The sequence below is a fragment of the Pseudomonas sp. LBUM1641 genome (assembly GCF_059716235.1).
Window position 1 is genome coordinate 5,994,840 of record NZ_CP166815.1, and the last position, 228,846, is coordinate 6,223,685.

A 228,846-nucleotide genomic window follows, 5' to 3' on the forward strand; every position below is an offset into this window, starting at 1 on the left:
AAACGGGTTTTCACAACTTCACAAGAGTGTGGCGAGCAAATGAATAGTTTTGCGTTTGTACAAGCACCATCAGCGTCTGGAACAGCCCCACCACACAGGACCGAGTACTCCTCAAGAACCGGAGCTTGAAGCCTGTCCGCTACGGATTTGGTTGCACGATCGGACGAGCTTGACCATAAGTCGAATTGCCACAGGCGCCCTTAAATGCGTTCATACGCAGATCAGGCCCGGTCGGCAGCGTCCGCTTGCGATAAATTGCGAAGAATCGGACATGGCGATCCTGGCCATGGGTAACCTGGGGCATCACGTGAACCGCCCCGTCACTCCTGGCAGCCATGCCGTCAATTTGGTGCTGCAGATTTTGGAGACGCGTTAAATGGCGCATAACGAAGCAGTCGACGTAGTACTGGTAGGTGCGGGCATCATGAGTGCCACCCTCGCCGTACTGCTCAAAGAGCTCGACCCCGGCCTCAAGCTGGAAGTCGTTGAGCTGATGGATTCGGGTGCCGCGGAAAGTTCCAACCCGTGGAACAACGCCGGTACCGGCCACGCCGGGCTGTGTGAGCTGAACTACACACCGCAGGCAGCTGACGGCTCCATCGACATCAAGAAAGCCGTGCACATCAACACCCAATTCGAGGTGTCGAAGCAGTTCTGGGCCTACTTGACCAAGAAAGGCACCTTCGGCTCGTCCAAGTCCTTTATCAGCCCCGTGCCGCACCTGAGCTTCGTGCAGGGCGAGAAAGGCGTGTCGTTCCTCAAGAAGCGCTTTGAAACCCTCAGCCAGCACCACGCGTTCTCGGACATGCATTACACCGAAGACCGCAGCGAGATGGCCGAGTGGATGCCGCTGATGATGCCTGGTCGCCCGCTGGACGAAAAAATCGCTGCCACCCGCGTGATGAACGGCACCGACGTCAACTTCGGCGCCCTGACCAACCAGTTGCTCTCGCACCTGACCAGCGCGCCGGATGCCCAGGTCAAGTACAGCAAGCGCGTCACCGGCCTCAAGCGCAACGGCGCCGGCTGGACCGTGAGCATCAAGGACGTCAACAGCGGCAATTCCCGTGATGTAGATGCCAAGTTCGTGTTCCTCGGCGCCGGTGGCGCGGCCCTGCCGCTGCTGCAAGCTTCTGGCATCGAAGAAAGCAAAGGCTTCGGTGGCTTCCCGGTCAGCGGCCAGTGGCTGCGTTGCGACAACCCGGAAGTGGTCAAGCACCACCAGGCCAAGGTCTACAGCCAGGCGGCCGTGGGTTCGCCACCGATGTCCGTTCCGCACCTGGACACCCGCGTCGTCGACGGCAAGAAATCCCTGCTGTTCGGGCCATACGCCGGTTTCACCACCAAGTTCCTCAAGCACGGTTCGTTCCTTGACCTGCCTATGTCGATTCGCGCCGGCAACATCGGCCCGATGCTGGCCGTGGCCCGGGACAACATGGACCTGACCAAGTACCTGGTCAGCGAAGTGCGCCAGTCCATGGAGCAGCGCCTGGAATCCCTGCGCCGCTTCTACCCTGAAGCGAAAGCCGAAGACTGGCGCCTGGAAGTGGCCGGCCAACGGGTGCAGATCATCAAGAAAGACCCGAAGAAAGGCGGCGTGCTGCAATTCGGCACCGAACTGGTTGCGGCCAAGGACGGTTCGTTGGCGGCGCTGTTGGGTGCTTCCCCGGGCGCTTCGGTGACGGTGTCGATCATGCTGGAACTGATCGAACGCTGCTTCCCGGAAAAAACCGCCGGTGAGTGGGCGACCAAGCTGCACGAGATCTTCCCGGCTCGGGAAAAGGTCCTGGAGACCGATGCCGAGCTGTATCGCAAGATCAACACGCAGAACAACATCAGCCTGGAACTGGTTGACGCAGGAGCGAGCTTGCTCGCGAAAAACGTTAACGATGACGCAGCGCGCCTGGTTTAACACGGCGTTCTCAGGTTCTTCGCGAGCAAGCTCGCTCCTACAGTAATAAGCAAAAACGCCCCGATCTCACGATGAGACCGGGGCGTTTTTTTTTCGTCCGCAACAATCAGCCGCGGGCTTGTTCGATCAGCTCGATGTACTCGGCGGCGTTGCGCTGGTCCTTGATCACTTCGACGAAGGTCTGACCGTGCTCGTCCTTGCCGTCGAGGTCCAGGCCGGCTTCCTTGAAAAAGCCCAGGAAGCGCTCGAAGTCGTCGATACGCAGGCCACGGTAGGCCTTGATCAGTTTGTGCAGGGACGGCGAAGTGGCGTCTACCGGCTCGAAATCCAGGAACAGCTTGATTTGCTCGTCGCCGATTTCATCACCAATCAGCTGTTTCTTATCTTTACGCATTACCGACTCCAGCCTGCAGACATTTACACGGGGCTTGAAGTCTACCTGCGAGGCCCTTTCTTCGAAAGCGCCGTTGCACGCCTAAACCCGTAGCAGCTGTCGAGCGCCAGCGAGGCTGCGTGGGCCGCGCTGACAGACTTGGACAGTGTCGCGCTCGACAGCTGCTACGGGTCCCGCACGTGTTACTTGGAACGCACGGCGCCGGTGTGCAAGTCGGCCCAGATATGGCCGTTGGCGTAACTGAGGAACTGCACATAGACCGTATCGTTGCGCAGCAAATCGACGATCACCCGATACTGGGTCATCGGGTACGACAAGGTCAGGGTTTTGCTTTTATCGTCGAACACCGGTTTTTTCAGGCTTTTGCTTTCAGCATCGAAATTGAGGATCACCTGGGCGATGGTCGCGCCCTTGTTCAGGGACTTGCCCTTGAGGCGGATCATCAACGGCGAGGTCACCGGGATCGGCTGCTGGGTGGATTGGCGCTGATTACCCACCACCACCGAATACTCGGTGACTTGCAGCAATTGCTGCTGATCCGGGGTTTCGGCGCGCAGGGTCAGGTCGTCAGGCGGCAGGAACTGGCTGTGCAACGGCGCCGGTGCGGCCGCCAGGGGCAAACTGAGGGTCAGCGCCAGGGCGGCGCAACTGCGGATCAAAAAGCGCATGGGCCGCTCTGTGGAAGATGGCCCAGCACTTTAGCTCAATCGAACTGGGCAAGCATCCAGCGCTGATACTCAGCCACTTCAGCATCGCCTTCACGGGGAGCCCAACTCGCCAGCTCACCCTCGCCCACCGGTCGATACGGTCCGGCTTTGCACTCGAACATCAACGTATCGGGCTCCAACACCACCAGTCCGTGAAACACACCGGGTGGCAAATCGACGCCTTGGCACTCACCGCCCGCCTGCATCACGCGTTTGGCCAACACCTCGCCGGTCTCGCTGAAAATCAACAGGCCCAGGCGGCCCTTCAGCACCAGTAAGGTTTCTGCCTTATCGGCACTCAAATGACGATGAGGCGGCACATAGGTGTTGGGCTGCATCCCGACGACCATGCGATGGCATGGCTCCTCCATCTGGTGGAAGTTGTGGTGATGCCGGCCACGAGGGCTGTCAGCCGCTTTCTCGGCCAACTCCGCAAACAGCGTTTGATCAAGAAAGCTGGCCATTGATTACATCCCCTTAACGGCGTAGATCCCGTTGGCATTACGCCAGTAGCCTTTGTAGTCCATGCCGTAACCGAAAATGTAGCGGTCGATGCACGGCAGGCCCACGTAATCGGCCTTGAGGTCCGGACGGGCCTTGCGGTCGTGGTCCTTGTCGATCAGCACAGCGGTGTGCACTTTGCGCGCGCCGGCGTGTTTGCAGAAGTCGATGATCGCGCCCAGGGTGTGCCCTTCGTCGAGGATGTCGTCGATGATCAACACATCGCGGTCGATGAACGAGACTTCCGGCTTGGCTTTCCAGAACAGGTCGCCGCCGCTGGTTTCATTGCGATAGCGGGTGGCGTGCAGGTAGGACGCTTCCAGCGGGAATTGCAGGTGAGTGAGCAATTTACCGGCGAAAATCAGGCCACCGTTCATCACGCAAAAGACCACCGGGTTGGTGTCGGCCATTTCGCGGGAGATGTGCGCGCCGACCTTGGCGATGGCCTCTTCGACTTGCGCTTCGGTGTACAGGCAGTCAGCCTCGCGCATGATTTGACGGATATGCTCGAGATCAGCGGACATGGCGCTCTCCAAGGGGGTGCTGTGGCAAGAAAAGCGGGCAAAGGTACGCATGTGAGGCGCAACGTTCAAGCCTTAATGGACTAACGTACTAGATGTCTATAGGACAACACCCTCGGATAGATTAATCTAGGCCGGTTTTTTTGCCCGCCGCCGGAGCCTTTCCCCATGCCCATCCGTGAGATCCGCCACCCGCTGATCCGACATAAACTCGGCCTTATGCGCCGCGCCGACATTAGCACGAAGAACTTCCGTGAGCTTGCTCAGGAAGTCGGAGCGCTGCTCACCTACGAGGCGACCAAAGATCTGCCCCTGGAAAACTACGAGATCGACGGTTGGTGCGGTCCCGTCCAGGTCGAGAAAATCGCCGGCAAGAAGATTACCGTGGTGCCGATCCTGCGCGCCGGTATCGGCATGCTTGAAGGCGTGCTCAGCCTGATCCCGGGCGCCAAGGTCAGCGCCGTGGGCGTGGCCCGCAATGAAGAAACACTGCAGGCCCACACCTACCTGGAAAAACTCGTACCGGAAATCGACGAGCGCCTGGCGATGATCATCGACCCGATGCTCGCCACCGGCAGCTCCATGGTTGCCACCATCGACCTGCTGAAAAAAGCCGGCTGCAAGGACATCCGCGCCATGGTGCTGGTAGCCGCTCCCGAAGGCATCGCCGCCGTCGAGAAAGCCCACCCGGACGTGCTGATCTACACCGCGTCCATCGATGAACGCCTGAACGAACACGGCTACATCATCCCAGGCCTGGGCGATGCCGGCGACAAGATCTTCGGTACCAAGCAGAAGGACGCGTGACCATGCAGGATGAATTCAACGACCCGCTTTGGCGCCAGATCCTGTCTGGCGCACAGATGCTCTTCGTAGCATTTGGTGCGCTGGTGTTGATGCCGCTGATTACCGGTCTCGATCCAAACGTCGCCCTGTTTACCGCAGGCTTGGGCACTTTGTTGTTCCAAGTGGTCACCGGGCGCCAAGTGCCGGTGTTCCTGGCGTCGAGCTTTGCCTTTATCACCCCGATCATCCTCGCCAAGCAGCAGTTCGGCCTGGCGGCGACCATGGGTGGGGTGATGGCGGCCGGTTTCGTTTATACCTTCCTCGGCGCTGCGGTGAAGATCAAAGGCACCGGTTTCATCGACCGGCTGCTGCCGCCGGTGGTGATCGGGCCGGTGATTATCTCCATCGGCCTGGCCATGGCGCCGATTGCCGCCAACATGGCAATGGGTAAAGGTGGCGACGGTGCCGAGCTGATCCCTTACAAAACGGCCATGCTGATCTCGATGCCGGCGCTGCTGACGACGTTGATCGTGGCAGTATTCGGCAAAGGCATTTTCCGCCTGGTGCCAATCATCTCCGGCGTGCTGGTGGGTTTCGCCATGGCGTTCTACTTCGGCGTGGTGGATACCGCGAAGATCGCCGCTGCACCGTGGTTCGCCCTGCCCCACTTCACTGCACCAGAGTTCAACTGGCAGGCGATCCTGTTTATCGTCCCGGTGGCCCTGGCCCCGGCGATCGAACACATCGGCGGTGTGATTGCCGTGGGCAGCGTGACCGGTCGTGACTACCTGAAGAAGCCTGGCCTGCACCGCACGCTGCTGGGTGACGGCATCGCCACCACCGCTGCCGGCCTGTTCGGCGGCCCGCCCAACACGACCTACGCGGAAGTGACGGGCGCCGTGATGCTGACCAAGAACTACAACCCGAAAATCATGACCTGGGCGGCAGTGTTTGCCATCAGCCTGGCGTTTATCGGCAAGTTCGGCGCGCTGCTGCAGAGCATTCCAATCCCAGTGATGGGCGGCATTCTGTGCCTGCTGTTCGGCTCGATTGCCGCGGTGGGGATGAACACGCTGATCCGCCACAAGATCGACCTCGGCGAAGCGCGCAATCTGGTGATTGTGTCGGTGACCCTGGTGTTCGGGATTGGCGGTGTGCTGGTAGGTACCGGCACTGGCCCGAATGACTTTGGCCTGAAGGGCATCGCCCTGTGTGCGGTGGTAGCGATTGCCTTGAATCTGCTGCTGCCGGGCAATGATGGCTGGAAGAACAAGAAGCCGGATGAGCCGTTGCTCTAAACAGCGTTCGCTGCACCTGTAGGAGCGAGCTTGCTCGCGAAAAACCGGAGGGCGCCGCGTTTATTCTGAATAAACGCGTCATCGTTAACGTTCTTCGCGAGCAAGCTCGCTCCTACAGTGGAGCCTTCCGGGCCCCGTTAGAGCTCGCCCAACGCATCAATCAGCGCCTGGTTCTGCTCCGGCGTGCCAATGCTGATCCGCAGGAACTGGGCAATCCGCTCCTGCTTGAAGTGCCGCACAATCACCCCTTGTTCCCGCACTTTGGCTGCCAGCCCGGCGGCGTCGTGCCGTGGGTGACGGGCAAAAATGAAGTTGGCCGCCGACGGCAACACTTCAAACCCTTTGGCCTGCAACTGCCCCACCAGCTTTTCACGGCTGTCGGTCACTCGCTGGCAGGTGTCCTGGAAGTGCTCACGGTCTTCAAATGCGGCGGCCGCACCGACAATCGCCAGACGGTCCAGCGGGTAGGAGTTGAAGCTGTTCTTGACCCGCTCCAGCGCCTCGATCAGGTCCGGATGGCCCACGGCCAGGCCTACCCGCAAACCGGCCAGTGAGCGCGACTTGGAAAGGGTTTGGGTCACCAGCAGGTTCGGGTAACGGTCCACCAGGCTGATGGCGGTTTCGCCGCCGAAGTCGATATAGGCTTCATCGACCACCACCACCGAGTCCGGGCTGGCCTTGAGGATTTGCTCCACGGCATCCAGCGCCATCACGCAGCCGGTCGGCGCGTTCGGGTTCGGGAAGATGATCCCGCCGTTGGGCCTGGCGTAGTCCGACACGCGGATCTGGAATTGTTCATCCAGCGGCACTGCGTCGAAGGCAATGCGGTAAAGGCCGCAGTACACCGGGTAGAAGCTGTAGCTGATGTCCGGGAACAGCAGCGGCAGGTCGTGCTGGAACAAACCGTGGAAGATGTGCGCCAGGACTTCATCGGAACCGTTGCCGAGGAACACTTTGCCCGCGTCGATCCCGTAATACTTCGCCACCGCTTGCTTGAGCAGGTCGCTGTTGGGGTCCGGGTACAAACGCAGGTTGTCGTTCAGCTCGGCCTGCATGGCAGCCAGCGCCTTGGGCGACGGGCCGTAGGGGTTTTCATTGGTGTTGAGTTTCACCAGCTTGGTCAGCTTCGGTTGCTCACCGGGCACGTAAGGCACGAGATCCTTGACGAGCGGGCTCCAGAATTTGCTCATGTTTCAGTTCCCCTGCTTATCGTCAACGATGCGGTATTCGGCGCTGCGGGCGTGAGCAGTCAGCGACTCGCCACGGGCCAGCACGGAAGCGGTCTTGCCCAACTCCGACGCGCCCTGTGGCGAGCAGAAGATGATCGACGAACGCTTCTGGAAGTCATACACACCCAATGGCGAGGAGAACCGCGCGGTGCCTGAGGTCGGCAGCACGTGGTTGGGGCCTGCGCAGTAGTCACCCAGGGCTTCGCTGGTGTGGCGGCCCATGAAGATCGCGCCCGCGTGACGAATCAGCGGCAGCCAGGCTTGTGGGTCGGCGACGGACAACTCCAGGTGCTCCGGTGCGATGCGGTTGGCCACTTCGATGGCTTGGTCCATGTCGCGCACCTGGATCAGGGCGCCACGGCCATTGATCGACTTCTCGATGATCTCGGCGCGCTCCATGGTCGGCAGCAGTTTGGCGATGCTGGCGGCGACCTTGTCCAGGAATTCGGCGTCCGGGCTGACCAGGATCGCCTGAGCGTCTTCGTCGTGCTCGGCCTGGGAGAACAGGTCCATGGCGATCCAGTCCGGGTCGGTCTGGCCGTCACACACCACGAGGATTTCCGAAGGACCGGCGATCATGTCGATGCCGACCTGGCCAAACACATGGCGCTTGGCAGTGGCCACGTAGATGTTGCCCGGGCCAACCACTTTGTCGACCTTCGGCACGCTTTCGGTGCCATAGGCCAGCGCCGCCACCGCTTGAGCACCGCCGATGGTGAAGACACGATCAACGCCCGCGATGCAGGCCGCTGCCAGCACCAGTTCGTTGATTTCGCCGCGCGGCGTAGGCACTACCATGACCACTTCGGTCACGCCGGCCACCTTGGCCGGAATCGCGTTCATCAGGACCGAGGACGGGTACGACGCTTTACCGCCCGGCACGTACAGGCCGGCGCGGTCCAGCGGCGTGACCTTCTGGCCCAGCACGGTGCCGTCGGCCTCGGTGTAGCTCCAGGAATCCTGCTTCTGTTTCTCGTGGTAGCTGCGCACCCGCGCGGCCGCCACTTCCAGGGCTTCGCGCTGGGGCGCGGTAATGCGGGTCAAGGCCAGTTCCAGGCGTTCGCGGGGCAGGATCAGGTCGGCCATGGAGGCAACGTCCAGGCCATCGAACTGCCGGGTGAAATCCACCAGCGCCGCATCACCGCGCTCGCGCACGGCCTTGATGATGTCAAGCACCCGCTGATTGACCGAATCGTCGGACACGCTTTCCCAGCTCAGCAGATGATCCAGATGATGGGCGAAATCCGGGTCGGCAGCGTTGAGTCGGGCAATTGCAGTGGACGTGGTCATAGCGAGGGCCTCAATAGAATTGGCAAAAACTCAGGCGCCCTAAATTAGCAGTCGTTTCCGCTTGGGCACCTGAGAATTCTGGCTATGAGGCGGATAGACGGGCGCGGCTTAGGGCCGCGCGGGTGAGTCAACCGCGGTGTCGAGACTCCACTGCCTTGCGCAGGGTGTCGATCAACGCCTGGATACGGGCGTGCTGCATTTTCATCGAAGCTTTGTTGACGATCAGCCGGGAGCTGATGTCGGCGATAAAGTCCTGGGGTTCCAGGCCGTTGGCGCGCAGGGTGTTGCCGGTGTCGACCACGTCGATGATCTTGTCGGCCAGGCCGATCAGCGGTGCCAGCTCCATCGAGCCGTAAAGCTTGATGATGTCGACCTGGCGGCCTTGCTCGGCGTAGTAACGCTTGGCAACGTTGACGAACTTGGTCGCCACCCGCAGGCGGCCCTTAGGCTCGACATCACCGACACGGCCGGCGGTCATCAGCTTGCACAGAGCAATACGCAGGTCCAGCGGCTCGTACAGGCCCTGGCCGCCGTATTCCATCAACACGTCTTTACCCGCGACGCCGAGGTCGGCCGCGCCATGCTCAACGTAGGTTGGCACGTCGGTGGCACGCACGATCAGCAGGCGAACGTCGTCCTGGGTCGTGGGGATGATCAGCTTGCGGCTCTTGTCCGGATTCTCGGTCGGCACGATGCCCGCTTCAGCCAGAAGCGGCAAAGTGTCGTCAAGGATGCGGCCCTTGGACAGTGCGATGGTCAACATGGGAAACGTCAGTCCTTCATCAGGCTATTGCTGTCCGGTCGCAATCGGCGCCAGACACAGATCGAGGCCATTACAGCCTCGATTTGAAACAAATCAGTTAACAGCATACATCGTCCTGTGGCGAGGGAGCTTGCTCCCGCTGGGGCGCGAAGCGGCCCTGATCTTTGTTTAAAAAGACTGGGACTGCTGCGCAGTCCAGCGGGAGCAAGCTCCCTCGCCACGATGACCGTGTTTGCAGTTTCTGGAACTAGCCCGGTACGCGGCGGATTTTCGCGCCGAGCATCTGCAGCTTCTCTTCGATGCACTCGTAACCACGGTCTATGTGGTAGATGCGGTCGATCAGGGTGTCGCCGTCAGCGCACAGCGCCGAAATCACCAGGCTGGCGGAGGCACGCAGGTCGGTAGCCATCACTGGCGCGCCCTTGAGCTTCTCGATGCCGGTCACGATGGCAGTGTTGCCTTCGACCTGGATCTTGGCGCCCATGCGGTGCAACTCGTACACGTGCATGAAGCGGTTTTCGAAGATGGTCTCGATCACAGCGCCGGTGCCTTCAGCAATCGCGTTCAGGGAAATGAACTGCGCTTGCATGTCGGTCGGGAACGCCGGGTACGGAGCGGTACGCACGTTGACGGCTTTTGGCCGCTTGCCGTGCATGTTCAGCTCGATCCAGTCTTCGCCGGTGGTGATCTCGGCGCCGGCTTCCTTGAGTTTTTCCAGGACGGCTTCAAGAATGGTCGGATCGGTGTCCTTGACCTTGACGCGGCCACCGGTGACGGCAGCAGCCACCAGGTAGGTACCGGTCTCGATGCGGTCCGGCATCACTTTGTAGGTGGCCGAATGCAGGCGTTTCACACCGTCGATGGTGATGGTGTCGGTGCCGGCGCCGGTAATATTGGCACCCATGGCGATCAGGAAGTTCGCCAGGTCGACCACTTCCGGCTCGCGCGCGGCGTTTTGCAGAACGCTGCGGCCGTTGGCCAGGGCTGCGGCCATCATGATGTTCTCGGTACCGGTCACACTGACGGTATCAAAGAAGAAGTTCGCGCCACGCAGGCCGCCTTCCGGCGCCTTGGCCTTGATGTAGCCGCCTTCGACGTCGATGGTTGCACCCATGGCTTCGAGGCCACGGATGTGCAGGTCCACCGGACGCGAACCGATGGCGCAACCGCCAGGCAGTGCGACTTCAGCTTCGCCAAAACGGGCAACCATCGGGCCCAGCACCAGGATCGAGGCACGCATGGTTTTCACCAGTTCGTACGGCGCGATCAGGGTCTTGATGGTGCGCGGGTCGATTTCGACGCTGAGTTTCTCGTCGATCACCGGCTCGATGCCCATGCGACCGAACAGCTCGATCATGGTGGTGATGTCGTGCAGGTGCGGCAGGTTGGCCACGGTAACCGGGCCATCGCACAGCAAAGTCGCTGCCAGGATCGGCAGGGCGGAGTTCTTCGCCCCGGAAATACGGATCTCGCCATCAAGACGAGCACCGCCGGTAATAATCAATTTATCCATAAGAATCTCGACGCCTTGGGGGCTCAGGTGCGCTCGGCCCAGGCCGCGCGGCTGAAAAATTTCATAGTGACCGCATGGATGCTGCCATCGGTGATCCACGGGTTCAAATGGGCATAGATCTGCTGTTGACGCTTGACCGGGCTCAATGCCGCCAGTTCATCGCTAATCACGTTCAGCTGGAAGTTGCAGCCTTCGCCCTCAACTTCAACATTAGTTTGGGGCAGCTTTCCTTCAAGGAAGCTTTTAACTTCTAGGGCCTGCATGATCAACCTCTATGGGCGCCCAGTGCGCGCGGGTCGCACATCATACAAAAAAGCCCCGCGCCTGCGAACCCCGCATAGCAGGACTCTGACGGGGGGCTTCTTTAATAATGTGTATTAAGGATGCGCCAACAGCTCGGTCAGACCGGAAACCTCAGCGATTTCACGCATGTCTTCGGGCAATGCACGGATGCTCACCGGCTTTTTGACGGCCTGTGCATCACGCATGAAACACAGCAGCAACGACAAGCCGACGCTGCTGGACTTGACCACCGCCGAGCAATCCAGCACCAGCGCGGACGCAGTGCTGGCATTGATCAGCGCCTGGCCCTGCTTGCGCAGGGCTGGCCCGGTGCTGTAATCCAGCACGCCGCTGAGCAGCAGCTCACCGGACTCGCCAAGGCGAATGGCCGACTCGGTCATTGGGCAGGTTTCCCGGCAGCTTTGTCGGTTTCTTCCTTGGCCTTGGCCACTTCACCGGCCCAACCGTTGATGGTTTTGTCCAGGTCGTTGCCATTGCGCTGCATGGCGTCCGCGAACTGGTCACGGAACAGCTTGCCAATGTTGATACCGTTGATGACGACGTTACGCAGTTTCCACTCGCCATCGATCTTCGTCAGGGTGTAGGACACCGGATACACCGCGCCATTGGTGCCCTTCACGGTCATGCCGACTTCGGCACGGTCACCCGTTTCGGACTTCGGCGCATCAACCGTAATGCCCTGGTTGTTGTACTCGAGCAATGCGTTGCCATAGAACTGGAACAGGCCGCGCTTGAAGTTTTCCTGGAAGCGGGTCATCTGCTCAGGCGTCGCCTTGCGCGAGTACTTGACGGTCATGATGCTTTTGGAAATGCCTTCAGCATCCACCACTGGGCCGACAATCGTATTCAGCGCGTTATAAAACTGACTCGGGTCTTGCTTGTACTTTTCCTTGTTGGCACTCAGGTCGGCCAACATCTTGGTGGTCGTATCCTGCACCAGGTCATGCGCAGAACCGCCGGCAGCGGCGTTAGCCATCAACGGCAGTGCCGCGAGCAGTACCAACAGGCCACGTCGCAAAGTAGAGATCATGAACACATTCCTCATTTGGCGTCTTTATTGACGGTATTGAGCAGGAATTTACCGATCAAGTCCTCCAGCACCAACGACGACTGTGTGTCATGAATGGTCGAACCATCCTTGAGCAGAGCCGTTTCCCCGCCCACGCTGATGCCGATGTACTTCTCGCCCAGCAAACCAGCGGTGAGGATAGACGCGGTGGAGTCAGTCGGCAGGTTATCCACCTTCTTGTCCACTTGCATCGTCACCCGGCCGGTGAAGCTGTCGCGGTCCAGATCGATCGCCGTGACCTTGCCGATGGTTACACCCGCCATGGTCACTTTAGCTCTGACAGTCAAACCGGCGATATTGTCGAAGTAGGCGTAAAGTTTATAAGTATCGGCGGTGGGGCTGGCCGATAGGCCGCTGACTCGCAGGGCGAGCAACAGTAAAGCCAGGATGCCAGCCAGCAAGAAAAGGCCGACACCGATTTCCACAGTGCGGTTTTGCATCAGAAATCTCCAAACATCAAGGCGGTCAAAATGAAGTCAAGGCCCAGTACCGCCAGCGAGGCGTACACAACGGTCTTGGTGGTGGCGCGACTGATCCCTTCTGAGGTGGGCTCACAGTCATAGCCTTGGAATACGGCAATCCAGGTCACTACAAAGGCGAAAACGATGCTTTTAATGATGCCGTTTAGCACGTCGCCGCTGAAGGTCACGCTGTTTTGCATGTTGCCCCAGTAGGAACCGTCGTAGACGCCCAACCAGTCAACCGCCACCCATGAACCGCCCCAGATCCCGACCACGCTGAATACCATCGCCAGCAGTGGCAGGGAGATGAAGCCGGCCCACAGGCGCGGGGCAACAATGTACTTGAGTGGATCGACGCCGATCATTTCCAGGCTGGACAGCTGCTCGGTAGCCTTCATGTTGCCGATTTCGGCCGTCAGCGCAGAACCCGCACGCCCGGCAAACAGCAGCGCGGTCACCACCGGGCCCAACTCACGTAACAGCGTCAGCGCAACCATCTGCCCTACCGCCTGCTCGGAACCGTAGCTGGAAAGGATATTGAAGCCTTGCAGCGCCAGCACCATGCCGATGAATACCCCGGAGACCACAATGATCACCAGGGACATCACACCCACAGAGTGCAGTTGCTTGATCAGCAAGCCAAAACCGCCGCCAATACCGCCGCGGCCGAGCAACGCATGAAACAGGAAAATCGTCGAACGGCCCAGCACACCGATGATATCGATGCCGGAGCGTCCGAAAAGGCGAACCTTTTCGAGTAAAGATGTCTTGCGCATCAGCGCTTCCCCAGAAGATCTGAGCGGTAGTCCGCTGCCGGAAAGTGAAAAGGCACCGGGCCATCGGGATCGCCGGTCATGAATTGGCGAATGCGCGGGTTATCAGCGTTCATCAGCTCTTCAGGCGTGCCCTGCCCCAACACCTGGCCATCGCCTACTACATAAAGGTAGTCGGCAATGCTCGCGGTCTCGGCCAGGTCGTGGGAGACCACGATACTGGTGATACCCAACGCATCGTTGAGCAGGCGGATCAGGCGCACCAGGACGCCCATGGCAATCGGGTCCTGGCCAACGAAAGGTTCGTCGTACATAAGAATTTGCGGGTCGAGGGCGATGGCACGGGCCAGGGCGACACGACGCTTCATGCCACCAGACAACTCGTCGGGCATCAAATCGATGGCGCCGCGCAGCCCAACGGCCTGCAATTTCAGCAACACGATGTCACGAATCATTTCATCGGACAGCTGTGTATGCACCCGCAGCGGGAACGCTACGTTTTCGAAAACGTCGAGGTCGGTAAACAACGCACCACTCTGGAACAACACACCCATGTGCTTGCGCGCATCGAACAGGTCGCTGCGCGAGAGCGTTGGCAGATTCTGGCCATTGACCCAGACTTCACCGGCGGACGGGCGCAATTGCATGCCCATCAGGCGCAGCAGCGTCGTCTTGCCACAGCCGGACGGCCCCATGATGCCCGTGACTTTGCCGCGGGGAATGCGAATATCCACATTATTGAAGATGCTGCGCGTACCGCGCTTGAAGGAAAGACCCTTCAGCTCGACCGCGTAGGCGTTATCGGCACTCATCTAAACTCCTTGGGATGCAGCCTTTCACTCAGACACCTTGTTTTCGACAAATGCTTGCGCCGAATAGACAAAAAGGCTGCGCGGACCGAACTGGCGGCGAACTATATCACTGCTGGTACAGCGCCCCCAAGGCCGGAACAGAGCTTGTTCAGAAACAGGACAGCTAAAAAAACCTTGCTGAGGTTCAATCTCAACCACGGGTGTAATGAATAAAGCCTGACGAACTTGCGTGAGGGAATTGATCATTACCGCTATAATCGCCGACTTTTCGTCAGGCTATACGATTTCAGACATGAGCCAATCCAGCGACCTTATCCAATCCGCACAACGCACCATCCGCCTCGAGCTCGAAGCCGTAGAAGGCTTGCTGGCCCATATCGACGCGGATTTCGTACGCGCATGCGAGATGATTCTGGCCAGCAAAGGCCGCGTTGTCGTGGTCGGCATGGGCAAATCCGGGCATGTTGGCAACAAGATCGCCGCCACCCTGGCGAGCACCGGGACTACCGCTTTTTTCGTACACCCCGCCGAAGCCAGCCATGGCGACATGGGCATGATTACCCGGGACGACATCATCCTGGCACTGTCCAACTCCGGTACCACCAACGAAATCGTGACCCTGCTGCCGCTGATCAAGCGCCTGGGCATCCAGCTGATCAGCGTGACCGGCAACCCGGACTCGACGCTGGCAAAAGCCGCCGAAGTGAATTTGAACGTGCACGTTGCCCACGAGGCCTGCCCACTGAACCTGGCACCGACCTCCTCCACCACCGCGGCCCTGGTGATGGGCGACGCGCTGGCCGTGGCCTTGCTGGAAGCCCGCGGGTTTACCGCTGAAGACTTCGCATTTTCCCATCCAGGTGGCGCCCTGGGCCGTCGACTGCTGCTGAAAGTGGAAAACGTGATGCACGCCGGCGACGAGCTGCCACAAGTCGCGCGCGGCACCCTGCTTAAAGATGCCTTGATGGAAATGACCCTCAAGCGCCTGGGCATGACCGTGATTCTGGAGTCCGACGGGCGCCTGGCCGGGGTTTTCACCGACGGTGACCTGCGCCGCACCCTGGACCGCAACCTCGACATCCAGACGGCAACCATCGACGAAGTCATGACGCCCCACGGCAAGACCGCACGCCCTGACATGCTCGCGGCCGAAGCGCTGAAGATCATGGAAGACCATAAAATTCTGGCGCTGGTGGTGGTCGATAGCGACGACCGCCCGGTAGGCGCCCTGAACATGCACGATTTGCTGCGTGCAGGAGTGATGTAAATGACCACCGACCTGTTGCAACGGGGCAAGCACATCAAGCTGGCGATTTTCGACGTCGACGGAGTGCTGACGGATGGCCGCCTGTACTTCCTGGAAGACGGCAGCGAATTCAAGACGTTCAACACCCTCGACGGCCAGGGCATCAAGATGCTGATGGCGGCGGGCGTGCAAACCGGCATCATCAGCGGTCGCAAGACGCCAGTTGTGGAACGCCGCGCACAAAACCTGGGGATTCCTCACCTGTATCAGGGCCGCGAGGATAAACTGGTGGTTCTGGACGAGCTTCTTGGCCAACTCAACCTAAGCTATGAGCAGGTTGCGTACCTGGGTGACGATTTACCCGACCTGCCGGTGATTCGCCGGGTCGGCCTGGGCATGGCCGTGGCCAATGCCGCGGCGTTCGTTCGCGAACACGCCCATGGTGTAACCACCGCCCGTGGCGGCGAAGGCGCCGCCCGTGAGTTCTGCGAACTGATTCTGCGCGCCCAAGGCAGCCTTGAAGCGGCCCACGCCGCCTACCTATAGAGCGTTTTATGCTGAGTAAAAAGATTCGCAATTTCCTGATACTTGCAGTCATCGCCGCGGTTTTTCTCGCGGTCGGTTATTGGAATATCAGCCCGGAGCGCTTCCTCGACAAGCCTGTTGCCCAGGTTGACGAGAGCGCTATCGACTATTACGCCATCAACGCCCACAGCATTCAGTACCTGCCGGATGGCAAGGTTCAGTATGAAATGACCTCTGACAAGGTCGAACACTTGAAGGCATCCGAGGTCACCTTATTGACCAAGCCGGACATGAACCTGTATCGCGGTGCCGAATTTCCGTGGCACGTCACCAGCGAGCGTGGCGAAGTCAACCCTGACGGCACCCAAGTGGAATTGATTGACTCGGTTCGCGTAGCCCGTACCGACGCCAAGGACCGCCAGACCATTATTACCAGCAGTCGCATGACCGTATTCCCACAGAAGCAATATGCGCAGACCGAGCAAGACGTTAGAATTGACGGCGCTGGCGGTGTATCGACTGGCAAGGGAATGAAAGCGTATTTGAAAGAAAGCAGGATACACCTGCTATCGAACGTAAGAGGACAGTATGAGGCTCGTTAAAACCCTCCCTATTTTGCTCGGCCTGGGCGCAGCACTGGGAAGCGTGAGCGCCTGGGCTCTGCCGAACGATAGCCAGCAACCGATCCACATTCAGGCTGACGATGCGCAGCTGGATGACAAGCAAGGTATCGCGACCTACACCGGCAGCGTGATCATCACCCAAGGCTCGATGAAAGTGACGGGTAATACCGTGACACTGACTCGCACCCCCGCAGGCGATATCGACGTGGTCACTTCGGTCGGCAACCTGGCGTACTTTGAACAATTGCAGAAAGTCGGCGACCCTACACCGGTCAAAGGCTACGGCAAGACGATCCAGTACCACGCCCAGCAAAACCGTATCGTGCTGATCGACCAGGCCCGCGTGATCAATGACGGCAACACCACCGACGGCGAGAAAATCGTCTACGACACGGTGAAGCAGATTGCCCAGGCCGGTCGTGCCACCGGTTCGAAAATCAGCACGCCGAAGCCGCGTATCGACATGGTTATCCAGCCGAAGCAGAAACCGGGCGCAGCCCAGCCGGCGCCGAAACCTGACGCGAAGAAGGCGAATTAATGGCAACCCTGAAAGCCCAGCATCTGGCCAAGGCCTATAAAAGCCGTCAGGTCGTGCGCGATGTCAGCCTGTCGATCGACAGCGGGCAGATCGTCGGCTTGCTCGGCCCCAACGGTGCCGGCAAGACCACCTGCTTCTACATGATCGTCGGTCTGGTGCAGGCCGATCAAGGCCGCGTCCTGATCGACGACCTGGACGTGAGCCACCAGCCTATGCACGGTCGTGCGCAGGCGGGTATCGGCTATCTTCCCCAGGAAGCATCGATCTTCCGCAAGCTGTCGGTTTCCGACAACATCATGGCCATCCTCGAGACCCGCAAGGAACTCGACCGCGCCGGGCGCAAGAAAGAGCTGGAAAGCCTGCTGCAGGAATTCCACATCAACCACATTCGCGACAACCTCGGCATGAGCCTTTCCGGCGGCGAGCGTCGTCGTGTGGAAATCGCCCGCGCCCTGGCCACTGCGCCGAAGTTCATCCTGCTGGACGAACCCTTCGCCGGTGTCGACCCGATCTCGGTCGGTGACATCAAGCAGATCATCCATCACCTCAAGGCCAAGGGCATCGGTGTATTGATCACCGACCACAACGTCCGCGAGACCCTCGATATCTGCGAAACCGCCTATATCGTTAACGATGGACAGCTGATTGCCGAAGGTGACTCCGCCACTATCCTGGCCAACGAACTGGTCAAGGAAGTGTATCTGGGTCACGAGTTCCGCCTGTAAACACGGTGGTATCAGGCCATTCGCCATGGAGCGCGGTAGTCAATAAAAACATCAGTATTTTTATTGTTACCGCGCTCTAGGCAAAGCCCCCGATATCAGGCATATAATTTGCTTATGTTTGGCGCTCACGCGCCCTGTCGTGGATGGCGCATTGCGCCGGCGAATAAGGTGTTAAGCCCCTGCCATGAAACCATCGCTAGTCCTGAGAATGGGCCAGCAGCTGACGATGACACCGCAGCTGCAACAGGCCATCCGCCTGCTCCAATTGTCGACCCTGGACCTGCAACAGGAAATCCAGGAGGCCCTGGAGTCCAATCCGATGCTCGAACGCCAGGAAGAAGGCGACGACTTCGATAATGCAGACCCGCTGGCCGACAACATCGAGCAAAAGCCCAACCCCGACGTACAGGAACCCTCCTATCAGGAAACCGCCCCTACGGTGGATAACCTTGAGGAAGGCGAATGGAACGAACGCATTCCCAACGAGCTTCCCGTGGACACCGCCTGGGAAGACGTCTACCAGACCAGCGCCAGCAGCCTGCCGAGCAACGATGATGACGAGTGGGATTTCACCACCCGCACGTCCGCCGGCGAGAGCCTGCAGAGCCATTTGCTCTGGCAACTGAACCTGGCCCCGATGTCCGACACCGATCGCCTGATCGCCGTGACCCTGATCGATTGCATCAACAATCAGGGCTACCTGGACGAGACCCTTGAGGAGATCCTCGAGGCCTTCGACCCGGAACTGGACATCGAACTGGACGAAATCGAAGCCGTCCTGCACCGCATCCAGCAGTTCGAGCCCGCCGGCATCGGCGCCCGCACCCTCAGCGAGTGCCTGTTGCTGCAACTGCGCCAATTGCCGGCCAAGACTCCATGGCTGGCCGAAGCGCAGCGCCTGGTCACCGACTACATCGACTTGCTGGGCAGCCGCGACTATAGCCAGCTGATGCGCCGCATGAAGCTCAAGGAAGATGACCTGCGCCAGATCATCGAGCTGGTGCAGAGCCTCAATCCGCGCCCGGGCTCGCAGATCGAGTCCAGCGAAGCCGAATACGTCGTGCCCGACGTGATCGTGCGCAAGGACAACGAACGCTGGTTGGTGGAGCTGAACCAGGAATCGGTGCCGCGCCTGCGGGTCAACCCGCAATATGCAGGGTTTGTACGCCGCGCCGACACCAGCGCCGACAACACCTTCATGCGCAACCAATTGCAGGAAGCCCGCTGGTTCATCAAAAGCCTGCAAAGCCGCAACGAAACCCTGATGAAAGTCGCCACCCAGATCGTCGAGCACCAGCGCGGCTTCCTGGAATACGGCGATGAAGCGATGAAGCCGCTGGTACTGCACGACATCGCCGAGGCGGTGGGCATGCACGAATCAACGATTTCCCGGGTGACCACGCAGAAATTCATGCATACCCCACGGGGTATATATGAGCTGAAATACTTTTTCTCCAGCCACGTCAGCACCTCCGAAGGCGGCGAATGCTCGTCCACGGCGATCCGCGCGATCATCAAAAAACTGGTTGCCGCGGAAAATCAGAAAAAGCCGTTGAGTGACAGCAAGATCGCTGGTTTACTGGAGGCACAAGGCATTCAGGTCGCCCGTCGAACCGTCGCCAAGTACCGCGAGTCCCTTGGGATCGCGCCTTCCAGCGAGCGTAAACGTTTGATGTGACGGGCGGGCCATAGCGTTCCAGTGGCGGGTACTCCTACCCGTCGCTTTATGCACTGGCAACGAAGGAGAAGCTGTATGCAAGTCAACATCAGTGGACACCATGTAGAAGTCACCCCTCCATTGCGCGAATACGTCGAGCTGAAGCTGAGGAAGCTTGAGGGCCATTTCGACAAGATCACCAACGTGCAGGTCATCATGAAGGTCGACAAGCTTCAGCAGAAAATTGAAGCGACACTTCAGATACCTGGTGGCGAAGTGGTCGCCAATGCCGAACATGAAGACATGTATGCATCAATCGACTTGCTCACAGACAAGCTTGACCGCCAACTTAAAAAGCATAAGGAAAAGCAGCAGAGCCTTCTTCAAGGCACTGGCCGCTAACACTCCCCACCCATGATCCGACTTGAAACCATCCTGACCCCCGGCCGTTCCCTCGTGAACGTGCCGGGCGGCAGTAAAAAGCGCGCCCTCGAACAAATTGCCAACCTGATCGGCCGCGAAGTGCCCGAAATGGATACGCAAGCTGTGTACGAGGCCCTGATTGCCCGTGAAAAGCTCGGCTCGACCGGCTTTGGCAACGGCATCGCTATTCCTCACTGCCGCCTGCAAGGCTGTGAGTCACCAGTCAGCGCCCTGCTGCACCTGGACGCCCCTATCGATTTCGACGCCATCGACGGCGCCCCGGTTGACCTGCTGTTTGTACTGCTGGTCCCGCAAGCCGCCACCGATGCGCACCTGGAACTGCTTCGGCAGATCGCCAGCATGCTCGACCGCAAAGAAGTACGCGACAAACTGCGCAGTGCCCCCAGCAATGAGGCGCTCTATCAGGTTGTCCTGGATGAACAAAACGGGCAGTAATCATGCGTTTGATCATCGTCAGCGGCCGTTCCGGCTCAGGTAAAAGCACGGCTCTCAATGTTCTTGAGGACAACGGCTTCTATTGCATCGACAACCTGCCCGCTGGCCTGCTGCCGGAACTGGCGGAACGCGCACTGATTCACACTGAGCTGGCGCAACCGCTGGTCGCCGTATCGATCGACGCCCGCAACCTGCCCAGCCACCTCACCCGCTTTCCGGAACTGCTCGAAGAAGTGCGGGCCAAGCACATTCATTGTGATGTGCTGTACCTGGACGCCGATGAAGAAACGCTGCTCAAGCGCTTCTCCGAAACCCGTCGACGCCACCCGCTGAGCAGCCCGCATCGTTCGCTGGCCGAAGCCATCGAGGACGAGACCAAGCTGCTGGGGCCGATCATTGACCTGGCCGACCTCAAGATCAACACCACCAGCCTGAACCTGTATCAACTGCGGGATGCGATCAAGCTGCGACTGCTGAATCAGCCGGAGCCGGGCACCGCTTTCCTGGTGGAGTCGTTTGGCTTCAAGCGCGGCATGCCGGTGGATGCCGACCTGGTGTTTGATGTGCGCTGCCTGCCCAACCCGTACTGGAAGCCGGAACTGCGCGATCAGTCCGGGCTGGACCAACCGGTGGCCGATTACCTGGCGGCGCAACCGGATGTGGAAGAAATGTTCCAGGACATCTCCAGCTACCTGCTCAAGTGGCTGCCGCGTTTTGCGGCGAGCAACCGGGCTTATGTCACCATCGCCATTGGCTGCACCGGCGGCCACCACCGTTCCGTCTACCTGACCGAACGCCTGGGCCAGGTGCTGCAACAAACCCTCAAGAACGTCCAGGTTCGCCACCGCGACCTCAGCTGAAAGGAACACCTCCGCGATGCCCGCTCTGGAAATTGAAATCATCAACAAGCTGGGCCTGCACGCCCGGGCCTCGGCCAAGTTCGTCGGCGTCGCCGGGCAGTTCCCTTGCCAGATTCGCGCGGGACGCACCCCCGAATCCATGGTCGACGGCAAAAGCATCATGGCCATGATGATGCTGGCTGCAGGCAAGGGCACGAAGATTCATCTGAAGACCGAAGGCGAGCAAGAGCAGGAAGCGATGGATGCGCTGGTGAAGTTGATCAATAACTACTTCGACGAAGGCGAGTAATCCCGCCTTCATGTGACCGAGTGAAGCCGGATGCGGCTTCACCCCAATGCTGTATCCATCACCATCATCAAACAGAACCCGATACACAGCCCCAAGCTGGCGAGTTTGTCATGGCCATTGCGCCGCGACTCGGGAATGACTTCGTGAGTCACCACCAGCAGCATCGCCCCTGCCGCCAGTGCCAGCCCCAACGGCAACAGCACCTCCGCCAGGCTTACCAGCCAGGCACACAGCACCGCAAACACCGGCTCTACCAAGCCTGACGCCGCGCCGATCAGGAACGCCTTGACCCGCGACATACCCGCGCCGGCCAACACCAACGCAATCACCAGGCCTTCCGGCACATCCTGCAAGGCAATGCCCATGGCCAAGCTGTCAGCGTCAGGCATACCACCGCCCGCCGAGACCCCCACCGCCATGCCTTCGGGAATGTTGTGGGCAATGATGGCGAACACAAAGAGCCAGATGCGCGGTGGTATCACCGGATGCTCCGGGCTCCCCACCAGCATTTCCGGGCTGGCGCCGGAGACCTTGCGATCCACCAGATACAACCCGAAGGCGCCCAGCATGATGCCGAAACTGATCAAGCCGCTGGCGGCCCAAGGCGTCAGCCCCAGGCTTTCTGCCGCCGCGATACCCGGTACGATCAGCGAAAACGCGGTCGCCGCCAGCATCACCCCGGCACCGAAACCGAGTAGCGTGTCATTCACCGCCAATGGCATCCGGCGAATCACCAGTACCGGCACGGCGCCCAAGGCAGTGCCAAGCGCGCAAATGGCGCCACCCTCCAAGGCTCGCAGGATGCGGGGTTCCAGGTCCAGCCAGGCCAGCCCTTGGGCCACCAGCAATGCAGTTCCTGCCAATAGCAGCAGCGAGCCAAACGCATAGCGAAACATTCGCACGCTGCTGATCGCCAGTGTTTCAGTGCCCATAGTCGGCCTTAGATCTTGTTATAGAGGAGTTTCAGCCCAGCGCAGCCTGGTAGCGTCCGGCAACTTCAGGCCAATTGATAACGCTGTAGAAAGCATTGATGTATTCCGGACGGCGGTTTTGATACAGCAGGTAATAAGCGTGCTCCCAAACATCCAGGCCGAGGATCGGCGTATTGCCGTTCATCAGCGGGCTGTCCTGGTTGCCGCTGCTTTCCACCACCAGGGTCTTTTGCGGGGTAACGCTCAACCACGCCCAGCCACTGCCGAAACGGGTCAAGGCCGCTTTGGTGAAGGCGTCTTTGAACGCATCGAAACCACCCAACTGTTCGTCGATGGCTTTGCCCAGCGCACCGTCCGGTTTGCCACCGCCCTTGGGCGACATGACAGCCCAGAACAACGAATGGTTGGCGTGACCACCACCTTGGTTGATTACCGCTGCCCGGAGTTTTTCCGGCAACTGCTGGACGCTGGATACCAGTTTCTCCACCGGCCAACCGGCAAACTCGGTGCCTTCGACAGCCGCGTTGAGGTTGTTGATGTAGGTCTGGTGGTGCTTGGTGTAGTGAATCTCCATGGTTTGCGCGTCGATATGCGGTTCAAGGGCATCGTAGGCGTAAGGCAGGGCCGGCAAAGTGTAGGACATATCAATGAGCTCCATAAAAAGGGCTGTTGCGGGTCGACGCATCCGATGGCGCCACGTTGCTGCCCAGCAGCCGGTGGGTACGCGGGTACTCACCGTGATCGCTGATGAAATTCAGCAGCTCGACGTAGGTCTTGCTGCTCTGGCGCAGGGCCGCTTCCCGCAATTGCGGGTTCAGGCGAGTGTCCTGCATCGTCTGCAACAAGCGCTGGTGAATGGCGCAGAGGTATTCCGCGCTTTCTTCCGGCTGGTTCAGGCGCAGGTGCAGGTCTGCCAGGTTGTGATGAGAAATGACGCAAGCCGCCACCGCTTCGTCGGCATCCGCCCAGCGCTCAAACAACACTTGAGCCAGGGCCAGGGCTTGCAGATAGGCCTCGCGGGCATCTACCAGCTCGCCCGCCATAAAGCAGCGATTGGCCCGTTCGATCGTGCGTTTCCAGTGCTCCATGGTGAGCCTCCAAAGCAGGGTCGGTGATTACACGCCGCCGGCCGTGAGCTTTTCCGGATCCAGCAGGATTTCCAGTTGGCTGTGGGGCAAGTCGGTGTGTTCGAGCGCCACATCAATCACCGGGCGGCCTTGTTGATAGGCCTTCTTGGCGATTTCGGCGGCCTTTTGGTAACCGATAATCGGGTTGAGTGCGGTCACCAGGATCGGGTTGCGCGACAGCGCTTCCTTGAGCTTGGCTTCGTTGACCTTGAAGCTGGCGATGGCCTTGTCGGCCAGCAGGCGGCTGGAGTTGGCCAGCAATTCCAGGCTGCTGAGCAGGTTCTGGGCGATGATTGGCAGCATCACGTTGAGTTCGAAGTTGCCGGACTGGCCAGCGATGGTGATCACCGTGTCATTGCCGATGACTTGTGCGGCAACCATGGCAGTGGCTTCCGGGATCACCGGGTTGACCTTGCCCGGCATGATCGAGGAGCCCGGTTGCAGTCCTTCCAGCTCGATTTCACCGAGGCCGGCCAATGGGCCGGAGTTCATCCAGCGCAGGTCGTTGGCGATTTTCATCAAGGACACGGCGGTGGTCTTGAGCTGCCCGGAGACCGCGACGGCGGTGTCTTGGGAGCCGATCAATGCAAACAGGTTCTTGCCTGGCGTGAACTGGACCTGGGTCAAACTGCTCAGTTGCTGGCTGAAGCGCGCCGCAAACTCCGGATGCGCATTGATCCCGGTGCCGACGGCAGTGCCGCCCTGGGCCAGCGCCTGCAAACTTGGCAGCAGGTCTTGCAGATGGCCAATATTGGCCTTGAGCTGTTGGGCCCAGCCATTGAGCACCTGGCTCATGCGCACCGGCATGGCGTCCATCAGGTGAGTGCGCCCGGTCTTGACGAAGCGGTGCACCTCTTCGGCCTTGTGCTCGATCACCTGCACCAGGTGCAGCAGTGCCGGCAGGGTTTGCTCATGCAGCACCAGCGCTGCGCTGACGTGAATGGTGGTCGGGATGATGTCGTTGCTGCTCTGGCCGCAGTTGACGTGATCGTTGGGGTTGACCGGCTCCCCCAGCAAGCGGCTGGCGAGGGTCGCAATCACTTCGTTGGCGTTCATGTTGGAACTGGTGCCAGAGCCGGTCTGGAAAATATCCACCGGGAAGTGCTGCATGAAGTCACCTTCCAGCAAGCCTTGGGCAGCATCGACGATGGCCTTGCCTTGGGCTTCGCTCAGTTGTTTCAGCTCAACGTTAGCCTTGGCCGCCGCAGCCTTGGCCAGGATCAGCGCACGAATGAACTGCGCCGGCATGCGCTGTTGGCTGATGGGAAAGTTGTTCACCGCACGCTGGGTTTGCGCGCCATACAAGGCCTCGGCGGGCACTTGCAGTTCGCCCATGCTGTCACGTTCGATACGGGTGTCACTCATCGGAAGATCCTTGCACCAGGTCAGAAACAGAAATGGACGGCAGCAATTCGCAGGTCGCCAATTGCCAGGCAAAGCTCTGCCAGCGCTTGAGGCGGCAGGCACAGTGGGAAAGTTTTTCCAGGTCGCGCAACGGGCGCCAGGCCTGGTCCAGGCACATGGACCGCCAGTGCCAGGGCAAGGCGATATCGGAGGCGGTGTCGAGCAGCAGGCGGAATGAGGTTTCGCCGATAGTCCACGGGTGGGTCGCGGTGCAACAGGCGAGGTACCGGCCTTCGGCCAGGTAATGTTCGATCAGGCGGGGCTCGTCGGGATCAAGGCCGCAGCGAATCTGACGACTCATCCAACGCCAGCTTTCCAGGTAGGGATCCTCATGCAGGACAGAACTCATGATCCACACTCACTCGGTAATGATATTTATTATTAAATGATATTGAGAATCAAAACAAGAGCCTGAGCAAATCCCTCGGAGTTCCAGGCACAAAAAAAGGCGCGCCATCCAGTGGATGGCGCGCCTTTTTTACAGCGTCTTTCGGCGGGTTAGCTGCCGGCAACGGTCATCTTCTCGATCAACACCGAACCGGTGCGGATGTTGCTGCGCAGTTCCAGGTCATTACCCACCGCGATAATCTGCTTGAACATGTCGCGCATATTGCCGGCGATGGTCACTTCCTGCACCGCGAACTGAATCTCGCCGTTTTCTACCCAGAAACCCGCCGCGCCACGAGAGTAGTCGCCGGTAACCATGTTCAAGCCATGGCCCATCAACTCGGTGACCAGCAAGCCACGACCCATGCGCCGCAGCAGCGCCGCCTGGTCTTCATCGCCATGGGTGATGAACAGGTTGTGCACGCCGCCGGAGTTGGCGGTGCTTGGCAGGCCGAGCTTGCGACCGGCGTAAGTACCCAGCACGTAGGACACCAACTCACCGTTCTCGACGAACGGCTTGGCATAGGTCGCCAGGCCATCACCGTCAAACGACGAGCTGCCCATGGCGCGCATCAGGTGCGGGCGCTCATCGATGGTCAGCCATTCCGGGAACAGCTTCTGGCCAATCGCACCCTCGAGGAACGACGACTTGCGGTACAGGTTGCCGCCGGAAATCGCCCCCAGGAAACTGCCGAACAAACCGCCGGCCAGTTCCGCCGAGAACAACACCGGCACTTCACAGGTCGGCACCGGGCGTGCGCCGAGGCGGCTGGCAGCACGTTGCGCGGCACGCTGGCCGATACTCACCGGGTCCGCGAGCAAATCACCCTGGCGGTTCACGTCGTACCAGTAATCACGCTGCATCTGGCCGTTGGCTTCGGCGATCATCACGCAGCTCAGGCTGTGACGCGTCGAGGCATAACCGCCGATGAAGCCGTGGCTGTTGCCATACACGCGGCAACCCTGATGGGTGCTCAAGGTAGTGCCATCGGCATTTTTGATGCGGCTGTCGGCATCAAATGCCGCCGCTTCACAGGTCAGCGCCTGTTCAATGGCCTGCTCCGGAGTGATGTCCCAGGCATGAAACAGGTCAAAATCCTTCAAGTCCCGAGCCATCAGGGCTGCATCAGCCAGGCCCGAGCTTTCATCTTCAGACGTGTGCTTGGCAATCGCCAGTGCTGCAGCGACGGTTTCGCGGATAGCTTCCGGGCCACTGGCGGAGGTGCTGGCCGAGCCTTTGCGCTGGCCCACGTACAAGGTGATGCCAAACCCTTGGTCGCGGTTGAACTCAACAGTCTCTACTTCCCGCTGGCGTACCGATGTCGACAACCCCTGCTCCAGGGACACCGCCACTTCACAGGCACTGGCCCCCTGGCGCTTGGCCTCGGCAATGATCTGCTCGACTTGTTCCTGCAGTGCCGGTAACGCTTGCGGACCGACGCTTTGGGTTGCACTCATGGTTTTCTCCACTCAAATTCTGCTTTCGGTTAAGGCCTTCTAGCGACCGGGCCGGACAAGCGGCCCCCGACTGGTTATCATGGCGGCGTTTCTTTGCGGACTGCCACCATGGTTGATTCTTACGACGACTCCCTCGATGGGGAGAAAAGCAAATCTCAGGTCAAACGCGAGCTGCATGCTCTGGTTGACCTCGGCGAGCGCCTTACAACACTCAAGCCTGACTTGTGTGCAAAACTGCCATTGACCGACGCCCTGCGCCGGGCTCTGAACGATGCGCCCAAGCACACCGCGAATATCGCGCGTAAACGGCACCTCATGTTTATCGGCAAACTGATGCGCGACCAGGACACTGACGCCATTCTGACTTTGCTCGATCAACTCGATGCCTCCACTCGCCAGTACAACGAGCGTTTCCATAACCTGGAACGCTGGCGTGATCGCTTGATCGCCGGCGATGACGCGGTACTGGAGAAGTTCGTCATCGAGTACCCGGATGCCGATCGCCAACAATTGCGCTCCCTGATCCGTCAGGCCCAGCACGAACTGGCGCAAAGCAAGCCACCGGCCTCCAGCCGAAAAATCTTCAAATACATCCGTGAGCTGGACGATAGTCAGCGCGGCCTGCGCTGACCCTCTTCCCCGGGTGGCGACCTTCGCCACCCGAAGCTCCCGTTCTTACGACCCCGTGCCACCCACGGTGATCGCATCAATTTTCAAGGTTGGCTGGCCGACACCCACCGGCACCGACTGGCCATCTTTCCCGCACGTCCCCACACCGCTGTCCAGCGACAGGTCGTTACCGACCATCGACACCTTGCTCATGGCTTCAGGGCCGTTGCCAATCAACGTTGCCCCTTTGACCGGCGCGGTAATCTTGCCGTCTTCGATCAAGTACGCCTCGCTGGTGGAAAACACGAACTTGCCGCTGGTGATGTCCACCTGCCCACCACCAAGGTTGGCGCAATAGATACCGCGTTTCACCGAGGCGATGATCTCGGCCGGGTCGCTTTCGCCACCGAGCATGTACGTATTGGTCATGCGCGGCATTGGCAGGTGCGCGTAGGACTCGCGACGACCGTTACCTGTGCGGGCCACGCCCATCAGGCGGGCGTTGAGCTTGTCTTGCATGTAGCCCTTGAGCACACCGTTTTCGATGAGTGTGGTGCACTCGGTCGGGGTGCCTTCGTCATCGACGCTCAACGAACCACGACGCCCGGCCAGGGTGCCGTCATCGACGATGGTGCAGAGCTTGGACGCAACCATCTCGCCCATGCGCCCGCTGTAGGCGGAACTGCCCTTGCGGTTGAAGTCACCTTCCAGGCCGTGGCCCACGGCTTCATGCAGCAGCACGCCGGACCAGCCGGACCCCAGCACCACCGGCAACGTACCGGCCGGCGCGGGGATCGCTTCCAGGTTAACCAGCGCCTGGCGCAGCGCTTCACGGGCATAACCCATAGCGCGGTCTTCGGTGAGGAAATAACGGTAGTCGGTACGCCCGCCGCCGCCATGGCCACCGCGCTCGCGGCGGCCGTTCTGTTCAACGATCACGCTGACATTGAAACGCACCAGCGGCCGCACATCCGCCGCCAGGCCGCCATCGGTTGAGGCCACGAGAATGCGTTCCCACACGCCGGCCATGCTTACGGTGACTTGCTGGATACGCGGGTCCAGGGCGCGGGTCGCGGCGTCCACACGCTTGAGCAGCTCGACCTTTTCGGCGCGGCTGATCACTTCCAATGGGTTATCCGGCGCATACAACTGGGCCACGTCCTGGGTGCTGAACGCCTGCACCGTACCGTTTTGGCCGGCGCGGGAGATCGAACGCGCCGCGCGAGCCGCCAGGCCCAGGGCTTCAAGGGTGATGGCATTGCTGTAGGCAAAGCCGGTTTTTTCACCGGACTGCGCACGCACGCCCACACCTTGGTCGAGGTTGAAACTGCCTTCCTTGACGATCCCGTCTTCCAGGGCCCAGGACTCGGAAATCTGCCCCTGGAAATACAGGTCGGCAGCGTCGATGCCTGGCCCGGCCAGATCACCGAGGACCGTTTGCAAGCTTTCAATGGTCACGCCACCGGGCGCCAGGAGATGTTCACTGACTGAGGACAACAACTCGCTCATAGGTTTGGCCTTAAATTCATCGTTCTGAAGCAGGTCGCTGCGCGCCCTGCGAGAAAAAGCGCCGGTGGCCCGCCACCGGCATGCGCGTCCGTATCGACGCCTGTTCACTGCTATCGCGCTCGGCCAACAACACCGCTTCGCCTTGATCCTGTTGTGCCAGCACGCGCCCCCATGGGTCGATGATCGCTGCATGCCCGAAGGTTTCCCGGGGCCCCGGATGCACGCCACCCTGGGCGGCCGCCAGCAGGTAGCACTGGGTCTCAATGGCCCGGGCACGGATCAGCACGTCCCAGTGCGCAGCCCCCGTTACCGCCGTAAAGGCCGAGGGCGCGGTGATCAGTTCGGCACCCGCAGCGCGCAATTCGCTGTACAGCTCCGGGAATCGCAAGTCGTAACACACTGTCAGCCCCAGACGGCCGACCGGCGTATCGGCCACCACCACCTGGCTACCATGAGCATAGTCATCGGATTCACGATAACGACCCCGGGCATCGGCCACGTCGACATCAAACAGGTGCAGCTTGTCGTAACGGGCAACGATTTCGCCCTGATCATCGATCAGCAACGAGCAGGCATTGGACTTGGCGTTGGGTTGGTCCTTTGGAGGCAACGGCAAAGTGCCGGCCACTACCCATAAGGTGAGGTCGCGGGCGGTCTGTTTCAACCATGGCAGGATAGGACCTTCGCCCAAGGCCTCGGCGCGACCGATATCGGCCACATCGCGCCGGCCCATGGCGGCGAAGTTTTCCGGGAGTACCGCAAGCCTTGCACCACCCTCCGCCGCTTGCTCCAGCAGGCGCCGGGCCTGGGCCAGGTTGGCCAGCACATCGCTTTGGCTGACCATTTGGATTACCGCAAAGGACATGGGCCTACACTCCAGAAAAGGCATGAGGCCATGCTACTCCACGGGTACTCAGTTTGGCTTTTCAAATGGCTTGTCGAAGCTGATTTTCGGGTCCTTCCACGGACCTTCTACCTTGTACTGCACGCTGGCGAAACGCGAAACGCGGTCACCGATCAGCTTGTCGATCAGGAACAGCGCACCACCAATGGCGGGCGCACCGACGATCAGCGCGGCAATCGGCAGGTTGTTGGTGACCGGCAGCGTCACCAACAGCTTGGCATCGACACGATCAGCCACCAGGTCCAGGGTGCCGTTGAGCTCCAGGTTGCTCGACGGGCCGGTCATGGTGATCGGCTCACGGGTCACAAACACGCCATTACTGGCCGCCAGCAAGCCCTTGACCCGGTCATAACTCAAGCCTTTGCCGAGCAAGTCCGAGAAGTCCAGGCGCAGCCTGCGACCGATGGAGTTGAAGTTCAGCAAACCAAACACCCGCAGCGCCTGGGCGCCGCCATCCACTTCGACGAATTGGCCTTTGCGAAAGCTTGCATCCAGGCTGCCGGAGAAGCGTTTTGGTCCGACCCAGGCCGGTGAGCCTGGCCAGCGGCCGTCCACGTCCACATGAAACTCTTCACTGGTCACACTCGGTGCAAACCCCCAACCCTTGAGCACGTCCCCAATGTTCTTGCCGTCCAGGCGGCCCTTGTACCAACTGTTGCTGGCCCCGGGAGCGCCCTCCCAACCACCGGCGCCCTGGAGCAACATGCCCTTGAGGCCCAGATTGAGGCTGTTGAATGCCATACCTTTGGCCGTCGGCCGCACTTTCAACGACCAGGCACCCACCAGGTCCGGCCCCTGGAACAACTGGTTGATCGCGATATCCAGTGCCGGAATATCCTTGGGATCAACATCAGCCAACGGGTCCGGCGCATTTTCGTCCGCCTGCACCGTCGGATCCACCGCAGGCAATTTCACGTACTGCAAGTTGATCGCAATCGGCGCGCCCCTCGCGTCCGGCAACCCCACGGTACCCTTGGCCTGCTGGCTGTCGAACTGCAAGCCCCAGGCGGCGGGTTTACGATCCAGCTGTAGGTTGACCTGATCAAACTGGGTGCCGAAGCCGGTCAGCTTGCCGACCTTGAAGTCGGCCCCGCTCAACAGTTGCTTGGCACTGCCACCCGGATCGTTGCCGGCGTAGCGGTCCACGAGTTTTTTCCAAGGATCGATATCCAGCTCCGACAACACACCGCGGATACGCAGGCCCTTGCCCGCCGGTAACACAGCAGCGCCATCCCCCAGGAATAGCTCGCCACGGCCATCGGCAAAACTGTCAGCCGGGGCGGCGAAGGTGAAGCTGCCCAGCTCGCCATAATCGAACCAGTAACGGCGCTCCTTACCCTGCAAGGTCATGCGGAACACACTGTCACGGCCCTGGCTTGCCGGCATGCCGAACGGCGCCGGCAGGTCCACGGCCACGCCCTTGAGGTTGGAGCTGACCATCAACTGGCTGTCGGCGCCGTCGAGGTTAAGCTGCAACTGGTAGGGGATATCGCCGGACACCGGCAACGGCTGGCTGACCTTCAGCCAGTCAGTCAGGCGCTTGACGGTCACCTGCCCTTTGGCAGTGACACGGGTGTTGAGATCGCCTTGCTTGCCATCGGCAAAAATCTGCGCGGTGATGGGACGATCAAAGGCCTGGGCGCTGATGTTCTGGCCACTCAGCCCCTTGGCGCTGTCGAAGCGGAAGTCACCCTTGAGCTGGCTCAGGTCCAATGTCGGCTCAGCCAGTTGCAGGCGCGCCTTGTCAGTCTTGAAGTCCACCACAATCTTGGGGTCGGTGCCCTTGGCCAGGGGAACATCCAGGTCCAGCTTGCCTTGCAGATCGCCCTCGCCTTTCCAGCCGGCAAAGGTCGAAGCGGTACCGATCGGCGCTTCCTGAAGGATTTTCAGGCCATCGCCCAGGCCGCCGGCAAAGTTGCCGGTGAGCAGCAGGTGACTGTCCTTGCCTTCCGGCGCATGGGGAATGTTGACGTAGATGTCGTTGACCTTGGTATCGAGCAACTGGCCCTTGCTGGCCAGGATGCGCACGCCGCTTTCCTCGACAAACACTTCACCCTTGACCTTGCTGACGTGCGGCCAGCCCGGCTGGAACGCAAGTTCGGCATCATGCACCTTGAAGAACAGGCTGATATTGCGAGAGGCGGGCAGCGCATCGTGATTCAGCGAGCCTTGGTACTGGAAGAAGCCCTCGTCCACCGCGCCCTTGAGGATCGCGGTGCGCAGCCACTCATCGAGTGCCGGGCTCAATACGGCCGGGAGGTATTTGGGGGTAAAGCGGCCATCGCCATCGACCATCCCAACCCGCAGGTCCATATAGTCTTCCTGGCTATGGTCGAAATGCAGGCGAATCAGGAAATCGGCTGCGACCTTGCCCTCCTCCCCCAGCACCTTGATGTATGGCGCGATCAGGGTGAAGCCTTCTTTATCCAGCTTCCACGTCAGGCGCGCATTGGCCTGGATGTATTGCCAGGGCTTGGCGAAAATCGGAAACAGGTGCAAGGAGAAGTCCTTGCTGTCCATACGCAACTCGCCCTTGCCCAGGTCACCGCTGATGCTGCCGCTGACATTGCGCGCGGCCGGTGCGCCGAAGTAGGCATCAAAGCCGATACGGTCGAGGTTGGCCGCAAAGCTCACGCGCTGGTCGGTGGTGTCTTGAGGACGGTAATCCAGCAGCACGTTACGCAGCGTGCCGGTGGCCTTCAAATGATCCAGGGTGGTGGCCACGGCTTCCGGCAAGGGAGCCAAGGCGTGCAGCAATGGCGTGATCGGCGTCAGGTCGAGGCGATCGGCCTGCAGGTTCCAGACTTCCTGGGCCTTGTCGGTCGCCAGGGTTTGCTGCAGTTGCAGGCGCGATTCCCAGCGGGTGTCGCCGAGGCTCATCGCCAGCGAGTCAAACAGCACCTTGAGGCCGCTGTCACTGCGTTGCAGGTACGCGGTGAGGGCCAGGTTCTCGATGTGCGTCGGCTTACGATCGGCATAGCTGCCCGTGAGTTGCGGGGCGTTGAGGCGCACGGCAGCACTTTGCACGGTGCCCTTGGCCCAGGTCAGCCAGAATTCGCCGCCGGCCTTGAATTCGGTGAGTTTCCATTGCTGGAGCAGTTTCGCCGGGATCCATTTTGCCCAGTCACTCTGGGGCAAGCTCAGGTAGGCCTGGGCTTCGCCGTCTTTCCACTGGCTGGCGCGGATTCGGGTCTGCAGGTTCAGCGCCAGGGGCTGGCCGTCGGGCAGGGTCAAGCGCGCATCCAGACGCTGGCGGTTGGCGCCGGTCTGCAGGCTCACGCCGACATAGGTCAAGGTCAGTGGCGCCTGGTCGAATGGCTGCAGCGTCACCTGGCTGTCGAGCAATGAAACCTGCCCGACCATTTGCATGCGCGTCAGCAGTTGTTCGGGATCAAGCGGCTGGTCGTCCTGCACCGGCAGACCTTGCAGCGCCCAATGGCCGTCCTTGTCTTCCTTCACGCTGACTTGCAGGCCGCTGACTTCCAGGTGGGCAATGCGCACTTCGCGCGCGAGCAGGCTGGCCCAGATATCCGGCACCACTTGTACCTGGTCCAGGCGCAGGGCGCTGGCGCCCTCGCCGACCATCACGTCGTGAGCCATCAATACCGGGGCAAAGCCGCTCCAGCGCCCTTCCAGGCTGCCGATGCTCAGGGGCATATCCAGCGCCGTGCGAGCCTTGGCTTCGATTTCGCCACGGTATTCCGCCACCAGCGGCGTCAATTCACGGCCAAGGCTCACGTACACCGCTGCCAATACCAGCAGCAAGGCGCACAGGCCGAGGCCCCAGCGGGTCAATGCGGCAAAAAAGCGTATCAGACGCTCCATGTCAGGCGACCCTCAAAGGCAATAGTCGGACGGCAGATCAAGGTCTGCCCGTCTCGTTGATAAGAGCTAACGCGAATCAGAGCAGCACCACGTCATATTGTTCCTGTGAATACATGGTTTCGACCTGGAAGCGAATAGTGCGCCCGATAAACCCCTCCAGCTCGGCCACGTTGCCGGACTCTTCATCCAGCAAGCGGTCGACCACCTTCTGGTTAGCCAGGACTCTATAGCCCACGGCCTGATAGGCGCGTGCCTCCCGTAAGATTTCCCGGAAAATCTCGTAGCAAACCGTTTCCGGAGTCTTCAACTTGCCGCGCCCCTGGCAACTGCTGCACGGCTCACACAGCACTTGCTCCAGGCTTTCGCGGGTGCGCTTGCGGGTCATCTGCACCAGGCCCAACTCGGTGATGCCAATGATGTTGGTCTTGGCGTGATCGCGCTCCAGTTGCTTCTCCAGGGTACGCAACACCTGGCGCTGGTGCTCTTCGTCTTCCATGTCGATGAAGTCGATGATGATGATCCCGCCCAGGTTGCGCAGGCGCAGCTGGCGGGCAATCGCGGTGGCCGCTTCGAGGTTGGTCTTGAAGATGGTTTCTTCGAGATTGCGATGGCCCACAAAGGCACCGGTATTCACGTCGATAGTGCTCATGGCTTCCGCCGGGTCCACCACCAGGTAGCCACCGGACTTGAGCGGCACTTTGCGCTCGAGGGCTTTCTGGATTTCATCTTCGACGCCATACAGGTCGAAAATCGGCCGCTCGCCCGGGTAGTGCTCCAGGCGATCAGCGATTTCCGGCATCAATTCGGCAACAAATTGCGTGGTGCGCTGGAAGGTTTCCCGCGAGTCGATGCGAATTTTCTCAATCTTTGGGCTGACCAGATCGCGCAAGGTGCGCAAGGCCAGGCCGAGGTCTTCGTAGATCACGCTGGGTGCGCCGATGGTCTTGATCTGCGCGCCGATCTGGTCCCAGAGGCGACGCAGGTAGCGGATGTCCATGAGGATTTCGTCGGCACCCGCGCCTTCAGCGGCGGTACGCAGGATAAAGCCACCGGCCTCCTTGATGCCTTCCAACGCCACACAATCGCTGACCACCTTTTTCAGGCGCTCGCGCTCGGCTTCGTCTTCGATTTTCAGGGAAATGCCAACGTGGGCAGTACGCGGCATGTACACCAGGTACCGCGAAGGGATCGACAGTTGCGTGGTCAGCCGCGCGCCTTTGGAACCAATCGGGTCTTTGGTGACTTGTACCACCAGGCTCTGCCCTTCATGCACCAGGGCGCTGATGCTTTCAACCGCAGGGCCCTCGCGCAGGGAGATTTCCGATGCATGGATAAACGCGGCGCGGTCCAGGCCGATGTCAACGAAAGCCGCCTGCATCCCCGGCAACACACGCACGACCTTGCCTTTATAGATATTGCCGACGATCCCGCGCTTTTGGGTGCGCTCGACGTGCACTTCTTGCAGAACACCGTTCTCTACCACCGCCACGCGCGATTCCATCGGCGTGATATTGATCAGAATCTCTTCACTCATGGCTGGGTCTCGTTCAGGCGTTTTCACAATAGTGACCGATCGCTTAAGGCTTGGCGCTGGAATACGGCGTTTAGCGCACGGTAAGGTTTTGCCAACAGGGTATGCCGAATTGGCCCAGCAGTTCTGCGGTTTCGCAGACCGGCAAGCCAACAACGGCGGAGTAGCTGCCATTGAGCCCGGCGACAAACACCGCCGCCAAGCCCTGGATAGCATAGCCGCCCGCTTTGTCCTGGGGCTCGCCGCTGTGCCAATAAGTGGTGGCTTCATCCGCTGAGATCTTGCGAAACCGCACGCGACTGCTGACCAGCCGCGTTTCGCAACGCTGACCGTCAATCAGGGCGATGGCAGTCAAAACTTCATGTTCACGATCAGATAGGGCCAGCAACATGGCCAGGGCATCGGCTTGGTCCAGGGGTTTGCCGAGGATTTGGCCGTCGAGGATTACCGCCGTATCGGCCCCAAGCACGCAAGCGCCAGTGGCATCAGCCAGGGCCGCGCGGCCGGCCGCAGCCTTGCCGCGCGCCAGGCGTTCTACGTAGGACGCGGGCGATTCATGTGTGAGGGGAGTTTCATCAATGGCGGCGCTGACGACGGTGAAAGGCACACCGATCTGTGTCAGCAATTCACGTCGCCTCGGGGAGCCCGAGGCCAGGTAAAGCGAATTCATGCAGACTCTCCCTGTAGGGTTCGATAACCAGGCAGAGCCTCGCGATCCATTCAATTGATTTTGTAGCGACGACGCAACCCACGCAGGCCAAAACTGATCCAGGGCCACAACAGCGCACTGACCAGCGCCGGCAATACGAGCGCCAGGGTCGGCTGGCGGTTGCCGGTCAAGGCACTGAGCCACAGCTGTACCAACTGCGCCAGGCCGAAGATCACCAGAATCACCAGGCATTGCTGCCACATCGGGAACATGCGCAGCCGCTGCTGCAATGACAGCACGAGGAAGGTAATCAGGGTCAGGATCAGCGCGTTCTGCCCGAGCAAAGTGCCGTACAGCACATCTTCCATCAGCCCCAGGCACATGGCCGTGACCATCCCGACCTTGTGCGGCAGCGCCAGGGCCCAGAACGCCAGCAACAAGGCGAGCCACAACGGACGCAGGATTTCCATGAATTGCGGCAGCGGCGAAACGCTGAGCAGCAAGCCGATGGCAAAGGTCAGCCAGACAATCCAGCCGTTACGCGAATGAGTACCGGCCATTATTCTTCCCTCTGCCGAGTGGTTGCCGGGGCCGCAGCCGGTGGTTTGGTGGCGGCGGGCGGTTTGGCAGCGGCAGGTGTTGCAGCCGCAGGCTTGGCTGGGCGTGCGCTATGGGCCACAGGCTTGACCGGAGTCGCGACCGGGGTTGCCGGGGCTGCCGGAACCACTGCCGGGGCGGCGGGTGCAGCCGGCTTTGGCACCGTCGCAGGAATGATCGGCGCCGTGCCGTTTTGCTTGTCTTCCGCTTCCTGGGCCTGAGCGGCTTCGTTGGCGCGCTCTTCCGGGGTGCGGGTGTCGCTGAACACCAGCAGCAGGTAACGGCTGCGGTTCAATGCAGCCGTCGGCACGGCACGCACGATAGCGAACGGCTGGCCAGAATCGTGGATCACTTCCTTGACCGTCGCTACCGGATAGCCCGCAGGGAAACGCTGACCCAGGCCGGAACTCACCAACAGGTCGCCTTCCTTGATGTCGGCGGTGTCTGCCACGTGACGCAGCTCCAGGCGTTCCGGGTTACCCGTACCGCTGGCAATCGCCCGCAGGCCGTTGCGGTTAACTTGCACCGGAATGCTGTGGGTGGTGTCGGTCAGCAACAGGACGCGGGAGGTGTATGGCATCAACTCCACCACCTGGCCCATCAAGCCACGGGCATCGAGCACCGGCTGGCCAAGGACCACGCCGTCGCGCTCACCCTTGTTGATGATGATGCGATGGGTGAAGGGATTCGGGTCCATGCCGATCAACTCGGCCACTTCGACCTTCTCGTTGACCAGCGCGGAGGAATTGAGCAACTCGCGCAGCCGAACGTTCTGCTCGGTGAGGGCCGCCAGCTTTTGCATGCGCCCCTGCAACAGCAGGTTTTCGGTCTTGAGTTTTTCGTTCTCGGCCACCAGTTCGGTACGGCTGCCAAATTGACTGGCCACACCCTGATAGAGACGCTGCGGCAGGTCGGTGATCCAGTAAGTCTGCATCAGGACCAGCGACATCTGGCTACGCACTGGCTTGAGCAGTGTGAAGCGGGCATCGACCACCATCAGCGCAACCGATAGCACGACCAGCACCAACAGGCGCACGCCCAATGAGGGGCCTTTGGAAAAAAGCGGTTTAATAAGCCGCTCCTCCCAGGCAAATGTTTTCTTTATTCATACGGCATCAAACCGGCCTGGATGCAGATTGAAGAAGATAAACGCCAACAGGCAGCACTGCAAAGTGCTGCCTGTGAGCGAAACATGGGCAACCCAGCAAACGCTTATTCGCTGGAGAGCAGGTCCATGGTGTGTTTATCCATCATTTCCAGTGCACGGCCACCGCCACGGGCGACGCAGGTCAGCGGGTCTTCAGCGACGATCACTGGCAGACCGGTTTCCTGGGCCAGCAACTTGTCGAGGTCGCGCAGCAAGGCGCCACCACCGGTCAGTACCAGGCCACGCTCGGCGATATCGGAAGCCAGTTCCGGAGGCGATTGCTCCAGGGCGCTCTTCACAGCCTGAACGATGGTGGCCAGGGACTCTTGCAGAGCTTCCAGCACTTCATTGGAGTTCAGGGTGAAGGCACGTGGAACGCCTTCGGCCAGGTTGCGACCGCGAACATCAACTTCGCGAACTTCGCCGCCCGGGTAAGCGGTACCGATTTCCTGCTTGATGCGCTCGGCGGTGGATTCGCCGATCAGGCTGCCGTAGTTACGACGCACGTAGGTGATGATCGCTTCGTCGAAGCGGTCGCCGCCAACCCGTACGGATTCGGCATACACCACACCATTGAGGGAAATCAGGGCGATTTCAGTGGTACCACCACCGATATCCACCACCATCGAACCGCGCGCTTCTTCAACCGGCAGGCCGGCACCGATCGCAGCCGCCATTGGCTCTTCGATCAGGAACACTTCACGGGCACCGGCGCCAAGGGCCGATTCACGGATGGCACGACGCTCCACCTGGGTGGACTTGCACGGAACGCAGATCAGCACACGAGGGCTGGGCTGCAGAAAGCTGTTTTCGTGAACCTTGTTGATAAAGTACTGCAGCATCTTCTCGCAGACGCTGAAGTCGGCAATCACGCCATCCTTCATCGGACGAATGGCAGCGATGTTGCCCGGTGTTCGGCCAAGCATGCGCTTGGCCTCGGTGCCAACGGCAACGACACTTTTCTGATTACCATGGGTCCGAATGGCCACAACCGATGGCTCATTCAGAACGATACCGCGCTCGCGCACGTAAATAAGGGTGTTGGCAGTGCCCAGGTCGATGGAAAGATCGCTGGAAAACATGCCACGCAGTTTCTTGAACATGGGAAAGGGACCCTAGGCAACGCGTGGGTAAAAAAGTGCGGCAAACTCTAACAACGACAGGGATTTTGGGCAAGGCGCCAATGTGCTAAATTGGCCGACTTTCTGTGCACCAACCCCCACAATCGCGGCCATATGACCGTAGAAATGCGGTAGTGTTCCTACAATCTAACACACGGATAGCTTCCGTTCTGTTTTCCACTGGAGAATCCCATGGCGCTTGAACGCTCCGACGTGGAAAAAATCGCTCATTTGGCCTGCCTGGGCCTCAATGAAGCCGATCTTCCACAGACCACCGCAGCCCTGAACAGCATTCTCGGGCTGGTCGACCAAATGCAAGCCGTGAATACCGACGGCATCGAGCCCCTGGCTCACCCGCTGGAAGCCAGCCAGCGCCTGCGCGCCGACGTCGTGACCGAGCGCAACAATCGCGAGGCCTACCAGTCCATCGCGCCAGCGGTCGAAAACGGCCTGTACCTGGTTCCGAAAGTCATCGACTAAAGGGAAAGAGCCTGCAATGCATCAATTGACTCTGGCCGAGATCGCCCGCGGTCTCGCCGACAAAAAGTTTTCTTCCGAAGAGCTGACCAAGACCCTGCTGGCGCGTATCGCCGAGCTGGACCCCAAGGTCAACAGCTTCATCAGCATCACCGAAGAGCTGGCCCTGAGCCAGGCCAAGGCCGCCGACGCACGTCGCGCCAACGGTGAGAACGGCGCCCTGTTGGGTGCGCCGATTGCCCACAAAGACCTGTTCTGCACCCAGGGCATTCGCACCAGCTGCGGCTCGAAGATGCTCGACAATTTCAAGGCGCCCTACGACGCCACCGTGGTCGCCAAGCTGGCTGCTGCCGGGGCTGTGACCCTGGGCAAGACCAACATGGACGAATTCGCCATGGGCTCGGCCAACGAGTCGAGCCACTACGGCGCGGTGAAAAACCCGTGGAACCTTGAGCACGTGCCAGGCGGTTCGTCCGGTGGTTCGGCAGCAGCGGTTGCCGCTCGTCTGTTACCTGCCGCCACGGCCACCGACACCGGCGGTTCGATCCGCCAACCGGCCGCGTTCACCAACCTCACCGGTTTGAAACCGACCTACGGTCGCGTTTCCCGCTGGGGCATGATTGCCTACGCCTCCAGTCTCGACCAGGGCGGCCCTCTGGCTCGCACCGCTGAAGACTGCGCAATTTTGTTACAAGGCATGGCAGGCTTCGATACGCAGGATTCCACCAGCATCGATGAACCCGTGCCGGACTACAGCGCCAGCCTGAACACCTCGATCAAAGGCCTGCGCATCGGCGTGCCGAAAGAGTATTTCAGCGCCGGCCTCGACCCGCGCATCGCTGAACTGGTGCACAACAGCGTCAAGGAGCTGGAAAAGCTCGGCGCCGTGATCAAGGAAATCAGCCTGCCAAACAACCAGCACGCGATTCCGGCCTACTACGTGATCGCCCCGGCAGAAGCGTCCTCCAACCTGTCGCGGTTCGACGGCGTGCGTTTCGGCTACCGTTGCGAAAACCCGAAAGACCTCACCGACCTTTATAAGCGCTCCCGTGGCGAAGGTTTCGGCGTGGAAGTACAACGCCGGATCATGGTCGGTGCCTACGCCCTGTCGGCCGGTTACTACGACGCGTACTACCTCAAGGCGCAAAAGATCCGTCGCCTGATCAAGAACGACTTCATGGCAGCCTTTAATGAAGTCGACGTGATCCTCGGCCCAACCACGCCAAACCCGGCCTGGAAGATCGGTGCCAAGACCGGCGACCCGATCGCCGAGTACCTGGAAGACCTGTACACCATCACCGCCAACCTCGCCGGTCTGCCGGGCTTGTCCATGCCTGCTGGCTTTGTCGACGGTTTGCCGGTGGGCGTGCAACTGCTCGCCCCGTATTTCCAGGAAGGCCGCCTGCTCAATGTGGCGCACCAGTACCAGTTGAACACTGACTGGCACACTCGCACCCCTACCGGCTTCTGAGGAGAACACTATGCAATGGGAAGTCGTGATCGGGCTGGAGATTCATACCCAGCTCGCCACCCAATCGAAGATTTTCTCCGGTAGCGCCACCACGTTCGGCTCCGAGCCCAACACCCAGGCCAGCCTGGTAGACCTGGGCATGCCCGGCGTACTGCCGGTGCTGAACCAGGAAGCGGTGCGCATGGCGGTGATGTTCGGCCTCGCGATTGACGCCGAGATCGGCCAGCACAACGTGTTTGCCCGCAAGAACTACTTCTACCCGGACCTGCCCAAGGGCTACCAGATCAGCCAGATGGAATTGCCGATCGTTGGCAAGGGCTACCTGGACATCCCGCTGGAAGACGGCACTATCAAACGTGTCGGCGTGACCCGTGCGCACCTGGAAGAAGATGCCGGCAAGAGCCTGCATGAAGAATTCAACGGCGCCACCGGCATCGACCTGAACCGCGCCGGTACTCCGCTGCTGGAGATCGTTTCCGAGCCGGACATGCGCAGTGCCAAGGAAGCCGTGGCCTACGTCAAGACGATCCACGCGCTGGTGCGCTACCTCGGCATCTGCGACGGCAACATGGCCGAAGGCTCGCTGCGTTGCGACTGCAACGTGTCGGTGCGGCCAAAAGGCCAGGTCGAGTACGGCACCCGCTGTGAGATCAAGAACGTCAACTCGTTCCGTTTCATCGAGAAGGCGATCAACACCGAAGTGCGTCGCCAGATCGAACTGATCGAAGATGGCGGCAAGGTGATCCAGCAGACCCGCCTGTACGACCCGAACAAAGACGAAACCCGCGCCATGCGCAGCAAGGAGGAAGCCAACGACTACCGTTACTTCCCCGATCCGGACCTGTTGCCGGTCGTCATCGAGGACTCGTTCCTGGCTGACGTACGCGCCACGCTGCCGGAGCTGCCGCCGCAAAAACGCGAGCGTTTCCAGGAGCAGTTCGGTCTTTCGGTGTACGACGCAAGCGTGCTGGCGTCGAGTCGCGAGCAAGCCAACTACTTCGAAAAAGTCGTCAGCATCGCCGGCGACGCCAAGCTGGCGGCCAACTGGGTGATGGTTGAGCTGGGCAGCCTGTTGAACAAACAGGGCCTGGAAATCGACGAGGCACCGGTATCGGCCGAGCAACTGGGCGGCATGTTGCTGCGGATCAAGGACAACACCATCTCCGGCAAAATCGCCAAGACCGTGTTTGAAGCCATGGCCGCAGGCGAAGGCAACGCTGACGAGATCATCGAAAAGCGCGGCCTGAAGCAAGTCACCGACAGCGGCGCGATTTCGGCAGTGCTCGACGAGATGCTGGCGGCCAACGCCGAGCAGGTTGAACAATACCGTGCGGCGGATGAAGCCAAGCGCGGCAAGATGTTCGGCTTCTTTGTCGGCCAGGCGATGAAAGCCTCCAAAGGCAAGGCCAACCCGCAACAGGTCAACGAACTGCTGAAAAGCAAACTCGAAGGCTAAACGCGGTGAAATGGTCGGAGCAGGACCTCAGGTCCAACTCTGCCCCCTTGTGAGAGCGGGCTTGTGTGGGAACGGGCTTGCTCGCGAAAGCGGTGGATCAGTCAGCCTATTCGTTGCCTGACACACTGTATTCGCGAGCAAGCCCGCTCCCACACAAGCCCGCTCCCACATTTGTAATGGGGAAACCTTGAAAATGAAGCGTCTACTCGGCCTGTTGGCCCTGTTCTCTCTGCTCGCCGGCTGCGCCAGCGGCCTCATCGACCCCAACGGCTACGACGAAACCGGCACCGCTTCCTACTACGGCGCCAAACACCACGGCAACCGTACTGCCAGCGGTGAACCGTTCAACCAGAATGCCTTGACCGCCGCCCATCGTCGCCTGCCCTTCGGCACACAAGTGAAGGTCACCAACCTGGACAACAACAGAAGCGTCGTTGTCCGCATCAACGATCGCGGCCCGCACACCCGTGGGCGCCTGATCGACCTTTCACGCAAAGCCGCCGCACAGCTGGGTATGATAAGCAGCGGCACCGCGCGTGTTCGCGTGCAAGCCCTCAGCAACTGACCGATGGAGCCCTGGCCATTTCCGCATTAACCGCCCTCTCGCCCTTTAGCGTGATCGAACTGATCAGCGGCCTGCTGCTGTTGATCTTCGGTGCCGAAGTATTGGTGCGCGCCGCCGTGCGCCTGGCGGCCAGCCTCAAGGTGCGTCCGCTGATCATCGGCCTGAGCATCGTCGCCTTCGGCAGCAGCGCGCCACAGATGGCGATCAGTTTGCAAGCCACCCTGGCGGACAACACCGACATCGCCGTCGGCAGTGTGATCGGCAGCAGTATCTTCAATACCCTCGTGACCCTTGGCCTGGCGGCCCTGATCATTCCGCTGCGGGTTTCGCGGCAACTGGTGCGCCTGGACATCCCGATGATGATCCTCGCCAGCCTGCTGGTGTTTGTGCTCGCAGCCAATGAAGAGCTGACGCCGGTCGATGGCCTGTTGCTGTTGGTGGCCCTGGTGGCCTACCTCAGCGTGTTGCTCTACCAGACCCGCCACTCCCGCCGCCCCCGCACCCGGGACACCGTGGTGCAAGCGCCGTGGCTGAGCAGCGTGCTGCTGATGATCGGCGGGCTGTTGATCCTGGTACTCGCCGGGCACCTGGTCCTGGGCGCTGCAGTGGACGTGGCCTCAGACCTCGGGTTGTCGGAGCGCATCATCGGCCTGACACTGATTGGCGTCGGCACTTCCCTGCCCTGCCTGGCCACCTCATTGATCGCCGCCCTGCGCGGCCAGCGGGAAATTGCCGTGGGCAACGTGATCGGCAGCAACCTGTTCAACCTGCTTGGGGTGCTGGGTTTTACTGCCCTGGTGGCGCCCTCGCCGCTGTCGGTGTCGCCCAACGCCCTGGATTTCGACTTGCCGGTGATGCTTGGCGTGATCGCACTGTGCCTGCCGGTGTTTTATTCGGGCTACCGCGTCACTCGGGCGGAAGGCCTGGTGTTCCTGGGCCTGTACCTGGTGTACGGGCTGCATGTGGTGTCGTTCACCTTCGGCATGCCGCTGGCCAACAAGCTTGAACAACTGATGCTGTATTACGTCCTGCCAGCGCTGGTGGCTTTCCTGTTGTTCACCTCGCTGCGAGCCTGGCGCCGCCAACACAAGAGGGAAACGCAATGACAGAACAGAAAAAGCCCGGCGTTGAAATGCGCCGCCAGGTGATGGGTGATGTGTTTGTCGATCGGGCGCTGGGCAATGCCACCGAGTTCACCCAGCCGCTGCAGGACTTCGTCAACGAGCATGCCTGGGGCAGCGTTTGGAACCGCGAAGGCTTGCCGCTGAAAACCCGCAGCCTGATCACCCTCGCGGCGCTGACCGCGCTGAAGTGCCCGCAAGAGCTCAAGGGCCACGTGCGCGGCGCGCTGAACAACGGTTGCACCGTGGAGGAAATTCGCGAGGCGCTGCTGCATTGCGCGGTGTATGCCGGCGTGCCGGCGGCGATTGACGCTTTCCGCGCCGCTCAGGAAGTGATCGACAGCTACCAGAAAGACGCCTAGATCCAGCCGCCCGCCTGCAACACGAAAATCCCGATATTCGTGGTCACCGCCGCCATCAAGGTGGTGATCACGATAATCGCGGCCGCCAGCTCATGATTGCCCTCCGCCGCCCGCGCCATGACAAAACTGGCCGCTGCTGTGGGCGCACCGAAGTACAGGAACAGAATCCCCAGCTCCGGCCCACGGAACCCCAGCAGCCACGCCCCAAAGGTAGCGAGCACCGGCAGCCAGATCATCTTCATCAAGCTGGCACTCAGGGCCATATCCCCGCTTTTGCGCAGCGCCGCCAGCGACAACGTGCCGCCGATGCAGATCAACGCCAATGGCAAGGTCATGTCCGCCAGGTACTGCCCGGATGATTCCAGCCAGCCAGGCAAGCCGATCTGGAAATACGCGAAGGGCGCCGCTGCGATCACGCTGATGATCAACGGGTTGGCCAGCACGCTCTTGAAGATGCTCCACGGGTCGGACTTGATCACCGGGCTGTACACCGCCAGCACAATGGTCGACAGGGTGTTGTAGAACAGGATCACCAGCGCTGCGAGCACCGCGCCAAGGGAAATCCCGTAGTCACCGTACATGCTGGCCGCCAGGGCCAGGCCGATCACGCCGTTGTTACCGCGAAATGCGCCTTGGGCGTAAATGCCACGGTCTACACGCGGGCACCGAAAGATCGCCCAGCCCCAGGCCAGGGCGAAGCTCAACAATGTGGCGACGGCGAAATAGATCAGCAGGCCGGGCTTGAGGGCTGAATGCAGGTCGGCGTGGAGAATCCCGAGGAACAGCAAGGCCGGCATGGTGACGTTGAACACCAGAGACGAGGCGGTGTGGATAAAGTTGTCGTTGATCCAGTTGATGCGCTTGAGCAGGACGCCCAGGAACAGCATGGCAAACACCGGCGCGGTGATGTTCAGGGTTTGTAGGAAGATTGCCAGCATGCCGGGGAGAACCTTGGGTGGGCGTCGGTAGGTGGCTAATGATAAGCCAGCAGAGGCGGCTTCGTCTGGACTACCGCTTTCGCGAGCAAGCCCGCTCCCACATTTGACTGCATTCCAAAGATAGAACTCGGTCAAATGTGGGAGCGGGCTTGCTCGCGAAGCAGGCGACTCGGTCTTAAGTAATCGGCGCCGGATTGAACAACGTAATGTCGTTATGCAGCTTGTGCTGCTCCGCCCACGTCTGCTTCTTGCCGCTGGCCACATCCAGATAGAAGTGAAACAACTCCCAACCCAACTCTTCGATCGTCGCCCGCCCGGTGGCGATCCGCCCGGCGTCGATATCTATCAGGTCCGGCCAACGCTGCGCCAGCTCCGTCCGCGTCGAGACCTTCACCACCGGCGCCATCGCCAGCCCATAGGGCGTGCCGCGCCCGGTGGTGAACACATGCAAATTCATCCCCGCCGCCAACTGCAATGTCCCGCACACAAAATCACTGGCCGGTGTGGCGCAAAAGATCAGGCCCTTGCGATTGAACCGCTCACCGGGGCCAAGCACGCCATTGATCGCACTGCTGCCCGACTTGACGATCGACCCCAGCGACTTCTCGACAATATTCGACAAGCCACCCTTCTTGTTCCCCGGCGTGGTGTTAGCGCTGCGATCCGCCTCGCCCTTGGCCAGGTAACAGTCGTACCAGTCCATTTCCCGCACCAGCTCCCGGGCTACATCCTGGTTTTCCGCCCGGGAAGTCAGCAGGTAGATGGCATCGCGCACTTCGGTCACTTCGGAAAACATCACCGTCGCGCCCGCCCGCAGCAGCAGATCCGAGGCATACCCCAACGCCGGGTTGGCGGTAATGCCGGAAAACGCATCACTGCCACCGCACTGCATGCCGAGAATCAACTCCGATGCCGGTACCGTTTCCCGCCGACGCAGGTCGAGTTTCTTCAAGCGGATTTCGGCCAATTCCATGATCTGTTCGATCATTTCGGTAAAGCCGTGGCTGGAGTCCTGCAACCGATAGAGCCACGGCTCACTCAGATCCACCGAGCTGTCGTTGTCGTGCATCACCTGCCCGGCCTGCAATTTCTCGCAACCCAGGCTGATCACCAGCGCTTCACCGCCCAGGTTCGGGTTGCGCGCCAAGTTGCGCACAGTGCGAATCGGGATGTAGGCGTCGGTGGCCGTAATCGCCACGCCGCAGCCGTAGCTGTGGGTCAGCGCCACCACGTCATCGACGTTCGGGTACTTGGGCAGCAACTCGTCCTTGATGCGCTTCACCGCATGGTCCAGCACGCCCGTGACGCACTGCACCGTGGTGGTGATGCCGAGGATATTGCGCGTGCCGACGGTGCCGTCGGCATTGCGATAACCCTTGAAGGTAAAACCCTCCAGGGGCGCCTGGGCCTCGGGCACTTCGGTGGACAGCGGCAAGCTGTCCAGCGGTGGCGCGGTGGGCATGCGCAGTTGATCTTCCTGGACCCAACTGCCGCGAGGAATCGGGCGCAATGCATAACCGATGGTCTGGCCGTAGCGAATGATCCGGCCGCCTTCGGGGATGTCTTCCAGGGTCACCTTGTGGCTTTGGGGAATGAAATCCACCGTCACCAGGCCGTCGGGAAACTCGGTTCCCGCCGGTACACCCTGGTCGTTGACCACAATCACCACGTTATCCAGCGCGTGCAAACGGATGGAGCGTGGCGAATCGGCATGTTCAATCAACTGCATGACGCGGGCCCCTTCAGGAATGCGCTTGGGAAAGTTTAGTCAGCTCAGGGCCTTTGGCCGGCGGCTCTTTGAGCACCACACGTTTGATCGGACCGACGATTACCAGGTAGCTGAACACCGCCAGCAACGCGTTGGCACCGACAAACACCAGCGCCCACTTGAAGGAGCCAGTGGTGCTGATGATGTAGCCGATCACGATCGGGGTGCTGATGGATGCCAAGTTGCCGAACATGTTGAACAAACCGCCACTCAAGCCAGCGATTTGTTTCGGCGAGGTGTCGGACACCACCGCCCAACCCAGTGCGCCAACGCCTTTACCGAAGAAGGCCAGGGCCATGAAGCCCACCACCATCCATTCGATGTCCACGTAGTTGCACGCGACAATGCTGCTGGAAATCAGCAAGCCACCAATGATCGGCGCCTTGCGGGCAAAGGTCAGCGAATGGCCTTTACGCAGCAGGTAGTCGGAAATCACCCCGCCCAACACGCCGCCGATAAAGCCGCAGATCGCCGGCAAGGACGCGATGAAGCCGGCCTTGAGGATGGTCATGCCGCGTTCTTGAACCAGGTACACCGGGAACCACGTCAGGAAGAAATAGGTGATGCCATTGATGCAGTACTGGCCCAGGTACACGCCGAGCATCATGCGGTTGGTCAGCAACTGACGGATGTAATCCCACTTCGGGCCGTCGGTTTTCTTGCCTCTGCCCTTGTCCTGGTCCATGTCGACCATGGCTCCGTTGGCAGCGATGTGCTGGAACTCAGCCTCGTTGATCATCGGGTGCTGGCGCGGGCTGTGGATAACTTTCAGCCAGATCAGCGAGAAAACGATGCCGATGCCGCCCATCACCACAAACACGTGCTGCCAGCCGAAGGTGTAGACGATCCACCCCATCAGCGGCGCGAACAACACGGTTGCAAAGTACTGCGCCGAGTTGAAGATCGCCGAGGCCGTACCCCGTTCAGCCGTAGGAAACCACGCCGCCACGATGCGGGCATTTCCGGGAAAGGATGGCGCTTCAGCCAGGCCCACCAGGAATCGCAACATGAACAGCGCAACGATGGCCGTAGAAACACCGAACTCACCGACATAGCCTTGCAGCACGGTGAACAGTGACCAGGTGAAGATGCTCAGGGCATAGACTTTTTTCGAACCGAATCGGTCCAGCAGCCAGCCGCCGGGAATTTGCCCGGCCACGTAGGCCCAACCGAATGCGGAGAAGATATAACCGAGAGTGACCGCGTCGATGCCGAGGTCTTTTTGCAGGCTGGAGCCGGCGATGGCGATGGTGGCCCGGTCGGCATAGTTGATCGTGGTCACCAGAAACAGCATGAGCAGGATCAAATAGCGGACATGGGTCGGCTTGGTCGCTTGCATGAAGATGTACTCCCACTAATTATTTTTTTTGCGGGTAAACAAATTGTAAGCCTGTGGCGGGCACGGACCCGCCACAGGGTGTTGCCGTCAGGAACCGATGTAGCTGGTTTTCACCACGGTGTAGAACTCTTGCGCATAGCGACCCTGCTCACGCGAGCCGTAGGATGAACCCTTACGGCCACCGAATGGAACGTGGTAATCCACGCCGGCAGTCGGCAGATTGACCATCACCATCCCGGCCTGGGAATGACGCTTGAAGTGGTTGGCATACTTCAGCGACGTGGTAGCGATACCGGCCGAGAGACCGAACTCGGTGTCGTTGGCCATCGCCAGCGCCGCCTCGTAATCCGCCACGCGCACCACGTTGGCCACTGGGCCGAAGATCTCTTCGCGGCTGATGCGCATTGCGGCTTCGCTGTCGGCAAACAGTGTCGGCGCGAGGAAGTAGCCTTCGGTGTCGCACGTCACCAGTTCACCACCGCTGACCAACCGGGCACCTTCGCTCTGGCCGATGTCGATGTACTTCAAGTCCTGGTCCAGCTGGGCCTGGGAAACCACCGGGCCGATGTCGGTGCCGGTTTTCAGGGCGTGGCCGACCTTGATCGACTTCATCCGCTCAGCCATGGCCGCGACGAACTGGTCGTGAATCCCGGCGGTGACGATAAAGCGGCTGGACGCGGTGCAACGCTGGCCGGTGGAGTAGAACGCGCTCTGCACCGACAGCTCGACGGCTTGCTTGAGGTCGGCGTCGTCGAGAATGATCTGCGGGTTCTTGCCGCCCATTTCCAACTGCACCTTGGCCTGGCGCGACACGCAGCTGACGGCGATCTGACGACCCACGCCAACCGATCCGGTGAAGCTGATGCCGTCGACTTTCGGGCTGTTGACCATGGCATCACCGACCACACGGCCGCTGCCCATCACCAGGTTGAACACACCGGCGGGGAAGCCGGCGCGGGAGATGATTTCGGCCAGGGCCCAGGCGCAGCCCGGCACCAGTTCAGCCGGTTTGAGCACCACGCAGTTGCCGTAGGCCAGGGCCGGGGCGATCTTCCAGGCCGGGATGGCAATCGGGAAGTTCCACGGGGTGATCAGGCCAACGACGCCCAACGCTTCGCGGGTCACTTCGACGTTGACGCCCGGACGCACCGACGGCAAGTAGTCGCCGGACAGGCGCAGGCATTCACCGGCGAAAAATTTAAAGATGTTACCGGCACGGGTCACTTCGCCGATGGCTTCCGGCAAGGTCTTGCCCTCTTCCCGCGCCAGCAGAGTGCCGAGCTCTTCGCGACGGGCGAGGATCTCGGTGCCGACTTTATCCAGCGAATCATGACGCGCCTGGATGCCGGAAGTGGACCACGCCGGGAATGCCGCGCGCGCAGCGTCGATGGCGGCGTGAACCTGGGCGAGGTCAGCCTTGGCGTATTCGCCAATGACATCAGACAACTCCGACGGGTTGATATTGGCCGAATAGTCGGCGCCGGCAACCCACTGGCCACCGATGTAGTTTTCAAAACGCTTGGCTTGGGACACGAATTCTCTCCTGACGCAAAAAACCGCTGATTACTCAGCGGCCTTGGTGATGGGTTATTGCGCGCCTTGCTTGTCGATCAGCGCGGCCAGGGCTTCGTATTCTTCCGGCAGCAGATCGGTCAGCGGCGTACGCACGGGGCCGGCGTCATAGCCGACGATTTTCGCCCCGGCCTTGACGATGCTCACGGCGTAACCGGCCTTGCGGTTACGGATGTCGAGGTACGGCAGGAAGAAGTCGTCGATGATCTTGCCAACGGTGGCGTGATCTTCCCGGGCAATGGCGTGGTAGAAATCCATCGCGGTTTTTGGAATGAAGTTGAACACCGCCGAGGAGTACACCGGCACGCCCAGGGCCTTGTAGGCAGCGGCGTAAACCTCTGCAGTCGGCAAGCCGCCCAGGTAGCTGAAGCGGTCACCGAGACGACGGCGGATCGACACCATCAATTCAATGTCACCCAGGCCGTCCTTGTAGCCGATCAGGTTCGGGCAGCGCTCGGCCAGGCGTTCCAGCAGCGGCGCGGTCAAGCGGCAGACGTTGCGGTTGTAGACCACGACGCCGATCTTGACCGACTTGCACACCGCTTCAACGTGGGCGGCAACCCCGTCCTGGCTGGCTTCGGTCAGGTAGTGCGGGAGCAGCAGCAAGCCTTTGGCGCCAAGACGCTCGGCTTCCTGGGCGTACTCGATGGCCTGGCGGGTGGCACCGCCGACCCCGGCGAGAATCGGCACGCTGGTGGCGCAGGTATCAACGGCGGTTTTCACCACTTGGGAATATTCGCTGGCCGCCAGGGAGAAAAACTCACCGGTGCCGCCAGCGGCGAACAAGGCAGTAGCGCCGTAAGGGGCCAGCCATTCCAGACGCTTGATGTAGCCCGCCTGGTGGAAATCACCCTGGGCGTTGAAATCGGTCACCGGGAAAGACAGCAGACCGTGAGAGAGGATGGACTTCAGTTCTTGTGGATTCATTATTCGAACACCCTGGGCGAAGACTTTCTGTTGAGAGATTACGGATGGTTATCTTGATGTCGTACGTCATCGTACAACTATAAAAATATTCGTCAACTGCAATTCATCGACCTTCACGCGGGTCAGGCCTCAACGCGACGTTCTTGACGTAGGAATTTTTTCCTCTATGCTCGATTTAGCTGTATATACATACAGCTATTATGGAAAATTCCTACGACATAGCAAGGAGCTAACATGTCAGATCTTGAACTCGCCACACCTGAAAAACGACCACCCACCCTGCGCTTCGAAGGCGGTGAACACACCTCCATTGGCGACGACACCCTATTGCGCTTCGTCAAGGACGCCCCGGCGATTCCCGCCCGGCAGGTCGAATTGCACCTGCCCAACGGCCTGGCCCTGAGCTATGGCCAGATCATCGCCTTGGGCGGTGATTTCTATGGAATTCCCGGCCGCCCCATCAACGAGGGCACATCGCCGGCTGATCGCGTGCAGCGCTTTACCGATGCGTTCAACTCGTTGGCAGTATTGCCGGCATCACGGGAGGAAGCAGGCAAGATCCTGGCGGTGATGCAAAAGGAGATCAACGCGGTTAACCAAGCGATCAAGGACGGCAAGCAACCCCATGAAGCCTATGACGCACTCGGTGACACCTTGTCCGAGGAATGGAACCGCATCACCGGCGGCGGCAGCGCCGTTTCGGCGCTGGTTCCCTTGGGGCGCTACCTGAAACTGGCGGCAGACAATGCCGATCACTTCGGCGAATGGGCGTTGGCAGCGTATCTGGCGGGGCATACGGCAGCCCTGCAACAAGCCGTCGCGGCCCATCAGACCGGCACCGATCAGGCGCTGGAACTGGCTTATGCCATGAACAGCTTCGCTGATCACTTTTTGACCGATCTGTTTTCTGCCGGCCACCTGCGGGTACCGCGCAAACAACTGGCGGCGGTGGTGACACCGGGTGAACTGGGCTCGCTGATCAGCCGCTTCATGCACGATGAAGACAGCAAGTTCGGGCTCAATGTGCGCAATGCCCTGGGTGATCAGTGGCACGCCTACGGTGATAAACGCTACTTCGACAGCAGCGACGCGGCCAACCGGGCCATGGTCAAACGTGCCGTGCAGGCCTCGGCCGATGAAATCTTTGAAGCCTTTATCAGCGGCGTGGCGCCCTCCCCGGCCAACTTCAAGGCGCCGCTGTATGTGCCGGACCTGAACGCCGCACAAAACCCGGCGAACAACTTCTCACCGCTGTTCAAGGCAGAAGGCGACAAGGTGCTGCGGCGCAAGGACGTCAACAACCTGAATGACAAGCAGTGGACGAATGACTGGTGGGGTTGGAGCACGTATCTGTTGCTGAAGGACTACAAGCCAAATCAGCCTGCCAGCTAATCTTCCAGGCAACAAAAATCAAATGTGGGAGCTGTCGAGCCCCGGCGAGGCTGCGATGGGATCGACTCGGTGAACCTGCCAGACCTCAGCGCCTGCATCGCAGCCTCGCTGAAGCTCGACAGTTCCTACATTTGAATAGGCATTAGCCGCGCTGGGCTTCTGCCTCTTCATGGGCATGGCGCAGCCGCTCACGGCTGTTGGTCAGGTGCAAACGCATGGCCGCCCGTGCCGCATCCGAATCCTGGCGAGCGATCGCCTCATAGATCTCTTCGTGTTCGCGGCTCAGGCGGCTCATGTAGTGCTGCTGGTCATCATGAGCCAGGCGTGCCGAGTTCAGCCGCGTGCGTGGAATGATGCTGGTGCCCAAGTGGGTCATGATGTCGGTGAAGTACCGGTTGCCGGTGGACAGGGCAATCTGCAGGTGGAACTGGAAGTCCGACGCTACCGCATCACCGGCGTGGGCTGCACTTTCGTTCAAGGCATCGAGGGCCGCACGCATGCCGGCCAATTGCTCGTCGCTACGACGCTGGGCGGCAAGGCCCGCAGATTCCACTTCCAGGCTGATGCGCAACTCAAGGATGGCCAGCACATCCCTCAGCGTCACCACGGTGGCCGGGTCGATCCGGAAACCGCTGGGGCTTGGCGTATCCAGCACAAAGGTGCCGATACCGTGGCGGGTTTCCACCTGCCCGGCCGCCTGCAATCGCGAGATGGCTTCACGCACCACGGTGCGGCTGACCCCATGGGCGTCCATGATGGCCGACTCGGTGGGCAGTTTGTCGCCCCGTTTGAGTTGGCCGTCGCGGATCTGCTCGGACAACACCGTGACCAATTCCTGGGCAAGGCTGCGGCGCTTGCGGGGAAGACGAGGGGCGGCGCTGGAGTTTTCCATGATGAATCATCTATCTCGGCGATCTGAAGCACGCATGATAGCCCATGGCGGTTGTACGATCACCGTCCTGTCATGACTTTCATCTATATCCGGCGGGGTTTTCGCCAGGCAAAAAAATGCCCCGGCATCGCCGAGGCATTTTCAACGCTGGCCCAAGGGCCTGCGCCTTGTTACTTCACCACTTTCAGACTCGGCCGACCGCTTGGGCGCGGCGGCTCGGAATCCGGCGGCGGCACATCATCTTCGCCTTCGAGCTCGATCGCTTCGTCATCCTCAAGGGACGACTCCAGATCAAACACCATGCCCTGGCCATTTTCCCGGGCGTAAATCCCAAGGATGGCGCCGATGGGCACGAACAGCGTATGCGGCACACCGCCGAAACGCCCTTCAAAGCTGACCGCTTCATTGTCCATGTGCAGGTGTCGCACGGCACTGGGTGAAACGTTCAGGACGATTTGTCCGTCACTGGCAAAACCTTGCGGTACCTGAACCGCGGGAAACTCGGAATTGACCAGCATGTGCGGGGTGCAATCGTTGTCCACTATCCACTCATAGAGCGCGCGGACCAGGTAAGGTCGACTGGAGTTCATCAACGGCTCCTTAAGCCTTAGCGCATATCGCGTTCGACACCAGACAGACTCGCCTGGAAAGCCTCACGCGCAAACTGGCGCTCCATGTAGTCAAGCAGCGGCTTGGCAGGCCGCGGCAATTCAATGCCCAAAATCGGCAAGCGCCAGAGTATGGGTAATAGGCAGCAATCCACCAGACTTTGTTCCTCGCTGAGGAAAAAAGGTTTGTCGGCAAATAACGGCGAAACACCGGTCAGGCTCTCGCGCAATTCCTTGCGCGCCTGGACACGGGCGGCCTCTTTGCTACGTGAATCCAGAATCAGGTCCACCAGGCCACACCAGTCACGCTGGATCCGATGGATCAGCAGGCGGCTGTTGGCACGCGCCACCGGATATACCGGCAACAACGGCGGATGGGGATAACGCTCATCCAAGTATTCCATCACCACGGTTGACTCCCACAACGCCAGGTCACGATCGACCAGGGTGGGCAAGCTGCCGTAAGGGTTCACTTCGATCAGTTTCGGCGGGTGACGACCAGCCTCCACAGTAATGATCTCTGCGCTGACACCCTTCTCTGCGAGCACGATGCGTACTCGGTGGGAATAGTGGTCGGCGGGGTCGGAGTAACAGGCCAACCGATTGGTCACGCCCATGGCGGTCCTCCTCGCTTGTTGAAATTATCGGAAGCTCAAAAACGAGCGCGCCCAGTGAGCATCTCCGTGACGCCTGGATAAACCAGACTTACCTTCAGAGATGCCGCTGGGCGCGCAAGATTAACAGCAATTACTTACGGTTGGATCAATGCACATCCTTCCAGTATTCGCGTTTCAGCAGATAGGCGAACACGAAGAAGAAGGCCAGGTACAGCAACACATAGGTACCAATGCGCTGATGCTGCAGCTTCACTGGGTTGGCCGAGTAGGCCAGGAAGGTCACCAGATTCTTGACCTTCTCGTCGAACTGCTCTTCGTTCAGCGCGCCGGTCTTCGGCACTATGGTCAGCTGATCGCACGCTTCATGAGTCAAAGGCGTACCGGTGAGCGGATCATACTGCTTCTTGCCGTCTTCGACGATTTGTACTTGCTTGCATCCTACCACTTGGCGGCCTTGCAGGCCGACCAGAACGTTAGGCATACCGACATTCGGGAACACTTTGTTGTTCACGCCGTACGGACGCGACGGGTCTTCGTAGAAGGATTTCAGGTAGCCGTAGAGCCAATCGGTGCCACGCACACGGGCCACCAGGGTCAGGTCGGGCGGTGCAGCCCCGAACCAGGTCTTGGCGTCGGCAGGTTGCATGCCGATGGTCATGTGGTCGCCGATCTTCGCACCGGTGAACACCAGGTTCTTGAGCATCACGTCGTGCGGGATGCCCAGGTCATCGGCAACGCGCTCGTAACGCTGGAACTTGGCACTGTGGCAGCCCATGCAGTAGTTGGCGAACGTACGTGCGCCGTCTTGCATGGCAGCCTTGTCCGACACGTCGATGTCGACTTTTTCCAGCTCTGGGCCGTGTTCAGCGGCGAAAGACAGCAGCGGCAGGGCCGCAAGAATGAATGCAACGAATAATTTTTTCATCAGCCAGTCACCCTATCCGGTACCGGTTTGGTCTTCTCGAGCCGGGTGTAGAACGGCATCAGAATGAAGTAGGCGAAGTACAGGAAGGTGCAGACCTGCGACAGCAACGTACGCTCCGGGGTCGGCGCCAATACGCCCAGTACGCCCAGGATCACGAACGAAATGCAGAACACCCACAGCCAGATCTTGCTCAGCCAGCCCTTGTAGCGCATGGATTTGACCGGGCTACGGTCTAGCCAAGGCAGCACGAACAGCACCGCAATCGCCGCGCCCATGGCGATCACGCCCATGAGTTTGTCGGGAATCGCGCGCAAGATCGCGTAGAACGGGGTGAAGTACCAGACCGGGGCAATGTGTTCCGGGGTCTTGAAGGCATTCGCCTGTTCGAAGTTCGGTTTCTCGAGGAAATAACCGCCCATCTCCGGGAAAAAGAACACGATCGAGCAAAAGATGAACAGGAACACCACCACGCCGACGATATCTTTCACGGTGTAGTACGGGTGGAACGGAATGCCGTCCAGCGGTACGCCGTTTTCGTCCTTGTGCTTCTTGATGTCCACGCCGTCGGGGTTGTTCGAACCCACTTCGTGCAGTGCCAGGATGTGCAGCACCACCAGGCCGAGAATCACGATCGGCAAGGCCACCACGTGCAAGGCGAAGAAGCGGTTCAGGGTGATCCCGGAAATCAGGTAGTCACCACGAATCCATTGGGTCAGGTCGTTACCGATGACCGGGATCGCGCCGAACAGCGAGATGATCACCTGGGCGCCCCAATAGGACATCTGGCCCCACGGCAGCAGGTAGCCCATGAAGGCCTCGGCCATCAGCGCCAGGTAGATCAGCATGCCGAACACCCATACCAGCTCGCGAGGCTTCTGGTACGAGCCGTAGAGCAAGCCACGGAACATGTGCATGTAGACGACGATGAAGAACGCCGAGGCGCCGGTGGAGTGCAGCAGACGCAGGATCGAGCCGTACTCGACGTCGCGCATGATGTATTCGACGGAGGCGAAGGCTTCTTCAGCCGATGGGGTGTAGCTCATCGTCAGCCAGACACCGGTAACGATCTGGTTGACCAGTACCAAAAGTGCCAGGGAGCCAAAGAAATAGAAGAAGTTGAAGTTCTTCGGTGCGTAGTACTTGCTGAGGTGGTCTTCCCACATTTTGGTCGCGGGAAAGCGCGCATCCACCCAATCCATGAACTTGCTCATCAGGCTTTCTCCCCCTCGTCGACGCCAATGACAATGACACTGTCAGTCTCGTAGTGATGTGGCGGAACTGGCAGGTTCAGTGGTGCGGGTTGTGACTTGTAGACGCGGCCAGCGAGGTCGTAGTGAGAACCGTGGCACGGGCAGAAATAGCCCCCGACCCAGTCCTTGCCCAGGTCCGCGGGCGCCACTTCCGGGCGGAAGGTGGGAGAGCAACCCAAGTGGGTGCAGATACCGATCAGCAGCAGAATCTCCGGCTTGATCGAGCGAATTTCCTTATCGACGTAAGCGGGTTGGTCGGAATTCTTCGAGTCGGGGTCAGACAGCTGGCCCTCGATCTTCTTCAAATTTCCCAGGATTTCCTCGGTACGACGAACGATGAACACTGGCTGACCGCGCCACTCAGCAATCATTTGCTGGCCTGGATCGATCTTGCTGACATTCACCTTCACCGGTGCACCTGCGGCTTTCGCCTTGGCACTGGGAAACCATGACCCCACGAACGGGACCGCAGCCCCCACCGCTCCTGCAGCACCCACCACGGATGTGGCTGCTACCAAGAAGCGACGCCGGCCTGCATTCACGCCGTCATTGCTCATTCAGTCCTCTCCCATCAGCTTTGTGGCCTGTTAAATCAGGCGTCTACTAAGTGTTAAATCTGAACTTATAAAAATTTTGCCGAATGGTAATGAAAAGCCCCACGTCTGACAAGGTAATTACCCCCGGCACTGGCTCCAAGCCTTTGAGTATAGGGGCTCTACGGATGTGGCAAGTTGTCACAGAGATTTTTTACATAAATAGCAGGCAATAAAAAACGCCCAGCTCCGTGAGGAGGCTGGGCGTTTTCTGGAACGTAAAAGCGAATTAACGCTTCGAGTACTGCGGACGCTTACGCGCTTTACGCAGACCAACTTTCTTACGTTCAACTTCACGAGCATCGCGAGTCACGAAGCCAGCTTTGCGCAGAGCGCCACGCAGGGTTTCGTCGTACTGCATCAGAGCGCGAGTGATACCGTGGCGGATTGCGCCAGCTTGACCACTTACACCGCCACCGATAACGGTGACGTAGATGTCGAACTTTTCAACGGTCTCGGTCAATTCCAGCGGCTGACGAACTACCATGCGGGCAGTTTCGCGACCGAAGAAATTTTCCAGAGTGCGGTTGTTGATCGAGATGTTACCAGTACCCGGACGCAGGAAAACGCGAGCGGTAGCGGTTTTGCGACGGCCAGTGCCGTAATTTTGAGTCGCCGACATAATGAACTATTCCGTTAAAACTTCAGTTCTTGGGGCTGCTGAGCAGCATGAGGGTGAGCAGCGCCCGCATAGACTTTCAGCTTGCGATACATGTCGCGACCCAGTGGGCCCTTCGGCAGCATACCTTTGACCGCGATTTCAATCGGGGCTTCAGGCTTTTTGGAGATCAGGCCTTCGAAGTTCGAAGACTTGATACCGCCTGGGAAACCGGAGTGACGGTAGTACATTTTGTCTTGCGCTTTGTTGCCGGTAACACGTACCTGCTCAGCGTTGATGATGACAATGTAGTCACCGGTATCAACGTGAGGGGTGTACTCAGGCTTGTGCTTGCCACGCAGACGGCTGGCGACTTCAGTGGCCAGACGACCCAGGGTCTGACCAGCGGCGTCGACGACAAACCAGTCGCGCTGAACTGTTTCTGGTTTTGCAGTAAAAGTTGTCATTCTTTAATAGCCTCAGGGGCCGCCCTGTAAATTAGACGGCGGATCTTACTGAATAGTGCGTACTTTGACAAGTCAAAGGCAGCCGGATACAGACGCTATCGGGGGCTCGGGTCGGCGCGTCCGTTCAACGGCAAGATTCTTCGGCAGGCGGCGCATCACTTCCACTGCAGAAAGAGGTGGGCAATTATGCAGATTGCCAAAAAAATTTCAACCTGCTTTTATGATTGTTTTCCCTGAAGGAGTACCCGATGGACTATCGACAGCTGGGCCGAACCGATCTGAACGTGAGCGCGATAGCCTTGGGCACCATGACCTGGGGCGAGCAGAACAGCGAGGCAGAGGCCTTCGCACAGATCGAACGGGCCAAGGCCGCGGGAATCAACTTCCTCGATACCGCCGAAATGTACCCGGTGCCGCCCAAGGCAGACACCTACGCCACCACCGAGCGCTACATCGGTAATTACTTCAAAAGCCGCGGCGACCGTGCCGACTGGATCCTCGCCAGCAAGATAGCCGGCCCCGGCAACACCATCGACTACATCCGCGATGGCAGCCTCAAGCACAACCGCAAGCACATCGTCGAAGCCCTGGATGCGAGCCTCAAGCGCCTGCAAACCGACTGGATCGACCTCTACCAGTTGCACTGGCCCGAGCGCAGCACCAACTTTTTTGGCCAACTGGGCTACAAGCACAAGGCCGAAGAGGACCTGACGCCGCTGGAAGAAACCCTCGAAGCGCTGGATGAGCAGGTCAAGGCCGGCAAAATCCGCCACATCGGCCTGTCCAACGAAACCCCGTGGGGCACCATGAAATTCCTGGCCCTGGCCGAAGCCCGCGGCTGGACCCGCGCCGTGTCGATCCAGAACCCCTACAACCTGCTGAACCGCAGCTTTGAAGTGGGCCTGGCGGAAATCGCCATCCGTGAACAGTGTGGCTTGCTGGCGTATTCGCCACTGGCGTTCGGCATGCTCAGCGGCAAATACGAAGGTGGCGCACGCCCGGCCAAGGGTCGCCTGAGCCTCTATAGCCGCTTCAGCCGCTACTTCAACCCGCAATCGGAAGCTGCGTGCAGCCGTTATGTGGCACTGGCCCGTGAGCACGGCCTGGACCCGGCGCAGATGGCATTGGCGTTTGTGACCCAGCAACCGTTCGTGACCAGCAACATCATTGGCGCCACGACCCTGGAGCAGCTGGACAGCAACATCGCCAGCGCCGACCTGAAACTGTCGGATGAGGTGCTGGCGGGGATTGAGGCGATTCAAAAGGATCATCCGAATCCTGCGCCTTGATTGATCTCTAGACCGCCTTCGCGAGCAAGCCCGCTTCCACATTCGACTGCATTCCAAAGGTGGAACTCGGTCGAATGTGGGAGCGGGCTTGCTCGCGAAGAGGCCCTCAAAAACACCAAGAATTCAAAGCGCCCGCGCAATAATCTCCTTCATGATCTCATTCGTCCCCGCATAAATCCGCTGCACCCGCGCATCCGCCCAGGCCCGCGCAATCGGGTATTCCCACATGAAGCCGTAGCCACCGTGCAACTGCACGCACTCATCCAGCACCTTGCATTGCAGGTCCGTGGCCCAGTATTTGGCCATCGCAGCCGTGGGCACATCGAGCTTGCCTTCCAGGTGCAGTTCCATGCACTTGTCGACAAACACCCGGCCGATCTGGGTTTCCGTGGCGATTTCCGCCAGTTTGAACCGTGTGTTCTGGAAGTCGATGATCGCCTTGCCGAACGCCTTGCGGTCGCGGGTGTACTCCAGTGTCCATTGCAACGCCGCCTCGGCTGACGACAACGCACCAATCGCCACCGTCAAACGCTCCTGCGGCAACTCCTGCATCAGATAGGCAAAGCCCATCCCCGCCTGCCCCAGCAGATTCTCCTTGGGCACCCGCACATCCTGGAAGAACAGCTCCGACGTATCCTGGGCCTTCATCCCGACCTTCTCCAGGCGCTTGCCCTTGTCGAAGCCCGGCGTGTCGGCCTCCACCAGAAACAGACTGGTGCCCTTGGCGCCGGCCTTGGGGTCGGTCTTGGCGACGACGATCACCAGGTCCGCCAGGAAGCCATTGGTGATGAACGTCTTCGAACCGTTGATCACATACTCATCGCCGTCCAGCACGGCGGTGGTCTTGACCCCTTGCAGGTCGGACCCGGCCCCCGGCTCGGTCATGGCGATGGCCGTGACCATCTCCCCGGAGATCAGCTTGGGCAGGTACTTGTGCTTCAGCGCCTCACTGCCGTAATGCAGGATGTACGGCGCGACGATGTCCGAATGCAGGGAGAAACCAATCCCGGTCAGCCCCAGGCGGCTGATCTCTTCGATCACCACGGCGCTGTAGAGAAAGTCCGCCCCGAGGCCGCCGTACTCTTCCGGCAAATGCGAGCAGAGCATCCCCGCCTCCCCTGCCTTGTTCCACAGTTTACGGTCGATATAGCCCTGCTTTTCCCATTGCCCGTGGTACGGCGCCGCGTCTTTTTCGAGGAAGGTACGCACGCTCTGGCGGAAGAGTTCGTGCTCCGAGCTGAACAAGGTTCTGGGAATCATGGGTCACCTGCGTGAATTGTCGGACAAGACCGGGATCACAGAGCCTAAGCCGCGAAGGCGTCACAGGACACTGGACACATGCGACAAAAAATAAGACGATCCAGCCGTCTGGTGACCACTTTCCCCTATAAGAATAAATGAAATTATGTCTAACCAAATCTCCACGCCCTTGCGGCGCGTCAGCATTTTGGCCATTGATCGGGTATTCGCTTCAACCCTCATGCAAGCCAAGGATTTCTTCCACCTCGCGAGCCTGCGCTACGGCAAACAGCTGGGCCAGGGCCTTACTCCCGCTTTCGAAACGCGCCTGGTCAGCCCCGATGGGCAATCGGTGCGCAGCTTCAGCGATGTGATCATGCCGGTGGACGGCGGCCTCGAAAACGCCGACATCATCGTGCTCCCGGCCTTCTGGGACGACTTCGACTCACTGTGCCAACGCTACCCACAAGTGCTGCCTTGGCTGCGCGAACAACATGCCCGTGGCGCCGTGCTGTGCGGCGAAGCCACCGGCGTGTTCTGGCTCGCCGAAGCCGGCCTGCTGGACGGCAAGGAGGCGACCACCTACTGGCGCTTCTTCAACGCCTTCAGCGAACGCTTCCCCAAGGTGCAACTGAACCAGGACAAGCACCTGACCGACGCCGACAACCTCTACTGTGCCGGCGGCACCACCTCGGCCTGCGACCTCTACATCTACCTGATCGAACGCTTCTGCGGCGCCAACATCGCCCAGGCGGTGGCCCGCGACATTCTTTACGAAGTGCAGCGCAGCTATGCGCCGGGGCGCATCGGTTTTGGCGGCCAGAAGCTGCACCAGGACGTGATCATCCTGCAGATCCAGCATTGGCTCGAAGAGCACTTCGCCGACAAGTTCCGCTTTGAAGACGTGGCCCGGGAACACGGCATGAGCATCCGCAACTTCATGCGGCGCTTCCAGACCGCCACGGGCGACAAGCCGCTGCATTACCTGCAACGCCTGCGCATCGAGACGGCCAAGGGGTTGCTGTCCGGTAGCCGCAAAAGCATCAAGACCATCAGCTACGAAGTAGGCTACGACGACGCGAGCTTCTTTGCGCGGCTGTTCCGGCAGCACACCGAGCTGTCGCCCAACCAGTACCGCCAGCAGTTCCAGCAGGCGGCATAGGTCGCCCTTACTGTAGGAGCGAGCTTGCTCGCGAAGGACGTAAACGAAAACGCGGGGCATCTGAAGCCCCGCGGTGTCGTTGAGTTCTTCGCGAGCAAGCTCGCTCCTACAGAGGGCAAGCGGTTACGGCTTGTGCGCCCGCGACAGGAACTCGTGGGACTGCATTTCGAGCAAGCGGCTCAAGGTCCGTTGGAACTCGAAGTTCAAGCGACCGCCGGTGTAGAGGTCCTTGAGCTCGACTTCCGCCGAGATGATCAGCTTGACGTTACGGTCGTAGAATTCGTCGACCATGTTGATAAAGCGCCGCGCGATGTCGTCGGTGGTGACGGTCATCTGCTCAACGCCGCTCAAGATCACCGCGTGGAAGATCTTGCCCAGTTCGATGTAGTCGTTCTGGCTGCGGGGGCCATCGCACAGTTCGCGGAAGTCGAACCAGGCCACGTCGTCGCAGGTACGCAGCGCGATGATTTCGCGGTTTTCGATGATCAACTTGTCGTTTTCCACCGCCTGGGTGCATTCCGGCGTCAGGGCACGGAAGCTCTTGCGCAGGCTTTCCTCGGCCACTTCATTGAGCGGGAAGTGGAACAGTTCGGCTTGCTCAAGGTGACGCAGGCGGTAGTCGACGCCGCTGTCGACGTTGACGATATCGGTGTTCTGCTTGATCAGGGCGATGGCCGGCAGGAAGCGCGCGCGTTGCAGGCCGTCCTTGTACAGGCCGTCGGGCACGATGTTCGAGGTGGCAACCAAGGTCACGCCGTTCTTGAACAGCTCTTCCATCAGGGTGCCGAGGATCATCGCGTCGGTGATGTCGGACACGAAGAACTCATCGAAACAAATCACCCGCGCTTCGTCGGAGAAGCGCTTGGCGATGATGGTCAGCGGGTTCTTTTCGCCCGGCAGGGTCTTCATCTCTTCGTGCACGCGCTTCATGAAGCGGTGGAAGTGAGTACGGACCTTTTCCTTGAACGGCAGCGCTTCAAAGAAGGTATCGACCAGGTAAGTCTTGCCCCGGCCGACGCCACCCCAAAAGTACAAGCCCTTGACCGGCGTATGGTCTTTCTTGCCAAACAACTTGCTGAACATGCCCGGCTTGTTCTGCGAGGCCTGGACCAGATCGTCGTACAGGCGCTGCAAATGGCGCACCGCAGTTTCCTGGGCAGCGTCATGGAAGAAGTCGGGGCGTTTCAGATCAGCTTGATATCGTTCTAGGGGCGTCATAATTCGTTAGCAAGGCAACAAAAACGGGCCGCCACTGTAACGACGGCCCTGAAGAATGGCAATCAACCCTTGGTCGGGTTAATCCTCGATTGGGGTCAACGCAACGCGCAAGGCTTCGATCGCCGCATCGCGCGAGGCGCTGTCGGCGAACGCCGGGCTATCGGCGACGGCAGCACCTTCCAGCCACACACTGAAGCTCAGGGCCTCGCTGCGGACATCCAGCGCCTGACCCGATTGCAGTTGCTTGGTCACTGCACCTGCAGTCTTACCGTCGGCAAAGTTACGCGACAGCAGCAGTTGTTCGCCTTCGGCCGCCAGCAAACGGAAGCGGAAGCTGCCGTCGTCTTCGCGGAAGCTGACAAAGCGCGCGGCTTTCGCAGCTTTCTTCTTGGTGGTGGCGGCAACGGCGACCGGATTGACGAACGAACGCAGGCCCACCGCTTCACGCAGCTCGGCCAGGAACGGTGCAGCCACGGCGCGGGCCTTCTTGGCTCCGATCAGCAGCAGGTCTTCCATGTCCGACGGGCGCGACATCAGTTGGTGATAACGCTCACGCGCTTCCCCCAGTTGGCCGTCCAGCAGCTGGAACAGACGGTTCTTCGCCTCGCCCCAGCCCAGGCCTTGCAGCAGTTCGCCGCGGAACTCTTCTTCCTGAGCCTTGGTGGCAAAGGCCTGGTACAGGGTGAACAGGTGCGAATTGTCCGGATCTTTCGCTTCGCCCGGCGCACGGGAGTCGGTGACGATCCGCGAGATCGCGTCCTTCATGTCCTTGGCGCTGGTGAACAACGGGATGGTGTTGTCGTAGCTCTTGGACATCTTGCGGCCATCCAGGCCCGGCAAGGTGGCGACGCTTTCTTCGATCAGCGCTTCAGGCATGGTGAAGAATTCTTTACCGTTGCCGAACAGGTGGTTGAAGCGCTGGCCGATGTCGCGGGCCATTTCCACATGCTGGATCTGGTCACGGCCGACCGGCACCTTGTGGGCGTTGAACATCAGGATGTCCGCCGCCATCAGCACCGGGTAGCTGTACAGGCCCATAGTGATGCCCGCATCCGGGTCTTCGCCGTTTTCCAGGTTCTTGTCCACCGAGGCCTTGTAGGCGTGCGCACGGTTGAGCAGGCCCTTGGCCGCCACGCAGGTCAGCAGCCAGGTCAGCTCGGGGATTTCCGGGATGTCGGACTGGCGGTAGAACGTTACCCGGTTCACATCCAGGCCACCGGCCAGCCAGGTCGCAGCGATTTCCATACGCGAGCGCTGGATGCGCTGCGGGTCATCGCACTTGATCAGGGCGTGGTAGTCGGCCAGAAAGTAGAAGGAGTCGGCATTGGCGTCCTGGCTGGCAAGGATCGCCGGGCGAATCGCGCCGGCGTAGTTGCCCAGGTGCGGCGTGCCGGTGGTGGTGATGCCGGTGAGGATGCGGGTACGGGTCGTCATGGGTAATCGCTTGTCATCAATTCGAAAGACGTGGCAGCACAAGATCCTTGAGATCGGTCAGCTTGCCATGAAAAAAGTGTCCGCATTCTGCCACTTTCAGCAGCTCATGGGGGCGATTCAGGGCCGCGGACCAGTCGTAGACGAGTTGCGGGTCGACCACTTCGTCGGTTTCCGGCTGGATTACGGTCAATGGGCAACCTTGTGGCAGCACTTCGTTATCCTTCAGCCGCATCACGGCCGCGGCCACCATGAACAGGTGCGCGAGTTTTTCGCCCTTGGCTTCCAGGCGGCCGCCGAGGGTGGCCGCCACAAACCCACCGAAGGAAAAACCCAACAGGGTAATCGCCAGGTCGGGATGTTTTTTACGCAGCCAGGTGGCGGCGGCTTCAGCGTCGTCAACTTCACCGGTGCCCATATCGTGCGTACCGGCGCTGGCGCCCACACCGCGATAATTAAAACGCAATGTGATCAAGCCAGCATCCCGCGCAGTGCGTTGCAGGGTCGATACGACTTTGTTGAGCATCGTGCCGCCCTGCACCGGGTTAGGGTGGCAGATCAGCGCCAGGCCACGTGGCTCGGGGTGATCCAGGTACAGGGCTTCCAGTTGGCCTACCGGGCCATCGATCAAAACAGGGGTTTCACGCATCAGCAAGGAAGGAACTCCGTGACCTCTCAAGGGGTCGACTCGTCTAGCTAAAAGTCTGTGCATGGCATCATTGCGAGCTTAATCGCGGTATACAGCGCAGGTCCGAGCCGTTAACGTAAAGCAAAGCCGTTTATAGAGGAAGGACTCGTGGAACACTCGCTCTTAGTTTGGTTGTTGCCGACTCTCGCCTTGGTTGCCGGTGTCGCCATTGGATTCCTGGTTGCCCGCCTGCTGCCGAATGCCGCGCCTAACCGCACGCAGCGTCAGCTGGATGACATTCAGGAACGTTTTGACAGTTATCAGAACGAGGTTGTTACCCACTTCAACAGCACCGCGACCCTGGTGAAAAAGCTCACTCAGAGCTATCAGGAAGTACAGGATCATCTCGCCGAGGGTGCCAACCGCCTGGCCCTGGACGACATCACCCGCCAGCGTCTGCTGGCCGCGCTGCATTCCGATGCACCGCAAGCGCCACGGGAACGCCTGACCCCGCCTCGGGAAAACCAGGAACCGCCACGGGACTACGCGCCAAAAACGCCAAACGCCCCGGGGATGCTGGATGAGCATTACGGCTTGAAGAAGTAATACCTTTTCAAGCGACACTAAAAAGCCCGGCTGATTGATGATCAGCCGGGCTTTTTTTGTTTGGCTTCGTTGGTATGGGGTGGGTACGTATCCGTTGCTGCGGTCAGGGCTGCTATTGGTTCCGCTCTTACAGCGGCTCACTTTTGAAGAGCGCAAAAGTAAGCAAAACGCTCTTGCCCCACCACTCGGCACCTCGCCTGGGCTCGGTGTGCCCTCACTCCGACTTTGGACCGTGGGCCGCCGCGATGGGCCATCCTTGGCCCATCGCGGCTAACCCGGCGTCCTGCCGGGTTACCCACGCTCCAAAGCCTGCGTTCGGCCAGCGTGGTTTAACGGGGCGCCTAAGATCAAGATCACAAGCAGATCAACAGCACAGCGGCCTACAGGCCGGCTTGAGTGTGGTGAAGCAACAGCAACAGCAAAATCTCAAGCGGGCACGGTACAAATGTGGGAGCGGGCTTGCTCGCGAAGGTCGTTAACGATGACGCGGGCATCCTGAATGGACGCGGCGCCCTCAGGTTTTTCGCGAGCAAGCCCGCTCCCACAGAAAAGCAGCCCTGCTTTCGCTCTGGATCTTGCCTCTGCTTCTAACACTCAAGCCGGCCTTTAGGCCGCTGTGCTCTTGCTTTTGATTTTGATCTGACTGCCCCATTCAGCCCGAGGCCGAACGCAGGCAGTGCGGAGCGGGTAAACCGGCAGGACGCCGGTTTAGCCGCGCCGGGCCATGGATGGCCCGTCGCGGCGGCCCGCTTAGCGGTGCCGGAGTGAGGGAACGCCGAGCCTAGGCGAGGCGCCGACAGGCGGGGCAGAGCGTTTTGGTTACTTTTGACTGGGCCGGCATTCCGGCTTTTCAAAAGTGACCCGCTGTAAGAGCGGAACCCTAGGTGGCCGTTACCTAAATAACGGATATACCCCCAAAAGCTCAAACCAGCGACTGCTCCGCCAACTGCCCGTTCTCGATCCGCACATGCCGCCCATGGAAACGCTTGAGGCTGCTGCGATGCCCGACGCTGACGATGCTCAAACCCGGCAACTCATCGATCAACGCCTGATACAGCGCCGCCTCATCCTCCTCGTCCATCGCAGACGTGGCCTCATCCATGTACAGCCATTGCGGTTCAAACAACAACGCCCGGGCAAACGCCAAACGCTGCTGCTCACCCGGTGACAGCATGCGCTGCCAGTGATTGGCTTCGTCCAAGCGTGGAATCAGATGCGCCAGGCGGCAGGTTTCCAGGACCTGTGCATAACGTTCCGCCGGATACGCGCCCTCCTCCTGTGGATAACTCAACACGCCACGCAGCGTACCAATCGGCAGATACGGCTTCTGCGGCAGGAACAGATAACGCTCGGCCGGCAAACGAATGTTGCCATGGCCGTTTGGCCACAAATTGCCCATGGCCCGCAGCAAGGTTGATTTGCCGCTGCCGGAACGACCGCTGAGCATCAGGCGCTCACCTTCGGCAACGGTCAGGTTGGCGCCTTCGAGCAGGTGACGACCATCAGCCAGGTCCAGGCTGAGGTTGTTCATCTGCAGATCACCGCCCTGGCGCTGCAACTCGATACCCATGTTGCGGCCTTCGTTTTCGTCCATCGCCTCGCCGAAGCTCAGCAGACGGTCACAGGTCGCACGCCAGCTGGCCAATACGGTGTACGCGTCGACAAACCAGCTCAGGCTGCCCTGCACACTGCCAAACGCCTGGGCGACCTGCATCAGCACGCCCAACTCGATCTTGCCGGCAAAGTAACGCGGCGCAGCCACCACAAACGGGAAGATGATCGCGATCTGCGAGTAACCGCTGGTGAAGAAATTCAAGCGCTTCTTGAGCTGCATGATGCTCCAGAAGTTGCTCCACACTCGCCCGAAGCGTGCACTCAGCTGCTGGTGTTCATTGGGCTCGCCATTGAACAGTGCGATGCTTTCCGCGTTCTCCCGCACCCGCACCAGGCTGAAACGCAAGTCGGCCTCGAAGCGTTGCTGACGGTTGCTCAAGCCAATCAGTTTTCGACCAATCAAGTGGGTCAACCAACTGCCCAGTACCGCATAGACCAGCGCCGCCCAGAACATGTAGCCGGGAATCGTGATGCCCCACACTTCGATGCTGCCGGACACGCCCCACAGGATCACCGAGAACGACACCAGGCTCACCAGGTTACTGATGAAACCCAGGCCCAGGCTCAGGGTGCTGCTGGTAAAGGCGTTGAGGTCTTCGGAGATACGTTGGTCGGGGTTATCGGTGTAGCCGCCGTATTCCAGGTGGTAGTAGTTCTTCTGGCTCAGCCACTTGGCAAAATAGGTTTCGGTCAGCCAGCGCCGCCAGCGGATGGTGAGCATTTGCTGCAAATAGGAAGTGAACACCCCGGTGACGATCGCCACCACGGCGATCACGCTGAAGTACATCAGCAACTGGGTGAAGGCGTCGTAGTCCTTCTTTTCAAGGGCGTTGTAGAAGTCGCGGTTCCAGCTGTTGAACCACACCGACACCGCCACACTGAACAGTGACAGCCCCAGCACCACCAGCAACAACAGCCAGGCCCTGCCCTTCTCTTCACTGCGCCAGTAAGGGGTGATCAGCGCCCAGACTTTTCTTAAAAATTGCCCACGCACCGCGTCGTTGACCGCGGAATACTCAGCGTTCTGATTCATTGTTCAGGCTCGGTAGGAAAAAAATAACAGGCGTTTGAACCGATCATAGACGATCGGTTCAGGGCTCCGTGCGGCCTGAAGCAGGTTGTTCAGTCGCCGTTCAACGTCGTACCGGACGCTTCTGCAATTTGCGCTGCAACGTCCGGCGATGCATGCCCAGGGCGCGGGCCGTAGCGGAGATGTTGCCTTCGTGCTCGGTCAATACGCGCTGGATGTGTTCCCACTGCAGGCGGTCCACCGACATCGGGTTTTCCGGCACCAGGGTGTCGAGGTCGGCGTGCTCGGAGAGCAAGGCGGCCAGCACGTCGTCGGCGTCCGCCGGCTTGCACAGGTAGTTGCACGCGCCACGCTTGATAGCCTCGACGGCGGTGGCAATGCTGGAATAGCCGGTGAGGATCACCACGCGCATTTCCGGGTCCAGCTCCAGCAGCTTGGGCAGCAGCACCAGGCCGGAATCGCCGTCCATTTTCAGGTCCAGGGCCGCGTATTCCGGCAGGTCGGCCGTGGCAATGGCCAGGCCTTCTTCGGCGGAGCCGGCGGTGCTTACGCGAAAGCCACGACGGCTCATGGCGCGGGCCATCACGCGGGTAAAGGTAGCGTCGTCATCTACCAGCAGCAGGTGCGGCAGTTCTTCGCCTTCGACTTGGATCTCGTCACTCATCGATGTCTCCTCGTGCGACACGGGGCAGGCGCAGCTCGGTGAGCGTGCCGCCTTCCTCATGACTATAGAGTTTCACTGAGCCGCCCGCGCGAGTCACGCTGGCCTTGCTCAAAAACAGGCCGAGGCCGAAGCCTTTGCCCTTGGTGGTAAAGAAGGGTTTGCCGATCTGCTCGGCAATCGCCAACGGCACGCCGGCGCCGTGGTCGCGAATGCTGATGGTGAGGTCTTCCGCGTCCCAGTCCAGGGTCACTTCCAGGCCTTCCGGGCAGGCGTCGGCGGCGTTGTTCAGCAGGTTCAGCAGCGCCTGGGTCAGGTCCGGCGGCGGCGCCATGCGCGGCACCGAGCCCTGGCCCAGCAGGTGAAAACGGTAGCTGGCTTCGGGACGCATCAGGTGCCAGCGGTTCAGGGCTTCGTCCAGCCACTGGGTAACGTCCTGCATCTCCACCGCCAGGCGGCGATTGGCTTCGGCGGCGCGCACCAGTTGTTGCAAGGTCAACTTGCACTGCTTGACCTGTTCCTGCAGCACGCTCAGGTCGTCTTGCAGGGCCGGGTCGTGGTGGTCCTGGGTCATTTCCTTGAGCAGTACGCTCATGGTCGCCAGCGGCGTCCCCAATTCATGGGCTGCGCCTGCGGCCTGGGTGGCGACGGCCAGCAGTTGCTGGTCGCGCAGGCCTTCTTCACGGCGAATGGCGCGCAGTTCTTCCTGGCGGCGCAGCTCTTCCGCCATCCGCGCGGCAAAGAAGGTGATGACCGCCGCCGAGAGGGCGAAGCTCAGCCACATGCCGTAGATCTGCAGGTTTTCCCGGGCGATGGGAAAGGTCTGCAACGGGTAGAACTGCGCCAGCAGCAGGGTGTACAGGGTCAGGGCGATGCCCGACAGCACCACCGAATAACGCCACGGCAGCGTCACCGCGGCGATGGTCAGTGGCACCAGGTAATAAGAAACGAAGGGGTTGGTGGAACCGCCGGAGAAGTACAGCAACACACTGTGGATAAACAGGTCGCAGGCCAGTTGCAGGGAGTATTCCAGCTCGGTCACCGGCCACGTGGTGCGCAGGCGAATGGCGGTAAACACGCACAGTACCGTGGAAAACCCGAGGGTCACGGCCAGTTGCAGCCAAGGCAGCGGCAGCAGGTTGAACCAATAGGCGAGCCCGACCGAACCGGCCTGTGCGGCCAGTACCAAGGTGCGGATGAACGTCAGGCGCCAAAGGTTCTGGCGGGTGGCGGAAGTCAGTTTTACGGCGGCGAGCATGAGCTCTCCCGATGAGCGCTGCAGGCGGATCGCACGGAGTATAAACGAAGCGGCAGCGCTGGCACGGCGTGTGTGGCTCTTTGACGCAGGGGTCAGGAACATACCGTTCGTCGGCATCCGTCAACTTGTAGCGAATGTGTAAACCCGAAGAACTGAAACCTTGCGTCTACAGTCTTACCGAACACGAACATCTCAAGGAGCTTACATGTCTCGTTTCATTCGCAGTGCAGCCACCCTAACCCTCGGCGCCGCTACCCTCGCCAGCCTGCCTGCCATGGCCGCTGATGAGCTGCATTACAACCAGATTTCCCTGCGCGCCGAAGTCAGCCAGGAAGTGGCGCGCGACCAGATGATCGTCACGCTGTACACCGAGTCGCAGAACACCGACCCGGCCAAGCTGGCCGCCGAAATCACCACCACCATGAACAAAGCGCTGGCCCAGGCCCGCGAAGTCAAAGGCGTGACCCTGCGCCAGGGCAGCCGCAACAGCTACCCGATCTACGACAACAAGAACCAGAAAATCACCGGCTGGCGTGAACGCGCTGAGTTGCGCATGGAAAGTGCCGACTTCGCCGCCCTTTCCAAGCTCACCGGCGACATGCTGACCAACCTGAAAATGGACAGCATGGACTTCGCCATCGCCAACCCGACTCGCAAGGCGAGCGAAGATGCCCTGCTTAAAGAAGCGGTCACCGCGTTCAAGGCCCGTGCACAACTGGCCACCGATGCGCTGGGCGGCAAGGGCTACAAGATCGTCAACCTGAACTTCAACACCAATGGTTATCCACAGCCGTATGCACGTGGCGGGATGATGATGAAAGCCGCGGCAATGGATTCGGCGCCGACGCCGGAAGTTGAAGCGGGTACCAGCCAGGTCAATATGACCGCGGATGGCGTGATCGAAGTTCAGATGCCCTGATCGAGCGGTACCAGAGTTGCAATGACGCTGCCTACGGGCAGCGTTTTTTTTTGCCTGCGCACTTCATTCAAGAAGTATCAGCGGTAATAACCGGATACCAGCTTAAGGAAATACTCAATGGCTGAGAGTGTTCTGGTCCACACACGTTGAAGCGCACCGGCGATAAATCTTTTCAGTTTGTAACCCGCGTAACGGCGAACTACATCTTCCTCATCAAAGAACGGAACACGCCTACACGCTGAACCACCTATGGCGGACATCACATCATTCCTGCACACCGTGCACATCAGGGATTTGTCATATGACCACCATAGGTTCCATCGCCGCAAACAACAGGTTCTTCCTTGATACCCCCTCCTCGGCAGGTATTACCGAAGAGCAGGAAAAACCCCACCAAGGTACGGATACTTCACGGCAGACATATTCGCCAGGGCAGCCCGTAAAGGCAGCTGATCGGGCCACGGACACTCCCGTATCACGCCCCCGCCGTCACACTCACGACGTGTTGATCCCGGGATTGCCGTACAACAGGACAGTCGAAAACTACATTCGCAGTGCAACGACAGGGTTTGAGACGCCACTGGAAAGTACCGCCAACCTTATCAAGGCCGAAATCAAGAAAAAGTGGGGCGAAGACGTTGATCCGGACAACACGTTTATTACCACCTTCAACTACGACCCTACACGGGGAACGCCTCCCCGCAATGCAAAGGTACTGAACCGGATAACCTTGACCCAGGCGGCCCTGCAAGATGTGCAGAAAAAAAACAACACCGATGAACACCAGACGCCTGAGGAAAAAATACGCACGACGCTGCATACCTGGCTGGAACGGCTACTGACGTTCTCGCAGCTGGGCCAGGCAGGGCTTGCCATTGACGCTGCCGTCAACTCCCAGCCGACCTATGAGTTTATCTACCGCGCCTCCCCGCCCGGCCAGCGCCAGCAATACAACGAGTCGATGCGGATCAAAAAGACCCCGCAGCAATTCAGGGACATAGTGTGGAACACCGAACGCGCCGCGCCGTATAAAACGTTCCTGGATAAGTTCTGGCCCAGCCACGAAAGCAAATACACGGCATTGACCAAGGCCTCCTTCGTTGGCGCCATCATGCTCCAGGAAAAGACCGGCAGCCTGAGCTCAAGCGACAAGGAACTGGCGCTACGCGCAGCGAACTTAACCACCGATAAAGACTGGTCGAACCTCGGCGTCGAGGACCTGAAAGCCTCTGCCGCCCAGGTCCCCGGCCTGGAAGTGGGTTTGCTCAGCATCAACGGTTTTCAATCTTCGGACTTGCTATACATCACCGACAAAAAACCCAAGGTCACCGATGACGGCAAGATCATCAGCCCTACGCTTTTGTATATTCCCGGCAACTCGTCGCCTATTCATCGCTTTGACAGCCAGGCCCAGATGAAAAACTGGCTGGCTGAGCAAGCTGCCGCCCCCGCCAAGCGCGAAGCCCTTTCAACCCATTTCACGCTGCGTGACCAGGCCGACCGGACGTTCTCCGACGGCGTGAACCAGACATTGACCGGGCTGGGTGGCTGGCACCGCAAAGTCGCGCCGGATGCCAGCATGTTGGAGCGCATGAATGAGTTCAACCCGCAGACTTTCATCACCACCAGGCCCCTCACCCAGGACCCATTCGAGGCCATCACTGCCCGCCAGAAAGATCGCTCGTACAAGGATGCCGAGACCCAAATCGTCACCGACAGCGACGTGACCAAAGCCAACATCCTCAAAGGCCTGGAAACCGCCACCAAGGTCGCGATGCTGATGACGCCACTGGCACTGGTGATGCCCGAAGTCGCCGTGGCCCTGGAGGTGTTCTACGTCGCCTCCGGCGTAGCGGAGGCCGGTATCGGCATCGATGATGTCAAGCACGGCAAGAAAGGCGGGGCCGACCATATTGTGTTCGGGGTGCTCAATGCGCTGCCGACCGTGGCTTCGGGCGCTACTTCACTGGTGGAGAAAGGGATAGAGAGGACATCGAAAGCCCTTGAGTCCTCCACCAGCATCGCCCTCAAGCGCGAAGTCCGGCCGGGGGCTGCCGGGGCAAGTGTGCTGGTACCTGAGGGTTTGTCCGCAGACCAGACGCACCTGATCAAGCGCACAAACCATACCGATGTGGTGATCGGGGATGACGTTTACCGCTACGACCCCGCCCAACCCGAAGCGCTGACCAAGCTGGGGCCCACCGAGCGTTCCGAGCCGCTGGAGGATTTTGAAGCCGTTTGTGCGCCGGTTGGACGCCGCGTCAAGCGCGACCTTGACAGCTTGTGCTACACAAAAATGGTCATGCCCGCAGATGACGCGGTCTCTCAAGACACCCAGGCACTCGAACATCGGCGTCTATTGCCGGGCGCCCCGGCGCCTGACGGTGCGAGGACCGTGGTGCATGAGCACAGGCTGTATCGAGTGAGCGACACACCCAGCCAGGAGCTGGTGTCGGTACCCGGGCACGCGCCGGTTACCTACCGCAACCAAACCAGCGGGGTGGTGCTCAGTGAGCCGGATTTCGGCTATGAAGATATCGGTCAACCACGGGCGCTCAACCAGGAAACCGTGGTAGTAAAGCTGGACGAGATCAGTGATCTCAGTCATGACCAGCGAGTCCTGAGGGGCATAAAAATACCCTACGGAGGAATAGATTATGTGGTGGTCGAGGGCGATACCGGTATTTACTACGCGGCCGAATACGACGGTTCGAACCCTGCGCTCAACTTTCAACGCATCGCTGCAAACACCGATCCGGCCAGCCGGGACATCATCAGACTGCATGACGAGTACAAGGACCTCTACCGCGACATTTCCGGAAAAACTCACAATAACGATCTGGTGATACTGCCCTCTCTGGACTCTCTGGCAAAAAAACTGAGCCTTGAATACAACTTCACGCCCGATCAAGCCACTCAACTGGACCGAGTCCTGGCCGGACTGTCCGATGAAAAGAAACGTGAAGTTCTACTGGCGGTCTATGCCTGGGACAAGAAGGTAGAGGTGGCCGCCAAGACCATAAAACTGGAACCCGTTCAAAAGCCTGGTTACTTCGGGCAGCTCACGGCCAGTGAGCAAAACAAGGTCTACGCCCGTTGGGGCAAGAGAACAGTGGAGGAACAATTCCAGACAACCGGTATACGGTCGGCCAACCAGAAAACCCTGGCCGATGCCGGTAACAGTCTGCGCAACGACGTGGCCAATGAAATAGTGGCCTGGCTATACACTCGAACCGGTGCGCCCAACTACTCGGAGGTCATCCTGAAAACGGGTGCCGGCAATTGCGACCAGATGGCCAGGGTCGCCACCGATACCGTTAACGCCAGTGGCGGCTTTGCCCGCATTGCACAAGTGCCGGGACACACCTTCAGCGTGGTCGGCGGCCCAGCAAGTCGCCCTAACCTCTTGACCTCTGGATTTGCCGAGCCCGAGTGGGCTGATGCGTGGATAGTGGACCCATGGGCCGGTATCACTTGTCGGGCCAATGAGTACCAAGGCCAATTCGCACAACGCATGCAGGAATGGAGCGACGAGGGCCGGCAAATCCTGATCGCAGATGGCGGTACGCCGCCTCGGCGCGTCTGGGGCGATCCCATGGACCCGCGATGGATACAGTCCACCACTTATGGCGGCGCACAGGTGTTTTAAGGCGATCGCCGCGACGCAGGCGCTTATCTCTACCTGGGTAACACAAACGGCGGTAACCTCGGGGACCGCCGTTTTCGTTTGGGCCGTATTTACAGGCCCGCCACTTCAGGGGACTCCATGGAAAGAATCACCTTTAAACCGCTGCTCCTCGCCGCCGGCCTGCTGGCGTTTATGCCGATGGCCCAGGCGGCCAGCACCCTGGTCTACTGCTCCGAAGCCAGCCCCGCCGGTTTCGACCCCAGCCAGTACACCAGCGGCACCGATTTTGATGCCTCCGCCGAAACCGTGTTCAACCGCCTGACCCAGTTCAAGCGCGGCGGCACCGAAGTCGAACCCGGCCTGGCGACTCGTTGGGACGTGTCCAAAGACGGCCTGACCTACACCTTCCACCTGCGCGATGGCGTCAAGTTCCACACCACCGACTACTTCACCCCGACCCGCGACTTCAACGCCGACGACGTTGTGTTCACCTTCCAGCGCCTGCTTGACCCCGAGAGCCCTTTCCGTAAGGCCTACCCGTCCGAGTCACCGTACTTTACCGACATGGGCTTGAACACCACGATCAAGAGCGTCGAAAAACTCGACGAGCGCACCGTGCGCTTCAACCTGAACAACGTCGACGCCTCCTTCGTGCAAAACCTGGCCATGAGCTTCGCCTCGGTGCAATCTGCCGAGTACGCCGCGCAGTTGCTCAAGGAAGGCAAGGCCGCCGACATCAATCAGAAGCCGGTAGGCACCGGGCCATTTGTGTTCAAGCGGTACCAGAAGGATTCGCAGATTCGCTACAGCGCCAATAAACAGTATTGGAAGCCCGAGGATGTGAAGCTCGACAACCTGGTGTTCTCGATCACCCCGGACGCCGCCGTGCGCCTGCAAAAACTCAAGGCCGGCGAGTGCCAGGTCAGCGGTTACCCGCGCCCTTCCGACATCGAAGTGATGAAGCAGGACCCCAACCTGCGGGTGCTCCAGCAAGCCGGCTTCAACCTGGGATTTCTCGCCTACAACGTGACCCACCCGCCACTGGACCAGCTCAAGGTGCGCCAGGCCCTGGACATGGCCATCGACAAGCCGGCAATCATCAAGGCCGTATACCAGAGCGCCGGACAATTGGCGCAGAACGCACTGCCTCCGGCGCAGTGGTCTTATGATCCGACGATCAAGGACGCGCCCTACGATCCGGCCAAGGCCCGGGCGCTACTAAAAGAAGCAGGGGTTGCACCAGGTACCACCCTCAACCTGTGGGCAATGACGGTTCAACGCGCGTCGAATCCCAACGCTCGAATGTCGGCGCAGATGATCCAGCAGGATTGGGAAAAAATCGGCATCAAGGCCAATATCGTCAGCTATGAGTGGGGCGAGTACATCAAACGCGCGAAAGCCGGCGAGCACGATGTGATGATTTATGGCTGGACCGGCGACAACGGCGACCCCGATAACTGGCTCGGCGTGCTCTATAGTTGTGCCGCGGTGAAGGGCAGCAACTACGCAAAATGGTGTAACCCGGCGTACGACAAACTGGTGCAGCAGGCCAAGGTCAGCAGCGACCGCGAGCAGCGTATCAAGTGGTATCAAGAGGCACAAAAAATCCTTAAAGAACAAGTGCCTATAACACCTATTGCAAACTCGACGGTTTTCCAGCCCCTTCGAAAGGAGGTGCAGGACTTCAAGATCAGCCCATTTGGACTCACACCGTTCTATGGCGTCAGTCTGAATAAGTAACAGCAACGCCCCAACCGAGTGCGCCAGACGCCTCGGTTGGGCATTCCTGGTGCGCGCCTCGCACCGAAAAAACCCTTCAAAAATGCGTAAATGTGCCCGAACTTACACATATGCGACATTCGTGTACGTTCGTACCACTGTTTAGCCGTTGTAGGCTCTCAACATCTTGCATTGGGTATGGGCCCTGCATAAGTATCCGCAGGTCGACTCACGAGGTCGCCCTCACTACCAAAAATGACAACAAATCATGAGGCCAACATGCTTAAACACGCAGTCATTCCGTTATTAGTCAGCGCCGGTTTAATGGCTGCTGCACCTTTCGCCCAAGCGGCGAGCAACTTGGTGTTCTGCTCCGAAGGGAGCCCGGCCGGTTTTGACCCAGGCCAGTACACCACCGGAACAGACTTCGATGCTTCGGCCGAAACCATGTTCAACCGTCTGACCCAGTTTGAGCGCGGCGGCACCGCTGTTGTTCCTGGGCTGGCCACGACCTGGGACGTTTCCCCGGATGGCCTGACGTACACCTTCCACCTTCGTGAAGGCGTCAAGTTCCACACCACCCCGTACTTCAAGCCAACTCGTGAATTTTCGGCTGACGACGTACTGTTCACTTTCAACCGGATGATCAACAAAGATGATCCGTTCCGTAAAGCCTACCCAACCGAGTTCCCGTACTTCACGGACATGGGTATGGACACCAACATCAAGAACATCGAGAAAGTCGATGCCCACACCGTCAAGTTCACCCTTGGCACCGTGGACGCCGCTTTCATCCAGAACCTGGCCATGAGCTTCGCCTCCATCCAGTCGGCCGAATACGCCGCCCAACTGTTGAAGGAAGGCAAGCCTCAGGACATCAACCAGAAGCCAATCGGCACTGGTCCGTTCGTGTTCAAGAGCTACCAGAAAGACTCCAACATCCGCTACACCGGCAACAAGGATTACTGGAAGCCTGAAGACGTGAAGATCGACAACTTGATCTTCGCCATCACCACTGACCCGTCGGTGCGTATCCAGAAGCTGAAGAAAAACGAATGCCAGGTGACCCTGTTCCCGCGTCCGGCCGACCTCAAGGCGCTGGGTGAAGACAAGGACCTGAAACTGCCGCACCAGGCCGGTTTCAACCTGGGCTACATCGCCTACAACGTAATGCCGGTCCTCAAGGGCCAGACCGCGCCTAACCCGCTGTCGGACATCCGGGTGCGTGAAGCCCTGGACATGTCGGTGAACAAGCAGCAGATCATTGATTCGGTTTACCAGGGCGCGGGTCAACTGGCCGTCAACGCCATGCCGCCAACCCAGTGGTCCTACGACACCACCATCAAGGATGCGCCGTTTGACGTGACCAAAGCCAAGGCTTTGCTCAAGGAAGCCGGCGTCAAGGAAGGCACCGAGATCACCCTGTGGGCGATGCCGGTCCAGCGTCCGTACAACCCGAACGCCAAGCTGATGGCTGAGATGCTGCAGAACGACTGGAAACAGATCGGCCTGAAAGTGAACATCGTCAGCTACGAGTGGGGCGAGTACATCAAGCGTTCCAAAGGCGGCGAGAACCAGGCCATGATCATTGGCTGGAGCGGCGACAATGGTGACCCGGACAACTGGTTGAACGTGCTGTTCGGCTGTGATTCCCTGGCCGGCAACAACTTCTCCAAGTGGTGCGACAAGAAATTCGACGGCATCGTGAAAGAAGCCAAGGCGACTTCCGACGTAGCCAAACGCACCGAGCTGTACAAGCAGGCGCAACATATCCTCAAAGATGCAGTCCCGATGACACCTATCGCGCACTCGACGGTGTATCAACCCATGCGCAACAACGTGCAGGACTTCAAGATCAGCCCATTTGGCTTGAACTCCTTCTACGGCGTGAGCGTAAGCGGCAAGTAAGAGGCTCTGACGGCGACGTTTATAACGTCGCCGTTATTGCATCTGCCAAGACCGTAGGAAATAGACCACATCCGCACGCGCCGCCGTCTTACGGCTGTTAACTGCGAATCGCGGCTCCGTTACCTACAAGGTCTGTCAGATTCGTTGTATTTACTGCCCGGCTCCCGACCCCTAACGTCGTGGCACGGCAGGAGCATCGTCTCTGTAGGGCAATTGCCGTTGTGGGATCAGTGATGTCGCCAGGTCATGAATGACCGGGCGATTGCTCACTGACGAAAACAACAAACAAGGATCGGGATTGTCATGCGCCATACCACCGTTCTATCCGCGATATTCGGCACCAGCCTGTTGGCTGTGGCCTCGATGGGCCAGGCTGCCGATAAAAAGAGCCTGGTGTTTTGCTCCGAAGGCAGCCCGGCTGGCTTCGACACCGCGCAATACACGACGGCCACCGACAACGACGCCGCCGAGCCTCTCTACAACCGCCTGGCCGAGTTCGAAAAAGGCGCGACCAATGTCGTACCAGGGCTGGCAACCAGCTGGGATATTTCCGAAGACGGCCTGACCTACACCTTCCACCTGCGTGAAGGGGTGAAATTCCACAGCAACAAGGACTTCAAGCCGACGCGTGATTTCAACGCCGACGACGTGCTATTCACCTTCAATCGCATGCTTGACCCCGAACACCCGTTCCGCAAGGCCTACCCCACCGAGTTCCCGTACTTCAACGGGATGAGCCTGAACAAGAATATCGCGAAGGTCGAGAAAACCGGCCCGCACACCGTGGTGATGACCTTGAACACGGTCGACGCCGCGTTTATCCAGAACATCGCCATGAGCTTCGCCTCGATCCTGTCGGCTGAATACGCCGACCATTTGCTCAAGATCGGCAAGCCCAGCGACATCAATCAGAAGCCGATCGGCACCGGCCCGTTCGTGTTCCAGCGTTACCAGAAAGACTCGCAGATTCGCTACACCGGCAACAAACAGTACTGGGACCCGAGCCGCGTGAAGCTCGACCAGCTGATTTTTGCGATCAACACCGACGCGTCTGTGCGGGTGCAAAAACTCAAGGCCGGTGAATGCCAGATCACGCTGCACCCGCGCCCGGCCGACGTCGAAGCGCTGAAGGCCGACCCGAAGCTGCAACTGCTGACCAAGCCAGGCTTCAACCTCGGCTACATCGCCTATAACGTGCGGCACAAGCCTTTCGACCAGCTCGAAGTGCGTCAGGCCCTGGACATGGCGGTGAACAAGCAGAGCATTCTCAACGCCGTTTACCAAGGCGCGGGGCAACTGGCGGTCAACGCCATGCCACCGACCCAGTGGTCTTACGACGACACCATCAAGGACGCCGCCTACAACCCGGAAAAAGCCAAGGAACTGCTCAAGGCTGCCGGCGTGAAGGAAGGTACCGAGATCACCCTGTGGGCGATGCCGGTGCAACGGCCGTACAACCCCAACGCCAAGCTGATGGCCGAAATGCTGCAAAGCGATTGGGCCAAGATTGGTCTCAAGGTCAAGATCGTCAGCTATGAATGGGGCGAGTACATCAAGCGCACCAAGAATGGCGAGCACGATATCAGCCTGATCGGCTGGACCGGCGACAACGGTGACCCGGACAACTGGCTGGGCACTCTCTACAGCTGCGACGCCATCGGCGGGAACAACTACTCCATGTGGTGTGACCCGGCGTACGACAAGCTGATCAAGCAAGCCAAGGTCGTGACCGACCGCGAACAAAGGACTGTTCTGTACAAACAGGCGCAGCAACTGCTCAAGCAGCAGGTGCCGATCACGCCAGTCGCCCATTCGACGGTCAACCAGCCGTTAAGCGCCAAAGTCGAAGGTTTTAAAGTGAGCCCCTTCGGCCGCAACGTGTTCTCGGGCGTCAGCATTACCCCATAAAAAAATAACCGGATTGCGCAGGGTGAGAGTTCACCCTGCTGCAAACGTGCAGCCATATTTCGGGTTTTACCCTTGGGCAAACGTTTGCAAAGGCTTGAAAGAGTTACACACCCAATAGCCGGTTCACCTAAAAAGACCGGCATTAAAAAGAGAACCAAAGGAGCTTCACCCATGAAACTGAGCAGCACCGCGCTACTGGCCCTGGCCATCAGCAGCATCACGGCTACCGCCTACGCTGAACCTGCAAGCCAGGACTTCGTTCCCACCACACTGGCCGGCACCAGCGCCCAAAGCGAGGCCAAAGGCTTTATCGATGGAGCAAGCCTGGGCGGTACAACCCGCAACTGGTTCTCCAACGAACAACGCTTCCGTGGCAGCAAGTTCACTTACCAGAAGCACGGCGAAGCCCGTACTGACAACTACCGTACCAACTGGGTGCAAGGCACCATCCTCAACGCTACCTCGGGTTTCACCCAAGGCACCGTTGGCGTGAGCACTGAAGTGGCGGTCTACAACGCTGTGGTCCTGGACCGCAGCAAGCGCGACATCAAGGGCGGCTCGAACCGTACCCTGGCTGACTCCGACGGCGACGCTGTAGACCAGTGGAGCAAACTGGGCCTGGCCAACGTCAAGTTCCGTGTCTCGAACACCACCTTGACCGCCGGTCGCCAGAACTTCAGCAGCGGCATCGTCGACACCATCGGCAACCGTGCCCTGCCTTCGAGCTTCGAAGGTGTGAGCTTCAACAGCGAAGAATTCAGCAACCTGTCGTTCCAGGGCGGCGTGTTTGACCGCGTTTCGCCACGGACCGAGCAGAGCCTGTCGAAATTCCGTACCGAATACGGCAACGGTCGCCAGGAAACCGACAAGGTCAACACCCTGGGCGTCAACTACCAGCCGTTCAAGAGCCTGAAGACCAGCCTGTTCGCCGCCAACGTGGAAGACTTCTGGAACCAGTACTACTTCGGTGCTACCCACGAGCTGGGTGACAGCCAGACCCTGTCCCTGACCACCGGCCTGAACTACTACAAAACCGTCGACGAAGGCAAAAAGTTGATGGGCAAGATCGACAACGACACCTACTCGCTGTCGTTCGGCCTGACCCACCAGGCTCACAGCCTGACCTTCTCGTACCAGGCCGTGAACGGCGACGAGTACTTCGACTACCTGCACGAAACCAACGGCATCTACCTGGCCAACTCCCTGACGTCCGACTTTAACGGTCCGAACGAGAAGTCCTTCCAGATCGCCTACGGCATCAATATGGCCGAATACGGCGTGCCGGGCCTGAAGTTCAACATCTACTCGGCTCGCGGCTGGGGTATCGACGGTACTCACTACACCGGCGACGGCGGCCGGGCTGGCTTTGCCTACAACGGCATTCAGGCCCAGGACGGCGAGAAGCACCAGGAATACGGTGTAGGCGCGGCTTACGCGATCCAGAGCGGCGCACTCAAGGCCACCACCATTCGCGGTACCTACGTGACTCACCGTGCCAGCGCCAACCAGGCTGACGGCAACCTGCGTGAGTTCCGCCTGGTGACCACCATCCCGTTCAACATTCTTTAATCAGCGCCAGGTAAGCGGCGGGCTCAGGACGAGCCCGCCGCTTACGCTTGTCTGGTCCAATCGATTGCAGAGGGCTCTTAGATGAAAATGCTCCCGCTACAAGCTGCCATTGCCGCTGCGCTGTTGAGCGTCGCTGTCGGCATCTCGGCCAAACCGTTGGTCGTCTGCACCGAAGCCAGCCCGGAAGGTTTCGATCCGGTCTTGTACACCACGGCCGTCACCGCTGACGCCGCCGCTGAAACCATGTTCAACCGCCTGGTGGACTTCAAGCCCGGCACCACCGACGTGATCCCGGCGCTCGCCAAGGACCTGCCGGAAATCAGCGCCGATGGCCTGACCTACACCTTTCACCTGCGTGACGACATCAAGTTCCACACCACCGACTACTTCAAACCCACGCGCAACATGAACGCCGACGACGTGCTCTGGAGTTTCCAGCGCCAGCTGGACCCGAATCACCCGTGGCACAACAAGTCCAACGTGGGCTACCCGTACTTCGAAAGCATGGGCTTCAAGGAACTGCTCAAGAGCGTAACGAAGACCGATGACCACACCGTGGTCTTCACCCTGACCCGCCCTGAAGCACCGTTCCTGGCCGACCTGGCCATGGCGTTTTCCTCGATTCACTCCGCCGAATACGCCGACCAGTTGCTCAAGTCCGGCAAGACCGATGACCTGAACGCCAAGCCCATCGGCACCGGCCCGTTCATCTTCTCGCGCTACGCCAAAGACGCCCAAGTGCGCTTCAAGGCCAACCCGGACTACTTCCGTGGCAAGCCGCCGGCTGACCCGTTGATCCTGGCCATCACCACCGACAGCAACGTGCGCCTGCAAAAGCTCAAGGCCAACGAATGCCAGATCGCGCTGTATCCCAAGCCCGATGACGTGCCGAATGCCAAGGCTGATCCAAACCTGAAAGTCGCGGAACTGGCGGCCATGACCACCAGCTACACCGCCATGAACACCACCCACAAGTACATGAGCGACGCTCGGGTGCGTCACGCGATCAACATCGCGTTCGACAAGAAAGGCTACAACGAATCCCTGTACGGCAAAGGCAACTCCATCGATGCCACCGGCCCGTACCCGCCAACCCTGCTGGGTTTCAGCGACAAGTTGAAAAACCCGCCGCGTGATCTGGACAAGGCTCGCGCCCTGCTCAAGGAAGCCGGCGTGCCGGAAGGCACCGAGTTCACCCTGTTCACCCGTAACGGCGGCGGCCCGACCAACCCCAACCCAATGCTCGGCGCCCAGCGCATGCAGGCGGACCTGGCGCAAATCGGCCTAAAAGTGAACATCAAGGTCATGGAATGGGGCGAAATGCTCAAACGCGCCAAGAATGGCGAACATGACATGGTCTCCGCCGGCTGGGCGGGGGATAACGGGGACCCGGATAACTTCCTCACCCCGAACTTGAGTTGCGATGCAGCGAAAAACGGCGAAAACTACGCCCGCTGGTGTAACAAAGAGTTTCAAGACTTGATCGACAAGGCACGCGCTATCGCTGAACCCACCCAGCGCGCTGCACTCTATGAACAAGCACTGGACGTTTTCGAAAAGGACCAACCATGGATTCCCATGGCTTACCCGAAAATGTTCACCGCCATGCGTAAAAACGTCGAAGGCTTTACCCAAAGCCCTCTGACTACAAATAACTTCGCCACCACCCAGGTGAAGTAGATAAGAAACGCTCGGCACCGTCGACATTGACGGTGCCGAACCTGCCTAACCGGCTGATTGAGGTACACAACAAGATGTTTAGTTTTATTGCCCGCCGATTGGGGTTATTGATCCCCACGTTTTTCGGCATCACCTTGCTGACGTTCGCGTTGATTCGCATGATCCCAGGCGACCCCGTCGAAGTCATGATGGGCGAACGACGAGTCGACCCCGAGATGCACGCTCAGGCAATGGAACGCCTTGGTCTGAACAAACCGCTGTATGCGCAATATCTCGACTATGTCGGCAAGCTCGCCCACGGCGACCTTGGCGAATCCCTGCGTACCCGTACCAGCGTGTGGACTGAATTCACCGCACTTTTCCCCGCGACCCTGGAACTGTCCATGGCCGCCCTGTTGTTCGCCGGCATCCTGGGGCTGTTAGCCGGGGTGATCGCGGCCTTGAAACGAGGATCCCTGTTCGACCATGGGGTGATGGGCATCTCCCTGGCGGGATATTCGATGCCGATCTTCTGGTGGGGCCTGATCCTGATCATGTTCTTCTCCGTGAGCCTGGGCTGGACGCCCGTGTCGGGACGGATCGACCTGCTCTACGACATCGAGCCGCGCACCGGCTTCATGCTGATCGACACCCTGCTGGCTGACGAGCCGGACGCGTTCTGGGATGCGTTGCACCACCTGATCCTGCCGGCCATCGTGCTCGGCACCATCCCGCTGGCCGTTATCGCCCGGATGACCCGTTCGTCGATGCTCGAAGTATTGCGTGAAGACTACATCCGCACCGCCAAGGCCAAAGGCCTGTCGCCGGCACGCGTGGTGTTCGTCCACGGCCTGCGTAACGCGTTGATCCCGGTACTCACCGTGGTCGGCCTGCAAGTCGGCACGCTGCTGGCGGGTGCGGTCCTGACCGAAACCATCTTCTCGTGGCCCGGCATCGGCAAATGGCTGATTGAAGCCATTGGCGCACGGGACTATCCCGTGGTGCAAAACGGCATCCTGTTAATCGCCTGCCTGGTGATTCTGGTGAACTTCGTGGTGGACATCCTCTACGGCTTCGCCAACCCACGCATCCGTCACCAGCGCTGAGATCATGACCATGACCACACCTACTCCCGCGGTAGCAGTCGATCAAAGCCTGCTGTACCCGTCCCCGTACAAAGAATTCTGGCAAGCCTTCTCCAAGAACAAAGGCGCCGTTGCCGGCCTGCTGTTCATGTTGCTGGTAGTGTTTTGCGCGCTGTTCGCCCCTTGGGTGGCCCCGCACAACCCGAGCGAGCAATACCGTGACTTCCTGCTGACCCCTCCGGCCTGGCTGGAAGGTGGGCAGATCCAGTTCCTGCTGGGCACCGACGAACTGGGCCGTGACCTGCTGTCGCGCCTGATCCAGGGTTCGCGCCTGTCCTTGCTGATCGGCTTGTCGTCGGTGGTGATGTCGCTGATCCCGGGGATCCTGCTGGGTCTGTTCGCCGGTTTCTTCCCGCGCATGCTTGGCCCAACCATCATGCGTCTGATGGACATCATGCTGGCCCTGCCATCGCTGCTGCTGGCTGTGGCCATTGTCGCGATCCTCGGCCCTGGCCTGATCAACACCGTGATCGCCATCGCGATCGTGTCGTTGCCGTCCTATGTCCGCCTGACCCGTGCTGCGGTGATGGGCGAACTGAACCGTGACTACGTGACCGCCGCCCGCCTCGCCGGCGCCGGCCTGCCGCGCCTGATGTTCGTCACCGTGCTGCCTAACTGCATGGCACCGTTGATCGTTCAGGCCACCCTGAGTTTCTCCTCGGCAATTCTCGATGCCGCAGCCCTTGGCTTCCTGGGCCTTGGCGTACAACCGCCAACCCCGGAGTGGGGCACCATGCTGGCTTCGGCCCGCGACTACATCGAACGCGCCTGGTGGGTAGTGAGCCTGCCTGGCTTGACCATTTTGCTCAGCGTGCTGGCAATCAACCTGATGGGCGACGGCCTGCGCGATGCGCTGGACCCGAAACTCAAGAACGCCGCCTGAGGAGATTCCCATGTCACTGCTAGAAATCAAGAATCTCAATGTCCGCTTCGGCGACAAGACCGCCGTGCCGGTGGTCGATGGCCTCGACATCTCCGTCGACAAAGGCGAAGTACTGGCGATCGTTGGCGAGTCGGGTTCGGGTAAATCCGTGACCATGATGGCGCTGATGGGCCTGATCGAGCACCCCGGCATCGTCACTGCCGACGCCCTGAACTTCGACGGCAAGGACATGCTCAAGCTGAGCAACCGCCAGCGCCGGCAGATCGTCGGTAAAGACTTGGCGATGGTCTTCCAGGACCCGATGACCGCCCTGAACCCCAGCTACACCGTGGGTTTCCAAATCGAAGAAGTGCTGCGCCTGCATTTGAAAATGTCCGGCAAGCAAGCGCGCAAGCGCGCCATCGAACTGCTCGAAAAGGTGGAAATCCCAGGCGCAGCCAGCCGTATGGATGCCTACCCGCACCAGTTGTCCGGTGGTATGAGCCAGCGTGTGGCTATCGCCATGGCCATCGCCGGCGAGCCGAAACTGCTGATTGCCGATGAACCGACCACTGCACTCGACGTGACCATCCAGGCCCAGATCATGGAACTGCTGCTGGCCTTGCAGAAAGAGCAGAACATGGGCCTGGTGCTGATCACCCACGACCTCGCGGTGGTGGCTGAAACCGCCCAGCGCGTGTGTGTGATGTACGCCGGCCAAGCCGTGGAAGTCGGCCAAGTGCCACAGTTGTTCGACATCCCGGCGCACCCGTACAGCGAAGCGCTGCTCAAGGCGATTCCCGAGCACAGCCTGGGCGCCACGCGCCTGGCCACGCTGCCGGGTATCGTTCCCGGCCGTTATGACCGCCCGCAGGGTTGCCTGCTGTCGCCACGCTGCCCGTACGTGCAGGAATCCTGCCGCGCCCAACGCCCGGGCCTTGACCCGAAAAGCAACAGCCTCGCCCGCTGCTTCTACCCGCTGAATCAGGAGGTGGCGTAATGGCCGTCGTACTTACCGCCCGCGACCTGACCCGTCACTACGAAGTGTCCCGTGGCCTGTTCAAGGGCCACGCCCTGGTGCGTGCGCTCAATGGTGTGTCGTTCGAGCTGGAAGCCGGCAAGACCCTCGCGGTCGTGGGCGAATCCGGTTGCGGCAAATCCACCCTGGCCCGCGCCCTGACACTGATCGAAGAACCGTCTTCCGGCTCGCTGAAAATCGCCGGCCAGGAAGTTGCCGGCGCCGACAAGGCCCAGCGCAAGCAATTGCGCAAAGACGTGCAGATGGTGTTCCAGAGCCCATACGCTTCGTTGAACCCGCGCCAGAAAGTCGGTGACCAACTGGGCGAGCCGCTGCTGATCAACACCAACCTGTCCGCCGCCGAACGCCGGGAAAAGGTCCAGGCGATGATGAAGCAAGTGGGCCTGCGCCCTGAGCATTATCAGCGCTACCCGCACATGTTCTCCGGTGGCCAGCGCCAGCGGATCGCACTGGCCCGGGCGATGATGCTGCAACCGAAAGTGCTGGTGGCGGATGAACCGACCTCGGCGCTGGACGTATCGATCCAGGCCCAGGTGCTCAACCTGTTCATGGACCTGCAGCAGGAATTCAACACCGCCTACGTGTTCATCTCCCACAACCTCGCGGTGGTGCAACACGTCGCCGACGACGTAATGGTGATGTACCTCGGCCGCCCGGTTGAAGTCGGTCCGAAGGAAGACATCTACGCACGCCCGCTGCACCCGTACACCCAGGCGCTGCTGTCGGCGACCCCGACCATTCATCCGGACCCGAACAAGCCGAAGATCAAGATCGTCGGCGAGCTGCCCAACCCGCTGAACCCGCCGTCTGGCTGCGCCTTCCACAAGCGCTGCCCGTACGCGACCCAACTGTGCAGCACCGATGAACCGGCGCTGCGACCACTCGACAACCGCCAGGTGGCGTGCCACTACGCGGAACAGTTCGTGGTCTGACCCACAAAAAATGCCCTGGGGTTAAGCCCAGGGCATCGACTGTGTTCTACAGCCCCTCTCGCCGGATAGCGCATCTGTCTGGCAAGAGGGGCTTTTTTTTAGCGCGACTCAAGTATCGCTGTCACCATCACCCGCATCGCTATCATCGTCATCCGGCGGTGTTTGTTGATCATCATCATCCTTGGAGCCGCCCTGGTCCTCGTCACCAGGCTCGGATTCACTCTTGGCCAGCTGCAAACCACCTGCCTGTACCGTCTTCGCTGCCACAAACCCCGTGGAATGGCTTTGCACGGCCGTAGTGGCCCACGCGGAGGACATGCCCAGCGACAACATCACCAGCACTTTGAGCAACAGCACCACACGTTGAAAGATACTCATGGTCGATTTCCGTCCAGTCAGTAAGTAAATCCCGCACGACAGCCTTTTTCCGCCGTCAGCGTTGAAGTTAGTCCCCATGCAGGGTTTTCGCCAGCGCAGTCCGGCGGCTCACTCAACTATTGCCATCGTCGTAGGTTTGGCTGTCTTCACCCTCGTTATCCGGGTTCTCGGCGTCATCGCTGCTGGTGGTGCTGGTTTGTGGCTTCCAGCTGCCGGAGTTGCTTTCCTTGGTGCCGCTGGTCTTGCCTGTGTCTTTCCAGGTTTGGTCCCCTGTAGCGGCCAATAGCATCTCGCCCTGCGCCGGCTGATGCGCCCAGGCTGACGATATGCCCAGGGACGCCAGTGCCAGCACTTTCAATAACAACACGACCCGCGGTAAAACACGCATGCTCATTTCCCTCCTGCCGGTGAGTACATCCCGTACTCAAGACGCTAGTCTCAATGCGCGTGTTTCGCCAATAGAGCTTGAGTATGTACATACCTTGTGCAGAGGGCTCTGTTGGGGTGGGTTGAGTACATATCCGTTTCTTCGGTAACGGCGGCTTATGGTTCCGCTCTTACAGCGGCTCACTTTGGAAAAGCCCCAAAGTAAGCAAAGGGCTCTGCCCCGCCTGTCGGCACCTCGCTTAGGCTCGGTGTTCCCTCACTCCGGCATTGCTCCGCGGGCCGCCGCGACGGGCCATCCATGGCCCGGCGCGGCTAAACCGGCGTCCTGCCGGTTTACCCGCTCCGCAATACCTGCGTTCGGCCTCGGGCTTATTGGGGCAGTCAGATCAAGATCAACAGCAAAAGCACAGCGGCCTACCGGCCGGCTTGAGTGTTAAAAGCAGAGGCACGATCCAAAGCGGACGCAGATCTGCTTTTCTGTGGGAGCGGGCTTGCTCGCGAAAAACCTGAGACCGCCGCGTTGAATCAGGATGCCCGCGTCATCGTTAACGACCTTCGCGAGCAAGCCCGCTCCCACATTTGAACCGTGCCCGCTTCTGATTTTGCTGTTGCTGTTGCTTCACCACACTCAAGCCGGCCGGTAGGCCGCTGTGCTGTTGATCTGCTTTTGATTTTGATCTTAGGCGCCCCGTTAAACCACGCTGGCCGAACGTAGGCAGTACGGAGCGGGTAAACCGGCAGGACGCCGGTTTAGCCGCGACGGGGCAGGGACGCCCCGTCGCGGCGGCCCGCTTCGTGCTGCCGGAGTGCGGGCACACCGAGCCCAAGCGAGGTGCCGAGTGGTGGGGCAAGAGCGTTTTGCTTACTTTTGCGCTTTTCAAAAGTGAGCCGCTGTAAGAGCGGAACCCATACAAGCCATCACCCAAATAACGGATATACACCCCACCTAACCCTGCCCACACAAAAAAGGGCGAAGCCATGACAGCCTCGCCCTTTCGTCCACCGCTAACCCTTAATGGTGTTCGCGAGTCGCGCGGAATTTCACATCCGGCCAACGCTCTTCCATCAGCGCCAGGTTGACCCGGGTCGGGGCCAGGTAGGTCAGGTGACCACCGCCGTCGATCGCGAGGTTTTCCACAGCCTTGACCTTGAACTCTTCCAGCTTCTTCTTATCGCTGCAATCAATCCAGCGCGCGGAGTACACGGTGATCGGCTCGTAGGAGCATTCGACCTTGTATTCCTCTTTCAAACGGCTGGCCACCACATCGAACTGCAGCACACCGACGGCGCCGAGGATGATGTCGTTGCTGCGCTCCGGGAAGAACACCTGGGTGGCGCCCTCTTCCGCCAACTGCTGCAAACCCTGGCGCAGTTGCTTGGATTTCAACGGGTCACGCAGGCGTACGCGGCGGAACAGTTCCGGGGCGAAGTGCGGGATACCGGTGAAGCCCAGCACTTCGCCTTCGGTGAAGGTGTCGCCGATCTGGATGGTGCCGTGGTTGTGCAAGCCGATGATGTCACCGGCAAACGCTTCTTCCAGCTGCTCACGCTCGGAGGAGAAGAAGGTCAAGGCGTCGCCGATGCGCACGTCCTTGCCGGTACGCACGTGGCGCATCTTCATGCCTTTTTCATATTTGCCGGAGCAGATACGCATAAAGGCGATACGGTCACGGTGTTTCGGGTCCATGTTCGCCTGGATCTTGAACACGAAGCCGGCAAACTTCTCTTCCACGGGTTCAACGGTACGCTCGTTGGCAACACGTGCCAGCGGCTTGGGTGCCCAATTGACCACGGCGTCGAGCACGTGATCGACACCGAAGTTACCCAGGGCAGTACCGAAGAACACCGGCGTCAGCTGGCCGTCGAGGAATTCCTGCTGGTTGAACTCGTGGCAGGCGCCCTGCACCAGTTCCAACTGGTCGACAAACCGGTCGTACTCGTCACCCAGGTGGGCGCGGGCTTCGTCGGAGTCGAGCTTCTCGATGATTTTCACATCGGTACGTTCGTGGCCATGGCCGGCGGTGTACACAATGATGTAGTCGTCGGCCAGGTGGTACACGCCCTTGAAGTCGCGGTAGCAACCAATCGGCCAGGTGATCGGCGCGGCCTTGATCTTCAGGACGGCTTCGATTTCGTCCAGAAGTTCGATCGGATCGCGGATGTCACGGTCGAGTTTGTTGATAAAGCTGACAATCGGCGTGTCCCGCAGACGGCAGACGTCCATCAGCGCGATGGTCCGTGGCTCAACGCCTTTACCGCCGTCGAGGACCATCAGTGCAGAGTCAACCGCGGTCAGGGTGCGGTAGGTGTCTTCGGAGAAGTCTTCGTGGCCCGGGGTGTCGAGCAGGTTGATCATGTGGTCGCGATACGGGAACTGCATGACCGACGTGGTAATCGAGATACCACGCTGCTTTTCCATTTCCATCCAGTCGGAGGTGGCGTGGCGGTCGGATTTACGGGATTTCACCGTGCCGGCCACCGCGATCGCCTTGCCCATCAGCAACAGCTTTTCGGTGATGGTGGTTTTACCGGCATCGGGGTGGGAAATAATGGCGAAAGTGCGGCGTTTCGCGACTTCGGCGGCCTGGTGGGTCATGGGAAATCGCCTGGCAGGTGAGTCAAAAAAGGGCGGCGAGTATAGCGCAAACCCGGGGGTACAGACCACCGTTCACCCCATTGGGGGTGGCTAATTGCTGCCAAGTGTGGAACCTTTTAAAAGGTAGAGACGTCCACTCCCCTGCTATCGCACTCGTAACAGGGGCTGAAAAATCAGCAAGTTAGCCTGACGAGGCTGCGCTCATGGCTCGACCTCATACCGCGTTGCCGGTATTGGCGAGCTGCATTTCGCGACCACATTCAGAGGCAGCCAGGAATGGCATTGCCGCTCGGAAATGTGTTCGCCGACAGAAGAAAAAAGGAGTCCGCCTGTGGCTATTCGCTATGGCAAAGGGCTGATAGGAGGAGCGGTTGTCGTCGCTCTCCTGGCCCTGCTGGTCCACTGGATCGGCATCAACACGATCGAACTGTACCGCGACGATTTGTTGTTTTACCTGCAAGCTCACTTGATCCTCGTCCTTGTTTCGATGCTGGCCGCCCTGATCGTAGGGATTCCCGCCGGTATCCTGCTCAGCCGACCGAATATGGTCGGGCGCGCAGAACGCTTCATGCAGATCTTCAACATCGGCAATACCGTCCCTCCCCTGGCCGTACTGGCCATCGCCCTCGGTGTCCTTGGCATCGGCAGCGGCCCCGCGATCTTCGCGCTGTTCCTCGCCTCGTTGCTGCCCATCGTGCGCAACACTTATGAAGGCCTGAAAAACGTTCAAGGTTCCCTGAAAGAAGCCGCCGTCGGCATCGGCATGACGCCGCGCCAGGTGCTGTTTCGCGTGGAACTGCCCAACGCTGTGCCGATCATCATCGGCGGTGTGCGCGTCGCGCTGGCAATCAACGTCGGTACCGCGCCCCTGGCGTTCCTGATTGGCGCCAACAGCCTGGGCAGCCTGATTTTCCCCGGCATCGCCCTGAACAATCAGCCGCAACTGCTGCTCGGCGCTGCGTGCACCGCGCTGCTGGCCTTGCTGCTCGACGGTCTGGTGACCATGGCCAGCCGCCTTTGGCTGGAACGCGGGTTGCGTCCGTCTTAAGGCTTTGGCCCCGTCTTAGGCCTGAAACAGGAATTCACATGAAAAAACTGACATTGATATTGAGCTGCGTCCTGCTGTTCGCAGGGTTTGCGCAAGCCGCTGAAAAACCGGTCATTCGTATCGGCGCCCGGGTGTTCACTGAACAGACCCTGCTCGCCGAAATCACTTCCCAGTACCTGCGCACCAAGGGTTACGACACCCGTGTGACCGGCGGCCTGGGCAGCAACCTGGCGCGCAGTGCCCAGGAAAGCGGGCAACTTGACCTGATCTGGGAATACACCGGCGTTTCGCTGGTGGCCTATAACCATGTCGACGAGAAGCTCGACAGCGAACAGTCCTACGCCCGGGTGAAAGAACTCGATGCGAAAAAAGGCCTGGTCTGGCTCTCCCCGTCGAAATTCAGCAACACCTACGCGCTGGCATTGCCAGAGAACGTGGCCAAGGAATTCCCGCAGATCAACAGCATCAGCGACCTGACTGCGGCACTGGCCGAGAAAACCAAGGAAAACCGCCTGGTGGCCCTGGACACCGAGTTCGCCAACCGTTCCGACGGCATGGCCGGCATGGTCAAACTGTACGACATGAACCTGACCCGCAAAAACACCCGGCAGATGGACGCCGGTCTGGTCTACACCGCGCTGCGTAATGGCCAGGTGTTTGCCGGTTTGGTCTACACCACCGACGGCCGCTTGAACGCCTTCAAATTGAAGCTGCTGGATGACGACAAGCATTACTTCCCGGACTACACCGCAGCCCCCGTGGTGCGCCAGGTTTACCTCGACGCTCACCCGCAACTGGCCGCTGACCTTGCGCCCTTGGCCGCGCTGTTCGACGACGCAACCATGCGCCAGCTGAATGCGCGGGTCGATGTCGACCATGAAAGCCCATCCGCTGTGGCCGCAGATTTCCTGCGCCAGCATCCGATCAACTAAGAGGAGAAGACATGGAATTCCTGAACGCCTTTTCCCATCTTGATTGGGCACTCGTCCTGCAACTGACCTGGCAGCACATCACCCTGGTCGGCATTGCAGTGATCCTGGCAATCGTCGTAGGCGTGCCTCTGGGCGTGCTGATGACTCGCTTCCCGACCTTGGCCGGCCCGTTGCAAGCCAGCGCCACGGTGCTGCTGACCGTGCCGTCGATTGCGCTGTTCGGCCTGCTGCTGCCGTTCTACTCCAAATTCGGCCAGGGCCTGGGGCCGATGCCGGCGATCACCGCCGTGTTCCTCTATTCCCTGCTGCCCATCATGCGTAACACCTACCTCGCCCTCACCGGCGTTGAGCCAGGCATCCGCGAAGCCGCCAAAGGCATCGGCATGACCTTCGGCCAGCGCCTGCGCATGGTCGAGTTGCCGATTGCCGTGCCGGTGATCCTCGCCGGTGTGCGCACCGCCGTGGTGATGAACATTGGTGTGATGACCATCGCCGCCACCATCGGCGCCGGTGGCCTGGGTGTACTAATTCTGGCTTCCATCAGCCGCAGCGACATGTCGATGCTGATCGTTGGCGCCGTACTGGTCAGTCTCCTGGCCATCTTCGCCGACCTGCTTCTGCAATGGCTGCAACGCACGCTGACTCCAAAAGGACTGCTCAAATGATCGAACTTCAAAACCTGACCAAGACCTTCCAAAGCAACGGTAAGACCATTACCGCCGTTGATTCCGTAAGCCTGACCGTCAACGAAGGCGAAATTTGCGTATTCCTCGGCCCGTCGGGCTGCGGCAAGAGCACCACGCTGAAAATGATAAACCGCCTGATCAAGCCGACCTCGGGCAAGATCCTGATCAACGGTGAAGACACCACCGACCTGGACGAAGTGACCCTGCGTCGCAACATCGGCTACGTGATCCAGCAGATCGGTTTGTTCCCGAACATGACCATCGAAGAGAACATCGTGGTGGTGCCCAAGTTGCTGGGCTGGGACAAGCAGAAATGCCATGACCGCGCCCGCGAATTGATGAGCATGATCAAGCTGGAACCCAAGCAATACCTGCACCGCTACCCGCGTGAACTGTCCGGCGGCCAGCAACAGCGGATCGGCGTGATCCGTGCACTGGCGGCGGATGCCCCGTTGCTGCTGATGGATGAGCCGTTCGGCGCGGTCGACCCGATCAACCGCGAGATGATCCAGAACGAATTCTTTGAGATGCAACGCGCGCTGAACAAGACTGTGATCATGGTCAGCCACGACATCGACGAAGCCATCAAGCTGGGCGACAAAATCGCGATCTTCCGTGCCGGCAAGCTGCTGCAGATCGATCACCCGGACACCCTGCTGGCCCACCCTGCCGACGAGTTCGTCAGCAATTTCGTTGGCCAGGACAGCACCCTCAAGCGTCTGTTGCTGGTGAAAGCCGAAGATGCGGCGGACAACGCGCCGTCGGTCAGCCCGGAGACGCCAGTGGCGGATGCCCTGGAGCAGATGGACGAACTCGACCGTCGCTACGTGGTGGTTACCGATGCCGAGAATAAGGCTCTGGGTTATGTGCGACGTCGCGACCTGCATCGTCAGACCGGTACCTGCGGCCAATACCTGCGCGAGTTCAACGCCACGGCGGCGTATGACGAGCATTTGCGCATCCTGTTGTCGCGCATGTACGAGTTCAACCGCTCGTGGTTGCCGGTGATGGATGCGGAGCGGGTGTTCCTGGGGGAAGTCACCCAGGAGTCGATTGCCGAGTACCTGAGTTCCGGTAAGTCCCGTGGGGGCAAGACCAGTATTGTGTCGCCTGCGGAGACTGCGCTCGCATGACCTGACACACCGCGGTCAAAATGTGGGAGCGGGCTTGCTCGCGAAGGCGGAGTGTCAGTCACCGGATGCATTGGCTGATACACCGCATTCGCGAGCAAGCCCGCTCCCACATTGGATCTTCACTGTGCCTGAAACACCTCAAATTGCCCCTCCCGGGGAACATCAATCCGTCATACCGGTCGGTTACATAAGTAGCTGCACACGGCCTCACGACGAACGCGTGCAAAAACGCGACATTTTTAGTTGATCTATAGCCCCTCACGTCCTAAAGTTCGCGCCGAACGTCCATGCTGGAAACGATCCATCCGGCTCAAGTACTGACGACGAGACAGCAAGGCCAAGGGAAGCGGTTGATCCCATGGCCTTTTTGCTTTCGGCGACATGCCTTGGGAAGTAGGCGAACCAAAGTGGGGATACGGAGGACGTTCATTTGCACCCATTGATCAATTTAGTTTGCCCTTAGGAGTTCCCAGCATGTCGATTAACGTCGAAGACTATTTCGCACGCGCCACTTTTGACAAAATGAAGGCGTTTGCCGACAAGCAAGAAACCCCGTTCGTGGTGATCGACACCGCAATGATCAGCCAGGCCTACGATGACCTGCGCGCCGGTTTCGAATTCGCCAAGGTGTACTACGCCGTCAAGGCCAACCCGGCCGTCGAGATCATCGACCTGCTCAAAGACAAGGGTTCGAGCTTCGACATCGCGTCGATCTACGAGCTGGACAAGGTGATGGATCGCGGCGTCAGCGCCGACCGTATCAGCTACGGCAACACCATCAAGAAATCCAAGGACATCCGCTACTTCTACGAGAAGGGCGTGCGCCTGTTCTCCACCGATTCCGAAGCCGACCTGCGCAACATCGCCAAGGCCGCCCCGGGTTCGAAAGTGTATGTACGTATCCTCACCGAAGGCTCGACCACGGCCGACTGGCCGCTGTCGCGCAAATTCGGCTGCCAGACCGACATGGCCATGGACCTGCTGATCCTCGCCCGCGACCTGGGCCTGGTGCCTTACGGCATCTCCTTCCACGTCGGCTCGCAACAGCGTGACATCAGCGTGTGGGACGCGGCGATCGCCAAGGTCAAAGTGATCTTCGAGCGCCTGAAGGAAGAAGACGGCATCCACCTCAAGCTGATCAACATGGGCGGCGGCTTTCCGGCCAACTACATCACCCGCACCAACAGCCTGGAAACCTACGCAGAAGAAATCATCCGCTTCCTCAAGGAAGATTTCGGTGACGACCTGCCGGAAATCATCCTGGAGCCGGGCCGTTCGTTGATCGCCAACGCCGGCATCCTGGTCAGCGAGGTGGTACTGGTTGCGCGTAAATCCCGCACCGCCGTCGAGCGTTGGGTATACACCGACGTGGGCAAATTCTCCGGCCTGATCGAAACCATGGACGAAGCCATCAAGTTCCCGATCTGGACCGAGAAGAAAGGCGAGATGGAAGAAGTGGTCATCGCGGGCCCCACCTGCGACAGCGCCGACATCATGTACGAGAACTACAAGTACGGCCTGCCGCTGAACCTGGCGATTGGTGACCGGATGTACTGGTTGTCTACCGGTGCGTACACCACCAGCTACAGCGCTGTTGAATTCAATGGCTTCCCGCCGTTGAAATCGTTCTACCTGTAAGCCGGCGGCAAACAAAAAACCCATGACGCGTCATGGGTTTTTTTATGGGTCTCAATTCTCAACGATCTTCGCGAACGTGCCATAAGCGCAAAATATAAATCGTCGACTGCTGAATCTCGTAGCGCATCTCATAGTGTCCGACCAACAGCCTTCTCACATCTCGCGGCTCGAACTCTTCAATGCGTTCGCCGATTCGCGGATTGCTCAGCAAACTGATGGGAGCCTGAGAAAGTGATTGCACGGTACGCGCAGCTGCCGACCGATTTACAACGGAGAGAAAATCGAAAAGTCGAGCCAGATCTGATAAGGCCTTACTCGTCCATTTCAACTCCATCAGCGCGGTACCGGAAGCGGGTTATCAGTACTCAGGCTATCAGCCCAAGCTTGAACCGCATGCTGGTCTATTACGCGACCGGTATCGACATCCGCCATAGCCTCTCGCGTAAGCCGGCTGCGCTCCTCTTCTTGATCGACCCAGTCGGCAAGGGCCTGCTTGACGATCCAACCGCGTGAGCGGTCCATTCGCGCTGCCATCTGATCAACTTTTTGAGCCAGCGCCGCTGGAACGTGAGCTGTCAGGACTTTGGTATCGGCGCCCATAAAATCTCCTTCGCTGGTGCGTAACACACAGCCGATTAAGAATGAATCAGAGCCAATCATAGTGATTTAAACTTGTGCAGCAACCTCAGTATTCTGCCGCTCATCGTTTAGTTGAATCGCACGCAGTTGATAATCCTTGGCCAAAAGCCTGATTTCAGGTTGTGCTGCCTTTACCAACGCGCTGTAAGCCACCCGCAAGAACTTCAAATTCCCGCCCGCCAGTGCCTTGCGCAACCATTCCAGTGCCGTTTCTAACTCGCCCCGGTCCGCCAACACCGCCGCATAACTGAACTGCCCGCGAAAATCCCCGCCTTCTGCTGACCGGTGATACCACGCCACCGCCGCCTCCAGATCCCTCGGGCAGTGCTGCCCTTCTTCCAGATAACGCCCCAGCAGGTTCATCGACTTGGCATGGCCCAGTTCCGCCGCCTGTCGATAACACGCCAGCGCCTGGTTTTGGTCCTCGGCAACCCCGCGCCCGGTCGCCAGCAGGTTGGCGTAGTTGTACAACCCCCAATCCAGACCGGCCTCGGCCGCCAGACGATATTCCCGCGCTGCCGCCACGGCATCCGCCCCACACCCCCAACCATGCTCCAGGCAACGCCCGAGCATATTGCGCGCCATCAAATGCCCACCGTGGGCCGCGATCCGGAACCAGCGCACCGCCAGTGCTTCATCGCGCTCGATGCCGCGCCCTTCCAGCAGGATCTGCCCGAGCAGCGCCTGGGCATCCAAAACGCCCTCTTTCGCGGCGATCAAAATCGCCTGGGCGGCGCGCGCCGGGGAATCGTCGAGCATGGACTGCAGTTGCTCAACGTTGAGGACTTCTTCACGGCGCAATAAAAAGCCCACGCTCAGACCTCAACCCAGCGGCGCAGCAGGTTGTGATAGGTACCGGTGAGCTGGATCAGCGCCGGGTGGTCGGGCACGTCCCGACTCAGTTGCTGGATCGCACCGTCCATCTCGAACAGCAGCGTGCGCTGGCTGTCTTCGCGCACCAGGCTTTGGGTCCAGAAAAACGAGGCGTAGCGTGCGCCACGGGTCACGGCGTTGACTTTGTGCAGGCTGGAGCCGGGGTACAGCACCATGTCGCCCGCCGGCAACTTGACCCGCTGCAGGCCGAAGGTGTCCTGGATTTCCAGCTCGCCGCCGTCGTAGTCGTCGGGGTCGCTGAAAAATACCGTGGAGGAAAGGTCAGTGCGCACGCGCTCGTGGCTGCCCTTGGACTGGCGCACGGCATTGTCGATATGAAAGTCGAAACTGCCACCGGCGGTGTAACAGTTGAGCAACGGAGGGAAGACCTTGTGCGGTAACGCCGCTGACATGAACAGCGGATTTTTCCACAGGCGATCAAGAATCGCTGCGCCAATTTCCTGCGCCAGTGGGTGGCCTTCCGGCAGTTGCAGATTGTGTTTGGCCTTGGCCGATTGATGCCCGGCAGTGATTTTGCCGTCGGCCCACTCGGTGTGCGTCAGGGCTTCGCGGATGCGCAGCACTTCCTCGCGAGAGAACAGGCCGGGAACGTGCAGCAACATGGGGGCGTTACCTGAAAACAGTGAGGCGCCAATGGTAGTGATTCTTATTGACTGTGTACAACCCTACTGCCGCGCAATAGACGAACGAGAATGTAAAAACCGTAAGCAAAAAGTGTAAAGAACGTAAATTCAGTGCGAATAGTAATGTATCGCAATTGATATATAGTCTTGTTCTCCCTATATTCCGCGGCCTCACCTCCTTGGGGAAAGGACACTTTCATGCCGCGCACTTCGATAAAAACACCTGCCAGTTCACCGCGTTTGCTGGCCTCGGCCATCGGCGTTGCCATCAGCGCAAGCTCTGCCGCCCAACTGGCGCAAGCGGCTGAAAACACCGAGCAGAAAGGCGAGCGCAACAGCATTTCCCTGGGAGCCACCAGCATCACCGGCCAGGAACAGGACAGCACGTCCTACCAGGTCGACAAAGCCTCTTCGCAAAAGTACACCGCACCGCTGGTAGACACCCCGCGCTCCGTCACCGTTGTGCCGCAGCAAGTCCTCAAGGACACCGCCGCCACCTCGTTGCAGGATGCCTTGCGCACCGTGCTGGGGATTACCTTCGGCGCCGGTGAAGGCGGCAACCCACAGGGCGACCGTCCGTTCATTCGCGGCTTTGACGCCCAGGGCGACACTTACCTCGACGGCGTGCGCGACACCGGCGGCCAGAGCCGCGAGATCTTCGACATCGAGTCCATCGAAGTCAGCAAAGGTCCCAATTCGTCCTTCGGCGGCCGCGGCTCGGCTGGCGGCAGCCTCAACCTGGTGAGCAAGACGCCACAGGCGCGAGACTTCACCAATGGCGGCTTCACCTACGGCTCCGACCAGACCCGCCGCTACGTGCTCGACGTCAACCGTCAGTTCCTCGACAGCGCGGCGTTCCGCCTGAACCTGATGAGCCACGAACAGAACGTCGCCGGGCGTGACGCCGTCAACTACGACCGTTGGGGCGTGGCCCCGTCGCTGACCTTTGGCCTGGGCACCCCGACCCGCGTCAACCTCAGCTACTACCACATGGAAAGCAACGACCTGCCGGATTCGGGGATTCCGTATGGCTACAGCTCGCCGACCGCCACCGCCCACGTGCATGACAAACCCACCGATGGCGGTGACAGCAATAACTTCTACGGCCTGAAGAGCCGCGACTTCCGCAAGACCCGCGCCGACATCAGTACGGTCTCCATCGAGCACGACCTGAACGACAACATGACGCTGAAAAACACCCTGCGCCATGGCAACACCGGGCAGGACTACATCCTCACGCAACCGGACGACAGCAAGCGTAATGTCAGCCAGTTCGGCACCGTATGGCGCCGCGCCAACGCACGCGTGTCCACCACCGAAACCACCACCAACCAGACGGATCTGTTTGGCAGCTTCCAGGCCCTGGGCTTCAAGCACTCTTACTCCACTGGCCTGGAATTTACCGGTGAAGAAACCCGTGTCAGCGGCTACAACTTCGGCAACTCCAACAACGCGCAAGTGTGCAACCCCGGCACCGCGCCCAGCTGTACGTCGTTGAGCAACCCGAACCCGGGCGATCCGTGGACCAGCAGCATCGCGCGCAACTACAACGGTACCAACACCAAAGCCACCAGCCGCGCGGCCTATGTGTTCGACACCATTGAGCTGGACCCGCAATGGCTGCTGAACGTCGGCCTGCGCTACGACACCTTCGACACCGTGGCCAACACCAACGCGGTGCCAAGCGCTACCGTCAAGGCACGCAGCAAGATCAAGGACGACAGCCAGTTCTTCAACTGGCAGGCCGGCCTGGTCTGGAAGCCGGTGGAGAACGGCAGCATCTACGCGTCCTACGCCACTTCGGCATCGCCCGCCGGCGGCCTGGTGGGCGAAGGTGCCGATGGCAACCCGCTGTCTGCCGGCGCCGCTGCCAGCGACCTGAAGCCCGAAGAAACCGTCAACTACGAACTGGGCACCAAGTGGGACATGTTCCACGACCGCCTGTCTCTGACCGCCGCGGTGTTCCGCACCGAGAAGAAAAACACGCGAATCCTGGTGGATGCGCTGACCTATGAAAACGGCGGCGAATCCCGCGTCGACGGTCTGGAGTTGTCCGCCAGCGGCAAGCTCACCGATCAATGGCAAGTGTTCGCTGGCTACAGCTACCTGAAAAGCGAACTGGTGGACCCAGGCTTGAACGGCCGTAACGGCGTCGTCAGTGCCGGCTCCAACAAAGGCAACCAGATGCCCAACACGCCGAAGAACACCTTCAGCCTGTGGACCACCTATGACGTGACACCAAAGCTGACCATCGGTGGCGGCGCGTTCTATGTCGACGAAGTCTATGGCGACGCGGGCAACACCGTTTACGTGCCGTCCTATACCCGCTACGACGCCATGGCCAGCTACAAGCTGACCAAGAACGTCGACCTGCAGTTGAACGTGCAAAACCTCACCGACAAGACGTATTACGACAAGGCGTTCGCGGCACACTTCGCCAACCAGGCAGCGGGCCGCACAGCAATGCTGACCACCAGTTTCCATTTCTAAACCGATACAAATCACCGCAAAAACCCCACGCATCGGATGCGTGGGGTTTTTGCGTGTAAAAAAGAATGTTTCTCGACAACTCGCGGCATAATGCGCGCCGTGAACCACCTAACCGATGACGAGGCCGTACGACGTGTTGAAGAAAACCCTGTTCCAGTTGCATTGGTTCTTCGGCATTACCGCCGGGCTGGTGTTGGCCTTGATGGGGATCACCGGCGCGACGGTGTCGTTCCAGGATGAAATCATCGAGTTGCTGAACCCGACGGTGTTGACGGTGGAAAAGCGTCCGGCCGGCGTGCTGCCGCCCGCTGAGCTGGTGCGCCTGCTGGAGGCCCGTGAAGGCAAAGTGGTGTCGATGCTCACGGTGCAACCCGACAGCACCGACGCCGCCAAGGTCTGGTTCACCCCGCCGCCCGGTGAGCGTCGTGGCCAGATGCGCTACTTCGACCCGTACACCGGCGACTACCTGGGCGACGCCGTCGGCCAGGAGTTCTTCGGCTTCGTGCTGCAACTGCACCGCTTCCTCGCCATCGGCGATACCGGCCGGCAAATCACCGGCGCCTGTACGCTGATCCTGGTGTTCTTCTGCCTCTCGGGCTTGTACCTGCGCTGGCCGCGCCAAGTGGCCAGCTGGCGCGCATGGCTGACCCTCGACTGGCGCAAAAAGGGCCGCAGTTTCAACTGGGACCTGCACTCGGTGTTCGGCACCTGGTGCCTGCTGTTCTATCTATTGGCGGCGCTGACCGGGCTGTTCTGGTCCTACGAGTGGTACAGCAATGGCCTGACCAAAATGCTGTCCGACGCCCCGCAAAACGAACGCGTACGCAAACGCGGCCCGGCGCCGGAAGGCCCAGCGCCCGTGGCCAATTACGACGCGATCTGGAGCAGCATCTACAGCAACGCCGGCCCCGGTTTGAGCGGCTATAACATCCGGATGCCAGCGGTCGCCGGGCAACCCGCCACTGTCTACTACTTGCTGAAGACCTCGCCTCACGACCGCGCACTGAACCAGATCAACCTCGACCCGGCCACCGGCGAGGTCAAATCCCACGACACCTACGCCGGCAAAAGCTTCAAGGCACAGATCCTGACCAGCATTTATGCACTGCACACCGGCAGTTATTTCGGCCTGCCCGGCCGCATTAGCCTGACGCTCACCGCGCTGCTCATGCCGCTGTTCTTTATCACGGGCTGGCTGCTGTACCTGGACCGCCGCCGCAAAAAGCGCCAGGTGCGCGATGCGCGTAAAGGCCTGACCGATAACCACAGCGATGCCCCTGCCTGGCTGATCGGCTTTGCCAGCCAGAGCGGTTTTGCCGAGCAACTGGCCTGGCAGACCGCCGGCCAATTGCAGGCCGCCGGTTTGCCGGTAAAGGTGCAATCGTTGGGCAGCGTCAGCGAAGAAGATCTGCGCCAGTCGAGCAATGCATTGTTTGTGGTCAGCACCTTCGGCGACGGCGAAGCGCCGGACAGCGCCCGGGGGTTCGAACGCAGCGTGCTCGGCCAAGACCTCTCTCTCAAGGGCTTGAACTACTCCGTGCTGGCCTTGGGTGATCGCCAGTACCAACACTTCTGCGGCTTCGCCCGGCGCCTGCATTTCTGGCTGACCAACCAGGGCGGCAACCCGCTGTTCGCCCCGGTGGAAGTCGACAGCGGCGACACCGATGCGTTGCTGCACTGGCAACAACAACTCGGCCAACTGACCGGCCATGCACCCGCGGCGGCATGGGCCACCGCGACCTATGAAAACTGGACCGTGAAGCACCGTACCCTGCTCAATCCGGACAGCAGCGGCTCCGGCGTCTATCTGCTCGGGCTCACCCCGCCAGCCCCACGGGATTGGCTGGCCGGTGACCTGGTAGAAGTGCTGCCGCGTAATTGCCCATGGGCCATCGAACATTTCCTCGACGGCCTGGGACTGGCGGGCAGCGAAGGTGTGGTGATCGACGGCCTGGCATACACCCTCGACCGCGCGTTGGCCAGCCGCCAGCTACCGGACAATCGCGGGCATCTGGTGGGCCTGCATGCCCAGGCGCTGGTCAATGCACTGGTGCCGTTGAGCATGCGCGAATACTCCATCGCCTCGATTGCCAGCGACGGCGTGCTGGAGCTGATCGTGCGCCAGGAACGTCACCCCGATGGCAGCGTGGGCGTGGGTTCCGGCTGGTTGACCGAACATGCACCGCTGGGCTCGACCATCAGCCTGCGACTGCGGCGTAACAGTGGTTTCCACCTGCCGAGCGAGCCGGTGCCGATGATTCTGCTGGGCAACGGCACCGGCCTTGCCGGGTTGCGCAGCTTGCTCAAGGCACGGATTGCCGACGGTCAGCAGCGCAACTGGCTGCTGTTTGGCGAACGCAATATCGCCCACGACTACCACTGCCAGGACGAGCTGCAAGGCTGGCTGGCCAGCGGTGACCTGGCGTTGCTGGACCTGGCGTTTTCCCGCGACCAGGCGGAAAAAATCTACGTTCAGGATCGCCTGCGTGAGTCGGCGGATGTGTTGCGTAAATGGATTGCCGAGGGCGCCGCGATTTACGTCTGCGGCAGTTTGCAGGGGATGGCGGCGGGTGTGGATCAGGTGCTGCACGAGGTGCTGGGCAGTGAGGCGGTTGAGCGGTTGATCGAGCAGGGCCGTTATCGCCGGGATGTTTACTGACCCCCTGAAAATACGCCGATCAAAATGTGGGAGCGGGCTTGCTCGCGAAGGCAGTGGATCAGTCGATACATCTGTTGACTGACACACCGCCTTCGCGAGCAAGCCCGCTCCCACATTGGCTCTTCTTCAGTAGGTAGATTGCATTGCAATCACACTGGCGCCAGCTTCTGCTCAAACACCGACACCCCATCCAGGTCCCGCAAAATCACCGTCAGCTCCGCCGTCTGCCCATCAATCTGCACTTCGCCAAAAAACTGAAACCCGGCAAACGGCGAGGTGTTCTGCACGGGCGGAGCCTTCTCGAACACCACTTCCGGGCCAAAGGTTTTATCCAGCGGATTAGGTCCGAAACTCCCGGCATTCAGTGGCCCGGCGACAAACTCCCAGAACGGTTCGAAGTCCTGAAACGTCGCCCGATCCGGATGGTAGTGATGGGCCGCGCAGTAATGCACATCTGCCGTGAGCCACACGTGATTACGCACCTTCTGCGCCCGCAAAAACGCGAGCAATTCGGCGATTTCCAATTCGCGCCCCTGGGCCGGGCCCGGGTCGCCGTTGGCGATCGCTTCCCAGCGCGGCACTCCGGGGCTGACCTCACCGTCGGGCACGCCAAGGCCAATGGGCATGTCCGCAGCAATGACTTTCCATTGCGCCTGGGAGGCTTTCAATTCGCGCTTGAGCCAGTCCAGTTGCTCACGACCCAGGAACGGTTTTTCGCCGCCCAGGTTGTCGTCGTTCGGCCCGCGATAGCTGCGCATGTCCAACACGAAGACATCCAGCAACGGGCCGTAGCTGAGCTTGCGATAAATCCGCCCGCCCTGGTCGGCGCTTTGCCGGCGCATGGGTGAATATTCCAGCCAAGCCTGCCGCGCACGGCCTACCAAGGTGTTGATGTCGCGGGTCTTGTAGCGCTCATCCAGTTGCTTGCTCGGCGACCAATTGTTGATCACTTCGTGGTCGTCCCACTGCCAGATCTGCGGCACTTCCGCATTGAAGCGACGCACGTTTTCGTCCATCAGGTTGTAGCGATAGTTGCCACGGTATTCATTCAGGGTTTCGGCGACTTTGCTTTTGGCTTCGGTGGTGATGTTGCGCCAGATGCGTCCGTCTTCGGTGGTCAGTTGCGCGGGCACCGGGCCGTCGGCGTAGATGGTGTCGCCGCTGTGGATAAAGAAGTCCGGCAGGCGCAGGCGCATGGCTTCGTAGATGCGCATGCCGCCGATGTCCGGGTTGATGCCGAATCCCTGGCCGACGGTGTCGCCGCTCCACACGAAACGGATATCCCGGCGTTGCTGCGGCACGCTGCGCAGGTGGCCGAACCAAGGCTCGCTGGCCACACCGGTTTGGGCATCTTCGAAGTGCACACGGTAGAAAATCGCCTGGTCGACAGGCAGGCCGGTGAGTTCGACACGGGCGGTGAAGTCGGTGCGGCTGTCGGCCAGGGGCGAGACGAATTTACGCGGGTTGCTGAACACACTGCGGGTGTCCCACTCCACCACCATCCGCGCCGGGCGGTCGCTGCGGCTCCAGATCATCGCGCGGTCGCCCAGCAGGTCGCCGGACTGCACACCGTCGGTGAGTTGCGGGCGATCCTTGACCGAGGCGATCACCGCAGGCGCGAGGCCCGGCAGCAACAGGCCGGCGCCGACGGCTTGCATCACACGGCGGCGACCGAGGTTGAAGTGGGTCATGCAGGTTCCCTCTCGAGCAGCAAAAGGGAAACTTAAGCATGAAGGGATGAACGAGTTATGACACCGGCGTGACCGTCAGCTCGACCACTTCGGGACGCTTGATCAACGCATACACCACAGCGGTCAACAAACTCCCGGCCACGATCGCCAGCAGATACAGCAGCGCATGGTTGATCGCATTCGGGATCAGCATCACAAACAACCCGCCATGGGGCGCCATCAGTTTGCAGCCGAAATACATCGACAGCGCACCGGTCAGCGCGCCGCCAGCGATGCTCGCCGGAATCACTCGCAGCGGATCCTTGGCGGCAAACGGAATCGCGCCTTCAGAGATAAAGCACATGCCGAGGATCAGCGCGGCCTTGCCGGCTTCGCGCTCGGTCTGGGCGAACTTGCGCCGCGCCAGCAAGGTGGCGATGCCCATGCCAATCGGCGGCACCATGCCGGCGGCCATGGTCGCGGCCATGGGGGCACCGCTTTGCGCCGCCAGCAGGCCGACGGAAAACGCGTAGGCAGCTTTGTTAATCGGGCCACCGAGGTCGACGCACATCATGCCGCCCAGCAAGATGCCCAGCAGCACGGCGTTGGTGGTGCCCATGGTGCTGAGGAAATCCGTGAGCCCGGTGAGCATCTTCGCCACCGGCGGCCCTACCAGGTAAATCATCGCAAGACCCGTGAACAGGCTCGCCAGCAACGGGATGATCAGGATCGGCTTGAGGGCTTCCAGGCTCTGGGGCAAACGGATCGCACGGCTGATGAATTTGACGCCGTAGCCGGCGAGGAAACCGGCAAAAATCCCGCCGATAAATCCCGCGCCCAAGGTGCTGGCCAGCAGGCCGCCGATCATCCCCGGAGCCAGGCCTGGACGGTCGGCAATCGAGTAGGCGATATAACCCGCCAACAGCGGCACCATCAGCATGAAGGCCTGGTCGCCGACGGTTTTCAATGCGGCGGCCAGGGTGCCTTTTTCTTCAAAGGCATGAATACCGAACACAAACGACAGGGCGATCAACAGACCACCCGCCACTACCATCGGCAGCATGAACGACACGCCGGTGAGCAGGTGTTTGTAGACGCCGGTCTTCTCCGGTTTGGCGGCAGCACCGCTGGCGGCGGATTCCTGCTTGCCTTCGGCCAGCGCCTTGTTGAGGGTCGCCTCGGATTGCTTGAGCGCAATCCCGGTGCCACAGCGGTAGATTTTCTTGCCGGCAAATCGCTCGGTGGCGACTTCGATGTCGGCGGCCAACAGCACCACATCGGCGTCACGAATAGCCTCGGCGCTCAGCGGCGTGCGGGCGCCCACCGAACCTTGGGTTTCCACCTGCAGGTCATACCCGAGGCGCTTGGCGGTTTGCTGCAACGCTTCGGCAGCCATGAAGGTGTGGGCGACGCCGGTCGGGCACGCCGTGATCGCGACGATACGCGGCGCAGTTTTCGCCGGTGCCGCATCAGCCACCTGCACCTGGGCCTCTTCGACCCCGCGACGCAATACCGCGTCCACATCCTGCAGCGCCTGGGCCGGCGTGCTGCGGAATACGCGCTTGCCGACGAAACGCTGCATGTCCACCGGCGTGCTGCTGACCAGCAACACCCACTCGGCGGCTTCAATGGTGGCCGCCGACAATTGGCGTTCCGGGTGTTGCACGTCCACCACTTCGACGCTGGTGCTCCAGCCCTGGCGCTGCGCGGCAGCGTCGAGCAAGCGGGCGCACAGCACACTGGTGACCATGCCATTCGGGCAGGCAGTAACAATGGCTAACTTCATGACCAACCCTCTTATTGTTCTGTCAGCGGGCGCACGTGGACGCCGCTCTGCAAAGTCTCAAGCTGTGCCTCATCGGTGATGCCAAAACCGATTTGCGTAACCGCCATCGCGGCAATGGCGGTGGCGCAGCGCAGGGTTTGCTCCGGCGTATCGCCACTGAGCAAACCGTGAAGCATCCCGGCCAACAGCGAGTCGCCGGCGCCTACGGTACTGGCCACCGTTACCTTGGGTGGCGTGGCGTGCAGCGCCGTTTCCGGGCTGTACCAGCTCACGCCTGCGGCACCGTCGGAGACCACCACATGCTCAACACCTTGCCGATGCAGTTGGCTGACAGCATCCGTGGCATGACCGAGGGCATCGGCCAGTTCTTCGGTATTGGGTTTGACCAACCATGGGCCGGCCTTCAACCCGACGCGCAGCGCTTCGCCGCTGGTGTCCAGGGCGACTTTCAAACCGAGGTTTTTCAGTTGCTGCAGCAGGCCCTGAAACCACTGAGGGGTGATGCCGCGTGGCAGGCTGCCGGCGACCACTACCGCATCGAATTCAGGGCCGATCACCGCCAGTAGTTTCAGCAGTTGAGCTTGCGCCTGCTCACTCACCCACGGCCCCGGTGCATTGATGTCGGTGACCCGGCCATCCTGTTCGGCAATCTTGATATTGCTACGAGTTTCTCCTGGCACGCGAATGAACGCATCGCCAAACCCACGACTAGCGATCAGTGCGTCGAACGCCTGCGGGTTCGCTGCACCGAGAAAACCGCCCACGCTCACCTGATGACCAAGGTCCGCCAGCACCTGCGCGACGTTCACGCCCTTGCCGGCAGCGTGGGTGATCATCGCTTCGCTGCGGTTGACCTCGCCCGGTTCCAGGCGCGCCAGGCGCACCGTCAGGTCCAACGCCGGGTTCAGCGTTAGGCTTAAAATCCTTGCCATTTACACGGCCTCCACAAGCGCACGCACTTCGGCGGGAGAACCCACCGCCAGAGCTTTTTGGGCCAGGCCTTGGGCCTCGCTCAGACTGAATTCACGTACCCGTGCCTTGACCTCTGGAATGCTGCGCGCAGACACGCTCAGCTCATCCACTCCCAGGCCGACCAACACCGGAACCGCCAACGGGTCGGCCGCCAACTCGCCGCACACCCCCACCCATTTGCCATGGGCATGGGCGGCACGCACGGTGATGTCGATCAGTTGCAACACGGCCGGATGCAGGCCGTCAGCCTGGGCCGACAGCGTCGGGTGGCCACGGTCGATGGCCAGGGTGTACTGGGTCAGGTCGTTGGTGCCGACGCTGAAGAAGTCCACTTCCTTGGCCAGTACCGGCGCCAGCAACGCGGCCGACGGCACTTCGATCATGATCCCCAATTGCAGGTCGGCCACCGGGATTTCCAGGCGCAGGCGCTCGGTCATGTCCCGGGCCTGGCGCCACTCGTCCACGCTGCCGACCATGGGGAACATGATGCGCAGTGGACGGTTGTCCGCCGAGCGCAACAGCGCGCGCAATTGCGCTTCCATAATCTGCGGACGTTGCAGGGTCAGGCGGATGCCGCGCACGCCGAGGAAGGGGTTTTCTTCCTTGGCGATCGGCCAGTAAGGCAGCGGTTTGTCACCGCCCACATCAAGGGTGCGCACCACCAGTGGCCGACCGCCGAGGCCGTCGAGCACGCGGCGGTATTCGGCTTCCTGGGTGGCTTCATCCGGCGCCTGTTTGTGGGCCATGAAAATCAGTTCGGTGCGTAACAGACCGATGCCTTCGGCGCCCTGCTCCACTGCGCTGGCAACCCCGGCGCTTTCGCCGATATTGGCGAACACTTCGACGGCATGGCCATCGCGGGTCAGGGCCGGTTGATGGCGTTGCTCGGCAGCGGCTTGCAAGCGTTGTTCGCGGGTGTCGCGCTCGACGGTGGCGCGCTGCAAGGTGGCGGCGTCGGCGTCGACATGCAAGCGACCGCGCTGGCCATCCAGCAGCAACGGCGTGCCCGAGGCCAGCAGCAACACCGCCGGGCCTGCGCCCACCAGCGCGGGAATGCCCAGGGCGCGGGCGACGATGGCGCTGTGGGCAGTGGCGCCGCCACGGGCGGTGAGGATGCCGGCGACACGCACCGGGTCCAGGCGCGCGACGTCAGACGGGCCGACTTCGTCCATCACCAGAATGTAGGGTTCGTCGGGCTCCTGGGCGGTTTCGACACCGCACAGTTGCGCCAGCACGCGGCGGCCAATGTCACGCAAATCGGCGGCGCGCTCGGCGAGCAAGGCGTCCTGCAGCGACTCCTGCTGTTTGGCGGCGGCCTCGATCACGCTCATCCAGGCGGCTTCGGCGCTTTCGCCCTGCTTGAGGCGCGTCTCGACTTCGTCAGTCAGTTCCGGGTCGTCGAGCATCTCCTGGTGGGTGATGAAGATCTCGCGGATCGCCTTGGATTTACTGCGTTCGATCAGGCCCTGGATATCCCGGCGCACGTCTGTCAATGCCGCGTGCAGGCGCTGGCGCTCGATCACCGGCGACTCGCCGCGCAGCGGGTATTCGAAAGGTTGCAGCACCTGGATATGCGCCGGGCCAATTGCAATGCCGGGGGCGGCGGCGATGGCCTGGATCAGGCTGCCGGACGCCGGCGCGCTGAGCACCGGTTCGATGTCGACGACGACCTGCTGGGAGCTTACCGCTGGCAGCGGCTCGACTTCTTCGCCGAGGCCTTCTTCTACCGCCGCCAACAAGGCAGGCAAGGCGTCACCGGCAATGCCCGGTTCAGCGACAAATTCCAGCACCTGGCCACGGCGTGCGCCAAGGCTCAGCAACTTGCTCAGGCTTTTTACCGACACCGCGCTGACATCGCCGTCGACGATGCGCACACGGATTTCGCCGTCAAAACTTTTTGCCAATTGCGCGAGGATCTTCGCGGGGCGCGCATGCAGGCCGTGGGCGTTGGCCAGGGCGATGCGCACGCTTGGCCAGTCGACCGGCAGTTCACCGCCGAGTACTTCCAGCACGGCGCGGCTGCTGGTGGCGCGACCGAGTTCCTGGCCGCGGCCTTCGATCAGCAAGGCGCACAGGCGTTCGAGCAAGGTCTGGTGAGCCTCACCGAGGCTGGCCAGGCAGAACAGGCCGCTCAATGGCTGCCCCAGGTAACGCATCGGTTTGTCCGGGGTGACAAACGCCAGGCCCGGGCGCTTCACCGTCTGCTCGCTGTGCAACCACCACAGGCCATCGCCCAGGGGCAACGCATCGACTTGTTGCAGCACGGCGGCAAAGCCGTTGCTCACGCAATCGGCCTGGCGCAGCAGGCGTGCGCCACGCCACACCAGTTCTTCGAAATCGTCCGCCGACACGCCCAGACCAATCATCTGTGCGTCCAGCGCCAGCTCCTGCGGTGCGCCTTGCAGCAGTTTCAGCAAAGCTTCGGCGGAGCTGGCGCGGCGCAGGGCCTGGCCCAGGTCGGTCTCGCCAAGGGCGCGGGTCAGCAGTTGCAGCAGGCGCAGGTGTTCGTCGGATTTGGCGGCGATGCCGATCGCCAGGTAGACGATCTGGCCATCGCCCCAATCCACACCGTCGGGAAATTGCAGCAGGCGCACCCCGGTGGCGAACACCTGGTCGCGGGTTTCGGGAGTGCCGTGGGGAATGGCGATGCCTTGGCCGAGAAAGGTCGAGCCTTGGGCTTCACGCGCTTGCAAGCCACTGAGGTAACCCTCGGCGACCAGGCCATCGGCCACCAGTTTTTCAGCGAGCAGTTGCAAGGCAGCAGACTTATCCACAGCCGTCTGGCCCATGGATATCTGCTCGTGGGTGAGCTCAAGCATGCCGTTCTCCTAGTTAGTGCGGCGTGCGCACTAGGTATTATTTTGAATAAATCAGTGCAAAGGCGTTCGAAAAAATTGACTGAGTGGTCAGTTGGCAGGACCACGCTCGTCGCGATAATCGTAAAAATACGCTTGCTGAAACGTTTAATCTAGAATTTATGGCAGATTACGCGTTAATTTCCCATGATTGAAGAGCCACTCGGCTGTTGAGTTACGACAATGGTCGCCTGCAGTAATCGGTTACGATTGGACAAAGTGTCGGGGCAAGCTCTAAAAAACAAGGAAATCCCGGTTTGAAACTCAGTGATATCGCGCGCATTGCCGGTGTGTCTGTGACCACCGCCAGCTACGTCATCAATGGCAAGGCCGAACAGCAACGGATCAGCAGCGCAACCGTCGAACGGGTGCGCGCCGTGGTTGAAGAACATGGCTTTACGCCCAACCCCCAGGCCGCCGGGCTGCGCAGCCGGCATACCCGTACCCTGGGGTTTATCCTGCCGGACCTGGAAAACCCCAGTTACGCACGCATCGCCAAGCTGCTGGAGCAAGGCGCGCGGGCCCGTGGCTATCAACTGCTGATCGCCAGTTCCGATGACGACGCCAACAGTGAACGGCAATTGCTGCAATTGTTCCGCGCCCGCCGCTGCGATGCGTTGTTTGTCGCCAGCTGTCTGCCGGCCAATGACGACAGCTACCGCGAGCTGCAAGCCAAGGGTTTGCCGGTCATTGCCATTGACCGGGTGATGGAGTCTACGCAGTTCTGCTCGGTGGTCAGTGATGATCGCCAGGCCTGCCAGCAATTGACCAGCAGCTTGCTGCAACCGCTGCCCAAGCAGATCGTGTTGATCGGCGCGCGGCCAGAGCTGAGCATCAGCCAGGAGCGTGCCGCCGGCTTCAAGGAAGCGCTGAAAGACTTCAACGGTGAAGTGCTGATCGAACAAGGTGAGTCGTTCAGCCGCGATTGTGGCCGACAGCTGATGGAGCAATTGCTGCAAAGCCTGGGGCATTTGCCTGACGCGCTGGTGACGACGTCCTACGTCCTGCTGCAAGGGGTGTTTGATGCGCTGCATGACTTCCCGCTCAAATCCCGCCCGCTGCGCCTGGGGACATTTGGCGACACCCAACTGCTGGATTTCCTGCCGTTGCCGGTGAACGCCATGGCCCAGCAGCATCAATTGATCGCCGACACCGCGCTGCGCCTGGCGTTGGCGGCCATTGAAGAGCAGCACTACGCGCCGGGCGTGCACGCCATCGGCCGCACGTTCAAACAACGGATTCATTCGGAGTAAGCGGTGTGGAGCTGATCGACAGCCACACCCACCTGGACTTTCCGGACTTCGACGCTGATCGCGCTGAGGTCCTGAGCCGCAGTCGCCAGTTGGGCGTGCGCAGGATGGTGGTGCTGGGGGTCTATCAGCAGAATTGGCAACGGCTGTGGGAACTGGTGCAAACCGACGCGGATTTATTCGCCGCCTTCGGTCTGCACCCGGTGTATCTCGACGACCATCGCCCCGCCGACCTGACCGAACTGGGCGACTGGCTGACCCGCCTGAATGGCCACCGGCAACTGTGCGCGGTGGGCGAAATCGGCCTGGACTACTTCCTCGAACAGCTGGACCGCGAGCGCCAGCAAAGCCTGTTTGAAGCCCAACTGAAGCTGGCGGTGGATTTCCAGCTACCGGCGCTGCTGCATGTGCGCCGCAGCCACGCCGCCGTGATCGCCACCCTCAAGCGCATTCGCCTGCCACGGGGCGGCATCATTCACGCGTTTGCCGGCAGCCAGGAAGAGGCCCGTGAATACATCAAGCTCGGTTTCAAACTCGGCCTGGGCGGCGCGGCGACGTGGCCGCAAGCCCTGCGCATGCACAAAGTGATCGCCCGGCTGCCGCTGGAAGCGGTGGTGCTGGAGACCGATTCGCCGGACATGGCGCCCGTCATGTACGCGGGCCAGCGCAACAGCCCCGAACATCTGCCGGACATCTGTGGCGCCCTGGCGGAGCGCATGGGCATCAGCCCTTCAGCGTTGGCTGAGGCGAGCAGCCGCAATGCCTGCGAGCTGTTCAACTGGTAGGGGTTTTACCTCACGCAATGTCAGCGTCATCCGCTGCCGGTGACGGGCATAACGCAAAGTCATGAAGTAGATCAGCACGGCCATCAGCGAGACATTGAGCTGTCCGATCACACTGATCAGCCCTATCCACTCCGCCACCAGCGCCACCAGCAATGCCGCGCTGGTGAGTACGATCATGCTCGGACGCAACAGCCCGAGGTTGTCCAGGGACTTGAACTGCTTCAGCTGCTTGGGGCAACTCGGTTGCACGCCTTTATGGCAATACGAGCAATCAAAAGGCACGTCCATGGCAATGGCATTGAGTTGCCAAGGCTTGAGTTCAAAGGACATATCGCAATGGGTGCAATGCCCTCTAACGCCGACGACTGCGTTGGTCATGACCGAACCTCCGCGAAAATAGGTGAAACAATTCTCACCCATTTTGGCAGTGGAAAAAGATCAACGTCAAAAATGAGACAGGCGCCACGTGCCTCGCGGATTATTCCTACAGCGAAGCCTCACACCCGAAAGGCGCCGATCAACTGCTTCAGCTCGATCACTTGCAAGGACAACTGCCGGCTGGCTGCTTCGGTCTGGTGCGCGCCCTGTGCCGCATGCTCACCCGCACGGTTGATCTCGACGATGTTCTGATCGATGTCGTGTGCCACGGCAGTCTGCTGCTCGACGGCGGCGGCAATCTGCTGGTTCTGGTCGACGATCATTCCCACGGCGCCGAGGATATTTTCCAGAGCCTGTTGGACCTTTTCCGACTGCCCTACCGTGCCATTGGCCAGCTCGTGGCTGCTGCCCATGGCCTTCACTGCTGCGCCGACGCCGCTGTGGAGCTTGGCAATCATCTGCTCGATTTCCTCGGTGGACTGCTGGGTACGCCGGGCCAGGGTGCGCACCTCATCGGCCACCACCGCGAAACCGCGCCCTTGTTCACCGGCGCGCGCGGCTTCGATGGCAGCATTCAGCGCCAGTAGATTGGTCTGCTCGGCGATGCTCTTGATCACTTCCAGCACGCGGCTGATGGATTGGCTGTCGATGGCTAACTGGTTGATCACCCGCACCGATTGATCGATCTCCGAGGCCAACGCCGCGATGCTGCCTTGCTGTGACTGCACCAGGCCGCGACCACTGACGGTTTCCTCGTTGACGCTGTGGGCGCTGCTGACCGCCGCTGCCGCACTGCGGGCGACTTCCTGGGCAGTGGATGACATCTGGTTCATGGCGGTCGCCACTTGCTCGATCTGGCTGCGCTGGCCGGAGACGGCCTGGTTGCTGCTGGCCGAGACCGACTCCACTTGGCCGGCCTGGTGCTCGACCTGGTTGACGGTGTGCCCTACCCGCTCGATCAGGTCATGGATTTTTGCCACGGTGGCGTTGAACACCTGGCCCAAATCCCCCAGTTCGTCGCGGCTTTGGGCGATGAAGGTGACGGTCATGTCACCCGCCGCCACCTTGTCCATCATCGCCCCGAGGTGGCGCAGAGTGGTGCGGGTCGAGGCATAGAACCCGGCGTACAGATAGAAGATCAGCAAAAACACCGAGGCCAGGGCCGCTACCAATCCGATCATGTGCGTGCGGTTTTCTGACAGGCGTTGCTCCAGTTGCTGCTCGAGAAAGGTCAGGGTGGCTTCGTCGAGTTGATAGGTCTTGGCCATCAACGTGCTGACTTCGTCGTAGAAGCCTTGCCATGGGGCGTCGAGGGTTTCGGCCATGACAACCTGCTCTTCGAACAACTCACTGCCTTGCTTGAGGCTGGCCTTGCTCGCGTCGGCCAGGCTCGCCAACGCGGCGTGGGCCGGTTTGCTGGAGCCGAGGGCGTCTTGCAGTTTCAGGCCGTATTCGGCCTGGAGTTTTTCCAGTTGCTGCAACAATTCATCAAAACGGGTGCTGGAGGACGAGTTGAGAAAGCCCTGGCCCAACGAATAAGCGCCCATTGCCCGGCCTTCGCCCAGGGTTTGGGTGACTTGCGGGGTGACGCTGGTGATCAGTTCGCTAAGCTGGCGCAGGTCGCCTTGTGGATCGCGGCTCAAGCCCGACTGGCTGGCGATGATCTGGCTGAGCATCTGCGCCTTGTTAAGCAGCTTGCCGATCAGCGCGCTTTTGCTCAGCAGCGAGGTTTCCTGTTGCTGGGCCTTGAAGGCGGCGATCATTTCATCGCGCTTGGCTTCGAACGCGGCGGCCTGCTCGGGGTCGGCGGACAGAGCATGGAAGCTTTGCAAGCGCTGCAGCAGGCTCTCTTCCAGGGCGACGATCTTGCTTTCAATATCGCCGGCCTTGCCTGACTGGCCGAGGGTTGCGTTGATCTGCACCTGGTTGTTCAGGGTTTCCAGGTCACGCCGCAGGGCCAGGCTGCTGCCCAGCAGGTCAAGGCTTTGCAGCTCGATGCGGGTGCCCTGGAACTCACGCCAGGAGTCGCGCACCAGGTAATAGTTGGTGGCCAGCATGGGCAACAGGAACAGCACGCTGATAAGGCTGAACTTCATGCCGAAGGTCAGGCGGTTCATGAACGCGACGGCGGGATAGAGCAAGCTCTTCACAGGTGAACTCCCTTTTCTTTTATTTTTATTGAGGGCGCAGGGCGTCGGCAGATAGCCACTATTTGGCGCTCTGTCTGTATAGCTCAATTCGAAAAGGAGGTTTGTAACTTAAGGTTAACGAGTAGGAGCGAGCTGGCTCGCGAAGAACCTCAACGATAACGTGCGCTATCTGGATGCACGCGGTGTCCTTGCGTTTTTCGCGAGCAAGCTCGCTCCTACAGAGGGGTGTGGATCAGGGCAGCACGGTCCAGATGGCGAAGCCGGCATACCACAGCACGGCGGCGCGCAGCAGCAGTTCCCAGATACGGTCGAGGCTGTTGATACCTTCGGCGCCCACCACCGGCGGCGGTATTTCAGCGGCCACCAGGCCCACTTTTTCTACCAGTTGCGCCGCGCTGATGTCCCAGCTCAGCAGCTCATGCAACATCACCCGGCCAACCGCCACGAAGTTGCCTACCAAGGCAAAACTTGCCGCCAGCAGGCGCACGGGCAACCAGTCGAATGCATGGCGCAATTGCCCCGCACGCTCGGCCACCAGCGGGTTCTTGCTGTTCTCGGTCGCCAGCGCCAGCAGCCGGTAGGCCAAGGCGGCCACTGGCCCGAGGAGGAAGTACCAGAAAATCACCGCAAAGAAGCTTTGGTAAGCCTGCCACAACAGATGGCCCTGGACCCGCTCCAGCAGTTGCTCACCACTGTCGGCGCTGATGCTCAAGTCACGCTCGGCCACATGCTCCGCTGCTTGCAGGTCACCCCGGCGCCAGGCGTCACGAAACGGTCCCAACCCGGCCAATAGATCACCACGGCCCAGGCTGTAGATCACCACCAGCAAATGCACTGGCAGCGCCAACAGGCCATAAGCCACTGGTTCCAGCACCAGCAGCAACAGCGCGAGCAAAGCCACCGGCAGCAGCACCAGCAGCGCGAGGATCAGCCACGGCCGTTTGCCCAGGCTGGCACTCGATTCCAGCTTGGCCAGCTCCCGCAGCCAACCCCCATCACGTTGTATACGCTGGCGCAGGGCCGAGAATTTCTCGATCCATACCGCCAACACCAACACCAGAAAACTCATTGTGCGTGTCCTCCATCCTGCAAGGCGCTGCGAAAGCGCGCCCAATCAAAAGCGGGTCCGGGATCGGTCTTGCGTCCCGGGGCGATATCGCTATGGCCACAAATGCGCTGGCGGGTAATGCCCGGGTACGCCGCCAACAACTGGCGCGTCAGGGCAATCAGGGATTGATACTGGGCATCGGTGAAAGGCAGGTCATCGGTACCTTCCAGCTCGATCCCCAGGGAAAAGTCGTTACAGGTCTCACGGCCCTCGAAGCTCGATACCCCGGCATGCCAGGCCCGGTCCTGGCACGAAACAAATTGCGTCACCGTGCCATCTCGCTCAATCAGAAAATGCGCAGAAACCCGTAGGTCGGCAATACCTTCAAAGTAGGGATGTTCCGTGACATCCAGACGATTCTGGAAAAATTCATGCACCTTGCCGGTGGCGAATTGCGCCGGTGGCAGGCTGATGTTGTGCACCACCAACAGGGAAATCTCGCCACCAGGGCGCTCGTTGAAGTTGGGTGAAGGGCAATGACGAATGCCCTGGCACCAACCGCTGGCGGGGTCCAACTGCATACAGGTTCCTTGAACGAGGCTCGAGTGACTCAGTATGCCGCGTTCCGCTATCCGGTTGCGATCACTTGGCGCGATGAAGTTGGCGCAGGTTGCCAATCACCGAGGCCAGTGCGCGGTCGAACAGCAACGCATCATCCAGGGTTCGCACCGCGCCGCGCTTGAACTCCAATGCCAGCTCAACCGGGCTTTTTTCCAATACCTTGAGGCCGGTGCGGTTGACAAAAATACAGGTATTGGCCGGCGCAATAATCGCCGTCAGCTTGCAGCGCAGGGTATTTTCAGGGTCTTCCTGGAATTCGACCCAGCAACCAACTCGCAGTTGGCGAACCTTGAGCAGGTCGGGATCATCGTCAGGCAGGCTCACCGAAACGGCCAGTGCGGCGGGACTGAGGACGAATGCCTCGCGCACCTCAACCTGCGACAACGAAGACTTTCCGTCGGCATTGCCCCGGAAAGACAGGACATGCAACGTCTGCAATTGCGTGAAAAATTCCCGCGTGATGAAAGGATCAAACGCGGCGCCGCTCAACCCGTCCCGCAGGGCCTTGAGCAATTCAGGCAACTGCTCCAGCAAGTGCCGCCCCGCTTCGGTGTCTTCGCTCAGGCCGACACTCCAGATCAACTCATCCATAGTGCGCAACCCGGCCGCCCATTGTGGGGAGTGTTCGCCGTGCTTCAGGCAGGCCAACAACAGTACCTGGCTCCAGGCCTGCTGCAGGAACTGCACCACGAACTCGGGCAAGACTTTGCCCAACAGCCGCAGATTGAGGGCCTCGGCCACCCGCTGGCGGGCGATTTCGGTACGGGCACGCCCTTCTTCCGCGTCACGGGTGCGTTGCTCCAGTAACTCGCTGCGGCGCCGCTCGTCATGGGTAAACGCGGTGAACTCTGCCAGCAACTGGGAAAAAATCGCCGGGTCATCGACAAAATCGTTCAGCAAGCGCTGCACTACCTGCTCGATGTGCACGTACAAGCTGTCGCGCTGATAATCGTCGCGCCGGCTCCAGCCCATGGCTGCCGCAGCGATTTCATTGAGCAGGCGTCGCGCCGGGTGGTTGGCGTGACTGAAAAAACTCTTGTCGAGCACCGCCACTTTCAACATCGGAATCTGCAGGCGGGCGATCAGGGCCTTGAGGGACTCGGGCACCGTGCCATCATCGAGAATGAACTCGAAGAGCATGGCGATCAGGTTGATCACGTCCTCGTCGGCGTCCTCAACCACCCGCGACTTGCCGCTCTTTACGCTGACCCGGGTCAGCAATTGTTCAAGCTGGTTGCGCAGGTCGAAGTCATCCTCGACTTCCGGCGCGGGCACGTATTGCTGCAAATGCGAGAGCAGGCGTAGCAAGTCACGGGTGGAGATTGGCTGGGTCTCGGCGCTGGCTTCAAGGGTGGGGGCCACACTGCCGCGCACCGCAGTCAGCAATTCCTGCAACGCCGCGAAGACTTCCTGCCCGCTATCGTCTGCGGGATGGCCGGTAGTCGGTGGGGTGTCCTCAGGCAAATCGGCAGTGGCGACCGCACGCCGCGATGGCACCGCCTTGAGTTCAGGCAATACGCCGGTGGCGATCAGCAACTGGTTGGCTTCGCCGTACAACAAGTCGGCGTCACTGAGGACGTATTTTTCAAACAGTTTGAGGATGATCAGCTTGACCCGAATCTCCACGCCAAGGCTGCGTCCCGCTTGCAGAAAGAACGCGCAGAGCATTGCCGGGCCCAGTGGGTTATCGCGATCATCCAGGCGTTTGTCGAGCAAGGCGTTCAGGCGTGCCGTCAACTGCGCAAGGGCCAGGCCATCACGGCGCAGCACCTTGCCCAGCATGGCCTCGAGGGCGACGGCTTTTTCCAGTTCGTCGCTGGAGGCGCCGGGCACCGCCGCGTAGGACACCACCGGGATCAGTTGCAGCTCACCGCGCTCCACATTGCCAAGATTGGCAAACGCCTCGTAGAGCTGCTCCATGAAGCCGCGCTCGAAATTCTTGCGCTTGAGGCGCAAGTCGCGCATGGCTTCAAAGAAAATACCGTGGTCGACGTTACTGCGGGACTTGTCGGCCATTTCGAACAGGGTGTCGTCGGCGTTATCGAACAGCTCCTGCAGCCCCTGTTTGAGCTGCTGCGCCGCCTTGTCACGGACCTGGAGCAACACCACCGGCAGGCGGGCGAGCGGCGATGGCGTCGCCCGTGCCTTATTGATCGGCACCACCTTCCCGTCTTTGTGCATCCTGGCCTCCTGAAACGGCGGTATTCGATTTTGTGAAAGATCGGACGGCGACGGGGCAAAGTACCCCGGAGCACTGCGAAAATCGGGCTATCACTGTAACGTCAAAGCTATGACGCCAATTGCAAGGCGCGAGATTATCTTGCAAATGGAGGTTGTTGCGCCAGCAAACTCTGTGATCACTGTGTAAATGAGCACCTCAAGCCGCGCCAGTGGCGCCTGTCGTCTTGGGTTCGGGCCCGCCCTGCCCCTATAATCCAGGCACTTTGTTTGTGGAGCCTGTTATGCCCAATCTTCGTCTAGCCGACCTGACCGCTGAAATCGAAGCCAACGTGCGTCGCGCACTGCTGGAAGACATCGGCAGCGGCGATATCACCGCGCAGCTGATCCCGGCCGAACGCCTGGCCAAGGCCACGATCATCACCCGGGATGCCGCCGTTATCAGCGGCACGGCTTGGGTGGAGGCGGTGTTTCGCCAATTGGACCCGCGTGTCGCGGTGCATTGGCAGGTGCGTGACGGCGAACGTGTCAGCCCGAACCAGGTGCTGTTTCACCTCGAAGGGCCGGCCCGCTCGCTGCTCAGTGGTGAGCGTTGCGCGCTGAATTTCCTTCAACTGCTGTCAGGCGTTGCCACCCGCGCCCAATACCTGGCGGACTTTGTCGCGTCCACCCAGGTCAAACTGCTGGATACCCGCAAAACCCTGCCCGGCCTGCGCCTGGCGCAGAAGTACGCGGTGACCTGTGGCGGTTGCCACAACCACCGCATCGGCCTGTATGACGCGTTTCTGATCAAGGAAAACCATATCGCGGCCTGTGGTGGCATTGCCCAGGCCATCAGCGCCGCCCACAAGATCGCCCCGGGCAAGCCGGTGGAAATCGAAGTGGAAAGCCTGGAAGAACTGCGCGAAGCACTGGCGGCGGGCGCCGACATCATCATGCTGGATGAGCTGAGCCTGGATGACATGCGCGAAGCGGTGCGCCTGAACGGCGGCAAAGCCAAGCTGGAAGCCAGTGGCGGGATTAACGAAAGCACCTTGCTGCCCATTGCTGAAACCGGCGTGGACTACATCTCCATCGGGGCGATGACCAAGGATGTGAAGGCGGTGGATTTGTCGATGCGGCTTAGTCTCTGAAACGCCCCTAAATGTAAGCGCAAGCTTTTGTGGCGAGGGAGCTTGCTCCCGCTGGGTTGCGAAGCGACCCCAAAAAACTTGGGAGCGCTGCGCACTCCAGCGGGAGCAAGCTCCCTCGCCACAGTAAGCTCGTGTCAGATCGCGAGATTATTCATCCCACAATACTCGTTCCAGTCCACACCCAGCACCTCGGCAGCCTCCTTATGCAAAGCCAGGCGTGCCGCCTCGAACTCTTCCGGGGTGGTGGTGTACTTCAGGGTCAGTTCCCACGGCTGCAGGCCCTGGGCCTCGGCCTCATCTTCAAATGACCATTGGATCTGGTCCCTTTGATCATCGGCGCTCAGGTCCTTGATCTCATCCAGCAGTTCCGGCGACTCCGCTACGTACTTTTTGAGGGCTGCTTCGTGCCGCGCTTCCTGGGTCATTTCTTGTATGGTCATGTCGTTCTCTTAGATCGAGGAATGGGGATGCATCTGGGTCATCAAGGTTGCGCAGATACAAAAGAACAGGCATGAATACCGGTTCGTCTGGCCTTCAGAACCATTCTGGGATCATCTGAAAACTGTGTTGCCTTTTTTGCCCGAGACAGGAATCGAACCTGCGACCTTCGCGTTACGAGTGCGCTGCTCTACCGGCTGAGCTACACGGGCGTTGGGCTAAAGCTAGCACTGCCTTGGACGTCCGGCAACTCACTGCTTTTCGACGGCAATCACACCTTGTACCCAAAAGCGTGGCTGCAAGTGGCTGTTGCCCTGGCCCATGTAGTGTTCGCTACGCGCCGTGAGGCCAGGCACATCACGAATCGCGATGAACACCAACAAGCCGACGGCCACGGCACTCGCCATCATCCACATTTTGTAAAGCAATGGCGCCGGGGCGACCGGTGGAGTTCGCCACACATGCAATGCCATCAGCCACCCGGCCACCAACGCCAGCCAGAGTTGCGAAACAGGCATCACGATCACGCCATCCACCATGGCTTGAGTCAGCGCACCGACCAGCGAAGCAAACAGGCACAGGCGTAGCAGCTCCACGGGCGCCAACGACAACCCACGATCGCGTAACACACCGATGGTTGCCCACCCTGCCCACGCAACCAACACGATCACACCTAGCGTTGACGGCACGCCCCACTCGCTGGCCCATTGCAGAATCGCCTGATGAGGGTGAGCAGCAATGTCGTTGGCGATGTCGGCGAATTGCATCGGCCCGAAACCCAGCCAAGGACGCTCAAGAATCATGTGCCAGGCCTGCCACCAGATAGGTCCACGCCCGGACAAACTGGTGGTCAGGCGGTCTGCAGCAGCATTGGAAATTTCAATCCCCAGGTACTTTGCCAGCACGCTGAACACCAGCCAGTACAGCAACAACCCGCAGGCCAATGCCGCCAACTGCCAGGCCACCCAGCGGCGACCATGCTGCCCCAAAAACACCAGTACGAAGCCCGCAATACCCATACCGAGCCACGTGCCGCGGGTACCACCACTGATCGCGATCAGCCACCAGACACAGAGCAGTGCAAACACCGCGCCCCGCGCTGGACGAGCGACGCTTGAAAGCAGCAAGGGAAGTGCCAGCAGTGGCAGGGTGAAGGTCTGGAACTGACCGTAGAAGCGCTTGTTGGAAAATCCGGACAACAGCAAATCGGGGTTTACGACCGTTTCACCGCTGGTAAAGGCGAGGATGCCAGCGTGCAGATATTGAGCACTTTTAAACAGGCACAACAACAATACGAACAGAATCAGTACGCGATCCAGTGACTCGTCCCCATCGCGCCTGACCTGGCTGAAAGCAACCGCAATGGCGCCACAACTGATGAGCAGCGCCAGCTCGGTCAACGCCCAGAGTGGCTGATGGGCCAACAGGGCCGAAACCAGCCCCGCTGCCCCAATCAGCGACACCCCGAGCGCTGTCGGCCTATCAACGCATCGCCCGGCCTGCGGCAAGCACAGCCCATACAACACCGCACATATCGCCACCGATATCTGCACCACACGCTGCCAGTCATGACTACTGAACGGCGCGCAGATAGCCAGCGTCAGCAGACACATGACCACGATGAGGAATATGTTTCCCCGCTGCTGAACAGACAACGTCATCGGCACCCTCTACTTCCCTGTGGCAGGTACGGAGCGGTTTACGCACACGCTCTCGATTGTTGCGTAAACAGTAGCCGACCTTCGGATCAGGCGCCGCCGGAAGTACAACCCTTGGCAGCGTATTGGTCTTCTGCCGTGGTGGTGCACTTCCAGCCAGTCGTGGCATTACGGGTCAAGGTGATGATTTTGCCCAGGACCGGCGCGGGTGCGTCGAGGATTTCACAGGCAATCGTGCCCGCGCCGGTGGCGATGTCGCCGGTCACATCAATCCTGCAGTTGGCCGTTGGACTGGTCCCGCCGATCAACGCCAGGGTTGGCGCCGTACCCTGGTTCAACGTGTCTTCAAAGCCGGCCTTCAACGCGGATACTTCGGCCAGCCCAGCGGTGAACTTGGCCTTGGCCTGGTGCTTGGTGTACATGGGCAGGCCGATGGTGGCCAAAATGCCGATGATTGCCACGACGATCAACAATTCGATCAAGGTAAAACCTTTCTGACGCATCACATTCACTCTCCAGAATAAAACCTATCGCGAGGCGCGTCCTGCACCCCGTCTCGGCAACCGCGCCAGTGTACTCACCCCTGCGCAGCCAATGCTGAACAAGACGCACAAACTGACATTTTTTCGCTCAAGACTCCCCGGCCCGAGCCCGTCACCTGACTAAGCTATAAAGCTTCCACTGTCTGTGTGCGGAACTGCGAAATGAATGATGTTTCAGCGATCTATGCCTGGGAAGGCGTCAACCGCAAAGGGCGCAAGGTCTCGGGAGAAACCAGCGGCCACAACCCTGCATTGGTCAAGGCACTGTTGCGTCAGCAAGGCATCAACCCTGGCCGCGTACGCAAAAAATCCGCGGGCTGGCCGAGTCTCGCTCCGTCGGTCAAACCCGCGGAGATTGCCCTCTTCACCCGCCAGTTGGCGACGCTGTTAAAGGCCGGCATCGCGCTTCTGCAAGCACTGGATATCATCGCCGAAGGCTTCGACAACCGGCATATGCGCAGCCTCGTACAAGGCTTGAAACAGGAGATCGCCGCCGGCAGCAGCCTGTCTGTCGCCTTGCAGAAACAGCCACACTACTTCGATGAACTGTACTGCAACCTGATTGCGGCGGGGGAGCAGGCGGGCGCGCTCGAAGCGCTGCTGGAACGAGTCGCCACCCACCTGGAAAAAAGCGAGCAGTTGAAAGCCAGAATCAAGAAGGCGATGACCTATCCCGTGACGGTGCTGGCAGTCGCCACCCTTGTCAGTGCGATCCTGCTGATTCACGTTGTGCCACAGTTCCAGGGCCTGTTTGCCGGCGTCGATGCGCAGTTGCCGGGTTTTACCTTGGCGGTCATCAGTCTGTCGGAGTTCATGCAACACCACTGGTGGGTACTGATTTTGGTCGCGGGCACCGGTTTCGCAGGACTGCGCAAGGCCTATCGCTCGTCCACAGGCTTTCGCCACTGGCTCGATGCCAGTTTGTTGAAAGCACCGGTGGCAGGCACACTGCTGAAAAAATCAGCGGTAGCGCGCTACGCCCGCACGCTCTCGACCACCTTTGCGGCTGGCGTCCCCCTAGTGCAAGCATTGGATTCCGTGGCCGGTGCTACGGGTAATGGACTGTTCAAACAGGCAATCAATCGTATGCAGCACGACGTATCAACCGGAACCCAATTGAATGAATCCATGGCCGTGAGCGGCCTGTTTCCAGGCATGGCGATCCAGATGACCGCTATCGGCGAGGAGTCGGGCACCCTCGACACCATGCTGGAAAAAGTCGCCAACCACTACGAGGCCGACGTCGATAACCTGGTGGACAACCTCACCAGCCTGATGGAACCGCTGATCATGGTGGTACTCGGGGGCATCGTCGGGGCATTGGTGCTCGCCATGTACCTGCCGATCTTTCAACTCGGTACCACCTTTTGAGCACGCCACTGACTGAGATCCTTGTTTATCAGCCATGGGTATTTGTATCAGGCGCGTTGCTGCTGGGCTTGATTGTCGGCAGCTTTATCAACGTGCTGGTATGGCGCCTGCCGAAGATGCTGGAGCGTGAATGGCGAGCCCAGGCCCATGAGGTCCTTGGCCTTCCCGCCGAGCCCATCGCGGCGCCCTATAACTTGATGCGCCCCAATTCCTGTTGCCCACACTGCAACCACCCGATTCGCCCCTGGGAGAATATTCCGATGCTCAGTTACCTCCTGCTCAGAGGGCGCTGCTCAAGTTGCCATTCACCTATCGGCGCGCGTTACCCCTTCACCGAGTTGGCGTGCGGGCTGATCTCGGCGGTTGTCGCCTGGCATTTCGGTTTCGGCTGGGCAGCCGGCGCGGTGATGGTGTTGAGTTGGGGCTTGCTGGCGATGAGCCTGATCGACGTAGACCATCAACTGCTGCCAGATGCGCTGGTGCTGCCGTTGCTGTGGCTGGGCCTGATCCTCAATAGCTTTGGCGTTTTTGTGTCATTGCCCGATGCGCTGTGGGGCACCGTGGCCGGCTACATGAGCCTGTGGTCGGTGTTCTGGCTGTTCAAGCTGATCACCGGCAAGGACGGGATGGGTTACGGTGATTTCAAGCTACTGGCAATGCTCGGCGCCTGGGGCGGCTGGCAGATCCTGCCGATGACGCTGCTGCTGTCGTCCCTGATGGGGGTGATGGGCGGCCTGATTCTATTGCGCCTGCACAAAGCCCAAGTGTCGGTTCCAATGCCTTTTGGTCCGTATCTGGCAATTGCCGGCTGGATTGCATTGCTCTGGGGTGGTCAAATAACCGACTTCTATTTGCAGTCTGTCGGTTTCAGATGACCACTCCTGTTGCAACACCCTGGATTCTCGGCCTCACTGGCGGCATCGGCAGTGGCAAAAGCGCGGCAGCCGAACACTTCGTACGGCTAGGCGTGGACCTGATTGACGCCGACCATGCCGCGCGCTGGGTAGTCGAACCCGGGCGCCCGGCCCTGGCGCAGATTGCCGGGCATTTCGGTCCAAGCGTGCTGCAGCCTGACGGGCAGTTGGACCGTGGAGCATTGCGCAAGCTGATCTTCGAAGTGCCCGAGGAACGCCTCTGGCTGGAAGCGTTGCTGCACCCGCTGATCGCCGAGGAGATTCGCAGCCATCTGGCACGCGCCAAATCGCCTTACGCAATTCTGGTGTCGCCGTTACTGATCGAGTCCGGCCAGTACACCATGACCCAACGGGTGCTGGTGATCGACGTGCCGCAATCGTTGCAGATTGAGCGTACCCTGCAGCGCGATGGCATCAGCGAAGCGCAGGTGCAGGCGATTCTCAAGGCCCAGGCCACCCGTGAAGACCGCCTGCGCCATGCCGATGACGTGCTGGTCAATGACCAGGACCTGGCCCGGCTGCATGCCGAGGTCGAGCGACTGCACCACTTTTACCTTACTTTGCGTGGAGGCCGATCATGAGCCAACCCTTGACCGTCGAATGCCCAACCTGCGGCGCACCCGTGGAATGGAAAGCGGAAAACCCCAACCGTCCGTTCTGCTCGGACCGTTGCAAACTGATCGACCTGGGCGCCTGGGCGTCGGAAGAACACAAGATCCCGGTCAGCCCGGACGCCGAGGACGAACTGTTCTCAGAAGACTTTCAGCCCAAACACTAAGGCCGCATAAAGCCATAGTCCTGCTGGTCGTCGAGATTCTCTGCGAGGTATTGCAGCTCGTCGGCCAGGTCTTCAAAACTGCGCACGCCCTTGCTCTGCTGCACCACCGCACTGAGCATGGCGCGCAGGGTCAAGCCCGGGTCAAAGCCGATTTCCTGCGCCGCGTCCTGGCTTCTGCGTAACTCCTGCCGTGCCCATTCGTACACACTCATGATTCCGTGCTCCTGGAAATTTTGCAGAGCATGAGACCACTCGCGTGTGCGGGATTTGACCTGGATCAAGGCCCTGTATCGTCATCCTTCCAGGGCGCCGAGAGGTAGCGGGTGCGGTTGAACGTCTCCAGCCACTCCGGGCAAAACACCACCAGGGCGCTGATCACCATGCCGTTGATAAAGGCCTCGGGGAAAATGATCAGCCACAGGTACCCGACGAAATCCTCGATCCACTCCGGCATCGCGAAACGACCGTCGAACCACAACAAGCCCAGGCCCACCAGCAGGCACATCAAGGCCGACAGCGCTGCTGCGAAAAAGCCCGAACAGAAGATATACACAAAGGGATTACGTGGCTTCGCCCGCTCCACCAGCAGCGCACAGCCTTCAGTGACCAGTACCGGCAACAGGACCAGCAGCATGCCGTTGATGCCCACGGCCGCCAGGTCCTGGCGACCGAGCAATACGAGGCCGATCTGTGCGGCAAACCCGCCGACGATCGCCAGGGGCCAATCAAGTAGCAAGGTCACGGCGGTCATGCCGATGAAGTGGTAAGACACCCCTGTATCGAAATCCCGACGTACCAACCACAACATGAACAGCGCGAACACCGTGCCAAACAGCACATGCTGGCGCCGCCGGTCGGCAAACAGCTCGACCCACGGCGAACGCAGGAGCGCCCACATCACCACCGGCGCATACAGCAACCAGCCGATGCTGAGGGTTTCCGGCGCCAGCACCGCGGCACTGATCACGGCTGCACCTGCTCCAGGGCCTGGCGCAGTTCAGCGGCGGAGTCGTACTCGTGCTGCGCCACCAACTTCCCGTGATCCAGTTGCAGCCACAGGACTTTATCCACAGGTGCCGGATAGCGCGGGGTTACACGGGCATCACGGTCGAGCATGACGCGATAGTTGTAGGCCTGCATGGCCGGCACCGCGAACATCTTCGCAATCAGCCGGGGCATGCGCTGGATATCGGCGAGAAACACCGCATGCCGTGCCTCCAGATAACCCTTGGGCTGGCCTTGCAGCGCTGCGTCGACGATTTTGGCGGCGTCCATGCTGCGGGCGACCAGCAAGGTCTGCGCCTGGTCATCCAGGGTGTAGGCCTGGTCGAACTGGTCAAGCAAGGTCCAGGGTGCAACACGCTGACCCACTTCGACGGCTTGGGCCCACACGGGCAAAAGACTCAAGAACAGCACTACAAAAAACTTCACTGCATACTCCTCATGCCACGGGAAACTGTCGAGTGGCCAGTCTACACCGACCTTTTGACGCGGGACTTCCTGCGGTCATCATTTGGACGCTAAGCTGGTGACATGGATGACTCAGATTATTTGCGCCTGCTCACCGTAGCGGCCGAACAAGCCAACGCGTTCCTGTCCAATGCCCGCAAATGGGAGCGTGAGCGTTGGGTCTGCCAGCGCCTGCTACAAGGCTTGAACGTGCCCTACCGCGCCGAAGAATTCCACGCCGCCGGGCAGGAGCCGCCGGATGTGTTGTTTCGCGACGCCAGTTTCGAGGTGTTTTTCGTGCTCGACGAAGGACGGCGCCTGAACGATGAGTGGCGCGACGAACTGTTGCGGCGGCGCAGCGCATTCTCCCTGAGCCAGTTGGTTCGGCGAGAAGCCAAGCCTCGGCGCATTCCCGCCCACGAATTCCTGCTGCGCCTGGCGCCGACCCTACGCAAGAAGGCCCACAACTATAAAGAACGCGGGATGGACCTGGGGGAGCTCGACCTCATTGCATTCGCCAGCCTCAAGCGCGAAGTACTCGACCTCAACAGTCATTTCCCGCCGCCCACCGAGTACCTGCGCCAGGGCTGGCGCTCGCTGTCCCTAGTGGGCCCGACGTTTGCCCGCGTATTGTTCGCACATCCGGACGCGCCGGACTTCTTGCGCAACAATCTGGGCCGCAGCATAGTGTTTGATGTGGGCATCAGCCTGTAATCGGGTCAACGACTATGCTTCTGTCAATGCCGCCAATCACCCGACTGTAACGTGGCGCCCTTTAGCAACGTCTACCTGACGAGGCCTTTATGACCAGCCGCCTGAACCCCGACGACCAACAGCATGTCGAAGAGTACCTGCAACTGTCCCAGAACCAAGTCGAGCGCAAGCCTTTCCGGCCATGGCTGCTCCTTGCCGTGGTGGTGGTTGCCGTGATCGGCCTGGGTTTGCTGAGCCGCCTTCTGAGTTACCTGACGCTATGAGCTGCCTTGCGCTCGCTCGGGTAACCGCACCGATTTCTTTTAGCCTTGCGAGATATCCCCATGACCCATCGTATTATTATCGTCGGCGGCGGCGCCGGCGGCCTGGAGTTGGCTACCCGCCTGGGTAAGACTCTGGGCAAGCGCGGCACTGCCAGCATTACGCTGGTGGACGCCAACCTCACCCACATCTGGAAACCCTTGCTCCACGAAGTGGCAGCCGGCTCGTTGAACTCTTCGGAAGACGAACTCAATTATGTTGCCCAGGCAAAATGGAACCACTTCGAGTTCCAGCTGGGGCGCATGAGCGGGCTTGATCGCGAGCAGAAAAAAATCCAGCTGGCCGCCACCCTCGACGAAGAAGGCCGTGAACTGGTGCCCGCGCGCGTGCTGGACTACGACAGCCTGGTGATCGCCGTCGGCAGCACCACCAATGACTTCGGCACCGAGGGCGCAGCGCAACACTGCCTGTTCCTCGACACCCGCAAACAGGCCGAGCGCTTCCATCAGCAATTGCTCAACCACTATCTGCGCGCCCACGCCGGACAGACGGACGTGGTAGAGCAGATCAGCGTCGCCATCGTCGGCGCCGGCGCCACCGGGGTCGAACTGGCCGCCGAACTGCATAACGCCGCACATGAACTGGCCGCCTATGGCCTGGACAAGATCAAGCCGGAAAACATGCACATCACCCTAATCGAAGCCGGCCCACGGGTGCTGCCTGCCCTGCCGGAGCGGATTGGCGGGCCTGTGCACAAAACCCTGGAAAAACTCGGGGTGACCGTCCTGACCAACTCCGCCGTGAGTGAAGTGACGGCCGACGCCTTGATCACCAGCAGCGGCCAGGTAATCCCGGCCAGTCTCAAGGTCTGGGCTGCCGGGATTCGTGCACCAGGCTTCCTCAAGGACATCGACGGCCTGGAAACCAACCGTATCAACCAACTGCAAGTGCTGCCGACCCTGCAAACCACCCGTGACGAGAATATTTTCGCCTTTGGTGACTGCGCGGCTTGCCCGCAACCCGGCACCGACCGCAATGTGCCGCCACGGGCCCAAGCGGCTCACCAGCAGGCGTCGTTGCTGGCCAAGTCGCTGAAGCTGCGGATCGAGGGCAAGGACCTGCCGTCGTATAAATACACCGACTACGGCTCGCTGATCTCACTGTCGCGTTTTTCGGCTGTGGGTAACTTGATGGGTAACCTGACGGGCAGCGTGATGCTGGAAGGCTGGCTGGCGCGGATGTTTTATGTGTCGCTGTACCGCATGCACCAGATGGCGCTGTATGGCTTCTTCCGCACGGCGATGCTGATGCTGGGGAGCAAGATTGGGCGAGGGACTGAGCCGCGTCTAAAGCTGCATTGATAGGACTCGGTTAGTGTGGGAGCGGGCTTGCTCGCGAAAGCGGTGTGTCAGTCAGTACATCTGGCACTGAACCACCGCTTTCGCGAGCAAGCCCGCTCCCACATTTGTTTTGTGGTGCGCCCAGGATTCCGCGCACAAAAAAAAATCCCCGTATCTTTCGATACGAGGATTTTTAATATGGTCGGGGTAAGGGGATTCGAACTCCTGACATCCTGCTCCCAAAGCAGGCGCGCTACCGGACTGCGCTATACCCCGGTAAAAAAAAGGCGACCTCTCAGTCGCCTTCTTCGATCAGCGCTTTTGGCCTCTGATCTTAAGATTCGATTCCAGCGTTAACTGGTCTCAAAAATGGTGGGTCGTGTGGGATTCGAACCTACGACCAATTGGTTAAAAGCCAACTGCTCTACCAACTGAGCTAACGACCCAAATATGGTCGGGGTAAGGGGATTCGAACTCCTGACATCCTGCTCCCAAAGCAGGCGCGCTACCGGACTGCGCTATACCCCGGTTTTGAAATTGGCTCCGTGACCAGGACTCGAACCTGGGACCCAATGATTAACAGTCATTTGCTCTACCGACTGAGCTATCACGGAACTACATATTTCAAAGTGTTACGTTGTTGCTTGTTACCTTCTCTTCGATGCTTCCGTATCGCTACGTTAGTGTCTCTGAGGCGCGCTATTCTACAATCTTAAAAACCCCTGTCAACCCTTTAAATTGCTTTTAAGACAATGATTTGCGCTTCTTTCTGATTTCTCCTTGGGGAGAAGAAACCGTTGGGCTGACGTTGCTGCGGGGCGCACTTTACAAGCCTTTGCCTTACAGTTCAACGCCCTATCGAAAAAAAAGGCCCCGCAATGCGGGGCCTCTTCTTATAGCAGTACCACTCGAGCTTAGTGGAAGACGATTTCGTCGTTCTCCACCGTCGCCTCGACGCTGGTGCCCGGCATAAAGCTGCCCGACAGGATCAACTGTGCCAACGGGTTCTCGATCCAGCGCTGGATCGCACGCTTCAACGGCCGTGCGCCGTACACCGGGTCGTAACCGACAGCGATCAGCTTGTCCAACGCCTCGCGGCTCAGGTCCAGGGACAACTCACGTTCCGCCAGACGGCTGCGCAGGCGGCCCAACTGGATCTCGGTGATGCCCGCGATCTGATCTCGTGCCAGAGGCTCGAAGATCACCACTTCATCGACCCGGTTGATGAACTCCGGCCGGAAGTGGCTGGTCAGCGCGTCCATCACGGCTGCGCGCTGGGCTTCACGATCACCCACCAGTTCCTGGATCTGTACCGAACCCAGGTTGGAGGTCATCACGATCACCGTATTGCGGAAATCCACGGTACGTCCGTGACTGTCCGTCAGGCGGCCATCTTCCAGCACTTGCAGCAACACGTTGAACACATCCGGGTGGGCCTTCTCGACCTCGTCCAGAAGGATCACCGAGTAAGGCTTGCGCCGTACGGCCTCGGTCAGGTAACCGCCCTCCTCGTATCCTACATAGCCAGGTGGCGCCCCGATCAGGCGAGCCACGGAATGTTTCTCCATGAACTCGGACATATCGATCCGCACCATAGCCTCTTCGGTATCAAAGAGGAACTCGGCCAAAGCCTTGCACAGCTCGGTCTTACCCACGCCGGTCGGGCCGAGGAACATGAACGAGCCGCTCGGACGGTTCGGGTCGGACAACCCGGCCCGGGAACGCCGCACCGCGTTGGATACCGCGATCACTGCCTCGTCCTGGCCGATAACGCGCTGGTGCAACAGGCTTTCCATCTTCAGCAGCTTGTCGCGCTCGCCTTCGAGCATTTTCGACACAGGAATACCGGTCCACTTCGAGACGACTTCGGCGATTTCTTCCTCGGTCACCTTGCTGCGCAGCAACTGGTTCTCAGGCTTGCCGTGCTGGTCAACCATCTGCAGGCTGCGCTCCAGGTCCGGGATCACCCCGTACTGCAACTCGGCCATGCGGTTCAGGTCGCCTTTACGGCGCGCTGCTTCCAGCTCCTGGCGGGACTGTTCGATCTTTTGCTGGATCTGCGCAGAACCCTGCACTTCGGCTTTTTCCGAGGTCCAGATTTCTTCGAGGTCCGAATACTCGCGCTCAAGGCGAACAATTTCTTCCTGGAGTTTTTCCAGGCGTTTCTTCGCCGGCTCGTCCTCTTCTTTCTTCAGGGCCTGGGATTCAACTTTCAACTGAATCAAGCGCCGATCCAGACGATCCAGCACTTCGGGCTTCGAATCGATTTCCATCCGAATACGGCTGGCCGCTTCGTCGATCAGGTCGATGGCCTTGTCCGGCAACTGGCGGTCAGTGATGTAGCGATGGCTCAACTTCGCCGCCGCAATGATCGCGCCGTCGGTAATCGCGACTTTATGGTGGACCTCATACCGCTCTTTCAGGCCCCGCAGGATCGCGATGGTGTCTTCTTCGCTTGGTTCTTCCACCAGTACTTTCTGGAAGCGACGCTCAAGCGCCGCATCCTTCTCGATGTACTGGCGATATTCGTTCAGCGTGGTCGCACCGACGCAATGCAACTCACCACGCGCCAGGGCTGGCTTAAGCATGTTGCCCGCATCCATCGATCCTTCGCCTTTACCGGCGCCGACCATGGTGTGCAGTTCGTCAATAAACAGAATGATCTGCCCTTCCTGCTTCGACAGTTCATTCAGCAGGGACTTCAGGCGCTCTTCGAACTCACCGCGGAACTTGGCGCCGGCAATCAGCGACCCCATGTCCAGGGACAGCAGACGCTTGCCTTTAAGGCCGTCCGGCACTTCGCCATTAATGATGCGCTGGGCCAGGCCTTCGGCAATCGCAGTTTTACCCACGCCAGGTTCGCCGATCAGCACCGGGTTGTTCTTGGTGCGACGCTGCAGGACCTGGATGGTGCGACGAATCTCATCGTCACGACCGATCACCGGATCGAGCTTGCCTTCTTCGGCGCGCTTGGTCAGGTCGACGGTGTACTTGTCCAGGGCCTGGCGAGACTCCTCGTGGTTAGGATCATTTACCGCTTCGCCGCCACGCAGGTTGTTGATGGCATTTTCCAGGGCTTTTTTGCTCACGCCCTGGCCCAGCAACAATTTGCCAAGTTTGCTGTTGTCGTCCATGGCGGCGAGCAGCACCAGTTCGCTGGAGATGAACTGGTCACCCTTCTGCTGTGCCAGGCGATCGGCCTGGTTAAGCAGGCGCGCCAAGTCCTGGGACATGTTCACGTCGCCAGTAGGATTTTGGATTTTCGGCAGTTGGTCGAGCTCTTTGCTCAACTCCTTGCGCAGGCTGTTGACGTCGAAGCCCACCTGCATCAGCAACGGCTTGATGGAACCGCCTTGTTGCTCCAGGAGCGCTTGCATCAAGTGCGCAGGCTCGATGGCCGGATGGTCAAGGCCAACCGCCAGGGATTGAGAATCAGATAATGCCAACTGCAATTTGCTGGTTAAACGATCAATACGCATTAGTCACCTTCCTTTTGAGCAGGCCGGAGCTATAAACACATCCTGAATGAAGAAACCTGCCAGATACCCCTATAGATGTGGTCGATTCTGGGAGATTCAAGCTGCCAATAGTTGACGCAGGTCAGGAGAGTCTAGCGTTCAAGCCAGATAAGGGAGGCAAACCGACCGGTGCGCGGGCTGCGACGGTAGGAATAGAAGCGGGGATCGGTCACAGTACACAAGCCGCCACCGTACACAGCCGTGACGCCGCGGGCTGCGAGGCGTAGGCGGGCCAGTTGGTATATGTCGGCCATGAACTTGCCCGGGTTCTGACTGGGGACGAACGCCTCAATCGTTTCCGGAAGTTGCTGCATAAAGGCTTCACGCACTTCCAGACCCACTTCGAAGGCTTTGGGGCCAATGGCCGGGCCTAGCCAAACCAGCACTTCGCCAGGTTCGGCATCCAGGCTTTCGAAAGCGGCTTCCAGAACTCCCGCAGCCAGGCCACGCCAACCGGCATGGGCAGCAGCGACGCGGGTGCCGGCGCGATTGCAAAACAAGGCAGGCAAGCAGTCAGCCGTCATCGATGTGCAGGCGATGCCTGGGGTGCTGGTCCAACTGCCATCTGCCTCGGCAGTCCGACCGGGGTCCGCCTCAACCACAACCACACCGTGAACCTGGCGCAGCCAGGCCGGCTGAATATTGAGGGCATCGGTGAGGCGACGACGATTTTCGAGAACGGCTTCGAGGCTGTCCTCAACGTGATCGCCGAGATTGAGGCTGTCGAACGGCGCCAGACTGACGCCGCCCGCACGGGTGGTAACGCAGGCTTTCACCCCGGCCGGCGCAGGCCAGTCAGGAATCAGCCAGTCACTCATCCGATGAACGCCTCGCGATCCTGCTTGAGCAGCGACAACAACCAGACAAAATCGTCTGGAAGTGGCGATTCCCAGCTCATCCGCTTACCGCTCGTCGGATGATCCAGTTCCAGGAAGCGTGCATGCAGTGCCTGGCGCGGGAAGGTTTTCAGCGAATCAACCATGGTTGCACTGGCCGCCGGCGGAATACGGAAGCGGCCACCGTAGGCCGGATCTCCAACCAACGGGAAGTTGATGTGCGCCATGTGCACCCGAATCTGGTGGGTACGACCGGTTTCCAGCTTGACCCGCACGTGGGTGTGGGAGCGGAAACGCTCGAGCACGCGGTAGTGGCTGACAGCTTGTTTGCCACCTTCCATTACCGCCATGCGCTGGCGCTGCTGGCCGTGGCGACCGATCGGGGCATTGATTTTGCCACCTGCGGTTACCACGCCGATCACGATGCATTCATAGATGCGGCTGACGCTGCGGCTCTGCAGTTGTGTGACCAACTGCGTCTGCGCCTGAATGGTCTTGGCCACCACCATAAGGCCGGTGGTGTCCTTGTCCAGCCGGTGCACGATGCCGCAGCGCGGGACATTGATGATGTCCGGCACGTGGTGCAGCAAGGCATTGAGCAGGGTGCCATCAGCGTGCCCGGCGGCCGGGTGAACCACCAGGCCTGCGGGTTTATTGATCACCAGGATGTCGTCGTCTTCATAGACGATGTCCAGTTCAATGTCCTGGGCGATCCATTCTCCCTGGGCTTCCTGCTCGGCAGTCAGCTCAAGAATCGCACCACCATGGACTATGTCTCGCGGGCGGATAACCGCTCCATCCACAGTCAGGCGGCCGTCTTTGATCCAGGCGGAAAGGCGCGAGCGCGAGTGCTCAGCGAATAATTGTGCGGCGACTTGATCGAGGCGTTGGCCGCCCAATTCGGACGGCACCTCTGCGCGAAGTTCAATTTTATCGGACATGCTCAGACTAGGCGTGGCACAGCCTTTGGTTTCGGCTGCGCGCTTGTGGTTAAATACGGCGTCTTTTGCCCCGAGGCTTTCCAAGGGGCGCTCATCATAACAGGACGGCCCCGCCCAAGACAGCGGCCGTCATAGGGACGCAAGCCGCCATGCAAGTGAAACACCTGCTGCTGATCGCCATCCTCGCCATGACTGCTGCTTGCTCGTCAACAAAGGAAGTCGTCGACGAAAACCTGAGCGAGGTCGAGCTGTACCAACAAGCTCAGACCGACCTGAACAACCACAGCTACACCAGCGCCACGGCAAAGCTGAAGGCACTGGAGTCGCGGTATCCGTTCGGGCGCTACGCCGACCAGGCCCAGCTTGAGCTGATCTACGCCAACTACAAGAACGCCGAGCCGGAAGCTGCCAAGTCCGCCGCCGAGCGTTTTATCCGCCTGCACCCACAACATCCGAACGTGGACTACGCCTACTACCTCAAGGGCCTGACCTCGTTTGACCAGGACGTTGGCCTGCTGGCACGCTTCCTGCCGCTGGACATGACCAAGCGTGACCCGGGTGCTGCCCGCGACTCCTACAACGAGTTCGCCCAGCTGACCAGCCGCTACCCGAACAGCCGCTACGCGCCGGACGCCAAGCAGCGCATGATCTACCTGCGCAACCTGCTGGCTTCCTACGAGATCCACGTAGCCCACTACTACCTGACCCGTCAGGCGTACGTTGCTGCCGCGAACCGTGGCCGCTATGTAGTGGAAAACTTCCAGGAAACCCCATCCGTGGGTGACGGCCTGGCCGTGATGACCGAGGCTTACCAGCGCCTGCACCTGGACGCCCTGGCGGCCACCAGCCTGGAAACCCTGAAGCTCAACTACCCGGATCACCCAAGCCTGAAGGACGGCCAGTTCGTACCGCAGGTTGCCGAAGCCGACAACCGTTCGTGGTTGAGCAAATACACCCTGGGCCTGATCGAGTCCCGTCCACCGCTGCCGCCGGGTGAAACCCGCGCCAACCAGGACATCATCAAGCAATACCAGGACGCCAAGGATTCGATCCCATCGGACCTCAAGCCGCGTGACGAAAACGGCGACATCATCGAAGAGCAAGGGCCTCAAGCCCTGGGCAACAACGAAGATCGCTCGTGGTTCAGCTACATGACCTTCGGTGTCTTTGACTGACTGTTCGCCGCGATGCAAAAAGGGAGCTCTTGAGCTCCCTTTTTTATTGCGCTGCATAATTGCGCTGTGCGCCCATCACGTCCTTGGCTAAACTGGCGCATTACTTGTCGAGAAGCTGCCCACCATGGTTCGTCTACTGTTCTGGATTGCCGTTATTGCTGCCGCGGTATGGATTTGGCGCAAATTCAAAAGCCCGGCCGCCAAACAGCAGCGGCCCAGCGAGCAAGGTACTATTCAGATGGTTCGTTGCGCTCACTGCGGCCTTCATCTGCCGCAGGATCGAGCCTTGAGCCTGCGCCAGGAGTGGTATTGCACCCAGGCGCATCTGGAGCAGGGTCCGAAGGCTATCCAGCGTTGATCCGGCCTGCCGGCGCGTAGGGCGTCGGATCAATGATCGGCTTATGCTCCAGCAACAAATCGGCAAACAACTGACAGGAAGCCGGCGCCAGCACCAGGCCATTGCGGTAATGCCCGCAATTGAGCCATAGCCCGTCAAACCCTGGCACCTTGCCGATATAGGGAATGCCTTCCGGCGATCCGGGCCGCAAGCCGGCCCAATGCCCCACCACCTCGGCATCAGCCAGTGCCGGAATCAACTCGACGGCAGAGGCTTTCAGGCTTTCCAGGGCGGAATCGGTGGGCGTCTTGTCGAACCCCTCATGCTCCAGCGTACTGCCGATCAGGATGTGACCGTCTCGCCGCGGAATCGCATAACGCCCCTTGGCCAGGACCATGCACGATAGGAAGTCCGAGGCGCATTTATACAAGATCATCTGCCCCTTGACCGGCTCCACGGGCAACGCCAACCCCAGGCTACCCAGCAACTCACCGCTCCAGGCCCCGGCAGCAAGCACCACCTCATCGCCACGGATCGGCCCAAGAGCCGTATTCACCCCGACAACCTTACCGCCCTCCTGAATAAACCCTTCAACCGCGCACTGCTCGTGAATCGTCACGCCCGGCAGGGCCAACAAGGCTGCCTTGAGGGATTTGACCAACCGCGGATTACGCACATTGGCCACATCCGCCATATAGATCGCCTGGGAAAACCCGGCACCCAGCACCGGCACAGCGTCATGGGCCGCTGAAACATCCACCTTGCTCAGCGGGCGCCCTTCGCGCGCCGCCCAGGCAAGCGCCTCGGCCTCATCGTCAAGGTCCAGCCAATACAGGCCCGTGGTGTGAACTTCCGGGTCAACGCCAGTAGCGGCGAACAAACGCTCTGCCAGTTGCGGGTAAAAATCCTGGGACCAGTGCGCCAGTGCCGTCACCGCCGGGCTATAGCGCCATGGGTACAGCGGGGAAACAATGCCGCCACCAGCCCAGGAAGACTCCTGCCCGACCGCCGAGCGATCCAGCAACACCACCGTCTGCCCCTGGGTCGCCAGGTTGAACGCCGTCAACAAGCCAATTACCCCGCCACCCACAACCACTACTTGCTGTTGCTTAGCCATTGTTCGATCCAGCCGATAAAAAGAAAAAGGCACGCCCGGCGCCCAATCGTCCAGCTTCCTCATCATTGCCCCCAGCACGCCTTGCGCGTCATGTCAGGCACGGCACCCGGATTGCTTCGCGCACCGGCACTGGTCAGGCTGAAGGCTGCACAGGGATCGCCCGCCATCACCGAATCAGTTGCGGGCGTGGCAAGCAGAACGAAATCCTGAGGATTCAATGCAGGGGTGATTCTATAGCGATCATTGCCGGCGATGACGCCAGTCGCATCAATAAAAGTGCCGTTCCTCGCGTAATAACGCTCCAGGTGCTGAGCTTGCTCGGTCAGCAACCCGGCAATTTCGGCGCGATAGACCTTTTTCATATGGCTCGTATAGCCGGGATAGGCGACGCCAAGCAGAAGGCCGATGATCGCCACGGCGATCAATAATTCGATCAGGGTGAAACCAGTGCAATCCTTGCTCATCGTGCCGCTCACCTATTGAAGTTGTCGCCACATGATTCGTCGAAAACGCTCACCGGCGCCGCTGCCCACGCGCGCATACACCGTCTCCAGGACGGAACGCGAATGGCCGCTGATTCCCACCGAAGTCACTCGATAGAGGGTGGCTTGGGTCTCTGCCGGGAGGTGAGCCAAGCCCATTCCCGGCCCCAGATTCTGAATACCGTAGACGCCATCTTTCATCCCCACCCAAGTGACAGCCGACACAGGGTTCGTCCCTGGCCCCACGACCGAAACCGACTCGGGAGGTGGCGCACGCGCAACAGTCGATTGACAAGGACGCAAGCCAAAACCAGGCGCCTGCACCACAGACTCTCCAAGCCTGAGGCCGCTTTCGGCCAGCTGAAACGACTGGTTGCGCTGCCGAACGCTGCCGGTCATTTTTTCTTGCGAGATTGCCCCCTGCATCGAAGACAAACCGAGGAGCGCCAGCAACAGCAGGAATACCAGGCTGATCAGCAAAACCATGCCGGCCTGCCTCGAACAAGAGCGGTAATAACCCATGGGCAGCTACTCCAGGCGATTACGTAGCGCGGCTACAACGCTGTAGGTCTGGTCTTTCACCCGCCCATTTGGATCCTGAAGCGTCAGCAGAATCCGCACACTGCGTATCAGCGACTCATCACCGGGGTTGGGGTCGTATCGGGTGACAATCGTTGAGCCCGCCTTCCCGGCCACCCCGAAACTGATATCAAAAGCCCCCACGTTATCCACCAGCACTGCCTTGCTCGGGGCTGCCAACGTGCTGAGCTTTAACTGCCCGCCCTCGAAGGTGTAGGTCAGCTTGCGCAATGGAAAGTGGATCTGCCCGGGCGCTGGTGTCGGTGGGCTTCCCGCGTAGGCGTAGGCAGATCCGGTGCAATCGGAAAGCACTGTCCAGTCAGGCTTGCTGCCACCCTCTCCGACGTCAGCGGTCACCAGCGTCAGCGACCGGGAGTTGCCGGTGGCACTCCAACCGATGGGACGGTCGAACCCTGCGGGAGCGTTGCTGATTGATGCGGTGGACAGGCAACCAAACATGCCTGCCTGGCGTATTTCCTGAACCAGCTTGCCCAAGACGAACCGTGCATCATCCTGCAACAGCGAAGCTGCACTTTGGTTGTCACGGGTGGCTCGAGAGCTGAGCGCGATCTGGGTCACACCCATGATCAACAACAATCCTAGCGCCAACGCCAGCAACAGCTCCACCAGGCTAAAACCGCGAGCGGGGCCGCTCATGGCAACCCCCTCGGGTCAACAGCAACCCGGCTGGTCAGGGTGAATGTTTCCCGGGCGCCTTGAGCCTTCGCCCCACGGGAGTCATCCCAACTGATGCTGATGGTCACCTCACGCTGATTGACCGCAACCGAACCCTTGGCGCTCTCCCCCGCAAATCCCGCGATGTTGGCTTCGAAATCGTGCAGGTCCAGATCCCGGACACTCGCGACCGAAGTGCTGGAGGGCGCGCGCTCGCTCTGCCCCCATGAGTAATCAGCACCTGAGTTGGCGCGGATGCGGTCGAGCATGTCGTACGCGATGAAACTGGCCTGGCTGGTCATCCTGGAACTGTCGGTGTACTTCAAGGCATTAAGCTGAATCACCGCAGCCCCCAGCAGGCCGACGGCAAGGATCAGCACAGATACCAGGACCTCGATCAGGGTCATCCCGGCCTGGGCCAATTGAGGGTGATTCGTTACGGGGAAAGCGATCATTACCATCGTCATCCATGTCGAAGGTCATCAAAAAGCAGCGGGAAATCTGCCGTGCGACGCAAGACTAGCGCCGGTCTTGCCTGAGCGCTGCACCCCGGAACAAAGCGAAATACTTTGGACAGGATGGCCATCATTCGCCACGCCGGACTGGCCGCTATAACTAAGTCTGCCACTCGGCATCCACTGAAAAAGCACACCGCGTCCACGGAGGGACGGCACATGAAACAACGAGGTTTCTCTCTGATTGAGCTGGTTCTGGGTCTGTTCCTGAGCGGCATCCTGGCCAATCTGGCAGTGCCGAGCCTCAAGGGGCTGCTTGAATCGCAACGTCGCCAGAGCGCCGCCGAATCACTCGCCGGCGGGGTGCGTTACGCCCGTACGGAAGCCATCGCGCGTAATCGCACGGTGGTTATCCATGCACTGGAGGATGACTGGAGCCGGGGATGGAGGGTGGTACTGGACCTGAACGGTCGCGGCCATCTGGACGACAAAAACCCGGTGCTGCTGGAGCGCCAGGACAGTGGCCAGATACCGATTGTGGGGAATACGCCAGTGAGAACCCAGATACGCTTCAGCGGCCTGGGCGAACCGCTGCTGTCAGCAGGGGCTTTCAGCGCCGGCACCGTTCACGTGTGCGCGACGGACCAGCAACTGAGCCTGTATCAAGTGGTGCTGGCAGCCAGCGGGCGCATCAGCCTGCGCAGTAACAAAACCGAGCAGGCGCTGTGCCGGGGCTACGCCGGCACCTTGGGACTCAGAGCAGCGAGCGAACCCGCAGCTCCTTGGGCATGGAGAAAGTGATGTTCTCTTCACGGCCAGCCAGCTCATCAGCGCCTGTGGCGCCCCAGGCCTGCAGTTGCTGAATAACGCCGCGAACCAGCACTTCCGGGGCCGAGGCACCCGCCGTGATGCCGATGCGCTCGACGCCATCGAACCAGCTGCGCTGCATGTCTTCGGCACCATCGATCAAATAGGCCGGAGTGGCCATGCGCTCGGCCAGTTCACGCAAACGGTTGGAGTTGGAGCTGTTGGGGCTACCCACCACCAACACCACGTCGCATTCGTCGGCCAATTGCTTGACCGCATCCTGGCGGTTTTGCGTGGCGTAGCAGATGTCGTCCTTGCGTGGCCCGCCAATCGCGGGGAAGCGCGTACGCAGCGCATCGATGACGCGGCTGGTGTCGTCCATGGACAGGGTGGTCTGGGTAACGAACGCCAGCTTTTCAGGGTTGTGCACCTGCAACGCGGCGACGTCTTTTTCGTCTTCCACCAGGTAGATCGCGCCGCCATTGCTGGCGTCGTACTGGCCCATGGTGCCTTCGACTTCCGGGTGACCGGCGTGGCCAATCAGGATGCATTCACGACCATCACGGCTGTAGCGCGCGACCTCGATGTGCACCTTGGTCACCAGCGGGCAGGTGGCGTCGAACACTTTCAGGCCACGGCCTGCTGCTTCAGTGCGCACGGCCTGGGAAACGCCGTGGGCGCTGAAGATAACGATAACGTCGTCCGGCACCTGGTCCAGTTCTTCAACGAAGATGGCCCCGCGGCTGCGCAGGTCTTCGACCACGAATTTGTTGTGGACGACTTCATGGCGCACGTAAATCGGCGGCCCGAAGACTTCCAGGGCGCGGTTGACGATTTCAATCGCCCGGTCCACGCCGGCGCAGAAGCCACGGGGGTTGGCGAGTTTGATTTGCATGCTGTGCCTCGTGTCTTGCCCTGAGGAGCGAGCTTGTGTGGCGAGGGAGCTTGCTCCCGCTGGGCTGCGAAGCAGCCCCAACCTGGGCAATCGAGACACATCAGGTGTATCTCGATGAACAGTTTGGGAGTGCTACGCACTCCAACGGGAGCAAGCTCCCTCGCCACACAAGCTCGCTCCTACAGTAGGCCGGTTTCGTTAGTTACAGCGCTTTAACGTCGATGATTTCGACATCAAAGGTCAAGGTTTTCCCGGCCAACGGGTGGTTGAAGTCGATGGTCACTTGCGCGTCATCAAAAGCTTTCACCACACCCGGCAGTTCGGTATTCGCCGCATCATTGAAGATCACCAGCAAGCCTTCGGACAGTTCCATGTCCTGGAACTGCGAACGCGGGATGATCTGTACGTTTTGCGGGTTGGGCTGGCCAAAGGCGTTTTCCGGCAGGATCTGCAGGTTGCGCTTGTCGCCGGCCTTGAAGCCGAACAGTGCCGCTTCGAAACCCGGCAGCAGGTTGCCGTCGCCGACCTTGAAGGTCGCCGGGGCCTTGTCGAACGTGCTGTCGACCGTGTCGCCATTCTCCAGGCGCAATGCGAAATGCAAGGTGACTTCCGTGTTCTGGCCGATGCGTTGCTCAGCCAATACCTGTTCAGTCATGAACGGTCTCTCCGGTTTTCTTACTTTTAAACATATCCAACGCCAGCATGATTGCACCGACGGTGATGGCGCTGTCGGCAAAGTTGAACGCCGGGAAGTACCAGCGGTTCTGCCAATGCACCAGAATAAAGTCGATCACATGGCCCAGGGCAATGCGGTCGTACAAGTTGCCCAATGCACCACCGAGCACCAGGGCAAGCGCCACGGCCAGCCAGGTGTCATCGCGCCCCAGGCGCTTGAGCCAGACCACCAGCACGGCACTGACCACCACGGCGATCAGGGCAAACAGCCAGCGCTGCCAGCCGGAGCTGTCAGCCAGGAAGCTGAACGCAGCACCGGTGTTGTAGGCCAGGGTCCAGCTGAAGTAGTCGGGAATCACCACGATCTGCTGGTACATCTCCAGGGCGCCCTCGAAATGAGCCTTGCTGAGCTGGTCAATGACCAGCACCAGCACGCTCAATACGAGCAAGCCCAGGCGTCCAAAACGACTGGCTTCAGGCATAGTGACGGACCTCGCCAGCGCCAGAGATGTTGTCGACGCAACGACCGCAGATTTCCGGATGCTCAAGGTTCACGCCGACATCTTCACGGCAGTGCCAGCAACGGGCACACTTGGCAAAGGACGACTTGACCACTTTGAGCTTGAGGCCCGGGACTTCGGTCGCGACGGCATCCGCAGGCGCTTGGGCAAACGGCGCCAGGCTGGCGGTCGAGGTGATCAAGACGAAGCGCAGTTCGTTGCTCAGCTTTGCCAGGTCAGCGGTCAGGCCTTCCTCGGCAAACAGCGTAACTTCGGCCTGCAAGTTGCCGCCAACGGCCTTCGCCGCGCGCTGCACTTCCAGTTCCTTGTTCACGGCAACCTTGACGGCCATCACGCCTTCCCAGTACTCGCGGCCCAGTTCGAAGTCGGCCGGCAATTCGGTCAGGCCTTCGTACCAGGTGTTGAGCATGACGGACTCGTTACGCTCGCCCGGCAGGTATTCCCAGAGCTCGTCGGCGGTGAAAGCCAGGATCGGGGCGATCCAGCGCACCAGCGCTTCAGAGATATGGTACAGCGCGGTCTGCGCCGAACGGCGGGCCTTGCTGTTGGCGCCGGTGGTGTACTGGCGGTCCTTGATGATGTCGAGGTAGAAACCACCCAGCTCCTGCACGCAGAAGTTATGGATCTTCGAGTAGACGTTCCAGAAGCGGTATTCACCGTAATGCTCTTGCAGCTCGCGCTGCAGCAACAGGGTACGGTCCACGGCCCAACGATCCAGGGCGAGCATTTCCTCGGCCGGCAGGATGTCGGTGGCGGGGTTGAAACCGGTCAGGTTCGATAGCATGAAGCGTGCGGTATTACGGATCCGGCGGTAGGCATCGGCACTACGCTGCAGGATCTGCTCGGACACGGCCATCTCGCCCGAATAATCGGTAGAGGCAACCCACAGGCGCATGATGTCGGCGCCCAGGGTGTCGTTGACCTTTTGCGGCGCGATCACGTTGCCCAGGGACTTGGACATCTTGCGACCGTTTTCGTCGACGGTGAAGCCGTGGGTCAGGAGCTCGCGGTACGGGGCGTGATCGTCGATCGCGCAGCCGGTCAGCAACGAGGAGTGGAACCAGCCACGGTGCTGGTCGGAACCTTCCAGGTACAGATCGGCACGCGGGCCGGTCTCGTGGCCCATCGGGTGCGAACCGCGCAATACGTGCCAGTGAGTGGTACCGGAGTCGAACCAGACGTCCAGGGTGTCGCTGATCTTGTCGTACAGCGGCGCTTCTTCGCCCAGCAGCTCGGCGGCGTCCAGCTTGAACCAGGCTTCGATGCCTTCTTGCTCAACACGCTGGGCAACCACTTCCATCAGTTCGACGGTACGCGGGTGCAGCTCGCCGCTTTCCTTGTTCAGGAAGAACGGGATCGGCACGCCCCAGTTGCGCTGGCGGGAGATGCACCAGTCCGGACGGTTGGCGATCATCGAGTGCAGGCGCGCCTGGCCCCAGGCCGGAACGAACTTGGTGTCTTCGATCGCCTTGATCGCGCGGTTACGCAGGGTGTCGCCGCTGGTCGGCTCTTTGTCCATGCCGATAAACCACTGCGCGGTGGCGCGGTAGATCAGCGGGGTCTTGTGACGCCAGCAGTGCATGTAGCTGTGGGTGATGGTTTCGGTGTGCAGCAGCGCACCGACTTCAGCCAGCTTGTCGACGATCGCCGGGTTGGCCTTGAAGATGAACTGGCCACCGAAGAATTCCAGGGACGGCGCGTACACGCCGTTGCTTTGCACTGGATTGATGATGTCGTCGTTGACCAGGCCGTACTGCTTGCAGATCACGAAGTCGTCTACGCCATAGGCAGGCGAGCAGTGAACCACGCCGGTGCCGGCGCCCAGTTCAACGTACTCGGCCAGGTAGATTGGCGACAGGCGGTCGTAGAACGGGTGACGGAAGTTGATCAGCTCCAGCGCGGAGCCGGTGGTGGTCGCGATCACCGAGCCTTGCAGGTTGTAGCGGGCAAGGCACGCCTCGACCAGCTCTTCAGCCAGCACCAGCAGCTTGTCACCGACGTCCACCAGGGCGTAGGTGAATTCCGGGTGCACGTTCAGCGCCTGGTTGGCCGGGATGGTCCACGGGGTGGTGGTCCAGATCACGATGGAGGCTGGCTTGGCCAGGCTCGCGAGACCGAAGGCTTCAGCCAGTTTGGCTTCGTCGGCGATCGGGAAGGCGACGTCGATGGTCGAGGACTTTTTGTCTTCGTACTCGACTTCTGCTTCAGCCAGGGCCGAGCCGCAATCGAAGCACCAGTTCACGGGCTTGAGGCCCTTGAACACGAAACCGCCCTTGACGATTTCGGCCAAGGCGCGGATTTCACCGGCCTCGTTCTTGAAGTCCATGGTCTTGTACGGGTTGGCCCAGTCGCCCAATACACCCAGGCGGATGAATTCGGACTTCTGCCCTTCGATCTGCTCGGTGGCGTAGGCACGGCACAGTTCGCGGGTTTTATCCGCGCCCAGGTTCTTGCCGTAGGTCACTTCGACTTTGTGTTCGATCGGCAGGCCGTGGCAGTCCCAGCCCGGGACATAAGGCGCGTCGAAACCCGAAAGGGTTTTCGAGCGGATGATCATGTCCTTGAGAATCTTGTTCAGTGCATGACCGATGTGAATCGTGCCGTTGGCATAAGGAGGGCCGTCGTGCAGGACGAATTTCGGACGATCCTTGCCAATCTCGCGCAACTTTCCGTACAGGCCAATACTGTCCCAGCGCTGCAGGATCTGCGGTTCGCGCTGTGGCAGGCCGGCCTTCATTGGGAAGGCGGTGTCCGGAAGGTTTAGCGTGGCTTTATAGTCGGTCATTTAAGGCTCTTCATTAGCGATGGGCGCTAGGTGCGGCTAGTGCACGGGCGGCGGCGACATCCGCATTGATCGCCGTTTTCAACGCCTCCAGGGAGGCGAAACGCTGCTCTTCACGCAGCTTTTGGTGGAAAGCCACCGTCAAACGCCGGTCATACAAATCACCGGCAAAATCCAAAAGGTGAACTTCCAGGTGGGCTTTGCCATCACCTGCAACCGTGGGCCTGACGCCTATGTTGGCGACTCCGGGCCACGATTGGCCGTCGATGTCGACACTCACCAGGTAAACCCCGGTCAGTGGCACACGACGGCGCTTGAGCTGCACGTTGGCAGTTGGCGTGCCCAGTTGGCGCGCCAGCTTCTGGCCGTGCAGCACCCGCCCGGCAATCCGGAACGGGCGACCGAGCAAACGCTCGGCCAAGGCGAAGTCGGCAGCGGCCAGGGCGTTACGCACCTGGGTACTGCTCACACGCAGGCCGTCCAGTTCGACGGTTTGCGCGGCTTCGACGGTAAAACCCTGGGTGACGCCGGCCTGTTGCAGGAAATCGAAATCCCCTACCCGGTCGCAACCGAAACGGAAGTCGTCACCGACCTCCAGGTGCTGCACGCCCAGGCCGTCCACCAGGATACGGTCGACGAACTCGGCGGCGCTGAGGCTGCGCAAACGCTGGTTGAAAGCCAGGCAAAGGACACGGTCCACGCCTTCTTCAGCCAGCAGTTGCAGTTTGTCCCGCAGACGGGCCAGACGCGCCGGTGCCGTCTCCGGGGTAAAGAATTCGCGCGGCTGTGGTTCAAAAATCACCACACAGCTGGGCACGCCCAACTCAACCGCACGCTCACGCAGGCGGGCCAGGATAGCCTGGTGGCCACGGTGAACACCGTCAAAGTTGCCAATAGTGGCGACGCAGCCCCGATGCTGGGGGCGCAGGTTGTGGAGACCTCGAACCAGCTGCATAACGCGCTTCTTGCTCATAAAGTGGTCGATTATAACCACACCCAGCCCCGGACGACAGGCAACAGCGCAGGCCATTTGCGCGAATCGATAAAACAACCGCCTTATCGACGAAAAGTCTCTAGCTCAGCGACTTGCGATTGAAATCCCGCAAGCGGAAGCCCATCAGCAGCAACATGCCGAAGTACACCACCACGCCAGCCACTACCAACGCACCAAGGCGCATGAAGCGCTCCAGCATATGGCCCTGATCCCAGGCAGGCATAAAGTGCATCAGCCCCAGCAACACCGCAGACATCATCGCCACCGCCACCAGCAGCTTGAGCGCGAACATGCCCCAGCCCGGCTGCGGCTGGAACATTTTCTGTTTACGCAGTTGATAGAACAGCAGGCCGGCGTTGATGCAGGCGCCGACACTAATGGCCAACGCCAGGCCGGCATGAGCCAGCGGACCAATAAACACCAGGTTGAGCAGTTGCGTGACCACCAGGGTGAAGATCGCAATCTTCACCGGGGTACGGATGTTCTGCTGGGCATAAAAGCCGGGAGCAAGGACCTTGATCACGATAATGCCCAGCAGCCCGACGGAATAGGCGATCAGCGCACGCTGGGTCATCGAGGCATCAAACGCACTGAACTGGCCGTACTGAAACAGAGAAACGGTCAACGGTTCCGCCAGGATCCCCAGCGCCAGGGAGCACGGCAATACCAAGACGAAGCACAGCCGCAGCCCCCAATCGAGGATTCGCGAGTATTCGTGACGGTCCTTGCTGGCATAGGTGCGGGACAGCGTCGGCAGCAGGATGGTGCCGAGCGCCACGCCCAGCACGCCGGACGGCAACTCCATCAGACGGTCGGCGTAGTACATCCACGATACGGAGCCCGAGACCAGCAACGAGGCAAAGGCGGTATTGATGATCAGAGAAATCTGGCTGACGGAAACCCCGAGGATTGCCGGCAGCATGTTGCGCATAACGCGCCACACGCCGGTGTCCTTGAGGTTCAGGCGCGGCAGCACGAGCATACCGATCTTCTTCAGGTGCGGCAGTTGGTACAGCAGTTGTGCCAGGCCACCGGCCAACACCGCCCAGCCCAGAGCCATCACGGGCGGATCGAAGTACGGCGTCAGGAACAGCGCAAAAATAATCATGCTGACGTTAAGCAGGGTCGGCACGAAGGCCGGCACCGAGAAGCGGTTCCAGGTATTGAGGATCGCCCCGGCCAGGGACGACAGGGAAATCAGCAATATATAAGGAAAGGTCACCCGCAACAGATCAGTGGTCAGGGCGAATTTTTCCGGCGTATTGGCAAAACCGGGGGCCGTGGCCCAGATCACCCAGGGCGCGGCGAGCATCCCGGCGATCGTCACCAACGTCAGCACCAACGTCAGCAAACCCGAAACATAGGCAATAAAGGTGCGGGTCGCCTCCTCGCCTTGCTGGGCCTTGTATTCCGCCAAAATCGGCACGAAAGCCTGGGAAAAAGCCCCTTCGGCGAAGATCCGCCGCAGCAGGTTGGGCAGTTTAAAGGCTATAAAGAAGGCATCCGTGGCCATGCTGGCGCCAAAAATACGTGCCAGCAGCGTGTCACGCACAAACCCAAGAACCCGGGAAATCATCGTGATAGAGCTGACGGCGGCCAACGATTTGAGCAGATTCATTGAAAGAGTTTTTGCCTATAGATAAAGAGCAGGCGAACAAACGGCCCACATATGCGATACTCCGCGCCTGCAACAAGCACAGAGCCAAAGCTCGCGAGTTTACAGGTCAAGCGCCGGAAATAAATCACCCGCCTCTTAAGATCGACCACTCAGCAGTTCGCATCACCCGCCCTTGACAAGACTTCAACTCATCGGCATGATTCGCGGCCTATTTTGTTTGCTATTTCCTAAAAAGTCTTTCGAGGAGCTCGACGGTGGCCAACACACCTTCCGCCAAAAAACGTGCAAAACAGGCTGAGAAGCGTCGCAGCCACAACGCCAGCCTGCGTTCCATGGTTCGTACCTACATCAAGAATGTAGTTAAAGCCATTGACGCAAAAGACGCTGAAAAAGCTCAAGCTGCTTACGTTCTGGCCGTGCCAGTTATCGACCGTATGGCCGATAAAGGCATCATCCACAAGAACAAAGCTGCTCGCCATAAAGGTCGTCTGAATGGCCACATCAAGGCTCTGAACCTTGCTGCTGCAGCCTAAGCGATAAGCTTGTTAAAAAACCGACCCTAGGGTCGGTTTTTTATTGCCTGCCTGTTGGAGCAAGCTTGCTCGCGATGGTCTTTAACGATTATGTGCGCCGCCTGAATAAACGCGGCGCCCTCTGGCTTTTCGCGAGTGAGCTCGCGCCTACTGGGCAGGCCATGGCAAGATCGGAATCGCCGTCACCGCATTCTGCGGACTGCCTTCGATCAAGCGGTCGCTGTAGACCAGATACACCAGGGTATTGCGCTTCTTGTCGAGGAAACGCACCACCTGCATGGTCTTGAACACCAGGGACGTGCGCTCCTTGAACACTTCATCCCCGTCCTTCAGCTCACCCTTGAAGTGAATCGCGCCCACCTGACGACAGGCAATAGACGCCTCAGCGCGATCCTCAGCCAACCCCAGACCACCTTTCACCCCACCCGTCTTGGCGCGGGACAGGTAGCAGGTCACGCCATCCACCTTCGGGTCATCAAAGGCCTCGACCACAATCCGGTCATTGGGGCCGACAAACTTGAACACCGTCGACACCTGGCCAATCTCTTCGGCCGATGCCAGCAACGGCATCGCCAGCAGTACACCGAGCAACCCCTTCATCACGCGCATCGAGAATTCCTTTTTACTTAAACCAGAATCAGGTTATCCCGGTGAACCAGCTCCGGTTCAGCCATGTAACCCAACAGACCGACAATCGCATCAGACGATTGCCCAATGATTTTCTGCGCCTCAAGAGCACTGTAGTTGGCCAGGCCACGGGCAATCTCGCGACCGTCCGGCGCCACGCAAACCACCATCTCGCCACGGCGAAAGCTGCCCTGGACCAATTTTACGCCCACCGGCAGCAGGCTTTTGTTGCCCTGGGACAACGCCGACACAGCCCCAGCATCCAACACCAAGGTACCGCGCGTCTGAAGATGCCCCGCCAGCCACTGCTTGCGCGCCGCCAGCATGCCGCGCTCAGGCGACAGCAGCGTACCGATGCGCTCGCCCGCCTTGAGACGATCCAGCACCCGTTCAATCCGACCGCCAACGATGATGGTATGCGCGCCGGAACGCGCCGCCAGCCGCGCCGCACGCAGCTTGGTCTGCATACCGCCACGACCCAAGGCACCACCGACACTCCCAGCCACCGCATCCAGCGCCGGATCATCGGCACGCGCCTCGTAAATCAGTTGCGCCTCAGGGTTGTTGCGCGGATCAGCGTCGAACATGCCGTCGCGATCCGTGAGAATCACCAGCAAATCAGCCTCAACCAGATTCGCCACCAGGGCCGCCAGGGTGTCGTTATCGCCGAAACGAATTTCGTCGGTCACCACCGTGTCGTTCTCATTGATCACCGGGATCACCTTGAGTTCAACCAGGGCACGCAGGGTGCTGCGGGCATTCAGGTAGCGCTTGCGGTCGGACAAGTCGTCATGGGTCAGCAGAATCTGCGCCGTGTGGCGACCGTGCTCGGCAAAGCTGGACTCCCAAGCCTGCACCAGGCCCATCTGACCGATGGCGGCGGCGGCTTGCAGCTCGTGCATCGCGCTGGGTCGCGCGGTCCAGCCAAGGCGACTCATGCCCGCGGCAACCGCCCCGGACGACACGAGCACCAACTCGACACCGGCCTCATGCAAAGCCACCATCTGGTCCACCCAGACGCTCATGGCCGCACGATCCAGCCCCTTGCCATCCGCCGTCAGCAGCGCGCTACCGATCTTAACGACCCAACGCTGCGCACCTGTCACCTTGCTCCGCATCATCTTCAACCTTAGATAGAGGGCCGCGCGACCCAGCGCCGCCCATAACGTTATTCGTGACTACCGATTTCCAGATACCAAAACGCCGCTCGATTGAGCGGCGCTTAAGTTTACTGCAACGAATCAGTCGCGCACGTAAATGATTTCCGGACCATCTTCATCATCCACGTCTTCTTCGTCCCAATCATCGTCACCGATGTCATGGACCGACTTGACGCCACTGCGACGCAGGGCACGCTGGTCATCCAGCGCCTGCAACTGGGCACGAGCTTCGTCTTCGATGCGCTGATCCAGCTCGGCCAGCTCTGCCTTGTAGACAGGGTCGGCAGCCAGGCGGTCGGCACGATCTTCGAGGTAACGCATGATGTCGCGCGTCAGGCGCTCAGTGCCTTCTTTGGCAATGGCCGAGATCACGTAGACCGGACCGGTCCATTCCAGGCGATCAACGATTTCCTTGACGCGCTCTTCGTGCTCTTCCTCGAGAATCTGGTCGCACTTGTTCAGTACCAACCAACGATCACGCTCAGCCAGGGACGGGCTGAACTTGGTCAGCTCGCTGACGATCACTTCAGCAGCGTCTGGTGCGCTGGTGTCATCCAGCGGCGCCATGTCGACGAGGTGCAACAGCAAACGGGTACGGGACAAGTGCTTGAGGAAACGAATCCCCAGGCCCGCGCCGTCGGAAGCCCCTTCGATCAGGCCCGGAATGTCCGCAACCACGAAGCTCTTCCAGCGATCAACGCTGACCACACCCAAGTTTGGCACCAAGGTAGTGAACGGGTAATCGGCAACTTTCGGCTTGGCAGCAGACACCGAGCGAATGAACGTACTTTTGCCGGCGTTCGGCAGGCCCAGCAGACCTACGTCAGCCAGCACCTTCATTTCCAGCTTGAGGTCACGCTGCTCGCCAGGCTTGCCCGGCGTGGTCTGGCGTGGCGCACGGTTGGTACTGGATTTGAAACGGGTGTTACCCAGACCGTGCCAGCCACCATGAGCCACCAGCAGGCGCTGACCGGCCTTGGTCAGGTCGCCGATGATTTCCTGGGTAGCGGAGTCGATCACGGTAGTGCCGACCGGAACCCGCAGAACCAGCTCTTCGCCTTTTTTACCGGTGCAGTCAGTGCTGCCGCCGTTGGAGCCACGCTCGGCATCAAAGTGCCGGGTGTAACGGTAGTCCACCAGGGTGTTGAGGTTTTCGTCGGCGATCATGTAGACCGAGCCGCCATCACCGCCATCACCGCCGTTAGGACCACCGTTTTCGATGAATTTTTCCCGACGGAAACTCATGCAACCGTTACCGCCGTCGCCAGCTTTTACTCGGATCGAAACTTCATCAACAAACTTCATAACAAAACGCCTCTCGCCACACGGACGAGCTTAAGAAACCAAGACATAAGACTCTTGCAAAAATGAGCGCAGCGACCTCAAGCAACGACCGCAAATCCAGCTGCTTTCGCCCATCACAAACAGCTTTGCAAGAGACTCACCCCACAAACGAAAAAGCCCCGTCGCGAGACAGGGCTTTTCCAGCAACTACGTAATTATGCCGCGACGACTTCAGTCTTCGGGACAATGCTCACGTAACGGCGATTGAAAGCGCCTTTTACTTCAAACTTGATCACGCCGTCGATTTTAGCGAACAGAGTGTGATCTTTACCCATGCCAACACCGTAACCGGCGTGGAATTGGGTGCCGCGCTGACGCACGATGATGTTGCCCGGAATGATAACCTGGCCGCCATACATCTTCACGCCAAGGCGTTTGGCTTCTGAGTCGCGACCGTTACGGGTACTACCACCAGCTTTTTTGTGTGCCATGAGTCAATTCTCCTAGTGAGGAATTAGGCTGAAATTAAGCCTGAATACCGGTGATTTTGATCTCGGTGTACCACTGGCGGTGGCCCATACGCTTCATGTGGTGCTTACGACGACGGAACTTGATGATGCGGACTTTATCGTGACGACCTTGAGAGATCACTTCAGCCACAACGGTAGCGCCTGCAACAACTGGAGCGCCGATGTTCACGTCATCGCCATTGGCGACCAACAGAACGCGATCAAAAGTAACGGATTCGCCAGTAGCGATTTCCAGCTTCTCGATCTTCAGGTATTCACCTGGGGCGACCTTGTATTGCTTGCCACCAGTAACAATTACTGCGTACGACATGGTATTTCTCCGATAATCCTGCTCACCCAGCGCTTTATAAGAAGAGGTATTGGCTGGCATGGCTGCATGGGATGGACGTCCCGAATGCAATTGCGTAAGGCAGGTGCTGCCCAGGAAGTTCAGGGTGCGCGATTGTACGCAAGCTAAGGAGGCGTTGCAAGTGGCCGTCTATCGCGCCTTGACACTACGGGGCGTGGGTCCTAGCATGCCGCGCAACCCTTCTGGAGCGACTGTCGCTGATGCAACCCCAAGCTTTCTACCGCGCGGTGGCGGACGATTTTAGCGCCGTCGACGGCATCATCAAGAAGCAGCTGACTTCTAAAGTGCCGCTGGTCTCCAAAATTGGCGACTACATTACGTCGGCCGGCGGTAAACGCCTGCGTCCTTTATTAGTGTTGCTGTGTGGCAAGGCCCTCGGCCGCGAAGGCGATGACCTGCGCCTGCTGGCCGCGACCATCGAGTTCCTGCACACCGCCACCCTGCTGCATGACGACGTGGTCGATATGTCCGGCATGCGCCGTGGTCGCGAGACGGCCAACGCGATGTGGGGCAACGCACCGAGCGTGCTGGTGGGCGACTTCCTTTATTCGCGCTCGTTCGAAATGATGGTCGAGCTGGGCTCGATGCCGGTGATGAAGATTCTTTCACAGGCCACGCGTATCATCGCCGAAGGCGAAGTGTTGCAACTGTCGAAGGTTCGCGACGCCAGCACCACCGAAGAAACCTACATGGAAGTGATTCGCGGCAAAACCGCGATGCTCTTCGAAGCCTCGACCCACAGCGCTGCGGCCCTGTGCGAAGCGACGCCCGAGCAGAGCGAAGCCCTGCGCACCTTCGGCGATCACCTGGGCGTAGCCTTCCAGTTGGTGGACGACCTGCTGGATTATCGCGGCGACGCCGAAACCCTGGGCAAGAACGTCGGTGACGACCTGGCCGAGGGCAAGCCGACCTTGCCGCTGATCTACACCATGCGCGAAGGCACGCCTGAACAGGCCGCCCTGGTGCGTAAGGCGATCCAGAAAGGCGGGATCGAAGACCTGGAAAGCATCCGCGAAGCCGTGGAAGCCTCGGGCTCCCTCGAATACACCGCGCAACTGGCCCGTGACTACGTCGCTCGTGCCATCCAATGCCTGGAAGCCCTTCCAGCCAGCGAATACCGGGACGCCCTGGTTGAGCTGAGTGAGTTCGCGGTCGCCCGCACTCACTAAGCAATTCCTGTAGAAACGAGCTTGCTCGCGAAGGTCTCCAACGATGACGCGTACATCTGATTACACGCGGCGTCCTTGAGTTTTTCGCGAGCAAGCTCGCTCCTACCAGGGACGGTGCCCCCTCCCCCCGCTAAAACCCTATATAATGTGCGCTTTTTAGCCATCCTGAAACCAAAGGAGCTTTAGTGAGCACGTTGCCACCCTGCCCGAAATGCAATTCCGAATACACCTACGAAGACGGCGCCCAGCTGATTTGCCCGGAATGCGCCCATGAGTGGGCCGTCGGTGGCGAAGCCGAGGCTGCCAGCGATGAATCCGTAAAGAAAGACTCTGTGGGCAACGTCCTGCAGGACGGCGACACCATCACCGTGATCAAGGACCTCAAGGTCAAGGGCACGTCGCTGGTGGTCAAAGTCGGCACCAAGGTCAAGAACATCCGCCTGTGCGATGGCGACCACGATATCGACTGCAAAATCGACGGTATCGGCCCGATGAAACTCAAGTCCGAGTTCGTCCGCAAGGTCTGAACCTGCTGCCTCCATCTCGTGCCCGGCACGGGATGGCGCTTCACCCTCCCCGCGTCATTTCCGCACTAGCGGCAAAAGGCCAGCCCTTTTGATCAAAAACAATATCCACACAGAAAAGTCCGGAAATCGCCAATAGGGACTTGCTATTCCTTGAATAAGAATTATTCTCATTGAAACCCATCAAGGAGATGCTTCCCATGACTTATTTGATCGATGCCTGGCTGGACCGTCCACACCCTTACCTGCGAATCCTCCATCGGGAAACCGGGGAAGTCTGCGCAGTACTGGAAGAAGAAGCGTTAAGCGAACTGCAGGATCAGGGCGACCTGGACGTCAATGGCTTGAGTTCCAGTGAACCTGGGGTGCTGAAAGAAGTGGTGAGAAATCTGTTTCTGTTCTGCTATGCCCGAGCGTTGCGCCCGGTGACGGATCTCAATGGCAAGTTTCATCCATGAGCAACCTGCAAAACCGTATAGGAGCGAGCTTGCTCGCGAAGAACTCAAATACACCGCGGTCATTCAGCATGGGCGCGTCATCGTTGACGTTCATCGCGAGCAAGCTCGCTCCTACAACCTAGTCAGCGGTCTTACAGAACGTCGAGCAGCTCGACGTCGAACACCAGAACGCTGTGCGGCGGAATGCTGCCAACGCCTTGAGCGCCGTAAGCCAGTTCGCTCGGCACGTACAGACGCCATTTGCTGCCGGCATTCATCAGTTGCAGGGCTTCGGTCCAGCCGGCAATTACGCCGCCAACCGGGAATTCTGCAGGCTGGCCGCGCTCGTAGGAGCTGTCGAACACAGTGCCGTCGATCAGGGTGCCGTGGTAGTGAGTACGCACTTGGTCTTCACGGGTCGGCTTGGCGCCGGAACCGGCAGTCAGCACTTCAAATTGCAGGCCGGAAGCCAGGGTGGTGATGCCGTCACGCTTGGCGTTTTCAGCCAGGAAAGCCAGGCCTTCGCCAGCAGCAGCTTCAGCCTTTGCAGCGGCTTCGGCTTGCATGATTTCGCGGATGACCTTGAAGCTGGCGGCCATTTGCTCTTGGTCCACACGGCTAGGCTTGCCGGCGAAAGCGTCGGTCAGGCCAGCCAGGATCGCGTCCAGGCTCACGCCCGGTGGCGGGTTGTCGCGCAGTTGGTCGCCCAACTGACGGCCAATGCCGTAGCTCACGCGGGTTTCGTCGGTGGACAGATTAACTTCGGACATGGAAAGGCTCCGCTGTAGGACGACACACGTGTCGTCCAAACTAAAAGGGCGAGCAGACTAGCACACAAGCCCCGCTCTTGATGAGCCCTGGAGCCTCAGGCGCACACCCGCCGGGCGCTGATCAATGTTTGGTTAACTTGTCCAGATAACCCATGGCAAACGCAGACACCACGAAGGTCATGTGAATGATCACGTACCACTTCAAATGCTCGGGATCGACGTTCTTGGCGTCCATGAACACCCGCAGCAAATGGATCGACGAAATGGCCACGATGGACGCCGCGACCTTCATCTTCAGCGAAGAGGAATCCATGGTCCCCAGCCAGTTGAGCTTCTCTTTGCTTTCGTCGATGTCCAGCTGGGAAACGAAGTTCTCGTAGCCGCTGATCATCACCATCACCAGCAAGCCGCCCACCAGTGCCATGTCGATCAACGACAGCAGCACCAGGATCACATCCGACTCGCTCATGGAAAACACCATGGGAATCACATGGAACACTTCCTGGAAGAACTTCAGCCCAAGCGCCAACAGCCCCAGGGACAACCCGAAATAGATCGGCGCCAACAGCCAGCGTGAGGCATACATTGCATTTTCGATAAAGCGTTCCATTGAATCTCACACAGCGTGGCTAAAAATGGCGCCGAGTATATCAGCCGCACACAAACGCCAGAAACCGTCGAGAAAACTGATCTGTACGGCATCTGTAAAAGAATTTTTCTGCTAGTGTCGGGCTCATCAACTCGGCTCGATGATGTCGGACAGGAAAACTCAGATAATGGATGTGCGATCCCCTTTGGCCAGCATTGGCCTGTGCGCGGCGTTGCTGATGGGCAGCGGTTGCTCCCCAAGCGATGAACACAAGCAAGCCAGCCTCGAAGAGAAAACCGCCAAGTTCGAACAGTCCCTGGACGCCATCCAGGATCCCAAGCTCAAGGACGCGGTGTCCGAGCTCGGTGGCTCGCTGTTGCTGCTGGAGCGGGCACGGGCCAAGCTGGCCAGCAAGCCTATCGAGGCCGAGTACAGCGAAGACGCCCTGGCACTGCTCAAGCACTACCCCACTCCCCAGGCGTTGGTTGATACCTACATCAACGGCCTGTTTGTCCTGCGCAAGGCATCCCATTCGGACTACCTGACGGACCTGCAACCGATCTTCCCGTTCAACTTCAACATCCCGGACCAGTTCCCCTTCCCCCACGGCCTGGAGTGGCAGTCGGTCACCTTGAGCAACAACAAGGTCATCCCCTTCCAGCCGGAGTGGTCGGAAACCGATCCGGGCATCCAGTTGAGCCCTACCAGCTCCAACCTGACCAACCCCGATGACCTGACGGTGACTTACCCGTTCGTCGAAGGCATCGAGACTGAAAACAAAAGCCAGCCGCAGCCCGTCACCCTCAAGGGCAAGGTGGAAGTGATCGCGCCGCGTAAAGTCTTCACCTTCGACCTGTCGAAGAAGGACGTGGGCCGCAAGCGCACTGAAGAAAACGTCACAGTCACCCTGTTGACCCTGGAAAAGAACTACGCCGAGATCGAACTGACCAACAGCGCCCCGCTGGCGCCGGAAGTCGCGGACGAATCGCCTAACCCGCTGCTGGTGCAGGCTCGCGACACCACCGGGCAATTTCTCTCGCGCTCAGGCTCAATCAACGAGAACGCCGCGCAACTGGCGTTCTACGAGAAGCAACTGGCAGAGATGCAAAAGCAGACGGCCTGGTCCGACGCCTTCGAGAAGCAGCTGGAAGACGAGCAGAAAGCCTTCGAACTCAAGCAGGGCAGCCACTACGCCAAGGTGTACTTCAATGGCTTGATCGACAATGTGCAAGTCAGCGTGCTCGACTTTTCCCAGGCCACCGTGACCCGCAAGGACCTGGACCTGCCCGTAAGGCGCTTCGACAAAAACAGCTTGGAGAAAACCGTACAGCCCCTGCCGATGCCGGTCACCGTGTATGACGACCAAGCCGCGGACTGGCTCAAGGACGCCACCCTGTCCGAAGACCAGCTAAAGAAAAGTGTCACCATCAACCAATCGGTGGATGACGCCAGTGCGGCGCACATCGAGTTCGATCACCCCTACACCTTCAACGACGACCTGCTGGGCGACGACCGCGGCGGTGGTGACGCTCCCGTGACCTTCCTCACCGCCAACGACGAAGGCAAGCTCGGTGAGCCCATCGAACTGCCCGCCGAAGCCTACGAGGTCGATCCGGGGCGCGGCACCATCACCTATGACCTGAACCTGTTCCCCGAGAATCCGGGTTTTGCCGTGGGATCAATGCCACTGTTCCTGGCCACCATCGAAAAAGGCAGCCTCACGGCTGGGCAGTTGCCCAAGGGCCTGGAGCTGAAGGATAACGCGCTGATTGTCGACCAGAAGCTGTTCCCGTCCGATAGCTGGCGGTTCTATGCCAAGGATGCCAGCGGCAACTACTTGAAAGAAATTCTCGGGGTCAGCCACCGCGCCGAGGAGTACGGCACGGCGCTGTTCGACGTGCATTACTTCTACGGCCAGCCGACCACGCTGGAAACCTACCAGCGCACCGGTCTGGACACGGTGCAGTATGGGTTTGAGGTGAAGCTGGACAAACCCGAGGCGACCCCTGCCCCCAAGCCATAGAACACAGCTGCTACGGGGAGTGCGGTTAGCGGATATCGCTCAGCGCCGTCTGCCGCCCGCCATTGAGCTGTCGCAAGTGCGCCTGCAGGTGCAGGCACCAGATCTGCGGGTCGTCGGCCAGCTCATACCCGTGCAGGGTCAGGCTCTCGACAATCGAATCAAGGATGGTTTGTGCCACGAAAGGTCCATGAAACGGGCCTTGGGATTTGATGGTGGAAGGCTGTTCACCCGTCATTCCGGCGGCAAACAACAAGGTCCACATCCCGGTATCCCCGGCGAGAGGGCGAATGGAACATTCGATACGAGTAACCAGGCCCAGGCACTGGCGGGTGAGGCAGAGGTTGCGCGACATGGCGGCGACCCTCGGTAGATCCGGTATTCAGCCTCGCAGGGCAAGACTGTTTCTATCCAGCGACTCCTGTGGATATCCCTTGAGCTGAGAATAGAAGAAACCCGGTACAAACCAAGGCCGGGGGACCAACGGACGACTGCCGTCACGACGGCGTCAAAAATATGCCGAAGGGGCCTGAAAACAGGCCCCTTCGGTAGTTATTACACCGGTTTGGCTTCTGCCAACGCCTCCTGCGCCAGCTCCTTCTCGGCTTCCTTCAGATCATCTTCACTGATCATCTCGGCAATCGCCCGCAAACGCTCCACCACCCGCGCATTGACGCTGCCTTCCGGGAATTGCCCCTCCTCGTCGGGCGAACCTGCAGGCTCACCCACCAGCAGGCTCAAGGCCTCGTCGGCCTGACGTACCGCGTAGACATGGAACTGCCCCTGCCGCACAGCCTGCAACACCTTCTCATCGAGCATCAGCGTCGCGACGTTGGCCTGGGGAATGATCGCCCCCTGCTCGCCGGTCAGCCCGCGGGCTTCACAGAGGCGGAAGAAGCCTTCAATCTTCTCGTTGACCCCGCCCACCGCCTGCACTTCACCAAACTGGTTGATGGAGCCGGTGATGGCAAAGCACTGCTTGAGCGGCGTTTTCGACAGCGCCGAAATCAAGGTGCAGGCCTCGCCCAGAGAAGCGCTGTCGCCGTCGACATAACCGTAGGACTGCTCCAGGGCGATACTCGCCGAGATCGCCAACGGGAATTCCTGGGCATAACGGCTGCCCAGGTAACCGGTGAGGATCATCACGCCCTTGGAGTGGATCGGCTGGCCGAGGTTAACTTCACGCTCGATATCCACAATGCCGCTGCCGCCCGGGTACACCGAGGCAGAGATCCGCGCCGGTACACCAAACGCCGAGTCACCCACCTCCAGCACCGTCAGCCCGTTGCACTTGCCCACCGCTGCACCGGCGGTGTCGATCAGGATCACCCCGGCGAGCATGTCGTCGAGAATCCGCGCCGACACCCGCCCGGTGCGCGTGGCCTTGGCCTTGAGCGCACGCTCGATGTGCCCAGCGTCGGTGCGCTCATCACCCGCCAGGTGACGAATGAAGTCCGCCTCGCTGACCAACTGGAACAAATCACCGATACGCGCCGACAAGCGCCCCTGGTTCTCCGCCAGCCGCGCGCTGTAGGTCGCCAGCCGTGCCACGGCATCCGAGGTCAACGGCGCCATGCCTTCTTCCGAGGTGCGGGTTTTCAGCAACTGGGCGAACTGCTCCAGGCTTTCATCCACCATCGGAATGTCTTCGTCAAAGTCCACCAGCACCCGGAACATCTCCTGGAAGTCCGGATCTGCGTCCTGCAACGCGTAGTACAGCTGGCGGGAGCCAATGATGATGACCTTGAGCTGCAACGGGATCACTTGCGGGTTGAGGGTCACCGTGGCCAGACGGCCCAGTTCGCCCAACGGTGACTCCATCTTCAGCTTGCGCGATTGCAGGGCTCGCTTGAGGGCGTCCCACACGAACGGCTCGCTGAGCATTTTCTCGGCTTCGAGGATCAGGAAACCGCCATTGGCACGGTGCAGCGCACCCGGCCGCAACTGGCGGTAAGTCGTGTAAAGCGCGCCCTGGTCGGTGCTGTATTCAATACGGCCGAACAGGTTGTCGTAGGTCGGATGCGGCTCGAATACCACCGGCGCGCCACCGTTGACCGGATGGCCTACCACCAGACTCGGGCAGTACTGCTCCTCCAGCAACTTGCGGGCCTGGGCATCGGTTTTCGCATCGTCCACCAGTTGCTCGACCACGGTTTTCAGCAGGTAGACCTGCATTGCCTGGAGGTAGCCGCAGACTGCCGCGTTCTCCGCATACTTCTCGGACAGCGGCGACAGCAGTGGCTGCAAAGCCAACGTGATGGTTTCTTCGTTGAACTGGCGCATCTGGTTGTTGGACTCGCGCTTCCACTGGGGCAGGCTGGCGAGTTCTTCGTTGAGGCGTTCTTCCAGTTCGGAAATATCAGTGTGGAAACGCTCGCGGTCAGCTTCCGGCAACTGCGAGAATTCAGCCTCGTCCAGAGCCTTGCCGTCGAGCATCGGGGTGAACGCAATGTTGGTGCTGTCACGGTACAGCGCCACGTCCTTTTCCAGGGCCAGGCGCTCGATGACGTCCAGAGCACGGTCGTAGCGCTGGTTGAAAGCACGGTCGATAGCGCTTTTGCGCTGTTGATAGGTCGGGTGTTCAAACACGGCCGGAAAGGTCGCGACCAGGTTGTCGATCAGGCCATTGATATCGGAGATGAACGCGGCAGCACCGCCCGCAGGCAGTTCCAGCGCGCGGGGTTCGCGAGGCTCGTCAAAATTATTGACGTAGACCCAGTCGGCCGGGGTCTGCAGGCGCTTGCCTTCGGCTTTGAGGTAGCGTTTGACGAACGAAAAGCGCCCGGTACCGGGCTCGCCCATGACAAATACGTTGTAACCGGGGCGTGGCATGGCCACACCGAACTGCAAGGCTTCGACCGCACGTTCCTGGCCAAGCACACCGCGAAAGGGCTCCAAATCATTGGTGGTCGAGAAGCTGAACTGTTCAGCGGAAAAAGGACGAGTCAGCGCTTCGGGCGCTAGACGCAAGCTGGCAGCAACAGGATCAGGCATCGGGCTTCCTTACATCAGGCGGGGCAGATGACGGCATTCTGGCGCCGGGTTGGGCCGGCTGGCAAGGACGGCTTAGGGAAAGCATAGACCCAGGTTTGAGGCTGTAAAAAAACCGAGTGTTTCCGGCTTGTTTCATAAAAAGTCACGGAACCCTTGGATCATGCCTAAACTCCAACCTGCTGCGGGTTGGACTAATAACCGACCCCTAGGGTGCTGTCAGGCACCTGAACCCTTGTCCATTGGTTTGCACACAAAGAGAACAAAGCTATGAAACGGATCCTTCTCGGTACTCTCTTCACCGTCGTCTCCCTCAATGCAATGGCAGAAGCGCCAGGTGGCCCGAACTGCGGTTGGGGCAACATGTTGTTCGAAGGCCAACGCGGCACTCCGGCTCACTTCCTGGCCTCCACCACCAACGGTACCTCCGGTAACGCCACATTCGGCATGACCTCGGGCACCAACGGCTGTAGCACCAACAGCGCACTGACCTACGGTGGCAAATCGTGGATTGCCATGAATGGCATGATGAACGAGCTGTCCGAAGACATGGCCAAGGGTAACGGCGAAGCGCTGACTACCTACGCCGTGGTACTGGGCGTTGCTCCTGAAGACCGCGAGCACTTTGCCGCTGTGACTCACGAGCACTTCCAGCAAATCTTCAGCAAGGCTGACGTAACCGCTGATGACGTGCACAACAACACCCTGGCAGTACTGAAAGGCGACACCCGTCTGGCGAAATACGCTACCCAGGCTTAAGCTCGACCTGCCCGTGCCTTTCGAGGCACGGGTTTTATTATTTTTGGACCTGCCTCCCCTTTGGGTCTTTTTATCTCGACTTAAGTTGCCCACATGCTCAAACGCCTTGCCTACCTGGCACTCTTCGCCTGCGCCCCGCTGTATGCGGCGCCGCACCTTGATGATCAACGTTTGCAGCAGTTGGCCAACGACCCGTTCTGGCTCTCGCTGGGGCATTACGAATCCGGCAAGTTCGAAGGCTGGCGCAGTTATGTCAGCGACAAGAAATTCTTCCTCGCCCCCGATGGCGCCCACCATCCGGACCAGGAGCTGAAGGCCACGGTAGAGGCGTTGTATGCCCCGGCCAGCCTCGGCGAAAAACACGTCCAATGCGTTTATCCTGCACGTACCCGTTGGCTCAAGGACCAGTTGCACCTGACTGACTTGCCAACGCTGGACTGCAAGGAATTCAAGCAATGGTTCAAGGACGTTGCGCCCCACAGTGCGGTGATGATCTTCCCGGCGGCTTACCTCAACAGCCCGTCGTCAATGTTCGGCCACACCCTGCTGCGCATCGACCAGGCTGACGTGCAGAGCAACAACACCGCCCTGCTCAGCTACGCGATCAACTTTGGCGCCTATATCGAAGGCTCGGACAACAGCATCCTCTACGCCTGGAAAGGCCTGATGGGTGGCTATCCGGGGCTGTTTGCACTGGTGCCCTACCAGGAAAAGCTCTCGGAATACCGTAGCCTGGAGAACCGCGACCTGTGGGAATACCGCCTGAACCTGACCCAGGTCGAGACCGAGCGCATGGTTGAGCACGTGTGGGAGCTCAAGCAGATCCAGTTCGACTACTTCTTCTTCGACGAAAACTGCTCTTATCGCCTGCTGGAATTGCTGCAAGTGGCCCGCCCGAGCCTGCGGCTGACCGAACAGTTCCCGCTGACCGCCATTCCTACCGACACGGTAAAAGCCGTGAAAGAAGCCAGCCTGGTAGAAAAAATCGACTATCGCCCTTCCCGCGAACGGGAACTGCTGGAACGCGCCAAGCCGCTGGACAGTGACGAGCAGCAATGGGTGCTGAAGATCAGCGACGACCAGAAACAACTGCAAGACCCGACCTTCAAGGCCATCGCCAAAGACCGCCAGGCCCTGATCATCGACGCCGCTTACCGTCTCGGCCGCTATCGCGCCAACGGCCTGGAGCGCAACACCGCGCGCTCCCAGCGCAGCTTCGAACTGCTGCGGGCGATCAACCAGAACCCTGCACCAGACCTGAAAATCGAACGCCCCGGTCTCCCCGAAGACGGCCACGAATCCCGCACCTGGCAAGCCGGCATCGGCACCCGGGGCGACAAGGCCTTCGGCGAATACGGCCTGCGCATGGCCTACCACGACCTGAATGACAACGCCGAAGGCTTCCCCTTGGGCGCGCAGATCGAAATCCTGCAAATGAAACTGCGCCAGTACGAAGGCAATCACTGGCAGTTGCAGCAACTGGACCTGGCGACCATTCGCTCACTGACCCCGCGCAATGAACTGCTGCAACCCTGGTCGTGGCAAGTGACCGGTGGCCTTGAACGCGTACCGGGCAAGCATGACGACGAGACCCTCGTCAGCCACGTTAACGGCGGCGCCGGCGGCACCTGGCAACTGCGCGACGACATGCTCGGCTTCGCCCTCGGCACCGTGCGCGTGGAACACAACAGCGACTTTGGCGAAGCCATCTCCCCGGCGGCCGGCTTCAACACCGGCGTGCTGTGGCGAAACCCGCTGGGCAACCTGAGCCTGGAAGCCAAGGGTGATTTCTTCACCAATGGCGAAGTACGGCGCAGTATCAGTCTGAATCAACAGTGGGAACTGTCGCGCAACCTGGGGCTGAGATTGAGTGCGCAACGGGAATACAGCCACCTCGCGACACCGGTGAATGAGGTGATGCTAGAGGTGAAGTGGTATCACTATTAATCCATCAGGAGCTTCAACCGACATGGCCGTCAACTGCACCAGCCTTGAGCAAGTCCGGGAAAACATCGACCGTCTTGATCGCCAGATCGTTACGCTGCTGGCCGAACGGGGCGGCTTTGTCTTCCAGGCAGCTCGCTTCAAAAAAGACAGCGATGGCGTTAAGGCACCGCAGCGGGTCGAACAGGTAATTGCCAAGGTTCGCGATCTCGCTGATACCGCTGGCGCCAATCCGGACGTCACAGAGCAAGTCTATCGGGCGATGATTGCAGCGTTCATCCAGCAAGAACTCGCAGAGCACGCCGCCCTGACACCAGACTGAACCACACAATAACCTTGTGGCGAGGGAGCTTGCTCCCGCTGGGCTGCGCAGCAGCCCCAAAACCAGACACCTCACCCTCTCTGGAATATCTCAATACCCTGAACAGGGGCCGCTTCGCGCCCCAACGGGAGCAAGCTCCCTCGCCACAGGGGACCCGTGATCGCCCGAAGAAGCAGCGTCACACAGATTTCTCACATCCGTTTCACATACCCCGAACGAATCCACTCCTACACTTCTCCTATCAGCCGTTCAACGGCCAGGGAGCAAGCGATGTGGCGATACGCAGCAGTGCTGGGCCTGTTGGCCCTGCTTTCAGGTTGCCAATCAACCCATGAAGACTTGCTGGCCAAGGGTTACCCGCCCGCCTTCGCCGACGGCTACGACGACGGTTGCAGCAGCGGCCGCCAAGCCGCCGGGGTGATCACTGGGGAATTTCGCAAGAATGTCCCCCGCTACCTGAAAGACCGCACCTACGCCGAAGGCTGGGATGATGGCTTTCGCCAGTGCAAGGCCATGCGCGAAAACGAAGACCTGACTGACTACAAGAACCGCCACTGGGACGACCGCGAACGCGCCTGGCAACAGGAAAAAGACCGCGACGCCGCACGAGCCTATCGCTCTCGATAGGTCGCTTTCAGACATCCAGCGAAACTTAACCCCTGCGACCATGGCCCAAACTCCATAGCAGGAGAACGCCATGAGTCGAGCTTTCGTCAACGAAGACAGCGCCGCTGCCCAGGCCAGCCAACCGGTGGAACGCCAGGTCAGCGAGCAACCCAATCACCTCACTGCCCGTGGGCTTGCGCAGTTGCAGGCCAAGGTGGCGCAGTTGCAAAGCGAACACAGCGAAGAGTCCGCCAAGGGTGAGCAAGCCGATAAACAGCGCCAGGCCGACCTTGAGCGGGATTTGCGTTACTTCAACCAGCGCCTGCAAAGCGCACAGGTGGTGGCGCCAGCAACCTCCACCGAGAAGGTGCAGATCGGCAGTTGGGTAACGTTTGCCAATGAACAGGACGAAGAGCAGCGGATTCAACTGGTGGGCGAAGACCAGGCCGACGCCACGGTGGGCCTGATCAACTGGGGTTCGCCCCTGGGTCGGGCGCTGCTGGGTGCGCAGGTGGGTGACGAGGTGCTGTGGAAGCGCCCCGTCGGCGATCAGTTGATCGAGATCCTGCGCATCGAGCCCGAGGCTTAGACGATGCCTTGGGCCAGCATCGCGTCCGCTACTTTCACAAAGCCTGCGATATTCGCGCCCTTCACGTAGTTGACCCGACCGTTTTCTTCGCCGTAATGCACGCAGGCATGGTGGATCGACTGCATGATGTTGTGCAGCTTGCTGTCCACTTCGCCAGCGGTCCACAGCAGGCGCATGGCGTTCTGCGACATCTCCAGCCCGCTCACCGCCACACCGCCGGCATTGGAGGCCTTGCCCGGTGCGAACAGGATGCCTGCGTCGATAAAGATATCCACAGCCTCCAAGGTGGTGGGCATGTTGGCGCCTTCGGCCACGCACGCGCAGCCATTGCGCAACAGGGTGCGCGCCGCTTCGGCGTCCAGTTCGTTCTGGGTGGCGCAGGGCAGTGCGATGTCGCAGGCCAGTTCCCACGGTGCTTGGCCGGCGCGGAATTCCAGGCCGAAACGTGGAGCCAGTTCGCTGATGCGCCCGCGCTGGACGTTTTTCAGCTCCAGCAGCGCCGACCATTGTTCCTCGGTCAAACCGCTTTCGCAATAAAGGGTACCTTCGGAGTCGGACAGGGAAATCACCTTGCCGCCCAGGTCCATGACCTTGCGCGCCGCGTATTGAGCGACGTTGCCGGAACCGGAGATGGCCACGCGCTTGCCTTCGACACGCTGGCCGTTGCGCTTGAGCATTTCTTCAGCGAAGTACACGCAGCCAAAACCGGTGGCTTCCGGGCGGATCAGGCTGCCGCCGTAGCTCATGCCCTTGCCGGTCAGTACCGAGGTGAACTGGTTGCTCAGGCGCTTGTACTGGCCGAACAGGAAGCCGATCTCCCGGGCGCCCACGCCGATATCACCGGCGGGCACATCCACGTCTGAACCGATATGGCGATACAGCTCGCTCATGAACGCCTGGCAAAAGCGCATCACCTCGGCGTCGCTCTTGCCCTTGGGGTCGAAGTCCGAGCCGCCCTTGCCGCCGCCCATGGGCAGCGAGGTCAGGGAGTTCTTGAAGGTCTGTTCGAAGGCGAGGAATTTCAGCACGCCCAGGTTCACCGACGGGTGGAAGCGCAGGCCGCCCTTGTAGGGGCCGATGGCGCTGTTCATCTGGATCCGGAACCCGCGGTTGACTCGTACTTTGCCCTGGTCATCTTCCCACGACACCCGGAACACAATCGCACGCTCCGGCTCGCAGATGCGTTCCAGGATGCCCGAGTTCAGGTAATGGGGATTGGCTTCAAGAAACGGCCACAAACTGCGCAGTACTTCTTCCACGGCCTGGTGGAATTCCGGCTGGTCGGCGTCGCGTTTCTTGAGGCGGGCAAGGAAGGATTCAACGGATTCGATCATGAAAAGTCTCGGCAAATTTATTGTCGTTAAAGGAGATTTGTCCCGGACTTTATCAATTCATGTCGCACCGCGACAGGGCGAAATGTCGCTTTTGTGAATTTAAATGGTGCATTAGATATAAATAAAGGCGTTTTTTGCACCTTAATGAGGATTTCAATCCAGACCTTGCACCAACAGTTAACCCGCTATCGCAGGCAAGCCAGCTCCCACATTTGATCGATTACATCCAAGACAATGCGGTCAACTGTGGGAGCTGGCTTGCCTGCGATGCAGACGACGCGGTCCACCTGAAAACACGCAAAAAAAAACGGAGCCCGAAGGCTCCGCTTTTTCAAACCACCAACCCGAATCAGGCCAGTTTCTTGTGCCGTACACGATGCGGCTGGGCAGCGGCCTCGCCGAGGCGTTTCTTGCGATCGGCTTCGTATTCGGTGTAGTTGCCTTCGAAGAACACCGCTTGGGAGTCGTCTTCGTACGCCAGGATGTGAGTGGCCACACGGTCAAGGAACCACCGATCGTGAGAGATCACAATGGCGGCGCCCGGGAAGTCCAGCAGGGCTTCTTCCAGGGAACGCAGGGTTTCAACGTCGAGGTCGTTTGACGGTTCGTCGAGCAGCAAGACGTTGCCGCCTTCTTTCAAGGTCAGGGCCAGGTGCAAGCGACCGCGCTCACCACCGGACAGGTCCTTGACGAACTTCTGCTGGTCGCCACCCTTGAAGTTGAAACGGCCCACATAGGTGCGCGACGGGATTTCGTAGTTGCCGATACGGATCTGGTCGGAACCGTCGGAAATCTGCTGGAACACCGTTTTGCTGCCGTCGAGGTCGTCGCGGCTCTGGTCCACACAGGCCAGTTGCACGGTTTCGCCGACTTCGATGGTGCCCGAGTCCGGTTGTTCCTTGCCCATCAACATGCGGAACAGGGTGGATTTACCCGCACCGTTACCGCCGATCACGCCAACGATGGCGCCTTTTGGCATGGAGAACGACAGGTTGTCGATCAACACGCGGTCGCCGTAGCCCTTGCAGACGTTCTTGAACTCGATGACCTTGTCACCCAGGCGCGGACCGGCCGGGATGTAGATTTCGTTGGTCTCGGAACGCTTCTGGAACTCCTGGGACTGCATCTCTTCGAAACGCGCCAGACGGGCCTTGGATTTCGACTGACGCGCCTTGGCGCCTTTACGCACCCATTCCAGCTCGTCTTTCATGGCCTTTTCATGGGCAGACTGTTGCTTGGATTCGGCGGCCAGACGGTCGGACTTGGCTTCCAGCCAACCGGAGTAGTTGCCCTCGTAAGGGATACCGGCGCCACGGTCGAGCTCGAGGATCCAGCCGGCCACGTTGTCCAGGAAGTACCGGTCGTGCGTGATCGCAACCACGGTGCCCGGGAAGTCGTGGAGGAAGCGCTCCAGCCAGGCGACGGAATCGGCGTCCAAGTGGTTGGTGGGTTCGTCGAGCAGCAGCATGTCGGGGGCCGACAGCAGCAGGCGGCACAGGGCCACACGACGCTTTTCACCACCGGACAGGTGCTCAATCTTGGCGTCCCACGCCGGCAGGCGCAGCGCATCGGCGGCAACTTCCAGCTGGCGGTCCAGGTTGTGACCGTCACTGGCTTGCAGGATGGCTTCGAGCTTGGCCTGTTCTGCCGCCAGTTTGTCGAAGTCGGCATCTTCTTCAGCGTAGGCCGCGTAGACCTCATCCAGGCGCGCCTGGGCGTTCTTGATCACGCTGACGGCTTCCTCGACCACTTCACGCACGGTCTTGGTCGGATCCAGGATTGGCTCTTGCGGCAGGTAGCCGATGTTCAGTTCGGGCATCGGGCGGGCTTCGCCGTCGAACTCGGTGTCGACGCCGGCCATGATTTTCAACAGGGTGGATTTACCCGAACCGTTGAGGCCGAGCACGCCGATCTTGGCGCCCGGGAAGAAGGACAGAGAAATGTTTTTCAGGATTTCCCGCTTCGGCGGAACAACTTTTCCCAGCCGATGCATGGTGAAGACGTATTGAGCCATGGTGAACCTAGCGTCAGTGACTGATGAATTAAGCGGGCGAAACCCGTGCCAGGCCATGCGCGGCGCGGGCCGTTGACCATGATCAATGCCTGCGTGCGGTAGAAGCCTGATTGTCTGGGGCTGGAACGCCCTCGCGTAACCGGCAAAGCTACCTGAATGCGCATGGGCAGTCCAGCCAAGCGGGGCTGGCACTTTGCCACAACACAAGGCATGCTAGCCGCCCTCCGGGCGTCCGGCTTATAGTGCACGTCGCGCGCCAGTCCAGCCAAACCGCAGGATCACAGTTTGTCCAACGTCACCCCGCCAACTCCCCTGCGCGCCGCTCATATAGCGCCGGGAGCGCCCCTGCACGGCACCTTGAAGGGCGCATTGGCGACGCTGGTCTTGTTGCTGCTCGCCTTATTGTTCTGGCAACTGCTGGACCAACTGCAGCAAAACCAGAAAAACCAGCAGCAGTACACCATCGACTACAGCGCCGACCTGGCCGAACAAATCAGCCTGAACATGGCCCTCAGTGCGCAGATCGCGCTGAACCTGCTGCCGATCGTCGAGCCGCCTCGGGACAATGAACAGCAACAAATCCTGATGCGCACCCTGCAACGCTCCCTGCCGGAGCTGCGCAGCGTCGCCCTGCTCGCCCCCAGCGGCGCGATGATCAGTGACAGCGCCGGCGACAGCCAGGACAGCGCCTGGCTCGAAGAACTGGTCAAGCGCAGCCACGCCCAGTCCTATTACTTGAGCAACAACAACGACGGCACCGTCATCTACCTGTTGCTGCATCAGCCCAGTGGCGGCACCAAGATGTACTGGGCCTTGCGCCTGGCGCCCAACTTCCTGGCCAACCTGACACGCCAGGACGGTCAGGGCCAGCGTCCGATGTGGGTGATCGAAAACCGCCTCAACCACCGCGTAGTCAGCCGTGACAGCGGCATGCCGGCCCAGTGGGCCTCGGCGTTGACCCCGGACGAATTGAACAAAAGTGTACTGGTCACGCCCCTGAGCAAAAGCGACTGGCAACTGCGCGGCCTGTTCGACCGTGCCGCCGTGCTCGAGCAACTGCTGCCGGCCTTTATCGGCAAATGCCTGCTGGGCCTGGCCTTCTCGCTGATCCCGGTGATCGTGCTGCTGAACATGCGCCGCCGCCAGCGCCAGGTGCATGAAGGCCGCCGCCGCTACCAGGATATTTTCGAAGGCACCGGCGTGGCGCTGTGTGTGCTGGACCTGTCCGGCCTGCGCGCCTTCTTCGACAAAGCTCAACTGCAGACCCGCGAGCAACTGCAGCAGTTGCTGCAAGACAGCCCGGAGCAACGCCAGCAACTGCTCAAGGAATTGCGCGTCACCGAGGTCAACCAGGTGGCGGTGCGCCTGCTGAATGTCGCTTCCTGCGAGCAAGCCTGGGAGCGCCTGATCGACGCTTGCCCGTCGAGCCCTACCGCCATCGGCAACCAGGTGATCGACGCGGTACTGACCCAACAGAAGCAGCTCGAACTGGAAATCCAGCTCAGCGATGTCGAAGGCAACGACCAATACCTGTGGCTGGTGATGCGCCTGCCGGAACAACAGGACGACTTCAAGGCAGTGATCCTGAGCATCAGCGACATCACCAGCCGCAAGCTGATCGAGCTGTCGCTGGTGGAGCGCGAGGGATTCTGGTCGGACGTGGTACGCACCGTGCCCGATCACCTGTATGTGCAGGACGTGATCAGCCAGCGGATGATTTTCAGCAACCATCACCTGGGCCACACCTTGGGCTACAACAAGCCCGAGTTGCAGCAAATGGGCGAGTATTTCTGGGAAATCCTGCTGCACCCCGAAGACGCCGAGCGTTACCACGACCTGCGCCTGCAACAGCGCCAGGCGGGGTACCTGACCCAATTGCAGTGCCAGTTGCGCTTTCGCCACCGCAACAACCAATGGCGGCGCTTCGACATCCGCGAACAGGCCTTGGCCCGGGACAAGACCGACCAGGTCACGCGCATCATCGGCGTGGCCAAGGACATCACCGACCAGATCGAGGCCAGCGAATCCCTGCGTGACAGCGAACAGCGCTACCGCATGCTGGCTGAAAGCATCAGCGACGTGATCTTCTCCACCGACAGCAAGCTGGCCCTGAACTACGTCAGCCCGTCGGTGAACGCGGTGCTGGGCTACGACGTGGACTGGATCTTCGAAAACGGCTGGCAATCGACCATCGCCAACCCGCAGCAACTCACCGGCATCTACAGCCTGGTGGAGCAAGTCAGCCGCGCCCTGGACCAACCCGAATCCCTCGCGGCGTTGCGCAACGACGTGCAGACCCAGCTGTTCCTGTTCGACTGTCTACGGGCCGACGGGCGCAAGATCCCGATCGAACTGCGCCTGGTGCTGGTGTGGGACGAACACGGCGCGTTCGAAGGCATCCTCGGCGTGGGTCGCGACATCAGCCAGCAACGCCGTGCGGAAAAAGACCTGCGCATGGCGGCCACGGTATTCGAACACTCGACTTCGGCGATCCTGATCACCGACCCTGCCGGCTATATCGTGCAGGCCAACGAGGCGTTCAGCCGGGTGAGTGGCTACGCGGTGGCGGACGTGCTCGACCAATTGCCGAACATGCTCACCGTCGACGAACAGCAGGAAGCCCACCTGCGCTACGTGCTCAAGCAATTGCACCAGCACAGCACCTGGGAAGGCGAAGTGTGGCTCAAGCGCCGCAACGGCGAGCATTACCCGGCCTGGGTCGGGATTACCGCCGTGTTCGATGACGAAGGCGACCTGGCCAGCTACGTGTGCTTCTTCAGTGACATCAGCGAGCGCAAGGCCAGCGAACAGCGGATCCACCGCCTGGCCTACTACGACGCCCTGACCCACCTGCCCAACCGCACGCTGTTCCAGGACCGTCTGCACACCGCGTTACAGTCGGCGGAACGGCAGAAGTCGTGGGTGGTGCTGATGTTCCTCGACCTCGACCGTTTCAAGCCGATCAACGATTCCCTGGGCCACGCCGCCGGCGACCGCATGCTCAAGGAAATGGCCACCCGTTTGCTGGGGTGCGTGGCCGAAGACGACACCGTGGCACGCATGGGCGGCGACGAGTTCACCTTGCTCCTGCAACCGCGGGTCAACCGTGAGATGGCGCTGAACCGCGCGATTCACGTGGCCGAGCAGATTCTGGCCAGCCTAGTGAAACCGTTTGTGCTTGAGGGCCGCGAGTTCTTTGTGACCGCCAGTATCGGCATCGCCCTGAGCCCGCAGGACGGCAACGAACTCAGCCAGTTGATGAAGAACGCCGACACGGCGATGTACCACGCCAAGGAGCGCGGCAAGAACAACTTCCAGTTCTACCAGGCCGACATGAACGCCAGCGCCCTGGAGCGCCTGGAGCTGGAAAGCGACCTGCGCCACGCCCTGGAACAGAACGAATTCGTGCTGTATTACCAGCCGCAGTTCAGCGGCGACGGCAAACGCCTGACCGGCGCCGAAGCCCTGCTGCGCTGGCGCCATCCCCGTCGCGGGCTGGTGCCGCCGGGGGACTTTATCCCGGTGCTGGAGGAGTTGGGGCTGGTGGTGGACGTGGGCGACTGGGTGATCAGCGAAGCCTGCCGTCAACTCAAGACCTGGCACCAGAACAAGGTGCGGGTGCCCAAGGTTTCGGTGAACATCTCGGCCCGGCAGTTCTCCGACGGGCAACTGGGCGAGCGCATCGCCACCATCCTCAAGGACACCGGCCTGCCGCCGGCGTGCCTGGAGCTGGAGCTGACCGAAAGTATCCTGATGCGCGAGGTCAACGAGGCGATGCAGATCCTCGCCAGCCTGAAAAACCTCGGCCTGAGCATTGCGGTAGATGACTTCGGCACCGGCTATTCATCGCTGAACTACCTCAAGCAGTTCCCCATCGACGTGCTGAAGATCGACCGCACCTTTGTCGACGGCCTGCCGTCGGGTGAGCAGGACGCGCAGATCGCCCGGGCGATTATCGCCATGGCCCACAGCCTGAACCTGGCGGTGATCGCCGAGGGTGTGGAAACCCATGAGCAACTGGACTTCCTGCGGGAGCACGGTTGTGACGAGGTTCAGGGCTACCTGTTCGGACGGCCGATGCCGGCGAACCGGTTTGAGGCGCAGTTCAGCAATGACGCGCTGTTCATGTTCGACTGAGAGCGTGTGATGCCGCTTTTTGTGGCGAGGGGGCTTGTCCTCCGTTGGGCTGCGAAGCGGCCCCAAAACCTGGCACCTCGATCTACCTGAATAAACGCGTGAGCCCTGAATGGGGCTGCTGCGCAGCCCAACGGGGGACAACCCCCTCGCCACAAGGGCACCGCTCATCCCTAAGTGAATCCCGCTTGTCCGCGACATGATGTCCTTTCATATGCCATCTAAAACCCATTGGGTTAGAATGCGCTTCTTTTCTGCCCCCGATCCTTGAGGACCGCCATGTTCAGCCGTGATTTGACTATTGCCAAGTACGACGCCGATCTCTTTGCCGCCATGGAGCAAGAAGCCGTGCGCCAGGAAGAGCACATTGAGCTGATCGCTTCGGAAAACTACACCAGCCCTGCGGTTATGGAGGCTCAAGGTTCGGTTTTGACCAACAAGTACGCCGAAGGCTACCCGGGCAAGCGTTACTACGGCGGTTGCGAGTACGTCGACATCGTTGAGCAGCTGGCCATCGACCGCGCCAAGGAACTGTTCGGCGCCGATTACGCCAACGTCCAGCCACACGCCGGCTCCCAAGCCAACAGCGCCGTGTACCTGGCCCTGCTGCAAGCGGGCGACACCATCCTGGGCATGAGCCTGGCCCACGGCGGTCACCTGACCCACGGCGCCAGCGTTTCCTCCTCCGGCAAGCTGTACAACGCCGTTCAGTACGGCATCGACGGCAACGGCCTGATCGACTACGACGAAGTCGAGCGCCTGGCGGTTGAGCACAAGCCAAAAATGATCGTGGCCGGTTTCTCTGCCTACTCGCAGATCCTGGATTTCCCACGCTTCCGCGAAATCGCCGACAAGGTAGGCGCCTACCTGTTCGTCGACATGGCCCACGTGGCCGGTCTGGTCGCTGCTGGCGTCTACCCGAACCCGGTGCCATTCGCTGACGTGGTGACCACTACCACCCACAAGACCCTGCGCGGTCCACGTGGCGGCCTGATCCTGGCTCGCGCCAACGCCGAGATCGAGAAGAAGCTGAACTCCGCCGTATTCCCAGGCGGCCAGGGTGGCCCGCTGGAGCACGTGATCGCCGCTAAAGCGATCTGCTTCAAGGAAGCCCTGCAGCCTGAGTTCAAGACCTACCAGCAGCAAGTGGTGAAAAACGCCAAGGCCATGGCCGGCGTGTTCATCGAGCGTGGTTTTGACGTGGTGTCCGGCGGTACTGAGAACCACCTGTTCCTGCTCTCGCTGATCAAGCAAGACATCTCCGGTAAAGACGCTGACGCCGCTCTGGGCAAAGCCTTCATCACCGTGAACAAGAACTCGGTACCGAACGACCCACGTTCGCCGTTCGTCACCTCCGGCCTGCGCTTCGGCACCCCAGCTGTGACCACTCGTGGCTTCAAGGAAGCAGAGTGCAAGGAACTGGCTGGCTGGATCTGCGACATCCTGGCTGACCTGAACAACGAAGCAGTGATTGATTCTGTTCGTGAGAAGGTCAAGGCCATCTGCAAGAAGCTGCCGGTATATGGCGCTTGATTGCAGCTGTTTGAATGAACAGCCCGGCTCTTGAGCCGGGCTTTTTTATGCCTGAAAACTCTGCTTTCTCAATTTGAAATGAAATCATGTGGGAGCGGGCTTGCTCGCGAAAGCGGTGTATCAGTCAGCACATGCATCAACTGACACACCGCTTTCGCGAGCAAGCCCGCTCCCTCATTTTGACTGCGTTTCAAGTCAGGATTGGTAAACCCGTGCAAATCCTTCGCGGATTTTGTCTTCCGGCAACTCGTCGGCAATAAACACAATCACACTTTCCCGCGTCTCGCCTTCGGCCCATTCGGTGTCCCAATCGAAACCGTAGAGCTTCAGCACGCCCTGGAACACCATCCGCCGGTCTTCCCCGGCAATGTTCAGCACGCCTTTGTAACGCAGCAATTGCTTGCCGTGGTCTTCCAACAGCTCGTTCATGAACTCGCTGAGTTTGTCGATATCCAGCGGCTGGTCGGTGCGCAGTACCAGGCTGGAGATACGGTCGATGGACGGCGCCTGGCTTACCGGGCGCAAGGTCATGCCCGCGTTGAGGTTGAAGCCACGCACATCCAGCAGTTCGGCGAGGTCGATCTTGCCGTGCTCCACCACGCGAATCGGTGCGCGGCGGTTGATGCGGGTCAGGCGCTCGCTGAGGGCGTCGAAGCTGGCGTCGTCCACCAGGTCGCGCTTGCTCACCAGCAGGCGGTCGGCAAAACCGATCTGCGCCTGGGCGATGGTCTGGGTCAGGTGGTGCTCGGCGTGGGCCGCGTCCACCAGGGTGATGATGCCGTCGAGGATATAGCGCTCGCGCAGCTCTTCATCGATGAAGAATGTCTGGGCCACCGGTGCCGGGTCGGCCAGGCCGGTGCACTCGATCACCAGGCGGTCGAAGGCAATCTCGCCGCTGTCCAGGCGTTCCAGCAGCAAGTACAGGGCCTTGGTCAGGTCGGTGTGGATGGTGCAGCACACGCAGCCATTGGACAGTGTCATGACTTGCACCGGCTCGGTGCCCAGCAGTTGGGTGTCGATACCGGCGTCGCTGAATTCGTTTTCGATCACGGCGATTTTCAAGCCGTGCTCGGCCTTGAGCAGGTGGCGCAGCAGCGTGGTTTTACCCGCGCCGAGAAAGCCGCTGAGGACGGTGACGGGAATGGGAGAGGACAAAGAATTCTCCTTGAAGAAACACAAAACAAATGTGGGAGCGGGCTTGCTCGCGAAGGCGGCGTGTCAGTCAGCACATGCATCACTGAAAGACCGCCTTCGCGAGCAAGCCCGCTCCCACAAGGGATCACCGTAACCCGAACTAACGGGCTAGCAGCACTTGGGCCCACCCTTGCCACCGTAACGGGCTTCCTGGCGTTCCCGGAAGAACGCCTTGTAGTCCATCATCGGCTTGTCGGGGTGCTTGGTTTGCATATGCTCGACGTAAGTGTCGTAGTCGGGCATGCCGACCATCAGGCGCGCGGCCTGACCGAGGTATTTACCGAGGCGACTGATGTCATTGAACATGATTGCAATCCTCTATCACGCGTCCGGGATGGCCTGGTATGGCGCTTCTTTATCCGTACGTTCCTTTTTGCCCCAGGCGGCAATACCGACTTTGAGCGCATAGAACAGGATGCTGAAGACCACGAACAGGAACAGCGCCGTCAGCGTTGCGTTGGTGTAGGCGTTCCAGATCACGTGTTGCATCTGGTCGATGCTCTTGGCCGGTGCGAGGATCTGGCCGCCGGCCAGGGCGTCGCTGTATTTCTTGGCCAGGGACAGGAAGCCGATCGCCGGGTTGGCGTCGAACAGCTTGATGAAGCCTGCGGTCACGGTGCAGATCAGCAGCCAGACAGCCGGCAGCATGGTCACCCAGATGTAGCGCTGGCGTTTCATTTTGATCAGCACAACGGTAGCGAGCATCAGCGCGATACCGGCCAGCATCTGGTTGGAGATACCGAACAGCGGCCACAAGGTGTTGATGCCGCCCAGTGGGTCGATCACGCCTTGGTACAACAGGTAACCCCACATCGCCACACAACCTGCGGTAGCGATCAGGTTGGCGGTCCAGGACTCGGTACGCTTGAGCGCCGGCACGAAGGAACCGAGCAAATCCTGAAGCATGAAGCGACCGGCACGAGTACCGGCGTCGACTGCGGTCAGGATGAACAGCGCTTCGAAGAGGATCGCAAAGTGGTACCAGAACGCCATGGTGTTTTCACCCGGCAGGACGCTGTGCAAGATCTGTGCGATACCGACCGCCAGGGTCGGCGCACCACCGGCACGGGCCAGGATGGTGGTTTCACCGATGTCATGCGCCACCGCCTGCAACGCTTCCGGGGTAATCGCAAAACCCCAGCTGCTGACAGTTTGCGCAACGGTCACCACGTCAGCACCGACAATGGCGGCCGGGCTGTTCATGGCGAAGTACACGCCAGGCTCGATCACCGAAGCGGCAACCATCGCCATGATGGCCACGAACGACTCCATCAACATGCCGCCGTAGCCGATGTAACGGGCGTGCCCTTCATTGGCCAGCAACTTGGGTGTGGTGCCCGAGGAGATCAGTGCGTGGAAACCCGAGACCGCGCCACAGGCAATGGTGATGAACAGGAACGGGAACAGACCGCCCTTCCACACCGGGCCGGTGCCATCGATGAACTGGGTCAGCGCCGGCATTTTCAGGTCGGGCATGGTCACCAGGATGCCAATCGCCAGGGCGATGATGGTGCCGATTTTCAGGAACGTAGACAGGTAGTCACGTGGCGCGAGGATCAGCCACACCGGCAACACGGCGGCGACAAAGCCATAACCCACCAGCATCCAGGTGATCTGGATCCCGGTGAAGCTGAACGCCTTGGCCCACACCGGGTCAGCGGCAATCTGCCCGCCCAGCCAGATCGAGCCCAGCAGCAACAGCACGCCGACAATCGAGATTTCGCCGATACGGCCCGGGCGTATGTAGCGCATGTAGATGCCCATGAACATCGCGATCGGGATGGTCGCCATCACCGTGAAGATGCCCCACGGGCTTTCGGCCAGGGCCTTGACCACGATCAGCGCCAGCACCGCGAGGATGATGATCATGATCAGGAAGCAGCCAAACAGCGCGATGGTCCCGGGAATGCGGCCCATTTCTTCGCGGACCATGTCCCCCAGGGAACGGCCGTTGCGACGGGTGGAGAGGAACAGGATCATGAAATCCTGCACCGCGCCCGCCAGCACCACACCGGCTATCAGCCACAAGGTGCCGGGCAGGTAGCCCATCTGCGCTGCCAGTACCGGGCCGACCAAAGGCCCGGCGCCGGCGATTGCCGCGAAGTGGTGACCGAAAAGAATGTGTTTGTTGGTCGGCACGTAGTCCAGACCGTCGTTGTTGATCACGGCGGGGGTAGCCCGCAGTGGATCGAGCTGCATCACATGGTTAGCGATGAACAGACTGTAGTAACGGTAAGCAACCAGATAAATGGCCACTGCCGCGACCACAATCCACAAGGCGTTGATCGCCTCGCCGCGGCGCAAGGCCACTACGCCCAGGGCGCACGCTCCTACGATTGCCAGCAGCAGCCAGGGTAGATGGCGTAGCAGGCTATTATTATTTTTCATTTTTATATTCCAGCCAGGGTGGACAGAAAGACAGCCATCCCGAGTTTAGCGCTACTGGCCTTAAAGGCCACCCCCCTACGTTGGTCTAGAGCCTTGCCGGGGCGAAAAAAGCAGAAAAAGCCGTCCCATGATGGCGCACGGCTACAATTCTTTTATCCACAGAGGGTTTCACCATGAGCGAACAGCCTTCAGACCGACGCCGTTTTCGACGCATTGCCTTCGATGCCAAGACCGAGCTCACGCAAGACGGCCATGTCTGGCCGGTGCAATTGGTGGATTTGTCACTCAAGGGGTTGCTGGTGCAACGGCCGCAGGACTGGCAAGGCCATCGCTACGAATCGTTCGACGTGGACATTCATCTGGACGCCGAGACCGACGTGAAGATGCAGGTGCGGCTCACCCATGACGATCATGGGCAGCTCGGTTTTGTGTGCGAGCACATCGACCTCGACTCGATCAGCCACCTGCGGCGGATAATCGAGTTGAATCTGGGGGATCAGGCAGAGCTGGAGCGGGAATTCGCCGCGTTACTCGAATAGCGCATCCAGCGCCTGCTCCAGGCGCGTCACCCCGATCACCTGCAAGCCTGGCGGCATTTCTTTCGGGGCATTGCCCTTGGGCACGATGGCGCGCTTGAAGCCGTGCTTGGCTGCTTCCTTCAGGCGCTCCTGACCGCTGGGCACCGGGCGCACTTCACCCGACAAACCCACCTCGCCGAACACCAGCAAGTCGTGGGGCAACGGCCGGTTGCGCAGGCTGGACATCACTGCCGCCATCAACGCCAGGTCGGACGCGGTTTCCAGCACCTTGACCCCGCCCACCACGTTGAGGAACACGTCCTGGTCATGGGTGGGAATGCCGCCATGTCGGTGCAATACCGCCAGCAACATCGCCAGGCGGTTCTGGTCCAGGCCCAGGGTAACGCGGCGCGGGTTGGCCAAGTGGCTGTCGTCCACCAGCGCCTGCACTTCCACCAGCATCGGCCGGGTGCCTTCCCACGTTGCCATCACCACACTGCCCGGGACTTCTTCCTGGGCGCGGGTGAGAAAAATCGCCGACGGGTTGGAGACTTCCTTCAAGCCCCGGTCAGTCATGGCGAACACACCGAGCTCGTTGACCGCGCCAAACCGGTTCTTCACCGCCCGCAGCAAACGCAACCGCCCGTCGGACTCCCCTTCGAAATACAGCACGGTGTCGACCATATGCTCCAGCACCCGTGGGCCAGCCAGTGCGCCTTCTTTGGTCACGTGGCCCACCAGGAAAATCGCCGTGCCGCTCTGTTTCGCATAGCGCACCAGCAACGCAGCACTTTCCCGCACCTGGGACACGCCACCCGGTGCCGATTGCAGTTGTTCGGTGAAAATCGTCTGGATCGAGTCGATCACCATCACCTTGGGCTTTTCCAGGCGCGCGGTGGCGATGATGCTTTCGATGCAGGTTTCGGTCATCACCCGCAGTTGGTCCTGGGGCAAGCCCAGGCGGCGCGCACGCATGGCCACCTGCTGCTGGGATTCTTCGCCGGTGACATACAGCGCCGGCATGCGGCTGGCGATGCTGCACAGGGTTTGCAGCAGAATCGTGGATTTACCGATGCCCGGGTCACCGCCGATCAGCACCACCGAGCCGTCCACCAGGCCGCCGCCCAGCACCCGGTCCAGTTCACCGGAAGCGGTGGAGAAACGCGGGATTTCTTCGACGCTGACTTCGGCCAGGGTCTTGATCTGGGTTTGTTGCCCGGTCCAGCCGGAGCGACCGCTGGGAGCCACGGCGCCGCCGCTCTCGATCATGGTTTCGGTCAGGGTGTTCCACGCACCGCATTCCGTGCACTGGCCGGCCCATTTGGGAAAGGTCGCGCCGCACTCCGTGCAGCCATACATGCGCTTGGCCTTTGCCATTTGAGAACCTCCAACCGAAAAAACGCGATGATAGCTCAGCGCGGCACCGGGGTACGGATTTCACCACTGGCCAAGCGTGAAGCGCTGTTACCGATCGGGTCTTCGGCGTTGAGGTCGGCGCCCTTGGCTTTCAGTTCGTCCAGCAGTTCCACGCGTTTGAACAGCCCGGCATACATGGCCGCCGTTTGTCCGGCACCGTTGCGTTGGTCGGGGTTGCAGTCGGTAGCGAGCAGGCGCTGGGCAATTTTCAGCTCACCCTTGAAGATCGCCCCCATCAAGGCGGTGTTGCCGCGTTTGTCCTGCACGCAGGCATCGGCGCCGGCTGCGAGCAACCGGTCCACGTAGGCACTTTCGCCGTGATAGGCGGCGAGAATCAGTGCCGTGTAGCCTTTTTCATCCTGGGTGTTCAGCGAATAGCCGGAGTCGATAAAGGTGTTGAGCATTTCCACGTCGCCACGACGGGCGGCGTCGAAGTAGTAATCCTGTAGTTGTGTCTTCACCGCTTGCGGGTCGGGTGACTCGGCATGCGCGGTAAAAGCCAGCAAGGCTGTGAATAAAGCGATGTAGATACGCATGGGTTTTTCTCCTGCCAGGTGTCGACGCCCATGCGGGCGCCGACAGGGGCCAACCAATCAGTCAGTCAGCTTTTCAGCCAGCGCCTTGACGCGGGCCAGGTCACCCTTGGCGACTTTGGTCACGCCGGTGCCGTACTCCGGATCCGCCTTGTAGAGGAACGACAGGATGATGTGCTTGCTCTCGTCATCGGTGGTGGCCAGGGAGCCGCCGAAGTTGTCGATCAAGTCCTGACGCTCTTTCTTGTTGAACGAGCGGTACAGGTCGCCGGCCTGCTTGAAGTTCTGCTCACGCTGGATCTTCGCCTGCTGGGTACTGCCCGACAGGGCCGACTGGCTGTAACGCGCGGTTTGCGGCTCTTCCCGTGGCAGCAGGCGGCTTGGCTGGTAGTTCACGCCGGTGGTGGTCTTGCCGAAGTTCATCGCGCCGTCCTGGTTGCCGTTGTTGACGGTCACCCGGGGTGCGTTGATCGGCAGTTGCAGGGCGTTTGGCCCCAGGCGGTACATTTGCGTATCGGCGTAGGAGAACACCCGGCCTTGCAGCAGGCGGTCTTCCGACGGCTCGATGCCCGGCACCAGGTTGGCCGGTGCCATGGCCACTTGCTCGGTTTCCTGGAAGACGTTGGCCGGGTTGCGGTTCAGCACCATCTGCCCGACTTTGCGCTCAGGCACGTTTGGCCAGATCTTGGTGGCGTCCAATGGGTCGAAATCAAACTTGGCCAGCTCTTCAGGTTTCAGCACTTGCACATACAGGTCCCACTTGGGGAAGTCGCCCTTATTGATGTGCGTGACCAAATCATTGGTCATATGGCTGTAGTCACGGCCCTGTACTTCTGTCACTTGTTTAGGGTCAAGGTTCTTGATGCCTTGCAGGCTTTTCCAGTGGAACTTGACGTAGTGCACTTCGCCCTTGGCATTAATCAACTTGTAGGCATGTACACCGTTACCGTCCATTTCCCGGTAACTGGCAGGAGTGCCAGAGTCCGAATACAACTCGGTCAGTGTACGAGTTGACTCTGGAACATGGGAGAAGAAGTCAAAGCGACGGGAGTCGTCATCCAGGTTAGTGCGCGAGTCTGGTTTAAAAGCGTGAACCATATCCGGGAACTTGATCGCATCGCGAATGAAGAACGTCGGGAAGTTATTACCTACCAGGTCCCAGTTGCCTTCAGCGGTATAGAACTTGGTGGCGAAGCCGCGGGGGTCACGCAGGGTTTCCGGCGAATGGTTGCCGTGAACTACCGCAGAAAAACGCACAAATACCGGCGTGGCTTCACCGGCGGCAAATACCTTGGCCTTGGTCAGGTCGCTGAGGTTGTCGGTGACGGTGAAGGTACCGTGGGCACCGGTGCCGCGAGCGTGCACAACACGCTCCGGAATCCGCTCGCGATCAAAGCGCTGCAATTTCTGGATCAGTTGCACGTCTTGCAACAGGACCGGGCCATTCGCACCGGCGGTTTGCGAGTTCTGATTGTCACCGACCGCCGCGCCATTATCGCGCGTGAGGTTGGCGGCGTGTACGGACAGCGAAAGAAGACTGGCGCTCATTACGAGCAGCACCCGTCGCGCAGAAATAGGCCCGCGGCTAATAGGGTTTTTCATCGAGGTTTCCTCTGGTTTTTTTAGTGCACATTGAGTTGTGCTTTCCAGAGGCTAGTGACCTGCGAGTCAGAAGATAAATAGAAAAGCCGTACCAACCCGATTAAAAAAATAGTGTGGTAACCCCATGAAATAGCGGGTATTCCGCGCGCGATTGGTGGCACTTTGCAAACTATTTGCGATTTAATGTGTCGATAAAAACGGACACTGTTAGCAGTTGTGCCGAGCAAGCCTCGCCACACTGTCTTACACTGGCTTCTACCTCCTCATCTGTAACAAGGAATAACCTATGGGCGTGTTAAGTGAGTTCAAGGCCTTCGCGGTCAAAGGTAATGTGGTCGACATGGCCGTCGGTATTATCATCGGTGCTGCCTTCGGCAAAATCGTTTCCTCCTTTGTAGGCGACGTAGTGATGCCACCCATCGGCCTGTTGATCGGGGGCGTCGACTTCGGCGACCTGGCCGTAACGCTCAAAGCCGCCCAGGGCGATGCGCCTGCCGTGGTGCTGGCGTACGGCAAGTTCATCCAGAGCGTGATCGACTTTGTGATCGTCGCGTTTGCGATCTTCATGGGTGTGAAGGCCATCAACCGCCTGAAGCGTGAAGAGGCCGTGGCGCCTAGCCTGCCGCCGGTTCCGACCAAGGAAGAAGTGCTGCTGGGGGAGATCCGCGATCTGCTCAAGGCACAGAACAGCAAGCCCGAGTAAGCTCGGCAAATAAAGTAAAGGCGCCTGCAGGGCGCCTTTGTTTTACCAGTAGTTTTCTACCGCAACCTGCCCCGGGCGGCGGGTCAGGCTCAGTTGCATGTCACGCTGTTTCAGCAGCTGACGCGTGTCGTCGATCATCTGCGGGTTACCGCAAATCATCACTCTGGAATGCTCAGGGGTCAGCTCGATGCCTGCAGCGCGTTCCAATTCACCGTTCTCGATCAGGGTGGTAATCCGCCCATTCAGCGCGCCCGGATGTTGCTCACGGGTCACGATAGGAATGTAGGTGAGCTTGTGGGCGTGCTCCGCCAGGTACTCACGTTCGCCCAGCTCATGGATCAACGTCTGATAGGCCAGTTCCTTGGCTTCGCGGGCGCTGTAGACCAGGACGATACGCTCGAATTTCTCCCACACTTCGAAGTCCTGCAGGATCGACAGAAACGGCGCAATGCCGGTCCCGGTCCCCAACAACCAGAGATCGCGACCATCAACAAACCGGTCCAGGGTCAGGAACCCGGTGGCCTGGCGCTCCACCAGCAAGGTATCGCCCTCCCGCAGGCGACTCAGCTCACTGGTGAACTCGCCACCTGGTACCACAATGGAGAAGAAATCCAGGTACTCATCAAAGGGCGACGACACCACCGAATAAGCACGCCACACAATGCTGCCATCGGCCTTGGTCACCCCCAGGCGCACGAATTGTCCGGCGCGAAAGCGAAAGCCCGGGTCACGGGTGGTGCGCAGGGTAAACAGGCTGGGGGTCAGCGATTGCACGTCGAGCAGGGTCTGGCAGGTGTATTTTTCAGCACTGGCCGTCATGGGAAACTCCATTTGCAGAGGCCCCTAGTGTCCCTCAAAGCAGCGCCTGGAAACACCGATGGTTTGTGCTGGCATTACCGCTGCGCAGAGGTCTTGGCCAACGATTTTCCCACGAGCACAAATCGGCAAACGCTGGACGGTACTAAACATTTGGCTATTAGCCGCACTCCGACAAGACGCTAGATGATGAAATGTAACTAAATATTAATAAGTAACACTCACAGCAAGCCCTTCAAAAAAATAGAAAAACCTTTATCGCGCTCCGTAACTTGTACACCGATTTTAATTTGTACAGGTACTCTTGGACTAAAAGCACAGCCGAAAATAACAGAATTTTCATTTCGAACTGTAGCCGTTGTCCTACACTAATTTTTCATGTCGTAACCGGGGGTCTTGGAAGTACCCCATGAAAAAACCGTGTACATGGAGCGTTACCGATGATCAACTGGCATAACACTCGCATTCCCAAACTCGAAGGCGAAAGCGAAATAACCAGTATGTACGAAGCCGCCCTCAACCTTACCTACGAGCTTGGCTTCCAATACTGTGCATTCACCCTTAGTTCTCACATACCAAACAACCAAACGAAAACTGTTAACTTCAACAACTATTCAAACGAGTGGAATACGCTGTACAAACAACAACACTACTTTGATCTGGATCCTGTGGTTGCACACTGCAAACGCTCGGTTCTACCTATCGTCTGGGATGAGAAAATCTTTTCCTCGGTACCGGATTTATGGGTTCATGCCCAATCCCACGGCCTGAATTTCGGATGGACTCAGTCGGTCCATGACTTCCAGGGTGTGTTCAGCATGCTGAGCCTGGGACGCGACTCCGGCCCTGTGGGTCCTGAAGAGCTCTATGAAAAAGCCGGGCAAGTACTCTGGATTTGCCACGCGATGCATGCGGTCGTCGCAAAAAAATATGCTGACGCTCCTAGCCCGCAAGCCCCCAGTAAATTGACCCCGCGGGAAACCGAAATCCTGCAATGGTCCGCCATGGGCAAGACCGCCGCCGACATCGCCACCATCCTGTGCCTGTCCGAACGCACGGTCGGCTTCCATATCAGCAGTGCAATGAAGAAACTGGGGGTCAGTAACAAGATTGCCGCAGTGATCACGGCAGTGAAATGCGGGTTGTTTTAAACACCGAATGTAATCCAGAGGAAAAAAACGTAACATTTGCGGCCAGTTCCGGGTGATGACGCGAGCCCCTGATGCGCCTCGCGTCGCCGCTCACCCCGATGGTTCGCTTACCCAGAGTCTCCCCCGCCATGCCCCTGCTCGACAGCCCCTTCGCCCAACTCGACCTGATCCGTCAGCCAGAACAGCACAACGACCCGCTGCAAGCGTTTGATGCAGCCGATGAGTACTTACTCAGTTACCTGGCGGAACAACAGCTGACACCGGCGACCCGCGTACTGGTGCTCAACGACAGTTTCGGCGCGCTGGCGGCCAGCCTCGAAGGGCATGTGCAGGTGACCTCCAGTGGTGACTCGTTCCTCAGTGCCCTGGGCCTGGAGAAGAACCTGGCGCGCAACGGCAAGACCTTCGACGCGGTAACGTTCCTGCCCGCCAGCAAGACCCCAACCGGGCCGTTCGACCGCGTACTGATCCGCGTGCCGAAGACTCTGGCCCTGCTCGAAGAACAACTGATTCGCCTGCAAGGCCAGCTGGCACCCGGCGCCGAGGTCATTGCCGGGGCGATGGTCAAGCACTTGCCACGCGCCGCCGGTGAATTGCTGGAGCGCTTTATCGGGCCGATGCACGCCTCTCTTGCGGTCAAAAAGGCCCGCCTGCTGATCGCCACCCTGGCCGACCGGCCGCACGCAGTATCGCCCTACCCGACGCGCTACAGCCTGGAAACCCCGGCCATTGAACTGCTCAACCACGCCAATGTGTTCTGCCGCGAAGGCCTGGACATCGGTACCCGTGCCTTCCTGCCGCACTTGCCACAAAACTTGGGCAGCGCCCGCGTGGCAGACCTGGGATGCGGCAACGGTGTGTTGGCGATTGCCAGCGCGCTGCAAAACCCCGAGGCGCAGTACACGCTGGTGGATGAGTCCTATATGGCGGTGCAATCGGCCGCCGAGAACTGGCGCGCGGCCCTGGGTGAGCGCGACGTGCTGATTCGCCCCGGCGACGGCCTGGCCGATCAGGAGCCTCAATCACTGGACGTGGTGCTGTGCAACCCGCCGTTCCACCAGCAGCAAGTGGTGGGTGATTTCCTCGCCTGGCGCATGTTCCAGCAGGCACGGGAAGCGCTGGTAGTAGGCGGCGCCCTGTATATCGTCGGCAACCGCCACTTGGGTTATCACAGCAAGCTGGCGCGTTTGTTCCGCGGTGTCGAGCAAGTGGCGGCGACGCCGAAGTTCGTGATTCTCAAGGCGCGCAAATAAAAAAGTCCTCCATCAAGGAGGGCAATATTTACAACGGGATGTCAGTGGGTGGTCAGGCCCGCGGCATTCATGAACATGCGCATCAAGCTGGCCACCACGAACAGGGCCAGGACGCTGCCGGTCCAGATCATCGCCAGCCAGCCCAGGCGTTGCCAGAGCGGCTTTTTCTCGGCCTGTTCGATGTCGTGCAACGAAGGTTTGCCGGACATGAGTCAATCCTCCTAGTGATAACCGTCTTCGTGGGTGACCTTGCCGCGGAACACGTAGTAGCTCCAGAAGGTGTAGCCCAGGATGAACGGGATGATGAACAAGGTGCCCACCAGCATGAAGCCCTGGCTTTGCGGCGGCGCGGCGGCGTCCCAGATCGATACCGATGGCGGGATGATATTCGGCCACAGGCTGATCCCCAGACCGCTGTAGCCGAGGAAGATCAGCACCAGCGTCAGCAGGAACGGCGTGTAGTGCGCATTCCGGGCCACGGCGCGAATCAGGCCGTACATGGTCACCAGCACCAGGATCGGCACCGGCAGGAACCAGAACAGATTCGGCAGGGTGAACCAGCGCGAGGCGATTTCCGGATGAGCCAGCGGCGTCCACAGGCTGACGATACCGATCACCGCCAGCACCACGAATGCCAGGGGCCGCGCGAGGTTGTGCATCTTCTCCTGCAAGCTGCCTTCGGTCTTCATGATCAGCCAGGTGCAACCCAGCAGCGCATACGCCACGATCAAGGCCACGCCGCAGAACATCGTGAACGGCGTCAGCCAATCCAGTGAGCCGCCGGCGAACTGGCGGTCGACCACCGGAATGCCATCAATGAACGCCCCCAGCGCTACGCCCTGGAAGAACGTCGCCGCCAGCGAGCCGCCGATGAAGGCCTTGTCCCACAGGTGACGCTTGTCGTCCTTGGCCTTGAAGCGAAATTCAAACGCCACGCCGCGAAAGATCAGCCCGATCAGCATCAGCATCAACGGCAGGTACAGCGCCGAGAGCACCACCGAATAAGCCAGCGGGAACGCGCCAAACAACGCCGCGCCGCCGAGTACCAGCCAGGTTTCGTTGCCGTCCCACACAGGGGCGACGGTGTTCATCATCACGTCACGGTCAGTCTTGCCCGGGATGAACGGGAAGAGAATGCCGATCCCCAGGTCGAAGCCGTCCATGACCACGTACATCATGATGCCGAAGATGATGATCACGGCCCAGATCAGCGGAAGATCAATACCCATGGCTCAGTTCCCCTTGTTCAAGGTGTCGCCGTGATCGGCATCGGCACTGTCATCAGCCGCCGACAACGGACGGGCCGGTGTGCGTTTCTGCCCAGGACCACCGTGAGTAGGCTCGGTGCTTTCGTGGGTCACAGGCCCTTTGCGCACCAGGCGCATCATGTAGCCCAGGCCCGCGCCGAACAGCGCGAAATACACCACCACAAACAACACCAACGTGATGCTCATCTGCGCAAAGCTGTGGTTGGACGAAGCGTCCGCCGTGCGCATCAGCCCGTAGACCACCCACGGCTGCCGGCCGATTTCGGTGGTGAACCAACCGGCGAGAATCGCGATCAGGCCGGACGGGCCCATCCACAGCGCCAGGTACAGGAACGGCTTGGACGTGTACATCTTGTCGCCACGGCGCAGCCAGAGGCTGAACAGGCCGGTGAAAATCATCAGGAAGCCCAGGCCCACCATGACCCGGAACGACCAGAACACGATGGTCGAATTCGGACGATCCTCAGGCGGGAAGTCCTTGAGGGCCGGCACCTGCTTGTCCAGGGAGTGAGTCAGGATCAGGCTGCCGAGGTACGGGATTTCCACCGCGAACTTGGTTTTTTCAGCTTTCATGTCCGGCCAGCCGAACAGGATCAACGGCGTGGGCTCGTCGCCGATATTCTCCCAGTGGCCTTCAATCGCGGCGATCTTCGCCGGCTGATGCTTGAGGGTATTCAGGCCATGGAAGTCACCGATGACCGCCTGGATCGGCGCGACAATCAGCGCCATCCACATCGCCATCGACAGCATGGTGCGGATCGCCGGGTTGTCCTTGCCGCGCAGCAAGTGCCAGGCCGCCGAAGAACCGACGAAGAACGCGGTCGCGACGAAGGCTGCCGTGGCCATGTGCATCAGGCGGTAGGGGAACGACGGGTTGAAAATCACGGCCAGCCAGTCGGTAGGAATCACCCGGCCATCAATGATTTCAAAGCCCTGCGGCGTCTGCATCCAGCTGTTGGAGGCGAGAATCCAGAAGGTCGAGATCAGCGTGCCGACGGCCACCATCACCGTGGCGAAGAAGTGCAGCTTGCGTCCGACCTTGTTCCAGCCGAACAGCATGACCCCCAGGAAACCGGCTTCGAGGAAGAACGCCGTGAGTACTTCATAGGTCAGCAACGGCCCGGTGACAGCGCCGGCGAAGTCCGAGAAGCGGCTCCAGTTGGTGCCGAACTGATAGGCCATGACCAGACCGGAGACCACGCCCATGCCGAAGTTGACGGCAAAGATCTTCGACCAGAAATGGTAGAGGTCACGGTAGGTGTCGTTGTTGGTCTTGAGCCACAGGCCTTCCAGCACCGCAAGGTAACTGGCCAGGCCGATGGTGATGGCCGGGAACAGGATATGGAATGAGATGGTGAACGCGAATTGAATTCGGGCGAGATCTAGCGCCTCCAAACCGAACATAAGTCTTCCTCTGTCAGGTAATACAGAATGCTGGCTGGAGGCCTGCACCCACTGCCCCCACGGATATGGAGTGTGGCGAATTCAAATTCGTTTCTTTTTATAACCAACCACGCAGGGATTCTGGCCTTGCGGCCGCCAGAGCAATCCCGGCGAAGGTTTTGATCTGGGTCAAGCATTGCTGAAAGAGTAGTCCCATTTTCGCGAGAGCAAGGCGTGGTCTTTTGCCGCGTGACAGGTTGCCTCAGTGGTGAGTGGGCGTTGTCTGTGGTGAGATTGGGCGGGCATGGGGTGTATATCCGTTATTTGGGTGATGGCTTGTATGGGTTCCGCTCTTACAGCGGCTCACTTTTGAAGAGCGCAAAAGTAAGCAAAACGCTCTTGCCCCACCACTCGGCACCTCGCTTGGGCTCGGTGTGCCCGCACTCCGGCAGTACGAAGCGGGCCGCCGCGACGGGGCGTCCCTGCCCCGTCGCGGCTAAACCGGCGTCCTGCCGGTTTACCCGCTCCGTACTGCCTACGTTCGGCCAGCGTGGTTTAACGGGGCGCCTAAGATCAAGATCAAAAGCAGATCAAGGGCACAGCGGCCTACCGGCCGGCTTGAGTGTGGTGAAGCAACAGCAACTGCCAAATCAAAAGCTAAAGCGGGCACGGTCCAAATGTGGGAGCGGGCTTGCTCGCGAAGGTCGTTAACGATGACGTGGGCATTCTGGTTCAACGCGGCGGTCTCAGGTTTTTCGCGAGCAAGCCCGCTCCCACAGAAAAGCAGCCCTGCTTTCGCTCTGGATCTTGCCCCTGCTTCTCACACTCAAGCCGGCCTGTAGGCCGCTGTGCTCTGGCTTTTGATCTGCTTGTGATTTTGATCTGCGGGCCCCGTCAACCACGATGGCCGCAAGTAGGCACGGTGGAGCGGGTAAATCGGCAGGGAAGCCGATTTAGCCGCGCCGGGCCATGGATGGCCCGTCGCGGCGGCCCGCGGAACCGGGCCGGAGTGCGGGCATGCCGAGCCTAGGCGAGGCACCGAGTGGTGGGGCAAAGACCTTTTGGTTACTTTTGGGGCGTTTGCCAAAAGTGACCCGCTGTAAGAGCGGAACCATAAGTGGCCGTTACCGAAGAAACGGATATGTACTCAGCCAGACTGAACATATCTCATCCCCCCAACCCACCACGCAACTATTGGTTACAAGTTGGTGATAACCTCACCGTTCCCCCACCCAGACCCGTCTCCCCGATGCCCAGTGAACCCGCGCTGCTGTTACGTCATCACCGCCCTTTCATCGCGTTCTGGCTGGCGCGGATCTTCACCGCCAGCGGCTTCCAGATGCTCACCGTGGCCATCGGCTGGAACCTCTACCAACTGACCGGCAACGTGCTGGACCTGGGTTTGGTCGGCCTGGTGGAATTCGTGCCGCGGGTACTGTTCATGCTGCACACCGGCCATGTGGCCGACCGCTATGAACGGCGCAAGGTCGCAGCCATCTGCCAGACCGTTCAAGCGTTGATCGCGCTGTCCCTGGCAATCGGCGGACTCACCGGCAATGTCACCCGCGAGATGATTTTTATCTTGGCGTTCCTGCTGGGCGCAGCCCGCTCGTTTGAAATGCCCACCACCCAGGCCATGCTGCCGAGCATCGTGCCCACTGCACTGTTTCCCCGCGCGGTGGCGTCGTCGCAGTCGGCACAACAATTGGCCACCATCGTGGCGCCGGCTCTGGGCGGTTTGTTGTACGCATTCGGCAGCGTCTGGGTGTACGGCCCCACGGTGGTGCTGTACCTGATCGCCTGCGTGCTGACCCTCAACCTGCCTGCGCGCCAGACGCCGCTGAACAAGGCCAAGGCGACCATGGATTCGTTGCTGGCCGGGATTCGTTTTATCCGCAGTCGGCCAGACATCCTCGGGGCGATTTCCCTGGACCTGTTTGCCGTACTGCTGGGCGGCGCCACCGCGTTGCTGCCGGTGTTTGCCAAGGACATTCTGCTGACCGGCCCATGGGGCCTCGGGCTGCTGCGTTCGGCGCCAGCGGTCGGGGCATTGTTGATGTCGTTGTGGCTGGCACGGTTTGCCGTGGACCGGCACGTCGGGCGGATCATGTTTACGGCGGTTGGGGTGTTTGGCGTAGCCACCATTGCATTCGGCCTGTCGACCTCGTTCTGGTTCTCCCTGGCCGTGCTGGTGGTATTGGGCGCAGCGGACATGATCAGCATGGTGATCCGCGCCTCGTTCGTGCAACTGGAAACCCCGGATGAAATGCGCGGCCGGGTGAGCGCGGTCAACGGGCTGTTTATCGGCGCGTCGAATCAGTTGGGCGAGTTTGAGTCCGGGATTACCGCCCACTGGTTCGGCACCGTACCCGCCGTGGTCATGGGCGGCATCGGCACGCTGTTGGTGACTGGGGTCTGGATCAAACTGTTCCCGACCCTGGCCAACCGCGACCGCATGCATGTGCCGGTGGAAGAACCCGCCAAGGTTTAGAACACCTTGTCGAGGGTGACGGGAAAGTCCCGCACCCGCTTGCCGGTGGCGTGATACACCGCGTTGGCCACCGCCGCAGCAACTCCGACAATCCCGATCTCGCCGACGCCCTTGGAACCCAGGGCGTTGACGATCTCGTCGTGTTCTTCGACAAACAGCACATCAATCTCGCCGATATCCGCGTTTACCGGGATGTGATACTCGGCCAGGCTGTGGTTCATATAGCGGCCCAATTGATGGTCAATCTGGGTCTCTTCATGCAACGCCATGCCGATGCCCCAGACCACACCGCCGAGAATCTGGCTGCGGGCCATCTTCGGATTAACCACCCGCCCGGCCGCAATCGCACTGACCACCCGGCTGACCTTGATCGTGCCCAAGTCCTCATCCACCCGCACTTCGACGAACACCGCCGAATGAGTGGCAGAGGCATAGCCTTCGCGCTGTTTGCCCGGCTCGCAATCCACCTGTACTTCCAGTGCTTGCTCGCCGCTGTCCTGCACCAATTGCGCCAGGGAGATGCGCTGGTCCCCGGCATGCAACTGGCCATTCTCGAAGCGCGCCGACTCTGCATCTTTAAAAGCCGGATACGTCTTGCGCGCAATATCCAGCAGCTTGGCATTCAACGCCTCGCACGCCTGCTGCACCGCGCTGCCCACCGACGACACAGTAAACGAGCCACCCTGCAACGGCGCCGTCGGCAGTGATGAATCCCCCAGCAGGAACGTCACGTCGCCCACCGGTACGCCACTGGCCTGGGCCGCAATCTGGACCATGACAGTGTAAGTGCCGGTGCCGATATCGGTGGTGGCACTGCTGACCGTGAGCTTGCCCAGGTGATCGATTCGCGCCTTGGCGCTGGCCTTCATTTGCATCGCTTCCCATACGCCGCCGGCCATGCCCCAACCGATCAGTTGGCGACCGTCGCGCATGCTCCGTGGTTCCGGGTTGCGCTGGCTCCAGCCGAAACGCTCGGCACCTTCGCTGTAGCACTCACGCAAGGCTTTGCTGGACCAGGGCTTGTCTTCGTTCTGATTGCGCTCGGCGTAGTTAATCAGCCGCAGTTGCACCGGGTCGATGCCCAGGGCGCAGGCCAGTTCGTCCATGGCGCACTCCAGGCCGATCACCCCGAGCGCCGCGCCGGGTGCGCGCATGTCCAACGGCGTGAACACATCCAGCGGCACCAGTTTGTAGGTCAACAGCACGTTATCGCAGTGATAGAGCATGCCGCTCCACTCCACCACGTGCTCACTGAAATCCTCGAAGCGCGAAGTCTGGCCGATGGCGGTGTGGCCCAGGGCGAGCAAGCGACCATTCGCGGCTGCGCCCAATTGCAGGCGCTGCAAGGTGCGCGGGCGATAGCCAAAAGTGAACATCTGCTGGCGTGTAAGAGTGACGCGCACCGAACGCTTCAGGGCCAGCGATGCCATCACTGCCAGCGGCAACTGGTACTGCGGCCGCAAGCCGGAACCGAAGGCACCACCGACAAACGCAGCGAAGATGCGCACCTGGCTTTTATCCAGGCCGAAGACTTTCTGCACGTAAGCCTGGCAGTTCTGCGGGCCCTGGGTCTTGTCGTGGATATGCAGGGTGCCGTCCGGCTGATACAGCACGGTGCTGGCGTGGGGCTCCATCGGGTTGTGGTGCTCGATGGGCGTGCTGTAGTGCAGGTCCAGGCTCGTGGCGGCGCCGGTCCATTCAGCCTGGAAGTTGCCGCGCGGCTTGGGCGGTGTTTGCGGCGATGGGTGCGCCTGGTCCTGCAAGGCCAGCAGGTCGGTCTCGGCAGGCTCGGCGGCGTATTCGATCTCCACCAGAGAGCCGGCATGACGCGCCAGTTCCAGATTATCGGCAATCACCAATGCCAACGGCTGGCCGCTATACAGCACGCGGTCGTTGTACAGCGGGCGAAATGGCGAGCCGTCGGCGGCATCGGCATCGGCGTAGCTGTCGTCGTAGCTGGCGAGTTTCGGGCGGTTGAGGTGATCAAGCACCATCATCACCCCGGGCAGCGCCAGGGCTTTGGAAGCATCGATGCGGACAACCCGGCCCTTGGCGATGTTGCTCGACACCACGCTGCCGTGCAGCAGGCCATCCTCGGGGAATTCCCCGGCATATCGCGCTTGCCCGGTCACTTTGAGCAGACCGTCCACCCGGTCCAACGGCTTGCCGATCGCACTCATGATGTGGCTCCCGCAACAGCGGCATCGCTCAGGGCACGAATGATCGCGCGGCGTGCCAGTTTGATCTTGAAGCCGTTGTGCTCCAGCGGCTCGGCGTCCAGCAGCAACGTTTCGGCGGCAGTGCTGAAGGTTTCGCGGCTGACGGACTGGCCGATCAGCGCGGCTTCCACCGCGCGATCACGCCAAGGCTTGTGGGCGACGCCGCCCAGGGCCAGGCGCGCGTCTACGATCACATCGCCTTCCAGTTCCAACGCTGCCGCAACGGATACCAAAGCGAAGGCATAAGAAGCGCGGTCGCGGATCTTCAGGTAGTGGCTGTGGGCAGCCAGGTGGTCAGCGGGCAACTCGATCGCAGTGATCAACTCATCATCGGCCAACTGGTTATCCCGCTGGGGTGCATCCCCCGGCAACCGATGAAAGTCGGCGAACTCGATGACCCGCGCACCGCCCCGGCCCTGCACATGCACCCGGGCATCCAGCGCGGCCAGGGCCACGCACATGTCCGAAGGATGGGTGGCGACGCACTGGTCGCTGGCGCCGAGAATCGCGTGAATGCGGTTCAAGCCAACTCTCGCCGGGCAACCGCTGCCTGGCTCGCGTTTGTTGCAGGGCACGGCGGCGTCATAGAAGTAGTAGCAACGGGTGCGTTGCAACAGGTTGCCGCCGGTGCTGGCCATGTTGCGCAATTGCGGCGAGGCGCCGGCGAGGATGGCTTGGGACAACAACGGGTAGCGTTGTTCGATCAGTGGGTGCCACGCGAGGTCGGCGTTGCTCACCAGGGCGCCGATCATCAGGCCGCCTTCGGTGGTTTCTTCCACGTCACGAAGCGGCAGGCCGGTGATATCGATCAGGTGCTCGGGGCGGCTGATGTTTTCTTTCATCAAGTCCAACAGGTTGGTACCACCGGCAATAAACCGCGATGCCGGGCTGACCAGGTGCACCGCCTCCTGCACATCCAGCGGTTTGCTGTAATGGAAGGGATTCATTGCTCACCTCCCTGCGCACGGCACGCCGGCAAGGCTTCTTCGATGGCATCGCGGATGTTGTTGTAGGCGCCGCAGCGGCACAGGTTGCCGCTCATCAGTTCCTGGATTTGCGCGGTGTCGTGGGCGCGGCCTTCACGGGCCAGGCCCACCGCCGAGCAAATCTGCCCCGGCGTGCAGTAGCCACACTGAAAGGCGTCGTGCTTGATAAAGGCCTTTTGCATCGGGTGCAGGTCTTCGCCCAAGGCCAGGCCTTCGATGGTGGTCAATTCGGCACCGTCGCACATCACCGCCAGGGTCAGGCAGGCGTTCACCCGTTTACCGTTGAGCAACACGGTGCAGGCGCCGCATTGGCCGTGGTCGCAGCCCTTCTTGGTGCCGGTCAGGTCCAGTTGCTCGCGCAGCAGGTCCAGCAGAGTGGTCCAGGGCAATACATCCAGTTGGATGTCCCGGCGATTGAGGGTCATGCGTATCGGATGGCTGACGAACGGCTTGGCCGCCGCGCCGGTGGGGGTCACGCTCATAAACACCTCACGGATTGGTGTGCAATCGCGGCGTTCAGGAAAGTCGCCGTCTTAGCGGTCCGACTTCCGGAGTTTATGAGCGTTCAAGGCAATTGATGGGTGGCGATCAGCGAATGCTGAGGGTGGTGACCAATTGGTTGCGCGGTGGGTTGATCGAGGTGTTGCTGTACTGGAACGTGCCGCCGGCTTCGACATCCAGCTGGAACGTATAGATGTAGCCCATCAACGTTCCCGCGCCGCTGCACGCCTGGCTGATGGAGCCGACCTGGCAGATGGCGGTGCTGGTGCCGGACACCGGCGCGCCGTCGAAAAACGCCTGGGAGCTGTTGCCCAGGCCGACTTCCATCACGTACACCAGCGTCTGCCCACGGTGCGTGCACATCTGGGTGCTGGCCGCCCGTTCAGGGATGGTTTCCGTGCAATTGGCCGACTGCACCTTGAACACCCGCACCTCGCTCAACGCCGGTGCAGGCGCGCCCCACGCCGGTGCTGCACCGAGCCACAGGCCGATACAACCGAACAGAGCTAGACTCCAGGCGCTGGCTTTTTTCATGCTGTCGATGACCCTGTAATAAACGTCGGCGCAGTATGCCTCAAGGCCATGATCAAGCCTATGCGCCACTGGCCCTCGGCTGCTGGTATGATGCGCCGCTTTTTCCGATCCTCTCTGGAACCACAGCCGCTTGGCGCAGTTTGTGCTTTGACTTAGAGGTCAACAAATAACGACGCAAAATAGCGTCACAGGGAGCAGGCATGCTGGAAAAGCTGTTTCAACTCAAGGCACACAACACGAATGTGCGCACCGAGATTCTCGCGGGCGTCACCACCTTCCTGGCCATGGCCTACATCCTGTTCGTCAACCCGAGCATCCTCGGCGAGACCGGCATGGACAAGGGCGCGGTCTTTGTCGCGACCTGCCTGGCGGCGGCCATCGGTTCCACCGTGATGGGCCTGATCGCCAACTACCCGATTGCCCTGGCACCGGGCATGGGCCTCAACGCGTTCTTCACCTACACCGTCGTCCTGCACATGGGCCATACCTGGCAAGTGGCGCTGGGTGCCGTGTTCATCTCGGCGGTGCTGTTCTTCCTGCTGTCGATCTTCCGCATCCGCGAATGGATCATCAACAGCATCCCGCTGCCGCTGCGCTCGGCGATTGCGGCGGGTATCGGCCTGTTCCTGGCGTTGATCGCCCTGCACAACGCCGGCATCGTGGTCAGCAACCCGGCCACCATGGTGGGCCTGGGCGACCTGAAACAACCGGCACCGATCCTCGCCACCCTCGGCTTCGCGCTGATCGTTGCGCTGGAAGCCCTGAAAGTGCGCGGCGCAGTGTTGATCGGCATCCTGGTGGTGACCATCGCCTCCATCGCTTTGGGTTTCACCCCGTTCGGCGGCGTGATGTCGATGCCACCTTCGCTGGCCCCGACCTTCCTGCAACTGGACATCAAAGGCGCCCTGGACATCGGTCTGGTGAGCGTGATCTTCGCGTTCCTGTTCGTCGACCTGTTCGACAACTCCGGCACCCTGATCGGCGTCGCCAAGCGCGCGGGTCTGATGGGCAAGGACGGCCACATGCCGAAAATGGGCCGTGCGCTGATCGCTGACAGTACCGCGGCCATGGCCGGCTCGCTGCTGGGCACCTCGACCACCACCAGCTACATCGAATCGGCTGCGGGCGTGAGCGCCGGTGGCCGTACCGGTTTGACCGCCGTTGTGGTCGCGATCCTGTTCCTGCTGGCGCTGTTCTTCTCGCCACTGGCGGCCAGCGTTCCGGCCTTCGCCACCGCGCCGGCGCTGTTGTTTGTTGCCGTACTGATGACCTCGGGCCTGGCCGAAATCGACTGGGACGACATCACCGTCGCCGCGCCGGTGGTGATCACCGCCCTGGCGATGCCATTCACTTATTCCATCGCCAACGGCATCGCCTTCGGTTTCATCGCCTGGACCGCCATCAAGCTGCTTTCGGGCCGCTACCGTGAGCTGAACCCGGCGCTGGTGATCCTGTCGATTCTGTTCGTGATCAAGCTGGGCTGGTTCAACGCATGACTTTTGACGCCGCAAGCTACACCGTTCAACTGGAAGAAAAGGTCACGCGCTTGCGTGACCTGCTGGCGCCGTTCGACGCGCCAGAGCCTCAGGTTTTCGACTCGCCGTTGCAGAACTTCCGCCTGCGGGCGGAGTTCCGCCTGTGGCGCGAAGAGGGTCAGCGCCACTACGCAATGTTCTCCCAGGACGACAAGCGCACGCCGATCCTCATCGAAGAGTTCCCGATTGCCAGCCTGCGCATCAACCAGTTGATGCCGCAGCTCAAGGCCGCCTGGCAAGCCAGCGCCGCCCTGAGCCACAAGCTGTTCCAGGTGGAGTTCCTCACCACCCTGGCCGGCGACGCGATGATCACCCTGTGTTATCACCGCCCGCTGGATGAGCATTGGCATACGGCAGCGAACAAGCTGGCGGCTGATCTGAATGTCAGCATCATCGGCCGTTCGAAGGGCAAGCGTGACGTGATCGGCCGCGATTACGTGGTGGAGAAACTCGACGTCGGCGGTCGCACCTTCAGCTATCGCCAGCCGGAAGGCGCGTTCACCCAGCCCAACGGCACCGTGAACCAGAAGATGCTCAACTGGGCGTACGACGCTTTGGGCGAGCGCAGTGATGACTTGCTCGAGCTGTATTGCGGCAACGGCAACTTCACCCTGCCCCTGGCCACCCGCGTGCGCAAAGTGCTGGCCACCGAAATCAGCAAGACCTCGGTGAATGCGGCCCTGAGCAACCTCGATGAAAACGCGGTGGATAACGTCACCCTGGTGCGCTTATCTGCTGAAGAACTGACCGAAGCCTTGAACGAAGTGCGGCCGTTCCGACGCCTGCACGGCATCGACCTCAAGAGCTACGAATTTGGCAGCGTGTTCGTCGACCCGCCGCGTGCCGGGATGGATCCGGACACCTGCGAGCTGACACGGCGCTTCGAGAACATCCTGTACATCTCCTGCAACCCGGAGACGCTGGCGGCGAACATTGCGCAACTGCATGACACGCACCGGATTACCAAGTGCGCATTGTTTGACCAGTTCCCGTGGACGCACCATATGGAATCGGGTGTGTTGCTGACACGGCGTTAAATCCCCAGGACCGCACAGATCAAAATGTGGGAGCCGTCGGGCTTTAGCGAGGCCGCGATGGCGGTGGGTCAGACAAAAAAATGTCGTCAGTCCCGCCGCCATCGCAGCCTCGCCAAGGCTCGACAGCTCCCACAATGGATCGGTGTGTTGGCAAATATCGCCATCATGCCGACGGCTGGAAATACCCCGCCAACGCCCGCAGGTCCTGCTCGTTCAGCAACCCCGCGAAATACTTCAGCTGTATCCGCGCCAGCAGATACGCATGCCGCGCATCCGCCAGGTCGCGGCGTGCAGTGAACAGTTGTTGCTCGGCATCCAGCACATCGAGGTTGACGCGCTCGCCACCGGTCACGCTTTTCTTCGTCGCCGTCACCAGGGCGGTGGCCGAGCTGACCGCCATTTCATACGCCCGCACTTTGGCCGCGCCGCTGGTGTTGAGGTTGAATTGCTTGCGCAGTTCGATCAGCGTCTTGGCGGTTTGCGCGTCCAGTTCATATTGCGCCTGGGACAGTTGATTCGCGGCCTGACGGGTTGACGCCGACACCGAGCCACCGGCAAACAGCGGCAAGCTCACCTGGATGCCAACGCTGTTTGTGTCGTACTTCTGGTTGTAGCTGCTTTCCGAGTCGGAACTGGTCTGGCGACTGCTCGCATACAGGCTGACCTTGGGCATGTGCCCGGCGCGCTTGCGCTCCACTTCGTACTCGGCGGCGTCCAGCGCGTGGTGCTGGGATTTGAGTTCCGGGTTGTTGGCCATCGCCAAGTCGCGCCAGGTTTCGAAACGACTGGGTTCCAGCGGCGCGATCTCGAATTGTCGCGTCAGCGGCGCCAGTTCTTCTATCAGCAGCGGCTCACCGACGATCGCTTCCAGCTCGCGCAAGGCCGCGTCCTGGGTGTCCAGCGATTCGATCTCTTCGGCCTGGGCCAGGCTCAGGCGCGCCTGTGTTTCCAGCACATCGGTGCGGGTGCCCTCGCCGCCTTTGAGCAACCGTTCATTGAGTTGCAGGCGCTCGGCATACGCGCGTTTCTGGGCGCGGCTCAGCTCGATCCGCTCCTGGGCCAGCAACGCCTGGCTGTAGGCGCTCAACACCCGTACCGCCAGTTCCTGGCTCTTGCCGCGAAAGCGCTCATCGGCAAACAGTGCCTGCGCTGCACCCTGGCGATAGCGCGCATAGGCTTCGTAATCGAGCAGCGGTTGCTGCAAGGTCAGGGTCGACGCATAGCTGCGGTAATCTCGGTCGCTGGTGACATTGCCCACCGCCGTCGACTGGGTGACTTCGGATTCGTTGCGCGAGTTGTTGTAGCTCCAGGACAGGTTCGGCAGCAGCCCGGCGCGGCCAATGATGCGGTTTTCTTCGCCTGCTTCACGCTCCTGGATCGCTGCCTGGAACGTCGGATCATTGCGCAGGGCCAGGTCATAGGCATCGAGTAATCCCAGCGCCTGGACCGAACCGCTACAGGCACAGCACAGGCTGAATACCAGCGCCTTCATTCTTCCACCAACGCCATGTGAGTCCGATCCAGCAAGGGTTTGAACAGGTAGTTGAGCATCGAGCGCTCACCGGTTTTGACGAACGCTTCCACCGGCATGCCCGGACGAATCTGCAAGCCGCCTAGCTGGCGCATGCCGGCGGCGCTGACCTGGGCGCGCACGGTGTAATACGGTTCGTCGGTGCGCTCATCGACCTGGCGGTCGGCCGACACCAGCGTCACTTCACCGGCAATGCGCGGCGTGGTGCTCTGGTTGAAGGCCGAGAACAGCAGCTCCACCCGCAAGCCCGGGTGCACCTTGTCGACCATCTGCACCGGCACCCGCGCCTCCACCAGCAACGGTTCGCCCTGGGGCACGATGTCCATCAACGCCTGGCCGGGCTTGATCACGCCACCTTCGGTGTACACATCCAGCCCAACCACCACGCCGGCCGCCGGCGCGCGCACCAGGCTGTTGGCCAGTTCGAACTCAGCCGAGGCCAGGCGGTTGCGCAGGTCGTCGCTGCGGGTACGGGTTTCCGCCAGTTGGCCGCGCAGGTCTTTCTGGAAGTCTTCGCCAAGCTGGCGGATGCGCAGGCGCAGCTCGAGAACTTGCCGTTGCAACTGGCCAATGCGGCCGAAATCCTCGGCAATCGCGCCGTCGAGTTGGGCGTACAGGCGTTCACTTTCCAGCAGCCGGTTGCGCGGAATGTAGCCGTCCCGCGCCAGCTCCCGCAGGCCTTGCAGTTGTTCATTCATCGCGGTGCGTTGCAGCACTTTGCTGGCCTGGGAATCCCGCGTGCCACGCAGTTGCGCCTCGGCCCCGGCGATGGTTTCCCGCAGGCCTTGCTGCTCGGTAGCCAGGGCTTGGGCACGACTGCTGAACAGTTGCCGTTGCAGGCTCAAAGTGGCGGCGGCCTCCGGATCGCTCAGCAGCTCGGGACCAAAAACGATGGCCGACAAGCCTTCACTCTCCGCACTCAAGCGCGCTTCGCTGGCCTGTGACGCAATGAACTGGCTGCGCAAGGACTGCATCTGCCCGCGTAACGGCGTTTCCTTCAAGCGGATCAATACCTGGCCGGCACTCACCACCTCGCCATCGCGCACCTCGATCCGCTCGACGATCCCGCCCGCCGGGTGCTGCACCGTCTTGCGGTGCCCCGAGACCATGACCTTGCCGGACACCGCCACGCCTTTGTCCAACGGTGCCAGTGCGGCCCAGCCGAGAAACCCGGCAAACCCACCGAGCACCAGCAACCAGCCCAGACGCGCGTACTTTTTATCGTCCAGCGCCAGCACATTGTTCACCGGCGGCACACTGTTGTCCGCCACAAGCACAGGTCGATTCATGCTTTTTTTCCTTCACCGAGGCGGTAGCTCATGCTCATCGTCGACACCGGTTTGGGCGGCGCTGCTGCAGGTTTCTGCGTGGCCTCCAACACCCGAACAGTCGGCCCGAACGCTTGCAGCTGGCCGTCCCGCAGGATCAACAATTGATCGGTCAGGGTCAGCACGTTGGTCTTGTGGGTGATCAACACCAGCGTGCGGCGCTGCGCCTTGAGCGAGGCGATGGCCTGCAGCAAGGCTTGCTCGCCGGCTTCGTCGAGATTCGAGTTGGGCTCGTCCAGCACGATCAGCGCGGGCAAGCCGTAAAGCGCCCGCGCCAGTGCGACACGTTGCCTCTGCCCGCCGGACAAGCCGGCACCGCCCTCACCCAACTGGGTGTCGTAGCCTTGGGGCAGTTGCAAAATCAGTTGATGCACGCCGGCCATTTGTGCGGCGGCGAGGACTTTGTCCGAATCCACCGCGCCGAAACGCGCGATGTTGTCGGCGATGCTGCCGGCGAACAGTTGGATGTCCTGTGGCAGATAACCAATGTGTGGGCCGAGTTGCTGCTTGTCCCATTGCGCCAGGTCCGCGCCGTCCAGCCGCACCTTGCCGGCCATTGGTGCCCAGGCCCCCACCAGCAAGCGCGCCAGCGTCGACTTGCCACAACCGGACGGCCCGATCACGCCCAGCACTTCACCGGCAGGAAGACTGAAGCCGAGGTTGGCCAGCGCAGGTCGACGACTGCCCGGCGCACACGCGCTCACCTGCTCGACCGTCAACTGGCCGCTGGGCGCCGGCAAGCTCATGCGCTCCGTGCGCGCCGGGTTGGCCGCCAGCATCAATGACAAACGCTCATAGGCCAGGCGTGCCGAACTCCACTGTTTCCACACGCCGATCAACTGGTCGATGGGGCTCAATACCCGCCCCATCAGGATCGAACCGGCGATCATCATCCCCGGCGTAATCTCACCCTGCACCGCCAGCAACGCGCCCAAACCGAGGACCAATGACTGCAACGCCAGGCGCACGCCCTTGGACCAGGCACTGATAGCGGCGGTCTTTTCACTGGCCAGGTTCTGCGCCGCAAGAAACGCCTGGTGCTGGGTAAACCAGCGTGCGCGCAAGGTCGCCAGCATGCCCATGGCTTCGATGGTTTCGGCATTGCGCAGGTTGGACGTGGCCTGCTGGCTGGCGCTGATGGACAGTTGCGTGGCCTGGGCCAACGGCGCCTGGCAGATGTGCTGGTTGGCCCAGGCGAAGGCCACCAGGATCACCGCGCCGGCCAGGGCCAGCAGGCCGAGCCAGGGGTGGAACAGGAAGATCACCAGCAGGTACACGGGGAACCACGGCGCATCAAAAAACGCGAACAGCGCCTGGCCGGTGGCGAACTGGCGCAAGGCCGTCAAGTCGCTGAGCGCCTGCCCCGCCGCCTGGGTGCTGCCCTTGAGTTGTGCCTCGAACGCGGCGTCGTACACCCGCTGGTTCAAGCGCATGTCCATCTGTGTACCGAGGCGGATCACCACCTGGCTGCGCACCCACTCCAGCGCGCCCATCAAGCCGAACAAGCCGAGGATCATCAGCGTCAGCATCAACAGGGTCATCTCGTTGCCGGAGGCCAGCACCCGGTCGTAGACCTGCAACATGTACAGCGCCGGGGCCAGCATCAACAGGTTGATCACCGCCGAAAACAGGCCGATGTTGAGGAAGCCGCTTTTATAGGCCGTGAGGGCGGCCAGGGTTTCGTTGCCGGCATGGCGCATCGGGGGGATTCTCTGGGGGAAATCGGGAAACACCGAAAGGCCGATGAAGGCGTGATCCTTCATCGGCTTGTTTCATGCAGCCAAGGGCATCAGGCGGCCAGGGCAAAGTCCTGAGGCACGTCTTGCACGCCCACCAAAGCCACATCGGCCGCCGCGAACGACGTCGAATCCACATGCGCCACACCCGCTGCAGCCAGCTGGTCGAAGGTGGAGTTGACCGACAGGCTTGGGTCGATGTCCTTGAGCAGGGAATCGATTGCCGAGGCGAGTGCCGAACTGTCGCCGCTCATCAGGCCGTAAACGATCTGGTGCACCTGGCCCGCACGGCCTTCAGACTGCAGGCTCTCAAGGCCCAGGTTGGTGAAGCTGACTTCCTGGTCGGCGAGGCTGTAGCTACCGCCGGCAGCGCCGCCCGTCAGGACAGTGCCCAGGTTGAGGGCGTCGAGCGAACCCCACAACGTGTGCGACGGAGGGTTGAACAGGGTGTAATGCAGGTCGCCGTCAGCGACCACCGCCGCATTGCTGACCGTGCTGGACACGCCATATTGGGTACCGTCGAACGGCCCAGGATTGAAACCACCAGTGTTCGCCCCCTCTTTGACCGAACCTTCACGGTGGTTCAGGTCGCCAAAGTAAGCCGACCAGTCGCTCAGGTACTCGGCAACGGTATTAGCGGCATAGGCCGTGCTGTATGAAATAGAAATGCTCATGCAAAACTCCAAGTCATGGGGTGGTAACTCCGCAGCAAGCCAGTGCCTGCTGTGGCTTTGCCCGTCACTGGGCAAAATCGGTCAGAACTGATATTCAACGGTGCCCTGCAGGGTGCGCCCACGGCCGAGGGTGAAGGCCAGCACGTCGCCCAGCGGCACCAGGTACGCCCGGTCGGTGACGTTTTCCATGGCCAGGCGCAGCGTCAACTGATCAGTCGCACGGTAGCTGCTGTAAAGGTCGTAGACGGTGTAGGGCTTCCAGTCAGCGGGGTAAACGCCGGTTTGCGAGGTGGTCACGCCGACGCCGCCTTTCACGTAGTAACCGGCGCTGTAGCGGGCGCGGACACCCACATCCAGCTTGCGCTCGAAGAAACGCGCGCCCAGCGTCGCGGTGCCACGGTCCATCGGCATGTGTTCGGAGGAACCCAGGATGGCGTTGCAACCCACGGCGGCATTGGCCACGTTGTCCGGCACCATGGCGTCCACCGGCCTACGGTTACCTGGCCGGCTCTGGATCTTGGTCACGCCGCCGAGCCAGGCGGTGTTGCTGCAGAACTTGTTGCTGCCCAGCATGCGGGTGTAGTTGACCTGGCCGTAGGCAAACCCGGCGTCGTAATCCAGTTGGTACTCGAGGCCGCGAAAACGGGTGGTCTCCAGGTTGTTCACATACGCCGCATTGCCAATGTTGGCGATGCCATAGCCTGGCGGCTGTACCCCCAGGGCCATGTAGGAGAAGTCGTCGACGCGGGTGTTGAAGTAGGACACTTTCACGCCCACACGGTCGCCTTCCAACAGCAGGTCTTGCTTGAGCACGTTGAACCCGACCTCCCACGCCGTGGACTTCTCAGGCTTCAAGTAGGGGTTGGGCAGGATCGATTCCGAACCACCGCCATGGGGCCGCCCGCTGACCATGGTTTCGGTGACCGCCGGAGGGCGCCAGCCCTTGCCGTACGTGGCGAACAGTTGCAACCAGTCGACACCCGGCTTGATCGACAGGCCGAAGGTCGGCGAGAAATGCCCCTCCTCCCGATCAATGTCGTAGCCCACGGGTACGCCGATCTGGCGGGTGGTGCCGATGATGAATGTGCGGGTGTTCAACCCGGTCTCGCCCCGCAGTCGATAGCGGTCGTAACGCAGCCCGGCATTCAGGTTCAGCCAGTCGTCGTAGTCGTAATCCAGGCGACCGAACAGGCTGCCCATCGCCCGATCACCTTTCGGGGTGATGCTTTCCAGCGCCGAGGCCTCAACCGCAGAGCCAGCCTCCACCGGTTGATTGGAGTCCGGCCGGACCTTGTCGTAGAAAAACTCCAGCCCATAGTTGGCCTTGAGCACGGACAGCTCGCTCAAGGCAAAGGTCGAGGTGTTCTGCGCCTGTACGCCATAAGTGTCGGTTTGATAGGTAACGTCGTAGCCAGGTGTGCGACCGCGGGCCAGCGTGGACTGGTCATTGCGGGTGTCGACGGCGTAGAGCTTGGCCTTGAAGTCGATCAGCGGATTGTCCGGCGTGTAGCTGTAGTCCAGCGCGAGGTTCTGTGCCTTGACGTTGCTGCTGCCCAGCTTTTCCCATAATTGAGGTTTTTCGGCGGTCATCATGTTGACGTCGTCGTAGTCGACTTCGGTCAACAGGTAGCTCAGTTGCAAACGCTGGTCAGCCGGCAGGTTGAGACCGAGCTTGAGCAAACGCGAACGCATCACCGAACCCGAATAGGCGACCTGGGTATTCTTGATGCGATCCTGGCTGGCCGGTATGAACGCCGTGCCGGTACGCAGGTCGCCGATGCTGCCCTGGGTGCCGGGGTCGTAATCCCCCAGATGACGCTCACTGGCCGCCACCAGCATGTCCCACACATCGGTGCCGACGGCAAACGCCGAACTGCCGATAAAGTGCGTACCGTTGCTGAGCCCGCCGAGGCCCGTGGTGACACGAATGCGCCCGCCGATTTCCTTGCCGTCCTTGAGCAGGTCAGCCGCCTCCACGGTACGGAAATTGGCAATCCCGCCAATCACTCCCGCACCGCCCATGGTGGAGGTCGCGCCCTTTTCGATCACCACCTCGGACAACAACTCCGGGTCGACATACAGCGTGCCGTTACGTTGCTGGTGACCGCTCTGCTGATAATTCTGACGCATGCCGTCGACCGACATGTTGACCCGGCCATAGTCCTGGATCCCGCGGATATTCACCGACAGGCCAGGGTCTTGCTGGCTGACCGCCGAGTAGACCCCGGGCGCCTCTTCCAGCATCTCGGCCGCATGGCGCGGCGGGTTGCGATCCAACTGCTCGCGCCCCACCACACTGACCGAGCGCGGCGATGAGTAGACCCAGTCATTCTGGTGCTGGCCAGTGATCGTGGTGGTCGCCAATGCCAGCGCAGCGTTGGCCGGCTGCTCAACCCGGGTCAGGGTGACCTGGCGGGCGCCGGTAAAGCGGTACTCCACCGGCGCGGCACCGAGCAGACGGCCAAGGCCTTCGTGCACGCTGAAGTTGCCCTTGAGCGCAGTGCTGCTCAAGCCTTGCAGGCGCTGGCTGTCGAACAGCACCCGCAAGCCGGCCTGGTCGGCGAAGCTCAGCACGGCACTGCCCAAGGGTTGCGCGGCGATGTCGAACATCAAGGTAGCGGGCTGCGATGCACCGGCCGGCGCCTCGGCGGCCTGCACCTGGCAGGCAGAGGCAAACAGCCCCAAGTGAATGGCGAGGGCCAACCGGCTGCCGGTGTTACGCCCCTTGGTGATTGCAGACATCTACGTTATCCCTTGGCTGACCATTCTTGTTTATGCGAATACTTCTCACTTAATAGGACGTGTCAGGCGCGGGAACTCAGTAAGGTTTTTTTGAAAGTTTTTTCGAAGGGCGTAAATGGGGCCCGGCGGCCCCGTTAATAGATCAGGCTAAGCCCCGCCAGATCGAGGCGCTGCACCTGCAATTCTTCGGTCAGGGTACCGAGGGCCGTGTCGAGCATGTCGAGACGGAACACACCGCTGACTTCACGCGTGCCCAGGTCGGCATCGGTCAGCACCACCTTGCCAGGCCGGTAGCGGTTGAGTTGCTCGATGACCTTGGCCAGTGGCAAGCGATCGAAGATCAGCACGCCCCGGCGCCAACTGGTGGCGCGCTCCAGGTCGAGGTCGTCGAGGGCAACCACGCCGTTTTCGGGACTGTAGCGCGCAGCCTGGCCTTCCTTGAGTACGGTTTCTTTCTGCGGCAGCGCCTGCAGCGTCACCGCCACACTGTGCTGCAACACGCCGACCCAGGCCTGCCGGTCATCTTCCCGCTCGACCACAAACCGCGTGCCCAAGGCGCGGGTTTGCCCGCTGGCGCTCTGTACCACGAACGGCCGTTTTTCCTCACCGGCCATCGGCGCCACATCAAAGATCGCCGAACCCTTGATCAGGCTGATGCGCCGCTGCACACCGTCAAACTCCAGCTTGATTGCACTCGCAGAATCCAGCTGCACGCTGCTGCCGTCGGCCAGGTGCACGGTGCGCACTTCGCCCTTGTGGGTCACGTAATCGGCCTGCAGGTGCAGCAACGCCTCGGGCCCGCGCACCCAGCCGACGCCGGCCACCACCAGCAACAGCGCGACACTCGCCGCCACGCGCCACGGCTTGCGGCGCCGGGAGCCGCGAACCAGCGCAGCGGCGGCTGGCCGCTGGCGATGCACCGTCTCATCGCGATGCACCTCGCCCAGCGCCGCCCACGTCTGCTCGGCAAAGCGCAGCGCCGCTTCATGGCGGCTGTCCCTGGCGATCCATTGGCGCAGCTCGGCTTGCTCCTGATCGGTCAGGGCTCCGGCGTGCAGGCGCACCGCCCAATCGGCAGCCGCCTCGGTAATGCTGTGCTGTTGCGGACCAGGGCTATTCACGTGTGAATCTCGAGTTTTTCGTTATGTAACGCTGTGACGTTTGACCCCAGGTTTGTCGGTAATTCATTCGTCGGATGGCCCCGCCTCGCCTTCCTGCAAACGCTGCATGACATACGCCAGCGCCTTGGCCAGGTGCTTTTGCACTGAGCTGTCGGAAATATCCAGATGCCGCGCGACCTGGGCATGCGTCATACCCTCGATGCGGTTGAGACGGAAAATCTGCCGGGTACGCTCCGGCAATTCCGCCAGCGCTTGCTTCAATGCTTGCCGCTGTTGCTGCGCCATTGCCTGAGCCTCCAACCCGGCCATCTCATCTTCAATCTCGGCCAGCGCCTCATGGGGCACGGAGTCGGTCTTGCGCCGCGCTTCCTGGCGAATATGGTCGATCAGCAGATTGCTGGCCGTGCGATAGAGATAGCCCTGGGAGTTGTCGATGCGCTCGCCGACCGGCTTTTGCGCCAGGCGCAGGAAACTCTCCTGCACCAGGTCTGCGGCCAACTGCGGGTCCCGTACCTTGCGCGCGAGATACCCGCGCAGGGTATCGGCGTGCTTGAGAAACAGGCCTTTGAGATCCACGTCCGACAAACCGACTCCCTGGAATGTAAAGGAAACAGGCGGGCATCTTAAGCGTTGTCGAGAATGATTTTCAATTGATATCAACTCCGATCCACACAACTGTGGTTTTCATTCTGCGTTCGGTAATCGAACGGTTCCCACCCAGGCGATTGACCAAATTAACCATTCAGTACATTTTATCGGCATACATAAAAATAACAGTGGAGAACCCTTCATGCCCCCTATCGTGCTGGTGCTCAACGGCCCCAATCTCAACCTGCTCGGCACTCGCGAGCCCGCCACTTATGGCCACGAAACCCTGGCCGACCTCGCCGCCCTGTGTGGCCGCAGCGCTGAACAGCTCGGACTGAAAGTCGAATTCCGCCAGACCAACCACGAAGGCGAATTGCTGGACTGGATCCACGGCGCCCGCGCCCGTTGTGCCGGGATTGTGATCAACCCGGCAGCCTGGACCCACACCTCAGTGGCGATCCGCGACGCACTGGTGGCCAGTGAAGTGCCGGTGATCGAAGTGCATTTATCCAACGTGCATGCGCGGGAAGCGTTCCGTCACCACTCGTTTGTGTCGCCGATTGCCAAGGCGGTGCTGGCCGGTTTTGGCAGCCACGGTTATCACCTGGCCCTCGAACATTTCAGCAAGACCTTGAAGGGATGAACCCGGTGTCCAAACGTCGAATTCTCGCCGGCCTGATAGGCGCCGGCATCCAGGCTTCCCGCACCCCGGCCCTGCACGAGCACGAAGGTGACGCCCTGGGCTTGCGTTACCTGTATCGGCTGATCGACCTCGACCAGTTGCAGACGGATACCCGCGCCCTGCCCGACCTGTTGATGGCCGCCGAGCAAATGAACTTTACCGGCTTGAACATCACCTACCCATGCAAGCAGGCGATCCTGCCGTTGCTGGATGACCTTTCGCCCGAGGCGCGGGGCATCGGTGCAGTGAATACCGTGGTGCTTTGCGACGGTAAACGCATCGGCCACAACACCGACTGCCTGGGCTTTGCCGAAGGTTTTCGTCGCGGCTTGAATGATGTGGCTCGCACGTTCGTGGTGCAGATGGGCGCGGGCGGTGCCGGCGCGGCAGTGGCCCATGCGCTGCTGGGCGAGGGCGTGGAACGCTTGAGTATCTTCGACGTGGATGCCGAACGCGCCCGCAGCCTGGCGGACAACCTCAACCAGCATTTTGGTGCCGGTCGGGCCCAGGCCGGCAATGACCTGGAAAGCGCCATGGCCGAAGCCGACGGCCTGGTGAATACCACACCGATGGGCATGGCCAAGCTGCCGGGCATGCCCGTGCCGCTGGGCACCTTGCGCGCCGACTTGTGGGTGGCGGAGATTGTGTATTTCCCGCTGGAAACCGAACTGCTGCGCAACGCCCGTGCCTTGGGCTGCCGCACCCTGGATGGCGGCAACATGGCGGTGTTTCAGGCGGTGAAAGCGTTTGAGTTGTTCAGTGGCGAAGTGGCAGATGCAGACCGCATGCTCGCGCACTTCCAGAGCATGACCACCCAACTGTAGAAACCGGATCAGAAATGTGGGAGCGGGCTTGCTCGCGAATGCGGTGGATCAGCCAAACATCCGGCGACTGACGCTCCGCCTTCGCGAGCAAGCCCGCTCCCACATTTTGCTCAGTGTTGAACTCAGGCCTGCAAATAGCGCAACACCGACTCGCAGATCATCGCCCGATGCCGCTGCTTGACCGCCTCATCCGACAACTCGATCTGAAAGATCTCGCTGAAGGTGTGGCGGTTGGACACTCGATAAAAGCTGAACGAGTTGATCAGCAAGTGCACGTCCAGCGGCTCCAGCCCTTCGCGGAACAGTCCCATCTCCGCACCCCGGCGTAACGTGGTGCCGAGGGCTTCGAGGATGTTGCTGTTCATCGCCTTGATCGACGTCGACTGCTTTACGTACTCGGCGTTATGAATGTTCTCGATGCTCACGATCCGCACAAAATCCACGTTCTGATCGTGGTGATCAAAGGTGAATTCCACCAGCCGGCGAATCGCTTCCCGAGGCTCCAGGGCCGTCAGGTTCATCCGGGTCTCGGTGTTGCGAATGTCGCCGTAGAGCTTCTCCAGCACCTCGACGTAGAGCTGCTCCTTGCTGCCGAAGTAGTAATAGATCATGCGCTTGGAGGTCTGGATACGCTCCGCGATCGCGTCCACTCGGGCGCCGGACAGACCCTGCTGAACAAACTCGACGATGGCTTCCTGGAGAATGTTCTCGCGGGTCTTTTCCGGGTTGTTCTTGCGGCTCTTGCGCGGCGCAGTGGCCGCGGCGGGAAGCTCGGAAGTCAGGGTCATGGTGCGCTCACGGCCTTAGGTGCAGGCGGTGATTATGGGCCGCGCCGCACGCCGAAGGAAGCGCCAGCACCTTACAACCTGGCCTGGCGCACCGCACCGCTGCGGGACTTGGCCATGGCCGCCAGGCGCACCGCCACGTTGGCCGCGCCGTAACCGGTGTAACCGTTCTTGCGCTGGATGATCTCGAAGAAAAACCGGCCTTCGAACGGCTCGGTGTAAACGTGAAACAGCTCACCGCCTTGGGCATCGCGGTCGTACAGCACGTTGTAGTACGCCAGCTGGCTGAGGAACTCGTCGTCGAAATCAAACCGCGCTGCCAGGTCATCGTAGTAGTTCAGCGGAATATCCAGCAGCGGCACGCCGGCATCCTTGGCCCGGCTGACCTCGGCGAAAATGTCTGCACAGTCGAAGGCAATGTGGTGCACGCCCGAGCCTCGATAGCTCGACAGCGCGTGGGAAATCGCGGTGTTGCGGTTCTCGGAAATATTCAGCGGCAGGCGAATCGAGCTGCAGCGACTGCGCAGTGCCCGGCTTTTCACCAGGCCGTAGGGGTCGGGCAGCACCACTTCGTCATCGGCTTCGAAATCCAGCAGGCTTTTGTAGAACAGCACCCAGCTGTCGAGGCTGTCGGCAGGCAAGGCCATCGCCATGTGGTCGATGCGCAGCAGGCCGCCGCTGGCGGTACTCGCGGTTTGCAGGTTGAAATCGGTGTCGTAGAGGCCGCCTTCGTTCTGGTCGACGAGGTAGATCAGGCTGCCATCCGGTGCGCGTACCGCCGCCAGCTCCAGCTCGTTGGGGCCGACTAACCCGCGATACGGCTGGCCCTTGTAGGCCACCGCACGTTCCAGGGCCTTGGCGCTGTCCTTCACGCGGATCGCCGTGGCGCACAACGACGGGCCGTGGGCCTCGAAGAAGTTGTGGGCAAAGGAATAGGGTTCACAGTTGAGGATCAGGTTGATATCGCCCTGGCGCAGCAGGCTCACGCTTTTGGAGCGATGCTGCCCGGCCTTGACGAAGCCCAGGCGCTCCAGCCATGAAGTGAGCTTGGCACCGAGGTTTTCATCCACGGCAAATTCCAGGAATTCAATGCCGTCGTATTCGCTGGCGGCCGGGGTTTCAAACAGAATCTCGGGGATCGGTTTGGCTTCCTCCGCCAGCCGCTGCCGGGTCTTCTCTTCGAGGTACAGCAGCGAGCGCAGGCCGTCGGCGGCGTTGGCCCGGGTCGGCGCGGCGCGGAAGCCGTCGTTGAAGATTTCCAACGACAACGGCCCCGTGTAGCCGCTCTTGATGATTGGGGCGAGAAAGCCCGCCAGGTCGAATTCGCCTTGCCCGGGGAAGCAGCGGAAATGCCGGCTCCACTCCAGTACATCCATGGCCAGGATCGGCGCGTCGGCCATCTGCACAAAGAAGATCTTGTCGCCGGGAATCTCGGCGATGGTGCTCGGATTGCCCTTGAGGGACAGCGTGTGGAAGCTGTCGAGCAACACGCCCAGGCTCGGGTGATCGATCTTGCGCACCAGGTTCCACACCTGCTGCCAGGTGTTGACGTGCCGGCCCCAGGCCAACGCTTCATAGCCAATGCGCAGGCCACGGCGGCCAGCGTGTTCGGCCAGCAGGCTCAAGTCATCCAGCAGAATGCTTTCATCGCCAACGGAATCGGCTGACGCGTTACTGCACACCAGCACCAGGTCGGTGCCCAGTTCCTGCATCAAGTCGAACTTGCGCTCCGCCCGCTCCAGATTGCGCGCCAGGCGGTCGCGGCGGCAGCCTTCAAAATCCCGAAAGGGCTGGAACAAGGTGATGGCAATGCCGAGGTCGGCGCACATCTGCCTAACTTCCCGCGGGCTGCCGTCGTAATAAAGCAGATCGTTTTCGAAGATTTCCACGCCGTCAAACCCGGCGGCCGCGATGGCTTCGAGTTTTTCCGGCAGGGTTCCGCTCAAGGAAACGGTGGCGATGGAGCGTTGCATGGGGCGACTCCCGGCATTGAGGCATGTCTTATTTACGGCAAATTATTGGCCGCTAGACTCGACACAGCAATTGAAATGTACGAACCGGTTAGTTTTATGGGCGATTATCGAACAGAATGGCAATCAGCGAATTGACGATTTTTTAGCCACTGCTCACCATCGACAGCACATTGAGTCCCGCTCTGGTTGAGTGGCCTCGGTTAACCAAGACCCTGAACACACCATAAAAATTTCAAAAAAACGGGTACTTCCTCATGCCTTCGCAAAATCCCGCCGTGGCCGTGCGCCACAGCAATCCCCATAGCGGCATCGGCGACAAAATCCGTGGCGCCATGGCTGTCGGTAAAACCCGCTGGGGCATGCTGGCCCTGGTGTTTTTCGCCACCACCCTGAACTACATCGACCGTGCCGCCCTCGGTGTGATGCAACCGATCCTGGCCAAGGAAATGAGCTGGACGGCGATGGACTACGCCAACATCAACTTCTGGTTCCAGGTCGGCTACGCCATCGGCTTTGTGCTGCAAGGCCGGTTGATCGACCGGGTCGGCGTCAAGCGCGTGTTTTTCTGCGCGGTGCTGCTGTGGAGCCTGGCCACCGGCGCCCACGGCCTGGCCACTTCGGCCGTAGGCTTTATGGTGTGTCGGTTCATTCTCGGTTTGACCGAAGCGGCCAACTACCCGGCCTGCGTCAAGACCACTCGGCTGTGGTTCCCCGCTGGCGAGCGGGCAGTGGCCACCGGGATCTTCAATGCCGGCACCAACGTCGGCGCGATGATGACGCCGATGCTGCTGCCGCTGATCCTCCATGTTTGGGGCTGGCAGGCCGCGTTCCTGTGCATGTCGGCACTGGGTGCGATCTGGCTGGTGTTCTGGGGTTTGAAGTACTACAACCCGGAAGACCATCCGAGCGTGAAGCAATCGGAACTGGACTACGTGCAGCAGGAAGTCGAGCCGGAACAACCCCGCGTACCTTTCAGCCGAATCCTGCGCATGCGCGGCACCTGGGCCTTCGCCCTCGCCTACTCGATGACCGCACCGGTGTTCTGGTTCTACCTGTATTGGCTGCCGCCGTTCCTGAATCAGCAATACAACCTGGGCATCAACGTGACCCAGATGGGCATCCCGCTGATCATCATTTACCTGACGGCGGACTTCGGCAGCATCGGCGGCGGGATTCTGTCTTCGTTCCTGATCGGCCGTGGGATGAATCCGATCAAGGCGCGGCTGTTATCCATGCTGCTGTTCGCGTGCTGCATCGTCGGGGTGATCATGGCCGCCGGTTCCAGCCAGTTGTGGGTCGCGGTGTTTGCCATCTCCCTGGCCATCGGCGCGCACCAGGCCTGGACGGCCAACATCTGGAGCCTGGTGATGGACTACACACCCAAGCACATGATGAGCACGGTGTTTGGCTTTGGCGGCATGTGCGCGGCCATCGGCGGGATGTTCATGACCCAGATCGTCGGCCATATCTTGACCGTGACCAACAACAACTACACGGTGCTGTTCACCCTGATTCCGGCGATGTACTTCATCGCGCTGATCTGGATGTACTTCATGGCGCCGCGCAAGATTCCGACCGTCGAGGTCTGAATCTCCTACTTGCGCCGCTGCTGCCAGGCTGCGGCCAACCCGCTCAGACAGATCACCCCGATCCCGACCACCGTGGTCAGGTCCGGGGTGTGGTTGAACACCAGCCAGCCCAACAACCCCGCAAACACGATCTGGCAATAGCCAAACGGCGCCAGCAAGGCCGGCGCCGCGAAGCGGAACGCCTGGGTCAGCATCAAGTGCGCGGTCATCCCGCAACTGCCCAGCGCCAGCATCAACACCCCATGCCACAGGCTCGGCACCTGCCAGAAGAACGGCACCAGCGCGCTCATCACCAAGGTGTTGCACAGCCCGGCGAAGAAGTTGCTGGTGGTGGGCGTGTCGTACTTGCTGAGGATGCGGGTGAGCAGTTGGTAGAAGCAGAAGAACAGCGCGGACGTCAGCGGCAACAACACCGCCGGGGTGAACAGCTCACCGCCCGGGTGCACAATGATCAGCACCCCGATGAACCCGCAAATCACCGCCAGCCATTGGCCACGGGTCACGTGCTCACCCAGCAGCGGCACCGACAGGGCGGTGACCAGGATCGGCGCAAGAAAGTTGACCGCCGTGGCCTCGGCCAACGGGATAAAGTGCAGCGCCGCCGTGAAAAACAGGCTGGTGCCCAGCAAGCACAAAGCCCGCGCCACCTGCAGCAAAGGGCGCTTGCTGCGCAGCACCCGCAGCCCTGATTGCGGCAGGAAAATCCCGGCCATCAACAGCGTATGCACTAGGTAACGGGCCCACACCACCATCACGATCGGGTAAAACCCGGCCAGGTATTTGGACAGCGCGTCGTGGCTGGAAAACAGAAAAGTGGCCACCACAATCAGCAAAATGCCTTTGAGCGGGTGGTTGACGCCGGAAAGTGGGGTGCTGAGGGTCATTGCATTCTCTTGAGTGGCAGGCTGAAATGACCGCCGCATACCGCGGCATAATCTAGAACGGGTGACGCGCCTCGCTCAAGAGCATAACCAAACACTGTTCGAACAGCGCACTAAATTGCGGTTTTCCAGTCCAACGCTCACGTCCGCCCGCCCATTGCGCGTTTTTTAACCAAGGCCTTCGTACCATGAAAAAAACCCTGTTTATTCTTTCGACCCTGGCGCTGCTCAGCGCCTGCGACAAACAAGCCGAGACCGCCAAAGCACCGGCACCGCCCTCCGTCCAAGCGACGCTGGTACCGGAAGTGCTGCCCACCGACAAATGGGTCGGCAAGTGGATTGGCGTCGAAGGCCTGAACCTGACCATCGCCAAGGACGACAGCATCGGCCGCGGCCACTATGTACTGACCATGAAATACGGCCTGGATGACGATGATTCCGGCACCTTCAAGGGCCAGGCCTCTGAAGACGGCATCACCTTTGAACGCCCGGACGGCCCGCAGATCCTGAGCGCCGGCGACGGCGAAGCCACCGGCCTGAAATGGCTGGCCGACAAGAAAGACTGCCTGATCGTCGACACCGGTGAAGGTTATTGCCGCGACTGACACCCATAACTTCCCGCTGGACACCCACTACCTGTGGCGAGCGGGCTTGCCCCGCGTTGGGCTGCGCAGCAGCCCCATAGCAGGCAAAAGTGTTCTTTCTGGAAGGATTCGGTGTTCTTATTGGGACTGCTACGCAGTCCAACGGGGGACAAGCCCCCTCGCCACCGACAGCCGGACTGGCGCCAACCCTACACACCAACAACACTGAGCTGCAGAACATCAAGAGGATTGCCACATGCTATGGAAAAAAGGCCGACGCAGCGACAACGTGGTGGACGCCCGCGATGACAGCGGTGGTGGTGGCGGCGGCATGCGCTTTGGCGGCGGCAAGGGCCTGAGCCTGACGGCGATCGTGCTGATCGTCGGCATCGGCTGGCTGACCGGCCAGGACCCGATGCAGATCCTCGGCCAACTCAGCGGCCAGCTCACCGAGCAAGCGCCCTCCGTCAGCCCGCAAACCCGCCAGGCACCGCCGGCCAATGATGAACAGGCCGACTTCGTGCGCGCCGTCCTCGGCGACACCGAAGACACCTGGGCCCAGGTGTTCCAGGAAAACGGCCTGAGCTACAAGAACCCCAAACTGATCCTGTTCCGCGGCCGGGTGAACTCCGCCTGCGGTGGCGCCACGTCCGCCAGCGGGCCGTTCTATTGCCCGGCAGACCAACAGGTATACCTGGACCTGGATTTCTTCCGGGAAATGTCCCAACGCTTCAAGGCCGCCGGGGATTTCGCCCAGGCCTACGTAATCGCCCATGAAGTCGGACACCACGTTCAGACGCTGCTGGGCATCTCCGCGAAGATTCAGGCAGCCCGCCAGCAAGGCCGGCAGATGCAAGGCGACGGCGGCCTGTTGGTGCGCCAGGAGCTGCAAGCCGACTGCTTCGCCGGGGTGTGGGCCAACCGCGCGCAAAAGCGCCTGAACTGGCTGGAACCCGGCGACATTGAAGAGGCACTGAATGCGGCCAACGCCATCGGCGATGATCGCTTGCAGCAACAGGGCCAGGGCCGCGTGGTGCCTGACTCGTTTACCCACGGCACCTCGGCACAGCGGGTTCGCTGGTTCAAGACCGGCTTCGCCCAGGGCCAGATCACTCAATGCGACACCTTTACCGCCAAGAGCCTTTAAATGAATAAACGACTGGGTCTGCTGTTAGGTTTGTTGATCACCTGTTCCACCCCCACCTGGGCTGCCGAGCATGGCGTCAAGGTGGTCAGTCCCGATCGTTTTCACCTGGATGCCGGCGACCTGAGCGTCGGCTTGAGCCAGGACTGGCGCCAGCCACTGCCTCAAGTCACCCGCGCGCTGATCATCGTGCATGGCCGCCTGCGCAACGCCATGACCTACCTGGGCAGCGGCGAAAAAGCCGCCGAAGCCGCAGGGGAAAACGCCAATACCCTGGTGATTGCGCCGCAGTTTCTCAACCAGACCGACATCAAGCGCAACCAGATCGACAGCCAGACCCTGCGCTGGAACAGCAATGACTGGATGGCCGGCGAGCCGTCCACCGGCCCGGGCCAAATCAGCTCCTACGGCGCGTTGGACCAGATCATCAAGCACCTGGGCAACCGCAAGCTGTTCCCGAACCTGAAAGAAATCGTGGTGGCCGGCCATTCTGGCGGCGGCCAAGTGGTGCAGCGTTTTGCACTGACCGGGCATGATCACCCGCTACTGCAAACCGAAGGCATCAGCCTGCGCTACGTGGTGGCCAACCCTTCGTCCTACGCGTACTTCAGCCCGCAACGGTCGGTGAAGTTCGATGTGGCCAGTTGCCCGGGCTTCAATGACTGGAAATACGGCATGCAAAACCTGCCGGCCTACGCCAAGGGGCAAAGTGCCGAGCAGCTTGAGCAGGCGTACGTGTCGCGCAATGTCACTTACCTGCTGGGCCAGCAAGACACCGACCCGAATCACCCGGCGCTGGACAAGAGCTGTGGGGCTGAAACCCAGGGTGCGTATCGGTTGATTCGCGGGCACAACTACTTTGACTACCTCAAGCAGCGGCACCCGCAGTTGGGCCACAAGCTGGTGGAAGTGCCGGGGGTTGGGCATGACGGGGACAAGATGTTTACGTCGCCTGAAGGGCAGAAGGTATTGTTTCCATAACCCCTGAAGAAACCGGATCCAAATGTGGGAGCGGGCTTGCTCGCGAATGCGGTGTGTCAGTCAATACATGTGCTGACTGATCCACCGCATTCGCGAGCAAGTCGAATCGTGGCACCGCCGCTCCCACATTGGATTTTCATCGACCGGACTAAATCATCCGGCGCAATACCGTGCAATCTTCGGCATGCCAATCCGCAAGTTCCGGCCACGGGTTATCCGGCAAGTTAACCAACACCGTCTTGGTCCCCGCCGCCCGCCCACAATCCAGATCAAACCGGTAATCACCGACCATCACCATCTCTTGCGGCGCCACTTCCCACGCTTGCGCCAGCTTCAACAAACCACCCGGATCAGGCTTGGGCGGCGCATCATCGCGCCCCAACACGTCCTCGACCGCAAAGCAGTCCGCCAGGCCGATTGCCTGCAACGTCACATGGGCCAGCTCCCGCACATTGCGCGTCAGGATGCCCAGGCGATAACCACGCCCGGCCAATTCCCGCACCAACTCCACCGCGCCCTCAGCCGCCACCGAACCCAGAGCCAATTCACGCTCGTGCTCCAGCAGCCACGCATGCTTGGCTGCTGCTTCGTCAGCGGGCAATGCCGCCAGGTGCGTAAGAATGTCGTCAGTCGCCGGAATATCCAGCGCCACGCGAATCGCCGCAAAGTCATGCACGGCCACCGTCAGGGTGCCATCCATGTCGAACACCCAATGCCTCACATCACTCAGGCTCATGCCCAATCCTTGCGATGACGAATCAAGCCTTCTTGGGTGACCGACGCCACCAGTTGCCCGGCGCGGTTGTACACGCTGCCCCGGGAGAACCCACGGGAATTGCCGGCCCAAGGGCTGTCCATGGCGTAGAGCAACCAGTCATCGGCACGCAGGTCGGCGTGGAACCACAACGCGTGGTCGAGGCTGGCGACTTGCATGTCTTTCTGCCACACGGTTTTGCCGTGGGGCAGCAGCGATGTGGTCAACAGGCCGAAGTCCGAGGCGTAGGCCAGCAGGTATTTGTGCAGCGCTGGCGAGTCGGCCAAGGCGCCATCCGCGCGAAACCACACGTATTTGACCGGGTCGGACGGCTGCGGGTTGTACGGGTCTTTCTCGGTCACCGGCCGCACTTCGATCGGCTTGGGGCACAGCAGCTTTTCGCGCATGTGCTCAGGAATCAGGTGCGCACGCTGCTGGGTCAGTTCCAGCTCCGACGGCAGGTTTTCCGGGCCGACCACCACAGGCATGGTGGTCTGGTGCTCGAAGCCTTCTTCGTCGTACTGGAACGAAGCGCTGCACGTGAAGATCGGGTTGCCCTTCTGGATCGCCGTCACCCGGCGCGTGCTGAAACTGCCGCCATCGCGCACCCGGTCGACCGAATAAACCACCGGCAACGCCGCATCGCCCGGGCGCAGGAAGTAACCGTGCAACGAATGCACATGCCGCGTTTCTTCAACGGTCTGGCTGGCCGCCGACAGCGACTGGCCGAGCACTTGGCCGCCGAACAACTGGCGAAAGCCCAGGTCCTGGCTGCGGCCACGAAAGAGGTTTTCCTCGATCGGCTCCAGGGTCAGCAGGTCCACCAGATCTTCCAACACTTGGCTCATAGAGCATCTCCTACAACAATCTATTGGGCATTCCGGGCTGCTTATCCGTGCAGCGTGTCCAACCATTGGGCGCGGGTGATGCGATACAACACATGATGCCGCACCGGGTCATCCGCTGCGACCTTGGGGTGTTCAAAATCTGCCAGGGGATCGTAATGCATACCGATGGCTTGCATGACTTTTTGTGATGGCAGATTGGCTTCAGTGGTAAACGAAACGATCTCGTCCAGCTTCAGCCGGTCGAAACCACAGCGCAAGGCGGTCCAGGCCGCCTCACTGGCATAGCCCAGGCCCCAGTGTTCCTTGGCCAGGCGCCAACCGATTTCCACCGCTGGGGTGAACGGCGCCTCGAAGCTGACATTCAGCAAGCCGGTGAGGCCGATGAATTCGCCGCTGTCCTTACGCTGCAACGCCCACAGGCCAAAACCGTACTCGGCAAAATGGCCGCGAATACGTCCGATCAGCGCAGCGCTTTCCAGGCGGCTCAAGGTGGCCGGGAAATAACGCATCACCTGCGGGTCGGCGCACATGCGCGCAAACTCCGGCAAGTCGGCATCACTCCATTGGCGCAGCACCAGGCGTGCGCTTTCCAATTCCAGTATCGGCTCCATTGGTCCCCCTCCCTTGCCATGTGCGTGAGTGTAACGCGCTGTTAAGATCCGTCGCTGGTTCCCGTCAGAAATCGCCATGCCTTTGCCATTGATCTACCACGACGACTACAGCCCCGAGTTCCCGGCGGACCACCGCTTCCCCATGGATAAATTCCGCCTGTTGCGCGACCACCTGGTGGAGAGCGGCCTGACCAAGGACAGCCAGTTGCTGCGCCCGGAACTCTGCCCTGCCGAGATTCTGGCCCTGGCCCATGAACCTGGGTATATCGAACGCTACATGAGCGGCGAGTTGTCCCGCGAAGACCAGCGGCGCCTCGGCCTGCCCTGGAGCGAAGCCCTGGCCCGGCGCACCGTGCGCGCGGTGGGCGGCTCGTTGCTGGCGGCCGAGCAGGCCCTGGAGCACGGCCTGGCCTGCCACCTGGCCGGCGGCACCCACCACGCCCACTACGATTACCCGGCAGGTTTCTGCATCTTCAATGACCTGGCGGTGATCAGCCATTACCTGCTGGCCAGCGGGCGGGTCAACCGGGTGCTGATCTTCGACTGCGACGTGCACCAGGGCGACGGCACCGCACGCATCCTGCACGACACCCCGGACGCGATCACCGTGTCCCTGCACTGCGAAAAAAACTTCCCCGCCCGCAAGGCCGAAAGCGACTGGGACATCGCGCTGCCGATGGGCATGGGCGACGCGGACTACCTCAAGGTGGTCGACGATGCCCTCAACTACCTGCTGCCGCTGTATCAGCCCGACCTGGTGCTGTACGACGCCGGCGTAGATGTGCACAAGGACGACGCCCTCGGCTACCTCAAGCTGACAGACGCAGGCGTCGCTGCCCGCGATGAAAGCGTGATGCGCCACTGCCTGGGCCGGGATATTCCAGTGGTCGGCGTGATCGGCGGTGGCTACAGCAAAGACCGCCCTGCCCTGGCCCGTCGTCACGGGATCCTGCACCACAGTGCGCAGCGGGTCTGGACGTCATCAGGTTGTCATTGAGTTATGCACCTTACCCACAATCGCTGTGGAACTGCCTGTGGATAACCTGAGTGAAAGCCTCTGCAAGCCATAAGCTGCATGGGCTGCAGAAGGCTGTTCGTTTTTTGATCAGGCAGGTTCGCCGTCCTCGGGTAGAATGCTCGGCCTACTTTGCCGAACCGCAGTTATCCCCATGCCCCAGCCTCAAACCTCACCTCAACACGTCATCATCATCGGCGGCGGCCCCGCCGGGCTGATGGCCGCCGAAGTGTTGAGCCAGGCCGGAGTCCGGGTCGACGTGTACGACGGTATGCCGTCGGTTGGCCGCAAGTTCCTGCTGGCGGGCGTGGGCGGCATGAACATCACCCACTCCGAAGCCTACCCGGCGTTCCTGTCGCGCTACGCCGAGCGCGCACCGTTCATGGCGCCGTTGCTGCGTCAGTTCGGTGCCGAAGCGTTGTGCGAATGGATACATGGGCTGGGGATTGAAACCTTTGTCGGCAGCTCCGGCCGGGTGTTTCCTACCGACATGAAAGCCGCCCCGCTGCTGCGCGCCTGGCTCAAGCGCCTGCGGGACCAAGGCGTAGTTATCCACACCCGTCATCGCTGGCTGGGCTGGAATCCCGACGGCAGCCTGCTTATCCACAGCCCCGAGGGCGAAAAAAATGTGCACGGTGATGCGGTGCTGCTGGCGTTGGGCGGCGGCAGCTGGTCGCGGCTGGGCTCGGACGGGGCATGGTTGAAATTGCTGGAAGACAAAGACGTGCCCTACACGGCGCTGCAACCGAGTAACTGTGGATTTGAGGTGTCGGCCTGGAGCGAATTGATGGTCAGCAAATTCGCCGGGGCGCCGTTGAAAAACGTCGCCATCGGGTTAGCGGACGATAAACCTCGGCTGGGTGAATGCGTGATCACCGCCACGGGCATCGAAGGCAGCCTGATCTATGCGTTGTCGGCACCGATTCGTGAGGCGATCAACCGGAATGGATCGGCCACGGTGCATATCGACCTGCTGCCAAGTAAGCCGCTGGACAAGGTGATTGCAGCACTGAGCAAGCCACGCGGCTCACGCTCGATGAGCAAGCATCTGCACAGTCAGTTGGGATTGGACGGGGTGAAGGCGGCGCTGCTGCGGGAATTGACCCCAGCCGAGCATTTCAATGATCCGGCGCAGTTGGCGGTGGATATCAAGGCGCTGCCGCTGACGCTGGTGAAAACCCGGCCGATGGACGAAGCCATCAGTACTGCGGGCGGTGTGCCGTTTGAGGCGCTGGATGAACGCTTGATGATCAAGCAATTGCCGGGCGTGTTTTGCGCAGGCGAGATGCTGGATTGGGAAGCACCGACGGGCGGGTATTTGCTGACGGGGTGTTTTGCCAGCGGGCGAGTGGCTGGGCGCGGCGTGCTGGAATGGCTGGCGGCTAACTGATTACCTGTGGCGAGGGAGCTTGCTCCCGCAGGGCTGCGTAGCGGCCCCAAAAAAAATGGGAGCGCTGCGCACTCCAGCGGGAGCAAGCTCCCTCGCCACAGCAAGCTCCCTCGCCACAGCAAGCTCCCTCGCCACAGTGACCTTACTTCTTCTTACGCGGGCCGGTATTAAACGCAGGCACCTTGCGCACCGGCTTGATCGACGGCTCAGCCACCGACACTTCGCCACTCTCCACCCACTTGCCCAGGTTGCGCTTGCCGCCACCGGACGCCTTGGGTTTCTTCGGCTTTTTCGGCTTCTTCACCACCTGGCCAGTGGCATCGGTATCCGGCACGCGATGTTCCGGCTCGAAGTCCTGCTCCATCTTCCGGGTCAATGTCTGACGGGTCAGCATCTCAATGGCCGACAGCATGTTCACTTCATCCGCACACACCAGGGAAATCGCCTCACCGGTGTTGCCCGCACGACCGGTACGGCCAATACGGTGGATGTAATCCTCAGCCACGATCGGCAGGTCAAAGTTGACCACCAGCGGCAAGTCTTCGATGTCCAGGCCACGGGCCGCTACGTCAGTAGCCACCAGAATCTGCACGTCACTGCTCTTGAAGCGATCCAGCGCGCGCTGGCGAGTGGCTTGTGGCTTGTCGCCGTGAATCCCGTCGGCATTGATGCCCAGGCCCTGGAGTTTTTCCACCAGCGCATCCACGCCGTTGCGGGTCTTGGCGAACACCAGCACCTGCTTCCAGCGGCCCTTGCGCATCAGGTGCACAAACAGCTCCGCCTTGCGCTTCTTGTCCACCGGCACCACCCACTGCTTAACAGTATTGGCGGCAACGTTGCGCGGGCTGACTTCGACGGTCAGCGGATCAATCAGCATCTGCCCGGCCAACTGGCGGATCTCGTCGGAGAAGGTCGCGGAGAACAGCAACGTCTGGCGCTTTTTCGGCAACATGCGGTAGATGTTCGCCAGCTCTTCGGAGAAGCCCAGGTCGAGCATGCGGTCGGCTTCGTCCAGCACCAGGGTTTGCAGCTGGTTGAGTTTCAGCGCGTTCTGGCGGAACAGGTCGATCAGGCGACCAGGGGTGGCGACCAGCACATCAACACCCTTGCGCAGCTTCATCATCTGCGGGTTGATGCTCACGCCGCCGTACACGGCGTAAGTGGTCAGCGGCAAGTTTTGGGCGTACTCGGCGACGCTGGCGTGAACCTGCTCGGCCAGCTCGCGGGTCGGGCACAGGATCAGCGCGCGCACCGAGTTGGCGCTGACTTTCGGCCCTTCCATGGTCAGAAGTTGCAGCAGCGGCACGGCGAAACCGGCGGTCTTGCCGGTGCCGGTCTGGGCCGCAGCCATCAGGTCGCGACCGGCCAGCACCGCCGGAATGGCTTGCGCCTGCACCGGCGTCGGGGTCTGGTAGCCAAGCGTCTCAAGGGCGCGCAGCAAGGGTTCGATCAGGCCAAGTGTGGCGAAAGTCATGGAAATACCGTAGGAAAAAGTCAGCGCAAGGTCGCAATGCGCGGCAGTTTACCTTATTTCCGGTTTCGGCTTTCGCCACTGTGGCAGGCTGATCAGCAGCACAGCGCTGATGATCACCAACATCGCCAGGGCCTCTTCCGTGCCGATGGTCTCGCCGACAAATACAATCCCGAGCAACACCGCCACCGCCGGGTTGACGTAGGCATAGCTGGTTGCTGCCGCCGGGCGCACGTGCTTGAGCAGGTACATATAGGCATTGAAGGCGATGATCGAGCCGAACACGGTCAAGTACGCCAAGGCCAGCCAGCCTTCCAGCGGCGGCATGGCTTGCAGGTGTTCGCCGCTGACGGCACTTAGCACCAGCAGCACGGCGCCTGCAATCAGCATCTCCGCCGCACTCGCCATCGCACCTTGAGGCAGCGGCAAATGCTTGCTCCACACCGACCCAAAGGCCCAGGCAGCCGCCGCAAAAATCAGCAAGGCCGCACCGGTGGGGCTCGATTGCAGGTTGGAGCCCATATTCAGCATGGCGATGCCGATAATCCCCAGCACCACACCGGCCCATTCCAGGCGGGTATTACGCGCGCCCCAGAAATAACCACAGAGCAAGGTGAACAAAGGCACGGTCGCCACCGCCAACGCGGCAACCCCGGACGCCACGCCCGTATGCTCAGCCACACTGACCGCGCCGTTGCCGAAGGTCAGCAGCAAAATGCCGATCTTCGCGGCAGCCTTCCACTGCACCCACGTCGGCGCCGGCGCCCCGCGCCAGCGCAGGAAGGCATACATCAGCGCGCCTGCCGTCATAAAGCGAATCCCCGCCAGTAGCAACGGCGGCCAATACTCCACACCGATACGAATCACCAGGTAGGTAGACCCCCAGATCACGTACAACGCAAAAAAGGCAGCGATCAACGGTAAGGGAAAGCGACGTGGGCCAGGCATTGGGTAGCTCTGCGGCAGGACAAAGGAGCGTTATTTTAGAAATCCCCGGCGGTAAACATAAGTTACAAAACCTGTTTAAAGCGCCCGTACACTTTTCAAAACACGGTTATCAAGGCTATAAACCGTGCTTTCGAAAGCCACCCGTTCCCGGAGCCTTATCATGGACAAATACGACCGCATGCTTCTCAGCGCCCTGCTGGAAGACGGCCGCGCGTCCTACGCGCAATTGGCGCGCACGGTGAACCTGTCCGCGCCCGCCGTGGCCGAACGGGTAGCGAAGCTGGAGGCCAGCGGGGTGATTACCGGGTATCAGGCCAAGGTTGACCTGTCGAAGGTGGGGTTGCCGATTCAGTGCGTGATTGAGCTGCGGCTGACCAACCATGGGAGCCAGAAAGTGTACGACGCCCTGGCGGAAATCCCTGAATTGACTGAGTGCCATCGAGTGACCGGCGATCCGTGCGTGATCATGCAGGCGGCGGTGGGGTCGATGCCGGAGCTGGAGAGTTTGATCAATCGGGTGGCTAAGTTTGGGCTCAGCAAGACCTCGATCATCTTGTCGAGCGCGATAGAGCGGCGGGTGCCGTTGGGGCAGTTGGAGGGAAATGGGAAGAGTGGGACCTGAACACGCCGCTCGGCGGCTCGTTCCCACGCTCTGCGTGGGAACGCATCCGGTGACGCTCTGCGTCACGACTTGAAGAGCGGACGCAGAGCGTCCAGGGCGGCATTCCCACGCGGAGCGTGGGAACGATCACCATCCAGCCTCACAACGCGGTCAACTGTGTAAGCTGGCTTGCCTGCGATGTCGTCAGTAGATTCACCGCTGCCGCACAATCAAGTCGACGATTTGTTTAATGGTAGTGATACCGCTCCAGTCTTCCTGGGCCGCGCGCAAATCGAACTGCCACTTGATCTGCATGACGAAGCAAGTCAGGTCGTCATCAATGATCTCAAAGTCATGAATAAAATCCGTTTGCTCTGTCACTTGGCTTCGGTCGATGAAGCCGACGATATCAACAAAAAGTTGAATGACTTTTTCGCTGATCTCAAATCGCGCGAGGTTACTTTCCATTTCCTTCCTCATACGCCTACTTTTTTGGGGCCAGCAAGACTGATCCCTTTCATTTGCAGGACCTTTCCTAGAAAATCCAGCCGCCTTGTTTCGGCCGGATCAGGTAGCTAGTCTCGCTCGGTCATCGAACAATCGGTGACCGGACGTGCAAGTCCGACCAACGGGAAATGCGTAAATGCCTTATGGCAGCTGTGCGCGGGAGATTTTCGGATCTGCCGGGCTTATTCCGTCCCGGTCTTGCACACCCGCGTACTGCTGCCACCCTCATTCGCGTGCAAGCGAACGGGTGAAGCTTCTTACCTTACGGAGTAGCTACACCATGGTCAAAGTCACCCCCGATCCACCAGAGTTTTGCAGCGACAGCCCACTCACCCGCCGCGCCATCGATTACTACCTCAAAGCCTCCGCCCCGGACGGCGCACCTTTCGTGCTCAACGACAACATGAGTTTCGAAGACGCCCTGGCACGGGCGGCCGATTTGCTGCATTGCGCCGTGGCAACCGCACAGATACCCGGCGAGCCGATGAACGGGCAGCAACGGGCTGTGATGCATCTGGTGGAGATGGCGAAGGTGGTGGTGGATCGGTCGCTGGACTGTTTACAGCCTCGATAACACCGCAAAACTCATGTGGGAGCGGCGGTGCGACGATTCGACTTGCTCGCGAAGGCGCCGTGTCAGTCAGCACATGTGTTTGCTGATACACCGCATTCGCGAGCAAGCCCGCTCCCACATTTGGATCTTCGCAATGTTGAAGAGGGCATTCGGCTTGAGCGCCTTAGAACCCGCGATGCTTCTTCAGATGATCATTGATCTTCGCCGCCGGAACCTTCTGCAAGCTGCACAGCAGTTCGTGTGACAACTCTCGCAACCCGTGGGTGCGGCGCAGTTCCTGGGCCAGATGCGCGGTGAGGTTCGCCGCCATCTCCGCATCCGCCATCGCCCGGTGAGCCTTGCCGGTGTGGGGCAGTTGGGCAAATGAGGTCAGCGTACCCAGCTTGTGATTCGGCGCCGCCGGCATCAAGCGCCGCGCCAGCAACAATGAACAGGCAAACTTCTGCAAACGGGTACGCCGGATCAACCCCAGCTCGAAATCCCAGAACTTCTGGTCAAACGCGGCGTTGTGCGCCAGCAGCGGCGTGGTGCCGACAAACTCGTTCACCTCGTTCATCACCCGCTCTGCCGACGGCGCCGTGCGCAGCATGGCGTTGCTGATGCCGGTCAGTTGCTCGATAAACCCCGGCACGCGTACGCCGGCGTTCATCAGGCTCTGGTAGCGGTCCACGATCTGGCCCTGCTCCAGGATGACCACGGCAATTTCCGTGGCCCGGCAGCTGCTGCTCGGCTGGATGCCGGTGGTTTCAAAGTCGATGACCGCTATACGTTCCAAACCTGTTCCAACTCCGTCAAAAAACTATTTAAGCAGCAACGCGCCTTCGATCGGCACGTAGCGGCTGGCGGCGCGTATCAGTGAGTTGGCCGTCAGCCCCGGCACGCCGTAGGCCACAGCCTCGACGCCGTGCTTGTTGATGATGCGGTCCAGCAGCATGTCGAAATCACCGTCGCCGGAAGCCAGTACCACTTCGTCGACATGGGCGGCGGCGTCCATGATGTCGATGGTGATGCCCACGTCCCAGTCGCCCTTGGCCGAGCCGTCGCTGCGCTGGATGTAAGGCTTGAGCTTCACGGTAAAACCAAGGTTGCGCAGGATTTGCTGGAACTGCTGCTGCTTGCTGTCGCCACGGTCGATGGCATAGGCGTACGCCTCGACAATCTGCCCGCGCTGGCTGATGTCAGCCCACAGGGCGGCGTAGTTGAAGTGACAGCCGTACGCCTGGCGCACGGTGTAGTAGAGGTTTTGTACATCGGCGAACACGGCTATCTTTTTCACCGCAAATCCTCATGACACGCGCATGGACCCCGGACTCAAAGGCCCGGAAAGGTTGCCAGTATGCCAGCCACAAGGCCGTTTCCGAGAAAAATCAGCCCGGGGCGACGAAGCGCCCCGGTTGAGTGTGGGTCAGACGAAGGAATCGTCGTCGCCAAAGGAGGAGGAGTCGTCGGAATAGTCGTTGTCGGCGAAGCTGTCGGAGCTGTTGTCACTGCCCCAGTTGTCGTTGCCGGCAAATTTCTGGTCGTCGTTGCCCCAGTTGCCGTTGTCGCTGGCCGGGGCCGGCTCTTCGCGGATGATTTCTTCCACGACTTGCGGCTGCTGCGAGTTGTGGCTGAACAGGCTGCTGATGCCTTCTGCCAGCATCACACCACCGGCCACGCCGGCTGCGGTTTTCAGTGCGCCGCCGAGGAAACCGCTGCCGATCGGCGCTGCGGGGGCCTGCTGTGGTTGCTGGTAATTCTGCTGCGGGGCACCGTAGTTCTGCTGCGGTGCGGGTTGCCCGCCAAACGACGGACGCGCCGGTTCACGCCAGCCGCCGCCGGAGGACGCAGGCGCGTTCTGGGCAGGCTGCGGGTCGCGGGAGCCGCCACCAAAGATGCTCGACAGGAAACCGCCGCTGCTGGGTGCAGGCTGCGCCGCCTGGGACCTGGCCTGTTGCAGCTGGTCCTGCAATTGCTGAATTTGTTGGGCCTGCTGCTTGTTCTGCGCATCAAGGCTCTTGATTGCATGCTCTTGCACCAGAATCGACTGAGTCATGTAGTACGCAGCGGCCGGTTGGCGAGTGACGTGTTCCTTGATCCGCGCTTCGGCCTGGGCGTCGCGGGGGGCTGAGTCCGTTTCGGCTTGCTGCAACCGTGAAAACAGTCCATCGATCAGGGTTTGCTCTTCGCTGTTCATGGCGACCTCGTTAGATTGCCGGTAGAAATCTTCGCCTTGCCCACTATGTGCAAGGTACAACCCAGTTATGGGGCTGTTACTGATTGTTTCAATGGTCTTTACGCAAGGTTTACGTTTGCTTGCATCTGGTCATGATCGGTTAAAGTAACGCCCTTGCTTTTCGGCCTGTGAAGACCCTGATGAATCCGTTAGACGTACTGCGCGACTCCTTTTTCTTTTTCAAGCGCAACCTGGGTGCCATCGTGCAGTTGTGCCTGCCATTGGTAATACTTGAGGCGCTGCTGCAACAGGTGCTCGACCACACCCTCGGCCCTGATGCATTTCCCGGCTACAGCGTGATTGTCGGGCTGTTGGTGTACCCGCTGTACACCGGCGCGCTGATCCTGTTTCTCGACGCCCGCACCCGGGGCGAATCGCCGCGCACCCCGGATGTGCTGGCCATGGCCCTGACCCTGTGGCCGCGCTTCGCCTTGCTGACGGCGGTCAGCACACTGCTGATCCTGTTGGGCCTGTCGCTGTATTTCCTGCCGGGCTTATGGCTGATGGTGGTGCTGGCCTTCGCCGAGTACTTGCTGGTGCTGCGGGGCATGTCGGCGCTGGCGGCC

Annotated in this window: 214 protein-coding genes, 5 tRNA genes and 1 pseudogene (1 of these 220 cut by a window edge); 85 read left to right on the forward strand and 135 right to left on the reverse strand. The window is 60.4% G+C overall.

Translation table 11 applies throughout. The features are described 5' to 3' along the window. Positions 1-376: 376 nt before the first annotated feature. Positions 377-1,912, forward strand: coding sequence for a malate dehydrogenase (quinone) (mqo, locus tag ACA046_RS27565; protein WP_167662894.1), 1,536 nt, complete (start codon positions 377-379; stop codon positions 1,910-1,912). Between the two features lie 106 nt (positions 1,913-2,018). Here the strand turns inward: mqo and ACA046_RS27570 are convergent, their stop codons facing one another. The 4 genes from ACA046_RS27570 to ACA046_RS27585 all read right to left on the reverse strand — a co-directional run bounded on the left by ACA046_RS27570 (position 2,019) and on the right by ACA046_RS27585 (position 4,038). Continuing rightward, positions 2,019-2,306, reverse strand: a complete 288-nt coding sequence (locus tag ACA046_RS27570) for a PA4642 family protein (protein WP_076014415.1) — start codon at positions 2,304-2,306, stop codon at positions 2,019-2,021. Positions 2,307-2,488: 182 nt separating this feature from the next. Further along, positions 2,489-2,974 (reverse strand): hypothetical protein, encoded by a 486-nt coding sequence (locus ACA046_RS27575; RefSeq protein WP_497675347.1) that lies wholly within the window; start codon positions 2,972-2,974, stop codon positions 2,489-2,491. A 35-nt stretch (positions 2,975-3,009) separates the two neighbouring features. After that, the gene (locus ACA046_RS27580) at positions 3,010-3,477 is read right to left on the reverse strand and encodes a WbuC family cupin fold metalloprotein (protein ID WP_497675348.1); all 468 of its coding nucleotides are present in this window, start codon (positions 3,475-3,477) and stop codon (positions 3,010-3,012) included. Positions 3,478-3,480: 3 nt separating this feature from the next. Beyond that, positions 3,481-4,038, reverse strand: coding sequence for a hypoxanthine-guanine phosphoribosyltransferase (locus ACA046_RS27585; RefSeq protein WP_003216150.1), 558 nt, complete (start codon positions 4,036-4,038; stop codon positions 3,481-3,483). Positions 4,039-4,203: 165 nt separating this feature from the next. Between ACA046_RS27585 and upp the strand changes: the two genes are divergently transcribed. Together upp and ACA046_RS27595 are read left to right on the forward strand one after the other, a co-directional pair. Then, complete coding sequence (gene upp, locus ACA046_RS27590) at positions 4,204-4,842, forward strand: uracil phosphoribosyltransferase (protein WP_088422747.1); 639 nt, start codon at positions 4,204-4,206, stop codon at positions 4,840-4,842. Positions 4,843-4,844: 2 nt separating this feature from the next. Further along, positions 4,845-6,119, forward strand: coding sequence for a uracil-xanthine permease family protein (locus ACA046_RS27595; RefSeq protein WP_459023764.1), 1,275 nt, complete (start codon positions 4,845-4,847; stop codon positions 6,117-6,119). 137 nt (positions 6,120-6,256) lie between these two features. Here the strand turns inward: ACA046_RS27595 and hisC are convergent, their stop codons facing one another. The 11 genes from hisC to ACA046_RS27650 all read right to left on the reverse strand — a co-directional run bounded on the left by hisC (position 6,257) and on the right by ACA046_RS27650 (position 14,578). Continuing rightward, positions 6,257-7,309 (reverse strand): histidinol-phosphate transaminase, encoded by a 1,053-nt coding sequence (gene hisC, locus ACA046_RS27600; protein WP_459023766.1) that lies wholly within the window; start codon positions 7,307-7,309, stop codon positions 6,257-6,259. Positions 7,310-7,312: 3 nt separating this feature from the next. Continuing rightward, the gene (gene hisD, locus ACA046_RS27605) at positions 7,313-8,638 is read right to left on the reverse strand and encodes a histidinol dehydrogenase (protein ID WP_076014422.1); all 1,326 of its coding nucleotides are present in this window, start codon (positions 8,636-8,638) and stop codon (positions 7,313-7,315) included. A gap of 127 nt (positions 8,639-8,765) precedes the next feature. Next, complete coding sequence (gene hisG, locus ACA046_RS27610; protein ID WP_003188599.1) at positions 8,766-9,401, reverse strand: ATP phosphoribosyltransferase; 636 nt, start codon at positions 9,399-9,401, stop codon at positions 8,766-8,768. A 247-nt stretch (positions 9,402-9,648) separates the two neighbouring features. Then, entirely contained in the window at positions 9,649-10,914 is a 1,266-nt protein-coding gene (gene murA / locus ACA046_RS27615; protein ID WP_003216140.1) for a UDP-N-acetylglucosamine 1-carboxyvinyltransferase, read from the reverse strand. Positions 10,915-10,937: 23 nt separating this feature from the next. Continuing rightward, positions 10,938-11,177: a BolA family protein gene (locus ACA046_RS27620; protein ID WP_010170570.1), complete on the reverse strand. Its 240-nt coding sequence runs from the start codon at positions 11,175-11,177 to the stop codon at positions 10,938-10,940. 114 nt (positions 11,178-11,291) lie between these two features. Then, positions 11,292-11,597, reverse strand: coding sequence for an STAS domain-containing protein (locus tag ACA046_RS27625; protein ID WP_010170571.1), 306 nt, complete (start codon positions 11,595-11,597; stop codon positions 11,292-11,294). Next, the gene (locus ACA046_RS27630; protein ID WP_497675349.1) at positions 11,594-12,247 is read right to left on the reverse strand and encodes an MlaC/ttg2D family ABC transporter substrate-binding protein; all 654 of its coding nucleotides are present in this window, start codon (positions 12,245-12,247) and stop codon (positions 11,594-11,596) included. The genes ACA046_RS27625 and ACA046_RS27630 overlap by 4 nt, the downstream gene beginning before the upstream one ends. Before the next feature lie 11 nt (positions 12,248-12,258). Continuing rightward, positions 12,259-12,726, reverse strand: coding sequence for an outer membrane lipid asymmetry maintenance protein MlaD (gene mlaD, locus ACA046_RS27635; protein WP_010170575.1), 468 nt, complete (start codon positions 12,724-12,726; stop codon positions 12,259-12,261). After that, positions 12,726-13,523: a lipid asymmetry maintenance ABC transporter permease subunit MlaE gene (gene mlaE, locus ACA046_RS27640; RefSeq protein WP_003216131.1), complete on the reverse strand. Its 798-nt coding sequence runs from the start codon at positions 13,521-13,523 to the stop codon at positions 12,726-12,728. The genes mlaD and mlaE overlap by 1 nt, the downstream gene beginning before the upstream one ends. Beyond that, positions 13,523-14,332, reverse strand: a complete 810-nt coding sequence (locus tag ACA046_RS27645; protein WP_003216128.1) for an ATP-binding cassette domain-containing protein — start codon at positions 14,330-14,332, stop codon at positions 13,523-13,525. The genes mlaE and ACA046_RS27645 overlap by 1 nt, the downstream gene beginning before the upstream one ends. A 24-nt stretch (positions 14,333-14,356) precedes the next feature. Further along, positions 14,357-14,578 carry a hypothetical protein gene (locus tag ACA046_RS27650; RefSeq protein ID WP_445573949.1) on the reverse strand — a complete coding sequence of 74 codons (222 nt, stop codon included), beginning with the start codon at positions 14,576-14,578 and terminating at the stop codon, positions 14,357-14,359. 46 nt (positions 14,579-14,624) lie between these two features. Between ACA046_RS27650 and ACA046_RS27655 the strand changes: the two genes are divergently transcribed. From ACA046_RS27655 to ACA046_RS27700, 10 genes are all read left to right on the forward strand, one after another. After that, positions 14,625-15,599 (forward strand): KpsF/GutQ family sugar-phosphate isomerase, encoded by a 975-nt coding sequence (locus tag ACA046_RS27655; RefSeq protein ID WP_076014424.1) that lies wholly within the window; start codon positions 14,625-14,627, stop codon positions 15,597-15,599. After that, positions 15,600-16,124: a KdsC family phosphatase gene (locus ACA046_RS27660; RefSeq protein WP_087692862.1), complete on the forward strand. Its 525-nt coding sequence runs from the start codon at positions 15,600-15,602 to the stop codon at positions 16,122-16,124. It begins immediately after the preceding gene. Positions 16,125-16,132: 8 nt separating this feature from the next. Next, positions 16,133-16,705 (forward strand): LPS export ABC transporter periplasmic protein LptC, encoded by a 573-nt coding sequence (gene lptC, locus ACA046_RS27665; protein ID WP_497675350.1) that lies wholly within the window; start codon positions 16,133-16,135, stop codon positions 16,703-16,705. Continuing rightward, positions 16,692-17,264 (forward strand): lipopolysaccharide transport periplasmic protein LptA, encoded by a 573-nt coding sequence (gene lptA, locus ACA046_RS27670; protein WP_023659193.1) that lies wholly within the window; start codon positions 16,692-16,694, stop codon positions 17,262-17,264. The genes lptC and lptA overlap by 14 nt, the downstream gene beginning before the upstream one ends. Next, entirely contained in the window at positions 17,264-17,989 is a 726-nt protein-coding gene (gene lptB, locus ACA046_RS27675; RefSeq protein WP_003216119.1) for an LPS export ABC transporter ATP-binding protein, read from the forward strand. Before lptA ends, lptB begins: the two co-directional genes overlap by 1 nt. Positions 17,990-18,173: 184 nt before the next feature. Beyond that, complete coding sequence (locus tag ACA046_RS27680; RefSeq protein ID WP_026078000.1) at positions 18,174-19,667, forward strand: RNA polymerase factor sigma-54; 1,494 nt, start codon at positions 18,174-18,176, stop codon at positions 19,665-19,667. Positions 19,668-19,742: 75 nt separating this feature from the next. Further along, the gene (gene hpf / locus ACA046_RS27685) at positions 19,743-20,048 is read left to right on the forward strand and encodes a ribosome hibernation-promoting factor, HPF/YfiA family (RefSeq protein ID WP_017477729.1); all 306 of its coding nucleotides are present in this window, start codon (positions 19,743-19,745) and stop codon (positions 20,046-20,048) included. 12 nt (positions 20,049-20,060) lie between these two features. Then, positions 20,061-20,525: a PTS IIA-like nitrogen regulatory protein PtsN gene (gene ptsN, locus ACA046_RS27690; RefSeq protein ID WP_017477730.1), complete on the forward strand. Its 465-nt coding sequence runs from the start codon at positions 20,061-20,063 to the stop codon at positions 20,523-20,525. A 2-nt stretch (positions 20,526-20,527) separates the two neighbouring features. Then, positions 20,528-21,385 carry an RNase adapter RapZ gene (gene rapZ / locus ACA046_RS27695; protein ID WP_027604814.1) on the forward strand — a complete coding sequence of 286 codons (858 nt, stop codon included), beginning with the start codon at positions 20,528-20,530 and terminating at the stop codon, positions 21,383-21,385. Between the two features lie 16 nt (positions 21,386-21,401). Then, positions 21,402-21,674, forward strand: coding sequence for an HPr family phosphocarrier protein (locus tag ACA046_RS27700; protein ID WP_017138240.1), 273 nt, complete (start codon positions 21,402-21,404; stop codon positions 21,672-21,674). Between the two features lie 38 nt (positions 21,675-21,712). Here ACA046_RS27700 and ACA046_RS27705 read toward each other — a convergent pair whose 3' ends face one another. From ACA046_RS27705 to pmbA, 6 genes are all read right to left on the reverse strand, one after another. After that, complete coding sequence (locus ACA046_RS27705) at positions 21,713-22,606, reverse strand: ZIP family metal transporter (RefSeq protein ID WP_459023778.1); 894 nt, start codon at positions 22,604-22,606, stop codon at positions 21,713-21,715. Between the two features lie 31 nt (positions 22,607-22,637). Further along, positions 22,638-23,249, reverse strand: coding sequence for a superoxide dismutase (locus tag ACA046_RS27710; protein WP_459023780.1), 612 nt, complete (start codon positions 23,247-23,249; stop codon positions 22,638-22,640). 1 nt (position 23,250) lies between these two features. Further along, complete coding sequence (locus tag ACA046_RS27715) at positions 23,251-23,694, reverse strand: DUF2753 family protein (protein WP_063027153.1); 444 nt, start codon at positions 23,692-23,694, stop codon at positions 23,251-23,253. Positions 23,695-23,721: 27 nt separating this feature from the next. Next, the gene (locus tag ACA046_RS27720; protein ID WP_497675351.1) at positions 23,722-25,098 is read right to left on the reverse strand and encodes a class II fumarate hydratase; all 1,377 of its coding nucleotides are present in this window, start codon (positions 25,096-25,098) and stop codon (positions 23,722-23,724) included. Continuing rightward, the gene (locus ACA046_RS27725; RefSeq protein WP_318303553.1) at positions 25,091-25,486 is read right to left on the reverse strand and encodes a FagA protein; all 396 of its coding nucleotides are present in this window, start codon (positions 25,484-25,486) and stop codon (positions 25,091-25,093) included. The genes ACA046_RS27720 and ACA046_RS27725 overlap by 8 nt, the downstream gene beginning before the upstream one ends. Before the next feature lie 149 nt (positions 25,487-25,635). After that, positions 25,636-26,982, reverse strand: coding sequence for a metalloprotease PmbA (pmbA, locus tag ACA046_RS27730; protein ID WP_459023784.1), 1,347 nt, complete (start codon positions 26,980-26,982; stop codon positions 25,636-25,638). A 108-nt stretch (positions 26,983-27,090) separates the two neighbouring features. Here pmbA and yjgA point away from each other — a divergent pair, with 108 nt between their 5' ends. Continuing rightward, on the forward strand, positions 27,091-27,612 hold the full coding sequence (yjgA, locus tag ACA046_RS27735) for a ribosome biogenesis factor YjgA (protein ID WP_003216092.1): 522 nt from the start codon (positions 27,091-27,093) through the stop codon (positions 27,610-27,612). Between the two features lie 45 nt (positions 27,613-27,657). Here the strand turns inward: yjgA and tldD are convergent, their stop codons facing one another. The 8 genes from tldD to mreB all read right to left on the reverse strand — a co-directional run bounded on the left by tldD (position 27,658) and on the right by mreB (position 38,856). After that, on the reverse strand, positions 27,658-29,100 hold the full coding sequence (gene tldD, locus ACA046_RS27740; protein ID WP_010170608.1) for a metalloprotease TldD: 1,443 nt from the start codon (positions 29,098-29,100) through the stop codon (positions 27,658-27,660). Positions 29,101-29,116: 16 nt separating this feature from the next. Then, positions 29,117-29,965: a carbon-nitrogen hydrolase family protein gene (locus ACA046_RS27745; protein WP_497675352.1), complete on the reverse strand. Its 849-nt coding sequence runs from the start codon at positions 29,963-29,965 to the stop codon at positions 29,117-29,119. 48 nt (positions 29,966-30,013) lie between these two features. Then, a complete protein-coding gene (locus ACA046_RS27750; protein ID WP_497675353.1) occupies positions 30,014-33,829 on the reverse strand; it encodes a YhdP family protein in 3,816 nt (1,271 codons plus the stop codon). A gap of 76 nt (positions 33,830-33,905) precedes the next feature. Next, on the reverse strand, positions 33,906-35,363 hold the full coding sequence (rng, locus tag ACA046_RS27755; protein WP_076014435.1) for a ribonuclease G: 1,458 nt from the start codon (positions 35,361-35,363) through the stop codon (positions 33,906-33,908). A 70-nt stretch (positions 35,364-35,433) separates the two neighbouring features. Beyond that, positions 35,434-36,030, reverse strand: coding sequence for a Maf family protein (locus ACA046_RS27760; RefSeq protein ID WP_497675354.1), 597 nt, complete (start codon positions 36,028-36,030; stop codon positions 35,434-35,436). Between the two features lie 50 nt (positions 36,031-36,080). After that, a complete protein-coding gene (gene mreD, locus ACA046_RS27765) occupies positions 36,081-36,569 on the reverse strand; it encodes a rod shape-determining protein MreD (RefSeq protein WP_010170623.1) in 489 nt (162 codons plus the stop codon). Next, the gene (gene mreC / locus ACA046_RS27770; protein WP_167663431.1) at positions 36,569-37,678 is read right to left on the reverse strand and encodes a rod shape-determining protein MreC; all 1,110 of its coding nucleotides are present in this window, start codon (positions 37,676-37,678) and stop codon (positions 36,569-36,571) included. The genes mreD and mreC overlap by 1 nt, the downstream gene beginning before the upstream one ends. 140 nt (positions 37,679-37,818) lie before the next feature. Continuing rightward, positions 37,819-38,856, reverse strand: coding sequence for a rod shape-determining protein MreB (gene mreB / locus ACA046_RS27775; protein WP_002555108.1), 1,038 nt, complete (start codon positions 38,854-38,856; stop codon positions 37,819-37,821). Positions 38,857-39,066: 210 nt separating this feature from the next. Here mreB and gatC point away from each other — a divergent pair, with 210 nt between their 5' ends. The 6 genes from gatC to ACA046_RS27805 all read left to right on the forward strand — a co-directional run bounded on the left by gatC (position 39,067) and on the right by ACA046_RS27805 (position 44,326). Beyond that, positions 39,067-39,354: an Asp-tRNA(Asn)/Glu-tRNA(Gln) amidotransferase subunit GatC gene (gatC, locus tag ACA046_RS27780; RefSeq protein WP_003216077.1), complete on the forward strand. Its 288-nt coding sequence runs from the start codon at positions 39,067-39,069 to the stop codon at positions 39,352-39,354. 16 nt (positions 39,355-39,370) lie between these two features. After that, on the forward strand, positions 39,371-40,822 hold the full coding sequence (gene gatA / locus ACA046_RS27785; protein ID WP_076014438.1) for an Asp-tRNA(Asn)/Glu-tRNA(Gln) amidotransferase subunit GatA: 1,452 nt from the start codon (positions 39,371-39,373) through the stop codon (positions 40,820-40,822). Positions 40,823-40,832: 10 nt separating this feature from the next. Then, positions 40,833-42,278: an Asp-tRNA(Asn)/Glu-tRNA(Gln) amidotransferase subunit GatB gene (gatB, locus tag ACA046_RS27790; protein ID WP_017477741.1), complete on the forward strand. Its 1,446-nt coding sequence runs from the start codon at positions 40,833-40,835 to the stop codon at positions 42,276-42,278. A gap of 193 nt (positions 42,279-42,471) precedes the next feature. Further along, entirely contained in the window at positions 42,472-42,843 is a 372-nt protein-coding gene (locus ACA046_RS27795) for a septal ring lytic transglycosylase RlpA family protein (protein ID WP_459023798.1), read from the forward strand. 59 nt (positions 42,844-42,902) lie between these two features. Continuing rightward, on the forward strand, positions 42,903-43,949 hold the full coding sequence (locus tag ACA046_RS27800; RefSeq protein WP_459029433.1) for a calcium/sodium antiporter: 1,047 nt from the start codon (positions 42,903-42,905) through the stop codon (positions 43,947-43,949). Then, positions 43,946-44,326, forward strand: a complete 381-nt coding sequence (locus ACA046_RS27805; protein WP_497675355.1) for a carboxymuconolactone decarboxylase family protein — start codon at positions 43,946-43,948, stop codon at positions 44,324-44,326. The genes ACA046_RS27800 and ACA046_RS27805 overlap by 4 nt, the downstream gene beginning before the upstream one ends. Here the strand turns inward: ACA046_RS27805 and ACA046_RS27810 are convergent. The 5 genes from ACA046_RS27810 to kdgD all read right to left on the reverse strand — a co-directional run bounded on the left by ACA046_RS27810 (position 44,323) and on the right by kdgD (position 50,870). Continuing rightward, on the reverse strand, positions 44,323-45,264 hold the full coding sequence (locus tag ACA046_RS27810) for an AEC family transporter (protein WP_497675356.1): 942 nt from the start codon (positions 45,262-45,264) through the stop codon (positions 44,323-44,325). The two genes, ACA046_RS27805 and ACA046_RS27810, sit on opposite strands and share 4 nt — an antisense overlap. A 175-nt stretch (positions 45,265-45,439) precedes the next feature. Continuing rightward, positions 45,440-46,993: a galactarate dehydratase gene (gene garD / locus ACA046_RS27815; RefSeq protein WP_497675357.1), complete on the reverse strand. Its 1,554-nt coding sequence runs from the start codon at positions 46,991-46,993 to the stop codon at positions 45,440-45,442. Positions 46,994-47,006: 13 nt separating this feature from the next. Then, on the reverse strand, positions 47,007-48,371 hold the full coding sequence (locus ACA046_RS27820) for an MFS transporter (protein WP_167662905.1): 1,365 nt from the start codon (positions 48,369-48,371) through the stop codon (positions 47,007-47,009). Between the two features lie 87 nt (positions 48,372-48,458). Further along, positions 48,459-49,904, reverse strand: coding sequence for an aldehyde dehydrogenase family protein (locus ACA046_RS27825; RefSeq protein ID WP_003216060.1), 1,446 nt, complete (start codon positions 49,902-49,904; stop codon positions 48,459-48,461). Positions 49,905-49,958: 54 nt separating this feature from the next. Beyond that, the gene (gene kdgD / locus ACA046_RS27830; protein WP_003216058.1) at positions 49,959-50,870 is read right to left on the reverse strand and encodes a 5-dehydro-4-deoxyglucarate dehydratase; all 912 of its coding nucleotides are present in this window, start codon (positions 50,868-50,870) and stop codon (positions 49,959-49,961) included. 234 nt (positions 50,871-51,104) lie between these two features. Between kdgD and ACA046_RS27835 the strand changes: the two genes are divergently transcribed. Next, entirely contained in the window at positions 51,105-52,262 is a 1,158-nt protein-coding gene (locus tag ACA046_RS27835; protein WP_497675358.1) for a phospholipase, read from the forward strand. A 142-nt stretch (positions 52,263-52,404) separates the two neighbouring features. Here the strand turns inward: ACA046_RS27835 and ACA046_RS27840 are convergent, their stop codons facing one another. The 8 genes from ACA046_RS27840 to rplM form a co-directional block, all read right to left on the reverse strand. Beyond that, positions 52,405-53,154, reverse strand: a complete 750-nt coding sequence (locus tag ACA046_RS27840; RefSeq protein WP_008437251.1) for a FadR/GntR family transcriptional regulator — start codon at positions 53,152-53,154, stop codon at positions 52,405-52,407. 170 nt (positions 53,155-53,324) lie between these two features. Beyond that, positions 53,325-53,744 (reverse strand): ClpXP protease specificity-enhancing factor, encoded by a 420-nt coding sequence (locus ACA046_RS27845; protein ID WP_003216051.1) that lies wholly within the window; start codon positions 53,742-53,744, stop codon positions 53,325-53,327. Positions 53,745-53,761: 17 nt separating this feature from the next. Then, on the reverse strand, positions 53,762-54,379 hold the full coding sequence (locus ACA046_RS27850) for a glutathione S-transferase N-terminal domain-containing protein (RefSeq protein ID WP_010170749.1): 618 nt from the start codon (positions 54,377-54,379) through the stop codon (positions 53,762-53,764). A 145-nt stretch (positions 54,380-54,524) separates the two neighbouring features. Next, positions 54,525-55,304, reverse strand: coding sequence for a cytochrome c1 (locus ACA046_RS27855; protein WP_459023810.1), 780 nt, complete (start codon positions 55,302-55,304; stop codon positions 54,525-54,527). Next, a complete protein-coding gene (locus ACA046_RS27860) occupies positions 55,304-56,515 on the reverse strand; it encodes a cytochrome b (RefSeq protein WP_076014447.1) in 1,212 nt (403 codons plus the stop codon). Before ACA046_RS27860 ends, ACA046_RS27855 begins: the two co-directional genes overlap by 1 nt. Continuing rightward, on the reverse strand, positions 56,515-57,111 hold the full coding sequence (gene petA, locus ACA046_RS27865) for a ubiquinol-cytochrome c reductase iron-sulfur subunit (RefSeq protein WP_003216040.1): 597 nt from the start codon (positions 57,109-57,111) through the stop codon (positions 56,515-56,517). Before petA ends, ACA046_RS27860 begins: the two co-directional genes overlap by 1 nt. Positions 57,112-57,376: 265 nt before the next feature. Further along, positions 57,377-57,769, reverse strand: coding sequence for a 30S ribosomal protein S9 (rpsI, locus tag ACA046_RS27870; protein WP_003216038.1), 393 nt, complete (start codon positions 57,767-57,769; stop codon positions 57,377-57,379). A 14-nt stretch (positions 57,770-57,783) separates the two neighbouring features. Beyond that, positions 57,784-58,212: a 50S ribosomal protein L13 gene (rplM, locus tag ACA046_RS27875; RefSeq protein ID WP_003216032.1), complete on the reverse strand. Its 429-nt coding sequence runs from the start codon at positions 58,210-58,212 to the stop codon at positions 57,784-57,786. 248 nt (positions 58,213-58,460) lie between these two features. On the opposite strand from rplM, the gene ACA046_RS27880 reads away from it, so the two are divergent. Next, positions 58,461-59,501 carry an NADP(H)-dependent aldo-keto reductase gene (locus ACA046_RS27880; RefSeq protein ID WP_076014448.1) on the forward strand — a complete coding sequence of 347 codons (1,041 nt, stop codon included), beginning with the start codon at positions 58,461-58,463 and terminating at the stop codon, positions 59,499-59,501. A gap of 123 nt (positions 59,502-59,624) precedes the next feature. Here ACA046_RS27880 and ACA046_RS27885 read toward each other — a convergent pair whose 3' ends face one another. Next, the gene (locus ACA046_RS27885; protein WP_459023815.1) at positions 59,625-60,761 is read right to left on the reverse strand and encodes an acyl-CoA dehydrogenase family protein; all 1,137 of its coding nucleotides are present in this window, start codon (positions 60,759-60,761) and stop codon (positions 59,625-59,627) included. A 220-nt stretch (positions 60,762-60,981) separates the two neighbouring features. Here ACA046_RS27885 and ACA046_RS27890 point away from each other — a divergent pair, with 220 nt between their 5' ends. Then, the gene (locus ACA046_RS27890) at positions 60,982-61,902 is read left to right on the forward strand and encodes a GlxA family transcriptional regulator (protein WP_172834601.1); all 921 of its coding nucleotides are present in this window, start codon (positions 60,982-60,984) and stop codon (positions 61,900-61,902) included. A 123-nt stretch (positions 61,903-62,025) separates the two neighbouring features. Here the strand turns inward: ACA046_RS27890 and zapE are convergent, their stop codons facing one another. From zapE to ACA046_RS27905, 3 genes are all read right to left on the reverse strand, one after another. Continuing rightward, on the reverse strand, positions 62,026-63,120 hold the full coding sequence (zapE, locus tag ACA046_RS27895; protein WP_076014449.1) for a cell division protein ZapE: 1,095 nt from the start codon (positions 63,118-63,120) through the stop codon (positions 62,026-62,028). Between the two features lie 78 nt (positions 63,121-63,198). Continuing rightward, entirely contained in the window at positions 63,199-64,554 is a 1,356-nt protein-coding gene (locus ACA046_RS27900; protein ID WP_218264452.1) for a tryptophan--tRNA ligase, read from the reverse strand. 16 nt (positions 64,555-64,570) lie between these two features. Continuing rightward, positions 64,571-65,200, reverse strand: a complete 630-nt coding sequence (locus ACA046_RS27905) for an alpha/beta hydrolase (protein WP_497675359.1) — start codon at positions 65,198-65,200, stop codon at positions 64,571-64,573. 147 nt (positions 65,201-65,347) lie between these two features. On the opposite strand from ACA046_RS27905, the gene ACA046_RS27910 reads away from it, so the two are divergent. Continuing rightward, positions 65,348-65,785 carry a Z-ring associated ZapG family protein gene (locus ACA046_RS27910; protein ID WP_010170781.1) on the forward strand — a complete coding sequence of 146 codons (438 nt, stop codon included), beginning with the start codon at positions 65,348-65,350 and terminating at the stop codon, positions 65,783-65,785. 922 nt (positions 65,786-66,707) lie between these two features. Here the strand turns inward: ACA046_RS27910 and ACA046_RS27915 are convergent. The 3 genes from ACA046_RS27915 to ACA046_RS27925 form a co-directional block, all read right to left on the reverse strand. Next, positions 66,708-68,432: an ABC transporter ATP-binding protein/permease gene (locus tag ACA046_RS27915; RefSeq protein WP_497675360.1), complete on the reverse strand. Its 1,725-nt coding sequence runs from the start codon at positions 68,430-68,432 to the stop codon at positions 66,708-66,710. Between the two features lie 100 nt (positions 68,433-68,532). Further along, positions 68,533-69,093: a response regulator transcription factor gene (locus tag ACA046_RS27920; RefSeq protein WP_003216016.1), complete on the reverse strand. Its 561-nt coding sequence runs from the start codon at positions 69,091-69,093 to the stop codon at positions 68,533-68,535. Then, the gene (locus tag ACA046_RS27925) at positions 69,086-70,348 is read right to left on the reverse strand and encodes an ATP-binding protein (protein ID WP_167665767.1); all 1,263 of its coding nucleotides are present in this window, start codon (positions 70,346-70,348) and stop codon (positions 69,086-69,088) included. The genes ACA046_RS27920 and ACA046_RS27925 overlap by 8 nt, the downstream gene beginning before the upstream one ends. A gap of 205 nt (positions 70,349-70,553) precedes the next feature. Between ACA046_RS27925 and ACA046_RS27930 the strand changes: the two genes are divergently transcribed. The 11 genes from ACA046_RS27930 (at position 70,554) to ACA046_RS27980 (ending at position 87,636) form a co-directional block, all read left to right on the forward strand. Then, positions 70,554-71,267, forward strand: coding sequence for an SIMPL domain-containing protein (locus tag ACA046_RS27930; RefSeq protein WP_003216012.1), 714 nt, complete (start codon positions 70,554-70,556; stop codon positions 71,265-71,267). Positions 71,268-71,568: 301 nt separating this feature from the next. Beyond that, positions 71,569-74,916, forward strand: coding sequence for a dermonecrotic toxin domain-containing protein (locus ACA046_RS27935; protein ID WP_497675361.1), 3,348 nt, complete (start codon positions 71,569-71,571; stop codon positions 74,914-74,916). A gap of 117 nt (positions 74,917-75,033) precedes the next feature. Further along, positions 75,034-76,635, forward strand: coding sequence for an ABC transporter substrate-binding protein (locus ACA046_RS27940; RefSeq protein WP_459023825.1), 1,602 nt, complete (start codon positions 75,034-75,036; stop codon positions 76,633-76,635). A gap of 258 nt (positions 76,636-76,893) precedes the next feature. Continuing rightward, positions 76,894-78,522, forward strand: coding sequence for an ABC transporter substrate-binding protein (locus tag ACA046_RS27945; protein WP_076016512.1), 1,629 nt, complete (start codon positions 76,894-76,896; stop codon positions 78,520-78,522). A 363-nt stretch (positions 78,523-78,885) separates the two neighbouring features. Next, positions 78,886-80,430, forward strand: coding sequence for an ABC transporter substrate-binding protein (locus ACA046_RS27950; RefSeq protein WP_371916644.1), 1,545 nt, complete (start codon positions 78,886-78,888; stop codon positions 80,428-80,430). Between the two features lie 171 nt (positions 80,431-80,601). Beyond that, positions 80,602-81,999: an OprD family porin gene (locus ACA046_RS27955; RefSeq protein WP_258348115.1), complete on the forward strand. Its 1,398-nt coding sequence runs from the start codon at positions 80,602-80,604 to the stop codon at positions 81,997-81,999. 81 nt (positions 82,000-82,080) lie between these two features. Continuing rightward, entirely contained in the window at positions 82,081-83,679 is a 1,599-nt protein-coding gene (locus ACA046_RS27960; RefSeq protein ID WP_497675362.1) for an ABC transporter substrate-binding protein, read from the forward strand. Positions 83,680-83,753: 74 nt separating this feature from the next. Further along, entirely contained in the window at positions 83,754-84,764 is a 1,011-nt protein-coding gene (locus ACA046_RS27965) for an ABC transporter permease subunit (protein WP_003215992.1), read from the forward strand. A gap of 10 nt (positions 84,765-84,774) precedes the next feature. Continuing rightward, positions 84,775-85,686, forward strand: coding sequence for an ABC transporter permease subunit (locus ACA046_RS27970; protein ID WP_076016508.1), 912 nt, complete (start codon positions 84,775-84,777; stop codon positions 85,684-85,686). 10 nt (positions 85,687-85,696) lie between these two features. Further along, complete coding sequence (locus ACA046_RS27975) at positions 85,697-86,665, forward strand: ABC transporter ATP-binding protein (RefSeq protein WP_017138287.1); 969 nt, start codon at positions 85,697-85,699, stop codon at positions 86,663-86,665. Beyond that, positions 86,665-87,636 (forward strand): peptide ABC transporter ATP-binding protein, encoded by a 972-nt coding sequence (locus ACA046_RS27980; RefSeq protein ID WP_421525982.1) that lies wholly within the window; start codon positions 86,665-86,667, stop codon positions 87,634-87,636. Before ACA046_RS27975 ends, ACA046_RS27980 begins: the two co-directional genes overlap by 1 nt. A 108-nt stretch (positions 87,637-87,744) precedes the next feature. On the opposite strand, the gene ACA046_RS27985 is transcribed toward ACA046_RS27980, so the two are convergent. The 3 genes from ACA046_RS27985 to ACA046_RS27995 form a co-directional block, all read right to left on the reverse strand. After that, on the reverse strand, positions 87,745-88,014 hold the full coding sequence (locus tag ACA046_RS27985; protein ID WP_459023832.1) for a hypothetical protein: 270 nt from the start codon (positions 88,012-88,014) through the stop codon (positions 87,745-87,747). Between the two features lie 112 nt (positions 88,015-88,126). After that, on the reverse strand, positions 88,127-88,402 hold the full coding sequence (locus tag ACA046_RS27990) for a hypothetical protein (protein ID WP_076016519.1): 276 nt from the start codon (positions 88,400-88,402) through the stop codon (positions 88,127-88,129). A gap of 1,011 nt (positions 88,403-89,413) precedes the next feature. Further along, positions 89,414-90,997 (reverse strand): peptide chain release factor 3, encoded by a 1,584-nt coding sequence (locus tag ACA046_RS27995; protein ID WP_318304294.1) that lies wholly within the window; start codon positions 90,995-90,997, stop codon positions 89,414-89,416. Between the two features lie 295 nt (positions 90,998-91,292). Between ACA046_RS27995 and ACA046_RS28000 the strand changes: the two genes are divergently transcribed. From ACA046_RS28000 to ACA046_RS28020, 5 genes are all read left to right on the forward strand, one after another. Further along, positions 91,293-92,045, forward strand: coding sequence for an ABC transporter permease (locus tag ACA046_RS28000; protein WP_232920563.1), 753 nt, complete (start codon positions 91,293-91,295; stop codon positions 92,043-92,045). A 38-nt stretch (positions 92,046-92,083) separates the two neighbouring features. Next, complete coding sequence (locus ACA046_RS28005; RefSeq protein WP_459023837.1) at positions 92,084-92,977, forward strand: glycine betaine ABC transporter substrate-binding protein; 894 nt, start codon at positions 92,084-92,086, stop codon at positions 92,975-92,977. Between the two features lie 11 nt (positions 92,978-92,988). After that, a complete protein-coding gene (locus ACA046_RS28010; RefSeq protein ID WP_010175055.1) occupies positions 92,989-93,642 on the forward strand; it encodes an ABC transporter permease in 654 nt (217 codons plus the stop codon). Further along, positions 93,639-94,796, forward strand: coding sequence for an osmoprotectant ABC transporter ATP-binding protein OsmV (locus ACA046_RS28015; protein WP_008437274.1), 1,158 nt, complete (start codon positions 93,639-93,641; stop codon positions 94,794-94,796). Before ACA046_RS28010 ends, ACA046_RS28015 begins: the two co-directional genes overlap by 4 nt. 474 nt (positions 94,797-95,270) lie before the next feature. Beyond that, positions 95,271-96,434 carry a type III PLP-dependent enzyme gene (locus tag ACA046_RS28020; protein WP_076016503.1) on the forward strand — a complete coding sequence of 388 codons (1,164 nt, stop codon included), beginning with the start codon at positions 95,271-95,273 and terminating at the stop codon, positions 96,432-96,434. Positions 96,435-96,492: 58 nt separating this feature from the next. Here ACA046_RS28020 and ACA046_RS28025 read toward each other — a convergent pair whose 3' ends face one another. From ACA046_RS28025 to ACA046_RS28040, 4 genes are all read right to left on the reverse strand, one after another. Then, positions 96,493-96,768 (reverse strand): type II toxin-antitoxin system RelE/ParE family toxin, encoded by a 276-nt coding sequence (locus ACA046_RS28025; protein WP_076016502.1) that lies wholly within the window; start codon positions 96,766-96,768, stop codon positions 96,493-96,495. After that, positions 96,768-97,034: a CopG family ribbon-helix-helix protein gene (locus ACA046_RS28030; RefSeq protein WP_076016501.1), complete on the reverse strand. Its 267-nt coding sequence runs from the start codon at positions 97,032-97,034 to the stop codon at positions 96,768-96,770. Before ACA046_RS28030 ends, ACA046_RS28025 begins: the two co-directional genes overlap by 1 nt. 66 nt (positions 97,035-97,100) lie before the next feature. Continuing rightward, the gene (locus tag ACA046_RS28035) at positions 97,101-97,886 is read right to left on the reverse strand and encodes a tetratricopeptide repeat protein (RefSeq protein ID WP_497675363.1); all 786 of its coding nucleotides are present in this window, start codon (positions 97,884-97,886) and stop codon (positions 97,101-97,103) included. 2 nt (positions 97,887-97,888) lie between these two features. Then, positions 97,889-98,569, reverse strand: coding sequence for a Fe2+-dependent dioxygenase (locus ACA046_RS28040; protein ID WP_167665264.1), 681 nt, complete (start codon positions 98,567-98,569; stop codon positions 97,889-97,891). 219 nt (positions 98,570-98,788) lie between these two features. On the opposite strand from ACA046_RS28040, the gene ACA046_RS28045 reads away from it, so the two are divergent. Both ACA046_RS28045 and ACA046_RS28050 read left to right on the forward strand, forming a co-directional pair. Continuing rightward, entirely contained in the window at positions 98,789-101,080 is a 2,292-nt protein-coding gene (locus ACA046_RS28045) for a TonB-dependent receptor (RefSeq protein WP_497675364.1), read from the forward strand. Positions 101,081-101,213: 133 nt separating this feature from the next. Beyond that, positions 101,214-103,739, forward strand: coding sequence for a PepSY domain-containing protein (locus ACA046_RS28050; RefSeq protein ID WP_497675365.1), 2,526 nt, complete (start codon positions 101,214-101,216; stop codon positions 103,737-103,739). A 149-nt stretch (positions 103,740-103,888) separates the two neighbouring features. Here the strand turns inward: ACA046_RS28050 and ACA046_RS28055 are convergent, their stop codons facing one another. From ACA046_RS28055 to ptsP, 4 genes are read right to left on the reverse strand one after another with little or no spacing between them, the layout of a single operon-like run. Continuing rightward, a complete protein-coding gene (locus tag ACA046_RS28055; RefSeq protein WP_497675366.1) occupies positions 103,889-105,430 on the reverse strand; it encodes an alkaline phosphatase D family protein in 1,542 nt (513 codons plus the stop codon). A gap of 55 nt (positions 105,431-105,485) precedes the next feature. Continuing rightward, positions 105,486-107,195 carry a PTS fructose-like transporter subunit IIB gene (locus ACA046_RS28060; RefSeq protein WP_459023854.1) on the reverse strand — a complete coding sequence of 570 codons (1,710 nt, stop codon included), beginning with the start codon at positions 107,193-107,195 and terminating at the stop codon, positions 105,486-105,488. Positions 107,196-107,206: 11 nt separating this feature from the next. Beyond that, positions 107,207-108,127: a 1-phosphofructokinase gene (pfkB, locus tag ACA046_RS28065; protein ID WP_497675367.1), complete on the reverse strand. Its 921-nt coding sequence runs from the start codon at positions 108,125-108,127 to the stop codon at positions 107,207-107,209. Next, a complete protein-coding gene (gene ptsP, locus ACA046_RS28070; protein ID WP_497675368.1) occupies positions 108,128-110,986 on the reverse strand; it encodes a phosphoenolpyruvate--protein phosphotransferase in 2,859 nt (952 codons plus the stop codon). A gap of 293 nt (positions 110,987-111,279) precedes the next feature. On the opposite strand from ptsP, the gene cra reads away from it, so the two are divergent. Together cra and ACA046_RS28080 are read left to right on the forward strand one after the other, a co-directional pair. Beyond that, positions 111,280-112,275, forward strand: coding sequence for a catabolite repressor/activator (gene cra / locus ACA046_RS28075; RefSeq protein ID WP_497675369.1), 996 nt, complete (start codon positions 111,280-111,282; stop codon positions 112,273-112,275). A 5-nt stretch (positions 112,276-112,280) separates the two neighbouring features. After that, positions 112,281-113,057, forward strand: a complete 777-nt coding sequence (locus ACA046_RS28080; protein WP_497675370.1) for a TatD family hydrolase — start codon at positions 112,281-112,283, stop codon at positions 113,055-113,057. On the opposite strand, the gene ACA046_RS28085 is transcribed toward ACA046_RS28080, so the two are convergent. The 6 genes and pseudogenes from ACA046_RS28085 to ACA046_RS28110 form a co-directional block, all read right to left on the reverse strand. Next, positions 113,004-113,435, reverse strand: coding sequence for a hypothetical protein (locus ACA046_RS28085; protein WP_256670902.1), 432 nt, complete (start codon positions 113,433-113,435; stop codon positions 113,004-113,006). The genes ACA046_RS28080 and ACA046_RS28085 overlap by 54 nt on opposite strands. 119 nt (positions 113,436-113,554) lie before the next feature. After that, positions 113,555-114,484, reverse strand: a complete 930-nt coding sequence (locus tag ACA046_RS28090) for a methyl-accepting chemotaxis protein (protein ID WP_459029436.1) — start codon at positions 114,482-114,484, stop codon at positions 113,555-113,557. Further along, a pseudogene (locus ACA046_RS28095) lies at positions 114,461-115,552 on the reverse strand (methyl-accepting chemotaxis protein); the annotation flags it as partial. The pseudogene ACA046_RS28095 and the gene ACA046_RS28090, both read right to left, overlap by 24 nt. A 265-nt stretch (positions 115,553-115,817) precedes the next feature. Continuing rightward, entirely contained in the window at positions 115,818-116,654 is an 837-nt protein-coding gene (gene ampE, locus ACA046_RS28100) for a regulatory signaling modulator protein AmpE (protein ID WP_497675371.1), read from the reverse strand. Beyond that, positions 116,651-117,214 carry a 1,6-anhydro-N-acetylmuramyl-L-alanine amidase AmpD gene (ampD, locus tag ACA046_RS28105; protein WP_459023866.1) on the reverse strand — a complete coding sequence of 188 codons (564 nt, stop codon included), beginning with the start codon at positions 117,212-117,214 and terminating at the stop codon, positions 116,651-116,653. Before ampD ends, ampE begins: the two co-directional genes overlap by 4 nt. 61 nt (positions 117,215-117,275) lie before the next feature. Then, positions 117,276-119,435, reverse strand: a complete 2,160-nt coding sequence (locus tag ACA046_RS28110; RefSeq protein ID WP_497675372.1) for a DUF1631 domain-containing protein — start codon at positions 119,433-119,435, stop codon at positions 117,276-117,278. A gap of 281 nt (positions 119,436-119,716) precedes the next feature. Here ACA046_RS28110 and nadC point away from each other — a divergent pair, with 281 nt between their 5' ends. Then, the gene (nadC, locus tag ACA046_RS28115; RefSeq protein ID WP_010175009.1) at positions 119,717-120,565 is read left to right on the forward strand and encodes a carboxylating nicotinate-nucleotide diphosphorylase; all 849 of its coding nucleotides are present in this window, start codon (positions 119,717-119,719) and stop codon (positions 120,563-120,565) included. Between the two features lie 134 nt (positions 120,566-120,699). On the opposite strand, the gene ACA046_RS28120 is transcribed toward nadC, so the two are convergent. The 4 genes from ACA046_RS28120 to ACA046_RS28135 form a co-directional block, all read right to left on the reverse strand. Then, a complete protein-coding gene (locus ACA046_RS28120) occupies positions 120,700-121,005 on the reverse strand; it encodes a DUF6388 family protein (protein WP_076016485.1) in 306 nt (101 codons plus the stop codon). Positions 121,006-121,142: 137 nt separating this feature from the next. Then, a tRNA-Thr gene (locus tag ACA046_RS28125) sits at positions 121,143-121,215 on the reverse strand. A 39-nt stretch (positions 121,216-121,254) separates the two neighbouring features. Further along, entirely contained in the window at positions 121,255-122,664 is a 1,410-nt protein-coding gene (locus ACA046_RS28130; RefSeq protein ID WP_497675373.1) for an O-antigen ligase family protein, read from the reverse strand. Between the two features lie 86 nt (positions 122,665-122,750). Continuing rightward, positions 122,751-123,164, reverse strand: coding sequence for a pilin (locus ACA046_RS28135; protein ID WP_076016483.1), 414 nt, complete (start codon positions 123,162-123,164; stop codon positions 122,751-122,753). Positions 123,165-123,365: 201 nt separating this feature from the next. On the opposite strand from ACA046_RS28135, the gene ACA046_RS28140 reads away from it, so the two are divergent. Genes ACA046_RS28140 through yacG form a run of 4 tightly spaced genes read left to right on the forward strand, consistent with a single transcriptional unit; the run spans position 123,366 to position 126,266 of the window. Continuing rightward, positions 123,366-124,574 (forward strand): type II secretion system F family protein, encoded by a 1,209-nt coding sequence (locus ACA046_RS28140; RefSeq protein ID WP_459023872.1) that lies wholly within the window; start codon positions 123,366-123,368, stop codon positions 124,572-124,574. Further along, entirely contained in the window at positions 124,571-125,449 is an 879-nt protein-coding gene (locus ACA046_RS28145) for a prepilin peptidase (RefSeq protein WP_497675374.1), read from the forward strand. Before ACA046_RS28140 ends, ACA046_RS28145 begins: the two co-directional genes overlap by 4 nt. Further along, positions 125,446-126,069, forward strand: a complete 624-nt coding sequence (gene coaE, locus ACA046_RS28150) for a dephospho-CoA kinase (RefSeq protein ID WP_459023876.1) — start codon at positions 125,446-125,448, stop codon at positions 126,067-126,069. Before ACA046_RS28145 ends, coaE begins: the two co-directional genes overlap by 4 nt. Continuing rightward, positions 126,066-126,266 (forward strand): DNA gyrase inhibitor YacG, encoded by a 201-nt coding sequence (yacG, locus tag ACA046_RS28155; protein WP_063027056.1) that lies wholly within the window; start codon positions 126,066-126,068, stop codon positions 126,264-126,266. Before coaE ends, yacG begins: the two co-directional genes overlap by 4 nt. On the opposite strand, the gene ACA046_RS28160 is transcribed toward yacG, so the two are convergent. From ACA046_RS28160 to ACA046_RS28170, 3 genes are all read right to left on the reverse strand, one after another. Then, positions 126,263-126,478: a hypothetical protein gene (locus ACA046_RS28160; RefSeq protein ID WP_003215917.1), complete on the reverse strand. Its 216-nt coding sequence runs from the start codon at positions 126,476-126,478 to the stop codon at positions 126,263-126,265. The genes yacG and ACA046_RS28160 overlap by 4 nt on opposite strands. Before the next feature lie 65 nt (positions 126,479-126,543). Then, complete coding sequence (locus tag ACA046_RS28165; RefSeq protein WP_497675375.1) at positions 126,544-127,233, reverse strand: energy-coupling factor ABC transporter permease; 690 nt, start codon at positions 127,231-127,233, stop codon at positions 126,544-126,546. Beyond that, positions 127,230-127,697: an FAD/FMN-containing dehydrogenase gene (locus tag ACA046_RS28170; protein ID WP_459023881.1), complete on the reverse strand. Its 468-nt coding sequence runs from the start codon at positions 127,695-127,697 to the stop codon at positions 127,230-127,232. The genes ACA046_RS28165 and ACA046_RS28170 overlap by 4 nt, the downstream gene beginning before the upstream one ends. Before the next feature lie 102 nt (positions 127,698-127,799). Between ACA046_RS28170 and ACA046_RS28175 the strand changes: the two genes are divergently transcribed. From ACA046_RS28175 to ACA046_RS28185, 3 genes are all read left to right on the forward strand, one after another. Next, positions 127,800-128,429 (forward strand): DUF1780 domain-containing protein, encoded by a 630-nt coding sequence (locus ACA046_RS28175; protein ID WP_008437312.1) that lies wholly within the window; start codon positions 127,800-127,802, stop codon positions 128,427-128,429. A gap of 89 nt (positions 128,430-128,518) precedes the next feature. Continuing rightward, a complete protein-coding gene (locus tag ACA046_RS28180) occupies positions 128,519-128,692 on the forward strand; it encodes a DUF3094 family protein (protein WP_076016477.1) in 174 nt (57 codons plus the stop codon). Between the two features lie 60 nt (positions 128,693-128,752). Further along, positions 128,753-130,051 carry an NAD(P)/FAD-dependent oxidoreductase gene (locus tag ACA046_RS28185; protein WP_167665251.1) on the forward strand — a complete coding sequence of 433 codons (1,299 nt, stop codon included), beginning with the start codon at positions 128,753-128,755 and terminating at the stop codon, positions 130,049-130,051. Positions 130,052-130,229: 178 nt separating this feature from the next. Here ACA046_RS28185 and ACA046_RS28190 read toward each other — a convergent pair. From ACA046_RS28190 to rluD, 7 genes are all read right to left on the reverse strand, one after another. Next, positions 130,230-130,306, reverse strand: a tRNA-Pro gene (locus ACA046_RS28190). Positions 130,307-130,400: 94 nt separating this feature from the next. Next, positions 130,401-130,476 (reverse strand) — tRNA-Lys (locus ACA046_RS28195). A gap of 5 nt (positions 130,477-130,481) precedes the next feature. Continuing rightward, a tRNA-Pro gene (locus ACA046_RS28200) sits at positions 130,482-130,558 on the reverse strand. 10 nt (positions 130,559-130,568) lie between these two features. Beyond that, a tRNA-Asn gene (locus tag ACA046_RS28205) sits at positions 130,569-130,644 on the reverse strand. Between the two features lie 300 nt (positions 130,645-130,944). Beyond that, a complete protein-coding gene (clpB, locus tag ACA046_RS28210) occupies positions 130,945-133,509 on the reverse strand; it encodes an ATP-dependent chaperone ClpB (protein WP_076014000.1) in 2,565 nt (854 codons plus the stop codon). Positions 133,510-133,640: 131 nt separating this feature from the next. Then, complete coding sequence (gene pgeF / locus ACA046_RS28215) at positions 133,641-134,366, reverse strand: peptidoglycan editing factor PgeF (protein WP_459023885.1); 726 nt, start codon at positions 134,364-134,366, stop codon at positions 133,641-133,643. Further along, entirely contained in the window at positions 134,363-135,325 is a 963-nt protein-coding gene (gene rluD / locus ACA046_RS28220; RefSeq protein WP_003215899.1) for a 23S rRNA pseudouridine(1911/1915/1917) synthase RluD, read from the reverse strand. Before rluD ends, pgeF begins: the two co-directional genes overlap by 4 nt. 149 nt (positions 135,326-135,474) lie before the next feature. Between rluD and ACA046_RS28225 the strand changes: the two genes are divergently transcribed. Both ACA046_RS28225 and ACA046_RS28230 read left to right on the forward strand, forming a co-directional pair. Beyond that, complete coding sequence (locus ACA046_RS28225; protein WP_459023888.1) at positions 135,475-136,500, forward strand: outer membrane protein assembly factor BamD; 1,026 nt, start codon at positions 135,475-135,477, stop codon at positions 136,498-136,500. Positions 136,501-136,624: 124 nt separating this feature from the next. Further along, entirely contained in the window at positions 136,625-136,858 is a 234-nt protein-coding gene (locus ACA046_RS28230) for a PP0621 family protein (protein WP_076014003.1), read from the forward strand. Here the strand turns inward: ACA046_RS28230 and thiO are convergent. The 5 genes from thiO to pilV all read right to left on the reverse strand — a co-directional run bounded on the left by thiO (position 136,845) and on the right by pilV (position 140,145). Then, on the reverse strand, positions 136,845-137,954 hold the full coding sequence (gene thiO / locus ACA046_RS28235) for a glycine oxidase ThiO (RefSeq protein ID WP_318303166.1): 1,110 nt from the start codon (positions 137,952-137,954) through the stop codon (positions 136,845-136,847). The two genes, ACA046_RS28230 and thiO, sit on opposite strands and share 14 nt — an antisense overlap. Positions 137,955-138,016: 62 nt before the next feature. Beyond that, positions 138,017-138,418 carry a type IV pilin protein gene (locus tag ACA046_RS28240; protein ID WP_459023891.1) on the reverse strand — a complete coding sequence of 134 codons (402 nt, stop codon included), beginning with the start codon at positions 138,416-138,418 and terminating at the stop codon, positions 138,017-138,019. 12 nt (positions 138,419-138,430) lie between these two features. Continuing rightward, the gene (locus ACA046_RS28245; RefSeq protein WP_497675376.1) at positions 138,431-138,958 is read right to left on the reverse strand and encodes a pilus assembly PilX family protein; all 528 of its coding nucleotides are present in this window, start codon (positions 138,956-138,958) and stop codon (positions 138,431-138,433) included. 6 nt (positions 138,959-138,964) lie between these two features. Then, entirely contained in the window at positions 138,965-139,672 is a 708-nt protein-coding gene (locus ACA046_RS28250) for a PilW family protein (protein WP_076014007.1), read from the reverse strand. Then, the gene (gene pilV, locus ACA046_RS28255) at positions 139,669-140,145 is read right to left on the reverse strand and encodes a type IV pilus modification protein PilV (protein ID WP_497675377.1); all 477 of its coding nucleotides are present in this window, start codon (positions 140,143-140,145) and stop codon (positions 139,669-139,671) included. Before pilV ends, ACA046_RS28250 begins: the two co-directional genes overlap by 4 nt. A 219-nt stretch (positions 140,146-140,364) precedes the next feature. Between pilV and ACA046_RS28260 the strand changes: the two genes are divergently transcribed. Next, entirely contained in the window at positions 140,365-140,946 is a 582-nt protein-coding gene (locus ACA046_RS28260; protein WP_076014008.1) for a GspH/FimT family pseudopilin, read from the forward strand. Here ACA046_RS28260 and ispH read toward each other — a convergent pair. The 6 genes from ispH to murJ all read right to left on the reverse strand — a co-directional run bounded on the left by ispH (position 140,900) and on the right by murJ (position 148,437). After that, positions 140,900-141,847 (reverse strand): 4-hydroxy-3-methylbut-2-enyl diphosphate reductase, encoded by a 948-nt coding sequence (gene ispH, locus ACA046_RS28265; protein WP_048724209.1) that lies wholly within the window; start codon positions 141,845-141,847, stop codon positions 140,900-140,902. The genes ACA046_RS28260 and ispH overlap by 47 nt on opposite strands. Positions 141,848-142,049: 202 nt before the next feature. Further along, the gene (gene fkpB / locus ACA046_RS28270; RefSeq protein ID WP_003215879.1) at positions 142,050-142,487 is read right to left on the reverse strand and encodes an FKBP-type peptidyl-prolyl cis-trans isomerase; all 438 of its coding nucleotides are present in this window, start codon (positions 142,485-142,487) and stop codon (positions 142,050-142,052) included. A gap of 7 nt (positions 142,488-142,494) precedes the next feature. Next, complete coding sequence (gene lspA, locus ACA046_RS28275; protein WP_076014009.1) at positions 142,495-143,004, reverse strand: signal peptidase II; 510 nt, start codon at positions 143,002-143,004, stop codon at positions 142,495-142,497. After that, entirely contained in the window at positions 142,997-145,828 is a 2,832-nt protein-coding gene (gene ileS / locus ACA046_RS28280; protein WP_497675378.1) for an isoleucine--tRNA ligase, read from the reverse strand. The genes lspA and ileS overlap by 8 nt, the downstream gene beginning before the upstream one ends. Positions 145,829-145,841: 13 nt before the next feature. Continuing rightward, a complete protein-coding gene (ribF, locus tag ACA046_RS28285; RefSeq protein ID WP_076014011.1) occupies positions 145,842-146,780 on the reverse strand; it encodes a bifunctional riboflavin kinase/FAD synthetase in 939 nt (312 codons plus the stop codon). A gap of 118 nt (positions 146,781-146,898) precedes the next feature. Further along, positions 146,899-148,437: a murein biosynthesis integral membrane protein MurJ gene (murJ, locus tag ACA046_RS28290; protein WP_076014012.1), complete on the reverse strand. Its 1,539-nt coding sequence runs from the start codon at positions 148,435-148,437 to the stop codon at positions 146,899-146,901. Between the two features lie 254 nt (positions 148,438-148,691). On the opposite strand from murJ, the gene rpsT reads away from it, so the two are divergent. Next, the gene (rpsT, locus tag ACA046_RS28295) at positions 148,692-148,970 is read left to right on the forward strand and encodes a 30S ribosomal protein S20 (protein ID WP_003215870.1); all 279 of its coding nucleotides are present in this window, start codon (positions 148,692-148,694) and stop codon (positions 148,968-148,970) included. A gap of 147 nt (positions 148,971-149,117) precedes the next feature. Here the strand turns inward: rpsT and ACA046_RS28300 are convergent, their stop codons facing one another. The 5 genes from ACA046_RS28300 to rplU form a co-directional block, all read right to left on the reverse strand. After that, positions 149,118-149,579 carry a CreA family protein gene (locus tag ACA046_RS28300; protein ID WP_076014013.1) on the reverse strand — a complete coding sequence of 154 codons (462 nt, stop codon included), beginning with the start codon at positions 149,577-149,579 and terminating at the stop codon, positions 149,118-149,120. 17 nt (positions 149,580-149,596) lie between these two features. Further along, a complete protein-coding gene (gene proB / locus ACA046_RS28305) occupies positions 149,597-150,715 on the reverse strand; it encodes a glutamate 5-kinase (RefSeq protein ID WP_017477809.1) in 1,119 nt (372 codons plus the stop codon). 123 nt (positions 150,716-150,838) lie between these two features. Beyond that, positions 150,839-152,062: an Obg family GTPase CgtA gene (gene cgtA, locus ACA046_RS28310; RefSeq protein ID WP_076014014.1), complete on the reverse strand. Its 1,224-nt coding sequence runs from the start codon at positions 152,060-152,062 to the stop codon at positions 150,839-150,841. Positions 152,063-152,256: 194 nt separating this feature from the next. Continuing rightward, the gene (gene rpmA, locus ACA046_RS28315) at positions 152,257-152,532 is read right to left on the reverse strand and encodes a 50S ribosomal protein L27 (RefSeq protein WP_003215862.1); all 276 of its coding nucleotides are present in this window, start codon (positions 152,530-152,532) and stop codon (positions 152,257-152,259) included. 34 nt (positions 152,533-152,566) lie between these two features. Next, positions 152,567-152,881, reverse strand: coding sequence for a 50S ribosomal protein L21 (gene rplU / locus ACA046_RS28320; protein ID WP_003176051.1), 315 nt, complete (start codon positions 152,879-152,881; stop codon positions 152,567-152,569). 239 nt (positions 152,882-153,120) lie between these two features. Between rplU and ACA046_RS28325 the strand changes: the two genes are divergently transcribed. From ACA046_RS28325 to ACA046_RS28335, 3 genes are all read left to right on the forward strand, one after another. Beyond that, the gene (locus ACA046_RS28325) at positions 153,121-154,089 is read left to right on the forward strand and encodes a polyprenyl synthetase family protein (RefSeq protein WP_003215860.1); all 969 of its coding nucleotides are present in this window, start codon (positions 153,121-153,123) and stop codon (positions 154,087-154,089) included. A 185-nt stretch (positions 154,090-154,274) separates the two neighbouring features. Then, positions 154,275-154,616 carry a zinc ribbon domain-containing protein YjdM gene (locus ACA046_RS28330; RefSeq protein ID WP_003215858.1) on the forward strand — a complete coding sequence of 114 codons (342 nt, stop codon included), beginning with the start codon at positions 154,275-154,277 and terminating at the stop codon, positions 154,614-154,616. 197 nt (positions 154,617-154,813) lie between these two features. After that, positions 154,814-155,071, forward strand: a complete 258-nt coding sequence (locus tag ACA046_RS28335; RefSeq protein WP_003215856.1) for a PA4570 family protein — start codon at positions 154,814-154,816, stop codon at positions 155,069-155,071. Positions 155,072-155,202: 131 nt separating this feature from the next. Here the strand turns inward: ACA046_RS28335 and bamJ are convergent, their stop codons facing one another. Together bamJ and ACA046_RS28345 are read right to left on the reverse strand one after the other, a co-directional pair. After that, the gene (gene bamJ, locus ACA046_RS28340; protein WP_003215854.1) at positions 155,203-155,820 is read right to left on the reverse strand and encodes a BamJ family beta-barrel-assembly machinery protein; all 618 of its coding nucleotides are present in this window, start codon (positions 155,818-155,820) and stop codon (positions 155,203-155,205) included. A gap of 121 nt (positions 155,821-155,941) precedes the next feature. Then, positions 155,942-156,430, reverse strand: a complete 489-nt coding sequence (locus tag ACA046_RS28345) for a TIGR00645 family protein (RefSeq protein WP_076014015.1) — start codon at positions 156,428-156,430, stop codon at positions 155,942-155,944. Between the two features lie 166 nt (positions 156,431-156,596). Between ACA046_RS28345 and ACA046_RS28350 the strand changes: the two genes are divergently transcribed. After that, positions 156,597-158,432 carry a hypothetical protein gene (locus tag ACA046_RS28350; protein WP_497675379.1) on the forward strand — a complete coding sequence of 612 codons (1,836 nt, stop codon included), beginning with the start codon at positions 156,597-156,599 and terminating at the stop codon, positions 158,430-158,432. A 25-nt stretch (positions 158,433-158,457) separates the two neighbouring features. On the opposite strand, the gene ACA046_RS28355 is transcribed toward ACA046_RS28350, so the two are convergent. Together ACA046_RS28355 and ACA046_RS28360 are read right to left on the reverse strand one after the other, a co-directional pair. Next, on the reverse strand, positions 158,458-158,784 hold the full coding sequence (locus ACA046_RS28355) for a PA4575 family protein (protein WP_076014017.1): 327 nt from the start codon (positions 158,782-158,784) through the stop codon (positions 158,458-158,460). 200 nt (positions 158,785-158,984) lie between these two features. Further along, a complete protein-coding gene (locus ACA046_RS28360) occupies positions 158,985-161,423 on the reverse strand; it encodes a Lon protease family protein (RefSeq protein ID WP_497675380.1) in 2,439 nt (812 codons plus the stop codon). Positions 161,424-161,690: 267 nt separating this feature from the next. On the opposite strand from ACA046_RS28360, the gene ACA046_RS28365 reads away from it, so the two are divergent. The 5 genes from ACA046_RS28365 to ACA046_RS28385 all read left to right on the forward strand — a co-directional run bounded on the left by ACA046_RS28365 (position 161,691) and on the right by ACA046_RS28385 (position 165,640). Beyond that, on the forward strand, positions 161,691-162,179 hold the full coding sequence (locus ACA046_RS28365) for a DUF3015 domain-containing protein (protein ID WP_177043372.1): 489 nt from the start codon (positions 161,691-161,693) through the stop codon (positions 162,177-162,179). Between the two features lie 93 nt (positions 162,180-162,272). Then, positions 162,273-164,126, forward strand: coding sequence for an Lnb N-terminal periplasmic domain-containing protein (locus ACA046_RS28370; protein WP_497675381.1), 1,854 nt, complete (start codon positions 162,273-162,275; stop codon positions 164,124-164,126). 22 nt (positions 164,127-164,148) lie between these two features. Then, on the forward strand, positions 164,149-164,445 hold the full coding sequence (locus tag ACA046_RS28375; RefSeq protein WP_459023915.1) for a chorismate mutase: 297 nt from the start codon (positions 164,149-164,151) through the stop codon (positions 164,443-164,445). Between the two features lie 270 nt (positions 164,446-164,715). Beyond that, on the forward strand, positions 164,716-165,072 hold the full coding sequence (locus ACA046_RS28380; protein WP_497675382.1) for a hypothetical protein: 357 nt from the start codon (positions 164,716-164,718) through the stop codon (positions 165,070-165,072). Positions 165,073-165,142: 70 nt separating this feature from the next. After that, a complete protein-coding gene (locus ACA046_RS28385) occupies positions 165,143-165,640 on the forward strand; it encodes a GreA/GreB family elongation factor (protein WP_309255500.1) in 498 nt (165 codons plus the stop codon). Here ACA046_RS28385 and gdhA read toward each other — a convergent pair. Then, a complete protein-coding gene (gene gdhA / locus ACA046_RS28390; protein ID WP_497675383.1) occupies positions 165,637-166,974 on the reverse strand; it encodes an NADP-specific glutamate dehydrogenase in 1,338 nt (445 codons plus the stop codon). The genes ACA046_RS28385 and gdhA overlap by 4 nt on opposite strands. A 349-nt stretch (positions 166,975-167,323) precedes the next feature. Then, a complete protein-coding gene (ettA, locus tag ACA046_RS28395) occupies positions 167,324-168,988 on the reverse strand; it encodes an energy-dependent translational throttle protein EttA (protein ID WP_076014026.1) in 1,665 nt (554 codons plus the stop codon). 285 nt (positions 168,989-169,273) lie between these two features. Here ettA and ACA046_RS28400 point away from each other — a divergent pair, with 285 nt between their 5' ends. Both ACA046_RS28400 and glyA read left to right on the forward strand, forming a co-directional pair. After that, a complete protein-coding gene (locus ACA046_RS28400) occupies positions 169,274-173,125 on the forward strand; it encodes a sensor domain-containing protein (RefSeq protein ID WP_497675384.1) in 3,852 nt (1,283 codons plus the stop codon). A gap of 276 nt (positions 173,126-173,401) precedes the next feature. Beyond that, a complete protein-coding gene (gene glyA, locus ACA046_RS28405; RefSeq protein ID WP_076014028.1) occupies positions 173,402-174,655 on the forward strand; it encodes a serine hydroxymethyltransferase in 1,254 nt (417 codons plus the stop codon). 195 nt (positions 174,656-174,850) lie between these two features. On the opposite strand, the gene yjiA is transcribed toward glyA, so the two are convergent. The 3 genes from yjiA to ACA046_RS28420 form a co-directional block, all read right to left on the reverse strand. Further along, positions 174,851-175,810, reverse strand: a complete 960-nt coding sequence (gene yjiA / locus ACA046_RS28410) for a GTPase (protein WP_459023922.1) — start codon at positions 175,808-175,810, stop codon at positions 174,851-174,853. Positions 175,811-175,957: 147 nt separating this feature from the next. Next, entirely contained in the window at positions 175,958-176,155 is a 198-nt protein-coding gene (locus tag ACA046_RS28415; protein WP_003176208.1) for a YbdD/YjiX family protein, read from the reverse strand. 15 nt (positions 176,156-176,170) lie between these two features. Then, positions 176,171-178,237 carry a carbon starvation CstA family protein gene (locus tag ACA046_RS28420; protein ID WP_445573901.1) on the reverse strand — a complete coding sequence of 689 codons (2,067 nt, stop codon included), beginning with the start codon at positions 178,235-178,237 and terminating at the stop codon, positions 176,171-176,173. Between the two features lie 173 nt (positions 178,238-178,410). Here ACA046_RS28420 and ACA046_RS28425 point away from each other — a divergent pair, with 173 nt between their 5' ends. Continuing rightward, positions 178,411-178,776: a PilZ domain-containing protein gene (locus tag ACA046_RS28425; protein WP_459023925.1), complete on the forward strand. Its 366-nt coding sequence runs from the start codon at positions 178,411-178,413 to the stop codon at positions 178,774-178,776. Here the strand turns inward: ACA046_RS28425 and radA are convergent. The 3 genes from radA to katB are packed head-to-tail and all read right to left on the reverse strand — an operon-like array spanning position 178,765 to position 182,306. Then, complete coding sequence (radA, locus tag ACA046_RS28430; protein WP_003215821.1) at positions 178,765-180,132, reverse strand: DNA repair protein RadA; 1,368 nt, start codon at positions 180,130-180,132, stop codon at positions 178,765-178,767. The two genes, ACA046_RS28425 and radA, sit on opposite strands and share 12 nt — an antisense overlap. A gap of 35 nt (positions 180,133-180,167) precedes the next feature. Next, a complete protein-coding gene (locus ACA046_RS28435; RefSeq protein ID WP_497675385.1) occupies positions 180,168-180,707 on the reverse strand; it encodes an ankyrin repeat domain-containing protein in 540 nt (179 codons plus the stop codon). 57 nt (positions 180,708-180,764) lie between these two features. Further along, positions 180,765-182,306: a catalase KatB gene (gene katB, locus ACA046_RS28440; protein ID WP_459023930.1), complete on the reverse strand. Its 1,542-nt coding sequence runs from the start codon at positions 182,304-182,306 to the stop codon at positions 180,765-180,767. A 286-nt stretch (positions 182,307-182,592) separates the two neighbouring features. Between katB and mscL the strand changes: the two genes are divergently transcribed. Next, a complete protein-coding gene (gene mscL, locus ACA046_RS28445; RefSeq protein WP_003215816.1) occupies positions 182,593-183,009 on the forward strand; it encodes a large-conductance mechanosensitive channel protein MscL in 417 nt (138 codons plus the stop codon). A gap of 42 nt (positions 183,010-183,051) precedes the next feature. Here the strand turns inward: mscL and ACA046_RS28450 are convergent, their stop codons facing one another. Next, positions 183,052-183,828, reverse strand: a complete 777-nt coding sequence (locus ACA046_RS28450; RefSeq protein ID WP_497675386.1) for a ferredoxin--NADP reductase — start codon at positions 183,826-183,828, stop codon at positions 183,052-183,054. A 437-nt stretch (positions 183,829-184,265) separates the two neighbouring features. Here ACA046_RS28450 and ACA046_RS28455 point away from each other — a divergent pair, with 437 nt between their 5' ends. Beyond that, positions 184,266-184,976, forward strand: a complete 711-nt coding sequence (locus ACA046_RS28455) for a helix-turn-helix transcriptional regulator (protein WP_459023934.1) — start codon at positions 184,266-184,268, stop codon at positions 184,974-184,976. Between the two features lie 128 nt (positions 184,977-185,104). Next, positions 185,105-186,229, forward strand: coding sequence for a methyltransferase (locus ACA046_RS28460; RefSeq protein WP_497675387.1), 1,125 nt, complete (start codon positions 185,105-185,107; stop codon positions 186,227-186,229). 41 nt (positions 186,230-186,270) lie between these two features. Here ACA046_RS28460 and ACA046_RS28465 read toward each other — a convergent pair whose 3' ends face one another. Genes ACA046_RS28465 through ACA046_RS28475 form a run of 3 tightly spaced genes read right to left on the reverse strand, consistent with a single transcriptional unit; the run spans position 186,271 to position 188,901 of the window. Further along, positions 186,271-186,438: a DUF2474 domain-containing protein gene (locus ACA046_RS28465; protein WP_003215809.1), complete on the reverse strand. Its 168-nt coding sequence runs from the start codon at positions 186,436-186,438 to the stop codon at positions 186,271-186,273. A gap of 12 nt (positions 186,439-186,450) precedes the next feature. Continuing rightward, complete coding sequence (gene cydB, locus ACA046_RS28470) at positions 186,451-187,458, reverse strand: cytochrome d ubiquinol oxidase subunit II (RefSeq protein WP_008432810.1); 1,008 nt, start codon at positions 187,456-187,458, stop codon at positions 186,451-186,453. Between the two features lie 3 nt (positions 187,459-187,461). Then, a complete protein-coding gene (locus ACA046_RS28475) occupies positions 187,462-188,901 on the reverse strand; it encodes a cytochrome ubiquinol oxidase subunit I (protein WP_076014038.1) in 1,440 nt (479 codons plus the stop codon). 1,228 nt (positions 188,902-190,129) lie between these two features. Here ACA046_RS28475 and ACA046_RS28480 point away from each other — a divergent pair. After that, on the forward strand, positions 190,130-191,371 hold the full coding sequence (locus tag ACA046_RS28480) for an MFS transporter (RefSeq protein WP_076014039.1): 1,242 nt from the start codon (positions 190,130-190,132) through the stop codon (positions 191,369-191,371). Here ACA046_RS28480 and ACA046_RS28485 read toward each other — a convergent pair. The 4 genes from ACA046_RS28485 to ACA046_RS28500 form a co-directional block, all read right to left on the reverse strand. After that, positions 191,368-193,551 carry a xanthine dehydrogenase family protein molybdopterin-binding subunit gene (locus ACA046_RS28485; protein WP_459023940.1) on the reverse strand — a complete coding sequence of 728 codons (2,184 nt, stop codon included), beginning with the start codon at positions 193,549-193,551 and terminating at the stop codon, positions 191,368-191,370. The genes ACA046_RS28480 and ACA046_RS28485 overlap by 4 nt on opposite strands. Beyond that, positions 193,548-194,537 (reverse strand): FAD binding domain-containing protein, encoded by a 990-nt coding sequence (locus ACA046_RS28490; RefSeq protein ID WP_497675388.1) that lies wholly within the window; start codon positions 194,535-194,537, stop codon positions 193,548-193,550. Before ACA046_RS28490 ends, ACA046_RS28485 begins: the two co-directional genes overlap by 4 nt. Further along, complete coding sequence (locus tag ACA046_RS28495; protein WP_497675389.1) at positions 194,534-195,058, reverse strand: (2Fe-2S)-binding protein; 525 nt, start codon at positions 195,056-195,058, stop codon at positions 194,534-194,536. The genes ACA046_RS28490 and ACA046_RS28495 overlap by 4 nt, the downstream gene beginning before the upstream one ends. 106 nt (positions 195,059-195,164) lie before the next feature. After that, a complete protein-coding gene (locus ACA046_RS28500) occupies positions 195,165-195,611 on the reverse strand; it encodes a DUF4879 domain-containing protein (RefSeq protein WP_017477850.1) in 447 nt (148 codons plus the stop codon). A 200-nt stretch (positions 195,612-195,811) separates the two neighbouring features. Between ACA046_RS28500 and ACA046_RS28505 the strand changes: the two genes are divergently transcribed. Both ACA046_RS28505 and trmA read left to right on the forward strand, forming a co-directional pair. After that, positions 195,812-197,107: an NCS2 family permease gene (locus tag ACA046_RS28505; protein ID WP_063026981.1), complete on the forward strand. Its 1,296-nt coding sequence runs from the start codon at positions 195,812-195,814 to the stop codon at positions 197,105-197,107. After that, positions 197,104-198,183 carry a tRNA (uridine(54)-C5)-methyltransferase TrmA gene (trmA, locus tag ACA046_RS28510; RefSeq protein WP_318302233.1) on the forward strand — a complete coding sequence of 360 codons (1,080 nt, stop codon included), beginning with the start codon at positions 197,104-197,106 and terminating at the stop codon, positions 198,181-198,183. The genes ACA046_RS28505 and trmA overlap by 4 nt, the downstream gene beginning before the upstream one ends. 163 nt (positions 198,184-198,346) lie before the next feature. On the opposite strand, the gene ACA046_RS28515 is transcribed toward trmA, so the two are convergent. From ACA046_RS28515 to ACA046_RS28545, 7 genes are all read right to left on the reverse strand, one after another. After that, complete coding sequence (locus ACA046_RS28515; RefSeq protein ID WP_497675390.1) at positions 198,347-199,675, reverse strand: TolC family outer membrane protein; 1,329 nt, start codon at positions 199,673-199,675, stop codon at positions 198,347-198,349. Beyond that, positions 199,672-201,003: an HlyD family type I secretion periplasmic adaptor subunit gene (locus tag ACA046_RS28520; RefSeq protein WP_497675391.1), complete on the reverse strand. Its 1,332-nt coding sequence runs from the start codon at positions 201,001-201,003 to the stop codon at positions 199,672-199,674. The genes ACA046_RS28515 and ACA046_RS28520 overlap by 4 nt, the downstream gene beginning before the upstream one ends. Next, a complete protein-coding gene (locus ACA046_RS28525; protein WP_497677146.1) occupies positions 201,000-202,742 on the reverse strand; it encodes a type I secretion system permease/ATPase in 1,743 nt (580 codons plus the stop codon). Before ACA046_RS28525 ends, ACA046_RS28520 begins: the two co-directional genes overlap by 4 nt. Before the next feature lie 89 nt (positions 202,743-202,831). After that, entirely contained in the window at positions 202,832-203,452 is a 621-nt protein-coding gene (locus tag ACA046_RS28530; protein ID WP_459023951.1) for a heme acquisition protein HasA, read from the reverse strand. An 81-nt stretch (positions 203,453-203,533) separates the two neighbouring features. After that, positions 203,534-206,194, reverse strand: a complete 2,661-nt coding sequence (locus ACA046_RS28535; protein ID WP_497675392.1) for a TonB-dependent receptor — start codon at positions 206,192-206,194, stop codon at positions 203,534-203,536. Between the two features lie 134 nt (positions 206,195-206,328). Next, entirely contained in the window at positions 206,329-207,315 is a 987-nt protein-coding gene (locus ACA046_RS28540) for a FecR family protein (protein WP_497675393.1), read from the reverse strand. Between the two features lie 63 nt (positions 207,316-207,378). Further along, positions 207,379-207,900 carry an RNA polymerase sigma factor gene (locus ACA046_RS28545; RefSeq protein ID WP_093204841.1) on the reverse strand — a complete coding sequence of 174 codons (522 nt, stop codon included), beginning with the start codon at positions 207,898-207,900 and terminating at the stop codon, positions 207,379-207,381. 205 nt (positions 207,901-208,105) lie between these two features. Here ACA046_RS28545 and aroQ point away from each other — a divergent pair, with 205 nt between their 5' ends. Beyond that, complete coding sequence (gene aroQ / locus ACA046_RS28550) at positions 208,106-208,546, forward strand: type II 3-dehydroquinate dehydratase (RefSeq protein WP_087693554.1); 441 nt, start codon at positions 208,106-208,108, stop codon at positions 208,544-208,546. Beyond that, complete coding sequence (locus tag ACA046_RS28555) at positions 208,543-209,409, forward strand: shikimate dehydrogenase (RefSeq protein WP_497675394.1); 867 nt, start codon at positions 208,543-208,545, stop codon at positions 209,407-209,409. The genes aroQ and ACA046_RS28555 overlap by 4 nt, the downstream gene beginning before the upstream one ends. 122 nt (positions 209,410-209,531) lie before the next feature. Here the strand turns inward: ACA046_RS28555 and ACA046_RS28560 are convergent, their stop codons facing one another. Together ACA046_RS28560 and quiC are read right to left on the reverse strand one after the other, a co-directional pair. Then, positions 209,532-210,197: a TetR/AcrR family transcriptional regulator gene (locus tag ACA046_RS28560; protein WP_076014048.1), complete on the reverse strand. Its 666-nt coding sequence runs from the start codon at positions 210,195-210,197 to the stop codon at positions 209,532-209,534. A gap of 71 nt (positions 210,198-210,268) precedes the next feature. Further along, the gene (quiC, locus tag ACA046_RS28565; protein WP_497675395.1) at positions 210,269-212,167 is read right to left on the reverse strand and encodes a 3-dehydroshikimate dehydratase QuiC; all 1,899 of its coding nucleotides are present in this window, start codon (positions 212,165-212,167) and stop codon (positions 210,269-210,271) included. Positions 212,168-212,421: 254 nt separating this feature from the next. Between quiC and ACA046_RS28570 the strand changes: the two genes are divergently transcribed. After that, complete coding sequence (locus ACA046_RS28570; protein ID WP_497675396.1) at positions 212,422-213,756, forward strand: MFS transporter; 1,335 nt, start codon at positions 212,422-212,424, stop codon at positions 213,754-213,756. 5 nt (positions 213,757-213,761) lie between these two features. Here the strand turns inward: ACA046_RS28570 and ACA046_RS28575 are convergent, their stop codons facing one another. Further along, positions 213,762-214,640, reverse strand: a complete 879-nt coding sequence (locus ACA046_RS28575) for a DMT family transporter (protein WP_258348322.1) — start codon at positions 214,638-214,640, stop codon at positions 213,762-213,764. Positions 214,641-214,825: 185 nt separating this feature from the next. Here ACA046_RS28575 and ACA046_RS28580 point away from each other — a divergent pair, with 185 nt between their 5' ends. The 3 genes from ACA046_RS28580 (at position 214,826) to ACA046_RS28590 (ending at position 217,346) form a co-directional block, all read left to right on the forward strand. Next, complete coding sequence (locus ACA046_RS28580) at positions 214,826-215,242, forward strand: hypothetical protein (protein WP_167665219.1); 417 nt, start codon at positions 214,826-214,828, stop codon at positions 215,240-215,242. A gap of 235 nt (positions 215,243-215,477) precedes the next feature. Further along, positions 215,478-216,368, forward strand: coding sequence for a KPN_02809 family neutral zinc metallopeptidase (gene ypfJ, locus ACA046_RS28585; protein ID WP_318302239.1), 891 nt, complete (start codon positions 215,478-215,480; stop codon positions 216,366-216,368). After that, positions 216,369-217,346: an alpha/beta hydrolase gene (locus ACA046_RS28590; RefSeq protein ID WP_497675397.1), complete on the forward strand. Its 978-nt coding sequence runs from the start codon at positions 216,369-216,371 to the stop codon at positions 217,344-217,346. 148 nt (positions 217,347-217,494) lie between these two features. On the opposite strand, the gene ACA046_RS28595 is transcribed toward ACA046_RS28590, so the two are convergent. The 3 genes from ACA046_RS28595 to ACA046_RS28605 are packed head-to-tail and all read right to left on the reverse strand — an operon-like array spanning position 217,495 to position 219,559. Then, positions 217,495-218,082, reverse strand: coding sequence for an HAD family hydrolase (locus ACA046_RS28595; protein WP_497675398.1), 588 nt, complete (start codon positions 218,080-218,082; stop codon positions 217,495-217,497). Beyond that, positions 218,079-218,948, reverse strand: a complete 870-nt coding sequence (gene tesB, locus ACA046_RS28600; protein WP_010174840.1) for an acyl-CoA thioesterase II — start codon at positions 218,946-218,948, stop codon at positions 218,079-218,081. The genes ACA046_RS28595 and tesB overlap by 4 nt, the downstream gene beginning before the upstream one ends. A gap of 41 nt (positions 218,949-218,989) precedes the next feature. Beyond that, positions 218,990-219,559 carry a GNAT family N-acetyltransferase gene (locus ACA046_RS28605; protein WP_076014055.1) on the reverse strand — a complete coding sequence of 190 codons (570 nt, stop codon included), beginning with the start codon at positions 219,557-219,559 and terminating at the stop codon, positions 218,990-218,992. A gap of 76 nt (positions 219,560-219,635) precedes the next feature. Between ACA046_RS28605 and ACA046_RS28610 the strand changes: the two genes are divergently transcribed. Together ACA046_RS28610 and ACA046_RS28615 are read left to right on the forward strand one after the other, a co-directional pair. Next, entirely contained in the window at positions 219,636-220,556 is a 921-nt protein-coding gene (locus ACA046_RS28610) for a histone deacetylase family protein (RefSeq protein ID WP_497675399.1), read from the forward strand. Positions 220,557-220,728: 172 nt separating this feature from the next. Then, positions 220,729-221,964, forward strand: coding sequence for a TIGR03862 family flavoprotein (locus tag ACA046_RS28615; protein WP_497675400.1), 1,236 nt, complete (start codon positions 220,729-220,731; stop codon positions 221,962-221,964). A gap of 142 nt (positions 221,965-222,106) precedes the next feature. Here ACA046_RS28615 and rhlE1 read toward each other — a convergent pair whose 3' ends face one another. Both rhlE1 and yedA read right to left on the reverse strand, forming a co-directional pair. Further along, positions 222,107-223,438 carry an RNA helicase RhlE1 gene (gene rhlE1 / locus ACA046_RS28620; RefSeq protein ID WP_201140865.1) on the reverse strand — a complete coding sequence of 444 codons (1,332 nt, stop codon included), beginning with the start codon at positions 223,436-223,438 and terminating at the stop codon, positions 222,107-222,109. Positions 223,439-223,486: 48 nt separating this feature from the next. Continuing rightward, positions 223,487-224,383, reverse strand: coding sequence for a drug/metabolite exporter YedA (yedA, locus tag ACA046_RS28625; RefSeq protein WP_177113515.1), 897 nt, complete (start codon positions 224,381-224,383; stop codon positions 223,487-223,489). 160 nt (positions 224,384-224,543) lie between these two features. Between yedA and ACA046_RS28630 the strand changes: the two genes are divergently transcribed. Further along, complete coding sequence (locus ACA046_RS28630) at positions 224,544-225,005, forward strand: Lrp/AsnC family transcriptional regulator (protein ID WP_497675401.1); 462 nt, start codon at positions 224,544-224,546, stop codon at positions 225,003-225,005. 192 nt (positions 225,006-225,197) lie between these two features. Here ACA046_RS28630 and ACA046_RS28635 read toward each other — a convergent pair whose 3' ends face one another. Continuing rightward, the gene (locus ACA046_RS28635; protein WP_497675402.1) at positions 225,198-225,452 is read right to left on the reverse strand and encodes an acyl carrier protein; all 255 of its coding nucleotides are present in this window, start codon (positions 225,450-225,452) and stop codon (positions 225,198-225,200) included. Positions 225,453-225,771: 319 nt separating this feature from the next. Between ACA046_RS28635 and ACA046_RS28640 the strand changes: the two genes are divergently transcribed. After that, on the forward strand, positions 225,772-226,065 hold the full coding sequence (locus ACA046_RS28640) for a DUF6124 family protein (protein WP_017477876.1): 294 nt from the start codon (positions 225,772-225,774) through the stop codon (positions 226,063-226,065). A 163-nt stretch (positions 226,066-226,228) separates the two neighbouring features. On the opposite strand, the gene ACA046_RS28645 is transcribed toward ACA046_RS28640, so the two are convergent. The 3 genes from ACA046_RS28645 to ACA046_RS28655 all read right to left on the reverse strand — a co-directional run bounded on the left by ACA046_RS28645 (position 226,229) and on the right by ACA046_RS28655 (position 228,241). Then, positions 226,229-226,840 (reverse strand): 3'-5' exonuclease, encoded by a 612-nt coding sequence (locus ACA046_RS28645; RefSeq protein ID WP_017476222.1) that lies wholly within the window; start codon positions 226,838-226,840, stop codon positions 226,229-226,231. Positions 226,841-226,864: 24 nt separating this feature from the next. Beyond that, entirely contained in the window at positions 226,865-227,341 is a 477-nt protein-coding gene (locus ACA046_RS28650; RefSeq protein WP_017476223.1) for an NYN domain-containing protein, read from the reverse strand. 129 nt (positions 227,342-227,470) lie between these two features. Beyond that, a complete protein-coding gene (locus ACA046_RS28655) occupies positions 227,471-228,241 on the reverse strand; it encodes a DUF2076 domain-containing protein (RefSeq protein WP_459023984.1) in 771 nt (256 codons plus the stop codon). A 179-nt stretch (positions 228,242-228,420) separates the two neighbouring features. Here ACA046_RS28655 and ACA046_RS28660 point away from each other — a divergent pair, with 179 nt between their 5' ends. Continuing rightward, positions 228,421-228,846 carry the 5' portion of a DUF7847 domain-containing protein gene (locus tag ACA046_RS28660; RefSeq protein ID WP_459023986.1) on the forward strand. The gene runs 234 nt beyond the window's last position, so the window shows 426 of its 660 coding nt (coding positions 1-426); it begins with the start codon at positions 228,421-228,423; the stop codon falls past the right edge of the window.

Bases quoted from the DNA above. Each gene is read 5' to 3' on its own strand.
- mqo (WP_167662894.1), top strand. From the start codon at position 377: ATGGCGCATAACGAAGCAGTCGACGTAGTACTGGTAGGTGCGGGCATC.
- ACA046_RS27570 (WP_076014415.1), bottom strand. From the start codon at position 2,306: ATGCGTAAAGATAAGAAACAGCTGATTGGTGATGAAATCGGCGACGAG.
- ACA046_RS27575 (WP_497675347.1), bottom strand. From the start codon at position 2,974: ATGCGCTTTTTGATCCGCAGTTGCGCCGCCCTGGCGCTGACCCTCAGT.
- ACA046_RS27580 (WP_497675348.1), bottom strand. From the start codon at position 3,477: ATGGCCAGCTTTCTTGATCAAACGCTGTTTGCGGAGTTGGCCGAGAAA.
- ACA046_RS27585 (WP_003216150.1), bottom strand. From the start codon at position 4,038: ATGTCCGCTGATCTCGAGCATATCCGTCAAATCATGCGCGAGGCTGAC.
- upp (WP_088422747.1), top strand. From the start codon at position 4,204: ATGCCCATCCGTGAGATCCGCCACCCGCTGATCCGACATAAACTCGGC.
- ACA046_RS27595 (WP_459023764.1), top strand. From the start codon at position 4,845: ATGCAGGATGAATTCAACGACCCGCTTTGGCGCCAGATCCTGTCTGGC.
- hisC (WP_459023766.1), bottom strand. From the start codon at position 7,309: ATGAGCAAATTCTGGAGCCCGCTCGTCAAGGATCTCGTGCCTTACGTG.
- hisD (WP_076014422.1), bottom strand. From the start codon at position 8,638: ATGACCACGTCCACTGCAATTGCCCGACTCAACGCTGCCGACCCGGAT.
- hisG (WP_003188599.1), bottom strand. From the start codon at position 9,401: ATGTTGACCATCGCACTGTCCAAGGGCCGCATCCTTGACGACACTTTG.
- murA (WP_003216140.1), bottom strand. From the start codon at position 10,914: ATGGATAAATTGATTATTACCGGCGGTGCTCGTCTTGATGGCGAGATC.
- ACA046_RS27620 (WP_010170570.1), bottom strand. From the start codon at position 11,177: ATGCAGGCCCTAGAAGTTAAAAGCTTCCTTGAAGGAAAGCTGCCCCAA.
- ACA046_RS27625 (WP_010170571.1), bottom strand. From the start codon at position 11,597: ATGACCGAGTCGGCCATTCGCCTTGGCGAGTCCGGTGAGCTGCTGCTC.
- ACA046_RS27630 (WP_497675349.1), bottom strand. From the start codon at position 12,247: ATGATCTCTACTTTGCGACGTGGCCTGTTGGTACTGCTCGCGGCACTG.
- mlaD (WP_010170575.1), bottom strand. From the start codon at position 12,726: ATGCAAAACCGCACTGTGGAAATCGGTGTCGGCCTTTTCTTGCTGGCT.
- mlaE (WP_003216131.1), bottom strand. From the start codon at position 13,523: ATGCGCAAGACATCTTTACTCGAAAAGGTTCGCCTTTTCGGACGCTCC.
- ACA046_RS27645 (WP_003216128.1), bottom strand. From the start codon at position 14,332: ATGAGTGCCGATAACGCCTACGCGGTCGAGCTGAAGGGTCTTTCCTTC.
- ACA046_RS27650 (WP_445573949.1), bottom strand. From the start codon at position 14,578: ATGATCAATTCCCTCACGCAAGTTCGTCAGGCTTTATTCATTACACCC.
- ACA046_RS27655 (WP_076014424.1), top strand. From the start codon at position 14,625: ATGAGCCAATCCAGCGACCTTATCCAATCCGCACAACGCACCATCCGC.
- ACA046_RS27660 (WP_087692862.1), top strand. From the start codon at position 15,600: ATGACCACCGACCTGTTGCAACGGGGCAAGCACATCAAGCTGGCGATT.
- lptC (WP_497675350.1), top strand. From the start codon at position 16,133: ATGCTGAGTAAAAAGATTCGCAATTTCCTGATACTTGCAGTCATCGCC.
- lptA (WP_023659193.1), top strand. From the start codon at position 16,692: ATGAGGCTCGTTAAAACCCTCCCTATTTTGCTCGGCCTGGGCGCAGCA.
- lptB (WP_003216119.1), top strand. From the start codon at position 17,264: ATGGCAACCCTGAAAGCCCAGCATCTGGCCAAGGCCTATAAAAGCCGT.
- ACA046_RS27680 (WP_026078000.1), top strand. From the start codon at position 18,174: ATGAAACCATCGCTAGTCCTGAGAATGGGCCAGCAGCTGACGATGACA.
- hpf (WP_017477729.1), top strand. From the start codon at position 19,743: ATGCAAGTCAACATCAGTGGACACCATGTAGAAGTCACCCCTCCATTG.
- ptsN (WP_017477730.1), top strand. From the start codon at position 20,061: ATGATCCGACTTGAAACCATCCTGACCCCCGGCCGTTCCCTCGTGAAC.
- rapZ (WP_027604814.1), top strand. From the start codon at position 20,528: ATGCGTTTGATCATCGTCAGCGGCCGTTCCGGCTCAGGTAAAAGCACG.
- ACA046_RS27700 (WP_017138240.1), top strand. From the start codon at position 21,402: ATGCCCGCTCTGGAAATTGAAATCATCAACAAGCTGGGCCTGCACGCC.
- ACA046_RS27705 (WP_459023778.1), bottom strand. From the start codon at position 22,606: ATGGGCACTGAAACACTGGCGATCAGCAGCGTGCGAATGTTTCGCTAT.
- ACA046_RS27710 (WP_459023780.1), bottom strand. From the start codon at position 23,249: ATGTCCTACACTTTGCCGGCCCTGCCTTACGCCTACGATGCCCTTGAA.
- ACA046_RS27715 (WP_063027153.1), bottom strand. From the start codon at position 23,694: ATGGAGCACTGGAAACGCACGATCGAACGGGCCAATCGCTGCTTTATG.
- ACA046_RS27720 (WP_497675351.1), bottom strand. From the start codon at position 25,098: ATGAGTGACACCCGTATCGAACGTGACAGCATGGGCGAACTGCAAGTG.
- ACA046_RS27725 (WP_318303553.1), bottom strand. From the start codon at position 25,486: ATGAGTTCTGTCCTGCATGAGGATCCCTACCTGGAAAGCTGGCGTTGG.
- pmbA (WP_459023784.1), bottom strand. From the start codon at position 26,982: ATGAGTGCAACCCAAAGCGTCGGTCCGCAAGCGTTACCGGCACTGCAG.
- yjgA (WP_003216092.1), top strand. From the start codon at position 27,091: ATGGTTGATTCTTACGACGACTCCCTCGATGGGGAGAAAAGCAAATCT.
- tldD (WP_010170608.1), bottom strand. From the start codon at position 29,100: ATGAGCGAGTTGTTGTCCTCAGTCAGTGAACATCTCCTGGCGCCCGGT.
- ACA046_RS27745 (WP_497675352.1), bottom strand. From the start codon at position 29,965: ATGTCCTTTGCGGTAATCCAAATGGTCAGCCAAAGCGATGTGCTGGCC.
- ACA046_RS27750 (WP_497675353.1), bottom strand. From the start codon at position 33,829: ATGGAGCGTCTGATACGCTTTTTTGCCGCATTGACCCGCTGGGGCCTC.
- rng (WP_076014435.1), bottom strand. From the start codon at position 35,363: ATGAGTGAAGAGATTCTGATCAATATCACGCCGATGGAATCGCGCGTG.
- ACA046_RS27760 (WP_497675354.1), bottom strand. From the start codon at position 36,030: ATGAATTCGCTTTACCTGGCCTCGGGCTCCCCGAGGCGACGTGAATTG.
- mreD (WP_010170623.1), bottom strand. From the start codon at position 36,569: ATGGCCGGTACTCATTCGCGTAACGGCTGGATTGTCTGGCTGACCTTT.
- mreB (WP_002555108.1), bottom strand. From the start codon at position 38,856: ATGTTCAAGAAACTGCGTGGCATGTTTTCCAGCGATCTTTCCATCGAC.
- gatC (WP_003216077.1), top strand. From the start codon at position 39,067: ATGGCGCTTGAACGCTCCGACGTGGAAAAAATCGCTCATTTGGCCTGC.
- gatA (WP_076014438.1), top strand. From the start codon at position 39,371: ATGCATCAATTGACTCTGGCCGAGATCGCCCGCGGTCTCGCCGACAAA.
- gatB (WP_017477741.1), top strand. From the start codon at position 40,833: ATGCAATGGGAAGTCGTGATCGGGCTGGAGATTCATACCCAGCTCGCC.
- ACA046_RS27795 (WP_459023798.1), top strand. From the start codon at position 42,472: ATGAAGCGTCTACTCGGCCTGTTGGCCCTGTTCTCTCTGCTCGCCGGC.
- ACA046_RS27805 (WP_497675355.1), top strand. From the start codon at position 43,946: ATGACAGAACAGAAAAAGCCCGGCGTTGAAATGCGCCGCCAGGTGATG.
- ACA046_RS27810 (WP_497675356.1), bottom strand. From the start codon at position 45,264: ATGCTGGCAATCTTCCTACAAACCCTGAACATCACCGCGCCGGTGTTT.
- garD (WP_497675357.1), bottom strand. From the start codon at position 46,993: ATGCAGTTGATTGAACATGCCGATTCGCCACGCTCCATCCGTTTGCAC.
- ACA046_RS27820 (WP_167662905.1), bottom strand. From the start codon at position 48,371: ATGCAAGCGACCAAGCCGACCCATGTCCGCTATTTGATCCTGCTCATG.
- kdgD (WP_003216058.1), bottom strand. From the start codon at position 50,870: ATGAATCCACAAGAACTGAAGTCCATCCTCTCTCACGGTCTGCTGTCT.
- ACA046_RS27835 (WP_497675358.1), top strand. From the start codon at position 51,105: ATGTCAGATCTTGAACTCGCCACACCTGAAAAACGACCACCCACCCTG.
- ACA046_RS27840 (WP_008437251.1), bottom strand. From the start codon at position 53,154: ATGGAAAACTCCAGCGCCGCCCCTCGTCTTCCCCGCAAGCGCCGCAGC.
- ACA046_RS27845 (WP_003216051.1), bottom strand. From the start codon at position 53,744: ATGAACTCCAGTCGACCTTACCTGGTCCGCGCGCTCTATGAGTGGATA.
- ACA046_RS27850 (WP_010170749.1), bottom strand. From the start codon at position 54,379: ATGGGCGTGACCAATCGGTTGGCCTGTTACTCCGACCCCGCCGACCAC.
- ACA046_RS27855 (WP_459023810.1), bottom strand. From the start codon at position 55,304: ATGAAAAAATTATTCGTTGCATTCATTCTTGCGGCCCTGCCGCTGCTG.
- ACA046_RS27860 (WP_076014447.1), bottom strand. From the start codon at position 56,515: ATGAGCAAGTTCATGGATTGGGTGGATGCGCGCTTTCCCGCGACCAAA.
- petA (WP_003216040.1), bottom strand. From the start codon at position 57,111: ATGAGCAATGACGGCGTGAATGCAGGCCGGCGTCGCTTCTTGGTAGCA.
- rpsI (WP_003216038.1), bottom strand. From the start codon at position 57,769: ATGTCGGCGACTCAAAATTACGGCACTGGCCGTCGCAAAACCGCTACC.
- rplM (WP_003216032.1), bottom strand. From the start codon at position 58,212: ATGACAACTTTTACTGCAAAACCAGAAACAGTTCAGCGCGACTGGTTT.
- ACA046_RS27880 (WP_076014448.1), top strand. From the start codon at position 58,461: ATGGACTATCGACAGCTGGGCCGAACCGATCTGAACGTGAGCGCGATA.
- ACA046_RS27885 (WP_459023815.1), bottom strand. From the start codon at position 60,761: ATGATTCCCAGAACCTTGTTCAGCTCGGAGCACGAACTCTTCCGCCAG.
- ACA046_RS27890 (WP_172834601.1), top strand. From the start codon at position 60,982: ATGCAAGCCAAGGATTTCTTCCACCTCGCGAGCCTGCGCTACGGCAAA.
- zapE (WP_076014449.1), bottom strand. From the start codon at position 63,120: ATGACGCCCCTAGAACGATATCAAGCTGATCTGAAACGCCCCGACTTC.
- ACA046_RS27900 (WP_218264452.1), bottom strand. From the start codon at position 64,554: ATGACGACCCGTACCCGCATCCTCACCGGCATCACCACCACCGGCACG.
- ACA046_RS27905 (WP_497675359.1), bottom strand. From the start codon at position 65,200: ATGCGTGAAACCCCTGTTTTGATCGATGGCCCGGTAGGCCAACTGGAA.
- ACA046_RS27915 (WP_497675360.1), bottom strand. From the start codon at position 68,432: ATGAATCAGAACGCTGAGTATTCCGCGGTCAACGACGCGGTGCGTGGG.
- ACA046_RS27920 (WP_003216016.1), bottom strand. From the start codon at position 69,093: ATGAGTGACGAGATCCAAGTCGAAGGCGAAGAACTGCCGCACCTGCTG.
- ACA046_RS27925 (WP_167665767.1), bottom strand. From the start codon at position 70,348: ATGCTCGCCGCCGTAAAACTGACTTCCGCCACCCGCCAGAACCTTTGG.
- ACA046_RS27930 (WP_003216012.1), top strand. From the start codon at position 70,554: ATGTCTCGTTTCATTCGCAGTGCAGCCACCCTAACCCTCGGCGCCGCT.
- ACA046_RS27935 (WP_497675361.1), top strand. From the start codon at position 71,569: ATGACCACCATAGGTTCCATCGCCGCAAACAACAGGTTCTTCCTTGAT.
- ACA046_RS27940 (WP_459023825.1), top strand. From the start codon at position 75,034: ATGGAAAGAATCACCTTTAAACCGCTGCTCCTCGCCGCCGGCCTGCTG.
- ACA046_RS27945 (WP_076016512.1), top strand. From the start codon at position 76,894: ATGCTTAAACACGCAGTCATTCCGTTATTAGTCAGCGCCGGTTTAATG.
- ACA046_RS27950 (WP_371916644.1), top strand. From the start codon at position 78,886: ATGGGCCAGGCTGCCGATAAAAAGAGCCTGGTGTTTTGCTCCGAAGGC.
- ACA046_RS27955 (WP_258348115.1), top strand. From the start codon at position 80,602: ATGAAACTGAGCAGCACCGCGCTACTGGCCCTGGCCATCAGCAGCATC.
- ACA046_RS27960 (WP_497675362.1), top strand. From the start codon at position 82,081: ATGAAAATGCTCCCGCTACAAGCTGCCATTGCCGCTGCGCTGTTGAGC.
- ACA046_RS27965 (WP_003215992.1), top strand. From the start codon at position 83,754: ATGTTTAGTTTTATTGCCCGCCGATTGGGGTTATTGATCCCCACGTTT.
- ACA046_RS27970 (WP_076016508.1), top strand. From the start codon at position 84,775: ATGACCACACCTACTCCCGCGGTAGCAGTCGATCAAAGCCTGCTGTAC.
- ACA046_RS27975 (WP_017138287.1), top strand. From the start codon at position 85,697: ATGTCACTGCTAGAAATCAAGAATCTCAATGTCCGCTTCGGCGACAAG.
- ACA046_RS27980 (WP_421525982.1), top strand. From the start codon at position 86,665: ATGGCCGTCGTACTTACCGCCCGCGACCTGACCCGTCACTACGAAGTG.
- ACA046_RS27985 (WP_459023832.1), bottom strand. From the start codon at position 88,014: ATGAGTATCTTTCAACGTGTGGTGCTGTTGCTCAAAGTGCTGGTGATG.
- ACA046_RS27990 (WP_076016519.1), bottom strand. From the start codon at position 88,402: ATGCGTGTTTTACCGCGGGTCGTGTTGTTATTGAAAGTGCTGGCACTG.
- ACA046_RS27995 (WP_318304294.1), bottom strand. From the start codon at position 90,997: ATGACCCACCAGGCCGCCGAAGTCGCGAAACGCCGCACTTTCGCCATT.
- ACA046_RS28000 (WP_232920563.1), top strand. From the start codon at position 91,293: ATGTGTTCGCCGACAGAAGAAAAAAGGAGTCCGCCTGTGGCTATTCGC.
- ACA046_RS28005 (WP_459023837.1), top strand. From the start codon at position 92,084: ATGAAAAAACTGACATTGATATTGAGCTGCGTCCTGCTGTTCGCAGGG.
- ACA046_RS28010 (WP_010175055.1), top strand. From the start codon at position 92,989: ATGGAATTCCTGAACGCCTTTTCCCATCTTGATTGGGCACTCGTCCTG.
- ACA046_RS28015 (WP_008437274.1), top strand. From the start codon at position 93,639: ATGATCGAACTTCAAAACCTGACCAAGACCTTCCAAAGCAACGGTAAG.
- ACA046_RS28020 (WP_076016503.1), top strand. From the start codon at position 95,271: ATGTCGATTAACGTCGAAGACTATTTCGCACGCGCCACTTTTGACAAA.
- ACA046_RS28025 (WP_076016502.1), bottom strand. From the start codon at position 96,768: ATGGAGTTGAAATGGACGAGTAAGGCCTTATCAGATCTGGCTCGACTT.
- ACA046_RS28030 (WP_076016501.1), bottom strand. From the start codon at position 97,034: ATGGGCGCCGATACCAAAGTCCTGACAGCTCACGTTCCAGCGGCGCTG.
- ACA046_RS28040 (WP_167665264.1), bottom strand. From the start codon at position 98,569: ATGTTGCTGCACGTTCCCGGCCTGTTCTCTCGCGAGGAAGTGCTGCGC.
- ACA046_RS28045 (WP_497675364.1), top strand. From the start codon at position 98,789: ATGCCGCGCACTTCGATAAAAACACCTGCCAGTTCACCGCGTTTGCTG.
- ACA046_RS28055 (WP_497675366.1), bottom strand. From the start codon at position 105,430: ATGACCCACTTCAACCTCGGTCGCCGCCGTGTGATGCAAGCCGTCGGC.
- ACA046_RS28060 (WP_459023854.1), bottom strand. From the start codon at position 107,195: ATGAAGTTAGCCATTGTTACTGCCTGCCCGAATGGCATGGTCACCAGT.
- pfkB (WP_497675367.1), bottom strand. From the start codon at position 108,127: ATGGCAAGGATTTTAAGCCTAACGCTGAACCCGGCGTTGGACCTGACG.
- ptsP (WP_497675368.1), bottom strand. From the start codon at position 110,986: ATGCTTGAGCTCACCCACGAGCAGATATCCATGGGCCAGACGGCTGTG.
- ACA046_RS28085 (WP_256670902.1), bottom strand. From the start codon at position 113,435: ATGACCAACGCAGTCGTCGGCGTTAGAGGGCATTGCACCCATTGCGAT.
- ACA046_RS28090 (WP_459029436.1), bottom strand. From the start codon at position 114,484: ATGACCGTCACCTTCATCGCCCAAAGCCGCGACGAACTGGGGGATTTG.
- ampE (WP_497675371.1), bottom strand. From the start codon at position 116,654: ATGAGTTTTCTGGTGTTGGTGTTGGCGGTATGGATCGAGAAATTCTCG.
- ampD (WP_459023866.1), bottom strand. From the start codon at position 117,214: ATGCAGTTGGACCCCGCCAGCGGTTGGTGCCAGGGCATTCGTCATTGC.
- ACA046_RS28110 (WP_497675372.1), bottom strand. From the start codon at position 119,435: ATGCACAAAGACGGGAAGGTGGTGCCGATCAATAAGGCACGGGCGACG.
- nadC (WP_010175009.1), top strand. From the start codon at position 119,717: ATGCCCAATCTTCGTCTAGCCGACCTGACCGCTGAAATCGAAGCCAAC.
- ACA046_RS28120 (WP_076016485.1), bottom strand. From the start codon at position 121,005: ATGACCATACAAGAAATGACCCAGGAAGCGCGGCACGAAGCAGCCCTC.
- ACA046_RS28130 (WP_497675373.1), bottom strand. From the start codon at position 122,664: ATGACGTTGTCTGTTCAGCAGCGGGGAAACATATTCCTCATCGTGGTC.
- ACA046_RS28135 (WP_076016483.1), bottom strand. From the start codon at position 123,164: ATGCGTCAGAAAGGTTTTACCTTGATCGAATTGTTGATCGTCGTGGCA.
- ACA046_RS28140 (WP_459023872.1), top strand. From the start codon at position 123,366: ATGAATGATGTTTCAGCGATCTATGCCTGGGAAGGCGTCAACCGCAAA.
- coaE (WP_459023876.1), top strand. From the start codon at position 125,446: ATGACCACTCCTGTTGCAACACCCTGGATTCTCGGCCTCACTGGCGGC.
- yacG (WP_063027056.1), top strand. From the start codon at position 126,066: ATGAGCCAACCCTTGACCGTCGAATGCCCAACCTGCGGCGCACCCGTG.
- ACA046_RS28160 (WP_003215917.1), bottom strand. From the start codon at position 126,478: ATGAGTGTGTACGAATGGGCACGGCAGGAGTTACGCAGAAGCCAGGAC.
- ACA046_RS28175 (WP_008437312.1), top strand. From the start codon at position 127,800: ATGGATGACTCAGATTATTTGCGCCTGCTCACCGTAGCGGCCGAACAA.
- ACA046_RS28180 (WP_076016477.1), top strand. From the start codon at position 128,519: ATGACCAGCCGCCTGAACCCCGACGACCAACAGCATGTCGAAGAGTAC.
- ACA046_RS28185 (WP_167665251.1), top strand. From the start codon at position 128,753: ATGACCCATCGTATTATTATCGTCGGCGGCGGCGCCGGCGGCCTGGAG.
- clpB (WP_076014000.1), bottom strand. From the start codon at position 133,509: ATGCGTATTGATCGTTTAACCAGCAAATTGCAGTTGGCATTATCTGAT.
- pgeF (WP_459023885.1), bottom strand. From the start codon at position 134,366: ATGAGTGACTGGCTGATTCCTGACTGGCCTGCGCCGGCCGGGGTGAAA.
- rluD (WP_003215899.1), bottom strand. From the start codon at position 135,325: ATGTCCGATAAAATTGAACTTCGCGCAGAGGTGCCGTCCGAATTGGGC.
- ACA046_RS28225 (WP_459023888.1), top strand. From the start codon at position 135,475: ATGCAAGTGAAACACCTGCTGCTGATCGCCATCCTCGCCATGACTGCT.
- ACA046_RS28230 (WP_076014003.1), top strand. From the start codon at position 136,625: ATGGTTCGTCTACTGTTCTGGATTGCCGTTATTGCTGCCGCGGTATGG.
- thiO (WP_318303166.1), bottom strand. From the start codon at position 137,954: ATGGCTAAGCAACAGCAAGTAGTGGTTGTGGGTGGCGGGGTAATTGGC.
- ACA046_RS28240 (WP_459023891.1), bottom strand. From the start codon at position 138,418: ATGAGCAAGGATTGCACTGGTTTCACCCTGATCGAATTATTGATCGCC.
- ACA046_RS28245 (WP_497675376.1), bottom strand. From the start codon at position 138,958: ATGGGTTATTACCGCTCTTGTTCGAGGCAGGCCGGCATGGTTTTGCTG.
- ACA046_RS28250 (WP_076014007.1), bottom strand. From the start codon at position 139,672: ATGAGCGGCCCCGCTCGCGGTTTTAGCCTGGTGGAGCTGTTGCTGGCG.
- pilV (WP_497675377.1), bottom strand. From the start codon at position 140,145: ATGATCGCTTTCCCCGTAACGAATCACCCTCAATTGGCCCAGGCCGGG.
- ACA046_RS28260 (WP_076014008.1), top strand. From the start codon at position 140,365: ATGAAACAACGAGGTTTCTCTCTGATTGAGCTGGTTCTGGGTCTGTTC.
- ispH (WP_048724209.1), bottom strand. From the start codon at position 141,847: ATGCAAATCAAACTCGCCAACCCCCGTGGCTTCTGCGCCGGCGTGGAC.
- lspA (WP_076014009.1), bottom strand. From the start codon at position 143,004: ATGCCTGAAGCCAGTCGTTTTGGACGCCTGGGCTTGCTCGTATTGAGC.
- ileS (WP_497675378.1), bottom strand. From the start codon at position 145,828: ATGACCGACTATAAAGCCACGCTAAACCTTCCGGACACCGCCTTCCCA.
- ribF (WP_076014011.1), bottom strand. From the start codon at position 146,780: ATGCAGCTGGTTCGAGGTCTCCACAACCTGCGCCCCCAGCATCGGGGC.
- murJ (WP_076014012.1), bottom strand. From the start codon at position 148,437: ATGAATCTGCTCAAATCGTTGGCCGCCGTCAGCTCTATCACGATGATT.
- ACA046_RS28300 (WP_076014013.1), bottom strand. From the start codon at position 149,579: ATGCGCGTGATGAAGGGGTTGCTCGGTGTACTGCTGGCGATGCCGTTG.
- proB (WP_017477809.1), bottom strand. From the start codon at position 150,715: ATGCGGAGCAAGGTGACAGGTGCGCAGCGTTGGGTCGTTAAGATCGGT.
- cgtA (WP_076014014.1), bottom strand. From the start codon at position 152,062: ATGAAGTTTGTTGATGAAGTTTCGATCCGAGTAAAAGCTGGCGACGGC.
- rpmA (WP_003215862.1), bottom strand. From the start codon at position 152,532: ATGGCACACAAAAAAGCTGGTGGTAGTACCCGTAACGGTCGCGACTCA.
- rplU (WP_003176051.1), bottom strand. From the start codon at position 152,881: ATGTCGTACGCAGTAATTGTTACTGGTGGCAAGCAATACAAGGTCGCC.
- ACA046_RS28325 (WP_003215860.1), top strand. From the start codon at position 153,121: ATGCAACCCCAAGCTTTCTACCGCGCGGTGGCGGACGATTTTAGCGCC.
- ACA046_RS28335 (WP_003215856.1), top strand. From the start codon at position 154,814: ATGACTTATTTGATCGATGCCTGGCTGGACCGTCCACACCCTTACCTG.
- bamJ (WP_003215854.1), bottom strand. From the start codon at position 155,820: ATGTCCGAAGTTAATCTGTCCACCGACGAAACCCGCGTGAGCTACGGC.
- ACA046_RS28345 (WP_076014015.1), bottom strand. From the start codon at position 156,430: ATGGAACGCTTTATCGAAAATGCAATGTATGCCTCACGCTGGCTGTTG.
- ACA046_RS28350 (WP_497675379.1), top strand. From the start codon at position 156,597: ATGGATGTGCGATCCCCTTTGGCCAGCATTGGCCTGTGCGCGGCGTTG.
- ACA046_RS28355 (WP_076014017.1), bottom strand. From the start codon at position 158,784: ATGTCGCGCAACCTCTGCCTCACCCGCCAGTGCCTGGGCCTGGTTACT.
- ACA046_RS28360 (WP_497675380.1), bottom strand. From the start codon at position 161,423: ATGCCTGATCCTGTTGCTGCCAGCTTGCGTCTAGCGCCCGAAGCGCTG.
- ACA046_RS28365 (WP_177043372.1), top strand. From the start codon at position 161,691: ATGAAACGGATCCTTCTCGGTACTCTCTTCACCGTCGTCTCCCTCAAT.
- ACA046_RS28370 (WP_497675381.1), top strand. From the start codon at position 162,273: ATGCTCAAACGCCTTGCCTACCTGGCACTCTTCGCCTGCGCCCCGCTG.
- ACA046_RS28375 (WP_459023915.1), top strand. From the start codon at position 164,149: ATGGCCGTCAACTGCACCAGCCTTGAGCAAGTCCGGGAAAACATCGAC.
- ACA046_RS28380 (WP_497675382.1), top strand. From the start codon at position 164,716: ATGTGGCGATACGCAGCAGTGCTGGGCCTGTTGGCCCTGCTTTCAGGT.
- ACA046_RS28385 (WP_309255500.1), top strand. From the start codon at position 165,143: ATGAGTCGAGCTTTCGTCAACGAAGACAGCGCCGCTGCCCAGGCCAGC.
- gdhA (WP_497675383.1), bottom strand. From the start codon at position 166,974: ATGATCGAATCCGTTGAATCCTTCCTTGCCCGCCTCAAGAAACGCGAC.
- ettA (WP_076014026.1), bottom strand. From the start codon at position 168,988: ATGGCTCAATACGTCTTCACCATGCATCGGCTGGGAAAAGTTGTTCCG.
- glyA (WP_076014028.1), top strand. From the start codon at position 173,402: ATGTTCAGCCGTGATTTGACTATTGCCAAGTACGACGCCGATCTCTTT.
- ACA046_RS28415 (WP_003176208.1), bottom strand. From the start codon at position 176,155: ATGTTCAATGACATCAGTCGCCTCGGTAAATACCTCGGTCAGGCCGCG.
- ACA046_RS28420 (WP_445573901.1), bottom strand. From the start codon at position 178,237: ATGAAAAATAATAATAGCCTGCTACGCCATCTACCCTGGCTGCTGCTG.
- ACA046_RS28425 (WP_459023925.1), top strand. From the start codon at position 178,411: ATGAGCGAACAGCCTTCAGACCGACGCCGTTTTCGACGCATTGCCTTC.
- radA (WP_003215821.1), bottom strand. From the start codon at position 180,132: ATGGCAAAGGCCAAGCGCATGTATGGCTGCACGGAGTGCGGCGCGACC.
- ACA046_RS28435 (WP_497675385.1), bottom strand. From the start codon at position 180,707: ATGCGTATCTACATCGCTTTATTCACAGCCTTGCTGGCTTTTACCGCG.
- katB (WP_459023930.1), bottom strand. From the start codon at position 182,306: ATGAAAAACCCTATTAGCCGCGGGCCTATTTCTGCGCGACGGGTGCTG.
- mscL (WP_003215816.1), top strand. From the start codon at position 182,593: ATGGGCGTGTTAAGTGAGTTCAAGGCCTTCGCGGTCAAAGGTAATGTG.
- ACA046_RS28450 (WP_497675386.1), bottom strand. From the start codon at position 183,828: ATGACGGCCAGTGCTGAAAAATACACCTGCCAGACCCTGCTCGACGTG.
- ACA046_RS28455 (WP_459023934.1), top strand. From the start codon at position 184,266: ATGATCAACTGGCATAACACTCGCATTCCCAAACTCGAAGGCGAAAGC.
- ACA046_RS28460 (WP_497675387.1), top strand. From the start codon at position 185,105: ATGCCCCTGCTCGACAGCCCCTTCGCCCAACTCGACCTGATCCGTCAG.
- ACA046_RS28465 (WP_003215809.1), bottom strand. From the start codon at position 186,438: ATGTCCGGCAAACCTTCGTTGCACGACATCGAACAGGCCGAGAAAAAG.
- cydB (WP_008432810.1), bottom strand. From the start codon at position 187,458: ATGGGTATTGATCTTCCGCTGATCTGGGCCGTGATCATCATCTTCGGC.
- ACA046_RS28475 (WP_076014038.1), bottom strand. From the start codon at position 188,901: ATGTTCGGTTTGGAGGCGCTAGATCTCGCCCGAATTCAATTCGCGTTC.
- ACA046_RS28480 (WP_076014039.1), top strand. From the start codon at position 190,130: ATGCCCAGTGAACCCGCGCTGCTGTTACGTCATCACCGCCCTTTCATC.
- ACA046_RS28485 (WP_459023940.1), bottom strand. From the start codon at position 193,551: ATGAGTGCGATCGGCAAGCCGTTGGACCGGGTGGACGGTCTGCTCAAA.
- ACA046_RS28490 (WP_497675388.1), bottom strand. From the start codon at position 194,537: ATGAATCCCTTCCATTACAGCAAACCGCTGGATGTGCAGGAGGCGGTG.
- ACA046_RS28495 (WP_497675389.1), bottom strand. From the start codon at position 195,058: ATGAGCGTGACCCCCACCGGCGCGGCGGCCAAGCCGTTCGTCAGCCAT.
- ACA046_RS28500 (WP_017477850.1), bottom strand. From the start codon at position 195,611: ATGAAAAAAGCCAGCGCCTGGAGTCTAGCTCTGTTCGGTTGTATCGGC.
- ACA046_RS28505 (WP_063026981.1), top strand. From the start codon at position 195,812: ATGCTGGAAAAGCTGTTTCAACTCAAGGCACACAACACGAATGTGCGC.
- trmA (WP_318302233.1), top strand. From the start codon at position 197,104: ATGACTTTTGACGCCGCAAGCTACACCGTTCAACTGGAAGAAAAGGTC.
- ACA046_RS28515 (WP_497675390.1), bottom strand. From the start codon at position 199,675: ATGAAGGCGCTGGTATTCAGCCTGTGCTGTGCCTGTAGCGGTTCGGTC.
- ACA046_RS28520 (WP_497675391.1), bottom strand. From the start codon at position 201,003: ATGAATCGACCTGTGCTTGTGGCGGACAACAGTGTGCCGCCGGTGAAC.
- ACA046_RS28525 (WP_497677146.1), bottom strand. From the start codon at position 202,742: ATGCGCCATGCCGGCAACGAAACCCTGGCCGCCCTCACGGCCTATAAA.
- ACA046_RS28530 (WP_459023951.1), bottom strand. From the start codon at position 203,452: ATGAGCATTTCTATTTCATACAGCACGGCCTATGCCGCTAATACCGTT.
- ACA046_RS28535 (WP_497675392.1), bottom strand. From the start codon at position 206,194: ATGTCTGCAATCACCAAGGGGCGTAACACCGGCAGCCGGTTGGCCCTC.
- aroQ (WP_087693554.1), top strand. From the start codon at position 208,106: ATGCCCCCTATCGTGCTGGTGCTCAACGGCCCCAATCTCAACCTGCTC.
- ACA046_RS28555 (WP_497675394.1), top strand. From the start codon at position 208,543: ATGAACCCGGTGTCCAAACGTCGAATTCTCGCCGGCCTGATAGGCGCC.
- ACA046_RS28560 (WP_076014048.1), bottom strand. From the start codon at position 210,197: ATGACCCTGACTTCCGAGCTTCCCGCCGCGGCCACTGCGCCGCGCAAG.
- quiC (WP_497675395.1), bottom strand. From the start codon at position 212,167: ATGCAACGCTCCATCGCCACCGTTTCCTTGAGCGGAACCCTGCCGGAA.
- ACA046_RS28570 (WP_497675396.1), top strand. From the start codon at position 212,422: ATGCCTTCGCAAAATCCCGCCGTGGCCGTGCGCCACAGCAATCCCCAT.
- ACA046_RS28575 (WP_258348322.1), bottom strand. From the start codon at position 214,640: ATGACCCTCAGCACCCCACTTTCCGGCGTCAACCACCCGCTCAAAGGC.
- ACA046_RS28580 (WP_167665219.1), top strand. From the start codon at position 214,826: ATGAAAAAAACCCTGTTTATTCTTTCGACCCTGGCGCTGCTCAGCGCC.
- ypfJ (WP_318302239.1), top strand. From the start codon at position 215,478: ATGCTATGGAAAAAAGGCCGACGCAGCGACAACGTGGTGGACGCCCGC.
- ACA046_RS28590 (WP_497675397.1), top strand. From the start codon at position 216,369: ATGAATAAACGACTGGGTCTGCTGTTAGGTTTGTTGATCACCTGTTCC.
- ACA046_RS28595 (WP_497675398.1), bottom strand. From the start codon at position 218,082: ATGAGCCTGAGTGATGTGAGGCATTGGGTGTTCGACATGGATGGCACC.
- tesB (WP_010174840.1), bottom strand. From the start codon at position 218,948: ATGAGCCAAGTGTTGGAAGATCTGGTGGACCTGCTGACCCTGGAGCCG.
- ACA046_RS28605 (WP_076014055.1), bottom strand. From the start codon at position 219,559: ATGGAGCCGATACTGGAATTGGAAAGCGCACGCCTGGTGCTGCGCCAA.
- ACA046_RS28610 (WP_497675399.1), top strand. From the start codon at position 219,636: ATGCCTTTGCCATTGATCTACCACGACGACTACAGCCCCGAGTTCCCG.
- ACA046_RS28615 (WP_497675400.1), top strand. From the start codon at position 220,729: ATGCCCCAGCCTCAAACCTCACCTCAACACGTCATCATCATCGGCGGC.
- rhlE1 (WP_201140865.1), bottom strand. From the start codon at position 223,438: ATGACTTTCGCCACACTTGGCCTGATCGAACCCTTGCTGCGCGCCCTT.
- yedA (WP_177113515.1), bottom strand. From the start codon at position 224,383: ATGCCTGGCCCACGTCGCTTTCCCTTACCGTTGATCGCTGCCTTTTTT.
- ACA046_RS28630 (WP_497675401.1), top strand. From the start codon at position 224,544: ATGGACAAATACGACCGCATGCTTCTCAGCGCCCTGCTGGAAGACGGC.
- ACA046_RS28635 (WP_497675402.1), bottom strand. From the start codon at position 225,452: ATGGAAAGTAACCTCGCGCGATTTGAGATCAGCGAAAAAGTCATTCAA.
- ACA046_RS28640 (WP_017477876.1), top strand. From the start codon at position 225,772: ATGGTCAAAGTCACCCCCGATCCACCAGAGTTTTGCAGCGACAGCCCA.
- ACA046_RS28655 (WP_459023984.1), bottom strand. From the start codon at position 228,241: ATGAACAGCGAAGAGCAAACCCTGATCGATGGACTGTTTTCACGGTTG.